The 230,686-nt window shown below is 71.1% G+C and carries 203 protein-coding genes, 1 tRNA gene and 3 pseudogenes (1 of these 207 running past the window's edge); 97 read left to right on the top strand and 110 right to left on the bottom strand.

What is annotated here, in order from left to right:
- A protein-coding gene (gabT, locus tag O2W53_RS18005; protein ID WP_269164437.1) for a 4-aminobutyrate--2-oxoglutarate transaminase crosses the window boundary here: on the top strand, positions 1–917 show its 3' portion. Its footprint begins 433 nt before the window's first position; the window shows 917 of its 1,350 coding nt (coding positions 434–1,350); its start codon lies beyond the left edge, outside the window; its stop codon occupies positions 915–917.
- Positions 914–3,994, top strand: coding sequence for an NAD-glutamate dehydrogenase domain-containing protein (locus O2W53_RS18000; RefSeq protein ID WP_269164436.1), 3,081 nt, complete (start codon positions 914–916; stop codon positions 3,992–3,994). Before gabT ends, O2W53_RS18000 begins: the two co-directional genes overlap by 4 nt.
- A gap of 61 nt (positions 3,995–4,055) precedes the next feature.
- Here O2W53_RS18000 and O2W53_RS17995 read toward each other — a convergent pair whose 3' ends face one another.
- From O2W53_RS17995 to O2W53_RS17965, 7 genes are all read right to left on the bottom strand, one after another.
- A complete protein-coding gene (locus O2W53_RS17995) occupies positions 4,056–5,492 on the bottom strand; it encodes an aldehyde dehydrogenase family protein (protein ID WP_269164434.1) in 1,437 nt (478 codons plus the stop codon).
- A 366-nt stretch (positions 5,493–5,858) separates the two neighbouring features.
- Positions 5,859–6,290, bottom strand: coding sequence for an ester cyclase (locus O2W53_RS17990; protein WP_269164433.1), 432 nt, complete (start codon positions 6,288–6,290; stop codon positions 5,859–5,861).
- Positions 6,291–6,305: 15 nt separating this feature from the next.
- Entirely contained in the window at positions 6,306–6,845 is a 540-nt protein-coding gene (locus O2W53_RS17985) for a flavin reductase family protein (protein WP_269164432.1), read from the bottom strand.
- Positions 6,846–6,887: 42 nt separating this feature from the next.
- On the bottom strand, positions 6,888–7,910 hold the full coding sequence (locus tag O2W53_RS17980) for an ornithine cyclodeaminase family protein (protein WP_269164431.1): 1,023 nt from the start codon (positions 7,908–7,910) through the stop codon (positions 6,888–6,890).
- A gap of 74 nt (positions 7,911–7,984) precedes the next feature.
- Entirely contained in the window at positions 7,985–8,272 is a 288-nt protein-coding gene (locus O2W53_RS17975; RefSeq protein ID WP_269164430.1) for a hypothetical protein, read from the bottom strand.
- 29 nt (positions 8,273–8,301) lie between these two features.
- On the bottom strand, positions 8,302–9,633 hold the full coding sequence (locus O2W53_RS17970; protein ID WP_269164429.1) for an LLM class flavin-dependent oxidoreductase: 1,332 nt from the start codon (positions 9,631–9,633) through the stop codon (positions 8,302–8,304).
- A gap of 14 nt (positions 9,634–9,647) precedes the next feature.
- The gene (locus O2W53_RS17965; protein WP_269164428.1) at positions 9,648–10,454 is read right to left on the bottom strand and encodes an alpha/beta fold hydrolase; all 807 of its coding nucleotides are present in this window, start codon (positions 10,452–10,454) and stop codon (positions 9,648–9,650) included.
- A gap of 224 nt (positions 10,455–10,678) precedes the next feature.
- On the opposite strand from O2W53_RS17965, the gene O2W53_RS17960 reads away from it, so the two are divergent.
- Positions 10,679–11,644, top strand: coding sequence for a helix-turn-helix domain-containing protein (locus O2W53_RS17960; RefSeq protein ID WP_269164427.1), 966 nt, complete (start codon positions 10,679–10,681; stop codon positions 11,642–11,644).
- Between the two features lie 666 nt (positions 11,645–12,310).
- On the opposite strand, the gene O2W53_RS17950 is transcribed toward O2W53_RS17960, so the two are convergent.
- The 5 genes from O2W53_RS17950 to O2W53_RS17930 all read right to left on the bottom strand — a co-directional run bounded on the left by O2W53_RS17950 (position 12,311) and on the right by O2W53_RS17930 (position 17,710).
- A complete protein-coding gene (locus tag O2W53_RS17950) occupies positions 12,311–13,510 on the bottom strand; it encodes a Bcr/CflA family efflux MFS transporter (RefSeq protein WP_269164426.1) in 1,200 nt (399 codons plus the stop codon).
- Positions 13,503–14,816, bottom strand: coding sequence for a glutamine synthetase family protein (locus tag O2W53_RS17945; RefSeq protein WP_269164425.1), 1,314 nt, complete (start codon positions 14,814–14,816; stop codon positions 13,503–13,505). The genes O2W53_RS17950 and O2W53_RS17945 overlap by 8 nt, the downstream gene beginning before the upstream one ends.
- 154 nt (positions 14,817–14,970) lie before the next feature.
- A complete protein-coding gene (locus O2W53_RS17940; RefSeq protein ID WP_442929288.1) occupies positions 14,971–15,681 on the bottom strand; it encodes an amino acid ABC transporter ATP-binding protein in 711 nt (236 codons plus the stop codon).
- 101 nt (positions 15,682–15,782) lie between these two features.
- Positions 15,783–16,652 (bottom strand): amino acid ABC transporter permease, encoded by an 870-nt coding sequence (locus O2W53_RS17935; RefSeq protein WP_269164423.1) that lies wholly within the window; start codon positions 16,650–16,652, stop codon positions 15,783–15,785.
- 86 nt (positions 16,653–16,738) lie between these two features.
- A complete protein-coding gene (locus tag O2W53_RS17930; protein WP_269164422.1) occupies positions 16,739–17,710 on the bottom strand; it encodes a transporter substrate-binding domain-containing protein in 972 nt (323 codons plus the stop codon).
- A gap of 832 nt (positions 17,711–18,542) precedes the next feature.
- Here O2W53_RS17930 and O2W53_RS17925 point away from each other — a divergent pair.
- Entirely contained in the window at positions 18,543–18,752 is a 210-nt protein-coding gene (locus tag O2W53_RS17925) for a transposase (RefSeq protein ID WP_269164421.1), read from the top strand.
- A gap of 529 nt (positions 18,753–19,281) precedes the next feature.
- Here the strand turns inward: O2W53_RS17925 and O2W53_RS17920 are convergent.
- From O2W53_RS17920 to O2W53_RS17880, 8 genes are all read right to left on the bottom strand, one after another.
- Positions 19,282–19,818: a helix-turn-helix domain-containing protein gene (locus O2W53_RS17920; protein WP_269164420.1), complete on the bottom strand. Its 537-nt coding sequence runs from the start codon at positions 19,816–19,818 to the stop codon at positions 19,282–19,284.
- 821 nt (positions 19,819–20,639) lie between these two features.
- Positions 20,640–21,398, bottom strand: a complete 759-nt coding sequence (locus O2W53_RS17910; RefSeq protein ID WP_269164419.1) for a creatininase family protein — start codon at positions 21,396–21,398, stop codon at positions 20,640–20,642.
- 523 nt (positions 21,399–21,921) lie between these two features.
- Positions 21,922–23,253 carry an NAD(P)/FAD-dependent oxidoreductase gene (locus tag O2W53_RS17905; protein ID WP_269164418.1) on the bottom strand — a complete coding sequence of 444 codons (1,332 nt, stop codon included), beginning with the start codon at positions 23,251–23,253 and terminating at the stop codon, positions 21,922–21,924.
- 148 nt (positions 23,254–23,401) lie between these two features.
- A complete protein-coding gene (locus O2W53_RS17900; protein ID WP_269164417.1) occupies positions 23,402–24,145 on the bottom strand; it encodes an HpcH/HpaI aldolase family protein in 744 nt (247 codons plus the stop codon).
- Positions 24,142–24,759 (bottom strand): VOC family protein, encoded by a 618-nt coding sequence (locus O2W53_RS17895; RefSeq protein WP_269164416.1) that lies wholly within the window; start codon positions 24,757–24,759, stop codon positions 24,142–24,144. Before O2W53_RS17895 ends, O2W53_RS17900 begins: the two co-directional genes overlap by 4 nt.
- The gene (locus O2W53_RS17890; RefSeq protein WP_269164414.1) at positions 24,756–25,085 is read right to left on the bottom strand and encodes a cupin domain-containing protein; all 330 of its coding nucleotides are present in this window, start codon (positions 25,083–25,085) and stop codon (positions 24,756–24,758) included. Before O2W53_RS17890 ends, O2W53_RS17895 begins: the two co-directional genes overlap by 4 nt.
- A 62-nt stretch (positions 25,086–25,147) precedes the next feature.
- Positions 25,148–25,900: a fumarylacetoacetate hydrolase family protein gene (locus O2W53_RS17885; protein WP_269164413.1), complete on the bottom strand. Its 753-nt coding sequence runs from the start codon at positions 25,898–25,900 to the stop codon at positions 25,148–25,150.
- 135 nt (positions 25,901–26,035) lie between these two features.
- Complete coding sequence (locus O2W53_RS17880) at positions 26,036–27,412, bottom strand: pyridoxal phosphate-dependent decarboxylase family protein (RefSeq protein ID WP_269164412.1); 1,377 nt, start codon at positions 27,410–27,412, stop codon at positions 26,036–26,038.
- A gap of 614 nt (positions 27,413–28,026) precedes the next feature.
- Here O2W53_RS17880 and O2W53_RS17875 point away from each other — a divergent pair.
- The 4 genes from O2W53_RS17875 (at position 28,027) to O2W53_RS17860 (ending at position 32,426) form a co-directional block, all read left to right on the top strand.
- Positions 28,027–28,773 (top strand): gamma-glutamyl-gamma-aminobutyrate hydrolase family protein, encoded by a 747-nt coding sequence (locus O2W53_RS17875; RefSeq protein WP_269164411.1) that lies wholly within the window; start codon positions 28,027–28,029, stop codon positions 28,771–28,773.
- Between the two features lie 2 nt (positions 28,774–28,775).
- The gene (locus O2W53_RS17870; protein WP_269164410.1) at positions 28,776–30,137 is read left to right on the top strand and encodes an aldehyde dehydrogenase family protein; all 1,362 of its coding nucleotides are present in this window, start codon (positions 28,776–28,778) and stop codon (positions 30,135–30,137) included.
- 271 nt (positions 30,138–30,408) lie between these two features.
- Positions 30,409–31,503, top strand: coding sequence for a 3,4-dihydroxy-2-butanone-4-phosphate synthase (gene ribB / locus O2W53_RS17865; protein WP_269164409.1), 1,095 nt, complete (start codon positions 30,409–30,411; stop codon positions 31,501–31,503).
- A gap of 710 nt (positions 31,504–32,213) precedes the next feature.
- The gene (locus O2W53_RS17860) at positions 32,214–32,426 is read left to right on the top strand and encodes a hypothetical protein (protein WP_269164408.1); all 213 of its coding nucleotides are present in this window, start codon (positions 32,214–32,216) and stop codon (positions 32,424–32,426) included.
- Between the two features lie 84 nt (positions 32,427–32,510).
- Here O2W53_RS17860 and O2W53_RS17855 read toward each other — a convergent pair whose 3' ends face one another.
- Positions 32,511–33,131, bottom strand: a complete 621-nt coding sequence (locus O2W53_RS17855; protein WP_269164407.1) for a TetR/AcrR family transcriptional regulator — start codon at positions 33,129–33,131, stop codon at positions 32,511–32,513.
- On the opposite strand from O2W53_RS17855, the gene O2W53_RS17850 reads away from it, so the two are divergent.
- The 5 genes and pseudogenes from O2W53_RS17850 to O2W53_RS23965 all read left to right on the top strand — a co-directional run.
- Complete coding sequence (locus tag O2W53_RS17850) at positions 33,118–34,458, top strand: multidrug effflux MFS transporter (protein ID WP_269164406.1); 1,341 nt, start codon at positions 33,118–33,120, stop codon at positions 34,456–34,458. The genes O2W53_RS17855 and O2W53_RS17850 overlap by 14 nt on opposite strands.
- 798 nt (positions 34,459–35,256) lie before the next feature.
- On the top strand, positions 35,257–35,886 hold the full coding sequence (locus O2W53_RS17845) for a superoxide dismutase (protein ID WP_269164405.1): 630 nt from the start codon (positions 35,257–35,259) through the stop codon (positions 35,884–35,886).
- Positions 35,883–36,170 (top strand): hypothetical protein, encoded by a 288-nt coding sequence (locus O2W53_RS17840; protein WP_269164404.1) that lies wholly within the window; start codon positions 35,883–35,885, stop codon positions 36,168–36,170. The genes O2W53_RS17845 and O2W53_RS17840 overlap by 4 nt, the downstream gene beginning before the upstream one ends.
- A gap of 74 nt (positions 36,171–36,244) precedes the next feature.
- Entirely contained in the window at positions 36,245–37,531 is a 1,287-nt protein-coding gene (locus O2W53_RS17835) for an Nramp family divalent metal transporter (RefSeq protein WP_269164403.1), read from the top strand.
- 145 nt (positions 37,532–37,676) lie between these two features.
- Positions 37,677–37,760, top strand: a pseudogene (locus O2W53_RS23965) (hypothetical protein); the annotation flags it as partial.
- Here O2W53_RS23965 and O2W53_RS17830 read toward each other — a convergent pair.
- A complete protein-coding gene (locus tag O2W53_RS17830) occupies positions 37,751–37,990 on the bottom strand; it encodes a hypothetical protein (RefSeq protein ID WP_442929292.1) in 240 nt (79 codons plus the stop codon). The pseudogene O2W53_RS23965 and the gene O2W53_RS17830 overlap by 10 nt on opposite strands.
- A gap of 414 nt (positions 37,991–38,404) precedes the next feature.
- On the opposite strand from O2W53_RS17830, the gene O2W53_RS17825 reads away from it, so the two are divergent.
- From O2W53_RS17825 to O2W53_RS17815, 3 genes are read left to right on the top strand one after another with little or no spacing between them, the layout of a single operon-like run.
- The gene (locus O2W53_RS17825) at positions 38,405–39,043 is read left to right on the top strand and encodes a PadR family transcriptional regulator (RefSeq protein WP_269164401.1); all 639 of its coding nucleotides are present in this window, start codon (positions 38,405–38,407) and stop codon (positions 39,041–39,043) included.
- Positions 39,040–39,333 carry a DUF2218 domain-containing protein gene (locus tag O2W53_RS17820; protein ID WP_269164400.1) on the top strand — a complete coding sequence of 98 codons (294 nt, stop codon included), beginning with the start codon at positions 39,040–39,042 and terminating at the stop codon, positions 39,331–39,333. The genes O2W53_RS17825 and O2W53_RS17820 overlap by 4 nt, the downstream gene beginning before the upstream one ends.
- A 43-nt stretch (positions 39,334–39,376) precedes the next feature.
- On the top strand, positions 39,377–40,468 hold the full coding sequence (locus O2W53_RS17815; protein ID WP_269164399.1) for an ABC transporter permease: 1,092 nt from the start codon (positions 39,377–39,379) through the stop codon (positions 40,466–40,468).
- 249 nt (positions 40,469–40,717) lie between these two features.
- On the opposite strand, the gene O2W53_RS17810 is transcribed toward O2W53_RS17815, so the two are convergent.
- Positions 40,718–41,317 (bottom strand): helix-turn-helix domain-containing protein, encoded by a 600-nt coding sequence (locus O2W53_RS17810; RefSeq protein WP_269164398.1) that lies wholly within the window; start codon positions 41,315–41,317, stop codon positions 40,718–40,720.
- Between the two features lie 20 nt (positions 41,318–41,337).
- On the opposite strand from O2W53_RS17810, the gene O2W53_RS17805 reads away from it, so the two are divergent.
- The 3 genes and pseudogenes from O2W53_RS17805 (at position 41,338) to O2W53_RS17795 (ending at position 43,456) form a co-directional block, all read left to right on the top strand.
- Positions 41,338–42,162: a class I SAM-dependent methyltransferase gene (locus O2W53_RS17805; protein ID WP_269164397.1), complete on the top strand. Its 825-nt coding sequence runs from the start codon at positions 41,338–41,340 to the stop codon at positions 42,160–42,162.
- 173 nt (positions 42,163–42,335) lie between these two features.
- Positions 42,336–42,772, top strand: a pseudogene (locus O2W53_RS17800) (MFS transporter).
- Between the two features lie 3 nt (positions 42,773–42,775).
- Positions 42,776–43,456, top strand: a complete 681-nt coding sequence (locus tag O2W53_RS17795; protein WP_269164395.1) for a hypothetical protein — start codon at positions 42,776–42,778, stop codon at positions 43,454–43,456.
- Between the two features lie 88 nt (positions 43,457–43,544).
- Here the strand turns inward: O2W53_RS17795 and O2W53_RS17790 are convergent, their stop codons facing one another.
- Positions 43,545–43,772, bottom strand: coding sequence for a hypothetical protein (locus tag O2W53_RS17790; protein ID WP_269164394.1), 228 nt, complete (start codon positions 43,770–43,772; stop codon positions 43,545–43,547).
- Positions 43,773–44,091: 319 nt separating this feature from the next.
- Here O2W53_RS17790 and O2W53_RS17785 point away from each other — a divergent pair, with 319 nt between their 5' ends.
- On the top strand, positions 44,092–45,747 hold the full coding sequence (locus tag O2W53_RS17785) for an amidohydrolase (protein ID WP_269164393.1): 1,656 nt from the start codon (positions 44,092–44,094) through the stop codon (positions 45,745–45,747).
- Between the two features lie 208 nt (positions 45,748–45,955).
- Positions 45,956–46,699, top strand: coding sequence for a nitrilase-related carbon-nitrogen hydrolase (locus O2W53_RS17780; protein WP_269164392.1), 744 nt, complete (start codon positions 45,956–45,958; stop codon positions 46,697–46,699).
- Positions 46,700–46,705: 6 nt separating this feature from the next.
- On the opposite strand, the gene O2W53_RS17775 is transcribed toward O2W53_RS17780, so the two are convergent.
- Positions 46,706–47,323 carry a TetR/AcrR family transcriptional regulator gene (locus tag O2W53_RS17775; protein ID WP_269164391.1) on the bottom strand — a complete coding sequence of 206 codons (618 nt, stop codon included), beginning with the start codon at positions 47,321–47,323 and terminating at the stop codon, positions 46,706–46,708.
- A gap of 35 nt (positions 47,324–47,358) precedes the next feature.
- Between O2W53_RS17775 and O2W53_RS17770 the strand changes: the two genes are divergently transcribed.
- Both O2W53_RS17770 and O2W53_RS17765 read left to right on the top strand, forming a co-directional pair.
- Positions 47,359–49,452: a primary-amine oxidase gene (locus tag O2W53_RS17770; RefSeq protein WP_269164390.1), complete on the top strand. Its 2,094-nt coding sequence runs from the start codon at positions 47,359–47,361 to the stop codon at positions 49,450–49,452.
- Between the two features lie 8 nt (positions 49,453–49,460).
- Positions 49,461–50,000, top strand: coding sequence for a hypothetical protein (locus O2W53_RS17765; RefSeq protein WP_269164389.1), 540 nt, complete (start codon positions 49,461–49,463; stop codon positions 49,998–50,000).
- Positions 50,001–50,343: 343 nt separating this feature from the next.
- Here O2W53_RS17765 and O2W53_RS17760 read toward each other — a convergent pair whose 3' ends face one another.
- Entirely contained in the window at positions 50,344–51,891 is a 1,548-nt protein-coding gene (locus O2W53_RS17760) for a GMC family oxidoreductase (RefSeq protein WP_269164388.1), read from the bottom strand.
- Positions 51,892–51,987: 96 nt separating this feature from the next.
- Positions 51,988–53,421 carry a purine-cytosine permease family protein gene (locus O2W53_RS17755; protein WP_269164387.1) on the bottom strand — a complete coding sequence of 478 codons (1,434 nt, stop codon included), beginning with the start codon at positions 53,419–53,421 and terminating at the stop codon, positions 51,988–51,990.
- A 455-nt stretch (positions 53,422–53,876) separates the two neighbouring features.
- Here O2W53_RS17755 and O2W53_RS17750 point away from each other — a divergent pair, with 455 nt between their 5' ends.
- The 9 genes from O2W53_RS17750 (at position 53,877) to O2W53_RS17710 (ending at position 63,628) form a co-directional block, all read left to right on the top strand.
- Positions 53,877–55,334, top strand: a complete 1,458-nt coding sequence (locus tag O2W53_RS17750) for an aspartate ammonia-lyase (RefSeq protein ID WP_269164386.1) — start codon at positions 53,877–53,879, stop codon at positions 55,332–55,334.
- 203 nt (positions 55,335–55,537) lie between these two features.
- Positions 55,538–56,464 carry a LysR substrate-binding domain-containing protein gene (locus tag O2W53_RS17745; protein WP_269164385.1) on the top strand — a complete coding sequence of 309 codons (927 nt, stop codon included), beginning with the start codon at positions 55,538–55,540 and terminating at the stop codon, positions 56,462–56,464.
- Between the two features lie 275 nt (positions 56,465–56,739).
- Positions 56,740–58,290, top strand: a complete 1,551-nt coding sequence (locus O2W53_RS17740; protein ID WP_269164384.1) for an aldehyde dehydrogenase family protein — start codon at positions 56,740–56,742, stop codon at positions 58,288–58,290.
- A gap of 313 nt (positions 58,291–58,603) precedes the next feature.
- Positions 58,604–59,944, top strand: a complete 1,341-nt coding sequence (locus O2W53_RS17735) for a flavin-containing monooxygenase (RefSeq protein WP_269164383.1) — start codon at positions 58,604–58,606, stop codon at positions 59,942–59,944.
- Positions 59,944–60,378, top strand: coding sequence for a RidA family protein (locus O2W53_RS17730; protein ID WP_269164382.1), 435 nt, complete (start codon positions 59,944–59,946; stop codon positions 60,376–60,378). The genes O2W53_RS17735 and O2W53_RS17730 overlap by 1 nt, the downstream gene beginning before the upstream one ends.
- Positions 60,375–61,046 (top strand): DUF1028 domain-containing protein, encoded by a 672-nt coding sequence (locus O2W53_RS17725; protein ID WP_269164381.1) that lies wholly within the window; start codon positions 60,375–60,377, stop codon positions 61,044–61,046. Before O2W53_RS17730 ends, O2W53_RS17725 begins: the two co-directional genes overlap by 4 nt.
- The gene (locus O2W53_RS17720; protein WP_269164380.1) at positions 61,039–62,184 is read left to right on the top strand and encodes an amidohydrolase; all 1,146 of its coding nucleotides are present in this window, start codon (positions 61,039–61,041) and stop codon (positions 62,182–62,184) included. The genes O2W53_RS17725 and O2W53_RS17720 overlap by 8 nt, the downstream gene beginning before the upstream one ends.
- Before the next feature lie 71 nt (positions 62,185–62,255).
- Entirely contained in the window at positions 62,256–62,750 is a 495-nt protein-coding gene (locus O2W53_RS17715; protein ID WP_269164379.1) for a Gfo/Idh/MocA family protein, read from the top strand.
- The gene (locus O2W53_RS17710) at positions 62,747–63,628 is read left to right on the top strand and encodes an HAD family hydrolase (protein ID WP_269164378.1); all 882 of its coding nucleotides are present in this window, start codon (positions 62,747–62,749) and stop codon (positions 63,626–63,628) included. The genes O2W53_RS17715 and O2W53_RS17710 overlap by 4 nt, the downstream gene beginning before the upstream one ends.
- Positions 63,629–63,835: 207 nt before the next feature.
- Here O2W53_RS17710 and O2W53_RS17705 read toward each other — a convergent pair whose 3' ends face one another.
- The 5 genes from O2W53_RS17705 to O2W53_RS23960 form a co-directional block, all read right to left on the bottom strand.
- On the bottom strand, positions 63,836–65,152 hold the full coding sequence (locus O2W53_RS17705; protein WP_269164377.1) for an MFS transporter: 1,317 nt from the start codon (positions 65,150–65,152) through the stop codon (positions 63,836–63,838).
- 499 nt (positions 65,153–65,651) lie between these two features.
- Complete coding sequence (locus O2W53_RS17700) at positions 65,652–67,070, bottom strand: purine-cytosine permease family protein (RefSeq protein ID WP_269164376.1); 1,419 nt, start codon at positions 67,068–67,070, stop codon at positions 65,652–65,654.
- 537 nt (positions 67,071–67,607) lie between these two features.
- Positions 67,608–67,793, bottom strand: a complete 186-nt coding sequence (locus tag O2W53_RS17695) for a hypothetical protein (RefSeq protein WP_269164375.1) — start codon at positions 67,791–67,793, stop codon at positions 67,608–67,610.
- Complete coding sequence (locus tag O2W53_RS17690; RefSeq protein ID WP_269164374.1) at positions 67,768–68,361, bottom strand: DDE-type integrase/transposase/recombinase; 594 nt, start codon at positions 68,359–68,361, stop codon at positions 67,768–67,770. Before O2W53_RS17690 ends, O2W53_RS17695 begins: the two co-directional genes overlap by 26 nt.
- A gap of 92 nt (positions 68,362–68,453) precedes the next feature.
- Complete coding sequence (locus O2W53_RS23960; RefSeq protein ID WP_442929291.1) at positions 68,454–68,606, bottom strand: hypothetical protein; 153 nt, start codon at positions 68,604–68,606, stop codon at positions 68,454–68,456.
- Between the two features lie 28 nt (positions 68,607–68,634).
- Here O2W53_RS23960 and O2W53_RS17685 point away from each other — a divergent pair, with 28 nt between their 5' ends.
- The 5 genes from O2W53_RS17685 (at position 68,635) to O2W53_RS17670 (ending at position 72,732) form a co-directional block, all read left to right on the top strand.
- The gene (locus O2W53_RS17685) at positions 68,635–68,808 is read left to right on the top strand and encodes a hypothetical protein (protein ID WP_269164373.1); all 174 of its coding nucleotides are present in this window, start codon (positions 68,635–68,637) and stop codon (positions 68,806–68,808) included.
- A complete protein-coding gene (locus O2W53_RS23955) occupies positions 68,805–69,464 on the top strand; it encodes a helix-turn-helix domain-containing protein (protein ID WP_442929287.1) in 660 nt (219 codons plus the stop codon). Before O2W53_RS17685 ends, O2W53_RS23955 begins: the two co-directional genes overlap by 4 nt.
- Complete coding sequence (locus tag O2W53_RS17680) at positions 69,364–70,566, top strand: IS481 family transposase (protein WP_269164372.1); 1,203 nt, start codon at positions 69,364–69,366, stop codon at positions 70,564–70,566. Before O2W53_RS23955 ends, O2W53_RS17680 begins: the two co-directional genes overlap by 101 nt.
- A 670-nt stretch (positions 70,567–71,236) precedes the next feature.
- Positions 71,237–71,674 (top strand): hypothetical protein, encoded by a 438-nt coding sequence (locus O2W53_RS17675; protein WP_269164371.1) that lies wholly within the window; start codon positions 71,237–71,239, stop codon positions 71,672–71,674.
- Positions 71,671–72,732 carry a helix-turn-helix domain containing protein gene (locus O2W53_RS17670; protein ID WP_269164370.1) on the top strand — a complete coding sequence of 354 codons (1,062 nt, stop codon included), beginning with the start codon at positions 71,671–71,673 and terminating at the stop codon, positions 72,730–72,732. The genes O2W53_RS17675 and O2W53_RS17670 overlap by 4 nt, the downstream gene beginning before the upstream one ends.
- An 82-nt stretch (positions 72,733–72,814) precedes the next feature.
- Here the strand turns inward: O2W53_RS17670 and O2W53_RS17665 are convergent, their stop codons facing one another.
- The 5 genes from O2W53_RS17665 to O2W53_RS17645 all read right to left on the bottom strand — a co-directional run bounded on the left by O2W53_RS17665 (position 72,815) and on the right by O2W53_RS17645 (position 82,215).
- On the bottom strand, positions 72,815–76,564 hold the full coding sequence (locus tag O2W53_RS17665; RefSeq protein WP_269164369.1) for a DEAD/DEAH box helicase: 3,750 nt from the start codon (positions 76,562–76,564) through the stop codon (positions 72,815–72,817).
- 13 nt (positions 76,565–76,577) lie between these two features.
- Entirely contained in the window at positions 76,578–77,996 is a 1,419-nt protein-coding gene (locus O2W53_RS17660) for an ATP-binding protein (RefSeq protein WP_269164368.1), read from the bottom strand.
- Positions 77,993–80,158, bottom strand: coding sequence for a tellurite resistance TerB family protein (locus O2W53_RS17655; protein WP_269164367.1), 2,166 nt, complete (start codon positions 80,156–80,158; stop codon positions 77,993–77,995). The genes O2W53_RS17660 and O2W53_RS17655 overlap by 4 nt, the downstream gene beginning before the upstream one ends.
- A gap of 588 nt (positions 80,159–80,746) precedes the next feature.
- Positions 80,747–81,379, bottom strand: a complete 633-nt coding sequence (locus tag O2W53_RS17650) for a hypothetical protein (protein WP_269164366.1) — start codon at positions 81,377–81,379, stop codon at positions 80,747–80,749.
- Between the two features lie 170 nt (positions 81,380–81,549).
- Complete coding sequence (locus O2W53_RS17645; protein WP_269164365.1) at positions 81,550–82,215, bottom strand: hypothetical protein; 666 nt, start codon at positions 82,213–82,215, stop codon at positions 81,550–81,552.
- Between the two features lie 439 nt (positions 82,216–82,654).
- On the opposite strand from O2W53_RS17645, the gene O2W53_RS17640 reads away from it, so the two are divergent.
- From O2W53_RS17640 to O2W53_RS17620, 5 genes are all read left to right on the top strand, one after another.
- Complete coding sequence (locus O2W53_RS17640; RefSeq protein ID WP_269164364.1) at positions 82,655–86,227, top strand: DUF4020 domain-containing protein; 3,573 nt, start codon at positions 82,655–82,657, stop codon at positions 86,225–86,227.
- A 449-nt stretch (positions 86,228–86,676) separates the two neighbouring features.
- A complete protein-coding gene (locus tag O2W53_RS17635; RefSeq protein WP_269164363.1) occupies positions 86,677–88,179 on the top strand; it encodes an AlbA family DNA-binding domain-containing protein in 1,503 nt (500 codons plus the stop codon).
- On the top strand, positions 88,176–89,978 hold the full coding sequence (locus O2W53_RS17630) for an SIR2 family protein (RefSeq protein WP_269164362.1): 1,803 nt from the start codon (positions 88,176–88,178) through the stop codon (positions 89,976–89,978). Before O2W53_RS17635 ends, O2W53_RS17630 begins: the two co-directional genes overlap by 4 nt.
- A 423-nt stretch (positions 89,979–90,401) precedes the next feature.
- Positions 90,402–95,933 carry a MobF family relaxase gene (gene mobF / locus O2W53_RS17625; RefSeq protein WP_269164361.1) on the top strand — a complete coding sequence of 1,844 codons (5,532 nt, stop codon included), beginning with the start codon at positions 90,402–90,404 and terminating at the stop codon, positions 95,931–95,933.
- A 242-nt stretch (positions 95,934–96,175) separates the two neighbouring features.
- Positions 96,176–96,505 carry an STAS domain-containing protein gene (locus tag O2W53_RS17620; RefSeq protein ID WP_331253808.1) on the top strand — a complete coding sequence of 110 codons (330 nt, stop codon included), beginning with the start codon at positions 96,176–96,178 and terminating at the stop codon, positions 96,503–96,505.
- A 107-nt stretch (positions 96,506–96,612) separates the two neighbouring features.
- Here the strand turns inward: O2W53_RS17620 and O2W53_RS17615 are convergent, their stop codons facing one another.
- The 14 genes from O2W53_RS17615 to O2W53_RS17550 form a co-directional block, all read right to left on the bottom strand.
- Positions 96,613–97,260 (bottom strand): hypothetical protein, encoded by a 648-nt coding sequence (locus O2W53_RS17615; protein ID WP_269164360.1) that lies wholly within the window; start codon positions 97,258–97,260, stop codon positions 96,613–96,615.
- 173 nt (positions 97,261–97,433) lie between these two features.
- Positions 97,434–97,925 (bottom strand): hypothetical protein, encoded by a 492-nt coding sequence (locus O2W53_RS17610; protein WP_269164359.1) that lies wholly within the window; start codon positions 97,923–97,925, stop codon positions 97,434–97,436.
- Positions 97,913–99,424 carry a type IV secretory system conjugative DNA transfer family protein gene (locus O2W53_RS17605; RefSeq protein WP_269164358.1) on the bottom strand — a complete coding sequence of 504 codons (1,512 nt, stop codon included), beginning with the start codon at positions 99,422–99,424 and terminating at the stop codon, positions 97,913–97,915. The genes O2W53_RS17610 and O2W53_RS17605 overlap by 13 nt, the downstream gene beginning before the upstream one ends.
- A 17-nt stretch (positions 99,425–99,441) precedes the next feature.
- Positions 99,442–100,734, bottom strand: a complete 1,293-nt coding sequence (locus O2W53_RS17600) for a hypothetical protein (RefSeq protein ID WP_269164357.1) — start codon at positions 100,732–100,734, stop codon at positions 99,442–99,444.
- Positions 100,734–101,039 carry a hypothetical protein gene (locus O2W53_RS17595; RefSeq protein WP_269164356.1) on the bottom strand — a complete coding sequence of 102 codons (306 nt, stop codon included), beginning with the start codon at positions 101,037–101,039 and terminating at the stop codon, positions 100,734–100,736. The genes O2W53_RS17600 and O2W53_RS17595 overlap by 1 nt, the downstream gene beginning before the upstream one ends.
- Entirely contained in the window at positions 101,036–101,656 is a 621-nt protein-coding gene (locus O2W53_RS17590; protein ID WP_269164355.1) for a conjugal transfer protein, read from the bottom strand. The genes O2W53_RS17595 and O2W53_RS17590 overlap by 4 nt, the downstream gene beginning before the upstream one ends.
- A gap of 60 nt (positions 101,657–101,716) precedes the next feature.
- The gene (locus tag O2W53_RS17585; RefSeq protein WP_269164354.1) at positions 101,717–102,874 is read right to left on the bottom strand and encodes a M23 family metallopeptidase; all 1,158 of its coding nucleotides are present in this window, start codon (positions 102,872–102,874) and stop codon (positions 101,717–101,719) included.
- Complete coding sequence (locus O2W53_RS17580) at positions 102,871–104,391, bottom strand: ATP-binding protein (RefSeq protein ID WP_269164353.1); 1,521 nt, start codon at positions 104,389–104,391, stop codon at positions 102,871–102,873. Before O2W53_RS17580 ends, O2W53_RS17585 begins: the two co-directional genes overlap by 4 nt.
- Positions 104,388–105,917, bottom strand: a complete 1,530-nt coding sequence (locus O2W53_RS17575; protein ID WP_269164352.1) for an SCO6880 family protein — start codon at positions 105,915–105,917, stop codon at positions 104,388–104,390. The genes O2W53_RS17580 and O2W53_RS17575 overlap by 4 nt, the downstream gene beginning before the upstream one ends.
- Positions 105,914–107,365, bottom strand: coding sequence for a type IV secretion system protein (locus O2W53_RS17570; protein ID WP_269164351.1), 1,452 nt, complete (start codon positions 107,363–107,365; stop codon positions 105,914–105,916). Before O2W53_RS17570 ends, O2W53_RS17575 begins: the two co-directional genes overlap by 4 nt.
- Complete coding sequence (locus tag O2W53_RS17565; RefSeq protein ID WP_269164350.1) at positions 107,358–108,140, bottom strand: hypothetical protein; 783 nt, start codon at positions 108,138–108,140, stop codon at positions 107,358–107,360. The genes O2W53_RS17570 and O2W53_RS17565 overlap by 8 nt, the downstream gene beginning before the upstream one ends.
- Positions 108,141–108,196: 56 nt before the next feature.
- Positions 108,197–108,487: a hypothetical protein gene (locus tag O2W53_RS17560; RefSeq protein ID WP_269164349.1), complete on the bottom strand. Its 291-nt coding sequence runs from the start codon at positions 108,485–108,487 to the stop codon at positions 108,197–108,199.
- Entirely contained in the window at positions 108,484–109,125 is a 642-nt protein-coding gene (locus O2W53_RS17555; protein ID WP_269164348.1) for a hypothetical protein, read from the bottom strand. The genes O2W53_RS17560 and O2W53_RS17555 overlap by 4 nt, the downstream gene beginning before the upstream one ends.
- Before the next feature lie 293 nt (positions 109,126–109,418).
- Positions 109,419–110,174: a hypothetical protein gene (locus tag O2W53_RS17550; RefSeq protein WP_269164347.1), complete on the bottom strand. Its 756-nt coding sequence runs from the start codon at positions 110,172–110,174 to the stop codon at positions 109,419–109,421.
- Between the two features lie 654 nt (positions 110,175–110,828).
- Between O2W53_RS17550 and O2W53_RS17545 the strand changes: the two genes are divergently transcribed.
- Entirely contained in the window at positions 110,829–113,108 is a 2,280-nt protein-coding gene (locus O2W53_RS17545) for a heavy metal translocating P-type ATPase (protein ID WP_269164346.1), read from the top strand.
- Positions 113,109–113,129: 21 nt separating this feature from the next.
- Here the strand turns inward: O2W53_RS17545 and O2W53_RS17540 are convergent, their stop codons facing one another.
- The 3 genes from O2W53_RS17540 to O2W53_RS17530 form a co-directional block, all read right to left on the bottom strand.
- On the bottom strand, positions 113,130–113,525 hold the full coding sequence (locus O2W53_RS17540) for a nitroreductase/quinone reductase family protein (protein WP_269164345.1): 396 nt from the start codon (positions 113,523–113,525) through the stop codon (positions 113,130–113,132).
- A gap of 80 nt (positions 113,526–113,605) precedes the next feature.
- Complete coding sequence (locus O2W53_RS17535) at positions 113,606–114,505, bottom strand: alpha/beta fold hydrolase (RefSeq protein ID WP_269164344.1); 900 nt, start codon at positions 114,503–114,505, stop codon at positions 113,606–113,608.
- Complete coding sequence (locus O2W53_RS17530; protein WP_269164343.1) at positions 114,505–116,967, bottom strand: HAD-IC family P-type ATPase; 2,463 nt, start codon at positions 116,965–116,967, stop codon at positions 114,505–114,507. The genes O2W53_RS17535 and O2W53_RS17530 overlap by 1 nt, the downstream gene beginning before the upstream one ends.
- A gap of 126 nt (positions 116,968–117,093) precedes the next feature.
- Here O2W53_RS17530 and O2W53_RS17525 point away from each other — a divergent pair, with 126 nt between their 5' ends.
- From O2W53_RS17525 to O2W53_RS17515, 3 genes are all read left to right on the top strand, one after another.
- On the top strand, positions 117,094–117,360 hold the full coding sequence (locus O2W53_RS17525) for a metal-sensitive transcriptional regulator (protein WP_269164342.1): 267 nt from the start codon (positions 117,094–117,096) through the stop codon (positions 117,358–117,360).
- Positions 117,361–117,430: 70 nt separating this feature from the next.
- Positions 117,431–118,804 (top strand): MBL fold metallo-hydrolase, encoded by a 1,374-nt coding sequence (locus tag O2W53_RS17520; protein ID WP_269164341.1) that lies wholly within the window; start codon positions 117,431–117,433, stop codon positions 118,802–118,804.
- Between the two features lie 268 nt (positions 118,805–119,072).
- Positions 119,073–119,849 carry a sulfite exporter TauE/SafE family protein gene (locus tag O2W53_RS17515; protein WP_269164340.1) on the top strand — a complete coding sequence of 259 codons (777 nt, stop codon included), beginning with the start codon at positions 119,073–119,075 and terminating at the stop codon, positions 119,847–119,849.
- A gap of 9 nt (positions 119,850–119,858) precedes the next feature.
- Here the strand turns inward: O2W53_RS17515 and O2W53_RS17510 are convergent, their stop codons facing one another.
- Positions 119,859–120,293, bottom strand: a complete 435-nt coding sequence (locus tag O2W53_RS17510) for a hypothetical protein (protein WP_269164339.1) — start codon at positions 120,291–120,293, stop codon at positions 119,859–119,861.
- Between the two features lie 294 nt (positions 120,294–120,587).
- Between O2W53_RS17510 and O2W53_RS17505 the strand changes: the two genes are divergently transcribed.
- Together O2W53_RS17505 and O2W53_RS17500 are read left to right on the top strand one after the other, a co-directional pair.
- Positions 120,588–121,028 (top strand): DUF4383 domain-containing protein, encoded by a 441-nt coding sequence (locus tag O2W53_RS17505; protein WP_269164338.1) that lies wholly within the window; start codon positions 120,588–120,590, stop codon positions 121,026–121,028.
- 79 nt (positions 121,029–121,107) lie between these two features.
- Positions 121,108–121,317, top strand: a complete 210-nt coding sequence (locus O2W53_RS17500; protein WP_269164337.1) for a LapA family protein — start codon at positions 121,108–121,110, stop codon at positions 121,315–121,317.
- 22 nt (positions 121,318–121,339) lie between these two features.
- Here the strand turns inward: O2W53_RS17500 and O2W53_RS17495 are convergent, their stop codons facing one another.
- The 4 genes from O2W53_RS17495 to O2W53_RS17480 form a co-directional block, all read right to left on the bottom strand.
- Positions 121,340–121,795 (bottom strand): potassium channel family protein, encoded by a 456-nt coding sequence (locus O2W53_RS17495; RefSeq protein ID WP_269164336.1) that lies wholly within the window; start codon positions 121,793–121,795, stop codon positions 121,340–121,342.
- Positions 121,796–121,862: 67 nt separating this feature from the next.
- Positions 121,863–123,395 (bottom strand): FAD-dependent monooxygenase, encoded by a 1,533-nt coding sequence (locus tag O2W53_RS17490; RefSeq protein ID WP_269164335.1) that lies wholly within the window; start codon positions 123,393–123,395, stop codon positions 121,863–121,865.
- Complete coding sequence (locus O2W53_RS17485; RefSeq protein ID WP_269164334.1) at positions 123,392–123,961, bottom strand: hypothetical protein; 570 nt, start codon at positions 123,959–123,961, stop codon at positions 123,392–123,394. Before O2W53_RS17485 ends, O2W53_RS17490 begins: the two co-directional genes overlap by 4 nt.
- A gap of 111 nt (positions 123,962–124,072) precedes the next feature.
- Entirely contained in the window at positions 124,073–125,644 is a 1,572-nt protein-coding gene (locus O2W53_RS17480; protein WP_269164333.1) for a hypothetical protein, read from the bottom strand.
- 463 nt (positions 125,645–126,107) lie between these two features.
- Here O2W53_RS17480 and O2W53_RS17475 point away from each other — a divergent pair, with 463 nt between their 5' ends.
- The 6 genes from O2W53_RS17475 (at position 126,108) to O2W53_RS17450 (ending at position 135,812) form a co-directional block, all read left to right on the top strand.
- Entirely contained in the window at positions 126,108–126,416 is a 309-nt protein-coding gene (locus O2W53_RS17475) for a hypothetical protein (RefSeq protein WP_269164332.1), read from the top strand.
- Positions 126,413–128,779 carry a PEP/pyruvate-binding domain-containing protein gene (locus O2W53_RS17470; RefSeq protein ID WP_269164331.1) on the top strand — a complete coding sequence of 789 codons (2,367 nt, stop codon included), beginning with the start codon at positions 126,413–126,415 and terminating at the stop codon, positions 128,777–128,779. The genes O2W53_RS17475 and O2W53_RS17470 overlap by 4 nt, the downstream gene beginning before the upstream one ends.
- Positions 128,776–131,622: an alkaline phosphatase D family protein gene (locus O2W53_RS17465; protein ID WP_269164330.1), complete on the top strand. Its 2,847-nt coding sequence runs from the start codon at positions 128,776–128,778 to the stop codon at positions 131,620–131,622. The genes O2W53_RS17470 and O2W53_RS17465 overlap by 4 nt, the downstream gene beginning before the upstream one ends.
- A 79-nt stretch (positions 131,623–131,701) precedes the next feature.
- Complete coding sequence (locus O2W53_RS17460; protein WP_269164329.1) at positions 131,702–134,101, top strand: phosphatase PAP2 family protein; 2,400 nt, start codon at positions 131,702–131,704, stop codon at positions 134,099–134,101.
- A complete protein-coding gene (locus O2W53_RS17455) occupies positions 134,098–135,159 on the top strand; it encodes a lysylphosphatidylglycerol synthase transmembrane domain-containing protein (protein WP_269164328.1) in 1,062 nt (353 codons plus the stop codon). Before O2W53_RS17460 ends, O2W53_RS17455 begins: the two co-directional genes overlap by 4 nt.
- Positions 135,156–135,812 (top strand): phosphatase PAP2 family protein, encoded by a 657-nt coding sequence (locus O2W53_RS17450; RefSeq protein WP_269164327.1) that lies wholly within the window; start codon positions 135,156–135,158, stop codon positions 135,810–135,812. Before O2W53_RS17455 ends, O2W53_RS17450 begins: the two co-directional genes overlap by 4 nt.
- Here O2W53_RS17450 and O2W53_RS17445 read toward each other — a convergent pair.
- The 3 genes from O2W53_RS17445 to O2W53_RS17435 all read right to left on the bottom strand — a co-directional run bounded on the left by O2W53_RS17445 (position 135,757) and on the right by O2W53_RS17435 (position 138,216).
- Entirely contained in the window at positions 135,757–137,379 is a 1,623-nt protein-coding gene (locus tag O2W53_RS17445; RefSeq protein WP_269164326.1) for a sensor histidine kinase, read from the bottom strand. The genes O2W53_RS17450 and O2W53_RS17445 overlap by 56 nt on opposite strands.
- Positions 137,380–137,503: 124 nt before the next feature.
- A complete protein-coding gene (locus O2W53_RS17440) occupies positions 137,504–137,929 on the bottom strand; it encodes a DUF302 domain-containing protein (RefSeq protein WP_269164325.1) in 426 nt (141 codons plus the stop codon).
- Entirely contained in the window at positions 137,926–138,216 is a 291-nt protein-coding gene (locus O2W53_RS17435; RefSeq protein ID WP_269164324.1) for a hypothetical protein, read from the bottom strand. Before O2W53_RS17435 ends, O2W53_RS17440 begins: the two co-directional genes overlap by 4 nt.
- A gap of 168 nt (positions 138,217–138,384) precedes the next feature.
- Here O2W53_RS17435 and O2W53_RS17430 point away from each other — a divergent pair, with 168 nt between their 5' ends.
- Positions 138,385–140,985, top strand: a complete 2,601-nt coding sequence (locus O2W53_RS17430; protein WP_269164323.1) for a cation-translocating P-type ATPase — start codon at positions 138,385–138,387, stop codon at positions 140,983–140,985.
- Between the two features lie 9 nt (positions 140,986–140,994).
- Here the strand turns inward: O2W53_RS17430 and O2W53_RS17425 are convergent, their stop codons facing one another.
- The 4 genes from O2W53_RS17425 to O2W53_RS17410 all read right to left on the bottom strand — a co-directional run bounded on the left by O2W53_RS17425 (position 140,995) and on the right by O2W53_RS17410 (position 144,743).
- The gene (locus O2W53_RS17425) at positions 140,995–141,993 is read right to left on the bottom strand and encodes a zinc-dependent alcohol dehydrogenase family protein (protein WP_269164322.1); all 999 of its coding nucleotides are present in this window, start codon (positions 141,991–141,993) and stop codon (positions 140,995–140,997) included.
- 70 nt (positions 141,994–142,063) lie between these two features.
- A complete protein-coding gene (locus tag O2W53_RS17420) occupies positions 142,064–143,059 on the bottom strand; it encodes a universal stress protein (RefSeq protein ID WP_269164321.1) in 996 nt (331 codons plus the stop codon).
- A 207-nt stretch (positions 143,060–143,266) separates the two neighbouring features.
- A complete protein-coding gene (locus tag O2W53_RS17415; RefSeq protein ID WP_269164320.1) occupies positions 143,267–143,722 on the bottom strand; it encodes a DUF1003 domain-containing protein in 456 nt (151 codons plus the stop codon).
- Positions 143,715–144,743 (bottom strand): universal stress protein, encoded by a 1,029-nt coding sequence (locus O2W53_RS17410; protein WP_269164319.1) that lies wholly within the window; start codon positions 144,741–144,743, stop codon positions 143,715–143,717. Before O2W53_RS17410 ends, O2W53_RS17415 begins: the two co-directional genes overlap by 8 nt.
- Before the next feature lie 184 nt (positions 144,744–144,927).
- On the opposite strand from O2W53_RS17410, the gene O2W53_RS17405 reads away from it, so the two are divergent.
- The 4 genes from O2W53_RS17405 to O2W53_RS17390 all read left to right on the top strand — a co-directional run bounded on the left by O2W53_RS17405 (position 144,928) and on the right by O2W53_RS17390 (position 147,770).
- Positions 144,928–145,830: a universal stress protein gene (locus tag O2W53_RS17405; protein ID WP_269164318.1), complete on the top strand. Its 903-nt coding sequence runs from the start codon at positions 144,928–144,930 to the stop codon at positions 145,828–145,830.
- Between the two features lie 2 nt (positions 145,831–145,832).
- Complete coding sequence (locus tag O2W53_RS17400) at positions 145,833–146,051, top strand: DUF1918 domain-containing protein (protein WP_269164317.1); 219 nt, start codon at positions 145,833–145,835, stop codon at positions 146,049–146,051.
- Between the two features lie 67 nt (positions 146,052–146,118).
- Positions 146,119–146,661, top strand: a complete 543-nt coding sequence (locus tag O2W53_RS17395) for a flavodoxin domain-containing protein (protein ID WP_269164316.1) — start codon at positions 146,119–146,121, stop codon at positions 146,659–146,661.
- A gap of 92 nt (positions 146,662–146,753) precedes the next feature.
- Positions 146,754–147,770, top strand: coding sequence for an Acg family FMN-binding oxidoreductase (locus tag O2W53_RS17390; protein ID WP_269164315.1), 1,017 nt, complete (start codon positions 146,754–146,756; stop codon positions 147,768–147,770).
- A gap of 26 nt (positions 147,771–147,796) precedes the next feature.
- On the opposite strand, the gene O2W53_RS17385 is transcribed toward O2W53_RS17390, so the two are convergent.
- Complete coding sequence (locus O2W53_RS17385; protein ID WP_269164314.1) at positions 147,797–148,147, bottom strand: universal stress protein; 351 nt, start codon at positions 148,145–148,147, stop codon at positions 147,797–147,799.
- A gap of 109 nt (positions 148,148–148,256) precedes the next feature.
- On the opposite strand from O2W53_RS17385, the gene O2W53_RS17380 reads away from it, so the two are divergent.
- The 3 genes from O2W53_RS17380 to O2W53_RS17370 all read left to right on the top strand — a co-directional run bounded on the left by O2W53_RS17380 (position 148,257) and on the right by O2W53_RS17370 (position 150,775).
- Positions 148,257–149,060, top strand: a complete 804-nt coding sequence (locus O2W53_RS17380) for an ABC transporter ATP-binding protein (RefSeq protein ID WP_269164313.1) — start codon at positions 148,257–148,259, stop codon at positions 149,058–149,060.
- Positions 149,061–149,175: 115 nt separating this feature from the next.
- Positions 149,176–150,447 carry an ABC transporter permease gene (locus O2W53_RS17375; protein WP_269164312.1) on the top strand — a complete coding sequence of 424 codons (1,272 nt, stop codon included), beginning with the start codon at positions 149,176–149,178 and terminating at the stop codon, positions 150,445–150,447.
- A gap of 1 nt (position 150,448) precedes the next feature.
- Positions 150,449–150,775: a hypothetical protein gene (locus O2W53_RS17370; protein ID WP_269164311.1), complete on the top strand. Its 327-nt coding sequence runs from the start codon at positions 150,449–150,451 to the stop codon at positions 150,773–150,775.
- Between the two features lie 3 nt (positions 150,776–150,778).
- On the opposite strand, the gene O2W53_RS17365 is transcribed toward O2W53_RS17370, so the two are convergent.
- Positions 150,779–151,102 carry a hypothetical protein gene (locus tag O2W53_RS17365; protein WP_269164310.1) on the bottom strand — a complete coding sequence of 108 codons (324 nt, stop codon included), beginning with the start codon at positions 151,100–151,102 and terminating at the stop codon, positions 150,779–150,781.
- 178 nt (positions 151,103–151,280) lie between these two features.
- On the opposite strand from O2W53_RS17365, the gene O2W53_RS17360 reads away from it, so the two are divergent.
- The 7 genes from O2W53_RS17360 to O2W53_RS17330 all read left to right on the top strand — a co-directional run bounded on the left by O2W53_RS17360 (position 151,281) and on the right by O2W53_RS17330 (position 158,272).
- Positions 151,281–152,216: a universal stress protein gene (locus O2W53_RS17360; RefSeq protein ID WP_269164309.1), complete on the top strand. Its 936-nt coding sequence runs from the start codon at positions 151,281–151,283 to the stop codon at positions 152,214–152,216.
- A gap of 26 nt (positions 152,217–152,242) precedes the next feature.
- The gene (locus O2W53_RS17355) at positions 152,243–153,163 is read left to right on the top strand and encodes a universal stress protein (RefSeq protein WP_269164308.1); all 921 of its coding nucleotides are present in this window, start codon (positions 152,243–152,245) and stop codon (positions 153,161–153,163) included.
- Between the two features lie 152 nt (positions 153,164–153,315).
- A complete protein-coding gene (locus O2W53_RS17350) occupies positions 153,316–154,359 on the top strand; it encodes an Acg family FMN-binding oxidoreductase (protein WP_269164307.1) in 1,044 nt (347 codons plus the stop codon).
- Complete coding sequence (locus O2W53_RS17345; RefSeq protein ID WP_269164306.1) at positions 154,350–155,219, top strand: universal stress protein; 870 nt, start codon at positions 154,350–154,352, stop codon at positions 155,217–155,219. Before O2W53_RS17350 ends, O2W53_RS17345 begins: the two co-directional genes overlap by 10 nt.
- Positions 155,220–155,406: 187 nt before the next feature.
- Positions 155,407–155,961, top strand: a complete 555-nt coding sequence (locus O2W53_RS17340; protein ID WP_269164305.1) for a flavodoxin domain-containing protein — start codon at positions 155,407–155,409, stop codon at positions 155,959–155,961.
- A 5-nt stretch (positions 155,962–155,966) separates the two neighbouring features.
- Positions 155,967–156,446, top strand: a complete 480-nt coding sequence (locus tag O2W53_RS17335) for a pyridoxamine 5'-phosphate oxidase family protein (RefSeq protein WP_269164304.1) — start codon at positions 155,967–155,969, stop codon at positions 156,444–156,446.
- A 77-nt stretch (positions 156,447–156,523) separates the two neighbouring features.
- Entirely contained in the window at positions 156,524–158,272 is a 1,749-nt protein-coding gene (locus O2W53_RS17330; protein WP_269164303.1) for a GAF domain-containing sensor histidine kinase, read from the top strand.
- A gap of 27 nt (positions 158,273–158,299) precedes the next feature.
- On the opposite strand, the gene O2W53_RS17325 is transcribed toward O2W53_RS17330, so the two are convergent.
- A complete protein-coding gene (locus O2W53_RS17325; protein WP_269164302.1) occupies positions 158,300–158,980 on the bottom strand; it encodes a response regulator in 681 nt (226 codons plus the stop codon).
- Between the two features lie 277 nt (positions 158,981–159,257).
- Here O2W53_RS17325 and O2W53_RS17320 point away from each other — a divergent pair, with 277 nt between their 5' ends.
- The 11 genes from O2W53_RS17320 to O2W53_RS17270 all read left to right on the top strand — a co-directional run bounded on the left by O2W53_RS17320 (position 159,258) and on the right by O2W53_RS17270 (position 166,840).
- Positions 159,258–159,590 (top strand): hypothetical protein, encoded by a 333-nt coding sequence (locus O2W53_RS17320; protein WP_269164301.1) that lies wholly within the window; start codon positions 159,258–159,260, stop codon positions 159,588–159,590.
- Positions 159,591–159,705: 115 nt separating this feature from the next.
- Entirely contained in the window at positions 159,706–160,185 is a 480-nt protein-coding gene (locus tag O2W53_RS17315; protein ID WP_269164300.1) for an Hsp20/alpha crystallin family protein, read from the top strand.
- A 108-nt stretch (positions 160,186–160,293) separates the two neighbouring features.
- Complete coding sequence (locus O2W53_RS17310) at positions 160,294–160,782, top strand: universal stress protein (protein ID WP_269164299.1); 489 nt, start codon at positions 160,294–160,296, stop codon at positions 160,780–160,782.
- The gene (locus O2W53_RS17305) at positions 160,779–161,057 is read left to right on the top strand and encodes a PLDc N-terminal domain-containing protein (RefSeq protein ID WP_269164298.1); all 279 of its coding nucleotides are present in this window, start codon (positions 160,779–160,781) and stop codon (positions 161,055–161,057) included. The genes O2W53_RS17310 and O2W53_RS17305 overlap by 4 nt, the downstream gene beginning before the upstream one ends.
- A complete protein-coding gene (locus O2W53_RS17300; RefSeq protein WP_269164297.1) occupies positions 161,054–161,827 on the top strand; it encodes a DUF6544 family protein in 774 nt (257 codons plus the stop codon). The genes O2W53_RS17305 and O2W53_RS17300 overlap by 4 nt, the downstream gene beginning before the upstream one ends.
- Positions 161,828–162,111: 284 nt before the next feature.
- Entirely contained in the window at positions 162,112–162,489 is a 378-nt protein-coding gene (locus O2W53_RS17295; RefSeq protein WP_269164296.1) for a hypothetical protein, read from the top strand.
- Positions 162,490–163,086: 597 nt separating this feature from the next.
- Complete coding sequence (gene adhP / locus O2W53_RS17290; protein ID WP_269164295.1) at positions 163,087–164,097, top strand: alcohol dehydrogenase AdhP; 1,011 nt, start codon at positions 163,087–163,089, stop codon at positions 164,095–164,097.
- Between the two features lie 18 nt (positions 164,098–164,115).
- Positions 164,116–165,024: a hypothetical protein gene (locus O2W53_RS17285; RefSeq protein ID WP_269164294.1), complete on the top strand. Its 909-nt coding sequence runs from the start codon at positions 164,116–164,118 to the stop codon at positions 165,022–165,024.
- Complete coding sequence (locus O2W53_RS17280) at positions 165,005–165,706, top strand: hypothetical protein (RefSeq protein WP_269164293.1); 702 nt, start codon at positions 165,005–165,007, stop codon at positions 165,704–165,706. The genes O2W53_RS17285 and O2W53_RS17280 overlap by 20 nt, the downstream gene beginning before the upstream one ends.
- The gene (locus O2W53_RS17275) at positions 165,703–166,575 is read left to right on the top strand and encodes a hypothetical protein (protein ID WP_269164292.1); all 873 of its coding nucleotides are present in this window, start codon (positions 165,703–165,705) and stop codon (positions 166,573–166,575) included. Before O2W53_RS17280 ends, O2W53_RS17275 begins: the two co-directional genes overlap by 4 nt.
- Before the next feature lie 61 nt (positions 166,576–166,636).
- Positions 166,637–166,840, top strand: a complete 204-nt coding sequence (locus O2W53_RS17270) for a hypothetical protein (protein ID WP_269164291.1) — start codon at positions 166,637–166,639, stop codon at positions 166,838–166,840.
- A 52-nt stretch (positions 166,841–166,892) separates the two neighbouring features.
- On the opposite strand, the gene O2W53_RS17265 is transcribed toward O2W53_RS17270, so the two are convergent.
- Positions 166,893–167,933, bottom strand: a complete 1,041-nt coding sequence (locus O2W53_RS17265; RefSeq protein WP_269164290.1) for a zinc-binding dehydrogenase — start codon at positions 167,931–167,933, stop codon at positions 166,893–166,895.
- Positions 167,934–168,212: 279 nt separating this feature from the next.
- On the opposite strand from O2W53_RS17265, the gene O2W53_RS17260 reads away from it, so the two are divergent.
- A complete protein-coding gene (locus tag O2W53_RS17260; RefSeq protein ID WP_269164289.1) occupies positions 168,213–170,621 on the top strand; it encodes a glycoside hydrolase family 65 protein in 2,409 nt (802 codons plus the stop codon).
- Between the two features lie 103 nt (positions 170,622–170,724).
- Positions 170,725–173,430, top strand: a complete 2,706-nt coding sequence (locus O2W53_RS17255) for a cation-translocating P-type ATPase (RefSeq protein WP_269164288.1) — start codon at positions 170,725–170,727, stop codon at positions 173,428–173,430.
- A gap of 80 nt (positions 173,431–173,510) precedes the next feature.
- Here the strand turns inward: O2W53_RS17255 and O2W53_RS17250 are convergent, their stop codons facing one another.
- From O2W53_RS17250 to O2W53_RS17240, 3 genes are all read right to left on the bottom strand, one after another.
- Complete coding sequence (locus O2W53_RS17250) at positions 173,511–174,680, bottom strand: MFS transporter (RefSeq protein ID WP_269164287.1); 1,170 nt, start codon at positions 174,678–174,680, stop codon at positions 173,511–173,513.
- Between the two features lie 118 nt (positions 174,681–174,798).
- Positions 174,799–175,620, bottom strand: coding sequence for a CPBP family intramembrane glutamic endopeptidase (locus tag O2W53_RS17245; RefSeq protein ID WP_269164286.1), 822 nt, complete (start codon positions 175,618–175,620; stop codon positions 174,799–174,801).
- Entirely contained in the window at positions 175,617–177,218 is a 1,602-nt protein-coding gene (locus O2W53_RS17240) for a DUF4389 domain-containing protein (RefSeq protein ID WP_269164285.1), read from the bottom strand. The genes O2W53_RS17245 and O2W53_RS17240 overlap by 4 nt, the downstream gene beginning before the upstream one ends.
- A 374-nt stretch (positions 177,219–177,592) precedes the next feature.
- Here O2W53_RS17240 and O2W53_RS17235 point away from each other — a divergent pair, with 374 nt between their 5' ends.
- Positions 177,593–178,552 (top strand): ABC transporter ATP-binding protein, encoded by a 960-nt coding sequence (locus O2W53_RS17235; protein WP_269164284.1) that lies wholly within the window; start codon positions 177,593–177,595, stop codon positions 178,550–178,552.
- Positions 178,549–180,213, top strand: a complete 1,665-nt coding sequence (locus O2W53_RS17230) for an ABC transporter permease (RefSeq protein ID WP_269164283.1) — start codon at positions 178,549–178,551, stop codon at positions 180,211–180,213. Before O2W53_RS17235 ends, O2W53_RS17230 begins: the two co-directional genes overlap by 4 nt.
- Before the next feature lie 354 nt (positions 180,214–180,567).
- On the opposite strand, the gene O2W53_RS17225 is transcribed toward O2W53_RS17230, so the two are convergent.
- From O2W53_RS17225 to O2W53_RS17165, 13 genes are all read right to left on the bottom strand, one after another.
- Positions 180,568–183,909 (bottom strand): LysM peptidoglycan-binding domain-containing protein, encoded by a 3,342-nt coding sequence (locus O2W53_RS17225; protein WP_269164282.1) that lies wholly within the window; start codon positions 183,907–183,909, stop codon positions 180,568–180,570.
- Positions 183,906–184,334 (bottom strand): hypothetical protein, encoded by a 429-nt coding sequence (locus O2W53_RS17220; RefSeq protein ID WP_269164281.1) that lies wholly within the window; start codon positions 184,332–184,334, stop codon positions 183,906–183,908. Before O2W53_RS17220 ends, O2W53_RS17225 begins: the two co-directional genes overlap by 4 nt.
- Complete coding sequence (locus O2W53_RS17215) at positions 184,331–184,795, bottom strand: TadE/TadG family type IV pilus assembly protein (protein ID WP_269164280.1); 465 nt, start codon at positions 184,793–184,795, stop codon at positions 184,331–184,333. The genes O2W53_RS17220 and O2W53_RS17215 overlap by 4 nt, the downstream gene beginning before the upstream one ends.
- Positions 184,792–185,208, bottom strand: coding sequence for a TadE/TadG family type IV pilus assembly protein (locus tag O2W53_RS17210; RefSeq protein WP_269164279.1), 417 nt, complete (start codon positions 185,206–185,208; stop codon positions 184,792–184,794). The genes O2W53_RS17215 and O2W53_RS17210 overlap by 4 nt, the downstream gene beginning before the upstream one ends.
- A 59-nt stretch (positions 185,209–185,267) precedes the next feature.
- Positions 185,268–185,492, bottom strand: a complete 225-nt coding sequence (locus tag O2W53_RS17205) for a hypothetical protein (protein WP_269164278.1) — start codon at positions 185,490–185,492, stop codon at positions 185,268–185,270.
- A 26-nt stretch (positions 185,493–185,518) separates the two neighbouring features.
- A complete protein-coding gene (locus O2W53_RS17200; protein ID WP_269164277.1) occupies positions 185,519–186,223 on the bottom strand; it encodes a type II secretion system F family protein in 705 nt (234 codons plus the stop codon).
- A 194-nt stretch (positions 186,224–186,417) separates the two neighbouring features.
- Positions 186,418–187,284: a type II secretion system F family protein gene (locus O2W53_RS17195; protein WP_269164276.1), complete on the bottom strand. Its 867-nt coding sequence runs from the start codon at positions 187,282–187,284 to the stop codon at positions 186,418–186,420.
- On the bottom strand, positions 187,281–188,072 hold the full coding sequence (locus tag O2W53_RS17190; RefSeq protein ID WP_269164275.1) for a CpaF/VirB11 family protein: 792 nt from the start codon (positions 188,070–188,072) through the stop codon (positions 187,281–187,283). Before O2W53_RS17190 ends, O2W53_RS17195 begins: the two co-directional genes overlap by 4 nt.
- Before the next feature lie 53 nt (positions 188,073–188,125).
- Positions 188,126–188,713, bottom strand: coding sequence for a hypothetical protein (locus O2W53_RS17185; protein ID WP_269164274.1), 588 nt, complete (start codon positions 188,711–188,713; stop codon positions 188,126–188,128).
- Complete coding sequence (locus tag O2W53_RS17180; protein WP_269164273.1) at positions 188,710–189,453, bottom strand: hypothetical protein; 744 nt, start codon at positions 189,451–189,453, stop codon at positions 188,710–188,712. The genes O2W53_RS17185 and O2W53_RS17180 overlap by 4 nt, the downstream gene beginning before the upstream one ends.
- A gap of 43 nt (positions 189,454–189,496) precedes the next feature.
- Positions 189,497–190,066, bottom strand: a complete 570-nt coding sequence (locus tag O2W53_RS17175) for an SAF domain-containing protein (RefSeq protein ID WP_269164272.1) — start codon at positions 190,064–190,066, stop codon at positions 189,497–189,499.
- A gap of 140 nt (positions 190,067–190,206) precedes the next feature.
- Positions 190,207–191,151 carry a hypothetical protein gene (locus O2W53_RS17170; RefSeq protein ID WP_269164271.1) on the bottom strand — a complete coding sequence of 315 codons (945 nt, stop codon included), beginning with the start codon at positions 191,149–191,151 and terminating at the stop codon, positions 190,207–190,209.
- Positions 191,152–191,153: 2 nt separating this feature from the next.
- Positions 191,154–191,765 carry a hypothetical protein gene (locus tag O2W53_RS17165; protein WP_269164270.1) on the bottom strand — a complete coding sequence of 204 codons (612 nt, stop codon included), beginning with the start codon at positions 191,763–191,765 and terminating at the stop codon, positions 191,154–191,156.
- 255 nt (positions 191,766–192,020) lie between these two features.
- On the opposite strand from O2W53_RS17165, the gene O2W53_RS17160 reads away from it, so the two are divergent.
- The 3 genes from O2W53_RS17160 (at position 192,021) to O2W53_RS17150 (ending at position 193,660) form a co-directional block, all read left to right on the top strand.
- Positions 192,021–192,650, top strand: coding sequence for a peptidase (locus tag O2W53_RS17160; RefSeq protein ID WP_269164269.1), 630 nt, complete (start codon positions 192,021–192,023; stop codon positions 192,648–192,650).
- Positions 192,651–192,874: 224 nt separating this feature from the next.
- Positions 192,875–193,369 carry a hypothetical protein gene (locus O2W53_RS17155; protein WP_269164268.1) on the top strand — a complete coding sequence of 165 codons (495 nt, stop codon included), beginning with the start codon at positions 192,875–192,877 and terminating at the stop codon, positions 193,367–193,369.
- A 108-nt stretch (positions 193,370–193,477) separates the two neighbouring features.
- Positions 193,478–193,660: a hypothetical protein gene (locus O2W53_RS17150; protein WP_269164267.1), complete on the top strand. Its 183-nt coding sequence runs from the start codon at positions 193,478–193,480 to the stop codon at positions 193,658–193,660.
- Positions 193,661–193,716: 56 nt separating this feature from the next.
- Here O2W53_RS17150 and O2W53_RS17145 read toward each other — a convergent pair whose 3' ends face one another.
- Entirely contained in the window at positions 193,717–194,628 is a 912-nt protein-coding gene (locus O2W53_RS17145) for an IS5 family transposase (protein ID WP_269164500.1), read from the bottom strand.
- Positions 194,629–195,147: 519 nt separating this feature from the next.
- Between O2W53_RS17145 and O2W53_RS17140 the strand changes: the two genes are divergently transcribed.
- On the top strand, positions 195,148–197,445 hold the full coding sequence (locus O2W53_RS17140) for an SGNH/GDSL hydrolase family protein (protein ID WP_269164266.1): 2,298 nt from the start codon (positions 195,148–195,150) through the stop codon (positions 197,443–197,445).
- Between the two features lie 259 nt (positions 197,446–197,704).
- Here O2W53_RS17140 and O2W53_RS17135 read toward each other — a convergent pair whose 3' ends face one another.
- Positions 197,705–198,466, bottom strand: coding sequence for a tyrosine-type recombinase/integrase (locus O2W53_RS17135; RefSeq protein WP_269164265.1), 762 nt, complete (start codon positions 198,464–198,466; stop codon positions 197,705–197,707).
- 136 nt (positions 198,467–198,602) lie between these two features.
- Between O2W53_RS17135 and O2W53_RS17130 the strand changes: the two genes are divergently transcribed.
- Together O2W53_RS17130 and O2W53_RS17125 are read left to right on the top strand one after the other, a co-directional pair.
- Entirely contained in the window at positions 198,603–200,504 is a 1,902-nt protein-coding gene (locus O2W53_RS17130; RefSeq protein ID WP_269164264.1) for a hypothetical protein, read from the top strand.
- A gap of 177 nt (positions 200,505–200,681) precedes the next feature.
- Positions 200,682–200,969, top strand: a pseudogene (locus O2W53_RS17125) (IS3 family transposase); the annotation flags it as partial.
- 55 nt (positions 200,970–201,024) lie between these two features.
- On the opposite strand, the gene O2W53_RS17120 reads toward O2W53_RS17125, so the two are convergent.
- Entirely contained in the window at positions 201,025–202,182 is a 1,158-nt protein-coding gene (locus O2W53_RS17120) for an IS3 family transposase (protein ID WP_269164263.1), read from the bottom strand.
- A gap of 553 nt (positions 202,183–202,735) precedes the next feature.
- Between O2W53_RS17120 and O2W53_RS17115 the strand changes: the two genes are divergently transcribed.
- Together O2W53_RS17115 and O2W53_RS17110 are read left to right on the top strand one after the other, a co-directional pair.
- A complete protein-coding gene (locus O2W53_RS17115) occupies positions 202,736–202,963 on the top strand; it encodes a helix-turn-helix domain-containing protein (protein ID WP_269164262.1) in 228 nt (75 codons plus the stop codon).
- A gap of 100 nt (positions 202,964–203,063) precedes the next feature.
- Positions 203,064–204,197: a tyrosine-type recombinase/integrase gene (locus O2W53_RS17110; protein ID WP_269164261.1), complete on the top strand. Its 1,134-nt coding sequence runs from the start codon at positions 203,064–203,066 to the stop codon at positions 204,195–204,197.
- Between the two features lie 100 nt (positions 204,198–204,297).
- Here O2W53_RS17110 and O2W53_RS17105 read toward each other — a convergent pair.
- From O2W53_RS17105 to xylA, 8 genes are all read right to left on the bottom strand, one after another.
- Positions 204,298–204,371: transfer RNA gene (locus O2W53_RS17105), tRNA-Pro, on the bottom strand.
- A gap of 75 nt (positions 204,372–204,446) precedes the next feature.
- Positions 204,447–205,820 (bottom strand): ribosome biogenesis GTPase Der, encoded by a 1,374-nt coding sequence (gene der / locus O2W53_RS17100; RefSeq protein ID WP_269164260.1) that lies wholly within the window; start codon positions 205,818–205,820, stop codon positions 204,447–204,449.
- Entirely contained in the window at positions 205,817–206,524 is a 708-nt protein-coding gene (gene cmk / locus O2W53_RS17095; RefSeq protein ID WP_269164259.1) for a (d)CMP kinase, read from the bottom strand. Before cmk ends, der begins: the two co-directional genes overlap by 4 nt.
- Positions 206,521–206,883 (bottom strand): chorismate mutase, encoded by a 363-nt coding sequence (aroH, locus tag O2W53_RS17090; RefSeq protein WP_269164258.1) that lies wholly within the window; start codon positions 206,881–206,883, stop codon positions 206,521–206,523. The genes cmk and aroH overlap by 4 nt, the downstream gene beginning before the upstream one ends.
- Positions 206,884–206,991: 108 nt before the next feature.
- Positions 206,992–207,909 carry an aldose 1-epimerase family protein gene (locus O2W53_RS17085; protein ID WP_269164257.1) on the bottom strand — a complete coding sequence of 306 codons (918 nt, stop codon included), beginning with the start codon at positions 207,907–207,909 and terminating at the stop codon, positions 206,992–206,994.
- Positions 207,906–208,979 carry an ABC transporter ATP-binding protein gene (locus O2W53_RS17080; RefSeq protein ID WP_269164256.1) on the bottom strand — a complete coding sequence of 358 codons (1,074 nt, stop codon included), beginning with the start codon at positions 208,977–208,979 and terminating at the stop codon, positions 207,906–207,908. The genes O2W53_RS17085 and O2W53_RS17080 overlap by 4 nt, the downstream gene beginning before the upstream one ends.
- Positions 208,980–209,085: 106 nt before the next feature.
- Complete coding sequence (gene xylB, locus O2W53_RS17075) at positions 209,086–210,504, bottom strand: xylulokinase (protein ID WP_269164255.1); 1,419 nt, start codon at positions 210,502–210,504, stop codon at positions 209,086–209,088.
- A 1-nt stretch (position 210,505) separates the two neighbouring features.
- On the bottom strand, positions 210,506–211,696 hold the full coding sequence (xylA, locus tag O2W53_RS17070) for a xylose isomerase (RefSeq protein WP_269164254.1): 1,191 nt from the start codon (positions 211,694–211,696) through the stop codon (positions 210,506–210,508).
- A 140-nt stretch (positions 211,697–211,836) separates the two neighbouring features.
- Here xylA and O2W53_RS17065 point away from each other — a divergent pair, with 140 nt between their 5' ends.
- Positions 211,837–213,042 carry an ROK family protein gene (locus tag O2W53_RS17065; protein ID WP_269164253.1) on the top strand — a complete coding sequence of 402 codons (1,206 nt, stop codon included), beginning with the start codon at positions 211,837–211,839 and terminating at the stop codon, positions 213,040–213,042.
- 85 nt (positions 213,043–213,127) lie between these two features.
- Here the strand turns inward: O2W53_RS17065 and O2W53_RS17060 are convergent, their stop codons facing one another.
- The 3 genes from O2W53_RS17060 to O2W53_RS17050 are packed head-to-tail and all read right to left on the bottom strand — an operon-like array spanning position 213,128 to position 216,264.
- On the bottom strand, positions 213,128–214,042 hold the full coding sequence (locus O2W53_RS17060) for a carbohydrate ABC transporter permease (RefSeq protein ID WP_269164252.1): 915 nt from the start codon (positions 214,040–214,042) through the stop codon (positions 213,128–213,130).
- On the bottom strand, positions 214,039–214,935 hold the full coding sequence (locus O2W53_RS17055; protein WP_269164251.1) for a carbohydrate ABC transporter permease: 897 nt from the start codon (positions 214,933–214,935) through the stop codon (positions 214,039–214,041). Before O2W53_RS17055 ends, O2W53_RS17060 begins: the two co-directional genes overlap by 4 nt.
- Before the next feature lie 42 nt (positions 214,936–214,977).
- Positions 214,978–216,264, bottom strand: coding sequence for an ABC transporter substrate-binding protein (locus tag O2W53_RS17050; RefSeq protein ID WP_269164250.1), 1,287 nt, complete (start codon positions 216,262–216,264; stop codon positions 214,978–214,980).
- A 326-nt stretch (positions 216,265–216,590) separates the two neighbouring features.
- Between O2W53_RS17050 and O2W53_RS17045 the strand changes: the two genes are divergently transcribed.
- Complete coding sequence (locus tag O2W53_RS17045; protein WP_269164249.1) at positions 216,591–217,589, top strand: LacI family DNA-binding transcriptional regulator; 999 nt, start codon at positions 216,591–216,593, stop codon at positions 217,587–217,589.
- Positions 217,590–217,687: 98 nt separating this feature from the next.
- Positions 217,688–220,069 carry a glycoside hydrolase family 3 N-terminal domain-containing protein gene (locus O2W53_RS17040; RefSeq protein WP_269164248.1) on the top strand — a complete coding sequence of 794 codons (2,382 nt, stop codon included), beginning with the start codon at positions 217,688–217,690 and terminating at the stop codon, positions 220,067–220,069.
- A 118-nt stretch (positions 220,070–220,187) separates the two neighbouring features.
- Here O2W53_RS17040 and O2W53_RS17035 read toward each other — a convergent pair whose 3' ends face one another.
- From O2W53_RS17035 to O2W53_RS17000, 8 genes are all read right to left on the bottom strand, one after another.
- Positions 220,188–221,030 (bottom strand): pseudouridine synthase, encoded by an 843-nt coding sequence (locus O2W53_RS17035; protein ID WP_269164247.1) that lies wholly within the window; start codon positions 221,028–221,030, stop codon positions 220,188–220,190.
- Between the two features lie 94 nt (positions 221,031–221,124).
- Entirely contained in the window at positions 221,125–222,072 is a 948-nt protein-coding gene (gene scpB, locus O2W53_RS17030) for an SMC-Scp complex subunit ScpB (RefSeq protein ID WP_269164246.1), read from the bottom strand.
- Positions 222,069–222,893: a segregation and condensation protein A gene (locus O2W53_RS17025; protein WP_269164245.1), complete on the bottom strand. Its 825-nt coding sequence runs from the start codon at positions 222,891–222,893 to the stop codon at positions 222,069–222,071. Before O2W53_RS17025 ends, scpB begins: the two co-directional genes overlap by 4 nt.
- Positions 222,894–222,995: 102 nt before the next feature.
- Positions 222,996–223,514 (bottom strand): hypothetical protein, encoded by a 519-nt coding sequence (locus O2W53_RS17020; protein WP_269164244.1) that lies wholly within the window; start codon positions 223,512–223,514, stop codon positions 222,996–222,998.
- The gene (locus O2W53_RS17015; RefSeq protein ID WP_269164243.1) at positions 223,511–224,434 is read right to left on the bottom strand and encodes a ParA family protein; all 924 of its coding nucleotides are present in this window, start codon (positions 224,432–224,434) and stop codon (positions 223,511–223,513) included. The genes O2W53_RS17020 and O2W53_RS17015 overlap by 4 nt, the downstream gene beginning before the upstream one ends.
- A 281-nt stretch (positions 224,435–224,715) precedes the next feature.
- On the bottom strand, positions 224,716–225,687 hold the full coding sequence (gene xerD / locus O2W53_RS17010) for a site-specific tyrosine recombinase XerD (RefSeq protein ID WP_269164242.1): 972 nt from the start codon (positions 225,685–225,687) through the stop codon (positions 224,716–224,718).
- Complete coding sequence (gene ald, locus O2W53_RS17005; RefSeq protein WP_269164241.1) at positions 225,666–226,781, bottom strand: alanine dehydrogenase; 1,116 nt, start codon at positions 226,779–226,781, stop codon at positions 225,666–225,668. The genes xerD and ald overlap by 22 nt, the downstream gene beginning before the upstream one ends.
- A gap of 150 nt (positions 226,782–226,931) precedes the next feature.
- Complete coding sequence (locus O2W53_RS17000; RefSeq protein ID WP_269164499.1) at positions 226,932–227,366, bottom strand: winged helix-turn-helix transcriptional regulator; 435 nt, start codon at positions 227,364–227,366, stop codon at positions 226,932–226,934.
- Between the two features lie 135 nt (positions 227,367–227,501).
- Between O2W53_RS17000 and O2W53_RS16995 the strand changes: the two genes are divergently transcribed.
- Positions 227,502–228,374 (top strand): aldo/keto reductase family oxidoreductase, encoded by an 873-nt coding sequence (locus O2W53_RS16995; protein ID WP_269164240.1) that lies wholly within the window; start codon positions 227,502–227,504, stop codon positions 228,372–228,374.
- A gap of 13 nt (positions 228,375–228,387) precedes the next feature.
- On the opposite strand, the gene O2W53_RS16990 is transcribed toward O2W53_RS16995, so the two are convergent.
- Together O2W53_RS16990 and O2W53_RS16985 are read right to left on the bottom strand one after the other, a co-directional pair.
- The gene (locus O2W53_RS16990) at positions 228,388–228,927 is read right to left on the bottom strand and encodes a dihydrofolate reductase family protein (protein WP_269164239.1); all 540 of its coding nucleotides are present in this window, start codon (positions 228,925–228,927) and stop codon (positions 228,388–228,390) included.
- Positions 228,924–229,856 (bottom strand): helix-turn-helix domain-containing protein, encoded by a 933-nt coding sequence (locus tag O2W53_RS16985; protein WP_269164238.1) that lies wholly within the window; start codon positions 229,854–229,856, stop codon positions 228,924–228,926. Before O2W53_RS16985 ends, O2W53_RS16990 begins: the two co-directional genes overlap by 4 nt.
- A 122-nt stretch (positions 229,857–229,978) precedes the next feature.
- On the opposite strand from O2W53_RS16985, the gene O2W53_RS16980 reads away from it, so the two are divergent.
- Positions 229,979–230,596 (top strand): hypothetical protein, encoded by a 618-nt coding sequence (locus O2W53_RS16980; RefSeq protein ID WP_269164237.1) that lies wholly within the window; start codon positions 229,979–229,981, stop codon positions 230,594–230,596.
- The last annotated feature ends 90 nt before the right edge of the window (positions 230,597–230,686 follow it).

Below are 230,686 nucleotides of genomic sequence, written 5' to 3'. Positions count from 1 at the left end.
GCGTTGCGACAGGCCGGTCAGCGGTGGTGGTCTTCGACCACGCTTACCACGGACGGACCAATCTCACGATGGCCCTGACGGCGAAAAACCTGCCGTACAAGAACGGGTTCGGGCCCTTCGCGCCCGAGGTCTACCGCGTGCCGATGAGCTACCCGTTTCGCGACCCGGCTGGTCTGACCGGCGCCGACGCCGCGATCCGCGCCATTCGCCAGATCGAGACGCAGGTCGGCGCAGCCAACGTGGCGGCGGTCCTGATCGAGCCCATCCAGGGCGAAGGTGGATTCGTCGTCCCGGCCCCCGGTTTCCTGCCCGCCATCGCCGACTGGGCGCGAGAGGCCGGAGCGGCCTTCATCGCCGATGAGGTGCAGACCGGGTTCTGCCGCACCGGTGACTGGTTCGCCAGCGAGCACGAGGGCGTCGTCCCCGATCTGATCACCCTGGCCAAGGGCATGGCAGGCGGTCTGCCTCTTGCCGCTGTCACCGGCCGAGCCGAGCTGATGGATGCGGTGCACACGGGTGGGCTCGGCGGAACGTACGGCGGTAACCCCCTGGCCTGCGCGGCTGCTCTCGCCTCGATCGAGACGATGGACGAGCTCCGCCTCGATGACTCGGCCCGAGTCATCGAGGCAACGATGCTCCCCCGGCTGCGGGCGCTGCAGGAGCACTTCCCGGCCATCGGGGACGTCCGCGGCCGCGGCGGCATGATCGCCGTCGAACTGGTGAAGCCGGGCAGCACTGAGCCGGACCCGGCTCTCACCGCCGCTGTGGCGAAGCACTGTCATGCGGAGGGAGTCATCGTGCTGACCGCCGGCACCTACGGAAACGTGCTGCGCTTCCTGCCACCGCTGGTCATCGGCGAGTCTCTCCTGGCTGAGGCGCTCGACGTGCTCGACGCCGCGTTTGCCGCCCAGGCATGAAGGCCGACCCGGTCCACGACCGGGTCCGGCTGCGGCCCGCTGTCGCCGGATCGGGTCCGCTCGTCGGCGCGGTCGTCGAGTGGCCTTCCACTCGCCCGCTGCTGGCCGACGTCGTCCCGGTGTTCGAGCGGCTGGGGGTCCGCGTCGCCGACGCCCGACCGCTGCCTGAGGTGGGCGCCACGGCGATGTTCCTGGACCTGCTGCTGCCCGAGGACGTGGCGGCCGAGCCGGCCCTCGCCGCGTTGAGTCAGGCACTCGCCGCGGCGTGGGCAGGAGAGACGGAGCTGGACGGGCTCGCCCAGTTGACGGTGACCGAGGGCCTGCCTGTGCTGCAGGTGACTGTGCTCCGCGCCGCCTGCCGTTACCTGGCGCAGACTGGCACGGGACTCTCCCGTGCCTACATCGAGCAGATGGTGCTCGGCGCTCCGCGCTTCGCCCGGGCGCTGATCCGGCGGTTCTTTGCGCGTCACGACCCCGATGCTCTCGATGCTGCCGGAGCTGCTGCGGCAGGCACTGAACTCGAGTCCCTGCTCGATGCGACGACGAGCCTCGACGAGGATCGCATCCTCCGCGGGTTGAGGGATGTTTTCGATGCCGTCGTCCGTACCAACGCCTTCCAGGACGCGGCCGGTCGCCCACCCGCCCAGCTCGCGCTCAAGATCGCATCCCCGCGGCTGACCTTCCTCCCGGCCCCGAGACCGTGGGTCGAGACGTTCGTGTACTCCCCCACGGTGGAGGGTCTGCACCTGCGCGGCGGGCCTGTCGCCCGTGGCGGTCTCCGCTGGTCAGACCGTCCCGAGGACTACCGCACCGAAGTGCTCGGCTTGTTGAAGGCGCAGCTCGTGAAGAACGCCGTGATCGTCCCTGCCGGCGCGAAAGGCGCCTTCGTCGTGCGCGGCGCCGGCGACCAGACTGCCGTTGAGCACGCGTATCGGTCCTTCGTCGCGGGTCTGCTCGACATCACCGACAATCGGGTGGACGGCCGAGTGGTGCACCCAGCGCGCACCGTCGTCCTCGATCAAGACGACGCCTACCTGGTGGTCGCCGCCGACAAGGGGACGGCGACGTTCTCCGACCTCGCCAACGAGCTCGCCGTCGCGCGCGGCTTCTGGCTCGGCGACGCCTTTGCGTCGGGGGGGTCGGTCGGCTACGACCACAAGGCCATGGGCATCACTGCTCGGGGGGCCTGGGTCGCAGTGCGCCGGCACCTGCGCGAACTCGGTGTGGACCCCGATGTCGACGAGATCACCGCTGTCGGGATCGGCGACATGTCCGGGGACGTGTTCGGCAACGGCATGCTGCTGTACGAGCGCCTCCGCCTGGTCGCCGCGTTCGACCACCGGCACGTGTTCCTCGACCCCGACCCGGACCTAGCGACGTCCTACGCCGAACGCCGTCGGCTGGCTGCGCTTCCCGGGTCGTCGTGGGCCGACTACGACTCTTCGGTGCTGTCACCGGGTGGGGCGGTCTACCGACGCGATGCCAAGCGGGTGCTCCTCTCTCCAGAGGTCCGCCGACGGCTGGGTACGGAGGCGTACGAGCTGACGCCCGACGAGCTCATCCAGGCCGTGCTGCGCGCGCCTGTCGACCTCCTCTGGAACGGCGGTATCGGCACGTACGTACGGGCCGACGACGAGACCGATGCTCAGGTGGGTGACCGCGCCAACGAGCGTGTGCGCGTGACGGCTGCGACCCTGCGCTGCCGGTTGATCGGCGAGGGCGGGAACCTGGGGTTGACCCAGCGGGCCCGCATCGATGCAGCTCGCGCCGGGGTCCGGGTGAACACCGACTTCATCGACAACGCGGCCGGTGTGGACACCTCCGACCGCGAGGTCAACCTGAAGATCCTCCTCGCGGATGCGGTGAGGGAGGGCGAGCTGTCCGTCGGGGCGCGGGATGACTTCCTCCGGACACTCACCGACGAGGTGGCCACCGCCGTACTCGCCGACACCGCTCACCAGGTGAGAGCGCTGACGGTGTGCGCCGAACGTGCGCCGTTCCTGCTCGATCGGCACGCCGGCCTCATTCGTGACCTGGAGCAGCATGCCGGACTGGACCGTGGCCTGGAGCACCTGCCGTCGGAGGCCGACGTCGAACGGCTGCGCGCGGCCGGTGGCGGCCTCACCCGGCCCGAGGCGTCCGTTTTGCTCGCCTACTCCAAGAACCTGGTGCGCGAGGAGCTCCTCGGCAGTGATCTGCCTGACGATCCCGCCCTGCGCGGGGTGCTCCTCCGATACTTCCCGCGCGCCGTGCGGGAGCGCTGGCCCGACCGGATCGCCGCGCACCCACTGGCCCGCGAGATCACCGCGACTCAGCTGGCCAGCGACCTGCTAGACCGGGTCGGACCCGGGTTCCTGCACCGGCTGGAAGAGCGGCACGGCGTGGGTACGCCGATCGCGGCACGGGCGTTCGCCGCCGCCCAGCAGGCGCTCAAGCTCGACGCGGTCTGGGCGATGCTCGACGAGGACGTGCCGCCGTCAGTCGAGCGGCTGGCCGTACCGGAAGCGCAAAGGGCCACCGAGCGAGTGGCCGACAGGTTGCTGCGCCGGTACCCCGACCCGGTCGCACTCACCGCGACTGTTCCGGCCCTGACGGCGTTGGTGGCCGACGTGCACTGCATCGACGACACCATGGCGCAACAGCTGCGGGCCGCTGGAGCCTGCGCTCAGCTCGCCGACGGTGTTGCGGCTCTCGCATCTCGGGCCGATGCCCTTGACCTCGCCGGGCTCGTCGAGACCACTGGCCTGCCGGTCTGCAGGGTCCTCGACCGCCACTGGGCCCTCGGCCGCGCGCTCGGCATCGACCGGGTGCCGGCTGCCGAGCTGGCCGGCGACTCGACGTGGGAGCTTGCCGCCAAGACGGTCCTGCGGGAGCAGTTCGACGAGCACATCCGTGCCCTCACTGCCAGCCTGCTGGCCGACGGCGGGGATGTCGACCGATTCCTGGACCGGCACTCAGCCGCGATCGGCCGGTTCACCGCTGTTCGCGACGCCGCCGCGACGGCACAGCAGAACGCTGTCGCGTTGCTCGCCGTTCTCACCGACGAGCTGCTCCAGCTTCGGCAGGCCGCGGTCTGATCCCGCTCTTGCCGACACACGTCCAGGGCCCGGTCCGATCGGACCGGGCCCTGGACTTCTCCTACAGGTCGATGCCCGTCAGGACCAGCACCCGCTCCTCGGTGAGGTCCTCCATGGCCGCGTACACACCCTCTCGTCCGGTGCCGGAGTCCTTGAGCCCTCCATAGGGCATCTGGTCGGCCCGGTAGCTCGGCACGTCCCCGATCACCACACCGCCGACCTCGAGCTCTCGCGCGGCCCGGAATGCGAGTTGCAGATCGCGCGTGAAGACGCCGGCCTGCAGGCCGAAACGGCTGTCGTTGACCCGCGCGAAGGCCTCGTCGATCGAGTCGACCACATCCAGCACGACGACGGGGCCGAAGACCTCCTCACAGGCCACCTTGGCATCGACGGGCACGGAACTGAGCACAGTGGGCGCGTACGTTGCCCCCTCTCGCGTGCCACCCGTGAGGACGGCCCCCCCGGCCGCGACCGCCTCATCCACCCAGCTCTCCACCCGACGTGCAGCGGCCTCGTCGATGAGGGGGCCGACATCGGTGGCGTCGTCGGTGGGCGCGCCCGTCACGAGCTTCTCCACGGCTTCCACGATTCGATCGGTGAGCACCTCTGCGATGTCACGGTGGGCGAAGACCCGCTGGACGGAGATGCAGGACTGGCCGGCTTGGTACATGGCGAAGGTGGCGATCCGGGACCCCGCCCACGCCAATGCGTCACCGTCCTGATCGGGAGCGACGACGACCGCGGCATTGCCGCCGAGCTCGAGGGTCACGTGCTTGCGCGGCACCGACTCCCGGATGGACCAGCCGACGGGTACGGAGCCGGTGAACGAGACGACGGGCAGCCGTGGATCCCGGACCAGCTCGGCGGCTACCTCGTTCGTCACCGGCAATATCGACCAGGCGCCGGGGGGCAGATCCGTCTCGCTCAGGATTTCGCCCAGGGCAAGCGCGGACAGCGGTGTCGCCGGAGCAGGCTTGAGGACGATCGGCGCCCCGACGGCCAGCGCCGGGGCGACCTTGTGGGCGACGAGGTTCAGCGGGAAGTTGAACGGTGCAATGCCGAGGACCGGTCCGCGCGGGGCCCTCCGGATCAGCGCCATCCGCCCGGTAGCGGCTGGGTCGGTGTCCAGCCGCTGCAGGGACCCCGACCAACGTCTCGCCTCTTCTGCGCCCCAGCGGAACGTCGAGGCAGCCCGGACGACCTCGAGCCGTGCCCACTTCAGGGGCTTCCCCGACTCGGCGGTGATCAGTTGAGCAATCTCTTCGCGACGTTCGGCCAGCCGCCGCGCAACGTGGTCCAGGGCGGCGGCCCGGACGTGGGCTGGCGTGGACGCCGACGCCGCACGAGCGTTGTGCGCAGCATCGACGGCGTCCTCGATGTCGCCGGGCGTGGCCAACGTCGTCTCTCCGGCGACCTGCCCATCGTACGGCGAAGTGACTTTCAGGATCTCGGCGCCGGACTTCGGCGACCCAGCAACCCAATAAGGCGTTGTCGACACTTACCCTCCTCTGACCCGGCGGCTTCCCTGTTCAACGCTGCCTCCCCTACCGAGTGCTGCGGAAGGCGCCGATTCGGCCACCTCGAACTCTGGAGGGTGCCCCGTTGACATCGGCTCACGGCATCACTTCACACCGCCCCGACGGCGAACTCGTCGAGTGCGGACGGCTCCCTGGGAGGTGGAAGCGCACCACCGAGACCTGACGTGGTTGGGTAGACCAACCTCTCGACTGCTCACCTCGCCCGCCGGCGGGACCGCCAGCGGGCGAGGTGAACGCCCCATCGAGTGCTGCGCCGGCAATGCCCCGGTCACTTCGGCACTACCGGTCCGTCACCAGATGCGACCAGTTCGTCTGGCCGGAGCTGACTAACCGGCGGCGCTCCGCGGCGGGAAGATCGGAAGGACTCCCAGGCTGTGCAGCACGCTGACCTTGTTCCACGAAGCCCATTCCTCCGCGATCTTGCCGCCGCGCAGTGCGCTGATCGTGATCCCGGACGCGGTGACCAACTTGCCTGTCGGAGGCACGCCGAGGTACGGGCCTTCATGATGCCCGGTCGAGGACCACCGGTAAGCGAGCCGATCGCCATCGACGATGACGTCATCAATACGGGACACCAGGTCTGGGAAGGCCTGGTGCCGCTCCCGCAAGGTGTCGACGAACTCCTCACGGCTGTAGTCGGCTTCACTAGCATGCCGAACGTAATCATCGGTGAAGAACTGGTGCATCCCCTGAGCAGCACTCTTGTTGATCTGATCCCAGACGTAGTGGATCCAGCCGACGACGCCATCGTTACCCATGTGTGCCCTCCACGATCAGTCGTCCGCCAACAAGCTGGTCGGATCGAAGAACTTGCCGCCGAAGTACAACAGCGGAGCCTGGCGAGGTTCGGCACCTGCAGCCACTACTTCGACGATGAAGATCGTGTGGGTACCTGCGGGGATCCGCGAGATGACACGACCCTCGAACGCCGCGGCAGCGCCGTCGACTAACGGTGCTCCGGTCTGCCCGGCATGCCAGTCCAGGTCAGCGAACTTGTCGCCTTCGGACATCGCGAAGAGCATCGCCACCGACTCCTGATGGGCAGCCAGGATGTTGATGGCAACAGGGTTGTCAACAAAGAGATGAGGGTGCGTCCGAGACGTGGAGGAGACGCACACCATCACCAGCGGCGGATCCAACGAGACGCTGGAGAAGGCGTTCACCGCGAGCCCGACCGGTTCACCCCCCACGATCGTTGTCACGACCGTCACCCCCGTGGGGAAGGCGCGGTGTGTCCCCTTGATCGCGGTGACAAGCTCAGCTGCATTGGGCTTGACACCAGTTGACTCAACGCCTCTTGCAGACATCGCCATATCCTTGGCTCCTTCGCTCACCGCGTAGTGGCATGGCCACCCCTACGCTGGGACGACAATTCCTTGATGGGCTTCACGAGCGCGACCGTTGAGGAACCGGGCAACCGCCAGGTCTTCCACGGCGAGTCCGACAGACTTGAACACGGTGACGGCAGTTGGGTCGGATCGCCCGACCGCTCGGCCGAGCAGCACGTCTCCGATCGTCCCCTGGATGGCATCGAGCTCGAAGGTCGAGTGCTCGGCGGCGAACAGCAGGTCACCGGCATCTGCCACGGCGGCCTCCACGTCATCGACGAAGACCGCAGCCTCGGAAACGATCTGCGGGTCCAGCTCGACGCCGCGGGACGTGCTGGCGCCCACTGCGTTGACATGGGTGCCGGGCGACAGCCAGGCGTGCTGCAGGATCGGCGATCGAGCCGGAGTCAGTGTGACGACTACGTCGCTCGCTGCGACTGCCTCACTGGCGTCGCTCATCGGACGCGCCTTGAAGCCCAGGCGCTGCGCGGCGGACGCCACTCGCTCCGCCGCCGCTTCTGTCCGCCCCCAGACACGGACGTCGGTCAGCGTCCGCACCTTCCCTATTGCTTCGATGTGCGGAAGAGCTTGTTGCCCCGTGCCCAGCACCGTCAGGACGGAAGCGTTCGGGCGGGCCAACGCGTCGGTTGCCACGGCCGTGACGGCGGCGGTTCGGATTGCGGTGACAGCCCCAGCGTCCAACATTGCGATGAGGTCACCAGTCCTGCCGTCGAAGAGGAGACACAGACCATGGTGACTTGGACCCTCGCCTGGCTGGTGTACCACGCACACCACTTTGGCCGCGTACGCCCCGCTCTGCCCTTCGTGCTGGGCTGCCTGATAGGCCGGCATCATGCCCAGCGCGCCCCCGCCCGATGAAGGCACGAGTTCGCGACGGTGCAACTGCTCCGACTTGCCGAGTGCGTAGTCGACCAGGGTCTGACGCATCAGGTCGATTGCGGTCTGCGGATCGAGTAGTGCATTCACGGCGGTGCCGTTGAGATAGAGCCGCGCGGACAGGTCGGTCGGGGATTTGGCTTCGGCCCTCATCGATTACGCTCCTGACGTAGCCCTCGGTCGGCACCTGCAGGTGGCGCCCCTCCCCTGAGGGACGCCACCTCGACTCACGGCTTCTGCCAGATCGTGTCCTCCGGCGTGGCGGTCCCTCGCAGCTCAGCCAGCTGTGCAATCAAGCCGCCGGCTTCGGCGAGAAAAGCCCGAAGGCTCTCCTCGTCGGGCCATTCATCGATGTCCAGGACCTCGTCGTCACGCACAAGGCGTGTGTGAGAGATGTTCCCGTGCTTCTTAAGAAGGCCGATCACCTTCTCGCGGAGCTCGGGGTGCTTCGCATCGACCTCCTTCATCCTCGCTTGATCGGCGTTCTTGATGTTCACGGTCACGACGATGCTCATGACTACCTCCTGGGGGTGTCCGACTTCAACTACTTCTGGGTGTCCTCGAGCGGCACGCGCAGCTCGGGGATGTGGCTCGTGCGGATGTCGATGGCGTGACCGTCGACCCATGCCATGGGCTTGGAGATCGGCTCTTGGACACGCGCGCCGTACTCACTTCTCGTGCGGAACGCCGCCCCCTCCTCGGCGGTGTCCCAGATCGGCTTGCCCGTCCGGGCGCGGAACTTGGGCATCACCTCTTCGGCGAACATCGTCATGTTCTTGCGAGCCATCCACGAGGGCATGGTCCATGCGTCCTGGGTGACGAGAAGGCGGCCCGCGCCGAGAGTGGAGGTGTACTCCTCGATACGCTCAGCAACGGTCTCAACAGACCCGCAGATCAGCTGGAAGTTGTCAATCGCCTCGTCGATCGTCGTTTCAGACGCGTCCTTGCTTCGGTAGCCGCCCCCCAGCGCCATGCCCCTCAGCGAGCCCTCGCTGGCGTAGCCCGGCGGGAACGAGTCGTGAAACGGAGAGCCGAAGGAGTTCTGCTGCACCGAGAGGTAGTGGGCCTCGACTTCCTGCCTGGCTTGCTTGTCTGTCTCAGCGACATGAACATAGGACTGCGCCACGAGCTGACGTGGATCCATCTCGTACCCCTCGGCTTGGCAGAGCTCCCGGAAGGTTGCGGCGTTCCTCTGGAGAACCGGCCACGGAACCAGCACGGCCATGTAGCAGTACCGTTCACGCGAAGCGAACTGGAGGGTCTCCTTGGAGCCGGCCGCGGGTACCCACACCTCTGGATAGGGCTGCTGCATCGGCTTGGGCCAGAGATTCGCGTATGGAGCACTGAAGTACTTCCCATCGAAGTCGAACGGGCCTTCCTCCGTGAAAGCCCTCTTCAGGAACTCGTGCGCCTCGTAGTAGCGTTCGCGCGCATCGGTGGGATTCATCATGGCGAGCGAGTGGTAATTGGCCCCGATCCCCATGGGCAGACCGAAGAAGTAGCGTCCGCGGGAGAGGATGTCGAGCGCCGCGACCTCCTCGGCGTACCTCATGGGCGTGAGATAGCTGTTGAGCAGCGCTCCGACTGTACCGATCCGGATGTTGCTGGTTCGGGCGGCAAGCGCGGATGCGAGGACGATCGGCTGGGTCACGACGGCGTTGGGACCGCCGTGTTGTTCGAGGACGACGAGTCCGTCGTATCCGAGTTGCTCAGCGAAAACGGCATCCTCGATGAAGTCCTCGAAGATCTGCTGTCCGCGGAGCGGATCGTAGTACTTCGTCGAGGTCGTGATGAAGATCGACTTGCCGAGCTGGTCGCGACGGGGGATGAACGAGTACTTGTTGCCATTCCAGAGATAGAACTCGAGCTCAGACATATCGTGACTCGCTCTCAGATCGAGTGGACGAAGTCGGACAGGAGCGACGCGAGCGCCGTCGGCTCCTGCACGAACGGGACATGGCTGGTCGGAACGCTCGATCCAGGGATGTCGACCACCTTTGCTCCAGGGATGAGCTCGGCGTACCGAGCCGCCACAGACTTGTCGATCACGCGGTCGTCATCAGGCAGCACGATCTGGGTGGGCACTGCCACTCGTCCCAGGCGCCGGTCGAGCTTGCGGTCGTAGCGCGGATTCCAGGCGAAGCGGGCGAGTCCCGTCAGCTCCTTGTAGTCCTGCACCGTCTCCTCGACAGGCTCGCCGCCTTCGAGGTACTCAGGGAATCTGTCGGCCGCGCCATTGAAGACCCGCTCGAGCGCCTCGTGTCCTTCCTGTCGGAAGGGGTCATGCAGGAACGCCCCCTTGAGGCCGGCCGGAGCGACCAGTTGCAGGCTCCGCAGCCGTTCTGGGAAGAAGCTGGCGAACTCAGCGGCGATCCAGCCGCCGAACGAATGACCGACGAGATGAACTCGCTCGAGCCCAAAAGCGTCCAAGAGGTCTGCGTAGTGCAGGACGAGGTCGTCGAAGGACTCCAGCCATTTAGGCATGGGAGTGTCTCCGAAACCCGGATGCTCGGGCACCAGGAGATCCGTGGACTGGGACAGCGCCTCGTAGAACGGCAACCAGCGCCGCGTCAGGCCCGCCCCGTGGAAGTAGACCACCGGCTCGCCCTGACCCGCTCGCCGGTACGCGACCTGAGCACCGCGCACGTCGATCGTCGAGGGCTCCGTGTAGAACGCCCACTTAGCATCTTCGGTCATGAGACCTTCCCTTCAGGCCGACGGAGTACGTCGCTACCTGGAGAACGCTATGGAGCACCGGTGCCGGGACGTACGACCTAGCGCGCACCCTTATCCACCATCCGCGCGCAACCAGACCCTGGGCGCTATGACGGTGCGGCGGCAAGATCCTCGTCGATTAGGCTCCCATGGCGCGTCTCGGGGGTTGATGTCACCCGCGCGGCCTGGACGTTAGAGGAGTGACGATGGCAGCCCGGTACTTCTCTAAGAGGCACTACACCGACGCCACGTTGTGGAATCAGGACTCAGACTCTCTCGTCAACCCGACGCGCATTACTCCCGTTGCGCCAGACGGCTTCTGGCTGGAAGCCGAGGCCATCGAGGTGAACGGGGTGCGTCTGGCGGTCGTGACCTCCACCGGACACATCGTCGAACGAACCAGGGCCCTGATCGAACGGACGCGGGACCCTCGCTTCACTCTCACGCTCCAGATGGCCGGCAGCAGCCATCTGAGTCACGAACGCGGTGAGAGTCAACTGGTCGCCGGGGACATCACCATCACCGACTCGGCGCGACCCTACCGTCGCGTCTCCGAGGGTTTGAACTCCATGCTCGTCGTGGTCTTCCCGCAACAGTTGCTGAATCTGCCGCCCGGCTCCATCAGCATGCTCATAGGCAGTCAGATCTCCGGCCGGTCGGGTGTCGCTGCGATCAACGCAGGTTTCTTGCGGGCCGTCGCCGACAACTTGGACGCCCTGCAGGCCCCCATGGGGCTCTCCATCGTCAACGCCGTCATTGATCTGACGACCACGTTGATGGGCGACACCCTGACCTCCAGCGACGTCGGTCAGTCGTTGAGGGACATCGAGTTGTTGATGTCTGTTCGCAACTTCATAATGGAGAACCTAGGGGACGCCGACCTCGATCCCACGCAGATCGCTGGCGCCAACTACATCTCGGTGCGCCAACTGCACATCCTCTTCAGCCGGGTCGGCGTGACGGTGTCACGATGGATCCGCGATCGTCGCCTGGAGATGTGCCGACGCGATCTGGCCGATCCGCTCGACTTCGGGACGCCCGTTCGAGTCGTTGCTGAGCGCTGGGGCTTCCGGAACCCGACCTACTTCGCCCGCGTGTTCAACGAGACCTATGGTCTGAATCCTCGGGAATACAGGAAGGTCGTCGTCTCGGGTCCACATGCCGCGATGTGAGCGATCGAGGTCAGGGTCCAGAAGGGACCCAGCTGCAGTGGCCGGACAGGTTGGTCAAGCGGGTGATCGGCGGGCAGGGTCCGGTCGCGGTGTGAAGTCGCTGATGGTCGTACTCGCGCAGCCGGGCCGGTACAGCCTTTCGTCGCCCTCGGCCGTTCGGCAGCGCTCGACCTACCCGGTGATCTGTGGCCGGTAGGGGCGCTTGTTCGGCGTGACGCCCAGCTCACGCCTGGGCGTCTCCCCAGGCGTGAGCGCGAGTGGGCACTGTTTTCGTCGCTCAGCACCTTGCTCGACCGAGCTGCCGCGAGCAGCGAACCAGTTCACAGCCCTTCGCAGTACCCGGATGGCGGTCGCGGCGACCACGTCGACCGGAACGCTCGGCCGGCCCCGCCCCGAGCCGAGCAGAGATGGGGGAACAACTGATCCGGGGACAGCTCCCGTCGATGGTCGGCCAGGAACAGCGAACACTCCCCCGGCCGGCCGCAGATGAGCTGACACCCACTCCGCGTCGAACGACTCCCGCTGCGACAGCGAGCGCGCCTGCACGAGAACCGTCCCTCCGCCTTGTCCTGCCCTGTCCTGGCCCGCTTCAGGGCAATGGAGAGCACAGCTTGTTCAGCAGAATCCCGGCCGACCTGGCGAGACAAACGCCGAACAGCGCAGGACTCATGAGCACTGGGTCCGTATGACTCGACGCCGCATGTAGCGCAGATGAACCCCGCAGCCAGCCCCCGACAGCGCAAACATGACGAACGCGGCCACCACCGGCGAAGCGTGCGGCAGGAAGGCGAGCGGTACGAGGACCAGCGACGATCCGAATTGTACGACCCCGAGGATCCCGCTCGCGGTCCCGGCTAGTGCGGGCTGCCGGGAGAGGGCAATGGCCGTGGCGTTGGGGAGCACCAGTCCAAGCGGTGAGATGCATCCTGTCAGCGCGAGTTCGACGACGAAGAACGGTAGCTGGAACAACAGTGCGAGTAGTAGCAGACAGCTTGAGAACATCTGGAGCACTAGGCCGGCAGCTATGAGGGTCGTGGGCTGGATGACACCTGAGAGGCGCCGTGACACGATTGAGCATGCGACCGCTCCGAGAGACCATATCGCGAAGGACAACGCGTAGCCGGTTGGCGACAACCCGAAGGTCTCCTGCAACAAGAATGGTGTCTGAGCAAGGATCAGGAAGAGGACTCCACTTACCGCCGCGATAGCTACGAGGCTGACTCGGAACACCCCGTCGCCCAGTAGAGTACGGAGACCTCGCGTTGGGCGGGGGGCGGCGTTCGAGTCGTGCAGGGCAGGCTCCGGCAAGACCGCCCAGGACAGCGTGAAAGTCACGACGCCAAGTCCCGCAACGGCCCAGAAGATCACCGGCCACGGCCCTACTCTCAATATCGCGCCACCGAGGATGGGCGCTAGCACCGGGACGATTCCGCTGACCATGGCAAGAAAGGAGAACACCGATGTGGCGGCACTGCCTCCCGCCACGTCTTGGACGTAGGCACGCGAGACTGCGGCGCCAATCGCCCCCGCGACGCCATGAAAGAATCGAGCCACGACGAGCATCGTGACCGAGGGCACTACGGTGCAGACCGCTGCCAGGACGGCGAACGCGAGACTGCCGAACAGCAGGAGGCGGCGACGACCGAATCGGTCACTGAGCACACCAGTCACCAACTGGCCTCCGGAGAAGCCGAGCAGGAATGAGTACAGGGTCAGCTGGGTCGATCCCGTGGAAGCACTCAGGTCGTGCGCGATGCTCGGGAGGGCCGGAAGGTAGAGGTCGATACCGATCGGCCCTCCCGAAGCCAGGAGGGCGAGCGCAACGAGCTGGCGACCGGTCAGCTTCGGTCGAAGGTCCTCAGGCATGAATGCCGTATAGGTCTCGCTCCCAGTCGGTGACGTGGCTGTGGAAGGCGGCTATCTCGCGTCGCTTCAGCGCCGCGTAGACGCCGACGAACTCCTCGCCGAAACCCGCTTTCATGATCTCGCTGCCTTCGAACGCTTGTACGGCCTCCTCCAAGCTGGACGGCAGAGCTCCTCCGTCACGCGTCGGCCGCATCTCGTTCGTGATCCCGCTCCGCATCGCGTGCAGAGTCGCAGCGAACAGCAGATGCGGCGAAGCACTTGCATCTCCGCAGCGGAGTTCGACCCGCGTCCCTGCACCCATGTCCGGCGGGATCCTGATGAACGCCCGACGGTCGTCCTTACCCCATGAGCCGTTCCTGGGGCTGAGGCCTTCACCTGTCAGCCGTTTGTAGGAGTTGACAGTCGGTGCCGCGACGGCCATGAGCTCAGGAGCGTGAGCCTGCAGGCCAGCAATAGCGGCCAGTGCCGTGTCCGACAACTCATCGCCATCTTTGGCGAACGCGTTGGTCTCACCATCCCAGAGCGAGACGTGGACATGGAGCCCATTGCCTTCGGAGCCGCTCCTGGGCTTCGCCATGAAGTTGGCGTCCAGGCCTTCGATCGAGGCGAGGTCCTTGACGGCGCACTTGAGCAGGAAGGCTTTGTCGGCCGCTGCGAGGACGTCGTCATGATGCAGGTTGATCTCGAACTGCCCTGGCGAGAACTCTCGCGACAGCACGGTGACACCGATGTCGAAGTCGATGAGCGCCCGGTGCATCCGGCCGACCACCCCCCGCGGATCGGTTACCCGGTCCACGGTGTACGAACTCCCACGCTTCGAGTACGGCTGCCCATCTGCTTGCTCGAACAGGTAGAACTCCGGCTCACCAGCCGCAATGGCCCGGAGACCTGTGTCTGCCAACAACTGTTCACCGGCAGACTTCAGTTGGGTCCGCGCGCACAGCGGCGACGGGCCGTCCTTCTCCCACAGGCTCGAGAGCAACCAGGCGCAGTCGGGTTCCCAGTTCGGGAACCTCACGGTGCTCGCATCGACCCTGGCGTGGACGTCCGGGTGGGACGCGAGCTGTGGGAAGTCCTGAGCGTCCAACGGAATTCCCATGAGGTCCTCCGCCATCGCCATCTTTGAGTAAGCGAGCGCCCCGTTCAGGCTGCTTCCGCGCTCGATCGGAATCTGCTTGGCTCGCTGCCGGCCGAACAGATCCGGATGAATGGCTCGGAGCACTCCGACGCCACGGTCTGCGAGAGAGGCGAGCCCCTCGTCGGTGAGTCGCCCATTATGGGCGGATGTCGTCTTCTGGGCGTCCATGCAACACTTCTTCGCTTCTCGGGGGGGCGCATGGGCGTTCCTACTGGTTCTGCAGTCGGTCCATGACGGTTAAAGCCCCGCGTGACGGCCTGACTAGTCGTACGATGGCCACGAACGCCGCACCGACCAAGGCCGGGCGCAGGCAGTGACCTGTTTAGAGGACTGCCGCCAGGAAGGCCCGGGTCCGCTCGTGCCTGGGGTTGTCGATCACCTCCTGAGGTGGGCCCACCTCCACGATGCGGCCGGCATCCATGAACACGATGCGATCGGCCACCTTGCGGGCGAAGCCCATTTCGTGCGTCACCACGATCATGGTCATGTCGCCTGACTTCGCTAGATCGTTGATGACTGCGAGGACTTCGCCGACGAGTTCCGGATCGAGGGCGCTGGTTGGCTCGTCGAAGAGCATCAGTTTCGGATCCATCGCCAACGCTCGGGCGATCCCGACCCGTTGCTGCTGCCCGCCCGACAGCTGAGATGGGTAGTGGCTTTCCTTGCCTTTCAGGCCGACACGCTCCAACAGTTCATAGGAGCGGGCGCGGGCGGTGGCCTTGCTCTTGTTCTGGACGATGACCGGAGCCAGGCTCACATTCTCTGCCGCGGTCAGGTGGGGAAAGAGGTTGAAGCTCTGGAACACCATCCCGATGTCCAGACGCTTACGGCAAGCATCCTTCTCGCGGAGCTCGTACAGCTTGTCGTTGGTTTCTCGATAACCGACGAGCTCATCGCTGACCCAGATACGGCCGCGGTTTACCTCCTCCAAGTGGTTGATGCAGCGGAGGAGTGTGCTCTTACCTGACCCCGAAGGGCCGATGAAGCAGACTGTCTCACCAGACTTGATGTCAAGGCTGATGTCGAAGAGCACGGGCTGGTCACCATACGACTTGCTGACACGTTCAAACTTGACGTTCGCGCCCCATGCACTTGTGGGCATCTTGGTCCTCGCTCCTTCCTCACTCAACGCGGTCACTTCTCTGCCGTCTTTCGCTCGATGAAGTACTGGGCAACGGACCACAGGCTGATCACGATCAGGTACCAGACGGTTGCGACGATCAGAAGCTCGATCACCCTGTAGTTCACACCCGAGATGCTCTGCGCGATCGTGAGCAGGTCACCTCCAGCGATGACAGCGACGAGCGCTGTCGCCTTCACCGTGTTGACGACTTCGTTGCCCAGAGGCGGGATGATGACCCGCAGGGCCTGTGGCAGGACGACGTAGCGGAGCGTTTGGAATCCATTGAGGCCGAGTGCCTTGGCAGCCGCGTACTGCCACCTCTGTACAGAGAGGATCCCCCCGCGGACGATTTCGGCCATGTACGCGGCCGCGACGAGTACCAGAGCGATGACGGAAGCCACGAAAGGCGTGAACACTGCTTGAGTCGGCACCGAGTAGAACGTGATGTCGGTGAAGGGAACACCGATCTTCAGTTCCTTGATGAACAACCCGAGATTTCCTACCAGGATCAGCAGGACGATCATCGGGATGCCGCGGAAGATGAAGCTGTACGTCCACGCGATGCCACGTAGGGCGCGACTGTCCGAGACCCGCATCACAGCCAGGACGACGGCGAAGACCAAGCCGACGACGATGGAGATCACGGTCAGTTTGAGGGTGACCCACAGGCCCGCGAGGATCGAGCCGTCAGCGAAGTAGTCACCGACGACCGACCAGTCGATGTACGGGTTCGAGACGATGCCGTAGCCGACGGCCAGGACAGCCAGCACGGCGACAGCCGCGACAGCGTTGCGGCCGTTGTGCCGCAGTGGAACGACGACCGGATCTACCGTCTCGCTGTGATCCGTCAGTGGTTCTTCGTGGGACAGGGAGGGGCGCATGTGGGCTTCTTTCGTAGAATTGCGCAACACTTTGCTGACTAAAGCGGAGCCGGCCTACGAGGCCGGCCCCGCTTCGGCGTTGACAGTTACTGCTTCTCGCCGGCCGGCGTACCAGTCAGGTAGTTGACCACGAGCTGATCGGCATCCAGAACGGCCACGGACGCACCCTCGTCCTCGAGAATCTGCTGGTAGGTACCGTCCTCGTGAAGCTGCTGAAGCACCTCTGCGACGGTGGTGGACAGTCCCGGTTCGTCCTTGGAGAACACCATCCCGCTCAGACCGCTGTCGATGGTCTCCGCGTCGCTGAGCTTGATGGCTTCCACGCCTTCCAAACGCGACGCAGCATCGGAGTTCACCGGGAGGGTGTCGATGACCAGATCGATGGCACCCGAGTGCAGGGCGACCTCCTCACCCTTGGTGTACCCCTGGTACACGATCGGGCTCTTGCCAGCACAGAACTGCGTGTTCGCCTGCTCTACGTAACTCTCGAAGATCGAGCCGACACTGCCACCGACCGTGGCCCCGCACATCGTCGCGAAGGAGGTCACACCGCTGGGATTGCCCTCCTCGACGAGTACCGACAGAGGTGCGGCGTAATACGGGATCATGTCGTAGAGCTGAGCTTCGCGTTCCTCGGTCTGAGTAGCTTGACCCCACACGATGTCGAACGCGCCACTGTCGATGCCCGGGAGCTGTCCTGGAAACGGGGTGTTGCGCCACTCGACATCCAGACCCAGGCGCTCACCGATCTCGGCCGACAGATCGGCGGCGATCCCGGCGGGCTTCGTCGCGTCCGACTCGCTCGAGTAGATCACCGGCGGGTTGTCGAACGAGCCGGCGATGACCAACGACCCCTTGGACTGGATCTCCTCAGGAAGTTGGTCGCGGAGTGACTGGTCGACCGTTGCGGCTCCGGACGAGGAAGCGGCTCCAGTCGATCCTTCTTCCCCGCCGCCGCAGGCGCTGAGTGAGAGGAGAAGGGCCCCCGCAAGGGCGGCACCCCCTGTATTCCTGAGGCCACGCAAGGACGAATGGTCCCGCGTCGGGAACACCTTCATAGTTGCAATCCAATCCGTCGGTCGGGATGGCTGTGAACCTCGGCTGCGACCGCGCTAGACCGCTCGGCGACCCGATGCTAGGGGTGACGCTGATCACGACGAGGTTCGTATGGTATCCACACCGGTCGTTTCGTGACTACGGATGTGGTCGACTTTTTTGCGCCCGTCCGCTGTCGGGCAACCGGCTCAGCCATGCACCGGCAGGGCAAGGTAGCGGGCGGTGAGGCCGCTCCCCCGGCAGTCGGGCGACCGGGTGGGTACGCCTGCCCCTCAGTTCGTTGCCGGACGCAGTTCGGTCGACGTGCGTCGGGCGCTTGGTCGTGGCGCCAGCTCGGCGCTGTGCGGTCGGCTGGAGGTCCGACAGCGCGCTCCCTGTTGCTGGCGTTGACGGGTCGACTTCGTTCCGGTTCAGGCCGCGGCGTAGTTCCGGGCTGACGTGATCGGTCGCCCGGCAGGGCGATCAGTCGGTCGCGCAGGTCGTTCGTAGCCTCTGACCACCGCATGCAACGCTGACTGAAGATCGCCAAACGCAAGGCCGGCCTCCTCGGCGAGGTCTTCTCGGCGGTCGCCTCGAGCACCGGCGTCGATCTGAGAGTCGAGAACCGCGGGCAGCGCCAGCGGCCGAGCCGCTGGATCGGGAGAAGGAGGCCCCGCGTCGGGCGACCGCCTGTTCGACCGAGATGTGCGCTCTCAGAGGGGAAGACCCGCTGGTCCATGACCTCGCCGCCGGCAGGATCCCTGCTGCGGTGACCTGCCGCTCGTGTTCTTCGAGGAGGCGTCCTGCGAGTGCCAGGCCGGCCCGGTCAGCCGGCGTGCCTGGAAGGACACACACATGGTCAACGCCGCGATCGACATCCACCACGACGACCCGCAGTTCGGCTACCGGGTCGTCACCGCCGAACTGGCCCAGCAGGGAGTGCAGGTCTCTGGCAACCGGGTCAACCGGCTGGTGCACCTCTCGGCAACTGTGGTCGGCGCACATGCGCAGCTGCGGTCGAACTGCGAGCCCGGACCCCCGGTGCATGACTTGACCTGGTGCTGAGCGGCTCCCCCGCCGCCGAGGCAGCTCTACCTCTGCGCTGTCACGGATCCGTATCCAGCGCATCGTCGGCTACCTCGTCGGCTACCTGGTCGACGCCCGGACGACCTCGGGACCGGCGGGCAACGCCCTGCGCGACGCCGTCGCCGCCCGCCGCCCACGGAAACGATCATGCGCTCCGAGCACGGCAGCCAGTTCCGCTCGCACGACCACGACCACGACCACGACCCTGCGCGGCGCTCGGCTGCGCGGCTCGATGGGACGGGCTGGAGCCTGCGGTCGACAACGCAGCCATGGAATCGTTCGTCGACCTGCTGCAGAAGGAGCGTCCTCAACCGCCAGCGGTGGAACACCCGAGCCGGACTCCACCCGGCGATGGTCGTCCGGATCGAGAGGACCTCCCATCGCCGCCGACGACACGACGCCCTCGGATGCACGATCCATCGAGTTCCAGACACTGACTCCGACCGCTCACGCGACCTGAGTCCACTTGCCCCACCGGGTCAACCAGACCCTGGGCAGTCTCCGGTGGTCACTCGGTGAAAGCGGCGGCACGGGGGAACGTATGGACGATCCACACCGACGCGTCAGCGCCGAGCGCCTCCCAGCGATGGAGGCGATCTGCCGGGTACGTCGCGTAGTCGCCCCCTTCGAGGATCTCCTCGTGACCCACGGGCCCGACTCGGATAGAGCCGCTGCGCACGAAGACGTGCTCCCGCGCCCCCGCGCCGTGAGAGGTGGAAGTCTCTGGACTGTTGGCCCGGAACGTCTGCACGTGGATCTCCAGCGATCCCGCACCAATCGTCTGGCTCCGGAGCACCCGTCCGTCGGTGGACTGGTCGCTGATGTCCTGTCCCCCTCCTGCCCGCACGATCTCCACCTCGGCGCGTGGTGGCGTGGCGAGGAGGGAGGGAACGGAGACATCGAAGGTCTCGGCGATCGCGATCATCGTGTCCAGAGTGGGATTGGTACGTCCGCGCTCGACCTTGAACAGGGTCGCCTTGGCGACACCGCTGCGCTCGCTGAGTTGAGACAGCGAGAGACCATGGGTCTCGCGCAAGCGCTTCACGTTGCCGGCGAGTGACTCTAGGTGGCCGTTCAAGCGAACCTCCGGACGCCGTCCCCTGACCCGCGCTACAGGGGTACGCCCTGCTCACCTTCACGATCCTGCCACACCCGACTCGCACCGGTGCAGAGCTTCATCCAGCCATCGATCAGCCGTTCGATCGCCCGGGCGCCGCGACCAGCGAGGTGCACCAGCCAGGACGTTGGTGACGGCGGTCGGGCTTGAACGCAGGAGGATTTCCGAGTGGGGTGTGGCTTGTCGAAGGCCCACATGCTGCCCGGAGGTGCTCGTGTCCCGCGGTGATGCCCACACCACCGTCCACGGCCAGAAGCTGATCGTCGCCCGTCACCGGGCCGGCTGGGGGCAGGCGCATCGCTGCTGCGATGGCTTCTCACGCGAGTACGTGCGGATGTCAATCACCCGCTTCCGAGCCGAGGGCGGCTGGGCTCATCGACCGATCCAGCCGCATGCACATCTGCCCGCGGCAGACCCCCGGCCGAGCTGAAGGCCTGCATCATCGATGCGTCGCCGCCAAGGGCACCGGGGTTCGGCCTGGATCGGCACCGAGCTGAAGGCGCCGCTCGGAACCGTCTCTCGCAATCTGCGCCGCGGGCAGCCTCGATTGGCCGCCCGCCCCGGTGAGACGAACCGGTCCTCGAAGGTTCCCGCGATCCGCTATGAGCGATCCCGCGCCGGCGAGCTGGTGCACCCGGACCTCAAGCAGCTCGGCCGCATCCCCGGAGGTGGTGGCCGGCGCACGGCCGTGCGGTCGGCAGCACAGTCGCCGTCGCACCACGGTCGCACATCCATTGGCCCCGCCTCGATCAACGCATCTCCTGAGCGAGGTCAACGAGGCGATCGGCGAGTTGATGCACGATGTACTGGAGCATGTCGCTGCCTTGGTCGGCGGTCGCGGACGCAGGTTGGTCCGTGTAGCCGTCGATTCCCGCCCAGACCCCACGGCCGTAGACGCCGCGCCCGGGTTGCATCGGGCCATCGGCTCTCCGAGGCTCACGTTCGCCGGCGACCCAATCTGGCCGGGCCGCGAGCATGAGGGAGGTCTCGAACCAACCAGCATGGCCGGGTTGAGGCTGGGTCCCGGCGGTGGAGGCGAACTCCCAGTAGTCCACAGCCGCGACCAGGAGATCGGATCTCGCCGCCGCGTCAGAGGCAGCGGCATGACAAACGCCGGTGTTGCCTCCGTGACCATTCACGAGAACGATCCGGCGAACACCGCTCGCGGTCATGCTCAGCATGGCCTCGACGAGCACGTCGATCATCAGCCCCGGGCTTAGCGAGATCGTCCCGCCGAAGGGCAGGTGGTGTGCCGAACAGCCGATACGCAGGAATGGCGCGAAGAGGAAGTGCGCGTCTGTTCGTTCGCCCACACGATCCAATGCCAACTCCACGGCGCGCGTCGACAGGGTGATGTCGGTGCCAGTGGGGAGATAGGGGCCGTGCTGCTCGATGGCCCCTACCGGGATAACGACGAGCGCCTCTGGCGCCAAGGCAGCGATCTCGTGCCTCTTCAGTTCCTCCCAGCGTTGCCACCCGTGCGGACTTGCGCCTGACTGCTCGATCATCCAAGGCACCTCCTCAGCCCCACACCTGCTCCGGCAGAGCGAAACGCAAGTAGCGGAGACTCGTCACGTTGTTTCTTTCAGGAAACGACGGTATCTGTATAATAACCAGCTGGCAATGGCGCGTCCTCGATCCGGCTCCCTCCCGGCCCCTCAGCCGCCGCGGCGCACTCGTGACGTACGCCTGCCAGCGCAGCGAGGGCCAACCCGGGAGGCGGAGTCCGACTCTTCCAGCGCGAGGGTGCCGAAGAGGCGACCGGAGGCCCAGAGAAGACACGTGGACGTCCTGACGGAATTCTCCGGGCGGACGACGACGAGGAGAGCGAGGCGGTCTCGACACCCATCACACCCGCCGGCATCCATCGGTCCAACCACCCCATCGAAGCGCAATCGTCGAGTACCGCCCGCAGGAGCCAGGAGTTCAATCGTGCCCTGGCGACCGCCGGCTCAAGAGCGGCCGACGCGTCGGCCGGCAGGCAACTTCCTTCGGCGGGCGGGTGAACAGCTGGACGACGGTCAGACCCGATCATCGCGGGGCGTGCGTGTCGTAGGCACGGAAGCCGCGCAGTCGCCGGGGGTCGAGGGCGGAGATGTCTGCACTCCCTGCGTCCCCTGTCACGACGATCTGAGCGACCGCCTCGGCTGCCGCTGGCGCGATTCCCATCCCGTGCCCACTCATCCCAGTGAGGACAACCAGGCCACTGAGCCCCACCTCGCCGATCACAGGCAGGAAGTCAGCACTGCTGTCGATGGCTCCTGCCCAAGCGCTCTCGATCTCGACGCTTTCACCGAGGCTCGGCACCAGGCGACCCAGTTCCCTACGAGCCCTTGCGACCAGCTTGAGGTTCGCCTCCGGCCTGTCGAGCGGAAGCGCAGCCAGAGGCAGGCGCCGCAGCCTCGACCCAACATCACCAGCGAGCCGCCTGCCCGCGTGGAGGCGTAGCGTCCGCCAACTCCCGAGGTATGTGCGAAGAAGATGCGGTGCCGCAGAGACCTCCTCCCAGCCGACGTCTATGTCGACGTGCTGTCCGAGCCCGAAGTTGATCCGTCCGGACAGGTCTTGCCGCATTCCGGCGCCGGTCAAGTCCCAGACGGTGCTGTGCGTCAGGCGGGGCACCGGGACGGTGCGCGCAACCGTGCCGACCCCGGTGTACTGGGGCAGGTGCACGCCGTGTCGGCGCAACAGCCGTGACGACCACATGCCAGCGGCCAGCACGGTGGCAGCAGTCCGGATGGTCCCGCCGGGCGTCTGCACGCCGACCACGTTGCCGCCGGTGATGTCCAAGGACACCGCGGGAACGTTCTCCAGCAGTTCCACGCCCTCGGACAGCGCCAGGCCACGGATGGCCTGCATCGCCACGACGGGATCAAGATGCCCGTCGGTCGGCGTGAAGCCGACCACGCCCACGCCCGCGCCGATCCATGGAAAACGCTGAGTGGCCTCTCGGGGACCGAGCAACTCGAAGGGGATGCCCTGCTCGCGAGCGATCGGCGCCCATGCGCGGACCTCCACTTCGCTCGCTGCGTCGCGTCCGACCGACGCATGACCGCCGTTCGTCCAGCCCAGACGTTCGCCGAGACGGCCGTGCAACTGCCCCCACAGCTCGGTCGAGCGCCGCATGAGCGTGGCCTCGCTGGCGCCGCGGCCTTGTTGGCGGACGAATCCCAGATTGCTACCCGACTGAGCGCTACCCGCTCGACCGGCGTCGAGGACGACTACCGACATTCCTGCCCGTCGCAGTTCCAGTGCGGTGAGCAGACCCAGCACGCCGGCACCGATGATGACGGAGTCCGCGGAATGCGGCACGGCTCTGGGCGCTGGCTCGGGATGCTGCTGGTGGATCGCGCCTGCGGACAATTCATCTCCCTGTGAACGCTCGGGACAATTCGTTCTGACCTGGAGCAAGTCACTCACGAGGTGCTTGACCAGCTCACATCGCGCTCAGCCGACCGTTGAGGAGGACGCGACCGCCCCCAGGGCGGCGCGGACAACTCGGTGACGACGACTAGTGGACCGCTCTCAAGATCTCTGCCGCAGCGCCGCGCAGCAGCGCGGCGTCGCTGCGCATGCTGACGAGATCGAAGCCCTGACTGGCTCGCATGGTCGCCTCCGCAGCGCCGGCCGTCTGGATGGCTGCGATCACACCAGCTCGGGCGCAGGCTTCGACCACCGTCCGAACGGCGTCGTCATGGCTCGGCTCGCCGACCTCATAGGCGCTCCCGAGACCGAGACTGAGACCCAGGTCGGTCGGTCCGACGAAGATGCCAAGGATGCCATCGACCGCAGCGATCTCGGCAACGTTGTCGACACCGGCTGCCGTCTCGATCATCACCAGACAACGCGCAACGTCATCGGCCGCGGCCCTGCCGCGGAACGGCCCGAAACTCCGCGTTCCCCGAGGGGGGTACTGCGTGGCCGCGACCATCTGCCTCGCCTGTTCGCCCGTCTCGATCATCGGGACGACGACCGCCCAAGCGCCCAGGTCCAACGCACGGCCGACCGACGCAGCATCGCCCGACGGGACGCGCACCAGGGGCGCGGCGCCCACGTTCTCGATCGCTCGGGTGAAGGTGGCGACGTCCGCCCAGTCGAGGAGCCCGTGCTGAAGGTCGACGAGCAGGAAGTCGAAGCCCTGTTCGGCCATGATCTCGGCCGCACCCGGTTCCCCGAGGACCGCGAACGTTCCCCACCTGGTGGGTCCAGCGCACGCGGATCCGAGCCAGGCGACGACCTGCTCGTCTCGGGTCATAGGCGCGCCTGCTCCTGGAGGATGCGCTTCGCGAGTGCAGCACTCCACTCGGAGACCGGCTCCCCCTCTGGCTGGGAACGGATGTACGCCTCGGTTCGGGCCATAATCGTCTCGTCCGGCTCTTCGAGATCGAACGGCTCGGCGCACGGCTGAGCGACGTACCAAGGGGTGTCGACGAAGAACTCGAGACCGTTGCCCTCGGGGTCACGGACGTACAGGGACCAGGCATTACCGTGGTCCATCGCCATCTGCCCACACAGGTTCTCCTCGGTCAACCTGCGGTTCAGACGCCGGAGCGAGTCCAGGTCGCGCACGCGGAACGACACCTGGAAGACGTTCGAACCGATGCTGCCCCCCTCCACCGGCGTGGTCTCGATCACGGTGTCGCGTCGGTTCGAGGCGAGGACGAACTGATGGTGCTCATTCGGGTCGGTGGTGAGGAAGGCGAGGTCGGTTCCACCTCCCGCGTTGATGTGCCCTTCGTCGGCGATGGTGAGACCGACGACGCGGGTGTAGAAGTCCAGCATCTTCGAGAAGTCCAGGCAGCTCACACCGAAGTGACTGACACCGATCTTCCGCCCGGCCAGTCCCTGGTCGAGAACGCGGTCGCTCACGGTTCCTCCTTCATTGTCGGGCTACTGGGGGCCGGGTTGGCGCTCCAGACGGTGGTTCCCCATGTGATGGTGAGCAGTGTGGTGTCCAGTCCTGGAGCGGCACCATGCCAGTGCGACTCGTCGCCCGGAGCTTCGATCAGAGTGCCCGGCTGAAGCTCGATGGCACCGTCGCCTTTCGTGCCGACCACAGCCCGTCCCTCGACCACCCAGAAGAGCTGGCCGCCTGGATGGGAATGCCAATGAGTGGTGGCGCCCTCGAGGAAGCGCACGAGCGCTACGTCCGGCTGTGAATCGTCGGCTGCAGCACGGAGCATCGCCAGCGACACTTCGCCAGAGAAGTTCCCTCCATACGTCCCTGCTGGCACGACGTCCCTGATGACCCGCATGCTCAGCCGACCTTGACAGGGTTCCGCATGCGGCCGACCAGGTCGACTTCGGTCTCGACGATGGATCCGTCCTTGAGCCAGAGTTCAGGAGTTCGCGACTCGCCTACACCGCCGGTGGTGCCGGTCCAGATGTGATCACCGGCATTGAGGGTGCAGAAGCGAGACAGCCATGCGATCTGCTGCGCCACAGAGAATATGAAGTCGCTGGACCGGGCGGTCTGCGTGTGAAGACCGTCGACCCAGCCGTCGAGCCCGATGTCATTACGGTCGGGAAATTCATCAGAAGTCACCAGGGACGGCCCGGTCGGACCGAAGGTGTCATAGGACTTCGCCATCGAGAACTGCTTGATGGGCGGACGGAACTGCTCTCCACGGTCCGAGATGTCGTTTCCAGCCATCATGCCAGCCACCACGTCCCATGCGTCGTGTTCGCTGACGGCCTTGCAGGTCCTACCGATCACCACGACGATCTCTGCCTCGAAGTCGATCATAGGGCGATCACGTGGGGCGACGATCGTGTCGAACGGACCACAGATACTGGTGGGAAACTTCACCATCACGTGGGGCTCTTCCGGCATCGTCTTCTTCGACTCGATGACGTGCGAGGCGTAGTTCAGCGCCAAGGCGATCACCTTTGACGGACGCGGGACAGGCGCCTTCAAGTTCTTCTCGTCCAGCAGCGGCAGCGACTCGACGTCGGCATTCGCAGCCAATCTCCGGAGTTCTGGGTGGACGTCGAGGTCGGCTAGGGTCATCGGGTCCCTCGAGAATTGCCCCGCGGATGCCTGCTCGACATCCAGGACGCGGCCCTCGATGAGAATCGAAGCTCGACCCGCCACATTCGCTAGCTTCATCAGTTGATGCCTTCCGTCACTGAGATCTCTTCTGGATTACAACCGTGCAGCGATGTTCTCGCCGGCAAGCTCCTCGAGCCTGCGATGGATCCCCCGGATGGCGTACTCCGACTCCGGCTTCAGGACGGTGCTCCGCAAGATCCGGCCCTGCTCCCCATCCAGCGTCACGTCGTGACGCTTGCCCATCGCATCTGCGGTGACATTGAATGTCGCCAGGTGGATCTGCTCGACAGGGGCGCCCGAGCCGGCCAGGACGAAGAGTTCCTGGCTGGCTTCCGCGATGGCTGACAGCGTGGGGAGCCGTGGGAAGTAGCTCACGATGTCGAGTTCAGGTGCCTGATAGGGCACCAGCGAGCGGGACGTGCCCAAGAGCTCGTGCCAGGCAATCGCTCCCCGACGGTTCGCGCGCAGAACCTGTCCGAGACCTTCATCGGTGAGGGGGAGGACTTCCAGCGTCATCCACAGCGCGGCCGCAGCCGCGCCAGCACGGCTGCACTCGAGTGAGATCTCCCCGAGGTGGAGCTCAGTCGAGCTGAAGTAGGTGTACGGCGAGTCGTGAACGTACAGGCGACCGACGGATGGATCCCGAAAGAGGACGGCACCACACCCGTACGGCTGGAGACCGTGTTTGTGTGGGTCCACGACGATGCTGTCAGCATCCGCGAGAGCTCGGAAAGGTCCACTCTCGACCCCGTCCTCGGAGTCGTCGGCGATCAGGGCGTAGAACCCGCCGTAGGCCGCGTCCACGTGCACTCGAGCGCCATGGTGGCGAGCCAACTCAACGATCTCGGGCAGAGGATCGAGGCTGCCCAGACCGGTGGTCCCCACCGTCGCGACGACTGTACCGATGTCTCCGGAGGAAAGCGCGCGTTCCAACGCGCTCAGGTCCATGCGCCCGCGCTCGTCCGTTTCGATCGAGGCACCCTCGACGCCGATGAGGGCACACATCCGCGAATGGGTGTAGTGCGCATCAGCGCTGTAGGCGACCTTCTTACCGGGATGCAACTCGCGGGCGACCCACAACGCTTCGAGGTTGGCGATGGTGCCGCTGCTGGTGAGATGCCCGAGGTGCTGAGGAAGTCCGAACATGGCTGCCAGCTTGCTCACGACCTCCTTTTCCATGGCGGCCGTGGCCGGACCCCCATCGAGCGCGTGGTTGTTCGGATTGATCAACATCGCGGTCACGTAGCCGAGAATCGCGGCAGGGTGCGGTGGCTTGAGGATCTGGCCCACGTAACGCGGATGGCCATACGGATAGTTGTCGGCAAGACGTTCCACAAGCCGCTCGAACGCACTGGCGAGCTCCGAATCCGGCACCTCCGTGCTCGGATGCGCCTCAAACTCACCAAACCCAGATTCCCAGGCCTGGATCGCGTCGACTGCCTTGGGCAGCCACTCTCGCAAGTCCGTCATCTCGTTCGTGCACCTCCGTGAGGCCGCTCATGTGGTTGTTCCTCGGGTGATTGCGTCGATCCTGCCTGCGTCGGCGAGAACTCCCGCGACTTTCCGCGCAACACTCATGAACCGCTAGCGCACGATCAGCCACTAGGCGTGCACACCCGCCGCAAACATCAGTGCCGGTGAGCACCGGGTGGCACTGTGGCCCGACATGCGGCAGCTGCGGCGGGCAACTGACTGGGGAAGCAGTGAGGTGGAGACGACGTGAGGCTCATCGACGGAGGCGGTTCCAGGGACCTGATCGCAACCCTCCCGACGAGCAGAGCAGAGGTGCCGGTCCTCTTCGAGGTGATGTCGCCAGCTGACTCCGCCCAGCCCGCACCCGACCTCGACGGCGTTGCGATCTCTGCCTGCAACAGCAGCCCGCGCGCACGGTCCGCACCGCGGGTTCCACTGTGGCGGCGCGTTGGCGGGACGTCTGACGGATGCCGGGTGACAGGTAGGTCGGTCACTCCCCTCCCACCGGACGAACGGGGCTGCAGCCTGTGGTCTCCCGGGATCTGCGGCCCACGTCGTCGACATGACTGCGGTGGGACGGTACGGACGTTCGAAGTGCTGGGGATGGACCGATGACGCGTCCGCTGATCGCCATGGCCCTCGACCGTCGTCTGACGAGTTCCGAGGGATGGCCAGACGAGCTGACCGACGCGCTTTTCGCCCCGTACATAGACCTCATAGAGGCGGCAGGTGGCGTCGCTGTGCTGGCTGCGTCCACCGACGCCACGCTGGCTGAGGCGCATCGCATCGTGGAGCTGGTCGACGGGGTTGTGGTGGCCGGCGGTCGCGATGTCGATGCCCGGACCTACGGGCACGATCCGCATCCGGCGAACGACCCCCCTCTCCGCGCCCGAGACCGCCTTGAGATCGCTCTCACGCTCAAGGCCATCGACAGTGGCAAGCCGGTGCTCGGCATCTGCAGGGGCATGCAGATCATCAATGTCGCGCTCGGTGGCACGTTGGAGCAGCACTTGGCCGATCGGGTCGACGAACCAGATATGCACTTGAATGGGCAGTTCGTCGATCATTACGTGAACACGATCCCCGGCACGCGCGTGTGGCGAGATCTCGGTTCGAGTCTCAACGTCCCTTCCCATCATCACCAGGCAGTCGCAACGCTCGGTAGGGGATTGCGCGCTACCGCGCACGCGGGAGACGGAGTCGTCGAGGCAATCGAATGTACGGGTTCCCGGTTCATCGTCGGAGTGCAGTGGCACCCGGAGCGCCGACCAGCGTCCACAGGTCTTTCTATTGTCGAGTCCTTTGTCACGGCGTCGCGTCGAACGAGCGCGGTCGTGCACGGTCATCAGGAGGTGTGATCATGCAGAACGCATATCGGGTGACCGATCCGCGGACGGGGGCGGTGGTGGAATCGTTCGACAGCATGCAGTGGACTGAGGCCGAACGAGTCATCGCGGCCGCTGACGAGGCACACCGGACATGGCGTCGCCTTCCGCTCGAGGAGCGCGCAGCGAGCCTTGGGTCAGTTGGGAAGCTGATGCGGGAGCGACGACATGACCTGGCAGCGCATGCGTCCCTCGAGATGGGAAAGCCTCTCGACTCCGCTGTCGGGGAGGTGGGGGTGGTGGCCGACATCTTCGAGTATTACGCCGAGGAGGGTGCCGCACTGCTCAGGTCCGAGGTCTTCACGCCGCGGTCGGGTGGCACAGCCGAGATCCTGAAGAGGCCAGTCGGTGTCGTTCTCGGCATCATGCCCTGGAACTACCCGTACTACCAGCTTGCTCGGCTCATCGCACCCAACCTGCTTCTCGGCAATGCAGTCGTCGTCAAGCCGTCGCCGGCATGTCCCCGGAGCGCCGCGGCGATCGAGAGAGTGCTTCTGGATGCAGGAGTTCCACCGCACCTCTACTCCACCCTGTTGCTGGACAACGAGGACGTCGAGAAGGCGATCGCCGATTCTCGGGTACAGGGCGTTTCCTTCACCGGGAGCGAGCGTGTCGGAGCCGTCATCGGTGAGACTGCCGGTCGCCATCTCAAGAAGGTCGTCCTCGAACTGGGCGGATCTGATCCGTTCTTGATCCTCGACACCGCTGATCCGGCTACGACGGCGCGCGTTGCCTACGGCGCCCGTATGGCGAACATGGGTCAAGCTTGCAACTCGCCAAAACGCGTGATCGTTCGTGATCACGATTACGGCGCGATCGTGGGTGAGCTCGTCCAGCAGGCGATCAAGCATGCAGCAGACCCAGCGATGCAGCCCCTTGCATCGCGTGCCGCAGCCGAGCATGTTCACGCACAAATTCGACGAGCCGTCGCACAGGGCGCGAAGTTGCACACCGGAGGAGCCCTGTCGGGGGTTGGCGCCTTCATCTCCCCTGCTGTGATCACAGACGTCACGTTGGACATGGACATTGCGACAGAGGAGGTCTTCGGCCCCGTCGTAGTCGTCTATCGTGCCGACAGCGACGAGGAGGCCATCGAACTCGCGAATCAATCCCCGTACGGCCTCGGCGCTGCGGTGTTCACCTCCGACGAGCAGCGGGCCACCGACACCGCGGACCAGCTTGACGTCGGTATGGTCTACATCAACTGCGCTGAAGACTCTGAACCGGATCTCCCGTTCGGAGGCGTCAAGCTGTCGGGACACGGTCGCGAACTAGGACGGCTCGGCATTCTCGAGTTCTGCAACCACAAATTGGTGCGGCGCGCCTCACCAGCTTGACTCACGTTTCCGCGCAGGCTTCGAACGGCGTTGATCCGGCGGCGGGGCATGGGTACCTGGTTGTGTTGAGTTCACGCCGACGCCTCCTGGGGGAGAGCGGTCAGACGCCGACGTCAGGTCGGCATGGACGCTCGGAAACGCGGCACTTCGCATGCCGGTCAGCGGTCGGCTTACATTCCCTTTGTGCTCGACTGAGATGGAGCAGTGGATGGCGAGAGCAGCTGGACGGGGGACCCTCACCGCCTCCGCGGCGAGGGTGTCGTTGACGCCGGTGGACGTGGCGCTTCGTGGTGTTGCGGCGGGGCGCCCCGTGGTTGTGATCGACGGGGAGGACGGGAAGAACGAGGGCTCCCTGATCATCGCCGCCGACGCCATCACTCCGGAATGGATGGCCTTCATCGTGCGGCACACCTCTGGCCTGGTGTGTGTGCCAATGACCGACGCGGCCCTCTCCCGGTTGCGGATTCCGCCAATGGTGCATCCGGATGACGAGCGAGTGGGGACGGCTTTCGCGGTCAGCGTCGATGCGAGTTCAGGCGTCTCAACGGGAATTTCTGCCCGTGACCGTGCGCATACGGCACGCCTGCTGGCAGATCCCGCATCCGAGCCAGGCGATCTGATTCGGCCGGGGCATCTCCTGCCGCTGCGTGCACGGGAGGGTGGCGTTCTCGCGCGGGCAGGATGCACCGAAGCCGCCGTTGACTTGGCTCGTCTCGCTGGCAGAGAACCTGTCGGCGTGATGGCTGCATTGGTGGAGGATGACGGCTCGACGCGAGACCTCGCAAGCTGCACCGTGTTCGCCGACGTACATGGTCTTGCCATCATCACGATCGAGGAGATCCGGACTTTCCGTCGTGCGCAGGAAAGCCGCCTTCGCCGCGTTCTGACCGCCCAGGTGCCCACTCGACACGGCGTGCTCACGGCGGTCGGCTACGCCGATCAGGTAGGTGGCCAATCGCATCTGGCTTTCGTCGCGGGACTCGACGCCGATGGATGGTTTCCTGAAGGTTCAGACTGTCCGGTCGGGGTCCACCCCGACTGCGTGTCCAGTGAGGTTCTCGGCCGTCGCCTCCACCGCTACGGTGGGGACCTGGATGCAGCGATCGAGCAGATCGTCGCGGCAGGACAGGGCGTGGTGCTCTACTTGTCCGGTCGCGAGGCTCCAATCGTCAGCATGCACGCCGCACAGCAGGCTGACGAGTCATCGGCCCATGGGCCAGGCAGCGCCGATGGAGACGCGGGATTCGACCTTGCGATCGACGCCTGTGACCGCGACGCGGCGGGGCACATCTTGACTGATCTTGGCGTCGTCAGCGTACGACTGCTCACCGACTCCCCTGTCAGCGCGGAAGGTCATGTCGGTTGAGCACGCCCGTGGCCCAGTTGTTGCCGCTCACCCCTCGGCCTGTCGGCGTACGCGGCCTCCCTCGAGCAGGTGGCCGGCGTTCCCGACGACCACCTGGCCGCCGCCCGGGAGACGCTGGGCAGCGCAGCGGACTCGGCAGGGACGCTCCCCTCTGAGGTCGCGCTCCCCTCTGAGGTCGCCGGAGCCCTGCTGGCCGAGGCGCGACGGACCTTCCCCGCGTATACACGCCGTGCTGGCGGTCTGCACGGCCGTCGTGGTGTAGATCGGCGTCCGGGCCATCGTGGACCTGCGGGGTGATCGGCTGGCCGCTGAGGCGGCCCAGGCTCGGGGGGCCCCGCCGGTCGTCAGCGGACACGACGAAGCGATGACCACCGGGAGAGGCCGCGTCGGCCCGTGCAGAAAGCGCCGCGTCGAGTTGGCCGGTGCTGCGATGCGGGTGCAGGAGCGCGAGGGTGTTTGATCATCGACCACCCGTGCGGTCGCCAAGGGAGCAGGTGTTCCGCTCGGCGCGGTGCACCATGCGTTCGACAACAAGGGCCGATTTGGTGCGCGCGGTCCTCCAGACCAACCGGGAGCGGGCCACTGCTCTGAGGGCGCGGGCCGTTGAGGCCGGTACGACTCCCACTGAAGCGCTCAGGACCGCCCGGATGCGTCACGCGGACGACGTGGTCGAGCACCCAGGTGCCTAGCTGGCACTCCGGGAACGTGCGTTGACGGGCGGCCGCGCCGAGGAGTTGCCTGCTGCCGCGCCGGACGCGACCGAGGCCGAGTCGACGCTGGGCCTGCTCTACGGTCTGTCGCTCAACTGGCTCTACACCCGCGACGACGACCACTTCCGCCGGTCCGACGAGGCCGCGGCGCGTCGACTCGCCGAACAGCTCAGCCCAGCCGACCGGCGGCACGGCCGGTCGGCGCTCCGTTGACCGGATGGACGTCGTCCGCGACGAGGGCGCCGTCCACAGTGCCGCCCAGCGCCTCGACGACCGCCCCGCCCTCTGCCCGATGGCTCACCGGGGGTGGGCACGCGCTCGTGCGCAGATCTGCAGCAGTCCGATGAGTTCACGCAGAGCCCGGTCCGCGATCATCTGCTCTCCTTCCGCCGTCGCGGTGACGACGCTGCCGTCGATCACTGCGCCGACGAGGGTCGCCGGCACCTCACTCCGGTCGCAGGCGTCGAGCAGGTCGCCCACCTGGCGGTCCATGACGTCACGCGCACGCGCCACGCGGGTCGACAGGGCGTCGCTCTCGCGGGCACAGTCCACGACCCAACCGAGCGTCCCGGCGAGTGTCGCATCGTCCTGGCGGAGTCCGTAGTACGCCGTCAGGAGCAACGCGGCGACTTCTCCGGCGTCTGGGGGTGGCCGGCGCTGCGCCGTCGCGAGCACGTCGTCCGCGGCGGTCGCCCGCTCGGTCTCGACGTGGTCGACGCACGCCAGCAGCAGCGCCTCCCGTGTCGCGAAGTAGTACCGGATGGCACCGAGTGAGACGCCTGCCGTCTGCGCGACTGACCGGTGCGTGACCGCTGCCGTGCCGTGGGCGGTCATCAGGATGACCGCGGCACGCAGGATCTCCACGCGCTTTCGAGTGGCGCGGACCTGGCGAGAAGGTCCGTCGATGGGCTGCGTCAAAGTTCCTCACAATTCGATACGTGCGTATCACTTCGAGGTTATCGTGGTGGCGGACTCCCGATTGGGCCCTCCTTCTCTTGGACACACTCCGATGACCCACACGATCCCTCGATCCTTCACGCTCACGACCGCCGCCATCGTGGCCCTGCTGCCCTTCGCTGCGGACATGTACCTGTCCTCGCTACCGGCCATCAGCGCCGACTTCTCGGCTCCGGTGTGGGTCACGCAACTGACGTTGACCGGATTCCTGCTCGTGCTCGGCCTGGGGCAGCTCGTCGCGGGCCCGATCACTGATGCCGTCGGGCGACGACGGCCACTCCTCTTCGGCCTGGGGCTGTTCACCGCGGGTTCGCTCCTCGCGGCCCTGGCGCCCTCCATCGGCGTACTGGTCGCCGGGCGGGTCGTGCAAGGGGTCGGGGGTGCCCTCGCCGTGGTCATCGCCAACAGCTCGGTCCGCGACCGGGCCGTCGGTCAGGCGGCGACCCGCCTGTACGCGGTGCTGATGACGGTGGCCGGGCTGGCCCCGGTCGTCGCCCCCGCGGCGGGAGGGGCCATCGAGCAGAACTTCGGCTGGCGCTCGGTGTTTGTGGTGCTCGGCCTGCTCGGGGCGCTCGTGGCGGCGAGCGTTGCGTACTTCCAGGACGAGTCCCTTCCGCCGGAGAACCGAACGCCGCTCGCTGCCGCACCGATCCGGTCCGCGTACCGCGAACTGCTCCGGTCACCGGACTTCGTCCGGCCCCTGGCGGCGATCTCCGCGCTCTTCATGATGCTCTTCGCCTACATTGGGGGCGCGTCGTACGTCTACCAGGACCGGTACGGGCTGGACCCGGCCACCTTCGGCCTGGTCTTCGGTGCCACCGGGATGGCGTTCCTGCTCGGTGCAGTGGCCGCCCACCGCCTGGCGGCCTCCATCGAGATCAGGCGGCAGTCGCTCGACGGAGGGTGCATCGCTCTCGCCGGCGCGCTCCTCGCGGTCGTCGCGACCGGCGTCAACGCCCCGCTCCCGGTGGTGGTCTCCGGCATGGCGGTGAGCCTCTTCGGTCTCGGCGTGGCAGAACCGGCGTTGATGAGCTGCTGCATGAGCTCTGTACGGTCGAGCACCGGCTCGGCGGCGGCCCTGATCGGTGCGTCGCAGTACGGCCTGGGTGCGGTGGCGACAGTCGCCGCGGGCTTCCTCGCGAGCGGCACCCCGGCGATGTGGGCAGCCTTGGTCGCGGCGTTCGCCCTCGTGTCGGTCTTGATCACCCGGCAGATCCCGAGCGCTGCAGCGATCGGTGACGGCCACGCGGAGGCGGGGGTGTCGGCCACTGCGGTATCGGCGGGTTGAGCGGTCACCCATCCGCAGACAACGCTCAGCGTGCCCGGGGCACCGCCTCCGGTGGTGTCCCGAGCACTCGTCGTCCCGAGATCAGCGGTGCCCAGATTCCTCTCCTCCCTGAGCCAGCCGCTCCCACAACGCGTCTCAGGTGTGGTCGATCGCCCCTCCAGACGATGTCCGAGTTCGCCGGAAAGTCCCGGTGCGGGCTCCCCACGATCAAGCCGATCACTGCAGTGCCTCGATCGCCGGGTTGACACCGCCATGACCCGTCTGCGCCGCTCGGGCTGACCCGGTCGCCTGGCTTGTCCCCGGACAGACCGCACGCCGGCCGCCCTGCCGAGCGAACCCCCGACGCGCCTGGTCTGCCCACGGGTGCCCACCGCCCGTGGTGGCCCGTTCGACCGCACTGACGGGCGTGCGTGAACCCTTCGTCGACCAACCGCGATCGAGAGCCACAGTCAGCCGCAGCCGGGCGCAGAAAGCGCATCGGACAGGTGCTCGCCGGCTCGGTGGACACCGACGTAGCCGGCGACCTCCACGCTCGTGCGTCTGCGGGCCAGCCCGGACAGGTCGGCGTGCCGGCCAGGCTCACGCGCCGCCGGGAGTTCGTGGACGGAGTCTGATCAGGTCTTCGCCAGCAGACACGTCAGGCACAACAGCGCCACGACGCGGTGGACCACTCGAAACACCGGCCAGAACGATCGCTGGTCGATCCGACACTGCTGACTGTGGCCGACTTGCCGGTCGGGAGCTACTGCGAATAGGTTGCAACAGGTTATTGCAACCTTCTCGCAACAGGAGATTTTGATGGCTGACTACGCCCTGCCGGACCTGCCCTACGACTACGGCGCGCTCTCCCCGCACATCAGCGGCGAGATCATGGAGCTGCACCACAGCAAGCACCACCAGACCTACGTGGCCGGGGCGAACACCGCCCTGGAACAGCTGGCCGAGGCCCGCGACAAGGACCAGCTCGGACCGGTCAACCTCTACGAGAAGAACCTCGCCTTCAACCTGGCCGGGCACGTCAACCACTCGGTGTTCTGGCCGAACATGAGCCCCGACGGCGGCGACAAGCCGGTCGGTGAGCTGGCCGCTGCGATCGACGACCAGTTCGGGTCCTTCGATGCGTTCCGCGCCCACTTCACCGCGAGCGCCCTGGGCATCCAGGGATCGGGGTGGTCGATCCTCGCCTGGGACTCCGTCGGGCAGAAGCTGCTCATCTGCCAGCTCTACGACCACCAGGGCAACCTGCCCGTCGGACTGGTGCCGCTGCTGATGCTCGACATGTGGGAGCACGCCTTCTACTTGCAGTACCGCAACGTCAAGGCCGAGTACGTGAAGGCCTGGTGGAACGTGGCCAACTGGGCCGACGTCCAGCACCGCTTCCACGCCGCGCGAACAGCGACCAACGGCCTGATCGTTCCGGCGGCGTGACCGGGCCCCGGCCCAGCGGCGCTCCCCCGGCACAGCTGGTCCAGCTCGGGGACGCCGCCCAGCGGGTCGCCGGTGTGCTCGCCGCCCGCTCCCGCGGGGACGCGGAGGGGGCGGCGGCGCTGCTGCAGACCTTCCCGGACGAGGGCGCACTCGCCGGTGGAGCGATGCTGCTGGCCGACCTGGTCCTCGGCGTGCACGCCTCGGAGACCGGCCGCAGCAAGGCCGAGTGCGTCCAGGACCTGGCCGTACAGATCGAACATGCCACCGGCGCCGCTCGTCCTTGATCAGCAGGTTGCCGCCGGTCGACGCGGATGCGCCCACCGGCGGCAACCGCACGTGAGCCCTCAGGAGTAGGTGGGTGTTCCTCTCGACGACTGAGGCCGCCGTGCTGTCCACGACCGTCGTCGGCAGCCGGCCGCCGGCGCCGAAGGTCAAGCGGCGGTTGTGGCCGATGCTCGGGCCGGCGTTCGTCGCCGCGGTCGCCTACGTCGACCCCGGCAACTTCGCGACCAACTTCTCCGGCGGCGCCTCGTTCGGCTACACCCTGCTGTGGGTGATCGTCGCGGCCAACCTGATGGCGATGCTCATCCAGACCCTCACCGCCAAGCTGGGGCTGGCCACCGGGCGGGACCTCGCCACCTGCTGCCGCGAGCGGTTCCCCCGGCCGGTCACCTGGGGACTGTGGGCGCAGGCCGAGGCGGTCGCGATCGCCACCGACCTGGCCGAGATCGTCGGCGGGGCGGTCGCCCTGAACCTGCTGTTCGGGGTGCCGCTGTGGATCGGCGGGATCATCACCGCGATCGTCGCGTTCATCCTGCTGGCCGCCCAGTCGCGGGGGTTCCGGCCGTTCGAGCGGGTGATCACCGGGCTGCTGCTGGTGATCGGTGGCGGGTTCGTCTACACGCTGATCGGCGCCGGGGTCGACCCGGGCGGCGTCGCCTCCGGCATGGTGCCCAGCTTCGCCGGCACCGACAGCCTGCTGCTGGCCACCGGCATCCTGGGCGCCACGGTCATGCCGCACGTCATCTACGTGCACTCCGCGCTGACGCCGGGCCGGTACGGCGACACCGTCACCGCGGGGAGGTCGCACTCCGGACGGCGCGGGCTGCTGCGTGCCCAACGGATCGACGTCTTCATCGCGATGGGGCTGGCCGGGCTGGTCAACGCCGCGATGCTGGTGATCGCCGCCCAGCTGTTCACCTCCGGCGACGGCATCGAGTCGCTGGAGAGCGTGCACGCCGGCCTGGGCGACCAGCTCGGCAGCGGCGCGGCCCTGGCCTTCGCCATCGCCCTGCTCGCCGCCGGGTTCGCCAGCTCCTCGGTCGGCACCCACGCCGGCCAGGTCGTGATGGCCGGCTTCCTGCGCAGGCACATCCCGGTGCTGACCCGCCGGCTGATCACCCTCGCCCCGGCGCTGCTGGTGCTGGGCCTGGGCGGCGACCCCACGACGGCGCTGGTCTGGTCGCAGGTCGTGCTCTGCTTCGGCATCCCGTTCGCGCTGGTGCCGCTGCTGTGGCTGACCAGCCGCAAGGACCTGATGGGCGGCTGGGTCAACCGGCGGGTCACCACGCTCACCGGCTCGGTCGTCGCCGCGCTGATCATCAGCCTCAACGGCTACCTGCTGGTCGACCTCCTCCTGGGCTGAGCACTACCTGCCCTCCCTCCGAGGCTCTCGGTGAGGCTGTGGTCGGCCCCGGCTTCCGTGTAGTGAGATCACTGAGATCCTGACCATGTGACCCTGAGGAGGGTTCGCGGGCAGACGTGGCTGTCCGCCGGAGTTCCGGCGCAAGGTGCTCGATCTGTTCGACGCATGGCGACCGGTCGTGGACGTGGCGCGGGACCTGGGCATAAGCCAGGAGTCCATCTACACCTGGCGTCGGCAGGAACGGATCGCAAAGCGGCCCACCCCGGCGAAGAAGCGCGCCAGTCCGTCGTCGTCCCGCGCGTCCACGACCGATCCGGTGACCGGGATACCCGCCGAGCACAGCTCCCCGACGACCGTCCGCAGCTTGGCCCCGTCCCGGCCGGATATCAGGACCTCGTCACCGGCCGCCGCGGCGAGCTCGGCGACGCGGCGGCCGATGCCCCAGGTGCCGCCGATCACGACGACCTGCGTCCTCCGGAGATCGCCGGGCACGGTCACGCGGCTTCCCGGAGCGGCCACGGCACGCGGACCAGCCTGGCGACCTCGTCGAGCATGGCCTTGCCGCCGGCCTCAAGCTCCGCGTTCGGCGCCCACCCACCGCACGGCGGTCGTCTCCCCGGGGCGGCCGCCGTGCGGTGTACCCACCTCCGGCGCCAGGTCCTCGCCCGCCGGCCACGGCGTGTGCCGCGCTGCCGGTCGTGGCGGCCGGGCCCCGTGCGCTCTGCGCACCAGGGGCCCCCTCCAGCGGGTGCGCTGACATTCCGGGACTGCCGCAGGACCATGGCCTGAACGCACTCACTCGATCTCCCGGTTGACCTATGACGCTAGCGATGTATCGTTAGCGTCACGCGATACGCAAACAGGAGGAACACCATGCATCCCACGCGAGGACACGCCGAACACCCCGGCGCCCGCTTCCACCACCCCCGCAGCGGCCACCCCGGCCCCGACGAGGGTGCCCCCTTCCGCGGCGGCCACCAGCGCGGAGCCGCCTTCCGCAGCGGCCCGCACCCCGGTGGTCGGCACACCGGTGGCCGTGGCCGCCGGCCACGCGGCGACGTCCGCACCGCCGTGCTCCAGCTGCTCACCCAGCAGCCCATGCACGGCTACCAGCTCATGCAGGCCATCGCCGAGCGCAGCGGCGGCCGCTGGACCCCCAGCCCCGGCGCCATCTACCCCACCATCAGCCAGCTCGAGGACGAGGGCCTGGTCACCGTCACTGCCGAATCCGGCCGCAAGCTGGTCACGCTCACCGGTACCGGCCACACCCACGTCGCAGAACGCCGCCCCACCTGGAGCGACCCGTTCGCCGACGACCAGGGCTGCGACGCCGGCCCCGACCTGCGCGGCCTCACCATGGGCGTGCACGGCGCCGTCAAGGAGATCGCCCGCACGGGCACCGAGGCGCAGCGCGCCGCAGCCGCCCAGGTCCTCGCCGACACCCGCCGCGCGCTGTACCTGCTGCTCGCCGACGGCCCCGACACGCCCGCGACCGGGGGCGGTTCCGAATGACCGCCCCCTTCACCGCCCGAGCCGACGTCGCCACCGCGAGCCCCGAGCGCTACGCCAAGCAACTCGCCGCACACCTCGGCCGGCGCAGCGAGATCCGCCAGGAGCCCGACGGCATCCGCATTGTGCTGGACGCTGGCGACTGCCTGCTGCGCTCGCGCGAGGAAACCCTCGAGCTGCTGGCCACCGCACCCGGCACCGAAGAACTCGAACGGGTCCAGTCCGTTGTCGGCTCACACCTCGAACGGTTCGGCGCCCGCAACGAACTCGAGGTCGTCTGGCGCCGGGGCTGAGCCTCCGCTCGGGCCCGGAGCGGACCGGGCCGTCCGGCCGCTCGTGCTCGAGCGCGGCGCCGGCAACGCCAGCCGCAACCCCCGCCGGACGGCAGCCACCGCCACCGCCTTGCTCATCGGCGTCACCCTGACCACCACCATGGTCGTCGGGGCCAGCTCGACCCGGGCCACCGCCCAGGCCGGGCTGGCCGCGAACTACCCGACCGACGTGATCGTGGAGACCTACGAGGGGATCCCGGTGTCGGCGCAGCAGCAGCTGGCCTCGACGGAGGGGGTGCTCGCCGCCACCGGACTGACCCGAGCCACCGTCACCGGCTCGGACGGCGAGGAGAACCAGGTGACCGGGATCGACCCGGCCCAGGCGCTCCCCGTGCTGCGGTCCGCGGACCGGACGATGCTGCCGGAGCCGGGCCAGATCGCGGTGCCCGCATGGTCCCTCGACGGCCACGGCGTGCAGGTGGACGGAACGATGACGCTCGACGCAGGCGACCGGTCGCGCACGTTCACCGTGGTGGCCGGCACCGATAGCATGCTGCTGCTCGACGCTGTCGACCTGCAGGGCCTGGTGCCCGACGCACCGGTGCAGACCATGTGGCTGCGGCTGGCCGACGGCATCGACCAGAACGCCGCCACCGACGAGCTCACCGACCTGGCCGGGACGGCGCTGTCCGACCCCTTCGTGACCGGGCTGGCCAGCGAGCGCGCGGCGATGGACTCCGTGGTGGACGTGCTGCTGCTGATCGTGACCGGGCTGCTCGGTATCGCCGTGCTCATCGCGCTGATCGGGGTCGGCAACACCCTCGCGCTGTCGGTGGTCGAGCGGCGCCAGGAGAGCGGCCTGCTCCGGGCCCTCGGGCTGACGCGGGGTCAGCTGCGCGGGCTGTTGGCATGGGAGGCCGTCCTCGTCGCCGGGGTCGCCGCGGTGCTCGGCACCCTGGTCGGCGGTGCCTACGGCCTCGCCGGTGCCACCTCCGCACTCGGCCAGTCGAGCGAGACGGGCACGGTGGTGATCAGCATCCCCTGGCTGCAGGTCGCGGCCATCGTCCTCGTCGCCACCGCAGCCGGGTTGCTGGCCTCGGTGCTGCCGGCCCGGCGAGCCGCAAGGATCCCGCCGGTGGCCGCCATCGCCGGCTGACGGAGCCCCCCCGTACCGTTTTCGCGTCCCCACTGAGGGGCTCCTGGTCACCAGGTCCGGCACGACCGACTGCCCCTGTCGGTGATGATCCGGGGTGTTGTCACCGGGCCTGGTGGCACCGGGTAGACCACTGATGGGGACATGGCCGCCTGTGGGGGCGGGGGGGCTTCGTGAAATGGCTGCCGGCAGCCTGTACTCGACCATGGCCAGGACGACGACGGATGCTGGGAAGGGCGCTCATCGAGAGTCTCACCCGTCGTGAGCGTGGGCGTGGCTCCCTTCCTGGGTGAGGATCGCCAGGATCTCCACCGGATGGTCGCCGTGGGCGCCGATGGAGTGCGGGATCATGGTCGAGAACTCGGCCGCGCTGCCAGGCTCGACGAGGATCAGCCGGTCACCCAGGCGCAGCTCCGCAACACCGGTGAGCACGGTGAACCAGTCCCGACCCGGATGGACACCTGCGTCCTCGACCGGTGACGCGGGCGTGGTGATCCGCATCTTGGCGACGGTGAGCTGGTTGGGGGTGCGTTCGCGGGCGAGGGTCCAGATGGTCATGCCGGGGCGCTCTCCCTGCTGCGGGCGGATGACCACGTCCTCGTCGTTGGTCGACTCGATCAGCTGGTCGAGGGTGGTGCCCAGTGCCCGGGCGATCGGGATGAGCTGGTCCAAGGCGATGCGGCGGCCCCCGGTCTCGATCCGGCTCAGGTTCGACGGGCTGAGGTGACTGTGTGCGGCGAGGGCGTCGAGGGACCAGCCACGGCCGACCCGTAGTGCCCTGATCCGCTGGCGAACCAGCCGGTCGACATCAGGTTCTTGCTCCGCAGGCAGGAGCGTATGCCTTGGAGGCATCGAAGTCCTTCCGTCAAGCCATGACCTCACCCGCTTCTTCCGAGCTCGTCCACTCCCACGGTCCGCTGCTGATGCAGCTGCTCGACCTCGACGCGGTCGTGCAGTCCCCGATGCTCGAAGAAGCCATCGCCGAAGTGGCTGGGCTGGCCGGTGCAGCCGTGCCGCAGCGCATCCTCGACGTCGGAGCCGGGACCGGGACGGGGACGGTCGCCCTGGCTCGGCGCTTCGCCGCCGCGGAAGTCGTCGCCGTGGACGTCGACGGGCAGATGCTCGACCGTGTCCGCGCTCGCGCCCACGAGGAGGGCGTCCAGCACCGGGTGACGACGCTGGAAGGCGACGTCGCGTCCGGCTCGCCGCAACTGGGTGCTGCCGATCTGGTGTGGTCCTCGGCTGCTCTGCACGAGGTGGCCGACGCCGGCCTGGCCCTGCAGAACCTGTTCCAGGCGCTGCGGCCCGGCGGGCACCTGATCGTGATCGAGATGGACGCACCGCCGAGGGTGCTGCCGAGTGCGTTCGCCGAGTGGGAGACACGGGTCCGAGCTGCCGGGAGTGGCTCCGCCGCGACCGATCACCCGGACTGGACGGGCACGCTGAAGGCGGTGGGCTTCGAGATGGTCCTCACCCGCTCACTCGTCACCGACCGGCTGATGCCCGCTGACGGACCTGCCGGTGACTACGCAGCACTCGAGCTGCGCCGGATGGGCCATGCCGCGATGTCGGCGCTGAGCGGGTCCGATCGGACGACGTTGGTGACCCTGGCCGGCTACGGCGCCGGCAACGTCCGCGAGCTCGGGGAGCTGTGGATCCGGGGGACACGCACCCTCTGGGCCGCCCGCCGCCCCTGATCCCGCGCCCTTCCACCGGTGCGCCCGAGGCACACCGGTGACCCACCCGTGTCGGACGTTCTGAGAGGCACCCCGTGACCGAGACGCGCACGAGCGACCAGTACGTCGGCGGCCCAGCCGCCACGAGCGACCGGCGGTGGTGGCTGCTGACCGCTCTCGCCCTCGCGCAGCTGATGATCGCCCTGGACACCACCGTGATCACGATCGCGCTGCCCTCCGCGCAGGCCGACCTAGGCTTCGCCGACAGTGCGCGGCAGTGGGTCGTCACCGGGTACGCCCTGGCCTTCGGCAGCCTGCTGCTGCTCAGCGGGCGCCTGTCGGACCGGTGGGGCCGCAGACGCCTGCTGGTGATCGGCCTGGCCGGCTTCGCGCTGACCTCCGCTCTCGGCCGCATCGCACCCAACATCGAGGTGCTGGTGGGGGCCCGGATCGGTCAGGGGTCTTCGCGGCGCTGCTCGCCCCGGCCGCACTGGCCCTGGTGTCGACCACCTTCACCGACCCCGCAGACCGGGTGCGCGCCTTCGGCGTCTTCGGGTCGGTCTCGATGGTCGGGACCACACTCGGGCTGCTGCTCGGCGGGGTCCTGACCGAGACGCTGTCTTGGCGCTGAACGATGTTCATCAACATCGCCTTCGCCGTGCCGGCGGTCATCGGCACGATCGTCTTCGCTCCCGGCCACGAACGGCACACCCCGCAGCGCCTGGACCTCATCGGGGCGGTCACGGTCACCCTCGGCCTGTTCGCGCTGGTGCTGGGCACCTCCAGCGCCGAGACCTCCGGCTGGGAATCGCCGGCCACGATCGGGACGCTGGTCCTCGCGGCGGGCCTGCTGGCTGCGTTCGTCCTCGCCCAGACCCGGGTCGCGGCACCCTTGCTCCCGCTGCGCATCCCGACCGACCGCGGGCGCGGCGGGGCGCTGATCGCCCTGCTGCTGGCCTCGGCCGGACTGTTCACGACCTTCCTGTTCCTGCCCTTCTATCTGCAGGTCACCCTCGGCTACAGCCAAGTAGCCACCGGCCTGTCCTTCCTGCCCGTGCCGGTCACCCTGGTTCTCTCCGCCGCGGTCATCGGCCCGGTCCTGACCCGGGCGCTCGGGGCCCGGTCCACCACCCCGCTGGGACTGACCCTGGCCGGGACCGGTGTTCTGCTGCTGACCCGGATCGGCCTGAACAGCGGGTACGTGTCCCACCTGTTGCCCAGCCTCGTGCTGATCGGCGCCGGCATCGGTCTGGTCATTGCGACCGCGACCGCCGCGGCCAGTTTCCTGCGGGGGGTCCGTCGTTGTTCGTTCTGATGAGGTTCGTCCTGGTCAGCGGCTTGTCCCGTCCGCCGCCGTCACCGCGTTCTCTCCCCTGCGGTGCTGTGAGAAGTCCTCCAGAAGATCACGCGGTGGCCGCCTCGACGTTCCGGGCCCGCTGCTCACTCGGGCCGTCGCACACCACCTCGGTGGACACCACTCTGAGCACCCGTAGGTGGTCGAACGCCCGCTGCTCCGTCAGTTCGCGGCGCTCCCTGAGGATGCCCGTTGCGATGCGGGCATCGGCTGCACGCCTCACCCGGTCGGCACGGCGAATGCCCCGCTCGAGCGCCCAGGGGAGGCCCACTGCCACCTGAGCAGCGAGGCAGCCAGTTCTTGTTGCGTTGTGGCGCATCGAGAAGTCGGGTGCGAGCGCCCCTTCCCGCGCCGCGAGTCGTCATGCGTCACTTGCGCCAGACGAGCAATGCGGCAGCAACGGAGACGTGACGGCGTGAGCGCCTCACACGCCTCCGAACGCACACCCCACCGCTGGTCCCTGGCATCCGAGCGCCGGCGTGCGCAACGGCGGGCACACCGAGCCCGACCGAGGGCGCCGCGGCATCGGCGCGCACCGCCTGATGTCCTCCCCCACCAGCCAGACCGACGCACACGCGAGAACAGGAGCGGCAATCGTGGCCATCGAAGGTGACGCCGACTGGATCTTCCACGGCGGCGCCGTGCACCCGATGGACGGCACCGAGGCGGTGTCCGAGCTCGCCGTGCGCGACGGCCGCATCGTGGCCGTCGGCGAGCGGGTCCGCGACCTCGTCGGCCCCGAGACGCACATCGCCGACCTGCAGGGCGGTGCCCTGCTGCCCGGGTTCCAGGACGCGCACGTCCACGCCGTCGCCGGGGGCCTGCAGCGGCTGGGGTGCGACCTCTCGGGCGTGCACCACCGTGCGGACTACCGCCGACTGGTCGCCGAGCACGGGGACCGGCACCGGGACGACCCGTGGCTCGAGGGCTCGGGGTGGTACGGCGACGTCTTCCCGGGCGGCTTCCCGCACCGCGACGACCTCGACGACCTCGTCCCCGACCGGCCGGTCGTGCTCACCAGCCACGACTGCCACGGCGTGTGGGTGAACTCGGCGGCCCTGCGGCGCGCCGGGATCACCGCCACGACGCCCGATCCGGAAGGCGGCCGGATCCAGCGCGACCCGGACGGCGAACCGACCGGCCTGCTGCTCGAGTCTGCAGCCGGCCTGGTCACCCGCCTCCTGCCGCCGCCCGACTCCGCGCGCCTCCGCGCTGCGCTCCTGGCCGGACAGCGGTACCTGCACGAGCTGGGCATCACCGCGTGGCAGGACGCCGCCGTCGGCGACGCCGACCTGTTCGTCGACAGCTTTGACGCCTACCTCGCCGCGGCGAGGTCCGGGGAGCTCACCGCCAGGGTGACCGGTGCGCTGTGGTGGCGCCGGGAGGATGGGCTCGATCAGCTCGAGCACCTGCGCGGACGACGGCGGCGTGCGTCGGCCGGGAGGTTCCGCGCCACCGCCGTCAAGATCATGCAGGACGGCGTCTGCGAGAACCACACCGCCGCCCTCCTCTCCCCCTACGCGGGCATGGACGGGGAGGTGGGCATGAGCTTCATCCCGCCGGAGTCACTGCGTGCCGCGGTGGCGAGTCTGGTGGCCGAGGAGTTCGACCTGCACATGCACGCCGTCGGCGACCGTGCGGTGCGGGAGTGCCTCGACGCGCTGGAGGCCGCCGGCCCGGAGTCCACCGGTCGGGACCCGCGGCACCAGATCGCGCACATCGACCTCATCGACCGCCAGGACATGACGCGGATGAGACGGCTGGGGGTCATCGCCAACATCCAGCCGCTGTGGGCCCGCGAGGACAAGGTGCTCGTGGAGACCAAGCTCCCGTACCTCACCCCCGACCAGCGGTCCCGGCACTTCGCCTTCGGCAGCCTGGCTCAGGCAGGCGTCTCCCTGGCCATGGGCTCGGACTGGCCCGTCTCCAGCCCGGACCCGCTGTGGGGCATCCACGTCGCCGTGAACCGCACCGCTCCCCCGGCGGACGTGCACGCCGACGACGACCACGCCAGGAACGTGCCGCTGCTCGCCGGCGAAGCGGTCGGCGTGCGTGCAGCGGTGCACGGCTACACCGCCGGAGCCGCCCGAGCCAACCGCACGGACCAGGAGACAGGGACCCTCACCGTGGGCAAGGCCGCCGACCTCGTGCTGCTCGACGGTGACCCCTTCGCCGTCGATCCCGGCGAGCTCTCCTCCCTGCGCGTGCGGGCGACCTTCGTGGACGGGGCGCCGGTGCACGAGAACTGGTGAGACCCGCAGCCCGGCGCGAGCCCCTGCGCCTCGTCGGTCGCCCGCCGCCGGAGCCGGCTCAGCACCATCCCGCTGTTCCGCGCAACCGAGAGGACGACGGGTCGATCAAAGGTCACCATCACCCAGATGGCCTGCGCCGACCAGCAGACCGTGAACGTGGACCACGCCGAGCAGCTCGTCCGGACCGCTGCTGCCAGCGGGGCCCCTGGTGCTGCTGCTGGAGCTGTTCGCCGGCCCGTACTTCTGCCAGGAACGGGACCCTGCCCACTTCGAGCTGGCCCGCACCATCGACCAGTCCCCCGTGGTGGCCCGGATGGAGTCCCTCGTACGTGAACTGGGGGTCGTCCTGCCGGTCAGCTTCTACGCGCGGACGGCGGACGGACTGTTCAACTCCGTCGCCGTGATCGACGCGGACGGCCGTCGCCTCGGGGTCTACCGCAAGTCCCACGTGCCCGACGACCCCGGGTACGTCGAGACGTCCTACTTCGCCGACGGGGACACCGGCTTCCGGGTGGACACCGCTGTCGGGCGGGTCGGGGTGGGGATCTGCTGGGATCAGTGGTTCCCGGAGGCGGCGCGGGTCATGACGCTGCTCGGCGCGCAGCTGCTGGTTCACCCCACGGCGATCGGCAGCGACCCGCTCTACCCGGGAGGCAGCCCGATGGCCCAGTGGCAGCGCTGCATGCAGGGCCACGCCGCGGCGAACTCCGTCCCGGTGCTGGCGAGCAACCGGGTGGGCACGGAGCGCACCGGGAGCGGGCGGAGCCTGGATTTCCTGGGCCGGTCCCTCGTCGCAGACCACCACGGCGAGATCCTGACCCGGGCGGACGAGCACAGCGAGGTCGTGCTCCTGGCCGAGGTGGACCTGGCGCAGGCGGACGCCGAGCGGCAGATGTGGGGGCTCTTCCGCGACCGCCGCCCCGAGCTGTACGGACGACTCACCACCGGTTGACCGCACTCACCCGGCGATCCGGGACTGGAGGTCGCAGCCGGTGACGCCGGCTAGGTAGGCGCGGATTAACCGCCGGGCCTCCTGCGGGCGGATCGACTGGTTGCGGCCGACCAGGTGCAGGCCGTAGGCATCTTCCAGGACGACCGCGTTGGTCGCCGCGGCGCGCAGGTCGTCCATCGGGGCGAACACCCCGCGCGCCACGCCCGCGTCGAGGACCGTGGCGTAGAGCGACACCTCACGGTCGAACAGGCCCGACATCAGCACTGCGTGCGCCTTGTTCCGGGCGGCACTCAGGTGCAGCTCGTAGAGGACCGGGCCCATCGGGTCGGCAGCGTCGTCGGGGATGCCCTGGTCCACGAGCTGGTTGAGCTTGTCCCGCGGATCCTCGGCTCGCGCAGCCGCCTCCATGCGCGACCAGTAGTAGCGGTCGACCGCGTCGTGGTGCACGTCGAGCAGCAGGTGGTCCAGTTCGGGGAAGTAGTAGGAGACCGACCCTGCCGACAGGCCCGCTTCGTCGGCGACGTCCTTGATGCGCAGGCCGGCCAGTCCGCGCGCCGCGATGACCCGGCCCGCGGCCGCGACCAGCTGACGACGGCGTGCGGTCTGGTTCCGGGGGCGAGCCATGGCGACATTATCGATGACCCGCATCAAGAAAGGCCATGACTCGGCCGCTAGGAGTGTGGTCCGGGCCACCCTATTCTTCGGTACGCAGCGCAAAGAACCGGGCGACTGCACTCGCCACCCGGAGGGACCCCATGACCGCCCACCCGCTCGACCGGCTCACCGCCGAGGAGATCCAGCAGAACCGGGCGATCCTCGCCGAGGCCGGCCTGATCAGCTCCACCACCCGCTTCCCGTTGGTCATGCTGGCCGAGCCGGCCAAGCGGGAGGTGCTCTCCTGGCAGGAGGGCACCCCGTGGCATCGCCAGGTGCGGAGCACGCTGCTGGACCGGAGCGCCGGGGCGGTCACCGAAGTGGTCACGTCGCTGGACGAGGGCACGGTGGTGTCCCGGCGGGACGTCGACGTCGCCGTCGAGGGCCAGCCGCCCATCATGGGCGAGGAGTTCGTGCTGGTGGAGAAGATCCTCTGGCAGGACGCCGACTGGTGCGCCGCCATGGCCCGCCGCGGCCTGGACCAGCCCGAGCGCATCCGCGTCTCCGCGCTGAGCGCCGGGAGCTTCGACATCCCCGGCGAGGAGGGGCGCCGGCTGGTGCGGTGCCTGTCCTTCCTGCAGCTCGATGACGCGGACAACGTCTGGGCGCACCCGATCGACGGGGTCGTCGCTTACGTCGACCTGATCACCGCCGAGGTGGTCGAGCTCATCGACGACGGCATCTTCGAGCTGTCGACCGCGCGAGCCGACTTCGAACCGCGGCCAGCGGACCTGCCGGCCCGCGACAGCCAGCGGCCGATCGAGATCACCCAGCCCGAGGGGCCGTCGTTCTCCGTCGAGGGCAACGTCGTGCGCTGGGAGAACTGGGAGTTCCGCATCGGCTTCGACCAGGTCGAGGGTCTCACCCTGCACCAGCTCGGGTTCCGAGACGGTGGCCGGGTCCGGCCCATCGTGTACCGGGCGTCGGTGGCCGAGATGGTGGTCCCCTACGGCGACCCGTCCCCGGTCCGCTTCTGGCAGAACTACTTCGACGCCGGCGAGTACTCCCTCGGCAAGGAGGCCAACTCGCTCGAGCTCGGCTGCGACTGCCTGGGCGAGATCCACTACTTCGACGCCGCCATCGCCGACGACGACGGTCACCCGCGGACGATCCGCAACGCCATCTGCATGCACGAGGAGGACGACGGGGTCCTCTGGAAGCACACCGACGGGTACAACGGCACGAGCTCGACCCGGCGCCAACGCCGGCTCGTGATCTCCTTCTTCATCACCGTGGGCAACTACGACTACGGCTTCTACTGGTACCTCTACCTCGACGGGACCATCGAGCTCGACTGCAAGGCGACCGGCGTGGTGTTCGCCTCCGCCTACCCCGGCGCCCGGCCGGACGGCTCGGAGTACCCGTGGGCCTCGGAGATCGCGCCCGGCGTCGGGGCACCGTTCCACCAGCACCTGTTCTCCGCGCGGCTGGACATGATGGTCGACGGGGTTGGCAACGCCGTCGACGAGGTGGACGCCGTGCGGGTGCCGGTCGGCCCGGAGAACCCGTACGGCAACGCGTTCACCCGCCGGGCCACCCGGATCACCCGCGAGTCCGAGGGTGCGCGGATGGCCGACGGCACGGTCGGCCGCGCGTGGCACGTGAGCAACCCCGAGCGCCGGAACCGCATGGGGCAGCCGGTCGCCTACGTCCTGCTGCCCGAGGGGCAGCCAACCCTGATGGCCGACCCGTCGTCCTCCATCGCCCAGCGGGCGGCCTTCACGACCAGGCACCTGTGGGTGACCGCCCAGGACGACGACCAGCGGTATCCCTCGGGGCAGTACGTCAACCAGAACCCGGGGAACACCGGGATCGACAGCTGGGTCCGCGCCGACCGCGAGCTGGACGGCGAGGACCTCGTGCTGTGGCACACCTTCGGCCTCACGCACTTCCCCCGGCCGGAGGACTGGCCGATCATGCCCGTCGACCACACCGGGTTCGTGATGAAGCCCTACGGCTTCTTCGACCAGAACCCGGCGCTCGACGTGCCGGTGCCCCGCTCCGCGCACTGCGCCACCCAGGTCACCGGAGACGCCGTCCAGGCCGGCGGGTGCTGCGGTGGCTCCGAGCACCCGCGGGGCGAACCACAGCACGGATGAGCCACGGCGTGCACCTGACCGCCGCAGCGCTCTGCGTGGTCGCCGCCGCCGTGATGCTCGTCTGCAACCGGCACCGGCACCGGCACCTACGGCGGGCGCACCTCGTCGTCCTGGCGGCAATGGTGGTCAGTGCACTGGCCATGGAGTCCCCGTGGGCGCTGGCCGGCTGCACGCTGGCCCTCATCGGCACCGGCCTGGTCCTCGCCCTCCCCGGGGCCCGGACCGGCCAGGGAGCGCTCGGGTGCGCGATCGACGTGGCCGGCTCGGGCGTGCTCATGGCGCTGATGGCCGCGCCCGTCCTGGTCGCTGCCGCGACCACCAGTCCGATGACGGTGCACGCCGCACACCACCACGGGAGCGGCGTCACCCCGGGGCCGGCCGGCTACGACGGCCTCCTCGCACTGCTGGCCTGCGGTGCGGTGGCCGCCTGGTGGCTGGCGCGACGCCGCGTCGCGGGACGAGCGGTTCCGCGCCCACCGCGTTCGGTGGTCGCCGACGTCGCCGGCGGGCTGATGATGGTCGGCATGGGAGCCATGGCCGCCATGTGAGCACGGGACGACGGGACCGGAGAAGGCTGCAGCCGGAGCGGTGCCGCCCAGGAGCGCCGCCCCGCCGGACTGGTTCGCCATCAGCCACTGCTTCCCGTGCGCCAGCCCCTGGACTGGGTGCAGCATGTCCCACCACCGCTCGGCCGCCACCGCTCGGCCGCCACCTCGTAGGCCACCACCTCGTAGGCGCGGACACGGAGAACACGACCCGAGCCCCCGGGCATGCAGCACACGGGCGTAGCCGGCATGGTCGGCGACGGCTGCGATGTGGGTCAGCGCGGCGTCGAGGTCCTCCACCCCGTGCCGGGCCGGGGATGCCACCGCGCGATCCCGATGCGGACGGTCATGCCGAGGCCGGGTGCTCGGCCGCGCGGTCCTGGGCGATGAGGTCGGCCGCGCGCTCCGCCACCACCATGATCGTGGCCACCGGGTTCACCGACGGGATGGTCGGGAAGACCGAGGCGTCCACGACCCGCAGGCCGGCGACCCCGCGCACCCGCAACGTCGGGTCCAGCACGGCCAGCGGATCGTCGTCCGCACCCATCCGGCACGTCCCCGACACGTGGTAGACGGTCTGGTGGGTCGCGCGCAGGACTCGGGAGAGGTCGTTGTCGGAGGTGACGTCGGGGCCAGGGAAGACCTCACGCACCAGCCACGACCGGAACGGCTCCTGCTCCGCGATCGAGCGGGCGGCCCGGACGCCGGCCACCAGCATCCGCTCGTCGTGCCCGTCCGGATCGGTGAAGTAGCCGTAGTCGATCGACGGTGGTGCCGCGGGATCGGCGGAGGTGATCGACACCCGGCCGCGGCTCGCGGGCCTGGCGACGTTGGGTGCGATCGAGAGGATGTCGTCCGGCAGCTGCGCCCCGAACGTCACCGCGTGGTCGGCCCACGGCTCGACCGGGAAGTGCATGAGCACGTCCGGCCGCTCCGGGTCACCGTCGACCGACAGCATCGCTCCGGCGTCCCAACCACTGGCGCACGTGCTCGGGGGCACTGCCCGCGCCTCCCAGACGATCAGCCCCTCTGCGTGGTCCTGCAGGTTCTCCCCCACGCCGGGCAGGTCGACCTGCACCGGGACGCCCGCCCGCTCGAGCACCTCCCGCGGCCCGATGCCGGAGACCTGGAGCAGCTTCACCGAGTCGATGGCACCGCAGGACACGATCACCTCGTGGCTGGCGCGGTACGTGGCCGAGCCCGAGCTGCCCCGCACCTGCACCCCAACCGCCCGGCCGTCGTCGAGCAGCAGCCGCTCCGCCTGCACACCGGTGACGACGGTCAGGTTCTCCAGCGCGTCCATGACCGGGTGCAGGTAGTGGTGCGAGGTGGACGCCCGCTGGTTCGTCGACGGCGTGTAGCCCACCTCGAAGAAGCCCGTTCCCTCAGCCCGGTCGTCCAGGCTCCCGTCGTTCCACCGCTCCCGCACCGGGACGTCCAGGGCCGCGGCCGCTGCGGTGACGACATCGGCGACGTAGGGGTTGCGGTCCTGCGGCGCCACGGGCTGGATCGGCGTCCGCAACCGGTCGTAGTACGGCAGGACCGTCTCCGGATCCCAACCGGCCGCACCGAGGGTCACCCATTCACGCAGGTCGCCGGGGAGCGGTCGCCAGGAGATCATCGTGTTGGCGTTCGAGCACCCGCCGAGCAACCGCATCCGCGCCTGCCGGATGCCGCTGTTGCCCCGGGACTGGGGGACGCTGCGGTAGTCGAGGTCGTACTCCCCTTCGAGCATCTCCGCCCAGCGGCGCAGCGAGCTGGCGCGGTCCTCTCCGCGGTCGTCGGGCCCCCACTCCAGCAGGGCGACGGTGACATCACGGTCTTCGGCCAGCCGGGCCGCCACCAGGCAGCCGGCGGTGCCGCCGCCCACGACGAGGTAGTCGTACTCGGTCATCGGTGATCCATCCACGAGGTCATCAGGGCCGGGTCACCGGCGTGAACAGGGAGGACGAGCGGGAACCGGATCCACGGGCGCCGCGGCGCGGCGCGGTCAGCCCTCCGTGCGGGCGAGGACGGCGGCCGGTGCGGTGAGCTCCGACTCGGCGAGCGGCTTCGCACGCCGGCGGTCCCGCCGCTTGATCAGTGCGAAGTAGAGCGGCGAGACGATGGCCAGGCCGACGATCCACGAGACGTCGACGCCCTCGAGCTGCTCGGCGACCGGGCCGGTGAACAGCGTGGTGCTCAGGAACGGGACCTGCACGGCGATGCCGATGACGTAGCAGGCCACCGCGACACCGTTGACCTTGCCGTACACCCCGCCGTCCCGCTCGAAGAGCGAGGCGATGTCGTAGCGGCCGTGCTTGACGGCGTAGTAGTCGACCAGGTTGATGGCCGTCCACGGGACCAGCACGCAGAGCAGCAGCAGCATGAAGTTGGTGAAGTTGACCAGGAAGTCGTCCTTGCCGGCGATGGCCATCACCAGCGAGGCGAGGAACAGCACGGCCGCGACGACCGCGCGGCTGCTCGCACGGGGCACCCACCGGGCGAACAGGGTCTGCCCGACCGTGATCGAGGAGAGCGCACCGCAGTAGAGGTTCATCGAGTTCGTCGCCGCGATCCCGATGCCGAAGACCGCGATCACCAGCGTGCCGATGCCCTCGGTGAGCGTCCCCAGGCCGGTCACCGTGTCGTCCCCCGGCAGCGCCGCACCCACCAGCGCGCCGAGGATCATCGGGAGGACCGAGCCGGCGACGGCGCCGCTGTAGGTGGCCCAGAACGCGGGCCGGACGCCGGTGTCCTTGGGCATGTAGCGGGTGTAGTCCGACACGTACGGCGCATAGGCGATCTGCCAGAGGGCGGCCAGCGACAACGTGCCCATGAAGCCGAACCAGGAGAACGACCCGGCACTCAGGCTGCCCGCGGGCATCCCGTTGACCCCGAGGACCCAGATGAAGGCGAGCGCCAGGACGATCCCCGACACCACGCTCATCAGACCGGTCAGTGCGTGGATCAGGCGGTACCCGACGATCGCACCGGCCACGCTGACCAGGCCGATCAGGACGATGGCCGTGTTCTCGCCGACGCCGAAGAGGCTCGCCACCGCCTGGCCGCCGAGCACCAGGTTCGAGGCGAAGAAGCCCAGGTACATGCCGATCACCAGGACGACGACCAGCAGGCTCCCGTAGGACCCGAACTGTGCGCGGGTCTGCAGCATCTGCGGCACGCCCATCTGCGGGCCCTGGGCCGCGTGCAGGGCCATGACCACGCCACCGACCACGTTGCCGAGGGCCAGCGCGACCAGCGCGGCCCAGACCGGCAGACCGTAGACGGCCGTGGCGACCACCCCGGTCGCCACCGTCAGCAACATGATGTTGGACCCGAACCAGACGGTGAACAGGTTCCACGCCCGGCCGTGCCGCTCCGTCTCCGGGATGTGGTCGATGGTGCGTGTCTCGATGCGCTCAGTCGCCTGGGCGTTGTCCATCACGGCCTCGTCTCTGCGGGTGGCTGGAGCTCGATGGGTAACTATCGGCGTCGGCCAGGGGGCCACCAAGCACGCGAAAACGGGGATCCGGATCACCGGACGTGATGCAGACCATGGGCAGAGCACTCGGAACAACGCGGAGACCCACGACGGTCTCACTGGCCGACTGCTGCGGCTGCTCGCATCTGCCGAACTGCTGTCGGGCATCGCAATCCTCCGCTTTTCGGATGGCGCCTCCGAGGGCCACCCTGTCCCGGTCGGCGCGCCCACACCCCACCGGCACCCGACGCCGATCGAACCGACGCCGGCTGGGCACGGGGACGCGTGGGACAGCGGCATGGGCCTCATCGCCTCGGCAGCGGCTCCACCGCCGGAGCCGGCCGGTTCACCCCCGCCGGGGACGCCAGCGCCCTGGGCGCCACGCGTCCGTTGGCCATCGATTCAGGAGATGCCACATGATCAGCCCGCTGACCCGTACCGCGAACACCCGCCCCGAGCACGACCTGCTCGGGGACATCGAGGTGCCCATGGAGGCCTACTACGGTGCCCACACGGCGCGGGCCCTGGACAACTTCCCGATCAGCGGCGCCCCCCTCGCCTCCGTGCCCCACTTCGTGCGGGCCCTGGCCACGGTCAAGCAGGCCGCCGCAACAGCCAACCGGGACCTCGGGCTGCTCCCTGACGAGAAGGCCGCAGCCATCGTGCGAGCCTGCGAGGACGTCCGCGGCGGCGCCCTGCACGACCAGTTCGTGGTCGACCTGATCCAGGGGGGCGCCGGGACCTCCAGCAACATGAACGCGAACGAGGTGCTCGCGAACCGGGCGCTCGAGCACCTCGGTGTCGGCCGCGGCAGCTACGCCGTCCTCCACCCGCTCGAACACGTCAACCTCGGGCAGAGCACCAACGACGTCTACCCGACCGCCGTCAAACTGGCCCTGGACCGCCACCTCCAGGAGCTGCTCGTCCAGCTGGGACTCCTCCGGGCCGCGTTCAGCGACAAGGCCGCGGAGTTCGCCGGTCTCCTCAAGATCGGCCGCACGCAGCTGCAGGACGCCGTCCCGATGACCCTCGGGCAGGAGTTCAGCGCCATCGCGGTGACCCTGGCCGAGGACGAGCAGCGCCTGGCCGAGGCCCGCCTCCTGCTCCACGAGCTGAACCTGGGGGGCACGGCCATCGGGACGGCGCTCAACGCCCATCCCCAGTACCGCGAGCGGGCGCTCGCCGAGCTGCGGACGCTGACCGGCATCGAGACGCTCCGCTCCGCTGACGACCTCATCGAGGCGACACAGGACGTCGGCGTGTTCGTGCAGCTCTCCGGGGTGCTGAAGCGGGTCGCGGTCAAGCTCTCCAAGATCTGCAACGACCTGCGGCTGCTCTCGTCCGGTCCGCGCGCCGGGTTGAACGAGATCAACCTCCCGCCGCGCCAGGCGGGGTCCTCCATCATGCCCGGGAAGGTGAACCCGGTCATCCCCGAGGTCGTGAACCAGATCGCCTTCGAGGTGATCGGCAACGACGTCACGGTCACCCTCGCGGCCGAGGGCGGCCAGCTGCAGCTGAACGCCTTCGAGCCGATCATCGCCCGGGCCCTCTTCGCCAGCCTGGGCCACCTCACCGCCGGCGTGGACGTGCTGACCCGGCACTGCGTCCGCGGGATCACCGCGAACGAGGACCAGCTGGCCGCGAACGTGGCGAGCTCGATCGGCCTGGTGACCGCCCTCAGCCCGTTGCTCGGCTACGAGACGGCGACCGCGGTGGCCCAGGAGGCGCAGGCCCGCGGCTGCGGCAGCATCGAGTTGGTCATCGAACGAGGGCTCCTGACCCGGGCCCAGGTCGACCGACTGCTGGCTCCCGAGGCGCTCACCGGCGCGCCCGCTCTGCCCACGGTCCGACCCACGGACGAGACGGGGCGCTAATCGGCTCCCCACCGGCGCCGACCTCCGGACGGTGGTCCGCTGGGTCGTGGGCGCACCGGCCGGGCGCCGACCCACCCGGCTCCGCTGGACACCCGCTTGGCATCGAGTCGGTTGATGACCTAGCTTGACTTGTTCACCGGGTGTGATCTCGGATCGATGCGGTCGTCGTCCGCGCCACCGCGATCTCGACGCAGGGAGGCCCCATGAGGCGACGTCCGGACGTGACCCTCGCCCAGCTGCGCTACTTCGTGCAGGCGGCGATCCACGGCAGCATGACGCAGGCCGCCGGGGACCTCCGGGTAGCGCAGTCGGCGGTGTCCGCTGCGGTGGCCCAGCTCGAGAGGCAGGTGGGCACCCAGCTGTTCATCCGGCAGCGTGCGCGCGGACTGGCGCTCACCGCGGCCGGGGAGGAGCTGCTCAGCGATGCGCGGGCCGTGCTGGCGCACATGGACGAGGTCCTGGACACCGCGCGCGGTCGTGGCGAGCACGTGCGCGGGCACATCCGGGTGGCCTGCTTCGTCACCCTGGCACCCTTCGTCCTGCCGGCACTGCTGGCCGACCTCGCCGAGCACCACCCCGGGGTGGAGGTCGAGTTCATCGAGACCGAGGCGGAGACCCTGAACAGCGCGCTGCGGACCGGGGCTGCGGAGCTCGCGATCAGCTACGACCTCGGCCTCGGCCCGGAGATCGACCGAACGGTGGTCGCCGAGGCCGCCCCCTACGTGATCCTGCCGCCGGACCACCGTCTCGCCGGCCGCGCGCGCATCCACCTGCGCGACCTCGAGCACGACCCCATGGTCCTGCTCGACCTCCCCCGCAGCCGGGAGTACTTCCAGCAGATCCTCGCCTCAGCAGGGGTCAGTCCGACGGTGCGTCACCGGTCGGCCGGCTACGAGACGGTCCGCGGCCTGGTGGCGCACGGCCACGGCTACTCGATCCTCAACCTGCGGCCGGTCGACGACGTCACCTACGGCGGCGCCCGGGTCCTCGCCCGCCCCATCGCCGACGAGGTGCCGCCGTTGTCCATCGTCATCGCCCGACTGTCGTCGGTACGCCCCACCGCGCGGGCCCGCGCGGTGGGGACCCGAGCCCGCGCGGTGCTCCAGCACGCCCCCGTGATCACGTCCTGACCCACCGGCCACGGCGACGGAGGGCCGGCGGTGGCACTCGGCCCCCGGCTCACCGGCGTCGTGGCACGCCGACCGAGGTGACGACGGGTCCGCGCACGGCACCTGCCGACCCGACGACGACCGATGACTGCATCAGCTGGACTGGTCCAAGCGATCAGAAGCGGCTGCCCGTCGAGCCCCTGTGACGAGCAGGTTCCCGACCTAGGGTCCACGGTGGCGAGCTGCACGTGCGATGACGCCGCCGAGCCGATCCGAGCCCATCGAGAGGACCCGACGTGACCGAGGCAGTTGTGGGCTTCGAGGCGCCGACGAACAGCGATCCCCTGCCCACGCCCGGCGGAAGCGGTCCGCTGTCGGCAGCGGAGTGGGCCGAGCGCGCCTCCCGGGTCCGCCCGCGGGAGGAGCTGTTCATCGACGGCCGCTGGACCCCCGCGCGCGCAGGCGGCGTCCAGCCCTCGACCAATCCGGCCACCGGCGCCGTGATCGCCCAGGTGGCGTCGGGTCGAGCCGAGGACGTCGACGTCGCCGTGGCGGCGGCTCGTGCCGCGTTCCAGCGCGGGGACTGGTCCCGCGCGGCTCCGGCGGATCGCAAGCGCGTGCTGCTGCGACTGGCCGACCTCGTCGAGGCGAACGCCGAGGAACTGGCTCTGCTCGACACGCTCGACGCGGGCAAGCTCATCTCCGAGACCACCGGTGTCGACGTCCCGGGGACCGCCGCGACGTTCCGCTGGTTCGCCGAGGCGGTCGACAAGGTCTACGGGCAGGTCGCACCCACCGGTCCCGGCGACCTGGCCCTGGTCACCCGTGAACCGCTCGGCGTCATCGCGGCGATCGTCCCCTGGAACTACCCGCTCGAGATCGCCGCGTGGAAGCTCGCTCCCGCGCTCGCCGTGGGCAACAGCGTCGTCCTCAAGCCGGCCGAGGAGTCACCGCTCTCGGTGCTGCGACTCGCCGAGCTCGCCCGTGACGCAGGTCTGCCGGACGGGGTGCTCAACGTGGTCCCCGGACCGGGCCCCGTCGTGGGCCAGGCGCTGGGCCGCCACCACGACGTCGATGCGATCGCCTTCACCGGTTCGACGGCCGTCGGCCGCCTCCTGCAGGTGTACGCGGGCGAGTCGAACATGAAGCAGGTGTGGCTGGAGGCCGGCGGCAAGAGCCCGGACCTCGTGTTCGCCGACGCCGCCGACCTGGACGCCGCTGCTGCCGGGGTCATCCAGGGGATCTTCTACAACGCCGGGCAGGTGTGCTCAGCGACGTCCCGACTGCTCGTGGAGCGGTCGATCAAGGACGCCCTGCTCGACCGGGTCGTGGAACTCGGACGAGAGATCGTCGTCGGCGACCCGTTGGATCCCTCGACGGGGATGGGTCCCCTGGTCAGCGAGAAGCAGGTCGGTGCGGTGCTGGACCACATCGAGTCGGCGCGCACGTCTTCGCACCTCGTGCTGGGTGGCGAACGACTCGAGCGGGAGGGGTGCTTCGTCGGCCCCACGATCTTCGACGAGGTGCCACGAGGATCGCGGCTCGCGCTGGAAGAGGTGTTCGGCCCGGTGCTGGGGGTCTTCACCTTCGACCACGAGAACGACGCGGTGGCGACAGCGAACTCCGGGGGTTACGGGCTGGCTGCCTCCTTGTGGACCGACAACCTGAGCCGTGCGCACCGCGTCGCCAGCCGACTGCGCGTCGGAACGGTCTCGGTCAACACCGTCGACGCTCTCGACGTCACCACACCGTTCGGCGGTTTCGGGCTCTCCGGCAACGCCCGCGACCTCTCGCTGCACGCGTTCGACCAGTACAGCGCGCTGAAGACGACCTGGGTGCGCTACTAGTCGAGCGGCGCAGCGCCCCGCCGGCACCGCTGCGCCGCAGGAGCCGCCGCAGGACGACGCGCGCCGAAGCGGGCATGCAGGACAGCAAGCAGCTCGACATGCGCAAGTGATGACGCACCGACTCTTCATCGGCTGGGCCGATGCGAACGGTCGTGAACATGTATTGGCGCAGCTGCCCCAGGGTCGGGTTGGCTCAGCACGACCCGACGGCGGGGGACGGGCACACCGTCGTGGTCCCCAGGCCACGTGCGCCGGCTGGGATCGAGGGCCTGAAATCAATCGAGCGGGCTTGCCCACTGCAGTGGAGGTCGAGATGTCGATCGAGAGAACCGAAGTTGTCGTCGTAGGTGCCGGCCAGGCCGGCGTGGCGATGAGCGAGCACCTGACCGAGCGCGGGATCCCGCACGTCGTCCTGGAGCGGGCCCGGATCGCCGAACAGTGGCGAACGGGGAGGTGGGACTCCCTGGTGGCGAACGGGCCGGTGTGGCATGACCGCTTCCCGGGACTGGAGTTCGACCTGGAGCCGAACGGCTTCGCACCCAAGGAGCAGGTCGCGGACTATTTCGCCGCCTACGCCGCGAAGTTCGGTGCACCCGTGCGCTGCGGCGTCGAGGTGACCGCCGTGCGCAAGAACGACGGTCGGCCCGGTTTCCGGGTCGAGACGTCGGAGGGCACCATCGACGCGCGCTACGTCGTGGCCGCGACCGGCCCGTTCCAGCGGCCGGTGTTCCCGCCGATCGTCCCGGCGGACGCCGGGGTGTCCCAGATGCACTCCGCCGCCTATCGCAACCCCCAGCAGCTGCCCGCCGGGGCTGTCCTCGTCGTGGGCGCCGGGTCCTCGGGAGTGCAGATCGCCGAGGAGCTCCGGTCGTCAGGGCGGGAGGTGTACCTGTCGGTCGGCCCGCACGACCGGCCGCCGCGGCGATACCGAGACCGCGACTTCGTGTGGTGGCTCGGAGTCCTGGGCAAGTGGGACGCCGCCGCTCCCCCGCAGGGCGCCGAGCACGTGACGATCGCGGTCAGCGGTGCGAATGGGGGCCACACGGTCGACTTCCGCGAGCTGGCTGCCACCGGCGTGCAACTGCTGGGCATGACCGCCTCCTACGACCGGGGCACCATGACCTTCGCCTCGGACCTGCGCACGAACGTCGAGAACGGCGACGCCAACTACCTGGCGGTGCTCGACGAGGCCGACGAGCACGTCCGGCGCAACGGCCTGGACCTGCCCGAGGAGCCTGGTGCCCGGGTCCTGGGGCCGGACCCGGCGTGCCTCACCGACCCTGTGCTCGAGCTCGACCTCGCCGCGGCCGGGGTCACCACGATCATCTGGGCGACCGGGTACGCCCCCGACTACCGCTGGCTGCGGATCGACGCCTTCGACGATCGAGGCCGGCCGCAGCACCAGCGCGGGGTGTCGGCCGAGCCTGGCGTCTACTTCCTGGGGCTGCCCTGGCAGTCCCGGCGGGGGTCCAGCTTCATCTGGGGCGTGTGGCACGACGCCAAGTACATCGCCGACCAGATCTCCATCCAGCGCGGATACCTCGCCTACGACGCCGCGACCGAGGGCCCGCCGGACGAGTTCGAGCGTCCCGTGGACGAGCCCGGCAGCACCCGCGGCCCGAACTCACTGCTCACGTCCACCGGAGGTGCCTGATGCCCACCCACACCCGCATCCGTCCGTTCAACACCCGCGACACCTACCCCGAGCAGAACCTGGACAACGACCTGTGCCAGGCGGTGGTGGCCAACGGCGTCGTCTACCTGCGCGGCCAGATCGGCCAGGACCTGGAGACCCGTGAGTCGGTCGGGGTCGGGGACGTCGAAGCCCAGGCGGAGAAGGCGATGGCCAACATCGCCATGCTGCTGGAGGAGGCCGGCTCGTCGCTGGCCGACGTCGTCAAGGTGACCGTGTACCTCATCGACCCCCGCTACCGGGAGACCGTCTACCGGGTCATGGGGCGCTGGCTGAAGGGCGTGCACCCGGTGTCCACGGGCCTGGTGGTCAGCGCCCTGGCGCGCCCGGAGTGGCTGGTCGAGATCGACGCGACCGCGGTCATCAGCACGCCCGCAGCCGGGTCCGGCGCATGACCTTCTCGCTCGTCGCCCGGGACGCGACCGGGGCCCTCGGGGCGGCCATCTGCTCCTCCTCCCCCGCCGTCGCTGCGCGCTGTGTCCACCTCGCCGACGGGATCGGTGCGGTGAACAGCCAGAACGTCACCGATCCCCGGCTGGGGCCGGCGGTCCTGGACCAGCTCCGCGGCGGCCGCTCCGCCACGGAGGCGCTCGGGACCGTCACCGGTGGGACCCCGTTCATCGACCACCGCCAGCTGCTCGTCGTCGACGACCGGGGGCGGGCAGCCGTGCACTCCGGGCAGCGCGCCCTGGGCGTCTTCGGCCATGCCGTCGGCGACGGGGTCGCCGCCGGCGGCAACATGCTCGCCTCGGCCGAGATCCCGCAGCTGATGGTCGATGCGTTCTCCGCGGCGACCGGCGACCTCGAGCTGCGGCTGATGGCTGCGGTGCGGGCGGCGATCGACGCCGGCGGGGAAGCCGGGCCGGTGCACTCCGCGGGCCTGTCCGTGGTGCGGGACGCCGGCTGGCGGGTGACCGACCTCCGGGTGGACTGGACCGACGGCGCCCCGATCGAGGAGCTGGGCCGGTTGCTCGAGGTGTGGTTGCCCCAGCGCGACGACTACGTCACCCGGGGCCTGGACCCGACCACGGCGCCGTCCTACGGGGTACCCGGTGATGAGTGACACGGAGCGGGCGGCCCTGAAACGGGCCGCCGACCACCGCGTGACCGGCGCCTCCACGGCGCTGGTCGCGCTCTCCGAGACCCTGCACGCCCACCCGGAGACGGCGTGGGAGGAGCACCGGGCCGCGGGCTGGGTCGGCGAGGCGCTGGCCGATGGCGGCTTCACCGTCACGCCGGGCTACCTCGGTCTCGACACGGCCCTGCTCGCCGAGGTGGGCACCGGCCCGACGACGATCGGGATCATGGCGGAGTACGACGCCCTGCCCGGTCTCGGGCACGCCTGCGGGCACAACTTGATCGCAGCCGGCACGGTCGGCGCGGGTCTCGCGCTGGCAGCGCTCGCGGACGACCTCGGCCTCACCGTGCGCGTGTACGGCACCCCCGCGGAGGAGGGCGGCGGCGGCAAGATCGAGCTGATCGACGCCGGCGCGTTCCGCGATCTCGACCTGGCGCTGATGGTGCACCCGGCGCCGGTGGACGTCGCCGAGGCGCGTCCCTTCGCGGTCGCGCACAACCACGTGACCTACGACGGCGTCTCGGCCCACGCCGCCGCCTACCCGGACCACGGCGTCAACGCCAACGACGCCTTCGTCGTCGCCCAGGTGGCCATCGGCCTGCTCCGCCAGCAACTGCCCGCCGACACCCGGGTGCACGGCATCCAGACCGTCGGCGGGTACGCCCCCAATGCGATCCCCGAGCACACAGAGGGCCGCTGGTACACCCGCGCCAACTCCCTCGAGCAGCTCGAGGAGCTCGAGCAGCGCGTCCGGCGGTGCTTCGAGGCCGGCGCGCTGGCCACCGGCGCCACCTTGCACGTCGTCCCGGAGAGCAAGCCCTACGACGCGTTCCGCACCGACGAGCGGGCGCTGGCCGCCTACACCCGCAACGCGGTCGACCGGGGGCGCGTGTTCGCCGACCCGGCGGTCGCCGGGCGGATGAACCGGGCGTCCACCGACATGGGCAACGTGTCGCAGATCGTCCCGGCCATCCACCCCTACATCGGGGTCGACTCGCTGCCGTACACCAACCACCAGAAGGAGTTCGCCGCCGCGTGCGTCGGACCGGCCGCCGAGCGCGCACTGCTCGATGCCGCGGTGCTGATGGCCTGGACGGTCATCGACGTCGTCCAACAGGACTGACCGCTCTCCACCCGCTGGGCGGTTGCCGCCCCACCCCCCGCCGGCCACCAGCACCGTCGGGACACGACGACGTGCTGGCGGGACGGACCGTCAACGTCTTCGACCCGCAGATGGCCGGCGGGGCCCTGCTGGACCTGGGTGTGTACTGCGCCCACGTCCTGGTGGCGTTGTTCGGGTCGCCGCTCACGGTGACCAGCTGCTCGATCCCCGTGCCGACCGGTGCCGACGGAGCGGGTGCTGCTCTCGCGCTGTACCCCGGGTTCGTCGCCGACCTGAGCTGGTCGAAGATCACCTCGTCGTCGTCACCCAGCGAGATCCGGGGGGAGCTGGGATCGCTGTCCGTGGACCACGTGGCCAGTCCCCGCGCGCTGGTCCTCACCGGCGCCGACGGCTCCGTGGACCCGTTCGCGGTCGACGCGGAATCGCACACCCTGGTCCCGCAGATCGAGAGGTTCGTGCACCTCGTGCGGACCGGGCGGACGAGCGTCCCCGAGCACGGCACGACGCGGGACGCGTTGCGGCTCGTCGACCGGATCCGCCAGCAGGACGCCGGAGGGCTTCGATGACCGCGGACCGCACGCCCGCGGCGCGACCCCGCCCCGTGTTCATCGACCTGGACGGGACGTTGATGGACGCCGCCGGCCAGATCCCGGCCAGCGCCGTCGCAGCGATCGAGGCCGCCCGATCGGCGGGCCACCCGGTGCTCCTCTGCACGGGGAGGTCTCTCCCGGAGATCCCCGACCACGCCCTGGAGATCGGGTTCGACGGGCTCATCGCGTCCTCGGGCGGGTTCGTGCGGTCGCCGTCCGGGAGGGTCCTCCGTCATCTGACGTTCCCCCCGGACCTCCTGCGGGACGTCGTCCGGCACCTGGACGGCGTGGGCGCCGAGCACTTCCTGGAGACCAACGGCGGCACCTACGCGACGACGAGGGTGGTCGACCTGGTCAGCGAGCGGCTGGGCGTGCCCGTCTCCACGTCACCGCTGGGCGGGCGGAGCGACGTCCCCGGCGAGGTGTTGGAGGCGGCCGGTGCCCACGGGGTCAACAAGGTGTCGTTCTTCGGTTCCACGGCACCGGTGGCCGAGGTGGCCGGCTTCCTCGACGGACGAGCCGAGGTGGTGGCCGGCTCGATCTCCGGTCTGCCTCCGGCTGCCGGTGAGATCAGCCCGCTGGGCGTCACCAAGGCAGCAGGCATCCGGGTGCTGCTGGACCACGTCGGCGGGTCGCCCGCTGACTCCGTGGCCTTTGGTGACGGCCCCAACGACGTCTCCATGTTCGCCTTCGTCGGAACCGCGGTGGCGATGGGCGGCAGCCACCCGCTGGCCCTTTCCGCCACCCCGCACATGACGACGGCGATCGACGACGACGGTCTGGCCAGGGGGTTCGCCGCGGTGGGGCTGATCGACGGCCCCCGGAACGGCAGCGACCTGCGCCGCCGGGCCTGACGCCGCCGGCCGGCCGCTCCGGTCAGCCGGACACGGCTCCACCTGGAATCGTCGAGGCGCCGATCGGAACAGGTGCCCTGGTCGAGGTCCACTCGTGGGGCAACACGGCCGGTGACCACCGGGTCACCCGACACCGGTACCGGAGGGACGCGGGCGCTGGACGTCCCGCGCCCGCGTCCCGGCGATCGGGTCAGGCCGGATTGACCGTCAGGCGTGCTTGTCGCTCTCGTGCAGGAGCTCGCGCCCCCGGGTCTCCGGCATCGTCCGCAGGGTGAGGAAGCCGACGAGCCCGACCACCACGAGGATGAAGGCAGGCACGAGGTCGTTGCCCGTGCGGTCGATGAGGTAGGTGCTGATGTAGGGGATCGTGCCGGCGAAGAACGCACCGGCGACGCTGTAGGCCATGGACAGGCCGCTCTGCCGGGTGCGGGTCGGGAACAGCTCCGCGACGGTAGAGGCGTGGGTGCCCAAGATGATGGCCAGGATGGCCGCCAGCCCGAAGGTCGAGACCAGGCCGGCGGGGAGGCTGCCCTGCTGCATGAGCAGGAACAGTGGGACGGCCCCGACGATCAGCAGCACCGCGGCCGTGTTGAGCACCGGTTTGCGCCCGACCCGGTCGGAGACGTGACCGGAGAGCGGGATGAGCGCGATCGCGATCAGCGAGGCGATGGTCGACAGCAGCGCGGCGTCGGTCGAGGACAGCCCGACGATCTCCTCCTGGTAGGTGAGCAGGTACACCAGCACCACGTAGAAGGTGCTGTTCATGAAGGTCTCGATGCCGACCGTCTGCGCGAACTGCTTCCCGTTCCGGCGGAACACCTCACGCACCGGCTGCTTCGACACGGTCTCAAGGCGTTCGAGCGCCAGGAACTCCGGGGTGTCCTCGATCCGACGCCGGATGTACAGACCGACGAAGGCCAGCGGCACCGTGATCAGGAAGGGCACCCGCCATCCCCAGGCGAGGATCTGCTCGTCGGTGAGCACGACGTTGAGCAGGAACACCACGAAGGACGCCGCCAGGAACCCCAGCACCGACCCGAACTCGATCCACGAGCACCCGAAGCCGCGGCGCTTCGGCGGGGAGTACTCGGCCAGGAACGCGGCCGCCGACCCGAACTCGCCGCCCGCCGCGAGACCCTGGATGACCCGGGCCACGACGAGGAGGACCGGGGCGAGGATGCCCACCGAGTCGTAGGACGGCAGCAACCCGAGCATGAGCGTGCCGGCGGCCATCGAGATGATGACGATCGACAGGGTGATCTTCCGGCCGTACCGGTCGCCGATGTACCCGAAGAGCACGGATCCGAGCGGACGCACGAAGAACGCGACGGCGAAGACGGCGAAGACCGACAGCAGGTCGGCGCTCCCGTCCCGGCTCGGGAAGAAGATCTCGGCGATGGTCGTGGCGAGGTATGCGTAGATGGCCCAGTCGAACCAGTGGACGAACACACCGATCGAGCCGGCGATCAGGCTCGTGCGCAGTCCCTTCTGGACATCCGCCGGGGTGGTGTCGGCTCTGGTCATGTCTTGGTCCCCTTTGAACTAGGTCGTGTTCTCGGCCCGCGACCAGCCGACGGGCGGCGTGACGGTTGACGGGCACACGACGGATCGATGTGCGACAACGGACTGCTGAGCGGGCGGCCGCTCGGTTTAGGCCTCAGCGACGGGCGGACCGCGAGAAGAGAGCGAGGCACGGTCGACGAAGCGCCGCCCGACCCCGTGGTACCGGCGGCGAGGAGACCGTTGACCCCTCGGCGCCGGCCGAGCCGAGCGTGGTGCGCCGACCTCCCGATCCGGGGCCGGGGGCCTGTTCGGCCGCTCGATCAATGATGTGACAAGCAGCACACACTGTCCAACAGCATCTCTCGCTGGTGCGCATCTGCGCTTCCGATGTGCGGCAGGCAGGTCGTCCGGCTCGCTGCCTCCGGCGACCTGCCCGCCTCACCGCCCAGGAGCTGGCGGCCGCACCACGGGCGAACGCCCCGCGCCCCGCGCCGCCCACCGCAGTCGAGCGGCCTCGGGCTCAGCGATCGCCGACGACCGCCGTCTCCCCGTGGTCCACGGACCCCCGCGTGCCGAGCGTGCGGGTGAGCACCAGGTACACGGCACCGCTCACGACGAACCCGACGATCCACGCCACGTCGATGAACCCCAGCGGCTCGGCGAGCGGGCCGGTGTACATGGGCGTCACCATGAACGGGATCTGGACGACCAGTCCGATGGCGTACGTCGACAACCCGATCACGTTCCAGCGGCCGTAGCGGCCACCGTCCCGCTGGAAGAGCTCCTCGATGGCGTAGTGGCCCTTGCGGATGACGAAGTAGTCCATGAGGTTGATCGCCGACCACGGGATGAGGACGTACAGCAGGATCGTGACGAAGTTCTGGAACATCGTGACGAAGTCACTCTCGCCGGCGAGCGCTGCGGCCGTTGCGATGGCGCCGCAGACCAGCGTCGTCAGCACCCTGGTCCGGGACGTGACGACCACCCGGCTGAACGTGGAGTTGATGCCGGTCAGCGCACACATGACGCCCGAGTACAGCTCCGCCGCGTTGATCATCGCCGCGCTGAGGGCGAAGATCAGCAGCCCCACCGTGCCGATCGGCCCGAGCACCGACGCCATCGCGCCGAGCGGGTTGCTCGGGTCGACCGACCCGAGGAGCACACCGAGGATCATGACGAACACCGAGCTCAGCACCAGACCGAGGTAGGTGGCCCAGAACGCCGGCCTGACCCCGGTGTCCTTCGGGAGGTAGCGGGAGTAGTCGGAGACGTAGGGCGCGTAGGCGAGCTGCCACACCACCCCGATCGCGAGCATCCCGAAGAACCCCGCGACGGTGAAGCCGGCATCCGGGTTGGCTCCCGTCACGCTCGGCTCGAACCAGAGCATGACCATGGCGATGATGACGACGACAGCGATGATCACCGACAGGACCGCCATCGCCTTGCGCACCAGGTCGTAGCCGTACGCAGCGATCGCGATGCCGACCACGGCGAAGACGATGATGACCACGCGCGGGTTGAGCTCGGGGAAGACCGCCAGGAGGCTGTCCTTCGCGACGACGAGGATGCTGGCGAAGAACCCCAGGAACATCAACAGCGCGATGAACGCGAGCAGACTCCCGCCGTAGAAGCCGAACTGGGCGCGCGCCTGGAGCATCTGCGGTACGCCGAGTTGCGGGCCCTGTGACGCGTGGAGCGCCGAGCCGAATGCTCCGATCACGTTGCCGGTCAGGATGGCGACGATGCTCCACCAGATCGAGAGACCGAAGCTGCCGGTCGCGATGGCCCCGGTCACGACGGTGAGCGGCAGCATGTTGATGCCGACCCAGATCGAGAAGAGGGATCGTACGGAGCCATTACGCTCGTCCTCGGGGATCGGCATGATGTGCCGGGTCTCGAATTGGACGAGCGGTGCAGTGGCCGCCGGTTCAGTGGTCATGGAAGGCCCTTCTCGACATCATTGTCCGGACAAGGTGCTTCGTGTTCGGCCCATCGACCGCGGGTGGGGAGACCGCTCCAGCAGGTGGGGCCAGGGACGAACTCGCGGCATGACGTCGAGGATCGTGGTGGGTGACTCTGCGATCTGTAAAGTTCAGAAACCCGTTGAGCGGGATCGACGGAGATGATTCAGCTCCCTGTGACCGCTCACGCATCAGCGCCCCATCAGGGGAACTCGTCGAGCTCGCGAGCGATGTAGCCCTTGGTCGCGCGGTCGGTCCTGCCTTCGGCGCGGCTCCGGCCGGCGCAGGCGCGGGTGCGTCCATCCCGTTGCAGGCGGACCAGGACGACGGGTCACAGGCTCGGTCGAGCTGCCGGCCACCAGAGCGGCTGATCCGGTAGCGCACCGTCCTGCCCGAGGACGCCGGGATCGGAGCGACGCCGACCAGCAGGCAGCTGCTGCATCTTCGATTGACGGTGGTCGAGACTGATCGTGCCTGGATAGCGGCCTGAGTGGTGAAGGCGAGTCTGAACTCGACTAATGGGGCTTACCGAGGGCACGCTGGCGCCGGCGACGGTTGTAGGCGGGTTCGGTCCAGAACACGATCGCGGCGTGGAGCTCGTCGCGGGTGCGCCAGCGCCGGCGGTCCAGGACGTTCTCCTGCAGCAGCGCGTGCCGGGACTCGATCGCGTCGTTGTCACCCGCAGAGGCGACGCGTCCCATGGTCCCCTGCCGGCATGCGGCTCAGGACGGCGCGGAACGATCTTGCTCGCAACTGGGATCCGGGATCGCTGCACACCATCACCAGGCCCCGCGGCTGGCGCCCTGCGACCGCCGTCCGTAGCGCGGTGACGGCCAGCTGGGCGGTCATCCCTTCGTCGATCGCGTGGCCGACGCTGCGGTTGCTGAACGGGTCCTTCATCGCGCAGCGGTAGACCCTGCCCTCGGCGGTGGGGCGTTCGGTGATGTCGGTGCCCCAGACCTGATCGGGGCGCTGAGCAGTGACGTTCCGCTGCACGTGGTCGTCGTGTACAGCCGGGCCAGAGCCCTTGCCCGCACCTCGCCAGCCCCTGCGCACCGTGGTCGACCAGAGCCCCTGCTCCGAGCACGGTCGCCAGATGCGACGTTCACCGGCGACCAGTCCGGCGCCGGCGACTTCGTCTGCGAGGAACCGGTAGCCGAACTCCGGGCCGCCGCCGTGGGCGTCGATGAGGGCGTCGATGAGGTAGGCGTCCTCCAGATCGCGCTGGTTGACCGGAGCAGCAGTCCAGGCCTGGTGGGCCTGGGTCAAGTGGCCAACTCCCGCAGGTCAGCCGCACCGGGATGCCCTCGGCTGTCAACCGAAGTCGCAGCAGTCCCGCGGGGAGCAGGACGCCGAGATCGTCAGTCGCCCTCGGGAATCACCGGAACGAGCAGGTGAGAGTCGCGCCGCCCTCCGGTGTACAGGACGTGCCGGCCAGCGTTCACTGTGCACGGGTGTCGCTGAGCGAAGGCGTTCACGGGGTAGACGTGCAGGTCGTGGCCCTGAACGACCAGACGGAGAGTCTCTCCGGCGCGGAAGAGCGTGCCGGACGGCCAGATCTCGATGTCGACGGGCAGCCCGATGCACCTGCACCACCCAGAGCTGCTCGAGCGCAGCCTGATCTCCGGCCTGCTGCTGTCGCAGGCGCACTCCTGTTCCGAGCAACTCGCCACCGACGCGCAGGAACCCGCGCCCCAGAGCGTGCTCACCGGGTGATCGATGAGATCGAGCGGGCTCCCGACCGCGGCTTCACGGTGGGTGACCTGGCCAAGCCGTCCGGAGTGAGTGCACGCAGCCTGCAGTACGCCTTCCAGGAGCGGCATCAGATCAGCCCGATGCAGTGCCTGCAGCAGGTGCGGCTGGATCGCGCTCACGACGCCCTGGCGCAGGGCACGGGCTCCGTCTCGGCCGTGGCGTCCCACGGGGGGTTCTTCACGCGAGACGGGTCGGCAGGCGAGACCCTCGCCCACTCCTCCATCGCCATCAACGGCGACGTCCACCGCCACGTCGCACCCGACCTGTCACGCGGCGCTGTGGATGTCCTCGGTGCCGCCTTCGCGAGCAAGGGTCGGCCTCACGGTGGTCAGAATGGTGGTCAAGCGCCCCGCGACAGCAGTCGGGGCCGCCCCGGAGTGCTCCGGGAACGGCCCCTGCCCTGCCATCACTCTGTCGGGCTGACAGTGTCCTGGATCAGGACATCCCGGACAGGTGTCTCACGACATGCCGGACTGATGTCGCAGGTCATGCCGGACCCTCGGCTGAGGGTCGACCATGTCGAAGGCGCGGCTGGTCATCACGGCGATCGAGGTGGAGGGCCGGAGCCCGGCCGAGGTCATCGAGACCTACGGCGTCTCCAAGTCCTGGCTCTATGAGCTGCTGGCCCGCTACCGGGCCGAAGGCGACGCCGCCTTCGAGCCCCGCTCCCGGCGGCCACGCAGCTCACCGGGTGCCACCGCCCCGGCCACGGTCGAGCTGGTGCTGGGACTACGCAAGCAGCTGGCCGAGTCAGGGTTGGACGCCGGCGCGGACACCATCGGCTGGCACCTGACCCATCACCACCAGACCAGCCTCGCGCGGGCCACCATCCACCGGATCCTCACCCGCGCCGGCGCGGTCACCCACGAACCCGCCAAGCGGCCCAAGTCCTCCTACATCCGCTTCGCCGCCGAGCAACCCAACGAGACCTGGCAATCGGACTTCACCCACTACCGGCTGGCCACCCCCGACGGCACCCCAGGCGCCGACACCGAGATCATCACCTGGCTCGACGACCACTCCCGACTGGCGCTGCACGTCACCGCCCACACCCGGATCACCGGACCGATCGTGCTCAACACCTTCCGCCAAGCCGCCGACCTGCACGGCTACCCGGCATCGACGCTCACCGACAACGGCACCGTCTACACCACCCGCTTCGCCGGCGGCCGCGGCGGCCGCAACCACCTCGAACACGAACTACGCCGGCTGGGCATCACGCAGAAGAACTCCCGACCCAACCACCCCACCACCTGCGGCAAGGTCGAACGCTTCCAGCAGACGCTGAAGAACTGGCTGCGCGCCCAGCCCATCCAGCCCGGCACGATCGCCGACCTGCAGGCCCTCATCGACGTCTTCGTCGACACCTACAACTGCCACCGCCCGCACCGGTCCCTGCCCCGCCGGGCCACCCCGGCCACCGCCTACACCGCGCGGCCGAAAGCCGCACCCGGCGCCGACCGCAACCGCGACACCCACGACCGGGTCCGCACCGACCGCATCGACTCCACCGGCTGCGTCACCCTCCGACTGGCCGGCCGCCTCCACCACATCGGCGTCGGCCGAACCCACGCCGGAACCCAAGTCCTGCTGCTCGTCCAGGACCTGCACGTGCGCGTCATCGACGCCGCCACCGGCGAACTCCTCCGCGAGCTCACCATCGACCCCACCCGCGACTACCAGCCCACCGGCCGACCACCCGGCCCCACCCGCAACTGACAGACGCCCGAACCCACAATCCGTGGGTCCGGGCGTCCGGTATGTCCTGAGACATCACACTGTCGGGCTGACAGGATTTGAACCTGCGACCCCTTGACCCCCAGTCGTCGGCGGGGGGGGTCCGCTCCAGTTCGCCAACGTCCGTTTGTGCTGGTCAGCCGCTTGGTCGGTCCGCGGCGAACTACCCGGGACGAGGGCGGACGGACTCAAATGGTGGTCAAACGAGCCCGGGGCGCCGACCGCTGCGCGAGCCGGTCGAGCACCTAGAAAGTTGCTGATGCGGCACCCGCGAGCCGCTCAGCGCGGCCAGGAGCGTACTGACCCGTTCGTCACCCAACGCGCCGGCTGAGACCGACACCAGTAGCAAGTTGTAAGCACTGCGGCGGCCGCACGGCTCAGTCCAGCCCGGACAGCCGACCCGCGCGATCGGCCGCTGCCACAGGTATGGCAGTGCCACATCGAGTCCTCCTCGGACGCACTGAACGCGCCGGTCAGCCTGTCGTCCGCTACTCACATCCGGCCTTCGCTGACGCGTCGCCGCCCACTGTCGGCTACGCGCAGCAGCGCCAAACCCCGACGGCGACCGAGGCCTCCCTGGTCGAGGTGTCACTACCCGAAGTCCCCCGGCGCCTGCTCCCGACGCGAGCACCAGTTGCCGGGAGGAGCGCCGATGCCGAGCCACGCCCACGAGGCGATTCCGCAGGACGTCTCGACCATCACGTCGAGCGATCCGTCGCAGCCCCTCGTAGCCGACCTCAAGGAGCTCGACGCAGCGGCCGACCGCCATCGGCTGTGCGTGGTCCTGGTCAGCGCCTACAACGGCGACACGTACCGGCTGCTGACCGACCTGGCTGGCCTGCTCGAAGCGAGCGTCGCCTACGTCGATCGCCACACCGTCGAGGCCCACCTGGAACGGTCACTGTCCGACCCCACGTGGTCGGCCATCGCCTCCCGGCTCACCGCGATGGCGTTCGACGAGCACATCGGGGACGCCGGCACGATCCGCACCGACTGGATCGACGACGTACTGCTCCGAGCCAGCGTTCCCGGCCGGATCCCAGAGGACAGCCGCCCCCCAGTGTTACCCCGGCATCCACGCTGGCGATGAGGATCACTCGGACCTGCGCCAGCTGCGGCTACACCGCCGACTACGCCAGCGCACCGCTGGCCGATGCGCACCATCCTCGACACTCCTGCGCCAAGCACCGGCTGGCTCTGGAACGGGCTGCCCGACGCGCGGACCGTGCCGGCAAACGCACGACACGAGAGTGCAGCCATGCAGGGCGCCGGCACTCCCACGGCACCAGGGCCGCCTATGTCAAGGACCGGTGCCGGTGCACGGCGTGCACCGCTGCCAACACCGCGGCCTCGCGCGCCGCCAACCGGGAACGCGCCTACGGACGGCGACCGCCGCTCACCGACGCCGGCCCGGTCCACGACCACCTCGTCGCACTGCGGGCAGCCGGGATCGGAGTCGAGCGCATCGCCGAGCTCACTGGCGTGTCCGTCAGCCACATCCGGACGCTGGCTGCTTCCGACCGCGGCCACTCCCCCGTCACCCGACGGATCCACCTCAGCACCGCCGCCCGCATTTTGATCGTCAGCATCTCCGACGAGCACCGAGCCCCGCACAGCCGATTCGACGCAACCGGAACCCGTCGTCGGCTGCAGGCCCTTGCCGCCATCGGCTGGTCCCCCGAGCTGTTGGCAGCCGAGCTCGATCGCCGCACGAGCAGTCTGCAGCGCAGCATGACCAGCCCGTCGGTCACCGCTCGCACCGCCCGGGACGTCGCCGCGCTGTATGAGCGGCTGGAGAACACCCCGCCACCGCGAGCCACCCGCAGGCAGTGCGCAGCTGCAGAAGCCTCTCAGGCTCACGCCGTCGCGCGGGGATGGCTGCCACCGATGGCGTGGGACGACATCGATACCGACGCTCCGCCGCGATCGGATGCCCCTCGGCTCCCGACGGACGACGTCGACGAGATCGCCGTCGAACGCGCCATGGCCGGCGACGGCATCCAGTACGCCGGGCTGACCCCCGCTGAACAGACCCAGGTCGTCCACCGCCTCACCGAGCGCGGCCGGTCGCTCCGAGACATCGCCGCACAGCTGGCCACGACTAAGCGCACCGTCTCGCGACACCGCGGCCCCCTCAGTTCGAGATAACTCGAACGGCCACGGCCGACGAAAAGGGCGATCTTCAGCGGCCCTTGTCACGCGAACTCGCGAGTGCCCAGCCGCCTCGGCATCAGGTCAGGCCTATCGCGCGCCAGAAGTTGGGTTCGGTCATGATCCGAGTTCCGTAGGAGCGCGCCTTCTCCGCCTTCTCTGACAGTGATTGAGGGTCGGCGGTGACGAGCACGTCGAGCGTTTTCGTGACGCGTTCATGCACGATCAGGCCTGCTGCTCGTGCCAGTGTGTGTGCCTGGTCGCGAGTGATGGGCTGTCCCTGGATGCGCGTCTGGAAGGCGCCGGTGAAACACACGCCTAGCCCGCGGAGATCGTCGTCCTGACTTCGGCTGGGAGTCCGGGCTCGTGCTGCGTGCAGGGCGGCAGCGATCTCACCGACTCCGAACCCGAGTGCAGCCGCTACGTCCGCAAGGTCCTCGGCCTCCAGGTCGGTGACCACACCGTCTCCGAGCGCCGTCAGGGCCAGCGCCTCCAGGTAGTTCATGTGAGCTCGGTGCACGTCCGAGCGCGAGAGCCCCCAGGCCCGGGCTGTGTCGGCAAGGGTGCGCACCTCCGCTGAGTCCAAACGCCGGTCCTCCAGCGCCCGGGACAGCACATCGAGGTATGCCGCGGTGTCGGCTGGCTGCGTCGCGCTTCCTAGGCTGTGCGCGGGAAGATGCCGGATCAGCGTGACCAGTGGCGAGGCCTCCGGCCTAGATCGCGACGAGCGGGGTCGCACCGGGCCGCCGATCGGCCACACGGACCAGCTCAGCGCCTCGGGCCATACGTCGGGCACGCAGCCAAGGTCGGCCAGCGTGCCCCCGCCGGCGCGCCGCAGGTAGACGGCCAGCAGTTCGGCTGTCGCGGTCGCATCCCCCAATGCCGTGTGTTCGCCCGGGTGGGTGAGCGACTCCGCCGTCAGGCAGTCGGCCAGCCGGCCACCACCCAACGCTCCCAACCGATACGACAGCGCGAGGGTGCACAGCGCTGGCCAGGTGGGGGGCGCCGCCCCCAGACGCGTGAACTCCGATGACACGAACCCGAGATCGAAGCGGGCGTTGTGGGCGACCACGACGGCCCCGTCCAACCTGTCGGCGACATCCCCAGCCACGTCCAGGAACCGGGGCGCGTCCAGAACATCGGCCCCGCGGATTCCGTGCACGTGCGTCGGGCCGAGGTCGCGCTGCGGATTCAGCAACGTCGACCAGGAGTCCTCAACGGTGCCGTCCGGTGCGGTCCGGACGATCGCGATCTCGACGATCCGGTCACGTAGCCGCGGGGAGAAGCCGGTCGTCTCCACGTCCACCACAGCGAAAGGGGTGGTGCCGAGCTCCGGGCGGCCGTGCGGTCGCCGACCGGTTCCAGCGGCCGATGTCGTCGGGGCCAGGCGGGACGCCTCCGCCGCGGCGGGTCGGGTGGATACGTCGGGCGCCGACACGTTGGCGGCCGGCGCCGACGATGGCGCCGCTGCTGAGGTGCTGCGTGCGTCGTCCGGCCGATCGGCGGCGACGTCTCGAGCCTCGTGCAGTAGCTGGCGTGCGGCCTTCCAGGCGCCTTCGACGTCGAGGCTGCGTGCGGCGAAGCCCTCATTGAGCAGCTCCTCACTGAGCTGCTCGTCGAACTTCTCGACGATCTTGTTGTCGACCCTGGCAGCTAGCAAGGCTGGGTCAGGGGCGCCCTGCTCGACCAGCTCGGCGAGGCGGCTCAGGGCCTGCTCTCGCGTGCAGTTGCTCAAGGTCAAGCAGACGCCGTCTTGGGCCACCTCGATGCCCGCAGCAGTCAAGGCGACCGTGAGCGTCGAGCAGATGCGATCACCGCGCCACGGGAAGATCAACGTGTCAGCGCCATTGGTCAGCAACGGGTCCGCCCCGAGCCCGTACCGGACGAAGTTGTGACGGCCCTCGGTGAGCAACTGGGCCGCCGTCGCGTCCAAGTAGGCCGGCACCTCAGCACTCAGGTACACACGCCGCATCTCTTGGCGGATCCGGTCAGCGACAGCTGCGCCGGCGCCGGCGAATGTCGGTGGCCGCCCTCCAGAGGACCGGATCAGTTCGACGACCTTCTCGTGTGCGTCGACCGCCAGCACCTTCCAGCGTCGCCCGCCGAAGATGAGGAGGGACCCGGGCATCAACGGATAGTCGATCGGCAAGGTCCCGAGCGTGCGACCACTGGCGATGAGGCGGTACTCCTCACCGGTGCGAAAGGCCGCATAGAACGAGTAGTGGTTGACCAGGCGCTCGCCGGCTTGCCCGTGCAGCAGCAGCCCGTCAGAAGCCTGCATGAGCAGGTCAACTCGCTCATCCGCAAGTGCACGCAGCAGCTGTTTGAACGTGTCCCGGGAGACGCTGGCGAAAGGGCCGGTTTCGCACAGCACCCGATATGCCTCGAGTGGTGTCACCCCACCGTGCTGAGCGATCAACGACAGCAGCTGCTGAACGAGCGTGGACAGGTGGAGTCCGCCCGAGTTCGGCGCCTCGTTCCACCGATCGAGCAGCAAGTTGACCATGGCGATGCTCTGGACGAGTTCGGTGCGCAACGCGTCGGACGGCGGTGTTTGCGGGCCTACCTGCGGCTCGGTGACGTACAGCCTCATCGTGGCGGAGCCACCGCGACGGCCCGACCGGCCCAGCCGCTGCCGCATGCTCGCCACCGACTGGGGCGCACCTAGCTGTGCGATGGAGGTGACAGAGCCGATGTCGATTCCCATCTCCAGTGTGGACGTGCAGACCGCACTGACTGGAGTCTCTCGGTCCTTCAGCCGGGATTCGGCAAACTCGCGCAGTTCTCTGGAGAGGCTTCCGTGGTGCGGGATGAACTCGTTCGGGACGTGTTCGCGCTCGGACCGTCGCTGGAGCAGGTCCGCGTAGATCTCCACTTCCCGTCGCGAGTTGGCGAAGACGAGGTTGTCGGTCCCGCGCAGCGTCCGGTAGAGGTGATCGGCGATCGCCAGCTGGTGCCCCTCGGTCACCTCCTCGGCTTCCACGTCGCGGCCGCTGGCCTCCACATGCTCCGCTTGGCGTGCCGAGAGCTGCGGCGGCAGCGCCTCGTAGCCGCGCAACTGCAGCTTCAGTTCGTGGGTGTCGTCGACTGAGGTGATCCGGGTGACGCGTGCCCCGGCGCCGGGGCGCAAGTACGCCGCCGCACCGTCCATGTCGCCGAGGGTCGCTGACAGCCCAATCCTGGGCACGCGCCGGCGCACGGCCAGCTCTACCCGATGCAGGAGCGACTGCAGCTGCATACCTCGTTCGGTTCCGAGGAACGAGTGCATCTCGTCGATGACGACGTAGCGCAGTCCGCCCAGGATCTTCGCGACCTTGGGGCCGTGAATGACGAGGAGCGCCTCCAGGGATTCCGGCGTGATGAGCAGGATCCCGTCGGGATCACTGAGCACCTTCGCCTTGCGTGATCCGGGAACGTCCCCGTGCCAGCGATGGACCGGCATGTCCAAGTGCTCGCAGAGGGCGTCGAGCCGGCCGTACTGGTCGTTGATGAGCGCCTTGAGGGGGCTCACGTACAGCGCCTGCACACCGGATGCCGCACGCTGCTGCTCCGAGCGCGCGCCACTCTGCCTACGCGCGTCAACCGCGCTTTCTCGCGCGACCAACAGGCTCGAGCAGATCGGGAGGAACGCAGCCTCGGTCTTCCCGGCGGCCGTCGCCGCAGAAATGATCACGTCCCGATCGCCGGCGAGAATCGGGCGGACGGCGCGTTCCTGCGCGTCGCGCAGCTCGGTCCAGTTCTGCTCCCAGATCCATCGTTGGATGCGCGGGTGCAGTTCAACGAAGGCCGACGACTGATGGCTTGCGGCCTCACCCGCTGAGTCAGTCATGCGCAGCGGCCCATCACAGCCTGAAGGTCGCGAGATCGTCGTCTTCCGGTGACGACGCGGACGCGGAGCTCGACCCAGCCCCCGGCTCGATCTGGTCGGCTGAGCCGTCAGCGGCGTACGGGCGCGCGGAGCCGTCTTCCTCGGCCAGTGGCGCGAGATCGGGATTGGATTCGGCCACGAGGTTCACCGCGCCGACCAGCGGCGCCCAGTCAGTTCCCGGGTTCTGCTCGAGTACGGCAAGCAGGTTCACGAACTCTTTGATGGTGGTTCGCGGCGTCCGGAAGTACGCGTCGCCGATGCGGCTGGAGCAGTGGGTCATGAAGGCCGTCAAGGCGTCGTCAGGAACCAGATAGGCGTTCGCATCCCCGCCGGCGAAGACATGCCGCAAGCGGGTCAAGAGCAAGTAGAAGTCCTCGGGCGTCAGGTTCGCCAAGCGCAGGACGGGGCCGGAGTAGTCGACGAGGCCACCTGTGGCGTAGGTGTTCTCGGCCAGGCGCGACTGCAACGCCGCATAGGAGTACAGGCCACGCCGGGTGTCGAGCAAGAAGTCCGGGGTTCCACCCAGGATGAATCCGAGGTGGGCGGCGGTTCCCTGCAGGCTGTCGTTGAGGATGCGCAGGATCTGCTCGTAGTTGGCGTTGCGGGCTTGCGTGTTCGCCAGCTTGTACAGGTTGACCATCTCGTCCAGGCACACCAGCAGACCGCCGAAGCCGGCCATCACGACGAACCTGGCCAGCAGTTTGAGCTGGTCGTAGAAGTTGGCGTCGTCGACGATGGTGCGTACGCCGAGCGCCGCCCTGGCGTCGGTTCGGGTGCTGAACTCGCCGCGCAGCCAGCGCACCGCGTCGGTCTTGAGCTGCTCGTTGCCGGTGTCGTGCCCGCGCCAGTACGCGCCGATGACTTCGGCGAAGTCGTACCCACCGGTCAACTCCGACAGCGATGCCAGCCGGGTGCGGATGACGGCGTCCGGCGTTGTCCCGGTTTCTCGCGCCTCGGTGAGCGCGGCGGTGATGAACCGTTCGACGATGCTGCCCATGGCCCCACCGTCGGGCTTCGCACGGGTGGCGATGTTGCGCATCAACTCGCTGTACAGGGACCGGGCCTGACCGCCGGTGGCGTGCAGCCGCCGGTCAGGTGAAAGGTCGGCGTGCACCGTGACCAGCTTGCGTTCCATCGCGATCGACCGCACCAGGTTCAGGAAGAAGGTCTTCCCAGAGCCGTACTCACCGATGGCTAAACGGAAGGCGGAGCCGCCGTCGGCGATCCGGTCGACGTCACTCAGCAGGGCTTTGACCTCCTCGGCCCGGCCGACCTGCACGTGCTGCTGGCCGACACGTGGGACCACGCCAGCGCGCAGCGCCTGCAGGATCGCGTCACGCTCCCGCGGCCGGATCGTCGTGCCCACGGGACTGGCTGGGGTCATGCTGGTCATGCCTGCATCTCCTGGGCTACGACAGGGTCGATCGTGATGGGGTCATCGCCGTCGACGAGCGGGTCACCGACCCGCTCGTAGGCGGCTTCGTTCAAGGTGTCGACGGCGCCGTCGGGCAGCAGCCCCAGACCGGCGCACTCGGCTTCGAGCTCCGCGCGGGCCCAGCTTCCCCGGCCAGCGAGCACCGCCAGCAGCGTCGAGTGGGCAGCGTCGAGGCCCGCGATGGAGGGCCCCGTCGTGGCGGGCAGCGACGGCGGTGGCGGTTCCTCGTCGGTGAAGATGGAGCCGAGCAGCGCGGTGACCGCCGAAGTCTCGGCGAGCTTGGCTGCGACCGTCGCTGCGTCGAGCTGCACGGGCGTAGCCGGATCGCGGGGTACGCCGGGGTCGGGTCGGGCAGCCGGAGCCGGTGGAATGGCGTAGGCATGCGCGCCCCGCGAGGAGGACCTAACCGTCACGGGCGCGACTGCAGCGGTGATTCCACCGGTCGTTGCCGCGTGCACACGGCTGTAGACCGACGCAGGATCCAATCCGAGCAACTTGAAGATCTTCGTCAAGATCTTGATCTCCTCGGGGCTCACATGCCCGTCAGTGGCCGCGACGGTGGTGAGGAAGTCCCCGACGTTTTCGCGCTGCTCCTGGTCCAGTGCGGCAAGCCGCTTGGTGAGCCCGGTCAGCTTTACCGGACTAGCCGACAGCCAGCGCAGGTGGGCCTGCAGCCGGGCGCGTTCGGCGGCAGCAAATCCCATGGCGGCCTCGAGGTGCGCCACGAGGTGGGAGACCTCCGCATCCGACACATGCCCGTCGGCCGCGCTGACTGCGGACGCGAGGTGCATCAACAGAGCCGCGGCCTGGTACTCGGGACTTGGAGAGATGGGCTGGCCAGGTTCGGCGCGGAACAGCACCACAACCCCGGCAGGGTCCGGCACCGGCCCGCCGTGGCGGACGTCGGGTTCCAAGCCGATCCCGCGGGCGCTCAGCAGCTGTGCCAGCGTGACAGCCTCAGCCTTTGCCACCTTGCCCGGTGTCACCAGCGGCCAGAAAGAGAGCAGCTCGCCAGCGTCAACGACCATGCTGGCCTGCCCGTCGAGAACGCCGTTGACGAACGAGTCCAAGCGGGCCAGGTCGTCGCCGCCGGCGCTGTCCACGAGTTCTGGCGGCAAGAGTGCGGCCGCCGGCAGCGTCCCGCGCGCGTCAGGATTGCGTCCCAGATAGCGACTGTAGGCCTCCAGGTCCGCGGTGCACTCCTCCACGAGCGTGGCCAACTTCTTGCTCGGCCCCGCCTGGGTCAGAACGTCGGGCAGCGTTGTCGAGAGCTCAGCTCGGCCGATACCTGCACTAGCCGAGTGGTAGTCGAGCTTCACCATCGTGGTTGTCGCCCTGATGGTGATCCCCGGTCCGTGGCGTTCGCCGTACCTGGCACGGAACAGCGCCTCGTACTCGGCCGAACAGCGGGTTGCCGGAGTTCGCAGGTAGATCTCCGGGTGGTAGTAGGCCCACGCTAAGGCCCAGTCGGCAGAGACCGGTGTCCTGTCGACCGCGAGCTCCCCCAAACCGACCCGCAGGGCCATCGGGACGTCCCAGGGGTTGCCGGTGCGCGCAGGAACAGAGACGTCGCCCGTGCTCGTCGCGTAGAAGTCCAGCAGCTGCAGGAACCGTGTTGCGTAACCGCGGAAGGACCCGTTCTCACCGTAGAGGTCGAGCAGTCGCCGAGCCTCGGCGGCGATAGCGGGCATCTCGTCGCTGATGTCCTGGCCCGCGGCGGCGTCAACGAGCACCCGACGTTCGAGGCCGTAGAAGAAGAGGAACGGCCAGCTGATCGGGGCGTTCGGTGCGCGTCGGCCGTCGGCCAGCCACGTCAGGTACGCGGCGCGCGCTCCGGGTGTGAGATCGCTGTAGGAAGGCCAGTACCCGACACTGCCAGCCGCCCAGTCGGGACGGCGGAAGTCCAGCGGGAGCCGTGGGTCGATGAGCGCGGGGTCTGGGCCGTAGCCGGCGGCGGCTGCCAGCTGTCGTCCGACGTACAGCATCCCGCCGGGGAGGGTCAGGGAGCTCACCTTCACCGCAGCCCCCGGCGGAACCCACCCGTCCCTGCCAGCCCTGCCGACCGCTGCCGGCGGCGGCGGTGGCGGCGGCGGACTGGGTGACTTCGGCGCCGCAGCCACCGAAGAAGGCAGTGCAGACGACTTACGATTCGAGATCGGAGGCGGTGCCGACGATCTGACATCGGGGACCGGGGGCGCCACTGGAGGCGCCGCCGGAGCGGCGGAGGGCGCGCTCCGCTTGAACCAGTCCCGTAAACCCACTGCATCCCCCGTGTCCACCGTGGAACCCACCGTCGCGCCGAGCTAACTGTCTGCGACGAACGCAGGCTAGTCACCCAAACCGCCATCGTGGGGGATCAGCTGATCGCATGGGGTGACGTTTCGGGAACTGGTCTCACACCGGTCCCGGACTCGGTCCCGATATCTCAGCTGATCCGGATCCACGTTCAGCAGAGACCCGTCCGGGCGGAATCCGGCTCTGCCATGCCTCGCGATCGAGCCAACCTGCGAATTGATCTTGGACTAGTTGATCAACGATGGCATTTGATGGAGCGGCGCACTGACCAGCAAGGACTGCGCTGACTGGCGTTGGCGGCATGAGCTCGTTCCAGTGCGTTTTCGATGAGTAAACGATGCTTCGCCGGTACCATTAATCGAACGCTCCGGCCGACCGCCTTCCGACGTTGGCGCGCCACCGACCAAGCTGGGCTAACGCTGACCCTCTGCAGGATTGTGATTCTGCGAGGTGCCGAACGAGGGAGCGCCCAGAATCTCGCCTAAGCGGCGTCGGGACTGCTGCACCTCCCCCACCGCCGTGTCGACTCGCTGTCGCCAGGCGGTGACGAAGGGGCCGATCAGCAGTGGCTCGGGCAGCTTCGGCAACGAACCGACTGCTGCCGCGGCGTCTACGAACGCGTCCGCGGCAGCGTCTACCGCCTGCCAGACGATGGGGCGAGCACTGAGTCGCACCGTGGAGATGGGCAAAGCCAACTCCCCCATCGCCGCCTGGACGTTGTGCTGCCAGTCTTGCGCCCACCGGCGTCCCAACACCCGACGTCGCAACCGCGGACGGCCAACGAACTCCACGGTCCGCCGCAACCGGGCCAGTGAGATCGCTAGAGCAGCGTCGAAGCGAATACAGGCGTCGATCTCGGCCGCCCGAGCAGCGCGGTCTCGCTCCTCTTGCCAGTGAGCTTGACGGCTCGCTCGTCGATCCTCGAACTCTCGAGCTTGCAAGTTGACCTGCTGACGACCACTGCGCCAGACGGCGAAGACCGACCCGCCGACCGCAATGATCGCCGCCAGCAGCGTCGCCAGCGCCGGCACCCGGACGTCACCCACGGCGTCTTCCTACGGCACCTGGGCGTTGGTAGCACGCTGCACTCGCCGACTCATCCGCACAACCGTTGAGCGAAGACTCGGAGCACCGCCGGCTCACACGCAACCGCCGTATCAGCGCGGGTGGCCCAGGGACAAGGCCGCCATAGAGCGGGCCGTCCGTTGCACGACGCTCAGCACGAGGCCCACTTCGCGAGCGAGGCTGCGTTAAGCCGCTCGCTATACCGCAGGCGCTTGCCCGCGTTGAGTTGCTTCGCCAGATCCGCTAATTCCAATGGGCTCGTTCCGGGCCATCCACGACGGATGGCTTCGACGGCGAGCTGGCTTGGGACAAGCGCATGACCGTGGTTGCGCATGTACGTAAGCGCCTGCACCGCCATGGATCGCTCTCGAGGGTCGATGAGTCCCTGATTGAGCACTGGCAGCAACGAGATCCCGTCGACCACGGCCTTGATAGCAGCACTAGCCTCCGGGACTCGCGGAACTGGCTCGCCAGCCAGAAACTCGGCGTCATGGGCAGTGATCCATGGAGAGTGACTCTCGTGGCCACGGACGGCGACGAGCCCGCTGAGTTCGGAGCGACGCTCAAGGCCGAGGATGTCGTCCAGGTCTAAGCACCAAGCGATAACGATGCCCTCATGAGCCTGTGCGGTGTATCGACTGTGGCGGTTGCTGGTCGTGCCGAGGGGCAGGCCGGTCTGCGCCAGCCAAGGCGATGCCTCGATCGCACTTGTAGTTGAACCGATGATGGTGATCTTGTCATCACTACCGGCCCAGGCTCTGGCGAGGCGGTAAGCCGCTGACAGTTCAACGTGCGGGGAGATATAGGCGCGTCGCATGAGATGACCATAGGTATGAGAACCGACAGATCCTCTTCGTCAGTGCTGGCACAGACCACTCACGGACGGACGGTAGTTGGGCCTCGACTGCGCGCGGTCGTCTGAGCGCCCGGCCCGACAGGAGACGCCAGGGACCCAACCGCCATCGTGCCGACGACACGGTGGCGACCAGCCCGCCCAGGCCAATGACCGGCAGCTCGGTCTTCGACGGGGCCCCTCTGCTCCCCGCACTCATGCGGTCGAGCCCGTGCTGCGGGTCAGGCTGCGTCGGCGCGAATCCATCTCAGCGGCTTGTTGATCTGTGCTCCATCTAGGGAGTCATTACGCTTGTCCGTCGTATTGGGTGCCTAGGGAGTGCCTGCGGCCCGGTCTGCGCGGCGCATGCAGGGCGCGCGGGCCAGGCACTTTCACTCTCGCTTGACGGCGCTACAGTCGCGCCGTGTGGATCAGCGACGTCAACGTACCGACGGAGCTCATCGATGCGGCTCGCGCTGGTCGCCTCGTCATCTTCGTCGGCGCTGGGGCGTCAGTGGACCCGCCCGCCAACCTGCCGAATTTTAGAAGCCTAGTGAGGGAGGTCGGCGCTCGCGCCGGCACTCCCCCAACTGAAACGGATCTTGAACGACTCGACAGGTTTCTCGGCAACCTCGATGATCGCGGCATCCAGGTCCACGACCTAGTCGCCAAAGCGATCGACCAACCCGACTCGCGCCCGAACCGACTTCACCGCGCAATCATCGACTTGGCGCGGGCTCGCCCGCCCGTTCGGATCGTGACGACGAACTATGACCGGCACCTGACCAGTGCTGCCGAGGCCGCTGGGCTCGACGTTGAGGTGTTCCGCGCACCGGCACTGCCAGTCGGCGACGACTTTGTGGGCATCGTCCACCTGCATGGTGCGCTGGGCCAAGACACCCGTCACCTAATCGTCACGGACACCGACTTCGGGAACGCCTACCTCCGCCAAGCATGGGCAGCGCGCTTCCTGGACCGCATGTTCTCGGCCTTCACCGTCCTGTTCATCGGCTACAGCTACGGAGATGTAGTCATGCAGTACCTCGGCCGCTCGCTCGGCCGTGAGGGTGCCCGATTCGTGCTTACGCACCTCGAGGACCTGCCCGAGTGGAAGACTTACGGCCTGACCCCCCTCGCCTACGCGGCACCCGAGAACTCTCACGTCGCGCTCTCCGAGACGCTGGAACGGTGGGCTCAGCTGGCAACGCTCGGACGAACTGAGCACCGTCGCCTGATCGCCGACCTCGTCAGCACAGGGCAGCCGGCCAGCCTCGGCGACGAACCACCGGACGCCAACAACGAAGGCTCAGCCTCACCTGAACGCGTGCTCACCCCCGAAGAGAGCTCCTACCTCGAGGAGTCTCTCGGCGACCCTGAGCGGGTCCAATACTTCGTCGAGATGGCGCGCGGCCCCGAGTGGCTCTCGTGGGTAGCCACGCGCCCGGAGTTCGGCCGGCTATTCGTGAAGACGGAGGGGACCGACGAGCCGAACCAGGCCGTGACTCAGGCCCTTACCTCTTGGGTCGCCGACCACTTCGTGACTGTGGAGGAAAGCTCGCCTGCAGCGCTGCGCATCATGCGCGACCGGGAGTGGTCGCGGGCGACGCAGGCGAACATCACGCATCGGCTGTTCGCTCAAGACGGCGTCATGCCCGCCTGGCAGACACCGTGGCTTCTGCTAGTCCTTCAGCAGGCCCCTGTCAGTAGAAATGGCCTGCTCGACATGCTCCTCGCAAAGGAGAGCTGGCGCGAGAGACCGGACGTTGCATTGCTGCTCTTGCAGCATCGCACCCGGCCGATCCTGACATCTGGATTCGATCTGGGGAATGCGGCCGCCCCCAGCTTCGACATTGATCTCGTCGGCGAAGAGTACTGGCTGACGTCCGCCTGGACCGAGGTGTTTCTACCCATCCTCGACGCCCACGCTCACGCACTCCTGACCCTGGTCAGCGGCCACATCCGACTTGCATACCAAATGCGGCGGTCGATGCGTCCAGATGCACGGACGGACACACTGAGCTTCGGCCGATCAGCCATCGAGCCGCACGAACAAGACGACATTCGAGACTCCATGGACCTCCTCGTCGACGCCGCACGCGACTGCGTCGAGCGCCTCCTCCTCAACGACCCGCCAGCAGCAGTCGCCCAACTCGACGTGTGGATCGAGGCGAACGAGGCACTATTCCGCAGGTTGGCGGTCCATGGGTGGAGGGTGCGTGACGACCGCCATCAGGACGAGAAGGTGCGCTGGGTATGCCAACACAACCTGCTTTATGATCTTGACACCCAGCACGAAGTCTTCCTGCTGCTAGAGAAGGTAGTCCCGGGCGCCGCATCTGACGCGGTCGAAGACCTCCTAGACGCCGTCATGGCCGGCCCACCACCGGTGAACGACGAAGAACCCTCCCCCTACCGCCGGTACAACCTCCTTGCTTGGCTCGCTCGAACGGCCCCGGAGGTGCCGGCCATCATGGAAGCCTTCACCCAGGCCCAGGCCGAGCACCCCCAGTACCGGCCCCGCGAGCACCCCGACCTGGGCATGGTCATGACAGGGGGCGTTGTCGAGGACGCCGAGCCTTTCACCGCCGACGAGCTTCACACGAGGATCGAAAGCGACGAAGAAGCGACGCTCGAGGAAATTCGCACCTTCCAGGCCGTCAACAACTTTCAGACCACCGGACCGACATGGCGGGGCGCGGTCAACTCCGTCCGCGCACTGGCCACCAAGTACCCAGCGGACGGTCTGCTCTTGGCTCGTCACTTCGGTGCAGAAGACCGCGACCTGCGCTGGGCGGTGATCGACGCTTGGGCTGACGCCGAACTCGACGATAACCAGATCGCGGGCGTGATCGAGATGATCGGCGCCTGGGAGGTCGACACCGTCAGGGGTCACGCAGCGCGGATGCTCGCCAACGGCGGGCGCGACGGACGCCCGACTGCATGGCATCGGTATGAGTCGGCGCGCGAACTCGCAGCGAGCCTGTGGCCCACCGAGACGGTCATCGGAAATATCGTCGAGAGTGATGATCTCATTCTGGAAGCCATGAACCATCCGGCCGGCGACCTCGCCCAATTCTGGACCAAGGTTGTTCAACTCGAATGGCGCTCAGCCCCAGATGACTGGTCGGGGCTTCCGGCTGATCTAATTGGCCACCTGGACCTCATGGTCGAGGCCCAAGGCCGCAACGGTCTACTAGCCCGCACCATCCTCGGGTCAAACCTGCGCTTCTACTTCGCGGCTGATCCCCAGTGGACGCGCATACGCCTACTTCCCCTATTCGACTGGGACACTCACCCAACCGATGCACCCGCGGTATGGCAGGGCTTTTTAGCCCAAGGTCGTCCCGACGACGGACTCCTTGAAGCTGGCCTGCTCAATCTCTATCTGCAGTCCTGCCGGCACACCGACGAGCTCGGTCGAGAGCGGTCGCGAACCCAACTTGCAGACCACCTCGCCCTCGTCGCGATGTTTACCTCGACCGCGCCCGGGTCGTGGCTCCCCGCCCTAATCGCAACCGCCCCGGTGGAACTTCGGGAGGCTTGGGCCAGCCGGGTTGCCGCGCGGCTATCCGACCTCGACAGCGAGGAGACCGACCAGCAGTGGACCCGCTGGCTGCGCGAGTACTGGACCGGTCGTGTCGAGTCGATCCCCTTGCCGCTGACGGTCGAAGAAGCGTCAGAGATGGCGCAATGGGTTCTCGCCCTGCCGAAGCAGCGTGTCGAAGCGGTCGACTTGGTCAAGCGATCAGGGGCGCGATTCACACAAGCGAACTTCTTGCTGCACCGATTGGCCGATGAAGACCTCGCCGCCGACGCGGCCACTTGGACGGACTTTGTCACCCACTTGCTTCGCGGCACGCCCCAGCCGTCCTGGGACATCAATTACTACCTACCCAAGATCGCGAACGCTCTCAAGCAGGCGGAACCCCCTCAAGATTTTTCCGCCCTGATCGAGGAGGCAATGCGACTCGGCTGCACCGACGCACCCGACTGGTGACCGGCCTGAGCGTCTTACATCTCAGCACTGGGAAACATGGCCCGACGTCCGCGTAGCGCCTTCCTAATCGGCTGCACGGGACACCTCCGGGTCGGGCCCGCTCGTCGGACCGCATCGCCAGTAACGCTTCAGGGCATCGCCATCTCCCGTCGACCGCCGCTTGATGCCTGCGTAGACGCCTTGGCCATGGACGCGCACACGCCAGTCCTGTTGGCGCCGTCCCGTAAAGTTTGACCACAGGAGCTGAGCGCCCACGCGGGAGGTGCTTGGTCGCGCGATGCTGACGTGGGGAGAGTCGTGCAGCATTCATTATTTGTCTGGGCACTTGTCGGAGTAGACCATCTCGAAGGCGCGAGATGGGCCCATCGGTTACACGGCCGCCTCAAGCCACGATGCGCGCGAAGCGGTCGCGCTTTGGTCGCCCGATGCACGGGGCACGGAGATGTGACGTGATCGTCGTTGACGGGCGTACTGACCGAGAGAAGCTGGTCGAGTTGCTCCAGCTGCCAGAGCAGACGCACTTAGAGTTCAAGGCTGAACTGGACTTGACGTCCAAACAGGACGAGTTGAACTTCGTGAAAGATGCGGTATCGATGGCGAACAGGCCACCTGGTGGCTACATCCTGATTGGCGTGAATGACGACGGCACTCTGGCTCTGACTACCGGCACGATTGCCAATCGCTCTCTCTTCGACGGCGCTCGACTGGGCGACCTGATCAGGAAGTACATCGAGGGTGAGGTCCATGTGGTGTCGCAGATCCACGAAATCGATGGACATGAGGTCGTCCTGATTCATTTCCCGGACCACCGTGACGGGCTTCCGGTGCCTATGAGCAAGTTGGGCCAGTTCGCTGGCCAAAACGGCAAGCCCGTGTTGGTGTTCCGTGAGGGAGATGTTCTGGTTCGCGAGGGCGCCAAGAACACCCCACTTCGTCATGCGCACTGGAACGACCTGCTCAGCCGTCGCGACCAACGACTGCGCGAGGAGACGCGCGCACAGGTCGACTCGCTGATCGCTGACCTCGCCGCCGCCTTGCGGGCGGGCGGCAGTGCTGGCCCCGCCCTCGTTCCGCTGACGGTTGAGATGGCAGACGAGGCCTTCGTCGAGGGTGTGACGTCCTACCTGGAAGCCGACAGCGACATTCGCCTGCGCCAGTTCCTCGGACAGACGGCCGCTCTGGTCAGCAATCCCAAAGAGCGCTCGTCCGCCCTCGACAAGATTACGATCCTCGCGGTTCAAGCAATGTACTTCGAGCGTGACGCCGCCGCTCAGGCGGCGATCGGTCGCCTTTTCGATTCGTACGTCAAGCTTGGGCAGGGCGACGCTGTCGCGCGACTTGACGTCATCACGCGAGTGTACGTACTTGGCAGCCTTGCCGTCCGCCTTCGGCAGTGGGGCCTCGTCCGCGACCTCGCGCTTCGCCCGTACCCGCCTAACGGCGACGGGTACGTCTACTCCTCCTGGATCCGGCACGGACAGGTTGATGCAAGCCGCGCTGGCCTCTTTCCGCAAGGCACGGGCGGATTGATGATCTCTGCCGCGCGCGACTTGATGAGGGACCGACGTGCCATGCGTTCTGATGTCCCTGACAGCGCGTTACTGGATCGGAGCGATCTCGCGCACGACGATGCGCTCTTCAACTCTCTGTGTCAGTTCGACATCCTGTACTGCCTCATCGTGGCGGCGGAGGGGCAGCATCACGGGGGCGGGTATCCGGCCGCATCGGCGATGAACCAGGATAGAGCCGACCCAGCCTTCGAGGTCGTCGCGGGCGACGCAGCAGCTCGCAGAGCTATGTTCCCCGCTTCCAGCGAGCGAGGAATCGCTGAGGCAATGGCACAGGTATTCGCCAGTGCGGAGGGCGAGTCCCTCGGCTTCGGCGGCCACTGGTGGTCCCTGCCCCCGGGTGCGCATCGGTTCGTCAGCAAGCATCTGGGAGAAAGCGCATGAGCAATCCTTTGTCACCACTGGCAATGCTCGCGACGTCGATGCAGGCACAACCCGGCGTATACGCCCTGCTCTTGGGTTCTGGTGTGTCCACTGGTGCCAGCGTGCCCACCGGATGGGGCGTCGTCACCGAGCTCGTGCGTCGGATCGCAGCAGTAGAGGACCCTGAATCGATAGAGGATGCCGCCGGTGACCCTGAGAAGTGGTGGCATGAGCATCATGGCGAGCCTCTCGGTTACTCATCGCTACTTGAATCGCTCGCACCGACGCCGGCGGCTCGGCAGGGTCTATTGGCTGACTTCTTCGAGCCGTCCGATGAGGAACGTGAGCGAGGGATAAAGACGCCGAGCAAGGGGCACCTTGCGATCGCCGAGCTGGTCAAGCGGGGAACAGTCAAGGTTATTATCACCACGAACTTCGACCGGTTGATGGAGCAGGCGCTGGACGCGGTCGGGATCGCTCCGCAGGTGATCGCGCGACCGGAGGCGGTCAACGGCATGAAGCCGCTCGTGCACGCCCCAGCAACGGTGATCAAGGTCCACGGGGACTATCTCGATCTCGGCTCCAGGAACACTCCGAGCGAGCTAGACCTTTACCCGGACGAATGGTTGACCCTGCTTGCTCGCGTCTTGGACGAGTACGGCCTCATCGTCTCGGGTTGGTCAGCAGAGTGGGATACCGCGCTCGTCAGGCTGATCGAGTCCGCACCGAACCGTCGGTACCCGATGTATTGGGACGCGCGAAGCGGCAAGAGCCTCAACGCCCAGAAGCTGATCGCAGCACGCTCGGGTCAGACCGTCCCGGCGACCGGAGCTGACGAGATGTTCAGCGAACTGTTCTCCGCCTTAGAGGCGCTGGACCGTCTTGCTGAGCCGCCGCTGACGACTGCGATGGCGGTCGCTCGTTTGAAGCGCTACTTGCCCGACCCTGTTCGTCGCATCGACCTGCACGACCTGGTGATGGAGGCAGCGAACAAGGTGGTGGAAGGTGTAAGGCATCAGCCGCTCTCGATCGATCGACTCGACGGAGCAGGCTTGCAAGGAGTCCTGACGGCGAATCGGGAGATGTCCCGACAGTTGTGCGCCCTGCTCGTGACTGGTGTGTGGCACGACCTGGACGGAGATCACGACCGGCTCTGGATGGACGTCCTCGAACACCTGATCGCTGCCGGTACGACCGCCCGCATGGGTATCCCCGTTCAGCAGCCGCTTCAACAGGCTCGGCTGTACCCCGCGCTGCTTGTTCAGACTGCCGTCGGTGTCGTTGCGACCCGGCGAGGACGGGACGCCCTCCTCATCAAACTCGCCACCGAGGTCATGGGCAGCGTCGACGGAGGCGTGAAGATTCGGCTCCCGGCCTGCCAAGTCGTCCACCCCTACCGCGTCCTCGACAAAGACTGGGTGAACGCCCTACCTAGATGGAACGGCGGTACCTGGACATATCCACTGAGCCACCTACTCAAGGCTGACGCCCATACGATCCTCGCGGACCTAATCCCCGAAGACACCGATTACGTCGACAACTTCCACGGCTACGAGTACAGAATGAGCCTCCTCCACGAGGCCACCAACGCCACCTACTCGGAAGGCTACCGAGCGATGCCGGGTGAGTATGTGGGCGAACGGGCCTGGTCTTGGGATAACCGGAATCAGCCGCTCGCGGAAGTCGACTTCCGCGACAGCGGAGCGCGCGCCACGGACTGGCCGTGGGTGCGCCTGCTCGGTGGGGTCGACGCCTTCGATCAAGCACTGATCGAACATCGCAGCGTGCTGGAGAACTTCAAGTATCACAACATACGCTGAGCTGGCCGATCGGCTGTGCACCGCACGCCGCAGGAGCTAACGCGCTGATGGAAGGGCATCCACTGGATCGCGCGGGACTGAGTCACGTCGGCGACTACCGGCACCGGTCGTCCTCCACCTTCGCCGGCGGTAAGCCGGGTTGCGCCACGATGACCTTTGAGGGTGGCCGCGCTTCTCTGGCTGCCTCGCAAGACCTCTGGAAGCCGCCACGACCTCGTCGACACCGACCAGTCGGCCAGCGACGGGGCTCGCTTCCTGTCGCGGCGATCCAGCCGCCGAGCGAAGTTGGCACCGCTGTTCGCGCGCCGCGGAAGGATTACCCACCCCTCCGCCGCGACCGCCGCAGGCAAGATCAGGGCCGACACACCTCATGCATCACGGATGATCTTGCGGCGGGACAGGGCTTCCTAGCGTCAGTTTGTGATGACGGTGCACAAGCTGACGGCCGGAGACGGATACACGTATCTGACCCGTCAGGTAGCTGCGCACGACGCCACGGAACAAGGGTTCGGCAGTCTCGGCGAGTACTACAGCGACAAGGGTGAAGCCCCTGGCGTCTGGATGGGTCGCGGCCTTGCCGGTGTGCCGGACTTTCCGATCGGCGGCATGGTCACCGAGCCCCAGATGCTGGCGCTGTTCGGTCAGGGGCGTCACCCCAACGCCGATCAGGTGGAACGGGCCGCGCAACTGGCAGGCCTGGATCCGCAGGAGGTCGATCGAGCCAGCCGTCTGGGCACGCCCTACCGGGTCTTCGAGCAGGCGAACGAGTTCCGCCGTCGTTGCGCTGTCGAATTCCGCGAGTACAACGCCTCCGGCGGGATGCCGGCTGTCACCCCAGTACCGGCTGACGAGCGCGCCCGCATCCGCACCACGCTGGCCGGCGCGATGTTCGCGGAGAGCTACGGCCGTCCACCGCTCGATGCCCGCGAGTTGTCCGGCCACCTGGCCCGGATCTCCCGGCAGGCCACCACGGCGGTCGCCGGGTACGACCTGACCTTCAGCCCGGTCAAGAGCGTCTCGACGCTCTGGGCCATCGCCCCACGGGAGATCGCAGCCGTCATCGAGCGGGCCCATGCCGACGCCGTCGCCGACACCCTCACCTGGCTGGAGGACCACGCGGCGTACACCCGCATCGGCCGCAACGGCGGGGCGCAGGTTGAAGTGCAGGGGTTGATCGCCGCAGCATTCACCCACCGCGACTCTCGCGCCGGTGACCCGGACCTGCACACGCACGTGGCGATCAGCAACAAGGTGCAGACCCTTGACGGCCGGTGGCTGGCGCTGGACGGCCGTCCGATCTACAAGAACAACGTCGCCGCCTCCGAGCGGTACAACACCCGCGTAGAAGCGCTGCTGGTCGAACGGCTCGGCGTGCGATTCGCCGAACGTCCTGGCACCGAGCCCGGCAAGCGGCCGGTGCGGGAGATCGTCGGAGTCGACGGACCACTCCCCCGGTTCTGGTCATCCCGGCGCACCGCCATCGACACCCGGCGCGCAGTCCTCTCAGCGCAGTTCCAGGCAGACCACGGCCGGGCCCCGACGGCGAAGGAAGCCGTGTCGCTGGCCCAGCAGGCCAACCTGGAGACCCGCCAGGCCAAGCACGAGCCCCGCTCGTACGCCCAGCAGCGGTCCAGCTGGCGGACCGAAGCTCTGACCGTGCTCGGCGGGGCCGAGCGCCTGCAGCGCTATCTGGACGGCGTGCTCCGCCGTCCCCCGCCCAGAAAAACGCAAGGAGCAACCGATGCGTGGGTGACCGAGACCGCCGTCCGGCTGCTGTCGATCATGGCGAACGCCCGGGCGACCTGGCAGGAGAGCCACATACGCGCCGAAGCCGAGCGGCAGACCCGCGCCGCCGGGATCCGGCTGGCCGACGTCGATCGCGCCGTGGACGCGATCGTCGCAGCGGCCATGTCACCCCGGCTGTCGATCCGGCTGGGTAGCCAGGAGACGTTCGAGGGACCCGCGGCACTGCGCCGCTCCGACGGCACGTCGGTGTTCGCCGTGGCCGGCTCGGCTCGCTTCACCTCGAGCGAGGTCATCACCGCCGAACGAAGCGTGCTCGCGATCGCCAACCGGCGTGATGGACGTGTCACCCCGACCCCGTCGGTCGACCTGGCGCTGCTCGAGTCGGTCGCCAACGGAACTGTGCTCAACCCGGGCCAAACGCAGCTGGTCCGGGAACTGGCGACATCCGGTGCGCGGGTGCAGCTTGCGCTGGCACCGGCGGGCACCGGTAAGACCACCGCGCTGCAGACGCTCGCCGCGGCGTGGCAGGCCGGCGGCGGCACCGTCGTGGGCCTGGCCCCATCCGCGGCCTCCAGCGCAGTCCTGCGCGAGCAGATCGGCGCGGACACCGACACCCTCGCCAAGCTGGTCCACGCGGTGACCACCGGCGTCGACGTCCCGGCCTGGTTGCGCTCCGTCGGCCCGGACACCTTGGTCGTCGTCGACGAGGCCGGCATGGCCAGCACAACCGACCTGGCCCGGATGGTCGAGTTCGTCACCGAGGCCGGTGGATCGGTACGGCTGATCGGCGATGACCAACAGCTGGCCGCCATCGGCGCCGGCGGGCTGCTGCGCGACCTCGCCGCTAGCCACGGCGCGGTGAGCCTGACCCAGGTGGTCCGCTTCACCGACCCGGACACCGGCGCACCGAACCACGCCGAGGGCGCCGCCTCGCTGGCCCTGCGCGACGGGGACCCAGCAGCGCTGGCCTACTACGTCGACCACGGCCGGGTGCACGTCGGCGATCTCGCCACCGTCACCGACGGCGCTTACACCGCCTGGGCGACAGACCGGGCCGCCGACCGCGACGCCATCATGCTGGCGCCCACCCGTAAGCTGGTCGCCGAGCTGAACAACCGGGCCCGCGACGAGCGGCTGACTCGGACAAACGGCCCTACCGGTCCCGACGTCGCACTGGCCGACTCAGCGCGCGCCTCGGCAGGCGATGCGGTGATCACCCGCCGCAACGAGCGGACCATCCCGATCGGTGCCACGGACTGGGTGAAGAACGGCGACCGGTGGACCGTCGCTGAGGTTCATGCCTCCGGCGCCCTCGAGGTGGTCCATCGCCGCACCGGACGCCACGTCACCCTCCCGGCCGACTATGTGCGCGACCACGTCACCCTCGGCTACGCCACCACCGTGCACGGCGCCCAGGGCGTCACCGCCGACAGCTGCTACGCCATCACCACCGGCACGGAGTCCCGCCAGCTGCTCTACGTGGCTCTCACCCGTGGCCGCCACGCCAATCACGTCTTCCTCCCCATCGCCGGTGACGGCGACCCGCACAGCCTGATCACCCGGGACGCGCTGTTGCCGCCCACCGCCGTCGACGTCCTCAGCCGAGTTCTGGCTCGGGACGAGGCCCCGACCTCGGCCACCAGCACGGTCCGGGAGCTGGACGATCCAGCGTCTCAGTTGCACGACAGTGCCGGCCGCTACCACCACGCACTCAACGTCGCCGCCGAGGAACGACTCGGCTCGGCCGGGCTCGCCGCCATCGACACGGCCGCCGACGCAGCGGTGTCCGGACTGACCACGCAGGACGCCTACCCCGTGCTCCGTTCGCACTTGGCCCTGTGCGCTGTAGCCGGCCGCGATCCCGCCGAGGTGCTGCGGGAGGCGCTGGCCTCACCACGAGGACTGGACGATGCACGTGATGTCGCCGCCGTTCTGGACTGGCGCATCTATCCCACCGGGCAGCACTCGGGTGGCATCGGCCCTCTCCCCTGGCTCCCGACGGTCCCCGAGCCGCTGAGCGCCGACCTCGCATGGGGGCCCTACCTCGACGACCGCGCCCGCAAGGTCACTGCGCTCGCTTCAGACGTGGCCACCCACGCCGACAGCTGGACGCCGGCCAGCGCACCGCTCTGGGCACGCCCGCTGCTCGACCACGACCCTGCCTTGGTCGCCGACCTCGCCGTCTGGCGCGCCGCTCACGGCATCGAGGACGGCGACCGCCGCCCCACCGGTCCGGTCCTCCCCGCAGCCGCTGACGCCAGAGCCCAGCGCAGGCTCAACGCCCGCGTCGCCCACGTACTGGGCGATCCCGGCACTGTCACCGCGCGGTGGACGCCGTTGGTCGACCCCATCGACGCCCGGATCGCTGCCGACCCCTACTGGCCCGTCTTGGCCGAGCGTCTCAGTACCGCCGAGCGCGCCGGCATGGACGTCGCAGCGCTCGTCCGGACGACGACCAGCCGTGCCCTCCCGGACGAGCAGCCAGCGGCCGCGCTCTGGTGGCGGCTGATCCGCCACTTCTCCCCCGCCGTGATGGCCGCCGACGACGCATCCGCCAGGACGCTGCGCCCGGACTGGACGTCTGACCTCTCCGCGGTCCTCGGTAGCGCGGCCGCCGAGCGCGTGGTCGCCGATCCCCACTGGCCTGCGCTGGTTGCTGCCGTCGGCCGGGGCGGAGACGACGGCTGGCAGCCAGCACAGTTGCTGTCCACGGCGTACGACCTACTGCGTGCCGGACACCCGGACGACGAGGCGCTACTCCCACACGAACTGGCCACCGCCTTGCTCTGGCGGATCGGCCTGCTCACTGACCCCATCCCCGGCGCGGGTACAGCCCCGCTGACCAACCTCGGTCATGCCTCGGCCTCGGACGACGCACGTGGTGTGGACTGGATGGTCGGGCTCACCGAGCCCGATGAAACCGACCTTGCACCCCAACTGCTTGAGACCGACCCCGTCGAGCCCCCGGGAACTGAACCCTGCGATGAGGTCGGCCCATCAGGGGTCGCCCGGGAACGGCTCCTCGAGCTCAATCAGCAGGCCGCAGCCTTCTTCACCGCTGCGTATCAGGGCTCATGGGCACCGGCCTACCTGACCGATCGGCTCGGCACCAACCTCATCGACGTCGAGCGGTTCACCATCGGCTACGCACCCGCCGGCTGGACCGGCCTGACCGATCATCTCCGCGGCTTGGGTGCCAGCGATGACGAGATCGTGGCCGCTGGCCTCGGGAGCCACGCCTCCACCGGTCACGTCATCGACCGCTTCCGCGACCGGGTCGTCTTCGCCATCCGGGACGGCGACGAGACACACGGCTGGATCGGCCGCCGCAACCCCGCCCATGACGGCGATGGCAGCCACGCCGTGCCCAAGTACCTCAACACCGCCGAGACCGACCTGTTCATCAAGGGGCACAAGCTGTGCGGCCTCACGGAGGGGGCTCGAGCGCTGGCGGACGGTGCGACGCCGGTGCTGGTCGAAGGCCCCCTGGACGCACTCGCCGTCACTCTCGCCGGCGATGACGCATTCGTCGGCGTCGCTCCCCTGGGCGTCGCGTTCACCGACGCTCAAGCCGACCGGCTGCGCCCTCTGATCGGTACCGACCGGCCGCAGATCATCGTCGCTACCGACGCCGACCGCGCCGGCCAGCTCGCCGCCGACCGCATCTTCTGGCGGCTCACCGAGCGAGGTTCGGACCCGCGCCGCCTCACCGTCCCGAGCGGTAAGGACCCGGCCGAGTTGCTGGAGACGGCAGGTGCCGACGTTCTGCGTCGAGCCCTCGCGGACTCACCTAGCCTGGCCAGCGCGCTCATCGACGCACGTATCGACGCCTACGCCGAGCGGCTGGACACCGTCGAGGGTCAGGTGCTCGCAACCCGTCGCGCAGCGGAGGTCATCGCCGCAGTCCCGACCACCAGCTGGCCGGCGCACCTGACGCACGTGGTCGTCCGCACCGGCATTGCACTGGGCATCGCGATGTCGGAGGTCTTCGACGCGGCCCAGCGCCGTGCCAGGAGCGCCCTGGGACAACAGGATGCGGGTACGGCCGACGCGACAGCCGGCCCGGACCAGGTGACCTTGTCAGACGCCATGCGGCCAACAGAGGGACGCGCCGACACGCTCGATGTCCCCCTGCGGGCAGCGCAACAACGCGCTGCGTCAGCCACGCGGCGCCAGGCCCGAGCCGTGTCGCCGGGGCAACGACGGTGATGACGTGATCGGGCGGAGACGGCCAACCGGGTTGCCAGATCGACGCACTGAGCCGCGTTGGTCACCTACGCACGGCGATCGACTGAGCACCGTTCAAGGAAACACGCCGCCAGCTGTTTACAACGTAAACGAGGGTCGGGGAGGGCGGCTTCCTGCTGCTACGTTGCCTGCGCCCGGACGGTAGAAGCCGACTAGGGCGGCTCGAACAACCAATTCTGATCAGCTAAGAAGCGGAGACCGTCCTGCTCGACTTCTGTTCGATCGCGATCACGGCCCGCGACGGCTGGGTCGTCGTCCAACTCTCCGGAGAGGTCGACGCCCAAGCCGTATCGCAGCTGCAGGCTTCTCTGGATTGGGCGCTCCTGGAAGCGCCGCCTTTCTTGCGCATCGACCTCGCCGACGTCACGTACCTCAGCCTGTCGGCGATGGGTGCCATCCTCTCGGCCCGGTTCCGGGCCGTGCGCGCGCACACCGATGTCGTCCTCTCTGATGCGCCACGGACGCTCCGCAAGCTCATGGAGATCGTCGACGAAGACGGGCTCTGCAGCGAGCCGGCAGTTGTGGTGGCCTAGCTGCCGGCGCTACCGCCGTACGTACGACGCCACTCCTAGTGCCCTCAAGGCGATGTATGCAGACCGGGGACCTACTGACCGAGACTGACGCAGTCCGCGTGGAAGACCTACGGCCTGGCAGCCAACAGCCCTGGGACGTTGCTGGTCGCCCGCAGGTGCTGCCCCAGCTGCGGATCGAGGCGACTGGCCAAGCCGAGCAGGTCCGCGAACCGGCCTGCCACATCGGTCGTCAACAGCGGTTCGTGATGGGCCACGCGATTGCGCAGCGTGTGCAGGCGCCCGACCGGCCCGTCGACGTGGGTGGCGCGGTCGGTGCCTCGTGGGAAGGCTCGATGGAGGGCGGGCACCCACAGCGCCTTCTCGTGCGCAGCTGAACTGAGGTAGCGCCAGAAGCCGAACGTCAGCTCGGCGACCACCTTCCCGGGCCGCGCCGCCGGACCACCGGCGTTGATGATCGCGTGGCGCAGGTTGTCCCGAGGCTTCTCATTCACGTCGACGCGGCGGCGTCCCCGGGTGCGGTAGACCGGAGCGAAGACCATCCCGCCGGCCAGGGTCCAGTGCGGCGGCCCGGGCCAGCGAGCCGACAGTGCGCGGTCGTAGGCGTTGCGCAGGCCGACCTCCACGTGCGCCAGGTCGTGCAGCAGGGCCGCGCTGACCTGGGCGTTCCACTCGTAGAGCGCCAAGGCGTGACTGCGGTCCGACTCAGCAGCGGCCAAGTAGACCGCGAAGCGCGGCGCACTCAGCCAGGTCTCCACCCAGTCGCCGGCCGGCGGCAGGACGGGCGCTGAGTCCGGCGGAGTCGGCCCTGTCATCGATCTCCATCCTGACGTACATTCATCGTGAAAGCCCCGGTGGACCGCTGGCCTCAGGCCATGTCGCCGGGGCTTCGTCTTGCCCTTGTGCTTTCCCGCGGCGGTCCCTGGCCGCGTCAGCGACCACCACCGTCGACGAAGGCGACATAGCGGCTCTCCGCCGGCCAGCTCTGGTGCCGGCCGGTGCGGCAGGTGCTCTCGCCGAGGCGCTCGACCATCCGGTCGCAGAACATCGGGAACGCGTAGCGGTTCCACTCCTCGACCAGCTCGGGAGCGGCCGCGCTTTCCGCCTGCCACCGCAGTACCGCCAGCACCGGTAGCTCGCGAGCGATGTGCGGATGCTGGCGCCAGCAAGCCGGGATCATCTGCGCGGGTCGCCAGGCGTACTCATGGTTGATCCAGCCGACTACGTCGTCGCACCAGCTCCACACCGATGCGCTGAGCTCGCTGTTGCACCCGGCCGGTTCCCACGGGCGTTCCATGTCGGCCACGACGCCGACGGGGGCTGCCTGCCCGGACTCTCGGCGGCGCACGTCCTGCAGCAGCTCCAGTGCGACCAGTACGCCAACCGGCGGAGGCGGGAACGGTAGGACGATCACTGCGGCCACTCCCCGCGCAACAGGGTGGACGGCCCATCAGAGACGTCGTCCGGCCGGGGAGTCAGCCGGTGGTCGCGGGCGTAGCTCAGCGCAGCGGCAGTGCGCGCCTGGACGTCCACCACGTCAGCGCGGGCACGGGATACCTGCGCGCGCGCAGCCTCGAGCTCGGCCTTCAGCTGCTGCCCGTCCGTGCCATCGAGGCAGCGCTGCAGTTTGGCCAGGATGGGTGGCGCAGTGCCGGCGATGACGAGCGCGTGCCGGTCCGGCACGCGACGGATGTCCCCGGGCCGCAGCACTCGCACGTCCTCCCCCGAGCGCGACGTGCCGACGCCACCGGGGCCGTCGGTGATCGTCTGCCGGCTGATCCGCACGTCGTCCAAAAGGTCGGACAGCTCCCGGTAGAAGTGAACGTCCTTGCCTCCGCCGAAGACGACCAGGGTGTTGGTCAGCCCCAGCAGGGAGCGCGCTTCGTCCTCCCCGTAGGAGACGACCATCTGCTTCCAGGTCTGAGTCGCGTAGATGAATGACAGACCGAGGGCGCGCTCGTTCGCCATCCGCACCCGCAAAGTGGGCAGCGGGGTGGTCGAGGGCAGCTCGTCGAGGCAGGCCAGAAAGCAGGGAGTCATGCGCCCGTGCGGCGAGGTGTTGGCGATCTGCAGAGCGGTGTCCAGGACGTGCTCGGCGACGGCGGTCATCAACGGCGCTGCCGAGGCGTAAGGATCGTCGCGACCGAGCAGGTACACAGTTCCCTGTCGACTGATCAGGTCGACCAGGTCGGTCGCCGGGCGGCCGGGCGACGGCACGCAGCGCGCGCGGATCTCCGGCTGGAAAAACAGCGCCATCGCCTGCTGCACCGTGGTGACGGTGTTGCCGACGGTGTCCGGGCTACCGTGCAGCGCGCCGGCGAGAAGCCCGTCCCAGAAGCGGGCGGCGTGCGGGTGTTGCTGCAGGATCTCGGCCGGCTGCTCGGCGGCGACCGGGTTGGCGACCCATTCCAGGACGTGGTCCAGGGTGCGACCGGTGAGCGCGGCGGCGTGCAGGAAGCCCTGCAACACCTTCGCCGTCTCGGCTGCGTAGAACCGTGCAGCGTTGTCCTGCCGGCCACCGGTGACCGAGCCGGTGACCGTGCCGGCGGAGAACGCCTTCGCGCGTCGTTCAGCGATCTGCGGATCGACGCAGCCGGCGATCGGATCCCACACCAGCTCCGGGATCCCCGGCGCAGCACCGAACGGGTCGAGCACCGCGATCGGACGGGGCGGCCCGCCCGGCTGGACTGGGCATTGACGTCGCCCAGCGGTTAGCAACAGGTCGTCGACCTTGGTCAGCGTCGCCAGCCCCGCGCCGCGATGGGCCAGCAGTGCCGGGGCCAGCAGATCAAGCGTCTTGCCGGAGCCCTGCTCGCCGTACACGCCGGTGGTGCGGTCGTACCGGCACCACAGTTCGACACCACGTGGCAGCGATGAGCGACCCAGCCGCCAACCGACGTTCGTGGGCTCGAACCGGGACATACGTGTTCTCCTCACGATCAACGAGCTCGGGTGGGGCCGGACGCCTGGCCACGCGCCAACTGGAGATACCGACCGGCCTCACGCGTCGCCGCCTCCAGCGCGGCGGCCGTCTGCGGCTGGCCCAGCAGCGCCTGATTGGCGGCCAGGGCCCGTCGCGGGAAGTCGGCCGCGGTGGGCACGCCGACCGCTGCGGCCCGGGTCGCCACCGCGAGCGACAGCAGCCTGGCGTTGTGCAGCGCCCCGGCCACCGGCTGCAGGTCCACGGCGTCCACCCGGACCAGTCCGCCGAGCTGGTAGCCCCGCAGGTAGGCAGCCACCCGCTCCTCCCGCGGCGGCACGTCACGGGCGTAGGCCACCAGGGCACCGGTGTCAGCCCATGACCGGACCGTGCGGTACATCAGCTGGGTCGCCAGAGTCGGCAGGTGCTGGGCAGCTGCCGCGACGGCCTCCCGCAACGGCTTTGATCGCAACGCGTGGTCCAACCCCGGGCGGTTGAGCGAGGCGTGCAGACGCAGAGCCGCGTGCACGGCCGGCGGCGCATCGTGGTGCGGCCGCCGGCTGCCGTCGTCGTAGGGGCGCAAGGCGGTTCGAACGGCCCGCCAAGCAGGTGCTGCCGCCTGCCCGGCTGCCGGCTGGGCCGCCGAGTCGAGCCGCTGCGCGGCATCGCTGAGCGTCTCGGCGGCGAGCGTGTACGCGAGCACCTCCGCCACCGACGGGCACTCCGCCGCGCTGCCGGTGGCGCGGAGCAGCACGGCGACCGCATCGGGGACGACAGCAGCGGGGTCCGAGCTCGTCAGGATCGCGGGCCCGGCCAACGGTCGGTCGAGGATGGCGGTGTCCGCCCGCGACGGTGGCTGCAGCGCTGCCGTCTGCTGGACCAGCACCGACTGCCGCTCGACCTCGGCGAGCCACTGGCCCGCCGGGCCGGCGTGCAGACCCCCGGCGATCACCTGAACCAGCGGCGTGACCGTCTCCGCCACCGCCGTGGCCGCAGCCCACCGGGTCGCAACAGTGGTGTGGTCGTAGAGACCGGCGAGGGTGTCGGCCGCGGCGCCCGCGAGCCTGGCCAGGGTCGACTCGGTCGCCGGCGCACGAGCTGCAAGCTCGCTACAGGCAACGGCCAGGGCGGCGACCTGCTGCTCGCGTTGATCACCGATGGCCGGGGACAAGCCGTCGCGGCGCAGCTGGGCCAGCGCCCGGCCCAGCTGTCCCAGCGCGGTACCCGCGTCGGCGCGGGCCGCAGCGGTGGGCTCAGTGGACTGCGCGGTGTCGGCCAGGGCGTCGAGGAGCTGCCCGAGCGAAGTGGCCATCAGCGCGGTTCCCGCAGGGCACGACGACCGTGCCGGGCCGCGGCAAGCACATCGGGGTGCGCGAAGTCCTCGGGCTCGAGCTCACCGAGGATGCGCAGCGCCCGGGTGATGAGCTGGTCGGGGTCGTGAGCGTCGGTGGTGGCGGGCACCGGCCCACTGGGCGCACGCAGGGCAGTGGCAGCGGCAAGGCAGTGCAGCTGTGCCGACGGCCCCGCCTGGTCGTTGCGGGAAGCGGCGGCAAACAACGCGGCGGCCTCCGAGCGGGCGGCCAGTAGATCGGCGTCCAGGCCGTCGTTCGAGGTCATCGAGGGATCTCCTTCGCAGCGGGCGTGGGTGATGTCTGGGTCGACGGTGCTCGGGAGAGCGACCGGGAACTGGTGCTCTGGGCGGATCTGTGGGTACGACCGCGGATCGCGTCGCCCGCTGTGGACAGGAGGTGACCAAGCCGCTCCCAGCCGCTTCTGGCCGGGTAGCGATCCGGGCGGATGACCGCTCGCCCAGCGCGAAGCTGGCGCAGCCCGAGGGCTTCCTCGGCCTCCCCGCGGGTGGCCATGCCGCTGCGGGCGTCGCTGGGACGCCGGTAGCGGGCGCCCAGGACCGCGGTGATGACCGCGGCGGTCAGCAGGCCGAGCTCGGCGGCGGCGACGCACGCGTACACCGGGATGGGCCCGGCGACCCGACCCAGCTCGTCCGGTGACAGGCCACGGCCGGGATCGCCGCTCAGGAGCCCGCCGAGGACGCGGGTCGCCGTCTCGGTGCCGTCCGGCCACACCCAGCCACCGCCCCACAACGCCGAGGCGAGCCCCAGCCCGGCCATGGCCGCCAGCCCTACAGCGATCAGGGCGCCGCCGACCGCAGCGACGGCCAGTTCCCATCCCCGGCCGATCGGCTGCGCCTCGCGACGTCGGGATGGCGTCGTCACTCGCCGGCCCTCGGTCGGCGGTGGATGTTCACGTCCATTCCTGGTTGCCCTCTCTGCCGGTCAACCGGCGGTGGCGGTGGCGTGCAGGTCGACGCCGCGCTCTGCCAGCCAGGGGACGGGGTCGACGGCTGCGCCGTGGACGCGGACCTCGAAGTGCAGGTGGACGCCGGTGCTGTTGCCGGTGGCGCCCTGGTGCCCGAGCAGCGCGCCCGCGGGGACCTGCCGCCCTGGCGTGACGGTGTAGCCGGAGAGATGGGCGTAGCGGGTGGTGACTCCAGCGCCGTGGTCGAGCTCGACGAGGTTGCCGTAGCCCTTGAGGTTGAGGCTGCCGTCGCGGTCGCAGTAGGTACTGGTGCAGGCAGCGGTGATCACGGTGCCGGCCGCGGCGGCGTAGACGGGGGTGTCGCGGGGTCCGGCGAAGTCGACGCCGGCGTGCTGGCTGCCCCAGCGGAGCCCGAACCCGGAGGTCAGCTGCCCCGTGGTGGGCCGGGCCCAGGCGCCGGCCGGCACCGGCAGGGCGGGGCAGACGCTGGCTACCGCCCCGGCCGGATCCGCAGCCGCCCCCTGGGCGGCGGGCCACAACATCGCGGTGAGTTGCCGGGCGAGCGTCTCCCCGTGGGCGTAGGCATCCCCGTAGGCCGAGACCTGCACGGCTTGCGCGGCCCGGGTCAGCGGGATGGCCTCCCAGTCCGGCACAGCGACGAGCCGGGTGTAGAAGGCTTCGGCGGCGTAGACGGGGTCCATCAGCTGGGCGACGGTCCCCCAGCCGGCGGTCCAGCGCTGCTGGAAGGTGTTGACGCTGTCGTGGTCGGAACCGAGCCCGTCGTGCGGATGGGTCAGGCTGGTGGCGGTCTCCGCAGCCTGCTCGGGCGTGAGTTCAGGGCTGCTGCCGTCGTTGGCCAGCATCCGCAGCCGGGACTCCTGCCAGGCGGTCGCCAGCGCCACGGTGGCCGCGTGCGAGCTCAACCCCCGTGCTGCGCCGACGGTGACGATGGTCTGTGCGTGGCCCATCTGGACGGCATCCAGCTCGATGCCGGCGACGGTGGCGCCGGTGCCGGCTGTCGAGCAGGCTGACGATGCCGATGCTGTCGGTGTGGCCGCGGCGGCGAGGACGGCCAGCGGGATCAGCAGAGTGAGCGCGGCCAGCATCGGCAGCGCGAGCGGGACGGCGGCCTTCCACAGCCAGGCCCTCGCCATGCGTTCCGCCGTCCCGGTCATGCCGTTGTGTCCAGGGCGTCGTTGGTGTCGGTCAGGGCGACGTCCAACGAGGTCCGGACGGTCTGCACCTTCGCCACATGGCTGCCGACCAGCCAGAGCGCTCGGCCCCTGGCTGCGGCAGCCCAGTCGGTGACGATCTGCTCGGCCATCGGGCTGAGACCGAGCAGGTCGGAGAGCTCGTCCCCGATCTGCTCGTCCTGGCCGAGCAGCACCTTGGTGGCGCAGAGATGCAGCAGGTCCTTGGCGATGGCCACCGCCTGGCTACCCGCATCGCCGACGGTCAACATGTCGGAGGGCTTGTGTGCGATGACGACCTGGATGCACCCGTCGTTGCGGGACAGGCGCAGGTCGGCGTCCAGGGACTTGACCGCGTCGGTGCCCAGCCGCATCTGCTTCCAGCACTCGTCCCGGATGACGATCCGCAGATCTCCGGGCTCGGCCAGCTGGGTCATCGCCCGGCCCCAGGAGTTCAGGCAGGTGAGCGCCACGCCTACGGCCTCGTCACCCAGTGGGTCCAGCCGGGACAGGGACAGCGACTGGATCGGTGCGCGCCAGTCCACCGAGACGGTGGTCGGTGCGTCGAACAGGCCGGCCAGATGACCGGTGACCAGGGCTCCGAGTGCGTCGCGCACCGGCCGGGTCTCGTCCAGGAAGTGCTGGCGGGTGGCGTAGCGGCACGCGTCGACGAGTTCGTCGCTGGGCGCGCGCAGCGCCTGCCAGAGCTGAGGGATGGTCACTTCCCGCATCCGGTCGGCCCCGTCGGCGTAGCCGGTCAGGTCGCGGAGGACCTGACCGACAGCGGTCTCCGCGGTCGGCCCGAACGGCACGTGCTGTGAGCCGACGAGGCCTCGGATGAGCAGCAGCCATCGGGAGAAGACCATGGCTGCGCGGCGCCGTGCTTCAGCCCGGGGCAGCCGGGTCCAGTCGTTGCCCAGTGGCCCGAAGTCCAGCGGGTTGATCCGCGCAGGGAGGCCGTGACCGACCGCGTGCGGCTGGACCTGCAGGGCCCGGCAGAGCGGCTCGTACTCGTCCTTGACGTCGCCGAGCACCAGCGTCCGGTAGCCGTAGGCCATCTGCCGGAGGGCGAACATCTTGACCGTGCCGGACTTCCCCCGGCCCGGCGCCCCGAAGAAGATCATGTTCGGGTTGGTGACGCCGGCGACGCTGTTGAGCGTCCAGCCGATCGGATCGGCGGAGAAGGCGCCGCCGGAGAGGTAGTCGATGCCGAGGATCGCACCGCCCGGCGGCAGCCCGTCACCGGCGATCAGCGGCCAGACCCCGCCGACCTGCTCCGAGGTCATCCGGTAGACGGCCAGCGGTGCAGGCACCGCCGCCCAGCCGGCGGCCTGGCCGGTCCCACCACGTCGGCCGACCAGCGTGTCGAAGGGGTCGACGTCGGCTGGGCGAGCCGGTGGCGAGAGCAACGACGGGAGTTCGTGACCGAAGTCGGAGACGAGCTGCGCCACTCCCCTGCCCCGGGTGCTCTGTCGCTGCCGACCGATGCGCCGGCTGCTCACTGGGCACCTCGGCGCCGCGGCAACCCGATCCCGAGCGGTATGCAGGCGGCAGCGAAAGCGGAGTCTTGAGCCAGGTCGAGCCGCAACGGCTTGAACCCACTGCCGGTGACGCTGGCCTCCAGCCGACGGCCGTAGTCGGTGATGGACCACGTGCCGGGCACGGTCACCGACACTGCGACGGCCACGCGGACGAGCGCATTGCCCTGGGCCAGCCGCATGTCCTGGCCCTCGACCCGGGCCGCGTCCCGACGATGTGCCGCCCGGTCCCTGAACCCACCGCGGCGCCGGATCTCGGTCGCCAGCTCGGAGCTCATCGACTCGTTGCCGACCATCCGACCAGCCCTGGTGGAGCTGATCGGTTCGAAGAACACCGTGGCGCACCGCCGCTCCCCCGCCGTCGTCGGAGTGAGGACCGGCGCGAGGGCACCCATGACCGCACCCTTGTCAGGCAGCAGGACGGTGCAGGTCGCCGAGTGCCAGGCGTCGTGCACGTAGTGACGCCGTTCCGGCGGAGGGGCAGCGGTGGGCCCCGCAGCGGCCATCGGCAGCGCCGCGACGATGCGCGGATTGGTGCTCACGGCCAGCTCGGCGGTCGCCAAGCCGGCGCGGTCACCCGGGGCGAAGCCGGTGCGGATGGCCGACGCGAGCGCGGGAGAGTCCAGCCAGGTAACGCTCGAGCAGCCAACCGGTCCGACCAGCCGGGCCTCGATCTCGCTCATCACGCCGTAGAGCACGCGAGCACGCCCGTCGACGCCGCCTCCGGCTTCCTTGGCCTGGCGGTGGATCCGCCGTTCTGGCACGACCACCGTCACGAATGCTTCATGCCTTACGCCGGCCTGGGTCATCACGGCCGCGAGCTCCGCAGTGACCGCACGCGCCAGCGGCGGAGCCTCGGGTCGCAGATGGGCCTGTTGCCACGCTGCGCGTTCGGCGCCGTCGTCGGGCAGTGTCCGGACCTGCAGGGCGACGACCGACACCAACTCGGTGGTGGCCGCGCCCTCCAGCAGCTCGGCCAGTCCGATGCCCATCCGCGTGCGAGCGGTGGTCTCGGACATCCCGATCCCGGGGTGGGTGATCCGAGCCACCACGGCCCAGGTCCGCTCCCGGTGATCGGCGATGACGGCGGGGCGCGCGAGGAGCGGGCCGAAGGGCGGACCGTCGTGGGTCTGGACCCCTGACAGAACGCCGGGCAGGTCGGCGTCGTCCAGGTCGGCAGCAACGCCAGCAGCCGCTCGGGACTGCCAGTCGGCCCACCCCAGCGCGCCCCCGATCCCGCGGAGCAGGGAGTCCAGCGCCCAGCGGAACGCGGACCGGCCCCGGACGGGAACGGCTAGCAGCACGGCCAGGACAGCCCAGACCGGTGCCCAGGCCAGTGCCAGCAGCCATCGATTCGCACTGGCAGCCAGCAGCATGGGCAGACCGGCGAGCCCCACGCCGATCCAGGCCCGAGCGCTGAGCCCACCGAACCAGCCCGGCCTGTCCTTCGACCACGACCCGTAACGGACCGGTCCGGCAGACGCGGTCACAGCGCCACCACTGCAGCAGCCTCGGGAGCCGCGGCGCCGACGGTCGGCTCGGCCTTCGCCCAGTTCGCCAGGCCTCCGCTCCGGGCCGGTGGCTCCGCGGGCATCCCAGGCCCCCCACCCGACGGCGGTGTTGCTCGCGGAGAATCGGGAAGGGCACCTCCGCCGCCATCGGTCGAGCCCTCGGGAGTTTCAGCACCCCCACCAGAGCCGGTGGTGGAGCCAGAAGTGCCCGCCTGACCGCTCCCGCTCGCGCGTCGGCTGCTGCGCTGACCGGTCGGCGTCAGGCTGTGGCCGGCGTGTCCGACGCCTGTCGAGCCGAGTACGTCCGAGGCGACGTCGACGGCCCGGTGGGCAACCGAAGCCGCCGCGAGCGTGCTGGCGCCCACCGCCGAGCCGACCGTCCCGAGCATCGACCCGAGCCGGCTCGCTGACTGCGCTTCGGCGGCGGCCTCCCCCTGCGAACGTCCATCGCCACCGCTCTGCGCAGCGGCACCGCTACCCGACGCCTGCTTGCCGCCGGACAGGACCCCGGACAGTCCGCCGGCATCGCCCCACGACTGCCGTAGGGCCGAGCCCGACGCGGTCCCCGGATCCACGAAGGCCAGCAGCCGGAAGAGCACGAGCGGACACAGCGCACCGATCGCCACCATGATCGCGCCGATCACCGCAGCTCCTGCGGCCTGTGCGGTGGAGTCACCCGCGCCAGCGACGACGCCGGCGGACAGCTGCACGCCGATGCCCAGCACCAGGGCCGCGGTCGGCGCGATGAGCAGGCAGGAGAAGAACCAGCGCAGGCTCTTCCAGAACCACGCCTTCGTGCTGTCGTTGAGCAACCCGGCGGCCGCAATCGGCGCTGTGGCGACCAGGATGATCAGCGCGGCCGCCCGCACCAGCGAGATCACCAGGTAGAAGAACGACGCTGGGATCAGCAGGAGCAGCGACGAGAGGCCGAGCACGGTGGCCGCCGTTGCGTCCACCACCTCGCGCGGCCACGAGCTACCGGGATCGAACGCCGACAGGCTGTCGACCTCCAGCATGGCCTGCAAGATCCCGCGGGACAGTCCCGCGGCGGCCGCGACCAGACCGCCGGCGACGCCCAGGTAGCCGACCCAAACCAGGCCGAACTGTCCAATACCGAGGAGCACCCGGCCGATGGACTGCCCGTCGCGACGGATCAGCGCCATGGTCAGCTGGACGAACATCATGGTCGCTGCGACCGAGGCACCGAGCCACAGCGTCGTCGGCAGCACCGCGCCCATCGGCCCGTCCGCAGAGACGTCCGGCGTGGTGAAGGCATCGATGACCTCGAAAGCCAGGGTGAGCAGCCAGAGCCCCGCCGACCAGATGCTGACCATCGCCGCCGTCCAGACATCCGTGACCGCAGCAGAGGCAGCGTTCCCCAGCCAGTTCAGGGGATTGAGGTCGACGGCCAGGACGTCGTCACTCATGTCGCAGGTCCCGGTAGCCGACGCTGAAGGCGACATCGGTGCCGGGCCACACCGACGGTGGCGTGGCAGGTTCAGCGCCCGGCCCGATCAACCACCGGTCGGTCCGCCAGACCATTCGCTGGCAGTCCGCCACCGCCCCCCGGGCAGTGCGCTGCAGCGTGACGTCGAGTTGGAAGTCGACGCAGGCGACGACGAAGTCCGATCCGACACTGCCCTTGATCAGACCCATTAGCGGCGTCAGCACGACGGCGAACTGCGTGGAGCCACCCCCGGACAGGCCTGCGGCATCGAGGAGCCGTCCGACCGCGCGCACACCGGACCAGCTCGTGGTCGTCGGACCGCCGGGCATGGCCCAGGCGCTGATCACGGCACGGGCGCCGGCCAATGAGGCGGACTGGAGGGCGACCTGGTCGATCGCGGCCAGCTGAGCCAACGCCCCTTCCGGGGTGCGGGGGAAGCCTGTCGGCACGCCGGCCGGTCCGATGCTGGTTGCCGGGGGAAGCAGGATGGGCGCGCCCGGATCGCGGTCGGAGACGGGCCCGGGATGGGACGCCGACTCCGGGACGACTGGCATCGGCCTGGCGGCCAGTGAGTCCTCGAGCGCGACTCGGTCGGTCGGCGCTGTGGTCGACGCGGGTGCGGACCCGACCGGGTCGCTTGCAGAAGCGGAGTCAGTGGGCCCGGATGCCGGCCGGACGGCGTGCACCACGGCCAGCACCAGACCTGTTGCCAGGACTGCGACCGCGACTCCTGCACCCGCCAGCAGGGTCAGCATCTTGCGCCGTGACCACGGGAAGCCGTGCGGCTCACGGCCGCTCCGATGGCGGACCATCAGCAGCCGGTCCCGACGATCGACAGGACGATGACGTACCCGACGACGTAGAGAATCGCGCCGACCAGGCAAATCAGGATCCCGTCCATCCCCAGCCGGGCTCCCCGGGGATGGTGGGTGACCCGCCCCCAGATCAGCATCCCGACGCTGGCGAAGAAGCAGATCCCCAGAACGGCCAGGACGCCCCACTTCACCCAGGACTGGATCTGATCGGCGTAGACCTGCATGCCAGGTGGTGCGGCCGGGCAGACGCCGGCGGCCATCAACGAATCTGCAAGCCGGGCGGTCATCGGGATGCTCCTGGGAAGGGTCCTGGACTGGTGGTCGTGACTGACGCCAGCGCGACCCCGGGGCGCCGGGAAGACAGCAGTGCAAGCAGCGCGCGGCCGGCCGCCTGGATCGACGAGGGCAGTGGCTGGCCGGTGAGGCCGGTGACCTCGAGTCGCCGCTCCAGCGGAACGGCGACGACCTGTCCGGCAAGGCGCAGAGCACGCAGCCGAGGCCCCGAGCTGGCAGCGACCTCACCGGGCCATCGGCGGCCACCGACGGCAGCGACGACGACGACCTGATTCCCCAGCTGATCGAGGAGTGCCTCCGTCAGGCGAACACCGGGGACGGTCGGCCGGCAGACGACGACGGTGTGCGCGCGATTGACGGTGCGGCAAGCCCGACCGTCAGCGTCCAGCCCAAGATCGAGGACCGTCACCCCCGCGCGATGGCCGGTCGGCACCGGCCAGCCGCTCGGCGACGCATCCGTCGCACGGCGGTCGATGGTGACGGTGGACCGGAGGCCCCGGCGCCAGGCCCCTGTGTCGTCCATTCCCAGCTCCGCCGACGCTGCGGCCCCGAGGCCGGAACGGGCGGGGTGCGCATTATCGATCAGGTGCGCCGGTTGACCAGTTGCTGCAGCAGCGTCACTGATCGCCAAGGCCACAGTGGAAGCCCCCGCACCGGCGTGCCCCGCCAACACGGTGATCCAGCCGGTCGGCAGGTCACTGTCACCCCCCGCCCGGTGCCTCCCCGGTGTCCTGTCACCCCGGCTCTTCCGAGGCTCGGAAGCCGTGTCACCCCCGACGTCGACGAGGCGAACAGCCTGCCTTGATCGCAGTTCCCGCAGGGCTTGCTGGACCTCGGCGACGGCCAGTAGGCGGCGCTCAGCAGGGTGGCCCGCGCAGACGCCCTCACTCGATGCCGGGCTGTCGAGGGGAGCCAGTGGGGTGTTCACGCGACCGCCGCCAGGTAGTCGCGGGCGACGGTGCGCAGCGCGGCGATGGTGCGGTTCCGCCGGCGGTAAAGCGTGCGGGTAGAGATGCCGTACTCAGCGGCGACCTTCGAGTCGCCGCCCTGCTGAAGGTCACGGCCGCACTCGGTCGCGACGAGCAACTCCAGGTCCGCAGCGTCCACCCCGGACCGGACCGCCCACTGCAGCAAGTCCGCGATGTCGAGGTCCTCGGCGTCGTCGCGTGGGTCGGCAGGCATCAACCGGGTGACGTCACCATCGACGGTGAGGAACTCACCACGTTCCGGGTGGCGGCGGTCTCGCGGTCGCAGTTCGGCGAGCACCGCACGACGGGTGTCGGCCCGCAGGTTCGCAGCCACCGCACGCGGGCGGCGCTGCCACGGGTAACGCCGGATCTGGCAGGTGAGCTCCCCGACCACCACGGCGACGATGTCCGGGCTCAGGTCTCGCAACTGCCGGACCATCGTCCAGACCAGCCCGCTCAGCAGGTGCAGCAACAGCGCGAGCGCATCGTCGTCGCGCCCGCCGTCGACTGCAGCGAGCCGGACGAGTGCGGCCAGGACGGCGTTGCTTCGCTCGTGCTCGCCCGACTCGGAGCAGACCTCGACGAGGTCGGCGACGGCGGCGAGACCTACAAGTGCGGGTTCGGATTCGGCCCAGCGAGGCAGGGCGGCGTTGGCGTCGAGTCGGGCGGCGAGCGCCGGCCAACTGCCGACGATCGTGGGGTCGTGGAACATCTGTGGCGCCTCCGGCATCAGTGCGATGCCGTCGACGCTCCGAAGAAACGTTCACGGTGACGTCCCCCCGCCGGGGTGACACACGTGGGACCGGCGTAACCCGCGGGGGGTGACCCGCGCACCGATGCCGGCTCTTGTGACGTTTGAGCAGGGAGACGGAGGCACGGTCGACGCCGGGGCCCTCACCGTTCCAACTGTGGACGGACTTGGCGGTCGTTCAGGGGCTGTCCAACTGGAATTTGGCAGTCCCTAGCAGCGTCACCCTTTGGGAGATTCGGTACTTCAATCTGTTGCGTCCATTCTGTGCGCTCACCACGACGGGATCGCTCCGCCGTGGTCGACTGGGTCGCCTTCTGGTTGAAGCGAGCACTCACCAACTTGGCGGCCTCACGGTTCGAGGAGCAGACGCACCTGTTCGGTGGCCAACTCGATTTTGCCGACCACGGCGGGTGACATCCGTCGGTCGCTCGGTCGGTCGGTCGAGTTGAGGACCAAGGTCATGCCGGCCGAGGACTGGCGCCGATGGCCGGATCCAGGGGCTCCCCACGAGGGTCGAGACCACGCGGCGTCGGTCGAACGCCGGTGGTCAGGGAGGGGCGCATGTCCGACCGATCTACGTCCCGGCCCACGGCTGGGCTCAGTTGGTTGTCGAAGGTGAGCCGGTGGCTGGAGCCGGCGCTGCTGACCGTGACCCTGGCACTGCTCGCGGCAGGCGGGCTGGCCTGGGCCAGCGGCCTCGGCAGGTGGGACGACGCGCTGTGGGCCATCGCTACCTTGGTCGCGGTCCTGCCGTCAGCAGGGTGGGTGATCGCAGACCTCATCCGACGGCGCCTGGGGGTGGACCTGATCGCTCTGCTCGCGCTGGTGGGGACCCTGGCGGTCGGCGAGTACCTGGCCGGCGCCCTGATAGCGGTCATGCTCGCGACCGGCCGAACCCTGGAGGCGGCCGCCCAGCGACGCGCGACCCGGGACCTGCGGGCGTTGCTGGAGCGGGCGCCGAGGACGGCACGCCGCCGGGTCGGGTCCGTGGTGTCCGAGGTCCCCGTGGACCAGGTGGCCGTCGGCGACCTGGTGCTGGTGGGGCCGGGCGAGGTGCTCCCGGTCGACGGGGTGGTGGTCGACAGCCCCGCGGTCCTGGACGAGTCGGCACTGACCGGGGAGCCGGAACTGGTGGAGCGCGCCGTCGGCGAGGCCGTGCGCAGCGGCACGCTGAACGCCGGCGGCGCCGTCGCGCTGCGCTGCACCGTCCCTGCCGCCGAGAGCACCTACGCCGGGATCGTCGCCCTGGTGCAGCAGGCCGGCGCCGACAACGCGCCGGTGGTCCGGCTGGCCGACCGGTTCGCTGCCTGGTTCCTGCCGCTCTCCCTCGTCGTCGCCGGACTCGCCTGGGCGGTCAGCGGGACGCCGGACCGCGCCGTGGCGGTGCTGGTGGTGGCGACCCCGTGCCCGCTGCTGCTGGCGGCCCCGGTGGCGATCGTCTCCGGCCTGTCCCGGACGTCACGGCTGGGGGTGGTCGTCCGCGGTGGCGGTGCGCTGGAGCGCCTGGGTTCCGCCCGGACCATGGTGCTGGACAAGACCGGCACGCTGACGGCCGGCCGGCCCGCGGTCACCGAGGTGCTGACCGCCCCCGGTCGGGCCGCGGCGGAGGTGCTGCGGCTGGCGGCCTCGGCCGACCGGCTGTCCCCGCACGTGCTGGCCGAGGCCGTGGTCGCCGAGGCGCGGGCGCGGGGTATCCCGCTGGTGCTGCCTGCCGACGTCCAGGAAGAGCCCGGTCGTGGTGTCGTTGCCATGGTCGACAGCGCATTCGTGCGGGTCGGCAAGCAGGACGCCGTCCCGGACGCCGCCTGGGCGCGCACGGCGGTCAGCCGGGCCGGGCTGGACGGCTGCGCCCTGGTGTGGGTCGAGGTCGACGGCGTCATGGTGGGTGCGCTGCTGCTGAAGGACCCGCTCCGGCCGGACGCCGGCCGGACGATGCGCCGCCTGCGATCGGCCGGCATCACCCGTCTGGTGATGCTGACCGGCGACCGGCCCGAACCGGCGCGGGAGGTCGGCGCCGTGCTGGGGCTGGACGAGGTGCGCGCCCAGCAGACGCCGGCCGGCAAGGTGGCGGCGGTGCGGGCCGAGCGCGAACAGGCGGTCACGGTGATGGTCGGGGACGGCCTGAACGACGCCCCGGCGCTCGCCGCGGCCACGGTGGGGATCGCGATGGGCGCTCGTGGCTCGACCGCCTCTTCCCAGGCGGCCGACGTGGTGCTCACCACCGACCGGCTCGACCGGGTTGCCGACGCGATGGAGATCGCCCGGTACGCGCGGCGCATCGCGGTGCAGAGCGCGGCGGTGGGCATGGGGCTGTCCCTGACGGCGATGGGGCTGGCCGCTGTCGGCCTGATCCCGCCCGCGTTCGGGGCACTGCTGCAGGAGGCCATCGACGTCGCGGTGATCCTCAACGCCCTCCGGGCCCTGCGTGGCGGTGGGGTCGGTGGCCGTCCCGTGCAGCCGGCGACCCAGGTGCTGCTGCGCCGGTTCGCCGCAGAGCAGCACGACCTGCACCAGGTCCTCCCACTCGTCCGGGCAGCAGCTGATGCGCTGGCCGACGCGCCGACCCCGGAGGCGGTCGAGGCACTGCGCCGCGCCAGGAGCGCGCTGGTGGAACGGCTGGTCCCGCACGAGGAGGCCGAGGAGGCCGAGCTCTACCCGGCCCTGGCCCACGTCCTGGGGTCCGACGAGGCGGTTGCGCCGATGAGTCGAGCACATGCCGAGATCGGCCGGCTGGCCCGCCGGATCCAGACCCACCTCGACGCCCTCGCCCAGGGCGCCGACCTGGACCAGGAACGGCGGGAGGACCTGCTCGCCTGCCTGTACGGCCTGCACGCCCTGCTGCAGCTCCACTACCTGCAGGAGGAGGAGAGCTACTTCGTCCTCGCCGGCGAGTAGCCACCCAGCCCGGCACGCCGCTCAGTGGGCGCGCGGAGCCAGGACGACGACCGGCTCCCCGCTCGTGGCCGGGACCCGCGGGAAGGTTCGTCGGTAGGCCGTGAGCGCCTCGCTGTACCCGGGCTCTCCCGGCGCGAACCGGCGGGCGGTCCGCGGCTCGTCCCGGCCGTTGACGCAGATCAGCACGTCTGTCGGCTCCACCCCGAAGTTGCGCCACCACGTCTTGGCCTCGGGGTCGGCGGCCACCACGACCAGGTCCTCCCCCGCGGCCGCCGTCATGACCGGGATCTCGTGCCGGCGCCCGGTGCGGCGCCCGCAGTAGGACAGGAGGACCAGGTGCCGGCCGAGGAGCCGGTGCGCACGGCTGTGTCCCAGCGCCCGGACGACCGGGTTCGCCAGATGGTTCCTGACCCACATGGTGCGTACTCCTCTGCTCGACGTGCTGCCGTTCCTGCCGCGACAGGCCCACCCCGCCGTCGGCTCACCCGTCGACCGGCCTACCGGCCCGCGAGGTCGAGGAGGTCGTCGATGACCCGGTCCATCTGCACGACCAAGGACACGTGACCTTCGTCCTCCAGCAGGTGAGCACGGGCCCCGGCCACGTGCTCGGCGAGCCAGACGGCGTGCGCGAAGGGCACCATGCGGTCCTCCGTGCCCTGCCAGACGGACACCGGCACGGTGATCCGGCCGAGGTCGAAGCCCCACGGCCGGCTGTGGGTGAGGTCGTCGTCGCGCCAGCCGACGATGCCCTGGAGCCCGGCGCGCCGCGCCGAGGCGGCGAGGTACTCGGCGAGCTCTCCGGTCAGCGCCGCCTTGTCCACCTCCGGCAGCAGGTCGCCAAGGCCCAGGACGATCAGGTCGGCGGTCACCGAGAACACCGGTGTGCCGTGCTCCTCCAGGAAGGCCGTGAGGGCCGCACTGCCCTGACGGACGGCGGTGTACTCGGCGACGTTCTCCGGGGCCATCCCCGCGAGCAGGTCGAGCCCCGCGGCGTCCGGAGGTGCGATGCCCACCCCGCAGGTCGCCGCTCGACACCGGTCGGGGAGCACCGCTGCGCACGCCAGTGCCCGCGGTCCCCCGCCGGACCAGCCCAGCGTGACGAACTCGTCGTAGCCGAAGTGGTCCAGGACCGCTGCTGTGTCCAGGGCGTCGTCGGCGACGGTCGCGGTGGTCCCCGCGTCGCCCCGAGGTGTCGAGCGTCCGTAGCCCGGACGGGAACAGGCGATGGTCCGGAGCCCGCGTGCGGCTGCCGGTCGCTCCAGGATCCCGTACGGGACGGCCGCCTGCGGCGTCCCGTGGTGGAACACCAGGGGGAACCCGTCGTCCGGCCCGGCGGTCAGGACCTCGAGCACCCGGCCGTCGGCCGTGGCCACCTGGTGGTTCTCGGAGCTGCTCATCAGTGCGGTCCTCTCTCGGATGCGGTTTGGCGAGGTGCGGGTCCCGACCGCCAGGTCACGGTGGACGCAGGCAGGAGGCGGTGGACGACCTCGACCAGCAGCGCACCACTCGCCCCGATCCCCAGGCCGACGCCCACCGACGGCACCGTCACCTCCAGCAGGACGATCGACTGCGCGATCACCGGGACGGCGATGCACAGGAACGCGAGGCCGGTCATCGTGAGGAGCAGGCCGGCCTTCACGGTGGTGAGTGGGCGCGCCAGGATGCCCAGCGTCCACAGCGCCATCAGCAGGACCACGATCGTCGCCGTCGTCCGTGCGGCGGCCGTGTCGGCGTCAGGCTGCAGCCAGCGGGTGACCGCGTGGCCCGCGTAGGCAGCACACCCGATGAGGGCACCGGTGGGCAGGGAGAAGGTCAGCACCCGGCGAAGGAACCCGGGCAGGTAGCGCCGCCGGTTCGGGGCCAGCGCCAGGAAGAAGCCGGGTACCCCGATGGTGAGGGTCGAGATCAGGGTCAGCTGGATCGGGGCGAGCGGGTAGGCGCCCAGGGTCACGACGGTGATCAGCGCCAGCACCAGCGAGTACACGTTCTTGACCAGGAACAGGTTCGCGGCCCGCTCGATGTTGGCGATCACCCGCCGTCCCTCGGCCACCGCCTCCGGCAGGTGCGCGAACCGGCCGTCCAGGAGCACCAACTGCGCCACGGCCCGGGTGGCCGGCGATCCGTTGCCCATCGCCACGCCGATGTCGGCGTCCTTGAGGGCCAGCGCGTCGTTGACGCCGTCCCCGGTCATCGCGACGACGTGCCCGCGCCGCTGCAGAGCCGCCACCATCGCCCGCTTCTGGTGCGGGGTCACCCGACCGAAGACGCTGCAGTCCTCCACCACCTGGGCCAGCGCGTCGGCGTCCTCGGGGAGGGTGCGGGCGTCGACGGCATCGGTCGCGCCGGTCACACCGGGGACACCGACCGCGGCCGCCACGGCCCCCACGGTCCGTGGGTTGTCCCCGGAGATGACCTTGAGCGCCACGCCCTGGTCGGTGAAGTACCTGAGGACCTCGGCGGCGTCCTCCCGCAGGTGCTCGGCCAGCACCACCAGCGCAACCGGCACCAGGTCCGCCGGCAGCCGGACGTCATCGGCTCCTCCCGTCCAGGGCGCGGTCGACCGGGCGAGCAGCAGCACCCGGCGCCCCAGGGCCGCCAGGTCGTCGGCCCGGGTCCTCGCCACTGACTGGGCGACCGAGGCCGGGGTGGGCAGCACCATCTCCGGCGCCCCCAGCGCCCATGTCACCGCGTCCTCGGTTCGCACGGCGGACCACTTCCGCGCCGAGGAGAACGGCACGATGTCCAGCGGTCCGGGCCCCGACGACGGAAAGGCGGCCGCGAGTGCAGCGGCAGTCGCGTTGGCCGGGTCCGCGGCGGCCAGCATCGCCACCGCCGCAGGTGCCGCATCGGCAGCCGGGGTCAGCAGGACCAGCTCGTCGAAACGCACGTCGCCGTGGGTGAGCGTGCCGGTCTTGTCCAGGCAGACGACGTCCACGCGGGCCAGCCCCTCGACGGCGGGCAGCTCCTGCACCAGGGTCGAGCGGCGGGCCAGGGACACGGTGGCGACCATGAAGGCCAGCGTGGTGAGCAGCACCAGGCCCTCGGGGATCATCCCGACCAGCGCGGCGACCGTGCCGGTGACGGCGTCCTGCCAGCTCTCGTTGTCCGGCGTGCGGAACTGACTCCACAGCACGGCCGGCCCGATCACGAGCAGCATGAGCGAGATCCAGCGAAGCAGCCGGTTGGTCGCGGAGATGAGCTCCGAGTGCGTGGTGGTGAAGCGGCGCGCCTCGGTCGCGAGCCGAGCGGCGTAGGAGTCGTCCCCCACCGCTGTGGTCTGCACGAGTCCGCGTCCGGCGACGACGATCGACCCGGATAACACCGGGTCACCGGTCCCCTTGACCACCGGCTCGGACTCTCCGGTGAGCAGCGACTCGTCGACGGTCAGCCCCGTGCAGTCGCGCACGACGCCGTCGGCCGGCACCTGGTCACCGGCGACCAGGCAGAGCAGGTCGTCGAGCACCACCTCGGCCACCGCGAGGTCGCGCTCGGTGGACTCGCGCACCACCCGCGCCCGCGGGGCGTTGAGCACGGCCAGCCGGTCCAGCGTCCGCTTCGCCCGCAGCTCCTGGACGATGCCGATCGCCGAGTTGGCGATCACGACCCCGCCGAACAGCGCGTTCTGCCAGCGCCCGGTCAGGGCGACGAGCACGAACAACGCGACGAGCAGACCGTTGAAGAACGTGAACACGTTCGCCCGGACGATCTCGCCGATCGTGCGGCTCGTCCGCACGGTCGTGGCGTTCGTCTGCCCGGCCGCCACCCGAGCTACGACGTCCGCGGCGCAGAGGCCGGTCCGCGGCGTCAGCGGTCGTCCAGCCGGCTCGTTCGGCCCGCTGCGCTCCGAGGTGGCGATCACGCCCCCGCTCGTCGACCGCACCACCTTCACGTGCCTCAAGCTCCCAGCGGCCTGCCGGCGCAACCAGGGTCGGACGTCCCGCGGAATCGTGTTGCGCATACCCCCCGGGGTATCTACCATCGACTCGTGGACATCCCCCAGGGCGAGCTCACGGACGTGGTCAAGCGCTTGCGGCGCATCGAGGGGCAGATCGGCGGCATCGTCCGGATGATCGAGGACGGGCGGGACTGCTCGGCGGTGGTCACCCAGCTGGCCGCGGCGTCGAAGGCCTTGAACAAGGCCGGGTTCGCCGTCGTCTCCACCGGGATGCGGCACTGCTCCACGACCGAGGACGGAGAGAGGCGCGAGCTCGACCTCCGCGAGCTCGAGCGCCTCTTCCTGTCACTGGCCTGACGTCGGCCAACCCCAGAGCCACCGTCGCTGACCCATCGATACCCCTACCCCGTACCGTAGGAGGACCACAGTGCAGATCGACGTGATCGAGACCTCGAGCCTCGGTGACCGCAGCTACCTGGTCACCGCTGGTGGCACCGCGGTGGTCATCGACCCGCAGCGCGACATCGACCGGGTCGAACGACTCGCCGCCGACCGGGGTGCACAGATCGCCCTGGTGCTGGAGACCCACCTGCACAACGACTACGTCACCGGGGGCCTGGAGCTGGCACGCAGCACGGGCGCGGGATACGTCGTCCCGGCCGGGGACACCGTCTCCTACGAGCGGGTCCCGGCTGCCGACGGCGACGTGCTGACCGCCGGGCCCCTCCGCCTGCGGGTCCTGCACACCCCGGGCCACACCCACCACCACGTGAGCTACGTGCTGACCGACGCTGGAGGGGCCGTCCAGGCGGTTTTCACCGGCGGCTCGCTGCTCTACGGTGCGACCGGCCGCACCGACCTGCTCGGGGACGCACACACCGATGCGCTGACCCACGCCCAGTACCACTCGGTCCGCCGGCTGGCCGCCGAGCTCCCGGCCGGCACCCCGGTGTTCCCGACCCACGGCTTCGGCAGCTTCTGCTCCGCCACCCCGACCAGCGGGACCTCCTCCACCATCGGCGAGCAGGCCCGGGTGAACCCCGCGCTGACCCAGGACGAGCAGACCTTCGTCGACGAGCTCATCGCCGGCCTCGGCGCGTACCCGGCCTACTACGCGCACATGGGACCGACGAACGCCGCGGGCCCCGCGCCGGTGGACCTCTCCGCACCTCGCGCCGTCGAGCCGGCCGAGCTGGCCCGGCGGCTCGCTGCCGGGGAGTGGGTGATCGACCTGCGGAACCGCACGGCGTTCGCGGCCGGTCACCTGCCCGGTGCGTTGTCCTTCGAGCTGTCCACCAACTTCCTCACGTACCTCGGCTGGCTCTACGACTGGGGGGCACCGCTGACCCTGCTCGGCGAGTCGGTCGAGCAGATCACGGAAGCCCGCCGGGAACTGGTGCGGATCGGCATCGACCGCCTCGCCGGCGCCGCCACCGGCACCCCGGAGGAGCTGTCCGCAGGAGGTGCGCTCGAGTCCTACCCGGTCAGTGACTTCCCGGGACTGGCCGCGGCCGTGGCCGCCGGACCGGTCACCGTGCTGGACGCACGCCGAGACGACGAGCGGGCGCGCGGCGGGGTGCGCGGCTCGCTGCACGTGCCGGTCCACGAGCTGCGGAGCCGGCTCGCCGAGGTGCCGGACGGCGAGGTGTGGGTCTACTGCGGGTCCGGCTACCGGGCGTCCATCGCCGCCTCCCTGCTGGCCCGCGCGGGTCGCCGCCCGGTGCTGGTCGACGGCGGCTACGCCGACCCCGAGACCGGGGCGGCCGCCGTCGGCCTGCACGCCGAGCCGGTCTCGGCCTGAGCCCGGCTGCCACCGGTGAGGACCCCCTGCCTCCCGGTGGCAGCCGGCCCGACCACCCACACCCCGACGGAGGAGGACTCCATGTGTCGAGCGACCACGTGCAGCACCTGTGGCAAGACCACCTGGGCCGGCTGCGGCCAGCACGTCGACCTGGTCATGGCCGGCGTGCCATCGGCCCAGCGGTGCCAGGGGCACCCACGGCCCGAACGGCCCGCCGGACGGCTCAGCCGGATCCTCGGCCGCCGGTGACCTGTCGGCCGGCGGACCGATGATCGCGGCCATCGGCCTGGGCCTGGTCATCGGGGCCCTCATCGGTCTGCTCGGCGGTGGCGGCTCGGTGCTGGCCGTCCCCGGCCTCGTCTACGCCGTCGGGCAACCGCTGCAGCAGGCGGTGGCCACCTCTCTGCTGGTCGTGGGCGTGACCGCGCTGGTGGCCCTGGCACCCCGGCTGCGGGCCGGGCAGATCGCCTGGCGGATCGGGGCCCTGTTCGGTGCAGCGGGAGCGGCGACCGCCTTCGCCGGGGCGGCGGTGAACCGGCTGCTCCCCGACGACGTCGTCCTGGCCCTGTTCGCGGCACTGATGGCGGCCGCCGGCGTGCGCATGCTGCAGGACCGGCCGGACACCGGGGCGGCCTGCTCCACCGTCGGCGGCACGGTGAACTGGCGGCGGTGCCTGCCCCGGACGCTGGCCGGGGGCCTGGCCGTCGGCTTCCTCACCGGCCTGCTCGGGGTGGGCGGCGGCTTCCTGGTCATCCCGGTGCTCGTGGTCGCCCTGGGGCTCCCGATGACCACGGCCATCGGTACGTCGCTGCTGATCGTGGCGGTCAACTCCGCCGCGGGTTTCGCCGCCCACGCCGGCGAGGTCGGCCTCGACCTGCCGGTCACCCTCACCTTCACCGCAGTGGCCGTCGCCGCCGCACTGCTGACCGCCCGGCTCGGCAGCCGGCTGGACACCGCGCGGCTCCGCCGCTGGTTCGCCGGGCTGGTCTTCCTGGTCGCCGGCGGGATCACCGTCCAGCTGGTCGTCGGGCTGTTGACCGGCTGAGCAGCCCGGTCAGAGCCCGGAGAGCTGCCGCATCCGCAGCAGGGAGACCACCAGCGCGAGGACGCCGAGGCAGGCCCCGACGAGGCCCACCACGAGCAGCACCCGCAGCACCGTCTCCCCGGTGTCCGAGACGTCGAAGGGGAAGACCTGCCAGATCCGCGCCATCGCCGCCAGGCTGACCAGGGTGGTCACCAGCGACCCCGCCGCCGTCGGCCAGGCCGGACTGCGGAGCAGCAGGACGACGTTCACCACGATGCCCACGACGAGCGCTGCGTCCACGATGCCGAGCACCGACCGGGTGTCCGCGGTGAGGACGGCGAACTCCTGCCAGCCCGGCCAGAGGTGCAGCACGACCAGCCCTCCCGCGTTGACCAGCACGGCGATGACGTAGCCGATCCGGTTGCTCCGCCCCTGCGCCAGCTGCGCCTGTCCCACCTGCGTCACGGTGCCCTCCGAGGTCGGCTCGTCCTGGTCGTCGTCCGCCGCTGACGCTAGGTGCGGCGCGGGCCGCCCACCCGGGCCGGAAGTCGGGTGTGCACGAGGCCGGAGTGCCCGAGCTGCTGGTCGTGGGCCCGCTGTGGGTCAGGAGGCCGCCTGTTGTCCCGCCCGGCCACGGACTGGCAGTCCGACTCCGGAAGCGCGTCCGAAGCCTCTGCGGTCGGGGACCTCGGCCTCTGCGGCGCCGGCGGCACCGACCGGTACTGATGTCCACACCCGCATGTCCCGGAGGACGAGACCATGGCCACTCGTGAGGAACCGCGTGATCGCAGCACGATGGGCTGGCTGCAGCTGACCGCTCTCGTCATGGGCGTGGTCCACACGCTCGCGGGCGCGGTCGGCTTGCTCGTCACCGCCTTCGACGACGTCACCGGCATGCCGGGGACCACGGTCCTGGGGCTCACGACCAACCCGTTGCTCGACATGGCGCACCTGGCCATCGGCGTCCTCGGGCTGGCGCTGGCCGGCACCCTCTACGGCGCCCGCTGTTACGGCTGGACTCTGGCGATCGGCTACGGCACTGCGTTCGTCTACGGGCTCGTCGCGGTCGGCGAGTCCTGGGACCTCCTCGTGCTCAACCGCGCGGACAACGCCCTGCACCTGCTCGCCGCGCTGGTCGGCCTCGTCATCGCGCGCGGGCCGGTGCGGTCCACGGCTCGCCGGCACGTCGCACGTGGCTGACCGCCGGGACGAGCCGGTGGGCGCCCCGTGAGCGGGCCGGACGTGGAGGCGGGCGGCCGCCGGACGGGCCCGCGGCAGCGTGCGCACGCTGCTGGCCATCGCAGCGGCCGTGCTGTTGGTGGTGTGGATCATGGTCGACCGGCAACGGGCCGAGGTCTCCTTCCTGGTCGGCTCGGTCACGCTGCCGCTGTGGGTGGCCCTCTCCGTGGCCGGCGCGCTGGGAGCGCTCATCGGGTACCTGCTGGTCCGGCGGCGCAGCACCGGCGCCCCGGCGGCCCGCCGACCCTGAACGCGACGGTCACCGGTTGCGCTCACCGCTGGTCGACCCGGCGCAGCAGTCCGCGGCCCACCACCTGGGCCGCGGACGCCAGCACCGCCACGTCGAAGACCATCTGCAGGCTGACCAGGACCCGGGCCAGCTGGCCGGTGGCGTGGACGTCACCGAAGCCCACCGTGCACAACGTGGAGAGCGCGAAGTACAGCGCGTCGGTCCGGGTCTCCAACCCGACGAACTGCCCCTCCGCACCGGAGGCCACCACGTGGTCGGCGAGCGCGAACACGAGGACGCCGAGCACCAGCGCAACCAGCAGCCGGTCCACGCGCAGTGCCTCCGCGCCGACCGGGGCTCCCGCGGCGCGGGCACCGCGCACGACCTCGCGGCCGATGGCCCACACGGCCAGCGCGAGGACCCCGGCCGTGGCCCCGGCACGCAGCGCCGTCTGCGGTCCTGCCGGGTCGGCGACCGGCACCAGGTAGTAGGCAGCCACCAGAAGGGTCGTCGCGGCGATCAGCCGGGTCCGCCCTTCCCGCCGTCCACGTCGGATCAGCCGGGTGTCAGCCACGGGCGACGCCGACCGAGGCCAGCCACCAGACCAGCTCGGCGTCGACGGCGCCGCTGGTGAAGCCTGCGTGGCCGTCGGGGCGGACGGCGACCACCCCCCGGCCAGGACTGCTGGCCAGCCGGTGCAGGTGCACCAACCGGCCCGTCACCGGCGGATCTGGGGCGTCGCGGTCCAGGAGCACGTGCACCCCCGGCCGGGCGATCAGCTCGTGCAGCCGCAGGTCCCGGCCGCCACAGCGCACAGGTCCGTCGGGCACCCGGTCTCCCGGGTGCAGTCGGCCGGGCCGCGGGGTGCTGCCCGTCCGGCCCAGCGGCCCACCCCGGTAGCCGGTGTCCAGCTGGGCCAGCACCCGGAGCCCCCGCGCCACGAGCCGGCGCCGGGCGAGCACCCACGGGACCAGCGGCGCGGCCGTCGGCGCCAGCCGCCCGCGCAGGGTCGCGGCCACCCGGTCGGTCCCCGACTCCGCCCAGAAGAGCGACCGGGTGAGCACCAGCATCGCGGCGGCGACCGGGCGGCGTTCGGCCTCGTAGGAGTCCAGCAGCACCTCCGGTGCGGTGCTGGTGGCCGCCGCCGCGAGCCGCCAGCCCAGTGCGGTGGCGTCCTGGAGGCCGGTGTTCATCCCCTGCCCGCCGGCCGGGGACCAGGCATGCGCGGCGTCACCGGCGAGGAACAGCCGGCCGGAGCGGTACGCGCCGGCCAGCCGGTGCTGCAGGGCGATCCGGCTGGACCACGCCACGGCGGTGACCCGGGCGGGCAGCCCCGCGACCTCGAGCAGCTCCTGCAGCTCACCGATGGTCACCGCAGGGCCGCCGGTGCCCGGGGGCAGCACGTCCGGCGCCGCCCGGGTGGCGACCAGCCGCCACGGCGCCCCCTCCCCCAGCGCGAAGGCCATCAGCAGACCACCCCGGCCGGCACCGACGTGGGCGGTCCCGGGGGCGAGTCCCCCGGCCAGGTCCACGTCCGCCAGCACCACCTCGGGACGGGCGCGTGCACCGGGCCAGCCGATGCCGGCCGCGGTCCGCACCGTGCTGTCGACCCCGTCGCACCCGGCGAGTGCCCCGCAGTGCACGACCTCGTCCTCGCCGTCCCGCCGCAGCACCGCGGCGACGTCGTCAGGCCCGTCCGCGACGGTCACCAGCGGCGTGCCCCACTCCACCGGGACACCGTGGTCGGCCAGGGCCGCGGTCAGCACCCGCTCGACCTCCTGCTGGCGCACTAAGGTCAGGTGCGGGAAGGCGGTGTCCGGGAGTGCGAGGTCACCCAGCCGGACCGGCACGGTCGACCGACCCAGGTGCAGCTCCACCGCGGGACTGGTGTCGGCCCCGGCGAGCAGGTCGTCGACCACCCCGAGCGGCCGGAGCACCTCCAGGGTGCGGGCGTGCACGATCAGCGCCCGGGACGGCCGGCTCGCCGTGGTCCGGGCGTCCACCACCCGCACCCGGGCGCCGTGGGCGGCAGCCTGCAGCCCGAGGGCCAGGCCGGTCGGCCCGGCGCCGACGACCAGCACGTCCAGCGGCGTGCTCATCCCGCGTCGACCAGCCGCCACCAGTCCGCCGTGCCGCCCGGGGCACCGGCCGCCAGCACCGCGGGGTCGGCCAGCACCTGGGCCCGGCGCAGCCCCGGGACGACGCGGTGGTGGATCGAGCCCGGCACGCTCACCAGCGCCAGCACCCGCCACAGCGCGCGGGCGTAGGCCTCGGCCCGGTCGGGCCCGTCCCACTCGTACACGCCCCGGTAGACGTCGTGCTCGTCGGCGGCGACCCAGAGCTTGGACACCAGGCCGGGGAACCCGGCGAACAACGGTGTGTTCAGCAGGCTCTCGGCGCGGAAGAGAGCGTGCGCCCGGGGCCCGTGGACCCCACGCAGCCGGAACTCCACGACGAGGAGGGACGGGTCGACCGGGGCGAGCCGATCGACCCGGGTCTCCCGGTAGACCGTGCCGGTCGTGCCGTCGGCGAACCGCAGGCGGAGGCCCACGTGCCGGCGGGGCGACCGGAGCCGGCGCTGGGCCAGCAGGACCGCGGAACGCAGCACGCAGCGGGCGACCGCGCGCCAGGCCTCGACGGGTGGCAACGGTGACTGTTCCTCCATGGCGTCCTCCTCCAGTGCGTGGCGCCTCTCCCCCACCGTGGCTGCCGGGCGCTCCCCGGACCGGTGCCGTGCGACACCTGGGTCAGGGACCTCCGGCCCGGATGAGCCGGCTCACAGCAGGCCACCGGCCCGCAGGTTGGTCCCGATGAGCGCCGTCAGCACCACCAGCCCACCCACGGTCGCCAGGGCCAGCAGCACGCGGCTCACGCTCCAGCGCTGCACGCTGATCCGCGGCCGCTCCGGCAGCAGCCGCCGGTGGTCGGCGACCAGGTCCCGGCCGCTCTCCCGGATCAGGCGCTGCAGCTGGCGCGGCACGGTCACCGACCCGGTCACCGCAAAGGCCTCGGCCAGCTCGTCGGGTGAGAAGAGGGCAGCCGCCCGGTCCAGGACGCGATGCGGCCCGGCGACCAGCCCGAGCGTGAGCAGCATGTTCGCCAGGTCGACCGACTGCCGCCAGCGGGAGGGCCGCAGCTCACCGAAGGAGACGTCGACCAGCACGACCCGGGTGCCCTGCACGAGCACGTTGGAGGGCTTGACGTCCCGGTGTGCCGCGCCGACCGCCCACAGCCGCCGCACCTGGCGCAGCGCGTCGTCCACGACTGCGTCCGGGACCCCGGACTCCAGGACCTCGACGGCGTCCGGGACGAGCTCGGTGACCAGCAGGTACTCCTGCCCCGGCAGCACCTCGACGACGCCGACCGGCTCGGGTACCTGCACCCCGCCGTCCCGGAGCAAGCGGCCCATGTAGTCCTCGTGCTCGACCAGCCGCCGCACCGAGGTGAAGGGCGCCTCGTCCTCCAGCCGACCGTAGAGCAGCACCCGGGCGTACTTGTACCAGCGGTCCGACCGCAGGTGGGTGGTCGAGTAGAGCTTGCCGAACAGGTACCGCGGTGGCCCGTGCACCAGCCGCAGCCGGCACGGGGTGGAGCCGGCCGACCCGTCCAGCCGGTAGGGGGTCAGCTCGTCGACGGCCACGCCCAGCTGGTCGCGGACCGCGCTGAGCACCCGGCCGGTGCGGTCGGCGTCCAGCGTGAGGTGTGCCTTCACCTGTCGCCGGTAGGTGACCGGGAAGGCGTGGTCGGGCGCCAGCACCCGGAAGGCGAGCCCGGCTGCGCTGCCGCCCACGACGGTGCTGAGCACCGCGGCGGTGGCGGTGTCCAGCCCCAGCGCCACCCGGCCGGCCGCCACGATCACCACCAGCCCAGCGGCCGCGGCCCACGCCCAGCGTCGGGCCCGGCCCGGCGGGGCCAGGGCGGTGACGGTGGCGACGGAGACGGCCGCCAGCACCAGCAGCGGCCAGGCCGGGACCACCAGGTCCTGCGGTGACCCCGTGAGGCCGGCGCGCACCGCCCTCGCCCAGCCGGTGTCGTGCCCCGCCACGACCGCGATCGCGGAGACGACGCTGATCGTGCCCACGTAGACGAGGAGGTGTCGCCACCGCTGCGCCCACACCAACGCCAGCACGGCGGGAACCCAGATCACCCGCGGGCCTGCGGCCGAGACGGCGTGGTCCACGGCCGACCACGGCTGCCCGGGCTGCCGGCCGTCGACTGTGAGCAGGTCACGGACCGCCCGGTCGAACGACTGTGCGGCGGGGAACCCGTCCGCCGCTGCGGTCAGCAGCCACAGCGCGGCGACCGAGACCATCAGGACCGCCAGCCACGACCACACAGCCCCGGGCACTCGCACTCGGTCCAGCCGGTCGGCGCCCGAGGGACGCCGGGCACCGGAACCGACGGGCCAGGCGGGGCGTCGCGCGTCGGCCGGCTCGACCAGGGTCCGCCACTCCACCGCCGCCACGCCCCCCTTGCCCCCGCTGCGCTCCCACCGTCCGGCCGCGCCCCGCAGGACGTCCGGACGCCATCGTGCGGTCGCCGGCCCCGGGACGGAGGTGTCCCCGGCCCCCGGGCGACGGGACCTTCGTCCCGTTCCGGATCGGTGGCTGCGGGCCGCCGGGGGACGGCGCGGTCGGGCGCGCCGGTCCGCGGCACCGTCCGTGCGACGGCGCACCGTGCAGCAGGACCGCACCGTCCCCCGGCGAGGCGCGCCGAAGGTCCCGCCGGTCGAGGTCGATGGTCCAGGTGCCACGACGCGCAGTCGTCCTAGCGTCAGCACCGTCCGGTCCCGGACGACCGAGGAGGTCGGCATGACACGCACCGGGTTGCTGTTGCTGGGAGCACTGATGGTCGCCGTCGTCGGCGTCGTCGACGCGGCCCGGGCCGCCGACACCGACCTGGTGGTGCTGCTGACCGCCGTGCTGGTGCTGGTGGCCGCCGCACTGGGCACCGAGGCCCGGCACCGGTCGGCCGTGGTGCTGCGGCCCGACCTGGCGCAGTGGCTGCGCCTCCGCGCCGGGGCCACCGGCGAGACCGTCGACCGGCTCGCCGACCGGTGCGTGGCCGCCTGTCGTGCGGGCCTCGTCGACGACACCAGCCCTGCGGAGACCCGGCCGTGAACGTGGCGGTCGTCAGCGCCGACGTCCTACGGTTGCGGCCGGGCGCCCCGTGCCCGCGGGAGGAGCTCGGCGGCAAGGCAGCCTCGCTGGACCGGCTGGTCCAGGCCGGTTTCCCGGTGCCCGACACCGCGGTCGTCACCGCGTCCGCCTACCGGTCCGTGGCTGCGCAGCCGGAGCTGGCCGGCCTGCTGGCCCGGTTGCAGGCCGGCGAGGTCGTCCCCGCTGACGAGGTGGACACAGAGTTCCAGCACGTCCCCGTGCCCGCTAGCCTGGCCGAGCGCCTGGTGGCGGCCGCCCGCGAGGTGGGTGGGGGCGGCCGGGTGGCCGTGCGCTCGTCGGCGACCGTGGAGGACATGGCCGGCGCGTCGTTCGCCGGTCAGTACCACTCCAGCCTGGACGTCGAGCCGGACCGGGTGCTCGACGCGGTGCGCCGCACCTGGGCGTCGCTGTGGCACCCCGCCCCCTGCGCCTACCGACGGGCCTGGGGCATCAGCAGCGAGGACGTGGCGATGCCGGCGGTGCTGATGCGGATGGTGCCGGCCCGTTCGGCCGGGGTGGCGTTCACCGTCGACCCGGGCGGGTCCGTCGGGTCGGTCCGCGTGGAGGCGGTGCCCGAGCTGGGCGAGGCGCTCGTCTCCGGGGACCGCACCCCGGAGGTCTGGGTGCTGCCGCGTGCCGACGACGCACCGGCCGACGTGCCGCCGCAGGTCCTGGACGCGGCCGCGCTCGCGCTGCGGGTGGAGCGGGCGGTCGGTGGGGCACCGCAGGACGTCGAGTGGGCCTGGGACGGCACGAGGACCTGGCTGGTGCAGGCCCGGCCGATCACCACCGGGCCGGCCCGGACGGACGACGGCAGCGACACCCCGTCCGACGACACCGAGCTGACCACCGCCGGGATCGGCGAGACCCTCCCCGGGCTGCTGCCCCCACTGGTCTGGGACGCCGCGTCCTTCCTCGTCGAGGAGGCGCTGCGCAGCGTGCTCGGCAGGCTGTGGGAGCTGCCCGTCGACCGGTGCGGCCCGCACGAGTTCGTCCGGCGGGTGCAGGGCCGGGCGGCGCTGGACCTGGACCTGCTGAAGGCCGCGGCCCGGGCGGTCCCGGGCGGCTCGGAGGCCGAACTGAAACGGCAGTACTTCGGCGCGGCGCTGCCCGGCGCCGACGAGGGCGCGCGGGCGCGGTGGTGGCGCACCACACGGGTGCAGCTGCGGGCGGCCGCGGCCCGTCGCGCCGCCACCACGGAGGCAGCCGTCGTCGTCGCCGCCGTCGACACGGCCCTGGCGGCGCCGCCGGGCCTCGGTGAGCTGGCGGACGCCGCGTTGCTGGCCTACCGGCAACGGCTGCTGGACCTGGGGACACGGGCCATGACCAGCGAGTTCGCCGTCGCCTCGGCGGCCGTTGCGGCCTACCAGGAGCTCGAGCGCACACTCGCCGGCCACCTCGGGGAAGAACTGGCCGCCAGGGCGGCGCAGCGGGTGACGACCGGGGCGGGCCGGCCGCGCAGCCGGTCCGCCGCGGCCAGCGCTGCGGTGTTCGCCGGGCCCACGTGGGCCGAGCGCGGGGTGGCCGCCCTGCCCGCCCGGCCGGCCCGGCGGGCGGAGCGTGACCAGGCCCGCCGTGACCTGGAGGAAGGGCTGCGCTCCCGACCCGGCTGGCGACGGGTGCGCATCCTGACCGGGCAGGTGGTGGACGTCCGGCTGCACGTGCTGCGCCGGCTGATCAGCGATGCCACCGACGGCCTGGCGCGCCGGGAACAGGTCAAGGCAGCGGTGCTCGCCTTGGGCGGGGAGGTCCGCCGGGTGCACCTGGAGCTGGGTCGCCGACTCGTCCTGGCCCAGGTGCTGGAGACCGAGCCGGACGTGGACCTGCTGGGCGCCACCGAGCTGCCCGGCGCGCTGGCCGGCGCCCCTCCCCCGCCGGCGGTGCTCGCCCGCCGCCGGCGGTGGCTCCAGCAGCGAGCCGGCGATGCCCCGCTGCCCGTGCGTTTCACCGGCAGCCCCACAGCCCGACCGGCCGAGCCGCCGACCGGTGACACGCTGACCGGGTGGGCCGCCAGCCCCGGGCGGCACACCGGGCGGGCCCGCGTCGTCCGCGAGCCCCTGCCGGACCTGCTGGCTCCTGGGGAGGTGCTGGTCGCCGCCGCCACCGATGCGGGCTGGTCACCGCTGTTCCTACGGGCGGGCGCGATCGTCGTCGAGCGCGGCGGCCCGCTGTCGCACGCGGCCATCGTCGCCCGGGAGCTCGGGCTGCCGGGCGTGCTGAACCTGGCCGGCGCCACCGCCGTGCTCGACGGCCGTTGGGTCACCGTGGACGGGGACGCGGGGGTCGTCACGGTGCACGCCGAGGAGCCCGGGGGCCGGTCGTGAACCGCCGTCGGGTCAAGGAGGACTGGTGGGCCGACGCCGACGTCGACCGGGCGCAGATCTTCGTGCCGGCGATCATGGGCGTGGGGGTGCTGGTCTCTGCGGTCACCCTGCTCCGCGACGCACTGCACGGTCGGCACCGGCGCGGCCAGGACCGCCGCACGACGCTGGAGGCACGCGCAGCGGCGCAGTTCGCCGTGACCGGCGCCGCCCCGGACCGGGCGCTCCTGGCGGGGCTGCGCCCCCGCGTGCACTACCTGCTGCTGGCGCTGACCACCGGCGCGCTGGCGGCCTACGGGGCGCGGGGCGCGACGAAGAACTACGCCCAGCCGGCGGGGCTGTTCGGCGGCGAGATCGGCTGGCTGTACGCGACACTGCTGCTGGCCGCCGCCGCCATCGCCGCGGTCGCCGTGGCCTCGGCCGTGCTGGCCGTCACGTGGCCGGAACCGCCGCGCGTCCTCCGCCCGCTGCTGGCCCGCACCCCGCTCGGCCAGGTGCCCCAGCCGGCCGGCGGCGAGCGCCGGCGGCTGGCCGTGCTGCTGCTCGGCTGGGCCGCCGTGCTCACCGGCGCGGCATCAGCCCAGTTCCTGTTCACCACCGCCGGGGCGCCGCAGCTGCTCGGCGAGTTCGACGACGAGGTCACCGGTGCCAGCGGCACCGCACTCCGCTGGGAGCTGCTGGGCCAGGTCCCGGTGGCCGTCACGGTGGCGGCTCTGCTGGCGCTGCTCGCCATGCGCTGCCCGCCGCTCGCGCTGGGTCAGCTGGCCGTGGTCCTGGGTTCGCTGGTGCTGACCGGCTGGTTCACCGACGTCGTCGAACGCGCGCACCCACCGGACGGCCCGCTGGCCGGGCTCACCGACTCCCTGCCCAGCGGCCCGGTGCTGCAGGCGACCCTGATCGCCGGGTTCCTCCCGCTGGCGGTGTTCGTGCGCACGCGGCGCCGCCGCCCCGCGCTGATCACCCTGGCGGTCACCGGCACCGCCCTGCTGGTCGTCGCGGTCGGCACCGTGCGCGCCCGGGTCTCCTGGCCCTCCGACGTGGTCGCGGGTGCGCTGGTCGGGCTCGCGCTGGTGCTGGCCACCTGGTGGGCCCTGGAGCACCGCCGGCTGCACGAGCGCTGCGACGGGTGCCCGTGGGCGCCGGCCGACCGAGCCGACCGGCTCGGCCTGCTCCCGCTCGACCCGTCGCTGCTGGCCGGCATCCGCCGGGCCAGCCGGCTCGGCCTGGCCGCCGTGCTGGTCGTGCTCGCCGGGCTGGCGGCGGTGGAGGGGTTGCCGGTGAGCCCGGAGGGCGAGGCCATGGGGCCGACCACCTCCCGCACCGTGCAGCTGACGCTGCTGGGGCTGGTCGCTCTCGCCTGGCTGGTGGCGCTGCGCTGGGAGGCGACCGGCGCGGCGCTGGTGGCGGTGACGGGACTGGCGCTGGCCGTGTTCGCCGCCGTGGCGTACCAGCCATGGGTCAGCGTGCTCATCGCCGGAGCGTTCCTCGCCCCCGCCGTCGGGCTCTGGCTGCACTGGCAGCACCGCCGGACGATGCGCTCGGTCACCGTGCTCGCCGTCGTCACCGCCACCCTGCTGGCCGGCACCTACACCGCCGGGGCCGCCGTGCACGACCGGCTCTACGGACCGGCCGCCCCGCTGTCCGGTCAGGTGGCGCTGCCGGTGGACCTGGTGGAGTGGGTGTGGACCGGAGGTGTCACCGACCGGTCGGCCCGCGCCGTCGCCCAGGCCGGACCGGGCAGCGAGGTGCGGTGGCTGGTCACCGGCCCGGACGGTGCGCAGCACCGGTCCCCCGCCGTGACGACGGCCGACGACGGGGTGGCCCGGCTGGCCGTCGCCGGACTCACGCCGGCCACCCGGTACGCGTTCGCGGTCGAGGTCGACGGCGTCGCCGACCGGGCGCGCGGCGTGGGTGGCTTCTCGACCGTGCCCGACGGCCCGGCGTCGTTCACGCTGGCGGTCGGTGGCTGCGCCCGCACCGGGTCGAGCAGCGCGGTGTTCGACGCCATCCGGGCCGTCGACCCGCTGCTCTACCTGCAGACCGGGGACCTGCACTACGGCAACGTCACCCGCACCGACGTCGGCGTCTTCGGCGACCGGTACGCCGACACGCTCAGCGCCCCCGCGCAGGCGGCGCTGTACCGGCAGGTGCCGGTCGCCTACACCTGGGGCGACCACGACTACGGGGGCAACGACTCCGACGCCACCTCGCCGGTCCGGTCCACCGCCCGGGCCGCCTACCGCAGCCACGTGCCCGCCCATCCCCTGGTCGAGGGCCACGGCGGCGCGATCTACCAGTCCTTCGACGTGGGCCGGGTGCGCGTGCTGCTCACCGACACGCGCTCCGAGCGCACCGAGGACTCCATGCTGGGCGCCCGGCAGCTGGCCTGGCTGCAGGAGGAGCTGGTGCGCGGCTCCCGGGAGGCGGGCCTGGTGGTGTGGGTCAACCCCGACCCCTGGGTGGCGCCGGCCGAGCCGGGCCGCGACGACTGGGGTGGCTTCGCCGCCGAACGCCGGGAGATCGCCGACGTGATCGCCGCGCACGGCATCGAGGACCTGGTGATGGTCAGCGGTGACGCACACATGGTCGCCGTCGACGACGGGACGAACACCGACTACAGCACCGGCGGCGGCGCCGGCTTCCCGCTGCTGCACGCCGCCGCACTGGACCGGCCGGGATCGGTCAAGGGCGGCCCGTACAGCGAGGGCACCTTCCCCGGCGCCGGGCAGTTCGGCACGGTCGACGTCGAGGACGACGGCGGTCCGACCATCGGGGTCGAGCTCACCGGGCGCAGGTGGGACGGCGAGGTCCTCGTCTCCTGGTCGACGACCGTCGCCGTCGACTGACACAGCCCGGGACCACGGTGCCCCGGACCCGGGCCGGAAGACCCTGCTGACCGCCGTCCCCGCGCGGTGGACTGACGGCATGGACGTCCACCTCCTCCCTCGCCGGCAGTCGCCCGCGGCCGACGTCCCGGCTGCCCCGCCGGCCGCCGTCCGGCCGCACCGGCACGCCGGGGACCTGGTGCGGGTCGGGCTCGGGCTCGCGGTGCTGGGGATCGGCTTCCTGATCGCCCGGCGGGGTGAGATCTCGCTGGTCGAACGCGACCTCTTCCGGCTCGTCAACGACCTGCCCACGCTCCTGATGCCGGTGGTCTGGCTGGTCATGCAGCTGGGCAACGTCGTCGCGGTGCCGACCCTGGCGGCGGTCGCCGTGCTGGCCCGGCGGTTCCGGCTGGCCCGCGACCTGGCCGTCTCCGGCGCCCTGGCCTACCTGGTCGCGGACCTGGTGAAGGGCATCGTGCAACGCGAGCGGCCGATCGGGCTGCCGGTGGGAGACGTGCTCAACGAGCAGGTGACCGGCCTGGGCTTCATCTCCGGCCACTCCGCCGTCGCGGCCGCCCTGGCCACCGCGGCCGCTCCGCACCTCTCCCGGCGCTCCCGACGGGGGGTGTGGGCGCTGGCCTGGACGGTGGGCCTGGCCCGCATCCACGTCGGCGCGCACCTGCCGCTGGACGTCCTGGGTGGGCTCGCCGCCGGCTGGGCCATCGGCTCGCTGGTGCACTGGCTGTTCGGGGTGCCCCGCTGGGAGCCGCCGGTGGACCGGGTGGCGGCGCTGCTGTCCCGGTTCGGGCTCCCGGTGGACGACCTGCGTACGGCCGGCGTGCGCGCGATGAGCTCGCATCCCCTCACCGGCCGTACCGAGGGCCGCCCGGTCTTCGTGAAGGTGCTGGACCCCGACCGCTACGAACGGGACTGGCTGTACCGGGTGGCGCGCTGGGTGGCGGTCCGGGACGTCAAGGACGCCGATGCGCTGGCCCCGCTCGGACAGCGGGCCGAACACGAGGCGGTGGCCGCGCTGACCGCCCGGCAGCGGGGCGTCCACGTGCCGGCCGTACTGCTGGCCCGCGGCGACGACCGGGGGGCAGTGGTCGTGCAGGAGCTGCTCCCCGGCCGACCGCTGGACGAGCTGTCGCCCGCCGAGCTCACCCCGGAGCTGCTGCGCCGAGTGTGGGAGCAGGTGGCGCTGCTGCACCGGGCCCGGATCGCCCACCACGACCTGGTCGCCGCCAGCGTCCTGGTCGATCCGGACGGGCAGCCGTGGCTGCTGGACTTCGGCAACGCCCAGGTCGGCGCGGACGCCGACGCGCTGGCCGGTGACGTCGCCGAGCTGCTCGCCTCGCTGGCGGGCAGCACGGACGTCGGGGTGCTGGTCCCCGCCGCGGTGTCCGCCCTGGGTGCCGACGCGGTCGCCGGTGCGCTCCCGGGCCTGACCCCGCTGTCCCTGTCGGCCGCGACCCGGACCCAGCTGCGCCGGCGGGGTACCGGGCTGACCGAGCTCCGGGCCAGGGTCCGGGCCGAACTCGGACTGCCGGACCCCGACCGTCCCGGCGCCCTCCGGGTGGGCGCCCCGGCGCGGTCCGCGGCGGTCGGCGCGGCGATCGTCGTCTTCGCCGGGTTGATCGCCATCGCGGGCCCGACGGGGGTGTTTGAGTCCGTCGAGCGCGGCGGGTGGCGGTGGCTCGGCGGGGCGTTGGCGTTTGCGCTGCTGGGCCGTGCCGCGGTGGCGGCCGCGGTGCTGGTCAGCGTGGAACGGCGGATCGCCCTCGGCCGCGCCTTCGGCGCCACCATGTCCACCGACTGCGCCAGCGTGCTGCGCGGCCGGCCCGGCGGTCGTCAGGTCGCCGCGCGCTTCCTGGAGGACGCCGGGGTGCTGCCCCCGACGGCGGAGCGGGCGACCGTGCGAACCGCCCAGGGCGCTGTGTTCGGGGCGGTCCTGGTCGCAGGCACCGCCCTCGTGCTCGGGCTGATCGAGGGCCGTCTGTCCGACTGGCGGGCGCCGGAGTCCTCGGTCCCGGTCGCTCTGGTCGGGGCGGGCGCGCTGCTGCTGGTGGTCCTCGGCCAGCTGCTGACCCGGCACGACCACCAGCCGGCACCGGGGCCGCGGCTGCTGAGGAGGGGAGCACCCCACCCGCTCGGCACCGCCACCCACGCAGTCCGCTGGATCGCCCTGACGGGCTGGTCGGCGGCCGGCATCGCACTGGAGGGTGCAGCCCTGGCCGCAGCGCTGCACGCGGTTGGCGCAGACGTCCCACTGCTGGCCAGCACCACGGTCTACGCCCTCCTGCGGCTGCTCTGGGTCCTCGTGCCCGAGCTGTCCCTGCCGGGAGCCGGCGAGGTCCTCCTCCTGCTCGCGCTCACCGCGCTGGGTGCCCCGCTGCCCGGCGCCTGCGCCGCCGTGCTCCTGTACCGGCTGCTCACCTTCTGGCTGCCGGTCGGCGGAGGGGCGCTCCTGATCAGCGCCCGACGACACGGTCCACGATGACCGGCGGCCTCCGGCGGGCGTGCACCAGCCCGGCGGCGCGGGCGACGCTGAGCCTGCTCGTGGTCGCCGTCGTCTTCGCCGGCGTGCTCCCGCACGTGGGTGACTACTCCGCGGCCTGGGACCTGGTGCTCGCCCTCACCTGGGTGGAGACCACCGTCCTGGCGGCGGTGGCCCTGGTCAACCTGGTCTCCTACGCGCCGCTGTGGGTGATCGCACTCCCCGGCCTGCGCTGGTGGCGGGCGCTGATGACCGACCAGGCGTCCACGGCGGTCAGCAACACGGTGCCGGCCGGCTTCGCCTTCGGGGTGGGCACGACGGCGGCGATGCATCACTCCTTCGGCCACTCCCCCGCCGAGATCACCCGGGCCGTGGTCGTGACCGGCATCTGGAACAACTTCGTCAAGCTCGGGACGCCGGTCGTGGCGTTGTCGGCCCTCGCGTTCACGGGTGACGCGAACCGCGCGCTGGTCGTCGCCGCCGTGCTGGGCGCCGGCGTGCTCGCCGTGGCCATCGGCCTGCTGACCGCCGTCCTGGTCCACCGGGAGGCCGCTATCGGGCTGGCCGGTGTCGCTGAACGGATGGCCCGGCGGTGGTCGGGCCGGCTCCGGTACCGGGAACCCCATGGCTGGGTCGCGCGGGTCGACCGGTTCCGGGCCGACTCCCGGACGCTGCTGCACCGTCGGTGGACCGCCTTGACGCTGGCCGCGATCGGCAGCCACGCAGCACTGTTCCTGCTGCTGCTCACCACGCTGCGCTGCGTGGGCGGGGCCGGCGCCGACGTCTCCTGGGCCCGGGTGCTGGCGGTGTTCGCGCTGACCCGGCTGGTCACCCTGGTGCCCATCACGCCCGGGGCGCTGGGCGTGGCCGAGCTGAGCTACGTGGCCGGGCTCACCACCGTGGGGGTGGGTGCCGCGGCGGCGACCGGTGCCGTGCTGATCTTCCGGTTCCTCACCTGGTTCCTGCCGATCCCCTCCGGCGTGGTCGCCTGGGTGCTGTGGCGGCGGGGCCTGGGCCGGCTGCCCGACCCCGCGGGCGAACCGGCGCTGTCGATCCGGTGAGGACACCCGTCCGCCGTCGGCGCCGGGACGCGGCGGTCGCCGCGGTGGCCCTGGCCGGCACCGCGGTCTGCTGCTGGGCGGTGGCGTCCGGCCGGGTCGGTGAGGCGGAGCTGGCGGTGTTCCGGGTCGTCAACGGCTGGCCGGATGCCTGGCGGACCCCGCTGTACGGGTTCCAGCTGCTCGGCGTGCTGGGCATGCCGCTGCTGGTCGCCGTGCCGGCAGCGGTGCTGCGCCGCTGGCGGCTCGTGCTCGCGCTGCCCGCCCTGGTGCCGGTGAAGCTGCTGGTCGAGCACGGCGTGCTCAAGGCACTGGTCCAGCGGGAACGTCCGGGCACCACCATCCCGGGCGCGGTGCTGCGGGACGTGCCCTCGGCGGGGCTGTCGTTCCCCTCCGGACACGCGATCATCGCCTTCGGCGTCCTCATGCTCCTCACGCCGTACCTGAGCCGGCGCTGGCAGGCCGTCGTCCTGGCGCTCGCGGTGTTCAACGGCGTCGCCCGGGTCTACCTGGGTGGCCACGCGCCCCTGGACGTCATCGGTGGAGCGGCCGCCGGCGTGACGATCGCCGCCCTGCTCCAGCTGGTCGTCGGCGTACCGGTCAGCGGCGGGGCACCCACCAGTACTGCGACGTCCCGGCCGGTGTCGCGGCGCTGACGGTGGCGGTGCCGCCGAGCCGCTCCGCCCGGCGGCGCAGCTCGCCGCACACGTCCCCGGCCTCGTCGGCTCCCTCGGCGTCGTCGTCCCGGACGTGGACGATCAGGCCGTCGCGGTCCTCCATCACGTCAACCGCCGCGGTCCTCGCCCGTCCCCGGCGGGCGACGTCCAGCAACGCCACGCGGACGACGTCCGCCACGTCCTCGGCCAGGTCCTCGGCCAGCCGCCCGGCGCGCAACCCGGCGAACCGCACGTCCGGCTCGAACCCGAGGACCGCTCCTGCCTCCGCGATGGCGTCGAGCAGCTGGTCCCGCGGATCGACCCGAGCCGCGACGGTGCCCAACGGGAAGACCGTGCCCCGGATGTGGTTGATCGTCCTGTCGATGTCGTCGACGGTGGCCCGTACCCGCTCGGCCGCCCGATCGTCCGGCAGTGCGGCGAGCAGCCCCTGCAGCGACAGCCCGATGCTGAAGAGCCTCTGGACGACCGTGTCCTGCAGGTCCGTGGCAATGCGTTCCCGCTCATCCAGCACGACAGCACGCTGCTGCTCGGCCCGCGCCTCGGCGAGCTCGATCGCCACCGCCGCCTGGTTGGCAAAGCCCGCGGCCATCTCCACGTCGGTGCCGGAGAACGCCGGCCGGCGTGGCAGCCGCGCGGCGCACAACACCCCGAGCGCCGTGTCCTTGCCGCGCAGCGGGACCGCCAACACGCTGCCGACCTCCGGTCCGGTCCAGGGCAGCGCGCCGGGCTCCTCGTCGAGGGTGTCGTCGGTGACCGCGATCGGCTCACCTCCGGCGAGGACGCGGCCGAGCAGGGTCCCGGCCAGGGGGACGGGCCGGCCCTCGACTGCGATGCCCTCCGCACCGACGAGGACCTCGACGCGGAACTGCCGGTCGCGGTGCCCGCCCTGGTCCGGCCGCAGGACGGCCACCACGTCGGCCCCTGCCACGTCCCGGCAGCTCCGCGCGACGAGGTCCAGGGCACTGTCGCCACTGGCCGTGCCGGAGAGCAGCTCGCGCGTGATCGCCGCCGAGGCCTGCAGCCACTCACCGCGGCGACGGGCCGACTCGTACAGCCGGGCGTTGTGGATCGCCACGCCGGCGGTCGACGCGAGCGCCTGGGCCAGCTCCCGGTCCTCGGCGGTGAAGCCCCCGCGGTCGCTGTCCTCGAGGTGCAGCGTCCCGATGGCGTCGCCGAAGACTCGGATCGGCACGTCCATGCCCGCATCCGGCCGTGCGCAGCCCCGGCCGGTGCTGCGAACGGCCGGCCGAGCGCGCGTGCCCGCCGGGGATTCGATCTCCAATGTGGCGCTGCGCGCGCCGAGCAGGTCCCGAGCGGCCTCGACCGTCCGGTGCACGACGGTGCTGGCCGTGAGGTCCCTGGTGACGAGCTGGTTCGCCCGCAGTAGCCCGCGCAGCCGGCCCTGGGTGCCGATCACCTCCTGCGCCCGGTCGACCAGCTGCACCAGGAGCTGGTCCAACTCGAGCCGGGGACGGTCCGGGAAGGAGAGCCGTGGCTCGTCGTCCCGCCGCGGCCCCGGGACGTCCGGGTCATCGCGTTCCGCCATGGGAGCCTCGAGGTCCTCGTCCCGCACCGCACTTCTCACGGTGGTCCGGACCCTAGTCGGACGGCTGCGTCCGCGGCCAGGAACGGTCGCGGGCGACCGACCGCCGACGACCGGGAGGTCCGGCTCAGCCCCCGGCGACTGCGTCCAGGGCTGCGCGCAGGCGGTCCCGCACCTCCGCGGCCATCGGCTGTAGGGCTGCCTGCCCGGTGACCCCCACCAGCACGGACGGCTCCAGCGTGGACACCAGCGTCCCGCCGTCCGGGACTGACCGGACGACGACGTTGCAGGGCAGCAGCAGGCCGAGGTCGGGCTCGATCAGCAGCCCCTGGTGCGCCAGCCCCGGGTTGCAGGCGCCCAGGACCAGCTGCGGCGGCAGCTCCACCCCCAGCTTGGCCTGCAGCGTGGCAGCGATGTCGATCTCGGTCAGCACCCCGAACCCCTGATCGGCGAGCGCGGCCCGGGTGCGTTGGACGGCATCCGCGAACGGGACGTCCACGCGGACGCCCATCCCGAAACCCGTGGTGCGGATCGCACCGGCGTCCCCGGTCACCACTGCACCTCCGCCGAGCCGCGCTCCGCTGCAGCGGGGCGCACCAGCTCCCCGATCTCCAGCCGGGCCACCCGCAGGTCCCGGATGTCGGCACGCCGTACCGTCAGCCGGCCGACCCGGGCCATCCCGATCGTCACCGCACCCACGGTCAGCGCACCCATGGCGAACGACCCCGCTGCCAGCGCTCCGGCCGCTCCGGCGCCCGTGGCCACCCGCCGGGCCGCCACCCCCTGCACGGACACCGACCCCGAACACGGTGCCCTCCTCCTGCCCATCCTGGCGTCCATCGGGTCCTCCTCCGTCGTCGTCCGGGCGCGAGGGATCGCGCCCAGGCCGACTCTGCGGCCCATGGATCCGTCAGCACACGGTCCTTGGTCCCTGTCCCCACGGCCGGTGGGCACGCAGGGTCAGGTCACCCGGCGGCTGCCCGCCGGAGAGGAACGGGAGGAACGGTGGTGGACCGGATCGAGTTGACCGGGGAGCGTCCGATCGCAGCACCAGGAGGCCTGACCGGCGCCGAGGTGGCCGAGCGCCGGGTGCCCGGCGGCAACCGGCTGCCTGAGCAGGGCGCACCGTCCCCGGTGCGCCTGCTGGTCCAGCAGTTCGTGCACTTCTTCGCCCTGCTGCTGTGGGGTGCCGCCGTCCTAGCCGTGGTCGGGGGGATGCCACAGCTCGGTGTCGCGATCGTCGTCGTCGTCCTGCTCAACGGGGGCTTCGCCTTCGTCCAGGAGCACCGGGCGGACCGCGCTGCGGAGGCGCTGCGCGACCTCGTCCCCCACCGGGTCACGGTGGTCCGTGACGGGCAGCGGCAGGAGGTGGATGCCGTCGACCTCGTCGTCGGTGACCTGGTGCTCTTGGAGGCCGGGGACCGGCTGGCCGCCGACCTGGTGCTCCACGAGGTGCACGGCCTGCGGATGGACGAGGCGATGCTCACCGGGGAGAGCGAACCGGTCGACAAGGCCGGCGGGGACAGCGGATCGGCCGGCTGCTTCGTCGTGGAGGGCGAGGCATCGGCCACCGTCACGGCCATCGGCGGCGACACCCGACTGGCCGGCATCGCCACGATGACGCGCTCCGTCCAACGGGCGAAGACCCCGCTGAGCCGGGAGCTGGACCGGGTCGTCCGGACGATCACCGTGCTCGCCGTCGGCGTGGGCGTCGGCTGCTTCGGGATCGGTCTCCTCCTGGGTCTACCGGCCGGCGAGGGGTTCCTGTTCGCGGTCGGGGTCACCGTGGCGCTCGTCCCCGAGGGGCTGCTGCCCACGGTCACCCTGTCCCTGGCCCGCGGTGCCCAGCTGCTCGCCAGGGAGCAGGCGCTCGTGCGCCGGCTCGAGTCGGTGGAGACGCTCGGGTCGACCACCTTCATCTGCACGGACAAGACCGGCACCCTCACCCAGAACCGGATGGCGGTCGTCACGGTCTGGACCCCCGCCGGGCGCGTCGAGGTGACCGGCGTCGGTTACGAACCGACCGGTGAGGTCACCGGGCCGGCCGCGGCCATCGAGGCGGCACGGGGGCTCGCCCGCGCCGCGGTGCGCTGTTCGACCGGGCAGATCCGGGAGTCCGAGGACGGGTGGACCGCATCCGGGGACCCCATGGAGGCGGCGCTGGACGCCCTCGCCCGCCGGGTCGGTGCCCCGGCCCCCGACGGCGAGCCCGCCACCCGGCGGTTCCCCTTCGATCCTCGGCGGCGACGGATGTCGGTGCTGGCCGGCGGTGAACTGTCCGTCAAGGGCGCCCCGGACGCGGTGCTCCCCCGCTGCACCACCGCCGCCGACGCCGCCGAGGAGGTGGCCCGGCTGGCGGCGGGCGGTCTGCGGGTGCTCGCCGTCGCCGTCCGGACGGTGGACCTGCCGCCCACCGCCGACGCCGACGAGGCCGAGCAGGAACTGCAGCTGCTCGGGCTGGTGGGGTTCGAGGACCCACCTCGAGCCGGGGTCGGCCCTGCGCTCACTGAGTGCCGGCGCGCCGGCATCCGGGTCGCCATGATCACCGGCGACTCCGGTGCCACCGCGACCGCCATCGCACGGCAGGTCGGGCTGTGGCAGGAGGGTTCCAGCCGCATCGTCCAGGGCGCGGAGCTCCCGCCGGACGACGCGGCCCTGGGCGCGCTGCTCGACCGCGACGGGCTCGTGGTGTGCCGGGTCGCCCCGGAGGACAAGCTGCGCATCGCCCAGGCGCTGCAGGCGCGTGGCCACGTGGTGGCGATGACCGGTGACGGCGTGAACGACGGGCCGGCGCTGCGGGCCGCCGACGTCGGGGTGGCCATGGGCCGCAGCGGGACCGACGTCGCTCGCCAGGCCGCCGACCTGGTGCTGCTCGACGACCACTTCGCCACCATCGTGGCCGCGGTGCGCCAGGGGCGGACGACGTTCGCCAACATCCGCCGCTTCCTCACCTACCACCTGACCGACAACGTGGCCGAGCTCGCCCCCTTCCTGGTCTTCAGCGTCACCGGGGGCGCCGTCCCCCTGGCGATCGGCGTGCTGCAGGTGCTCGCCCTGGACATCGCCACCGACCTGCTGCCGGCCCTGGCCCTGGGCGCCGAGCCGTCGACCCCCCGCGTGCTGGACGGCCCGCCACCCCGGCGCCGCCTCGTCGACCGGCACCTGCTCACCCGTGCACTGGGGCTCCTCGGCCCGGTGGAGGCCACGGTGGCGATGACCGCCTTCCTGACCGTGCTGGTGAGCGCAGGCTGGAGCTACGGCCAGACCGCTTCCGGCACCGCGCTGGCCACCGCGTCCGGCGCGGCGTTCACCGCGATCGTGCTCGGCCAGTTCGCCAACGCCTTCGCCTGCCGCAGCAGCACGCGGCCGGCCTGGCGGCTGGGCTGGCGGAGCAACCCGCTGCTGATCGGTGCGGTGGTCGTCGAGCTGGTCGTGCTGGTCGCGTTGCTGGCGATCCCCCCGGTAGCCGAGCTGCTGGGCCACCGACCGCCGTCCCTGCTCGGCCTGGCCATCGCGGGGTGTGCGGTGCCGGCCGTCCTCGCCGCGGACGCACTCGCCAAGGTCCTGGGGGCGCGACGGGGCACGGAAGGGCGGCGGGCAGGTCGGTGAGCCGACCGATCAGGCGTGCAGGACCGCGGCGCCGCTGAACCGGCCGTCGGCCAGGTCCGCGAGCGCGATCTGCGCCTGCGCCATCGGGTAGCCGACGGTCGTGGCGTGCACGCCCAGTCGGACCGCCAGCTGCAGGAACTCCCCGCCGTCCTGCCGGGTGTTCGCGGTGACGCTGCGCAGCCGCCGCTCCTGGAACAGCTCGGTCGCGTAGTCGAGCGCCGGGACGGCGGACAGCCAGATCCCGGCCACCGCGAGGGTGCCGCCGCGGTCCAGGGCGCGCAACGCCGCCGGCACGAGGTCCCCCGCCGGGGCGAAGAGCACTGCGCCGTCCAGTGGCTCCGGTGGCGCGTCGGTCGGTCCACCGACGGAGTCGACGCCCAGCCGCTGCGCGAGGCCGCGATTGTGGACACCGCGGGTGAGCACGTGGACGCGCATCCCCTGGGCCAGCGCGACCTGTGCGGTGAGGTGCGCGCTGCCGCCGAAGCCGTAGATCCCCAGCCGCCCACCCGGTGGCACGTCGGCGCTCCGCAGCGCCCGGTACCCGATGATCCCCGCACAGAGCAGCGGCGCCGCCTGCTCGTCGGTCAGCGCTTCGGGCAGCCGGTAAGCGAACCGCTCGTCGACCAGACAGAAGTCGGCGAAGCCGCCGTCGACGTCCCACCCGGTGAACTCCGGGTGCAGGCACAGGTTCTCCGCCCCGCGCCGGCAGAACCGACAGGAGCCGTCCGTCCGCCCCAGCCACGGCACGCCGATGCGGTCCCCGACGGCGAGGTGCTCGACACCGGAGCCCAGCGCGTCCACGAGGCCGACCACCTCGTGGCCGGGCGAGACCCGCGGCCGGCGTGGCGGCAGCTCGCCCGCCGCCAGGTGCAGGTCGGTGCGGCAGACCCCACAGCACCGCACCCGGACCCGCACCTGGCCCTGCCCCGGCTCGGGCACGGCCCGTTCGATCCAGCTCAGCGGCCCGTCCTCCATCGGTCCCGGACGGTCCACGACCCATGCCTGCACGCCGGCTCCTCCCCGGACCAAGGACCGGGCGGCCGACCCGTGTCGGGTGACGGGCCGCCCGCTGGAACAGTCAGTGCGCGGCGGCGGCCAACGTCGCCGGTGCCGACCGCGCGTCCGCCTCGGCCGGCGGGTGCACGACCATGACCGGGCACCGGGCGTTCACCACGCAGTGCAGCGCCGCGGAGCCGAGCACCATGCCGGGGAGGCGGTTGCGGCTCCGACTGCCCACCACGAGCAGCTCCGCGCCTGCCGCCCGCTGGACGAGAGCGTCACCCACGGGCCCCTCCACCGTGACCACGCGGGCCGAGACGACGGGCTGGTCACCCAGTACCTCGGCGACCTCGTCCTCAGCCCGGCGTCGCACCGCGTGCTGCAGTTCCGGCAGCGACTCGCCCAGCACGACGGACATCTCGCTCCAGTAGTTCGGCAGCTGGAAGGCCGCAACGGCCTCCACCTCCGCGCCGCTCCGGGCCGCCGTCGCGACCGCCTCCACCAGCGCCGCCCGCGATGCCACGGAGCCGTCCACCCCGACGACCACCCGCGGTCGGGTCGAGGTCACCTCCGACGGGTGCACCACGACGACCGGGCAGGCAGCGTGGGTCGAGCAGTGCAGCGCGACTGAACCGAGCAGGGTGCTGCGCACGCCGCCCCGTCCCCGGCTGCCGACGACCAGGAGGCTGGCCCCGTCGGCGATCCGGACCAGGTGCTCGGCCGCCGCACCGGGGACGACGACGACCTCGACGACGACCGAGGGGCTACCCGGCACCGACGCCACGGTCAGCTCCCGCCGAACCGCCTCCACCAGCTCCCGCGTGCGTGCCTCGGTGTCCGAGCGGAGCGCCTCGATCCGCCCCCGGTCCAACAGATAGGGATCGGTCCAGTAGAAGTCGATGGGGAACGCCGAGACCACCTCCAGTGCCGCCCCGGTGCGCGCCGCGGTCCCCAGCGCCCAGACCAGTGCGGCACGTGCGCCTGCTGACCCGTCGACGCCGACCACCACCCGTGGTTGCCGGGGGACGATCCCGGATCCCTCGGGTCGGTCGGTGTGCTTGGTCCCATCGCCCACGACGGCCTCCTCTGCCTCTGTCCGCGGCACTCGCCGGGTCGGTACCCAGGGTGTCCGGACTGCCGACCCGGCGAGGACGGGCTCAGGTCCCCAGCGGCAGGGACGTTCGTCCCCGCCGTCGGCTGACCGCGGTCCGCCGGATGGCGCCAGCGTCGTGGTCGCCGGACGGGAGCACGCAGCCGGATCCGGGGCCGGACCCGTCGGCCCTCACCGGTGGAGACCGGCCATGGGCGCGAAGTCCTCCGGCTCGGGGTCGGGCGCATCCACCCGCCGGTGGATGCAGCGGACCAGCGCCCGGACCTCCGTGATCAGCTCCTCGCTGTCCTGATCGGCGGCGAAGTCGTGCGCGGCCAGGTCCCCCGCGATCTGGTCAGCCCGCTTGGCGGCGATGAGCAGGATCGCGCCCTGCATCGCCGCCAGACAACTGAGCAGGAGATTGAGCAGGATGAACGGGTAGGGATCGAACCCGGTCGTCCCGTTGCCGATCATCCAGCCGGCCAGGAACAGCAGCGCGGCGAAGACGAACCCCCATGAACCCATCCCGTTGCGCAGCCGGTCGGCGGCCCGTTCGCCCAGAGTCAACTCGTCGCCGGCCCGCAGGGCCGGGTGCCGACGGAGCCGCCGCGTGCGCAGACGTCGGTCCGGGGTGGACACGTCAGCCACCGGCGGCCGCCTCCTGCCCAGCACGGACGACCACCCGGTCCGACGGCGGGTGCACGACCAGCACCGGCCCGACAGCGTGCATGACGCAGGCCAGCGCAACCGAGCCCACCAGCAGGCCCCGCAGCTCCCCGTGCCCGCGACTGCCGACGACGAGCAGTTCGGCGTCAGCAGCCCACTGGACGAGGATGTCGGCGGGCGGCCCCTCGGCAACCACCGCTCGTGCGGCCGGGGCATGCCCATCGTGGTCCGCCCGATGCTCGGCCACGGCGTCCTCGAGCATGGCCTCGGCGCCGCTCTGCACCTGCCAGCGGACCTCGTCGACGGTCGGCACGACCACGGTCCGCAGGTCGACCCAGTGGTCGGCCATCTCGAAGGTGCTCACCGCCACGGTCTCGGCGTCCAGCCGGGCAGCCTCCGCCAACCCCGCGCGCAGGGCCACCCGGGACGCCTCGGACCCGTCGATGCCGACGAGCACCGTGCGGACCCGCCGGTGGCCTGCTGCGGCGGGGTGCACGACCACCACGGGGCAGCGTGCGTGTGTCACGCAGTGCAGCGCGACCGAGCCGAGCAGCGCGCTGCGCACTGCTCCGCGCCCCCGGCTGCCGACCACGAGCAGGTCGGCAGCGGCCGACGCGTCCACCAGTCGCTGGCTCGGTGGGCCGACCGAGATGACCAGGCGCGTGCGCACGTCGGCGGCACCGGGGACCGCGACGACCGCAGGATCGCCCCGCACCTCGGCCACCAGCGCTGCGACCCGCTTTTCCAGCTCCTCGCGGACGGTGGCGACCTCGGGCATCCCGAGCGGGTACCCGCCGACCCAGACCGCCTGCAGGGCGAAGGTCGCCACGACCTCCAGCGCGGCACCTCGCCGGGCTGCTGCGGTGATGGCGTACACCAGCGCTGCCCGAGAGCCCGGCGAGCCGTCGACCCCCACGACGACGGTCGGCGGTCCGGCGCGATCGGCCGGGTCCTGGTCACCAGCGGTGTCGGTTCCCACGGACCCGTCGGCCTCAACGGACATCGCGCTCCCCTTTCCCGGCCCGGTCCGGGTGCCGGGACTCGTTGCCACCATGCCGGCGCGGCACCGAGGAGCGGGAGGGACGGAGGTCCCTGGGTCCGCCTCCGCAGGTCCCTGGGCCTTCCGCATCCGCGTCCGCGAAGGTCACCCCGCAACTGGCGGTGCCCGTCCGGATCGAGGAGCGACCATGAGCCACCCCATCGCCGACCGCCCGGTCGTCGCCGGCGTGGACGGTTCCGACCGGTCGCTGCAGGGCGCACGCCTCGCCGCCCACGAGGCTCGGCTGCGCAACGCACCGCTGCACCTGGTGCACGCCATGCCGTGGCCGCTGCGCGGCGTCCTCACCCCGCCCCCGCCGGGCACGGACCTGCACGCCCTGCTCCGCGGGAGCGCCGAGGCCGTGCTCCGGGGTGCCGCAGCCGGAGCGGGGGCCGTCCTCGGCGCTGAGCGGATCACCCAGTCGGTCGTAGAGGGCGATCCCGCGGAGGTGCTCCGCGCGGCCTCGGCCGATGCCCAGCTGCTGGTCCTCGGCATCCGGGGTGTCGGCGGCGTAGCGGGCCTGGTGGTCGGTTCCACGACCACCGCCGTCGTCACCACGGCCGGGTGCCCGGTGCTGGTGCTGCCGGACGACACCTCCGTGACGGTGAGCCGGCGTCGGTCGGTGGTGGTCGGGGTCGAGGGACGTCCCGGGGACGAGGAGGTGCTCGCCTTCGCGGTGGCCGAGGCCGCCGTCCGGGCGACGGACCTCATCGCCGTGCACACCTGGCAGGACGTCCGTCTCGAGGCCGCCTTCGAGACGGAGGGCTCGCTGCTGGACTGGGGCAGCGTCCGCGACGGCGAGGAGCGGGTCCTCGCCGAGGCCCTCGCCGGGTGGCGGGACGAGCAGCCCGAGGTCGAGATCCGCGAGGTGGTGCTGCGCGACCGCACGGCCCACGGTCTGCTCGCGGCCTCGCTGACCGCTGAGCTCCTGGTCGTCGGGCACCGGCCGCGGCACCGGCTGGCGACCCTCGGCTCCACGACCCACGGGGTGCTCCACCGGGCCAGCTGCCCGCTCGCGGTGGTCCCGCTGACGGCGGAAGCGGGGCGCTGACCATGCGCGCGGAGGTGGGCAACTGGCTCGTCGTCCGGAACCGGTTGCTGGACCGGCCGGTCCGGGCCGGTGAGATCGTCGAGGTGCCGCACGCGGACGGATCACCACCGTGGACGGTGCACTGGCTGGACGACGAGCGGACCAGCGTGGTGTTCCCGGGCTCGGACGCCGTCGTGATGACCGCTCCTCCCAGCCGGGCGGACGTCCCCACCCACACCTGACCAACGTCCCGTGGTCACCCGTCCTGCGGCCCTCGTCGTCCCTGACCCTGGCGACGAGGGTCGTCCCATGGACACAGCCACACCCGTACTGGTCGGGTACGCCACTGCCGCCGGGTCGACCCGGGGCGTGGCCGAGCGGATCGCCGCCCGGCTCCGCGAGTCGGGGTTGCCGGTGGCCTGCCTGCCGCTCGGACCGGACGTGCAGCCGGAGGACTTCGGTGCGTGGGTGCTGGGCAGCGCAGTGCACAGCATGGCGTGGTTGCCGCCGGCGATCGACTTCCTCCAGCGCGCGGCCGGGCTCCCCGCGCGCCCCTGCTGGGCGTTCAGCGTGGGCGGCCTCTCGCCGGACGGTCCGCTCCGCCGGCGGATGGCCGCCCAGGAGGTCCGCCGGGTGCAGCAGGGCTTCCCGCCGCACCTCGCCGTCCGGGACCATCGGCTCTTCGTGGGCGCCCTGGACACCAGCCAGGTGAACGCGGCCGGCCGGGCCTTCTGGCGCGTGGTCGGCGGCCGTCCGGGCGACCAGCGCGACTGGCCGGCGATCGACCGCTGGGCATCGGAGGTGGCCGCCGGGCTGGGCGCGCGCGAGCGCACGGGGCCCGGCACGACCTGACGTCCCCCGGCCTCGGGACCTCCGGCTCTCCCCTGCCGCAGTCCACCCGATCAGGCTCGGCAGGGTCCGACCGCCCAGCCCGAGGAGTCCCGGTGCCCTCTCTCACCCTCGACCGCAGCACCGCACGCGCAGCGATCGCCCTGGCCAACAGGGCGCCGTCGGTGCACAACACCCAGCCGTGGGAGTGGCGGCTGGGCGCCCACTCGATCCACCTGTTCGCCGACACCGCGCGCGCACTCCCGGCCACCGACCCCGACGGGCGGAACCTGCGGATCAGCTGCGGCGCCGCGCTGCACCACCTCCGGGTGGCCCTGCTGGCCGCCGGCTGCACCTCCCGGGTGCCCCGGCTCCCCGACCCCGCGCACCCCGTGCACCTCGCCGCGGTGGAGGTGTCCCCTGGACGGCAGCCGTCCCCCGAGGAGCTGATGCTGGCGGCGGCCATCGAGCAGCGGCGGTCCGACCGCCGGGTGATGTCGACCTGGCCGGTGCCCGAGGAGCTGCTGGAGGAGCTGACGCGTGCTGCCGCCGCCCAGGGAGCCGGCCTCCAGCCGTTGACGGAGGAGACCGACCGGCAGCAGGTGGCGGCACTGATCGCCCACGCCGGTGTCGAGCAGGCCCTGGACCCTGCGGTCGCCGCAGAGACGGCCGCCTGGTCCGGACGGGGGCGAGCAGCTCCGGAGGGCGTCCCCGGCGGGAACGTGCCGCCGTACCCGGACGGCGTCGTGCCGGTGCGGCACTTCGCCGGCCGGGACCAGGCCCAGGTCACCCTCGGGCGGGACGAGACCGACGGCACCGTGCTGGCCCTGCTCTCCACCGCCGGAGCCTCCCCGTTGGAAGACCTGGCCTGCGGCGAGGCGCTGAGCGCGGTGCTGCTCACCGCGACGCGCTGGGGCGTGGCCACCGACCCGATCAGCCAGCCGCTGGAGGTGCCCGCGACCCGGGCGGAACTGCGCCGGACGGTCCTCGGTGGCGAGGGCGAACCACAGCTGCTGCTGCGGCTGGGGTGGGCCTCGATCAGCGCCGAACCCGTTCCACGCACCGGACGCCGCCCCGTGGACGAGACCATCCGGGCGCTGGACGCGCCCTGGGAGCCGCCCGCCGCCCGTTGACCGTGCCCGCTGGGCCGGGCAACGGGTCAGCCGGTGAGGTGGTGCTGCCCGAGGACGAGCACGTCGGCTTCCTCGGACAGCGCGGTGAGCACCTCGGCCACCGGCCCGGCCACCAACTGCACCTGGGTGCGGCCGCGCACGCCGGTCTCCTTGACGGCCTCGCGTACCCGGGCCACCAGCTCGGCTTCACGCTCGGCCCGCTCCGTCTCGCTGCCGCCGTTCCACACGGTGACCGCCAGCACCGTCCCGTCCCGCCGCGCGGCCTCGTGCAGCGCCCACAGCAGGGCTCCCCGGCTCTCCTGTGTGCCCCCGACCCCGACGACCAGCCAGGGGCGGCGTCGTGGAGGGGCGGCGGACAGATCCGGTCCGGGGAGCATCCGCTCAGTGCAGACGACCGGCCCGGGACCCGGCCAGGGCCACTGGTCCCGCCGACCGAGGTCCGGAGCACCTGTCGCCCGACCAGACAGCGGCGCAGCCTCGCTCGGCATGACCGCAGTGATCTCGGTGTCCGGCCTGGTCAAGACGTTCGGCCGCACCCGCGCCCTGGACGAGCTCGACCTCGAGGTGCGAGCTGGGGAGGTGCACGGGTTCCTCGGGCCGAACGGGTCGGGCAAGTCCGCCACGATCCGGGTGCTGCTCGGCATGCTCCGCTCGGACGCCGGCCGGGTTGAGCTGCTGGGCGGCGACCCCTGGCGGGACGCCGTCGCGCTGCACCGGAGGCTGGCCTACGTGCCCGATGATGTCACGCTGTGGCCGACGATCAGCGGTGGTGAGGTGATCGACCTGCTCAGCCGGCTGCGGGGCGGCACCGACCCCCGGCGCCGGGCCGAGCTGCTCGAGCGCTTCGACCTCGACCCGCGCAAGAAGGCGCGGACCTATTCCAAGGGCAACCGGCAGAAGGTGGCCCTGGTCGCCGCGCTCGCCTCCGACGTGGAGCTGCTCGTCCTCGACGAGCCCACCTCCGGGCTGGACCCGCTGATGGAGGCGACCTTCCAGAGCTGCATCCACCAGGCCCGCGCCGAGGGGCGCACCGTGTTGCTGTCCAGCCACATCCTGGCCGAGGCGGAGGCGCTGTGCGACCGGGTGTCCATCATCCGACTGGGCCGAACCGTGCAGAGCGGCACGCTGGGTGAGCTCCGGGCACTGACCCGCACGTCGGTCACCGCCGAGACCGTGCGCCCGGTGGACGGACTGACGGAGTTGCCCGGCGTGCACGGGCTGCGCGTCGGCGACGGCCGGGTGGTCTTCGACGTCGACAGGAGCACCTGGACGGGGCCGTCCGGCGGTTGACCGAGGCCGGCTTGCGCAGCCTGGTCAGTGCACCCCCGACGCTGGAGGAGCTGTTCCTCCGGCAGTACGGCGACCAGGTCGCCGGGGACGTCGGCGTGGCCGGGAGCCGGTCGTCTTGAGCAACCCGACCCTGGCCGGCACCGGCGTGCTGCTCCGGTTCGCCGCGCGTCGCGACCGCCTCCGGCTGCCGGTCTGGGTGGTGGCCGGCGGCGCGCTGGTGGCCGTCCAGTCCACGTCGAACCAGACCTTCTACCGGACTCCGGAGGCCCTCGCGGCCTACCGGGCGTCGGCCGGCAGCAACGCGGCGAGCATCGCCTTCTCCGGCCCCCCGGTGGGGCTGGACACCGTGGCGGGGACCGTGGCGTTCGAGATCTCCACCTCCGTGGTGCTGCTCACCGTCCTGATGGCGATGTTCACGACCGTGCGGCACACCCGCGCCGACGAGGAGGCCGGCCGCACCGAGCTCGTCCGGTCGGCGCAGGTCGGGCGGCAGGCCCCGCTGGTGGCGGCGTCGCTGCTGTCGTCGGCAGCCTGCGCCGGGATGGGGGCGGCCATCGCCGCCGGCGCGGCACTGACCGGCCTGCCGGTCAGCGGGTCGCTCCTGTTGGGCACCGCGACCGCCTCGGTCGGCCTGGTCTTCACCGGGGTCACCGCGGTCTGCGCCCAGCTGACCGGCGTGACCCGCGGCGTCTACGGCTTGACCGGCGGCCTGCTGGGGATCGCCTTCGTCGTCCGGGCCGTCGGCGACATCACCGGCAACGGGCTGTCGTGGGCCTCGCCCATCGGCTGGGCGCAGGCCACCCACCCCTGGTCGTCCGACCGGTGGTGGCCGCTGCTGCTGCCGGTGGTCGCCACCCCCGTACTGCTGCTGGCCGCCCGCCGGCTGCTGGACCGCCGCGACCTGGGTGTCGGACTCTGGCAGCCACGGCCCGGCGCAGCGACGGCCCCTGCCTCGCTGTCCTCCCCGCTCGGACTGGCCTGGCGGCTGCACCGCGGCGCCCTGCTGGGCTGGGCGGTGGGCGTGGGACTGCTCGGCTTCGTCTACGGCTGGCTCGCAGAGTCGGTGGAGACGCTGATCGAGGACAACCCCGACGCCGAGGTCTTCCTCGGTGCGGACGGCGCCGCCGATCTGGTCGACGCCTACCTCGGCGTGACCCTGCAGATGACCGCACTGCTGGTGGCCGGACACGCCGTCTCGGCGACCTGCCGCGCACGCACTGAGGAGACCGCCGGCCGGGCCGAGCCGGTGCTGGCGACCGGCGTGAGCCGCTCCCGCTGGCTGGGCAGCCATCTCACGGTCGCCCTCGCGGGGGGCGACCGCGCTGCTCGCCCTGGACGGGTTCACCACCGGCCTCAGCCGCGCGGCGATCACCGGGGACGCCAATGACGTGCTCCGGTTGACTGGTGCCGCGCTCGGCTACGCGCCCGCGGTCTGGGTGGTGGCGGGGGTGACCGCCGCGCTCATCGGAGCGGTGCCCGGCGCAGCGGTGCCGACCGCCTGGTCGGTGTTTGGGGTCCTGCTGGTGGTCACGCTGTTCGCGGAGCCCTTCGACTGGCCGGGCTGGGTCAGCGACCTGTCGCCGCTGGCCCAGACCCCGACCGTGCCGGCCGAGGCCTGGGCGGCGGCGCCACTGCTGGTCCTCGCCGCGCTGGCCGGGGTGCTGGTCGCGGTGGGTCTGGCGGCGTTCCGGCGCCGCGACCTCACGACGGCGTGACGATCACCGGCGCCGGCCGAACGGCCACCAGCGGCGCCGGGAGGGCGACGGTGGAACCGCCGTCTCGCGGTCCCCGACCGGCTGGTCGTGCGGTGCGGAAGCGGCGCCCGATGCGGTGACCCCGGAGCGTTGCGCTTCGTGCGTGCGGGACTCGGCGAGGTAGTGCTGCACCGCACCGGCCGTCCCGCGATGGCCGCGGGCCGCGACGTCGTGCCGTGCCTCCCACTCGGCCGCCAGCTTCTCCGCCGGCGACATGGCCAGCGGGTCGGGAGCCGGGCGCCGTCGCGGGTGCGGGCCCTGTGGGCCGGAGCCCTCCGATGCAGTCACGGTGTCCCCTCCTCCGTCGATGCGGTTCCTGTGTCGTCCACGGTGGTCCGGGGCCCGCGCCCGGGCGAGTGCGCTTCGGCTCGGTGATCCGGGACCTAGGTCATCGCCCGGCGGCGGCGCCCTGCCGCACGATCGACGGGGAGGGCCGACCCGACCACCTCGTCACCCAGGAGCACACATGCGCACGCACTCCCCCACCGTCGTGGCCGGGGTGGACGGCTCGGAGCCGGCCGCCGCGGCGGCCCGCGCCGCCGCCCTCGAGGCCGACCGCCGCCGCCTGCCCCTGCGGCTGGTCCGCGCATTCCACTGGCCGGCCGGCGACGTGCCGGGACTGCCCGATGCCTACGAGGCCTGTGCCGCTGCCCGGCGTTCGGCGAACGCGGACCTGGAGCGGCTGCGACGCAGCCTCGCCGGACATCTCCCTGACTGGGCCATCAGCGTCCAGTTGCTGGACGGCCGACCGGAGACGGCCCTCTGCCGCGCCACGCAACCGGGTGACCTGCTCGTCATCGGCGCGAGCGGCCTGACCTGGGGCTCCGGCGACGTGCTCGGCTCCGTGGCGGAAGCGGTGGCGGCAACGGCCGCCTGCCCGGTGCTGGTGCATCGCAGCCCCAACCTCCTGGGTCCACGGAGGTCCGGTGTGGTGGTGGGCGTCGACGGAGCAGCCGGCAGCCGGGAGGTGCTCGCCGCGGCGGCCACGGAAGCACAGCTCCGCGGCGAACCGGTGCGTGTGGTGCACGCCTGGCGCCAGCTGACGGAGGACGCCGTCCACCCGCTGCGCTGGCGGCTCGACGTCCAGGCGAGCGTCGACGCCGAGTCCGCAGCCGTCGAACCCATGGTGGCCGAGCTCCGGCGTCGCCACCCGGACCTCACGATCGACACGGAGGTCCGTCGCGGACGTGCCGGCCAGGTCCTCGTGGAGGCGACCGGGAACGCCGTGCTGCTCGTCGTCGGGCGCCAGGACCTCGCCCACGGTGGGCCGGGCGCCACCGTGCACTCCGTCCTGCACCGGGTCGAGATCCCCGTGCTCACCGTCCCGGTGGCGATCCCCGCGCCCCGGCCGGCGGAGCCCATCCGCCGTGCAGCGGTCGTCACGGGCCCGCTCGAGGGCTGAGAGCTCTCGGCCCGGGAACAGCGGCCATGGACGCGCAGACCGCAGACGACCCGCAGCTGGACGGGCGCCCCGTCGTCGGCGGGGTCGACGGTGACCCCCTGGCACGGGCTGCGGTCCGGGTCGGCGCTCGGGAGGCGTCTGCACGGGGCGTCGCGCTGGAGCTGGTGCTGGCCCTCCCGTGGAGCGAGGCCGACGTCGTCCCGGCGCCGGAGGGCTTCGACGTGCTCCTCGCGATGCGCATCGCCGCGGCGCTGGCCCTCGAGGACGCCGCCAGCGGTGCCCGCGCCGAGGTGCCCGGGCTCCAGGTGCGGACCAGGATCGAGGTCGGTCACCCGGTCGACCTCCTCGCCGCCGAGTCCACCCGGGCCCAGCTGCTCTGCCTCGGTTCGACCGGCCGCGGGCGGCTCACCGACCTGATCCTGGGCTCGACGGCGGCTGCCCTCGTGCACCAGTCCCACTGCCCGGTGCTGCTGGTCCCCCGGACGCCGCCGTGGAGCACACGCAGCCGGACCGGGGTGGTGGCCGGCTTGGCCGGCGACGAGCTGGACCCGGCCGTCGCGGCGTTCGCCGTCTCCGCTGCCGCGGCACGTGGGTGCGAGCTGGTCGCCGTGCGCGCCTGGAGCCGCAGCCTGCCCGGTGCAGTCCGCCTGTCGCTGCCCCTCGTCGACGCCGATGCTGCGCAGCGGCGCGCGGAAGCCGACCTCGCCGATTCGCTGGTCGAGGCGACGGCGGCGCACCTCGAGGTCGTCGTCCGGCAGGTCGCGGAGCACGGGCCCGCCGCGCAGTTGCTGCTGGGCGCTGCACTGTCCGCCGAACTCGTCGTGGTCGGCCACCCGCACCGCCGGCTGGGTGGACTCGGCTCGGTGGCCGCCGCCGTCGTCCACCGGGCCGGGTGCCCGGTAGCGGTGGTCCCGTCGCCGGACCACCCGGCCGACCTCCCCAGCTGAACCCACCGCAGAGGACTGATCTCCGAGCCGGCAGACCACATGCGCGCCCGGACGTCGGGCCCTTCGTCCCTTCGCTGCAGGACCGGTGCCCCGTTCGGGCGGCCACGGTCCCGCGGAGGCTCGGGGCAGGACGACGAACAGACGGAGACAAGATGAACGCCTGGACGACATCCGGCCCGATGACGGCGCTCGATGAGCGCATGCAGGCGCTGGAGGAGGCCGCCGACGCCGCGATGCTCGCACCTTCGGTGCACGGCAGTCAGCCCTGGACCATCGTGCTGCACCGGGACCGCATCGAACTGCGAGCCGACCGGTCGCGGCAGCTGCGCGCCCTCGACGCAGCCGGCCGCGAGCTCACTCTCAGCCTCGGGGCCGCGTTGTTCAACATCCGCGTGGCGCTGGCCGCCCGGGGCTGGGCCGTGGACATCGCGCGCTTCCCTGATCCGGCCGCTCCGGACAGGGCCGCGGTGGTGTGGCCGGTTCCGGGCGCCCCGGACTCCGGGATCTCGCAGCTGGCCGCCGTCGTGCCGGAGCGACGGACCAACCGCCGCGACTTCCTGGCCGAGGAGGTGCCCGACGAACTGCTGCCCCACCTGAGCGCCGCCGCCGCAGCCGAGGACACCGTCCTGGTCCCCGTCCTGTCCGACGAGCACCGCCACCTCGTCGCCCGACTCACCCGGGAGGCCGACACCCTGCAGGCCGAAGACCCCGACTGCGCCGCCGACCGGGCACGCTGGCAGACCGCCGACCTCACTCCCTCGAGGAGCACGCCAGAGCCGGACCGGTTCACCGTGGACAGCGAGACCGGCGCCGACCGGAGCTTCGTGGTCCTGGCGACGAGGACCGACGAGCCACCCGCCTGGCTGCGCGCTGGGGAGGCGATGGAGCGGGTCCTGCTGGAGTTGGAGCGGCTGGGCTGGCGCGCACGCCCGATGAGCCAGGTGCTCGAGGTGCCCGTCACCCGCGCCGCCATCCGGTCCGCGCTGACCTGGGAAGACCACCCGCAGATGCTGGTGCGCATCGGATTCGCCGCCGCACAGAGGTCCCCGCGCCGACTCCGGGACGAGGTGGTCCGCAACAGCCTGCGCCCGCCAGGGGCTGAGGTCCGCGATGACGGACCCGCTCCTCCCCCGGCGCAGAGCGTCCCCTGGTCCGTACCGGTGTCTGACGGCCGAGGAGGGACGACGTGGGTCTGACCAGCCGTTTCCGCCCGATCGTCGTGGGCGTGGACGGTTCCGGCGCGTCCGCCGCTGCGGTGGGCGCCGCCGCCGAGGAGGCCAGCCGGCGGCTCCTGCCGCTGCGTCTGGTGCGGGCGTTGCCCGGCCCCCTCACGACCACCCCCGACCGGCGGGTGCAGCAGTCGGTCCAGTCGGGGCCGGGCACCGCGGCCGCCGCGGAGCTCTCGGCGCTGCGGCGCACGCTGGCCCACCACCTCCCCGGTGGGCAGATCGGGACCGCGGTCGTCATGGGGCCCCCGGTCCGGGTGCTCCTCCGCGAAGCCGCGGCGGCTGAGCTGCTGGTCCTGGGGGTATCCGGTGCCGACCACCACGGTCCGCACGTTGGCGCTGTGACCGCTGCGGTGGCCCAGCGGTCGCCCTGCCCCGTCCTCGTGGTCCACCCGGGACCGCCGGTGCCGGCTGCGGCACCGGTGGTGGTCCTCGTGGCCGGCGGAGCGCGGGTCCGGCGGCTGCTGTCCGCAGCGGTCCTCGAGGCCTCCACCCGCAGCACCGGGCTCGACGTCGTCCCGACGTCGCACGCCGAGAGCGGCCCGCCCCCGGACCTGACGGTGCAGCTGCGGGACCTGGCCCGGACGTACCCCGCTGTCGCGGTCCACCTCCGTGATCCAGTGCTCCCGGACCCGACGGCGGTGATGGAGATGGCCCATGGTGCCGGCCTGCTCGTCGTGGGCCGCGAGGACCAGGAGGGACACCCGGGTCCCCCGGCCCTGCGCGCGGTGCTGGCAGCGGCACCGACGCCGGTGCTGATCGTCCCGCTGACACCGGCGGCCGTACCCGAACCGATCCGTGCACTGCACGTGCCGGTGGGGCCCTCGTGACTGCCACCACCGCCGGCACGGCTGGCGAGCGACCGACCGACGTGCGTGCCCCGACCCGTGACTGCGTCACACGTCCCGCGGGACCGGGCCCTCGGCCTCTGCTCCGACCGTGCCGCCGCACCGAAGCTGGACACGACAAGCCGGTTCCGGACAGGGAGCAGGACATGGAGAGCGAGAGGGGCAGACCATGACGATCGACCCACCCCGCGTCCTCGTGACCGTGGCGAGCAAGCACGGCGCCACGATGGAACTGGCCAGCGCCCTGGCCAGGGCACTGGCCGATTCGGATGCAGGCCGGCGCCATGGGCTCTCGGCCGTGGCGCTGCCGGTCGAGCGACGGCCCAACCCCGGTGATTTCGACGCCATCGTGCTCGGCAGCGGGGTGTACGCCGGCCGCTGGCTGGAGCCGGCCCGGCACTACGCCGCCGACCAGGCGACGGCGCTGCGGAAGCGACCGGTCTGGCTGCTCAGCAGTGGCCCGATCGGCGAGCCCCCGTTCCCACCCGACGAGCCGCACGACGTCGGCCCCCTCGTCGCCAGCCTCCGCGCTCGCGGCCACCGGGTCCTCCCAGGCCGCCTGGACAAGCGGCTGCTGGGCATCGGGGAACGCGCGATGATCACGGCGATGCGGGCCCCCGTGGGCGACTTCCGCGACTGGGACGACCTACGGGACTGGGCGGAGGAGATGGCCGCCGAGCTGGTCGACGTGCTCAGCGTCCAGCCGTCCCCCGTTCCCTCGTGATCGGCATGACCACCGACCACGGTGAACGAGAGCTGTCGGTGCTGGACGAGGTCACGTGCCTGGCCCTGCTCCAGACCACGCCGATCGGCCGGCTCGTCTTCACCGAAGGTGCCCTGCCCGCGGTGCAGCCAGCGGCCTTCGCCTTCTCAGGCGGCGAGATCTTCATACCCACGCACGCGGGGAGCAAGGTGGCGGTGGCCAGCGTGGGAGCCGTGGTCGCCTTCGAGGTCGACGAGGTGGACGCCGCCACGCGAACCGGCTGGAACGTGACCGTCATCGGGCCCTCCCGCGTGGTCACCGACGCCCAGGAGGTCGCCCGGCTCGACGAACTCGGCGTCCGGCCGTGGGTCGGCGCCGGTATCCGCTGGTACATCGCCGTGCAGGTCCGGCTGGTCCAGGGTCGCCGGGTGCAGCGCGCCGCCGCAGCCGTCGACGGGGTCCCGACGCGCCAGCGCACCGACCAGCAGGTGGACCTGCCCACGTGACAGGAGGCGGTGGGCCGCTGCGGTATCCGGTCGACGAGGCCTGTTGCCCGGCCGCGCCTGCTGCGATGCTCGCGGGCATGGACACCCCACCCGGTGCTGCGGGCGCGGCCGACGGCGCTGGCGAGGTCGCCTCGCCGTTGGCCGGGATGCGGTTGACCGAGCTCCTCGACGAGGTCCAGGAGCGGCTGCAGACGGTCGCCCGCACCCAGGAGCGCGTCCAGGACCTGCTGGACGCCTTCCTCAGCGTCTCGGCAGGCCTGGACCTGGACACGACGCTCCGCCGGATCGTCGAGGTCGCGGCACGGCTGGTCGACGCGCAGTACGGCGCTCTCGGTGTGCTCGCTCCGGCGGGCGGGCTGGGAGCGTTCATCACGGTCGGCATCGACGACGAGCTGCGGGCACGGATGGGGCACCTCCCCGAGGGCAAGGGGGTGCTGGGTCAGCTGATCACCGACCCCCATCCCCTCCGCATCACAGGGCTGAGCACGCACCCGGCCTCGGTCGGCTTCCCGCCCGGCCATCCGCCGATGCGCACCTTCCTCGGGGTTCCGGTCCTGGTCCGGGGCACGGTCTTCGGCAACCTCTACATGACCGAGAAGCGCGGCGGTGGCCAGTTCACCGCCGAGGACGCCGCCGTGCTGGTCGCCCTGGCGGGGGCTGCCGGCATCGCCATCGACAACGCCCGGCTCTACGAGGAGGGCGAGCTCCGGCGCCGGTGGCTGGGCGCGGTCGGCGACGTCCGGTCGATGCTGCTGAGCGGCATGCCACCCGACGATGCCCTGGTGCTCGTGGTGAGACGCGTTGCCGACCTCACCGGGGCGGACGGCGCCTGGCTGGTACGAGGGCCGGACCCAGCTGACGGCACGTACGAGGTCCAGGCCCAGACCGGCGAGGGGCTGGTCGACATCACCGGCCAGCACCTCGACCCGGTCGACGCTCCGGCGCTGCTGGCCGTGGTCTCTGCCGAGGCCGTGGCGACCCTAGACATGGCAGGCCTCTCCTACGACGGGCCCAACGGGCACGTGTCCTGGGGACACACCATCGGGGTGCCGCTGCGCGGGACCGATTCCCAGGCGGCCGTGATCATCGCGGCTCGCCGCGGAGGCGGGCCGCCCTTCGACCCCGCTGTGGGCCCGCTGATCAGCGAGTTCGCCGACCAGGTGGTCCTGGCGCTGGACATGGCCGCCAGAGCTCAGGTCGCCCGCCGGTTGGACGTCTACGAGGACCGCGACCGGATTGCCCGCGACCTGCACGACCACGTCATCCAACGGCTGTTCGCCGCCGGCCTCAGCCTGCAGGCCGCAGCCACCCGCGTCCGGGATGACGTGGTCCAGCAGCGGCTGCACCAGGTGGTCGACCAGCTGGACGAAACCGTCCGCGACATCCGCACCACGATCTTCGACCTGCACACCACCGACGGGGCCGACCACAGTGACAGTCTGCGCCGTCAGGTGCTCGACATCGTGACCGCAACCGCCGGCGAGGACCTGCAGTCGACGGTGCGGATGTCCGGGGCCGTCGACAGCCTCGTCACCGGTGACCTGGCCACCGACGTGGCCGCGGTCGTCAGGGAGGGCGTGAGCAATGCCGCCCGGCACTCCGGTGCCAGGCACGTCACGGTCACTCTGGAGGTGACCGACGAGGTGGTGCTCGAGGTGCGGGACGACGGCCGGGGCATCGATCCCACGGTGGCCCGCAGCGGGCTGCGCAACATCGCCGAGCGCGCCCGGCGTCGGGGTGGGTCGTCGACGATCCGCCCGGTGACCGGGGAGGCCGGCACGCTGCTCCGCTGGCAGGCGCCCCTGCCGGCGCGCAACGGCGGCTGACGCGGGGCCCGATCGCAACGGCCCTCGTCAGCCCCTGCTCCGGGCCGAGCCCGAGCCCTTCAGCTCGGTGGCCAGGATGGCCGCCTGGGTGCGTCGCTCCAGCCCCAGCTTGGCCAGCAGGTGCGAGACGTAGTTCTTCACCGTCTTCTCGGCCAGGAACATCCGCTCGCCGATCTGCCGGTTTGTCAGCCCCTCCCCGATCAGCGCAAGCACCGTCCGCTCCTGGTCACTGAGCGTGGCGAGCGGACCTGCCGGCTCGGCCGCCCGGCGCATCCGGTCCAGTACCGCGGCTGTGGCGCTGGGGTCGAGGAGCGACCCCCCGGCGGCCACGGTGCGTACCGCGCTGACCAGGTCCTGTCCGAGGATCTGCTTGAGCAGGTAGCCCGAGGCGCCGGCCATGATGGCGTCGAAGAGCGCCTCGTCGTCGCTGTAGCTGGTCAGCATGATGACCTTGAGGCCGGGCATCGTCGAGCGCAGCTCCCGGCAGACCGCGACCCCGTTCCCGTCCGGCAGCCGTACGTCCAGCACGGCCACGTCGGGCTCGAGTGCGGGCACCCGGGCCAGCGCACCGGACGCGTCCTTGGCCTCGCCCACGACCGTGATGCCCGGATCGGTCTCCAGCACGTCCGCGATCCCTCGCCGGACGATCTCGTGGTCGTCGAGCAGGAACACGCGGATCGCCGGTCCGGCGTCGTCGGTGGTGGTCACTGGGGCACCCCTCCTCCTGGCCGCCTGCACGGCCGCGACGTCGCCCAGCGCCCGCTGGGCGTCCAGGACCGACAGTAGGTGCCGACCGGCAGCACTGGATCGGGGTCGAAGGTCCCGACCGCCCGCGCCACCGTCCCGTGCCGCGGCCGCGGCACGGGACCCGGGTCCGCGGGCAAGGGGACGAGTGACCGCGGTGGGGCGGTGGTGGGCGACCGAGGCTGGGACCGACCACCCGCGACTGGTGTCGGTGCCGCGCGCAGCCGGTGGAGGAGGACCGATGACGCACTCACCCCGGGACTGGTGGCTGGACGAGGACGAGCACGGGGTGACCGCGCGGAGGGAGCACGGAGCGGTGGCCCACGTGGAGGTGGCGGACGAGGGTGCCACCGTCCAGCTGGTCTTCTGGCTCGACGAGGGTCTCCCCCGGCAGCTGGGGACTGCTCTCGCCCGGGCGGTCTTCGAGCGTCCCGCGCTGTCCACCCGACGGCCGGTGGCGGTGGCGCTTCCGCACCGGGAGACGGACCTGCTGCAGGAGGTGCAGGCCCACGTCGCCGAGGCGCACACGCACGTCGCGGGCACCACCTGCCTGATCGACGGCCGGGTGCGCTGAGTCCACCGGTCAGCCGCGGCCCGAAGGGCGCCCGAGATGGCGACCAAGGTCCCTGCCCCGAGCCCGGCCCCCGCGCGACGGTGGAGCCCCGCACACCCCACCACGAGGAGGAACGATGAGCACGCTCCAGCACCGCAACGAGGAGCCCCCCGCCGCCATGTCCCCGTTCGCCCGGCTCGACCGGGTCTTCGAGGAGTGGATGCGGACCATGCCGATGCGCCGGGCGTTCGGCATGGCCTGGGAGCCGCAGGGCGAGGACGTGATCAGCGTCGACGAGTACCGCGACGGCGACACCCAGGTCATCCGGGCCGAGCTCCCGGGGATCGACCCGGACCAGGACGTCCAGCTGACCGTCCAGGACGGCGCGCTCCGGATCCACGCCGAGCGTCGGGTGGAGAGCGACACCGAGGACAAGGGCTACACCCGCCACGAGCTCCGCTACGGCAGCTTCTCCCGGGTGCTGCCGTTGGCCGACGGGGCCGCGGAGACCGACATCCAGGCCAGCTACAAGGACGGCATCCTCGAGGTCCGCGTCCCGGTCTCCCGGCCGCCGGCGACCCAGGAACCGACCACCATCCCGATCACCAAGGGCTGAGCCGATCGGCCGCGGTCCGGTCGGGCAACCGAGCGGGCCGCGGCACCACCCTTCTCCCGTCTCCCAGCTCCTCCCTCTCCCAGCTCCTCCCTCTCCCAGGAGTCCGCCGTGACCAGCTCCCCTGCCTCCCGCCCGACGATCGTCGTCGGTGTCGACGGGTCCCCGTCCTCCACCCAGGCGCTGCGCTGGGCGCTCAGCCAGGCGGCGCTCACCAGCGGTGAGGTGCACGCCGTCAGCGTCTGGCACCTGCCCACCACGGCCGGGTGGGAGACCGTGCTGGACGCCGTCGACTGGGCGGGCAACGCCCGCCTCGCGTTGGACACCGCCATGGCGGCCGCCGCGGCCGACGGCGCATCGCAGGTGCACCGTCACGTCGTCGAGGGTCATCCCGCGAGGGCGCTGGTCGAGGCGGCCGCCGACGCCGACCTGTTGGTGGTCGGCAACCGCGGGCGCGGCGCCTTCTCCGGGATGCTGCTGGGCTCGGTCGGCCTCCACGTGCTGGCCCACGCCCCGTGCCCGGTCGTCGTGGTGCACGGCGACCGGCTGCCGAGCGGGCACGAGACGGCGGCCGCGATGACGACCGCTCCCGCCCGATGAGCCGGCGTCCCTGCCGCACCGAGGCACGGTGGGGCCGTGCCGGGCGACTGCGCCGATGGGAGGAGCTGAGCCCTGGGCAGCAGACCGCCGTCCTCGTGCTGGGCTCCGTGCAGCTCTCCCTCGCGGCGACGGCGTGGGCGGACCTCGCGACCAGCCCCGCCGAGCAGGTCAACGGCAGCAAGCTGCGGTGGGCCCTGCTCATCGCCGTCAACTGGATCGGGCCGCTCGCCTGGTTCCGCTGGGGCCGGCGCGACCGCCGACCGGCGGCCCGGTGAGGGCCGCCCGGCAGGTGCCGAAGGCCGCCCGGCACGTCCGCGAGGAGTGGGACCGACTCTCCATCGGGACGACCGCAGCGGAGAGCTTCGTTCCCGGCATGCTCGCCGGGCTCCCCGAGCCGGCACGACGTTGGCTCGGTCACGCCATCGCAGTGGGCACGCCGCTCTGGAAGACGGTCGAGCTGCGCATGAAGGGGCAGATCCGGCTGGGCGGCACCTGGCGATCGTTCACCGCCCGACAGGTGCTCACCCCGCCCTCGGGGTTCATCTGGGCGGCGAGGGCGCGGGTCGCCGGCCTGCCGGTGACCGGCTACGACCGGTACAGCGGGGCCACCGGGGAGATGCGGTGGCGGTTGCTCGGGGTGGTCCCGGTCATGTCCGCCACCGGCCCGGACGTCGCCCGGAGCGCCGCCGGTCGGCTGGCGGGTGAAGCCGTCCTTCTGCCGACGGTCTTCCGGCACGCGGAGTGGGCCGCGGGTGACGAGCCCGACACGACCGTCATGCGCTGGCGTCTGGCCGGATCGGATGAGAGCGCCCAACTGCAGGTCGGCGCCGACGGACGCCTCCTCGCAGCCGTGCTGCAGCGCTGGGGCAACCCGGACGGCGCCTCGTTCGGCCGCCACCCGTTCGGCGTCACCGTCGAGGAGGAAGCCACCTTCGGTGGGGTCACCATCCCATCGGTGCTGCGCGCCGGCTGGTGGTGGGGCACCGACCGGGCCGTCGAGGGCGAGTTCTTCCGTGCCCGGATCACCTCTGCCGACTTCTCCTGATCTGCTGCTCCTACCCCGCACCCTCCCTGCCGGCCCCCGACGCGTGCGCCGACTCCGCTGACCGGTCGGGTCGAGCGCCCCGATGCGCAGGGCAGCGCGCAGCGGCGCATGCCGCCGGTCGTTCCCCGCGCTGAAACGGGACCAACGGCAGTGGTCAGTGACCAAGGGCACCGCCAGGCACGGCCATCAGGCAGGTCGTCCTGGGGTCGTTGTGCCGCAGTGCCGGCAGCGCCTCCCGACGAGGCTTAACCCGCCAGTTCCTGATCCCCGGTGAGGTGAGACCCATGCGCACGACCACTCGCAACGTCGTCGCGACCGTGCTCGTCGCGATGATCCTGCTGCCCTACCTCGGCTACGTCGTCGCCGATGAGATGCCGTTCATCAAGGACCCGCGCGGCATGGCGGCCACGGGCCTGATCCTCGGCATCGCCGCGGTGCTCGTCGCCAGCCGCGACGTCTTCGCTCCCGGACCGCGCCACCGCGCTGCGCTGGTCAGCGGCCTGGTCGCCCTGGCACTCGGGATCGCCGCGCTGTGGGCCGAGACCAGCGAGACCCTCCTCGCGTCGTTCATGGCGGCCATCGTGGTGACCTGGTGCCTCGGGGAACTCGCGGCCATGCAGAACGAGCACCGCGATCGGCAGCTCACGGCCCGGCACAACTGACGGGCCAGCGGCGAGCGATGCAGCAAGACGGCGGATCCCCGCAATACGCCACCCGTCTCCCGACGCGGGTCCCCGGTCCCGTCTCGGCGTCGGTCAGGACAGGAGTCCCGGGCGACCGAGGACTCTCGGCCCTGCCCAGCCTCGCGGTACCCGGACATCGTCGGGACATGGAGACGCATCCCGGCTCGGTGCTCCCGTTGGACCTGAGCGACCCACGTGTCCAGGCGCTGATCCGCCACCGGACACGAAAGACGGTGCACCGCCGGCAGGTCGCCGTCCGGGCGGCCGGAGCCGCCGCACGGGCTGTCATCGTCACGGGGCCCAGCCCGCGCTGAGGTCTGTGTGCCGGAGGGGAACGCCACGGCGTGGCCACGGCCGACGCAGCAGGACGGCTGCGGTCCACACCGGACGTGGTCCCCCCTTCCGGAGCTCGGCACCGAGCCGAGGCAAGGATCCCGTGGCGGATGCGGGCACAGCGGACCGGTCGGGCTCCACGTCCCGCTGCGTGCAGGACGTTCGCCCCTGCTGATCTGCGCTGTCGATGCGCAGGCTCGGGGTCGAAACCTCGTCCGTACAGCCCTCGAAGAGGAGATCGCCATGAAGGCCGCCGTCGTCACCGAGCTCGGTACCCCCCTCCAGGTCACCGAGGTGCCCGTCCCCCGGCCGGGGCCAGGCCAGGTGCTGGTCCGGATGGAGGCCAGCGGGCTCTGCCACACCGACATCCACGCCGCCCGCGGTGACTGGCCGGTCAAGCCCACTCCCCCGTTCACCCCCGGGCACGAGGGCATCGGCGTCGTCGAGCAGCTCGGCGAGGGCGTGACCGCACGTGCGGTCGGTGACCGGGTGGCGATCGCCTGGCTGGGCTGGGCCTGCGGGCACTGCCGGCACTGCATCGGCGGCTGGGAGACCCTGTGCGAGTCCCAGCAGAACTCCGGCTACTCCATCGACGGGGCCCTGGCCGAGTACGCCGTCGTCGCCGCCGACTTCGCCACCCCGGTCCCCGACGGCGTCTCCAGCACCGACGCCGCCCCCCTCACCTGCGCCGGCGTCACCACCTACAAGGCGATCAAGGTCGCCCGGGTCGCGCCGGCCGAGACGGTCGCCGTCTTCGGCATCGGCGGGCTCGGTCACCTGGCCCTGCAGTACGCCCGGATCGCCGGCGGCTTCGTCGTCGCCGTCGACGTCCAGGACGACAAGCTGCAGATGGCCCGCGAGCTCGGCGCCGACGAGGTGGTCAACGCCGCCACCACCGACCCGGTCGCCGCGATCCAGGCCCTCGGCGGCGCCGACGTCGCCGTCGCGCTCGCCGCCGCACCGGCGTCGTTCGACCAGGCCTACCGGTCGCTGCGCCGCGGCGGCCGGCTGGTCTGCGTGGCCCTGCCCGCCGACGGCACGATGCAGCTGCCGATCTTCGACACCGTGCTGTCCGGCAAGTCCGTGATCGGCTCGATCGTCGGCACCCGCAACGACCTCGCCGACGTCTTCGCCCTGCACGCCGCCGGCCGCACGAAGGTGATCACGGTCGACCGCAAGCTCGACGACGTCAACGAGGCGATGGCCGACGTGCTCTCCGGGCACGTTCCCGCCCGCATCGTCTTCCAGTTCTAGGGATCGGGGATGAGGGGGATGGCGCTGCGCCGTCTGCCCGGCCTGGTGGCCGTCCTCGGCGCGGCAGTGGCGGCGACCGGCTTGTTCCGGCGCCCGACCGGAGAACCACAACAGGTCGTGACACCCCGCGGGCAGTCGGTCCAGCTGGCCGGGGACGGGCTGTACCGCTTCGACACCGTCTTCACCGCAGCCGGCAACACCGGCGTCGATGCCGTCGTCCTGACCCTGGGTGTCCCGCTGCTGCTGGCCTCTTGGCTGCACCACCTGCGGGGCTCACCGCGGGGCAACCTGCTGCTGACCGGTGCGCTCGGCTACATGGCGTACGTCTCGGCCAACCAGGCCCTCGGGGTCGCCTACAACCCGCTGTACCTGGCCTACGTCGCACTGCTCTCCGCGAGCCTCTTCGGCTTCGTAGCCGCACTGGCCGCGACCGACCGGGCCATCCTGCAGGCAGTGGCCGACGACGCCGGCATGCCCCACCGGCCCTTGTCCCGGTTCCTGATCACCTCCGCTGCCGTCACCGCCCTGGTGTGGCTGCAGCCCCTCGTTAGCGCACTGCTCCAGGGAACAGCCCCGACACTGCTGGACGTCTACACGACCCCGGTGACGTACTCCCTGGACCTCGCGATCATCGTCCCGGCTGCGGGCCTCGCGGGTCTCCTCGTCCGCCGTCGCGATCCCCTCGGGTACCTGATCGCAGCACCATTGCTGGTCACCATCGTGATGCTGCTGCCCACGATCACGCTCAGCACCCTGCTCCAGGCCCAGGCCGGGATCACCTTCACCGCCGCCGAGGTCATCGGGCCGATCGCCGGCTTCACCGTCCTCGGAGGCATCGGCGCCTGGCTGCTCGTCCGCCTGCTCCGCGCCGTCCCCAACGCGCCCGCCGGCCAGGAGGTGGCCGACCGTGTCCGGACGCCGGTCTGACGGACGGATCACCCCGGCGCTGCAGGGGGCCCTCGTCGCCGCCGTCGGAACCGGGGTCCTCGGCGCGCGACTCCTGCACCTGCGGCGGAACTGGGGAGCCACGGCCGACGAGGTCCGCTCGACGCTGCCCGGCGACGACTTCGTCCCGGAGCCGGCGGAGCAGACCACGCTGGCCGTGCCGGTCGACGCCCCCGCCGAGCGCATCTGGGCGTGGTTGGTCCAGATCGGTCAGGACCGCGGCGGGATGTACAGCTACGACGTGCTGGAGAACCTGGTCGGCCTGGACATCCACAGCGCCGAGGAGATCCGGGACGAGTGGCAGCACCTGGCCCTCGGGGACCACGTCGTCGTGGTCCCCGAGGGCTTCGGCCCGATGCCGGACGGCTACTCGTTCACCGTGGCCCTGGCGGACCCCGGCCGTGCACTGGCGCTCCGTCAGTCTCCGCCGGAGCACCCCTGGAACGGTGTCTGGTCCTTCCACGTCGTCCCTCGCCGTGACGGCGGTTGCCGGCTCCTGTCCCGCATGCGCACCGAAGTCCAGCCGCAGCGGGGACTGCGGATCGCCACTCGGGTGCTGGAGCCGGTGACCCTGGTGATGACCCGCCGCATGCTCCAGGGGATCAAGGAGCGGGCCGAGCGCCCAGCCGTAGCCCCCACTGCGTCGAGGGAGATGGCCCCATGACCGGACTGATCAGGTACGCCCCGCCGCTGGCTGTCCGGGTGCGCGCCGAGACGGCAGTGGCCGGCCAGCCGCTGACGGTGCTCGTCGAGGTCATCGCGGACGGCCCGGCGACGGTGACGGGTGGAGTCGTCGAGCTCGTCCGGTCCACGGCTGTCACCCACGCCCAGCGCAACTGGAGCGGGGCCGGCCACCGCGTCGGCATCCGGGACTCCGCCGTCCTCTCACATGCCATCTTGGACATCGCCGGCGCGCTGGCGGCGGGAGGACGCGCAGTCCGGCAGGTGACGTTGTTCGTCCCGGCCGAGCAGGTGACCATCACCGGGTACCTGGTGCAACAGGAGTACCTGGTGCGTGCGCAGGTCAGGGCTCAGGAGGGACGTCCCGTCGAGGGTGAGGTGCGGATCCGTGTCGAGGGGCCGGCGTCGCAGCTGCACCGGAGGGCGGAGGTCGCCCCGGTCGAGAGGGGCGACGAGTTCGCGTCGCTGGCGATCGACGAGCTCTCGGCGCCGCGGGTGTGTGGCGGGGTGCCGCTGTCCGGGGTGGTCGCCGTCGCTCCTCACCGAGCGGGGACGACCCGCGGCGTCCGGGTCGAGTTGGTCCTCGCCGAGCACACCCGCGCACGACCGGGTGAGCTGCTCGAGGAGGACTGCGAGGCGACGACGGTGGTCTCCGCTGTCGCCGCCAGTGGACCAGCCCAGCTGGCGCCGGGGCAGGTTCTCCGTCTGCCGTTCGCCCTGCCGGTCCCCGACCCACTGCCGGCTCCGTCGCTGAGCACCCCAGAGTTCACCCTGCGCTGGCTGGTGCGCGTGGTCCTCGACCGCGCACTGCGCGAGGACTCCTCGACGTCTGTCGAGCTACCAGCCGGATAGCGACGTGCGTTTCTGGGAGCACCGAAGACCAGGTCGACGCCCTGAGCGGTTGGAGGATCGGGTGGCCGAGGACGAACCCATGGTCAACGGGCAGCAGATTCCGTGGTCCGGAGTCGGGGTGGCCCTGGGCGCAGGCGTGGGTTTTGCCGTGGGCGTCGCGGTGGCCGGTGGGACAGGCATCCCGGTGGGGCTGGCGCTCGCCGCCGGGCTGGGGGTCGTCGTAGGCGCCGCTGCGGACGGATTTCGCCGCAGGGCGCAGCGGTAGGGCCCTGCGGGCGCCCGGGCGTCGTACGACCTGGTCCTGGCCCGCCTCGCCGTCAGCCCCGCAGGACGGCGACCTTGAGCGCGCCCGAGGCCACCGGGTCGTCGAACAGGTCGTAGGCCAGCGGCACCTCGTCGAAGCCGAAGCGGTGGGTGACCATGCGGTTCACGTCCAGCCGCCCGGCCTGCAGCATCGACAGGAGCATCGGCGTCGACGTGGTGTCCACCAGGCCGGTCGTGATGGCGATGTCCTTGATCCACAGGTCCTCGAGGTGCAGCGTCGTCGGCTTGCCGTGCACACCGACGTTCGCGACCCGCCCGCCCGGCCGGACGACAGCGACCGCCATGTCGAACGTGGCCGGGATGCCTACCGCCTCGATCGCGACGTCGGCGCCCAGCCCGCCGGTCAGTTCCCGGACCACCCCGGCCACGTCGTCGTCCGGCGACAGCACCCGGTCGGCGCCGAACGCGCTGGCTGCGGCGCGCCGGGCCTCCACCGGGTCCACCACGATCGTCTGGAGCGGGCTGTAGAGCCCGGCGGACAGCACGGCCGCCAGCCCGATCGGACCCGCACCGACGATCACCACGGTGTCTCCCGGACCGACGCCGCCGTTGAGGGCGCCGACCTCGTAGGACGTGGGCAGGATGTCGGCGAGCATCAGCGCCGCCTCGTCCGAGACCCCCTCGGGCAGCCTGTGCATCGATCCGTCAGCGAACGGGATGCGCACGGCGTCGGCCTGCACCCCGTCGATCAGGTGCCCCAGCAGCCAGCCGCCCCCGCCCAGGCACTGGCCGTACCGGCCCTCCCGGCAGAACCGGCAGCGGCCGCACGAGCTGATGCACGACATCAGCACCCGGTCACCGGCCTTCACGGTCCGGACGCCCCCGCCGACGGCGGTCACGGTGCCCACTGCCTCGTGACCCAGCACTCGCCCCGGCTGCACCTCGGGGACGTCACCCCGCAGGATGTGCAGGTCGGTCCCGCAGATCGTGAAGGCGTCCACGCGGACGACGGCGTCCTCCGGATCGGTGACCTGAGGATCCGGGACGTCCTCCCAGGCTCGCTTGCCCGGTCCGTGGTAGACGAGTGCCTTCATGGCTGCCTCCGGTCGTCGTGGGATTGGTCGAACTGAGAAGCAGTCCACGGGAGTCCGCCGCCCATCGGCACAGTCGGTGGACCGGGAGATCGGGGTCCAAGGTCCCGCGTTGCGTCGCGTCGCCGTTCGGGGCACTACGTCCCGGCACCGGAGGACCGACTACCTGGCCACGACCACCCGGCGCAGGGCACGCTGGGGCCGGTCGACGGAGACGGGAGCCACGATGCGCGTCGGGCCGGACAGGGGTGCGCGGCGCTGCGCCCAGGGCGAAGGCCTCGAGTGACGGGCTGGCTGCTCCGGTACGAGGGGTGGGACCCCGAGGCAGAGGCGCTCCGGGAGACGCTCTGCGCACTGGGCAACGGCCGGTTCGCCACCCGCGCAGCGGCTCCCGAGCGACGGGCGGGGGCTGGCTGCTACCCCGGTACGTACGCCGCCGGGGTCTTCGACCGGCTGACCGACGTGATCGACGGGCACGAGGTGGCGAACGAGAGCATCGTCAACCTGCCGGACTGGCAGTCGCTGACCTTTCGCACGGAGGACGGCCCGTGGCTGGATCTCTCCACCGTGGCGGTGAGCGACTACGTGCAGGAGCTCGACCTCCGGCGCGGCGTCCTGACCCGCCGCTTCCGGATCGAGGACGACGAGGGGCGACGCACGCGGGTCGCCCAGCGGCGGCTGGTCTCCATGGCCGATCCCCGCCTCGCGGCGCTGGACTGCACCCTCCTCGCGGAGAACTGGGCAGGCCGGCTCACCGTCCGATCGGGCCTGGACGGCCGGGTGACCAATGGCGGGGTGGCGCGGTACCGGGGGCTGGACGGCAGGCACCTGTCCGCGGTCGAAGCCCACGTCCGCGAGGAGACCCCCACGCTGACGACGGAGACCCGGCAGTCGAGGATCCGGATCGGGATGGCCGCGCGGCACCGGGTGCTGGTGGAGGGAACAGTGCGGCCGACGGTCGCCGATCCGGTCCTGGCGAACGGCGTCGCCGCAGTCGACCTGATGCTCGACATGGAGACCGGCCGTCCCGTCACCGTCGAGAAGCTTGCTTCCCTCTGTACGTCGCGCGACCCCGGCATCGGTGAGCCCGGCGAGGCGGCGGTCGACGAGATCGACCGCGCCGGCACCTTCGACGACGTGCTGGCGCGGCACGAGCTCGCCTGGGACCACCTGTGGTTCCGCTGTGACGTGGAGATCGCCGGCCCTGCGCGCGCATCGCTCGTCCTGCGGCTGCACGTGTTCCACCTGTTGCAGACCGTCTCCCCGCACAGCGTCGACCTCGACGTGGGCATCCCGGCTCGCGGGCTGCACGGTGAGGCCTATCGCGGACATGTGTTCTGGGACGAGATGTTCGTCCTGCCCTTCTTGAACCTGCGGCTGCCCGAGGTCGCCCGCGCCATGCTGCTGTACCGCTGGCGGCGGCTCCCCCAGGCCCGGGCCGCGGCACGGGCGGCCGGCCACCGGGGCGCGATGTTCCCGTGGCAGAGCGGATCGACCGGACGGGAGGAGTCGCAGGCGCTGCACCTGAACCCGCGTTCGGGCCGCTGGCTGCCCGACAACTCCCACCTGCAGCGGCACATCGGCCTGGCGATCGCCTACAACACCTGGCGCTACTACGAGGCCACCGGCGACACGGACTTCCTCACCGAACACGGCGCCGAGCTGCTCCTGTCGATCGCGGCGTTCTGGGGCGACCTGGCCACCTACGACCCGGTCGACGACCGGTTCGACATCCGGGGCGTGATGGGGCCCGATGAGTACCACGACGCCCTGCCGGGCCGCGACGAGCCGGGCCTCGACGACAACGCCTACACCAACGTCATGGCGGCCTGGACGCTCACGCGGGCACTCGAGTGCCTCGACGTGCTCCCGCCGGGACGGCGGCACGAGCTGCTCGACACCCTCGACATCCGCCGCGCGGACCTCGAGCGCTGGCAGCACGTCAGCCGCAAGCTCCGGCTCTGCTGGACCGAGGACGGCGTCCTGCTGCAGTTCCGCGGCTACGAGTCGCTGGAGGAGTTCGACTGGGCCGGCTACCGGGAACGGTACGGGGACATCAGCCGACTCGACCGCATCCTGGAGGCCGAAGGCGACTCGACCAACCGCTACAGGCTCTCAAAGCAGGCCGACGTCCTCATGCTCTTCCAGTTGCTGACGGCCGACGAGCTGTACGGCCTCCTCGACCGGCTGGGCTATCCGCACGACCGGCAGACGATCCCCCGCACGATCGCCTACCACCTGGATCGCACCAGCCACGGCTCGACACTGTCGAAGGTGGTGCACTCCTGGGTGCTGGCCCGGTCGGACCGGCGGAAGGCGTGGGACTACTTCCTCGAGGCGCTCGAGAGCGACATCGCGGACGTGCAAGGAGGCACCACCGGCGAGGGCATCCACCTGGGTGCCATGGCCGGAACCGTCGATCTGCTGGAGCGCGGGTTCACCGGCCTGGAGACGCGCGAAGACCTCCTCGGGTTCGACCCCTACCTGCCCGATGCGCTGCACCGCATGCGGTTCCGGCTGCGCTACCGGCGGCACACCGAGATCGAGGTCGTGATCGACCACCGGACGCTGACGGTCGGCGGAACGGCCAGCAGGGCCACCGTGCTGCCGGTCAGGGTCCGCGACAAGGAGTTCCGACTCGACCCCCGGGGCAGCCTGGAGATCCCGCTCCGCCGGCGCCGCACGGACTAGCGCGACAGGGTCTCGAGTACCTCCCCCGACGACCGACACTCGGCGCGGGTGACCGGGACGAAGGTCACTGTCCCGTCCGCAGGCCGGTGCCGAAGCTGGCATGGTGCCCCTCTCCGATCAGGCCACCTCCTCCGCTCGGGCGCACCACGAGCTGCCCGTCCACGAGGTCGTCGTCCTGCTGGGCACCCACCCGGAGACCGGTCTCACCGACGCGGAGGCTGCCCGGCGGCTGGAGACCGTCGGTCCGAACGTCCTGCCTCGCACTGATCGACGCGGGCCCTGGCGGCGGCTGCTCGATCAGTTCCGCCACCCGCTGATCTACGTCCTGCTCGTCGCTGCGGTGGCGACCCTGCTGCTCGGCGAGTACGTGGACGGCGCGGTGATCATCGCCGTGGTGCTGGTCAACGCGGCGATCGGGTTCGTGCAGGAGAGCCGCGCAGAGGTGGCGCTGGAGGCGCTGACGTCGATGGTGCGCACGGAGTCGACGGTGGTGCGGGAAGGACGCCGGCACCGTGTCCCGTCGGCGGACCTGGTCCCCGGGGACACGGTGCTGCTGGAGGCCGGCGACCGGGTGCCAGCGGACCTGCGGTTCGTGGCGGCGCGGGAGCTGCAGGTGGACGAGTCCGCGCTGACCGGCGAGTCGTTGCCGGCCGACAAGGCACCGGTCGAGCTGCCGGCCGGCACCGACCTCGGGGACCGCGCCAACATGGGGTACTCGACCGGTCTGGTGACCAGGGGCCAGGGACGCGGGGTCGTCGTCGCGACCGGTGGTGACACGGAGATCGGGCGCATCCACCGCCTCGTCGGCGAGGCGCGCCTCCTGCAGACCCCGCTCACTCGGAAGATCGACCGGTTCAGCCGGGTCCTGACGGTGTCCATCCTCGCGCTGGCCGGACTGACCTTCCTGCTGGGGACCGTCCGCGGCGAGTCGGTCGCGGACATGCTCACCGCCGCGGTCGCCCTGGCCGTCGGGGCGATCCCGGAGGGCCTGCCGGCCGTGGTGACCATCACCCTGGCCATCGGCGTGGCCAGGATGGCGCGTCGGCGAGCGGTCATCCGGCGGCTGCCCGCGGTGGAGACGCTGGGCAGCACCACGGTGATCTGCACGGACAAGACCGGCACCCTCACCGCGAACGCGATGACGGTGACGACGGTCGTCGCCGGGGGCCAGGAGTGGTCGGTGAGCGGCACCGGCTACTCCCCGCAGGGCCGGCTGGACCCGGCGCCGGACGCTCCCGCGCTGCGCGAGTGCCTGGTGGCCGGGGTCTTGTGCAACGACACCCGGCTGACCGGGCCGCAGGACGCACGGACGGTCGTCGGGGACCCGACCGAGGCGGCGCTCCTGGTGGTGGCGGAGAAGGCCGGCCTGGACATCGACGACCTGCACGAGCGACTGCCGCGGGGCGACGCCGTTCCGTTCGACTCCGACCGCCGCTACATGGCCACCCGGCACCGGCACCCCGACGGCCGGGAGGTCGCCTACGTCAAGGGGGCCGTGGAACGCATCCTCGCCATGAGCCCGGCCCAGCTGCAGGCCGACGGTTCGACCGGGCCCCTGGACCCTGCGGCCGTGCACGCGCAGACCGAGGTGATGACCGCCGCTGCGTTGCGGGTGCTGGCGTTCGGCCGCGTCGACCTGCCGAGCGGTACCGGCTCGCTGACCCCCGAGATGCTGCGCGACGTCACCTTCCTCGGGCTCCAGGGCATGGTGGACCCGCCACGGCCGGAGGCGATCGACGCCGTGGCGGCCTGCCGGTCAGCCGGCATCCAGGTGAAGATGATCACCGGCGACCACGCCGGCACGGCCCGCGCCATCGCGGAGCGCTTCGGCCTCGGAGAGGACGGACACCCCGCCGTCGTCACCGGCCGGGAACTCGCCGCCCACCCACCTGAGGACCTGCCCGCGCTGGCCATGCGGACGGCGGTGTTCGCCCGCGTCGACCCGGAGCAGAAGCTGCGGCTGGTGGAGGTCCTGCAGGCGCAGGGGCACGTCGTGGCGATGACCGGGGACGGGGTCAACGACGCCCCCGCGCTACGTCGGGCCGACATCGGTGTGGCCATGGGGCTCGGTGGCACCGAGGTGGCGAAGGAGGCGGCCGACATGGTCCTCACCGACGACGACTTCGCCACCATCGAGGCAGCGGTGGAAGAAGGCCGCGGTGTCTTCGACAACCTGCGGAAGTTCATCACCTTCATCCTGCCCACAAGTTTCGGCCAGGGCCTGGTGATCCTGGCCGCGATCGGGCTGGGCACCACGCTGCCGATCCTGCCGGTGCAGGTCCTGTGGGTGAACATGACGACCGCGGTGGCGCTCGGCCTCGCCCTGGCCTTCGAGCCGCTGGAGGAGGGGATCATGCGACGCCCGCCGGTGCCGCCGTCCCGTCCGTTGCTCACCGGGGAGCTGGCGAGCCGGATCGTGCTCGTCTCGGCGCTCATGCTCGTCGGTGCGTTCGGCCTCTTCGAGTGGGCCCTCGCCCAGGGCGCCGAGGTAGCCGCTGCCCGCACCGTCGCGGTGAACGTCTTCATCGTCGTCCAGGTCGCTTACCTGCTCACCTGCCGGTCGCTCGACCGATCCGTGCTCTCCATCGGCCCGTTGCGCAACCGCTGGGTGCTGGCCGGCATGGCCGCAATGCTGGGGCTCCAGCTACTGTTCACCTACGCCCCCTGGATGAACACGCTGTTCCACAGCGCTCCGATCGACCCGGTCTGGTGGCTGTGGACCACCGGCGTCGGGGTCGTCGTCTTCCTGGTGGTCGAGACCGAGAAGTGGGCCCGCCGGCGCGTCCGGACCGGCCCGCGCAACAGGTAGCGGGAGCGGCCGGTCCTCGGTTCACGACGGCGCGCTGGCATCGTTGGGTCCACGGATCGCCGCCGCACCCGCTGCCCACCTCACCGTCCGGTCTTCCTGACCGCCATCCCTCCCGAGGACCCGGACAGCATGAGTGCCACCCCGCTGAGCAGTGACACCGCGGCGGTGAGGACGAGCAGCGTCCCCAGCCCCAAGCCGGGGATGACCGCACCGGCGAGGGCGGGCGCTGCGACCGAGATGACGGCACCCACGACCAGACACCCGGTGAACGCCGTCCCTGCCCGGTCGGGCACCAGCTCGGCGGTCCAGACCGCGAGCACCGCCGACCCGGTCATGTACCCCACGCCGAAGATGCATGCCGAGGCCGCCGTCGCGAGCAGAGAGTCGCTGGCCAGCCCGAGCAGGGCCAGCGCCGCAGCCACCGTCACCAGGCACAGCGCCGCCACCCGGCTGCTGCCCAGTCTCCGTGCGATGGCTCCGGTCGCCACGGCGACCACGCCGGTCAGGCCGATGGCCGCGTAGAGGGCCGGGACAGCTGCCGAGGGTAGGTCGTCCCGCTGGAGGACGTCCGCGGCGTAGGTGAAGTAGATGACGATGGCCGCGAAGTAGACGAGGGAGTAGGCGGCCGGGACCCGAAGCTCTCTCACCAGTGACGAGGCGCGGCGCTGCCCGTCCGGGCGTGGCGCCGGCTTGGTGCTCGGCACCAGCCGGAGGTTCAGCACGGCCGCAGCCACGGCGGCGACGGCGATGCCGCCCCAGACCAGTCGCCACGATCCCAACGCGGCAAGGGCGGCCAGACCCCCCAGCGCGACCAGTCCACCGCTGGTGCCGGTCGTGATCATCGCCAACGCCCTCGACTGCTGCCATTGGTCGACCGTCCGCGTCACGATGTCGGAGTAGGGCGCCCAGACCCAGCCGCCCGCGCTGCCGGCCAGGACGGCACCGCCGGCCAGCAGCCAGGGGGACTGCGCGACCGTCACGATCACCGCCCCGAGGGCGCCGCAGGCCCCGCCCACGGTCGTCGGGGCGCGCGAGCCACGGCGACTGGCGAGCGGCCCCGTCAGCAGCAGGCCCGCCAGGTAGCCGGCGAATGTGGCGCTGGCCACCAGGCCAAGCACCAGCTCGGAGAGCTCCAGGTCCCGCCGGATGTCGGGCAGTGTCAGACCGTAGGCGTACCGGGCCATGCCGAAGGCCACCCCGACCACCGCCGCTCCGGCCAGGCCGACCCGGGCGGCCGGGGACGACGTCATGAGCTCTCCTCACTTGCGGCATGCGCTGAGCCGATCCCCGCCTCAGCGAGGCTGGCGTCGCGTGCCGATCCACGCGACGACCGCTCCGGTCAGTGGACGGCCAGTGTTCCTCCTCCCGTCAGTGGCCGGCGACGCGGTCGAGGTCGCCGGCCCGGGCGGCCACGGGCACCGCCCGGTGGTCGAAGCCGAGTCGACCGCGGGTGAGGGCCACGAGGACGACGGCCGCTGCGACCAGCACGCCCAGGATTGCCGCGTCGACGGTGAGGCTGTCGTCGACGAGCACGAGGTGCTCCAGCGACGGCGTGAACGCACCGTGCAGGACGACGCACAGCAACAGGCTGCCGGTGCGGTTCCAGAGCCAGGTGTAGAAGACGACGAATAGCATCGGTCCCACGAAGCCGATGCCGTACAGCGGCAGGTGCCACAGACCCCAGATCAGGCCGAGCAGCGCAGTCGCCGCGAGCGGCGAGTGGCGGGACTGCAGTCGGTCCAGGGCGAAGCCACGCCAGCCGGGCTCCTCCTGTCCGCCGCCGACCAATGCCACGAACACGAAGGTGCCGATCCAGGAGGCGGCAGCCCCACCCAGCCGGTCCAGGTGCACCTGCTCGCCGAGGACCGCGAGCACGCCGTTGACCGAGAGGAACAGGGCCGCCGGCAGTCCGAGGGCGTAGACCCAGTACTGCACCGGCACCCGCCAGCGCAGCAACGGCCGCAACCAGCCGCGCACCGACCCTCCCGACCAGTGGACCACCAGGCCCGCTGCGACAGCCGGTCCGAACGCACCGGCGGTCAGCAGCACCGCACCAGCAGCTCCGCCCACCCCGAACACCGCCGGCGCCCAGAGGAGCCAGGAGATGCCATAGGCGAGCAGCACGTAGCTGAGCAGCGGCCGGGCGACGACGCGTTCGCACAGCACGGGCGCACCCGAGGCCGTCGTCACCGGGGGGCACCCGAGGCAGAGCTGCCGACAGCCGGGTTCGTCGGCGAGGACGGCGGCGGTGGCATCGGCGATCCGGCATGGGACGGGGTGGCGTCCGACGGCGGGTAGCGGTGGGCCCGGTGCACGGCGAGCGCCACCAGCAGCACCCCGGCTGCGATCAGCACGGCTCCGGTGGCCAGCAGGGCGACGGAGATCCACCCCAGCGCGGGCACCGTGGCCGCTGCCTGCGCGTCGGCGGTCAGGCCCGGCTCCCCGTCGGCCCGCATGATCACGGCCGTCCACGAACCGTCCGCCGGTCGCCAGGTGAGCGTCTGAGAGCCCGAGCCGCTGGTCTGCGCGGCCCAGATGTCCAGCTCGCCCGGCAGCTGCTCGGGTGCGCCGCCGGCCACGTCGGTCCAGCGGTCCACCTCCGGCTGGTCACCGGGCCAGGTGGTGCCCACGTCCTCGACCACGCGGTGCGCAACGCCGTCCAGATAGCGGTCGACGGCGGCCGTCGGGGCGATCCCGACGAAGAGCTCGGTGTCGGGGTCCACAGCGGCCACCTCGAGCCGTGCCGTACCGAGGAAGTCGTCGATCACCCACTGCTCCCCCGCCGTCTCCAGCCGGAGGCCGTCGGACACCACGGCGTAGGACTCGGCACCGAGCTCGACGGTCGGCGTCCAGAGGTATCCGTCGTCCCGCCCGGCCTGGTCGGCCCACAGCAGCGCACCGCCGCCACCGATCAAACCGGTCGCGGCGAAGAGCAGGACCGAACCGATCACCACCGAGACGACGCGACCGGCCGTCCAGTTGCTACGAGGCTGAGCCATAGGCAACCCGCCGACAGCGGGTGAGGCGGTGGACCCGGCCGTCGCCGGGCCTGCGACCGGCGCGGCGCCCGCTCCGGGGGGCGCGACCGGTGGCGGACCTCCGGGGACGGACCCGGGGTCGGCACCGCCCATGTCCAGCCGGAACGGCGGGTACCGGTCGGTCATCAGGCCGGCGTACGCCGCCACGCGCAGCGCCCAGCGGTCCATGCCCATGACGAAGTCGTAGAGCGGGCGCGGATAGCGGCCGGTGAACAACAGCACGACCGCCGCGATGAACACCAGCAGGCCGACCAACCCGCCGGCCCCCCACCCGGAGTCCCAGCCGTCCTCGGGGCCGGTCCGGGTACCCAGCCAGACCCCGCCGCCGACGAACACGGCCAGCACCAGGTAGTGCGGGACGGCCAGCAGCCACCACTTGACCAGCACCAGTCCCCGGGACAGCCGCTCGGGACGAGCGACATCCAGCCGGGCCGGGTAGTCGGGCACGTCGGCGAGCGTGAACGGTGGGTACCGGTCGGTGCCCAGCGCCCCGTAGCCGTAGTAGTGCACCCGCCAGGTCCAGCGCAGCACCCCGACGTTGAAGTCGAAGACCCCGGCCGGATAGCGGCCGGTGAACAGGATGGCGAAGAAGGCGACCACGCTCAGCACCACGAACGCGGTCCACAGGAACGCCAGCACGATGAAGTGCGGGATCAGCAGCAGCCACTTCACCAGCCACAGCCAGCGGGAGAGCCCCGGCTCCAGCGCCGCGTCGACGCGGACGGGGTAGGGCGGCGGTCGGTCGGTCACGGGAACTCCTCGGTGTCGGATGTGGATCCGACGATCCCGAGGACCCGGGTGGATGGACACGGGCGAAGGGTTCGTGCCGGGAGGGACCTCCGTCGGTGCCTCGGTCCCCGGAGACGAGAGTGCCGACGGACTGCCGGGTCCGGACGGTGGACCAGCCAACCGGCGGAGCAGCCCACCGGCGGCCATAGGTCCCTGATCGGCGAGGTCCCCCGTCCCTGTCTTCTCCACGGCGGCAAGCCGAGTGTGGGGGCCGTGCCGGATGGAGCAGTCGTCGTGACCGACCGCCGGGGATGGACGCGGCCGATCTGGCGCCCCGGTGGCCACCGAACGCACCCATGCCTCCCGACCGGAGGCGTAGGCCCCGGGAGATGCCGATGACCGCCGTCGAGGTGGAGCTGCTGCGCAAGGAGTACGGACAGGTGGTAGCGGTGGACGACCTGTCGTTCACCATCGAGGAGGGCGAGGTCTTCGCACTGCTGGGCCCCAACGGCGCAGGGAAGACCACGACCGTCGAGATCCTGGAGGGCCACCGCCGGCGGACCGCCGGGCGGGTCAGCGTCCTGGGGCAGGACCCGCAGACAGGGGGCCGGGAGTTCCGCGAGCGGATCGGGATCGTGCTCCAGGAAGCCGGGTTCGACGAGGACTTCTCCGTCCAGGAGCTGGTCCAGCTGCACCGCGGTCTCTATCCCCGCCGCCTCGGAGTCGACGAGGTGATCGAGCAGGTCGGCCTCTCCGACAAGCGGGACGCTCGCATCAAGACACTGTCAGGGGGGCAGCGCCGGCGGCTGGATCTTGCGCTCGGCCTGGTGGGGGCACCCGAGCTGCTGTTCCTCGATGAGCCCACCACGGGTTTCGACCCGTCCGCTCGTCGTCGCGCCTGGGACCTGGTGGAAGGGCTGCGAACCCTGGGCACGACCGTGGTGCTCACCACCCACTACATGGACGAGGCCGAGCACCTCGCCGACCGGGTGGCGATCGTCGTAGCCGGCCGGCTGGTCGCCCTCGGCACCCCCGCCGAGCTCGCTGCCGGGCAGCAGGCCGCGGTCGTCAGCTTCCGCCTGCCGGCGCAGGTTGCCGTCTCCGACCTGCCACCGCTGGACGGGATCCCGATCGCCGACGGTCTTGCATGGGAGCTGACCACGGCGCGACCTACCGCGGTACTGCACACGTTGACCGGCTGGGCGCTCGAGCGGGGAGTGGAGATGCCGGCGCTGTCGGTGCGCCGCCCCTCCCTGGAGGACGTCTACCTGCGACTGGTGGGGAGACCGACGGCGGACGACGAGTCGGCCACCACCCCTGCGTCGGCGGGCGACACGATTCGCAACGGGCGATGAGCCGTCAAACCGCAGTCACCGGCAGCCGCCCGGCGGAGCGGCCGGGGACCGGCACGCTCCTGCTCGCTCAGCTCCGCTACACGTTGACCGACCTGTGGCGCTCCCGGGTGGTGCTCGTCTTCAGCTTCGCCCTGCCGCTGGTGTGGCTGCTCGTCATCGGCGCTGCCGCGGGCAACGAGGTCCTGGACGAGGCGACCGGCCTCCGCGTCATGCAGTTCGCGACGCCGAGCGCGGTCGCCATGGGTGTGCTCTTCGCGTCCTACCCACCGGTGGCCATCGGGCTGGCCGAAGCGCGCGAACGCGGCATCGTGAAGCGGTTCCGCGGCACTCCGCTGCCACCGTGGCTGTACGTGGCCGGCCGGATCGGCGGTGCGGTGGTGTTCGCATCTGCAGCGACCCTTCTCGCCGTCATGGTCGGAGTCCTCGGCTTCGGCGTCCAGATCATCGGCCGCACGGCACCGGCCACCGTCGTCACCGTCCTGCTCGGCATCGCCTGCTTCGCCGCTCTCGGGCTGGCAGTGGCTGCGCTCTCCCCTACAGCGGTCGCCGCCCAAGCGGCCTCGGTCAGCACCGCCGTCGTCCTCGCATTCATCTCCGGCGTGTTCACCATCGGCGGCGAACTGCCCTGGATGGCCACCGTGGGCAGCGTCTTCCCGCTCCGGCCCTTCGCCGAGGCGCTGCAAGACCAGTTCGATCCCTTCTCCCCCGGCGCTGGATGGGACGCGGCCGGCTCCGTCGTCCTGCTCGTCTGGGGGCTGACCGGAGCCCTGGTCGCCGCTCGCTTCCTCGGCCGCGGACCCGGTGCGCGAGGCAGCTCACCCACCCGCCGGTCCCCCGCTCCCACCACGGGCGGGACGGTGCCGCACCGGAGCGCGGGTCCCACGGCCGGGCGCCGGCTGGGTGCAGCCCGCATGGTGCTCGGCCAGGCGGTGGCAGCCAACCGGTCCACCTGGCGCGACGGTGGCTCCGTGTTCTTCGCCCTGGCCATGCCCGTCGGGCTCTACGCCCTGTTCGTCACGATGGCCGGCGCCGACACCGTGATCGACGGCGTTCCCTTCCCCACGCTGTTCGCCGCCAGCATGGCCGTCTGGGGCAGCGGGGTCACCGCCTTCCTCAACCTGCCCGAGTCGGTGGCCGCGGCCCGGGACCGTGGCGTCCTCAAGCGGCTCCGGGGCACACCACTGACCCCGTGGCAGTACCTCGCCGGCCGCACCACCGCCGCGCTCTGGCTGTCCGTCGTCGTCGCGGCGCTGGTGCTCGCCGTCGGCACGGCCTTCTTCGACGTGCGGGTCCCGATGGCCGGCCTGCTCATGGGGCTGCCGGTCCTGGTGATCGGGACCCTCACGCTGGCTGCGTGCGGCTTCGTGCTGGCGGCACTCCTCCCCGACGCCCGGGCGGTGGGCGCCGTCAGCCTGGTCGTGCTCCTGCCGTTGGCGTTCTTCTCCGAGGTCTTCTTCCTCGACGGACCGGAGTGGATGCGCAGCGTGGGCGCCCTCTTCCCGCTCCTGCACTTCCAGAACGCGCTGACCCAGGCATGGGATCCGGCCGGCGCCGAGCTCGCCTGGAGCGATCTGGCCGTCCTCGTGCTCTGGGGCGTGGTGGCCGCCGCAGTCGCGGTCCGGTCGTTCCGCTGGCAGCCCCGTTCCGGCGGGCGGCCATGACCGCTACTTCGGGTCAGATGCGTCGGCGACTGCATGAGCAGCAGCTCGTAGTCCACCGGGTAGACGCCCGTCTCCGTCGCCCCCAGCGCGCTCGTGGACAGCGATCGCCGCGGACAGCTGGTTTCAGGGAACAGCGGTCCCAGGCGAGGACAGCAGCTCACGGCGGCTGTCCTCGGACTTCGCGGCCGAGTTCACCAGCGGTCCCTCAGCTCGCTCGCCACCGTGATCGATCATGATCTCCCGCCATGAGCTGCGCCGTTCACCGGAACTGCCAAACCTCATCGTGAACGGATGCTGTCCCAGACCGGCAAGACAACGATGATCACCGTTGGCTCTTCGGAGCCAGCTCATTCACTAGTTCTCGTTCCGATCAACCCGCGCGCTTGTTCGTTCACGTCGAAACAGGAGTTCGGCTGTGCGAGGCGGTAGATCTTCCTCTACCTCGGCGTCGTGGTTGCCTAGAATCCGGGCGACGTAGGCGTCGGCCTCAGCTCGGTCGCCTTGGGCGTCGCAGGCAGCGACAAGGTCGAGTAGCGGTACGTCCTCGAAGCTCCCCGCCCGCAATGCGACCTGGGCGGCGTCCGCAGCGAGCCCTGGCTCACCAGCAGCGAGGTGGTGGGTGGCGACGATGTGCGCGACGTCGACGATCATCGCGGCGTACTCGTGATCCGGCCGGGCGTTCTCCTGGACCAACCAGCTGTACCCACCGGCCGCCCCTTGCCGCAGCGGAGGCAGATCGAAGGGCTGGCCAGTGACCAGATCGAGCGCGGCACGCAGGTCGCCGATGCCGTTCGCTCCGCGCGCAACGCCGCGAACGCGCAGCCGACGGAAGAGCTCCGCGTCGATCAGGATGCCGTCGATGCGGTAGCGCCCGGCTGCAGCCGCAGTGAGCCCCGAGGGCAGGTAGTCAGCTCCGGTCTCCGGTTCAGTGCCGAGCCACGCCCGGACGACGGAGATCGACTGCCTCACCTTGGTCTTACCGACGACGTCCGGCTCGTCGGGCCAGATGGCGGTGGCGTACCGCTCACTGGTCGCGCCCCCAGGCCGGGTCGCCAGGTAGGCGACGATCTCCGTGTAGAACTGCCGCCGCGGGTTGCGCTGAGGCAAAGAACCCTGAGCGCGCACCTGAACCGGACCGAGCAGCGTCAGCTTGGGTCGCGGTGAGGACGCGTCGGCCCAGTCAGCCAGGTCCCGGTCGAGATCGGGGTCGGCGCTCTCGACCTGATGGCGGACAGCGTCATCCGTCGCGGGAGCCAGCGCTCGCACGTCGTGCTCGGTCGTCGCTCCCGCGTCCAGGTAGTCCTGCTCGGGCAGCGGCAGAACTGAGTCGACGGTCGTGGCTAGCGGACCCACCGGGCGCGCCGCTGGCTCGTTGCCCACGGTGCCGGGTCGCAGGCCGCCGCAGGCGTCGGCCCTCTGATCCCACGCCGCATCCCCGTGAGCCGGCGGAACGGGATGGTCGTCGGTGACTGCAGCCATTGCGAGCATCTGTGCCAGCGGGGCAGCCTCGTCGGCTGGCAGCTGTTGAGCGCGCAGCTCGAGCCCCAGTGCTGGGATGCGCAGAAGCCCGGCGTCGTCGATCGTCATCTGCCACCGGACGTCGTCCATCCGGTCGCTACCGGAAGCCATGACCACGGCCACGCCGCTGCGCGACGGCTGCCGCTCCAGCGCAGTCAGCAGGTGCGCCAGCGCGGCTCCGCTCTCGGGCACACCTGGGCCGATGAGCAACACGTGCGGTGCCCATGAGTCGGCCGAGATGTCGCGCAGCCGCCCGGTCAGCACATCGGTGCCGGCCACGCGCATCGCTTCGGTCACCGACTCCAGCTGGCCGGTCAATGCCGCGACCGGCTTGTCGACGTCCTCCGTGCAGGTGAACCGGTCAGGGTTGATCTCTTCCAGCTCCTGGCCGAAACCGACCGCAGTGACCTGCAGCATCTCCGACCAGGTGTTGTGCGCGAGCTCGGCGGCCAGGAACCGGAGGAGGTCCAGGCTGCGGTCGGCGTCGCCGGTCAAGGACATGGTCGCGACTCGTTCGAGGTCGAGCAGCCAGTGCTCTCCCCCGGCAGTGGAGCCCACTGAGGCCAGCGTGGGGAACGGTGCGAAGAAGTGCGCTCGGCGGCGTTCGTCGTAGCTCAGCGGGTCACCTCGCCGGATCGACCAGCGGGTGCCCGCGGCATCGACCGCCCAGGGCTCGGGTGCCCTCGGCGCCGGACCGGTGAGGACGAGGGTCAGGACGTCGTCGGTCATGCAGACCGCGAGGACGTCGGGCAGCTTGTCCTCTCCAACCGACGCCAGGCCCTGGACCAGACTGCGCAGCGCCTGATCCAGCCAGGTGACGTCCACGCTGCCCGCAGATCGCAGTGTTCGTTCGACGTACGCCAGATCCGGAGGCGTGTTCGCGATCAAGCGGCCCGGACGCCGGTGCCGGAACTGCCGTCGTCGGTAGCGCAGCAGGGCCATGAGCGACACCCCGGCCAGCAACACCCCACCGCCGGTGAACGCGACGGCCGGGGCTTCCGACGAAGCTTCAGTCGGAGCCTCGGCGCGGGTCGGTGCCGGGTCAGCGCGTGGTGTGGTCGGCTCGGACCGCGGCGAGCCCGCCGTGCTCGGTGCCACCGTTTCCGCCGGAATCGGCGCTGGCTCCAGCGACGGTGCAGGCTCGAGCGACGGTGCAGGCTCGAGCGACGGTGCAGGCTCGAGCGACGGTGCAGGCTCGAGCGACGGTACTGGCTCGGGCGGAGTCCCTTGAGGCGTCGGGGTCTCTGTTGAGACCTCCCCCTCCGCCACCGGGACAGTCAGCGTCCATCCCGGTCGGATCAGGTCGGGGTCGCTGAAGACCGCTCCCCCGGGTTCCGTCCTCCCCCGGTTCATCTCCCAGGCCGTCCGCCAGTTCTGCCCGTCGCCGGTGAACTCCTCCGCGATTCCCCAGAGGGTGTCCCCTCGCTCGACCGTCACTTCTTCGGTCGCAGGCGGTGCAGGAGCTCCCGCACCGCTTCCAGAAGGTGTCAGCCCGATCGCATCTGACGGCAGCACGAGCACCGTGCCCGGTGCGATCTCGTTGTCCGGGCCGACGCCGGCCGGGTTCAGCTGGACGATCTCCGGAAAGCGCAATGGGTCTCCGAGGTAGCGCTCGGCCAGCGCCCACAGCGTGTCTCGTCGTCGCACCTCGTAGGTCTTCGGCGAAGCAGGCGCCGGATGGGGGTGCGCTGATGTGTCGGACGCCGTCTGGATCACCGGCACGCCGACGTCCCGCTCCACTGGTGCAGGAAGCGCGTTGACGGCGACCGCGACCGGTAGCGGAGGTCGGGTGGCCGCGGTTCCGGAGGCGGACGCCCCGATGGCCGGGGCGACCGTCAGCCCGACCGCTACTGCAGCGAGCAGGGCGGCCACGGGCTGCTGGAATATGCGCAGCCCGGGCAGTGCCATCACGGGTCTCGCCAGCGCGATTCCCACGACTTCCGCGACCGTCGAAGCGGTGAACAGGGCCCAGCACACCCACGCCCCAGCAGCGAGGACGACCTGCACCAACTGACCGTCGTCCCGCGCCGTCAGCACGGCGCCCACCTCGTCGACCGACGGCAGACCACGCGGCACCAGGTCCAACGCTGTGAGCAGGACCGGTACGCCGAGGACAACGGCAACGAGCACCGCAAGGGCACCCACAGCCCTGAGCAGCCGGACGACGTGGAAGCTCACGACACCTCCTCCCCCTGGGTGACCCCGACCTGCAGTTGAGCGGTGTGCGTCCGGGTCTGGCTGACCGGGATCCCGAGCAAGGGGGTGGACGCGGTGACGGTGACGCTGACTTCGATGAGTCCTGGCCCGAGCACGCTGACCATTCCGGTGGCTCCGGCTTGCTCCAAGTAGGAGTTGGCGGCCCTCGTCGCCAACTGGACGTCGGTGGCTCCACCGGTGGGAACGGGGCCGACCGCGATGCTGGCTGCCCGCGCAGCCTCGGCCGAGTAGGTGTCGGCACGGTTGGCGGCCTGGATGGCGGTGCCGGCGTCGACGAGGGCGGTGACCAGGATGCCGGCGATCAGCACGATGAAGCAGAACAGCACGGCGACCGATCCGCGGTCGTCCTCGCTGAGCGGTGCTCGGCGGCACCGCCGCCCGTTCACGACAGATCCCGAGCGGGGTCGAGGGGACTGGTGGCAGTGTCATGCAGAGTCCGCGAGCCCGGGAACCCGGGAGCGCCGACGTCGGACAGGTCCACGGTGCACGACACGGCCACGGTGACCGATGCGGCAGCGCCTGGAGCGCTTCTGAAACCGGCGGTGTCGACCGTCACCTGGACGTCGGCGCAGTGCAGGTCACGACTGGACAGTGCCTCTGTGGCGCTCGCGGTGGCGAGTTGCTGGGCGGCAGCGCTGGAGCGGGCCAGCGACGCCTCCCGGGCGGCCATCCCGGCAACACCGCTGATGCGGTCCCCGGCCAGCGCGATGCGGGCTCCGACCACCAGCATGGCCAGGACCAGGATCGCGACCGGCAGCAGGATGGCCAGTTCCACCGATTCGGAGCCGCGGTCGTCGCGCGCCCGCTGACCGAGTCGCCAGCGGGGCGGCGGAGTGCTGCGGTTCATGGCGAGTCCGGGGTGGTGAAGCGTTCCTTGCCACGAACCACCGTGACGTCGACGGTCGGACTGAAGCCGGGAAGCGGGATCACGTTGGGGACCTCCGCGACGATGTGCACCGAGACGGAGGTGGCTGTGGCCTCCTCGCTCACCGAATAGCGGGTGATGGTCCCGGTGCCGAGCCGGGCCAGGTACGTGTCCGCCGCCTGCTGCCCCGCTCCCCCGGTCGCCTCGCTGACGCTGGCCGCCCGCGCTCCGGCCTGGGCTGCAGCTTCGGCGGCCTCACGAGCGAAGTACCACATGCTCAGCTGCGGGCCGGCGAGCAACAGCGCGACGATGATGGGAAACAAGATCGCGGATTCGACGCTGGACGAGCCGCGCTCGCCGTCGTCGCAGGATCCGGCTGCGTCTGGGCGCGTCACCAGACCAGACGACGGCGCAGCCGCCCGGTTGTGGATGCGTGGCACAGACACGACGCGCGTTACTGGAAGAGAGCTGTCTTGCTGGCCACGAATGCCACCGCTGCCGCGGTGACCGCGCCACCCAACGCGATGGCCAGGATGACCATGAAGGCCTTCTCCGAGGAGTCCGACCCCCGGTCGTCAGCGACGTCCTCGGCGCGCAGCCAGCCGAGGAGGAGGGGGGCCGCGGCGTGCAGCGCCCCGACGATCTGGGATCGGCGGTCGCCGATCGTGGTCTGGGACATGGAGGACCTCCTGGTGTGCGGTGTGCTCATGGAGTGACGGCGAACATGCGGAGCAGGAAGGGAACGAGGACGAACAGGGTCAGTCCGGTGACCAGCAGTGCCAGCGGACGCGACATCCGCTCACTGATCTCGTTCGCCTCGCTTCGGGCGTCGGACAGCTCGGTGTGCCGCAGGGTCCGGGCGGTGGCCAGCAGGGTGTTGTAGACCGACGCACCGTCGGCTGCCACGGCTGCGATGTCTGCGAGACTGCGCAGCTCGGCCACGTCGAGTTCGTCGCCGAGGTCGCGTAGGTCGGTCCACGGCTTGCGACCGGACAGCGCGGCGCGCCGGATCGCGCGGTGCATGCGGCGGAAGGGCACGCTGCCGGAAACCTCGGCGGCCTCTTCCAGGGCCTGCTCCACGGATCCCCTCGCCCGGCGCTCACCCGCCACCAGGGTGAGGAAGGACTCGAGGTTGCTGCGGAACTCGGCCCGCGCATGCCTGGCTTCCTCCCGCGTCTCGGCGGAGGGCAGCAGCCATCCGACAGCGGCGAGAGCGAGTCCGACGGCCCCGGGGAACACGAACGGCACGGGCACGTCGATGAGCACGAGCGCCAGCCCGAACAGTGCAGGGGTCAACAGTCCGGCGAAGGCAAGCGTCAGCTTGCGGACGGCGAGCTGGGTGCGGGTCCGTCCGAGGATGTTCAGGTCGGTGTCGGGAACGCCGAGGTGCCCCTCGACGGCACGGATCACCGAGCGCGGCAGGTGGTCCCACCAGTCGCCCGTCCCGGTCAGCGGTGCTGCTGCTGTGGATCGGACGGCCGGGCCGGCCGAGAGCTGGTCGAGCGCGGCGGACAGCGCCGGGGGCGTCGGACGCAACGCCCGAGCTCCGAGGACCAGGCCGAGCGCCACGAGCATCCCGGCGAGCGTGGCCGCCTGGAGCCCCGTCACCGGTCCACCATCGCCGGGTCGGGATCGACGAGCACTCGCGGACGCGTCGGCGGGTCGGACAAGCGCCGCATCCATCGCAACGCCGTCCCGAAGACGACGACGTCCAGCAGCAGGGCCACCTGCCCGAGGACGGTGGAGTAGCCCGACAGGAACGTCCGAGCGAACAACGTCATCCCGACCACCAAGATCAGTGTGGTCACCACGATCGTGCGCATGTTGGCCCGAGGCTTGGCCCGTTCAGCCTCCACCTCACGCACCATCCGGGAGCGCTCGTCCAGGTCTGTGGCCAGCGCAGTGAGCACCTCGGCGAGTCCGGGACCGCCGTTGCGCTCGCGCAGGATGAGCACCATGGCGATCTTGTCGGCGGCAGGATCGCCGACCTCGCGCGCGAACTGCCGGAGCGCCGATTCGACACCCTGCGGGCCCATCCGGGTCACCAGGTTGCTGACTGCCGGGGCGATCGCGGCCGGCGCGGAGGTCAGCGAGCGGCGCAGCGCCTCCCGGGTCGAGCCGGCCGCGCCGGAGCTGATCAGGTCGGCCAGCCGCCGCGTCCAGTCCGCCAGCGCGTCTGACGTGACGATCAGCTGCTTGGACGCCTTGCCTCCGCCGAGCACCTTCGGGATGAACACCACGCCACCGACCGCAGCGAGGGCAGCCACCGGCCAACCGGTGATCAGCAGGACCAGCACTCCTGCCGCCAACGCGCCGACGTGCAGCGGGGTGACCTGCCGCCGGTGGGGCACGCGCGCCGACGCTGTTCCAACGGGAAGGAGGCTGACGCCTCGCACCGTCGCGACGAAGGCGACGACGCCGCCGGCGACGAGCACTCCGGCGAGGGTCAGCAGCAGGGAGCCAGCCGTCACGACGCAGCTTCCAGCGGGTGGGGATCAGCCGGCCAGTCCGAGGCACCGGGATGCAGCCAGTTCGAGTCGAAGCCCACCGCGTTCAGCTTCTCGGCCAAGGGTTCGCTCAGCATCCCCGGCCCGGTGGCCTGCGCCCGGCCATCGCCAGCTCGGGGAGCGAAAACGGGCCTGAGGTCCGGGCGGCCGGAGTCGCCGATCGCCCCGAGCTCGTAGATGCCGGACACGAACCGCGAGTAGCTGCGGTCACGCTCCACGTGGACGACGAGTCCGAGGGCAGCAAGCGACCGCAACACCAGTTCCGTTGACGGGGTGGGGTGGGCCTTCAGCGCGTTGATGAGCACCTTGTCGAAGACGCCCTCGGCCGAGGGAGAGTGGATGGTGCACATCACCGAGGCGATGCCGCTGGTCGCGGCCTCCAGCAGAGAGGTGACGTAAGCCCCGCGCACCTCACCGACAAGCACCCAGGTCGGCGACGCCCGCAGTGCGAGGTGGAGCGCATCACCCATGTCGAAGCCACCGCGCCCCTCGGCGTTGGGCAGCCGTGACTCGAACGGCCGGCACACCGCGTGCCGCTTGACCAGTTGCTGCTGGACCGGATCCCACCGCGGCAGGTGCAGGCCGAGCTCGCGCTCGTCCTCCACGGTGATGACGACGTTGTTCCAGGGGATGGCGTTGCCCAGGGCCCGCAGCAAGGTGGTCTTCCCGACGCCGGGCGCTCCGGTGACGAGTGGGGAGACGCCCGCCTCGACCGCGGCCTGCAGGAAGGCGCGGACCGGGGAGTCGACCATGTTCATCCGGTGCAGGTCGTCCAGGCTCGGATCGCCGAACCGGTGCACGCGGATCACCCCGGCCGGCCGGGCAGCACGTCCATCGCCGCCTGGAGCCGGGCCCCCAGCTCCGTGACGCCCTGCAGCCGCACGTTGAGGATGGGGCTGGCCGAGGAGAACTCCCGGCTGGTCTGCCCGCCGTCCGAGCGTGACCCGATCGACCGCAACAGCTGCTCTAGCTCCTCGTCACTGGACGCGATCGGCGGTCCGGCCACCAGCTGCCCGTCCACCGTGCGCAACACCGTGGGGTCGCAGCCTTCGAAGTGGATGTCCTCCACGTCAAGGCGCGCGAGCAGCGGAGCCAGCCGCCCCAACCCGTCCAGCTCGGCCAGGACGGCGGCGAAGATCGTGTCCTCGGTCGTCACGGCCGGAGCCGCCCGACCACGGTGCGCTTCGTGCAGCAGCCACTGCTCGTACTCGTCGCCGATCAGCTTCTTGGTCAGCTCCCGCCGCGGACCAGGCGCGTAGTTCCTGTCCTCCACCGTCAGCCGCGTCGACACCCGGTCGCGGAGCTCGGCCACGATGCGGTACTCGGCGTCGGTGAGCTGGGCGCCTTCTGCCGTTCGGATCGTCGTCCTCGAGGTCCCCGGGATCGGGGTCATCCAGCCACCGCCGCGACATCGGACGACGACTCGGCGGAGGCGGCCAGCTTGCTGGCCAGGGACGTCGCAGCTCGCATCAACGAGGACCGCCGCATCGACTTCACGCTCATCCGGCCCCCGTCGGAGAGGACCGTTGCTGCGGCCCGGTCCTCCGGGAGCACGCCGACCAGCGGCAGCTCCAGTGCCTCGGCCACCTCACCCGCGGAGTAGGGACCGTCCCCGACAACCAACGCAGTCACGGTCGTCAGGTCGCCGAGTTCCCGGCGTAGCCGCCGGACGGCGTCCTGTGCGGCGTGCACCGATCGCACGCTGGGCCGCACCGTCAACAGCACCTGGTCTGCAGCGCGCAGCACCGGCCAGCAACCCCGGTCGCTGACCAGTCGTCCGGCGTCCACCAGGGCGTCCCTCCCGAGGGAGGCCCTGGATCGCTGCAAGGCGCGCGCGAGCCGCTCCCAGGCATCGAGGGTGAACGAGCTGCCCTGCATGGCGGTCGCGAAGCCAGGAACCAGCGTCGTCTGCGGTTGCTCCGGCACCTGGATCCCGTGCTCGGCGAGCAGCGCGGCTGCTCCTGCCACCGGTAGGTCATGGCGGGCGGCGGTTGACCAGGACAGCAAGCCGTGGTCGATGCCGACCCGGCCGGCGAGCATGCCCGGCACCATGTCCCCACCGACCGCATCACAGTCGGCGACCAGCAGCGGCCCCGGCCAGGACAGCGCCAGTGCCCAGGTGGCTGTGGTCACGCCCGGTGCCGCCTTGCCCGAAGCCAGAACGGTGAGCATCGGATCAGCCACCACCCGGCAGCAGGATCAGCGCCAGGTTCCCCGTGGAGGCGAGCTGGGCCACCGTCGGCCCGTCGTCCTCGCGGAGCCGAACGTCGACCACCGTCACCTGCGTGGTCGGGTTCACCGGCCCCACCTCGGCGACGGTGGCCTCGATGAGTTTCTGAACAGCACCCCCACCCGCACCGACCGCACCAGCGCTGCCCGGCGTCGGGACGACCAGGACCCGCTGGCCCGCGGTCAGCCCACGCGCCGGGAACTGGCCCTCCTTCATCGGCAGGGCCACCAACATCTCACCGGCCGCCAGCCCACTGTCGACGCCGACCTGACTGCGGGTCAGCAGTCCCCCGCGGACGAGCGGGACCTGCGCCACCATCCCGATCACCTGGGATTGCTCCGCCGCTGAGATCGGCGACAGGCGCGGGTCAGACGTGACGCTCGCGACCGCCAAGTCGTCAGCTGTGATTGTCGATCCCACCTGCACGTCCCGGGCCACCGCCAGCACTTCAGTGCGGGCAGTCAGCATCTGGCCGGCGGCGAAGGCGACGAGCCCGCCGAGGAGCACGACCAGCACGCTGAGGACCAGCGACCTGCGGCTGACGCGTGGTCGCGCCGCGGCGCTCCGCAGTGGTGGCGCCGGCGATGGCGGCGCCACGGTTGGTGCCGGAGCTGGGTGGCTCGCGACATGCTTCGCCGCCGTCTCGGCCCTGGCCGTCATCCGGTCACCACCGCTTGCGCCTCCGCCACGGCGAACGTTGCGTTCGACGACGTCGTGAGCTGGGGCAACGTGCCGCTGAGCCCTGTCGACGACGTCCACGCGACGGACCACTGGATGCCGTACGTTGCCGTGATCTGTCGGTCGGGCTGGTGGATCGACGAGTGCGGATACCGGTAGTGGCAGCCCGCCGGAGACGGCGACCAGACGCCGTCCGTGGGCTGCCAGACCACTCCCGGACCCGAGCAGGAAACACCGTCCGCCCCATCGCCGGGTGTGAAGGACAGGGCTGTCGGAGTGACCACCACCTGGGACCACATGCCGCCCGCATCCGCGCGGGCGGTCAGCGGCTGGAACGACGCTGGGTCGGTCCAGAACCACGTGTAGGCATTGACCACCGTGAACGACTGGCCGTTCTGCAGCAGCCCCGCCGGGTACCGCCCGGTCGTCGGCGCGGGGATCGTCAAGGTGTCCAACGCCTGTTCGGCCAGCACGGCTGGATCGACGGCTGCAGGCCCGGCCGGTGGGGTCGCGGACCAAAACGAGAAACCATTCGTGCCGGGGAACGAGCGACCATCCGTGTAGTAGCTGCACAAGTAGACGGCGCCGTCGGTGCGCCCACCCCAGACGGCTGCGTCCTTCGGGGGCTGCTCCGCTGCCTCTTGGGCGTAGCACTGCATGGTCTGCACCCACCATCCGTCAGCGGTCTGGCAGGGAATGGCGGTGGCAGCGGCGAGGGCGACCGTGCAGCTCGGCTCGACGGCTTCGTCACGATCACTGGCCGGGGCTGCAGCGACCGGCAGGGTCGACGGGTCCGCAGGTGCCCCGTCCGAGCTGGCCTCGACGACGCAGATGCCGTGCGAGTTGTACTGCTGGCAGGAGACCCCGTCTGTTCCGGCAGCTGCTGGGGGCGCACACCAGACGCCGACGCCGGCCAGCAGCACGGCTATCCGTCGCACGTCGACGCCTGCGCGTTAGGGGCTCTGCTGATGCGCCACGAGGAGGCGTCCGGGTAGTCGATGTTGACCACGGTCAGCTGCTGAACGAGGTACTTCGGTCGGTCTGGTGCGATCACCGACGATCCGGTCCCGTCGGTCGCCTGGACCTGGCTGACGTCCACGCACGCGGTGACGGCGACGCTGGGGAACACCGGTGAGGGAACAGCGGCCGGCTCGTTCGTCAGGTCGATCTCGCTGACGGATGCCGTGACCAGCTGTGATCGTCCGGTTTGTCGGTAGCCCTGGGCACGGAACTGCCCGATGGCCGTGGCCTCGGCCGTTGCTTCCGGTGCCACCGAGACCTCGTAGAGCTCGTCGAGGGACCGCGACGGATCGAGATACAGGTCGTCGATGGTCTGGAGGTAGCGCGGGATCAGGGCGAGTGCCTGAGCTTCCGCGTCCTGACTTGGGTCAGCGGTGGCCTCGGACGCGGTCGACGACGTCTGGCTCGCCGTTGAGGTCTGCTGCGTGGAAGGGACGGTGCGGGAGGACGAGCAGCTCAAAACCGACAGCACAGCGATGAGGGCAGTGCCAAGAGCAACGAGGCGCGTCAAAGCCATGCTGTGTCCCCTCTCTTGTCCACCGTCCGAGTGGCGAGATTGCCTCGCTTGTTGCCCAGCGCAACAGGGGCAGGCACCGTTTCACCCGGTTGGGTGACAGGCATCGGCTGATCTCTCGCTTCGTCCACGTGAGCGGGTGTATCGCAGGGGCAGCCTCAGCGGCGACCTCGACAGCCGGCGCAGCTCGTCGACCCGCGGATGGCAGAGGCGGGTCAACTTGGCCTCATCAGGTGGTCCGTGAGGAAGGGAGGCCGGATGAGCGGTGAGTGGTCGATCGCAGCGACGCTCACCGGTGCCTCGCTCAGCCCCCTGCTGACCAGGTGGGGGCTGAGCCAACTGGCCCGGCAAGACCGAGCCACCTGGGCCCTGTGGCTGGCCAGCAGCCTTGGCGGTGGGGTAGCGGGAGCAGCGGCTGTCGCGACATGGCATCGAACGAATTCCTGGCAACTGGCGCCGATCCTGCTGATCTGGGGATGCGCCTTGGTCGCGGCAGCCTCATGCGATGCGGTGACTCAGCGCATCCCCACTCCGCTGGTCCGGCAGGCCGGCGTGGCCACGTGCCTGCTGCTGATCGTCGGCCTCGCCGTGCGCGGCGACTGGGGCGGCCTACTGCTCAGCGGCGTCAGCACGATCGCTGCCGGGTTCACCATGCTGCTGTGCTGGCGGTTCGCGGGTGCGGGCTACGGCGACGTCCGGCTGGCAGTGCTGGGCGGCCTGGGTCTGGGACACGCGAACAGCGGTGGCCTGCTGCTGGGCCTTGCCGTGTTCGCTGGAGTGACATGTGCGCAGGTCGGGATCGCGCTGGCCCGCGGAGGCAACCGAGAGACCACGATCCCCTATGGGCCGGCCCTGGCAGCCGGCTTCCTCCTGGCGGCCACGCTGTGATAGCCGTCCGCCGGGGCTGATCCGGCAACTAGACGGCCTGGCAGCACTCCGGGGAATCCGACTGCCTGCTCCGGCGGCGATCGGACTTCCGGCCCCAACTGCGTGACCGTTGCCCGGCGAGCCCGGACGCACAGGTAGCCTGCCCGCACTCTCGGCACCTTCCCTTCGGGGTCCGATCGGACTTAGGCTGCGCCCGTTGCCGGGACGAGCCCAGAGGAATCGCCTTGACCGACCATCCGATGGGCCCGTTTCGAACCGATGCCTGCGCCAAGTGGCAGGAGATCTGGCACCGGATTGCGGCCAACCCGGACTCCAACTTGACGGATGCCCGGATTCAACGAGCCCTGCGCGCTCAGCGCGTGGCCGACGCCAGTTCGCCCCCAGCCGGCCCCGGCATCACGGCGACGGCGACCGCACAACCCGGTCCTGCAGCCATGCCCGAGCCGACTCTTCCCAAACCGCCGAGGCCTGAGTCGACCTGGCTCCGCAGGCGCCCCAACTACGGCATGATGGTCGAGGACACCGTGGAGTGGGGCAAGGACCATCCGCTGACCTCGCTCGTGGTCATCCTGATGGTGGGGCTGGTCATCGTCGCTCAACTCCCCGAGGAGCAGGGGAATGAGATCGGACTGCCGCTGATCTTCATGGTCAGCGGGCTGTTCTGGGTCATCACCACGATGCGCAGAGCCCGCTACCGGCGCGACACTCACTTGCGCTGACCGCACGCCGGGCGAGTGCGCCTGCGTCGCCCGGGTCACCGAGCGGGCTGACCTGACTGGAAACAGAAACTGCCACTGACCGCCGCGACCGACGACCGGGTCACAAGAATGGCTCAGCAGGCCGAACAGGCCAAGAACATCGCGGCGACGGCCAACAGCGGCGGCGGGATGATCGTCTACGGCATGGCCGAGGCGCGGTGGAAGGGACGTCGGCCGCTGACCACATCGTTCCGGTCGGACCGGTCGACGAGCGGACGGTTCGCGTCATCCGCCAGGTCGCGGGCAACCTGATCTATCCCCCGGTCACCGGCATCGACTTGTATCCGATCGCCCCTAGGGCATGTCTCTCAGGTGCGGGTCCAGGCGAGGACGGCGGCCAGGACCACCGCGCCTCGGTAGATGAGTGCGTGCCTGTCGTAGCGCGTGGCCAGTCCGCGCCATTGCTTGAGCAGGGCGAAGGAGCCTTCGACGACGTTGCTCTTCTTGTAGAGCTCGCGGTCGTAGCTGACCGGCCGGCCGCCTCTGCTGCCGCGGCGGGCACGGTGGCCCTGCTGGTCGCGGGGTTCGGGGATGACCGCGGTGATCCCACGGGATCGCAGGTGGGCTCGGATTGCCTTGGCGGAGTAGGCCCGATCGCCCAGCACCGCGGTCGGGCGGGTGCGGAGCCGGCCCGGTCCAGGACGTGCCACCGGGATGCCGGCCAGCAGCGGCAGGCAGGCCGGTGCGTCACCGGCCTGACCGGCGCCGATCAGGATCGAGAGTGGGCGTCCGCGGCCGTCGACGGCGTGGTGGACCTCGGTCGACAGGCCGCCCCGGGAGCGGCCGATGCCGTGATCAGGCGGCTCGACCAACGCCTTGTTGCCGCGGCCGAGAATCTGATTGATGTCGTTCGCCGCTGCCCCGTGGGGATCTCGGCTAGCGGCAGGTTTGGTGATGTGCTGGTGCGCGCGGTTGACCGTGGAGTACACGCTGACCGCCCAGTCGACGTCACCGGCGGCATCAGCAGCGGCGATGACCGCGGCCAGCACCTTGTCCCCCGTGCCATCCCGGGAGAACCGGGCGCGCCGCTTCCACACCGTCTGCCACGGCCCGAACCGCTCCGGCAGATCCCGCCAAGCCAGACCGCACCGATACCGGTGCACGATGCCCTCCACCACCTGCCTGTGATCCCGGTAAGGCCGCGACCGCCCCGTCACGTGCGGCATCAACGGCTCGATCACCGCCCACTGCCCATCACTCAGCTCAGCACGAGTGCCCAGCCGTTCAAGATCCCGCACCGGACCCCGCAAACTTGGGAGACTCGCCCTAGCCCCCGTTACCTGGGCCCCGTGCAGAAGCTGGCCCGGACCCGCCTGGAGCGCCAGGTCCGCGACCCGCAGGTGCGAGCCACGCTGACCTCGGACTACGAGATCGGCTGCAAGCGCACCCTGATCAGCAGCAACTGATACCCGGCGGTCACCGCACCCAATGCCGAGGTGGTCAACGCCGGCATTGCCGAGATCCGCCCGCACGGCGTGGTCACCGCTCGTCGTGCCGCGGAGAACGACGTCACCGGCCACACCCAACAGGCTATGGCCCGGCACATCGTCGAGCAGACCCCTGGCAGCCCTCGCGAACCGGGCGACCACCGCGGCCTGACCCGTCCCCCACCCGGAAATGGTGACCGGCGGTCAACTTGCTACCGCCGACGACTGCACCGGGTGACGGCGCGTGCGACCTGCGCTCATCCCGCTTGAGGCATCTGCCCACCAGAGGCGGTTCTGCGTACGTTGCCGCCCATGCGGGGGCATCGGAACGACACAGAGCAGCAGCACGCGCCGCGACGCCGAAGCCGCCGCTTCAAGGTCCTGCGGATCACCGTGGTGGCTTTAGGGCTCGTGGTGGCCATGCTTTACGGCATGGGGGCGAACGCTGCCCAGAGCATGAACCCGTCGCTGGTCATGCAGAGTCTCGCGGTCATGACCACGGGCCCGGCCTGCGGTCCGCCTGAGGTCATGGGTAACGACGGGGTGATGCACTATGCCGCCGACTGCCCGTTCCCGCTGGGCATTAGCGATGAACCGCCACCTGTTCCCACCGGGCCGAACGGCACGTTGGTCGTCCTGGGCGACTCCTTCACCGCCGGTGAGGGCGCCCCTTTCGGCATCTCGCGGGTGGAGAAGACTCGGTACAACGTCGACTACTGGGCCGCGGCGGACAACTACTACTACCCGGGGACGGACATCCCCGACAACCGTTGTCACCGATCGCCCATGGCCTACGGGCCGCGCATGGCTGAGCAGTTGGGCATGACCCTGGACTTCCGGGCCTGCAGCGGAGCCACCTCCTCGGACTACTTCGGTGCGCAACTGTCGAATGACGGCCAGGCCTCTCAGGTGTCACCCCGTCCCGGAGACACCACGGCCTTCCCGGACGACACAGCCGCCGTCGTCTTCTCGTTCGGTGGCAACGACGTGGGTTTCGCCGACGTGGTGAAGAACTGTCTCTTTGACGGATACTTGCCGCTCGGAACCGAGATCGCTGGCATCTCCGTCGAGCCTATTTTGCTGCGGTTCCTGCGGAGCCTAAACGCCCTCCAATGTCAGCCGGAGGCCGAGCGGCGAACGCGCTGCCTGGACTACGGCTTGGGCATCATCGTCGACGGAGCACTGCCCAACGCCGACGAATGCAGGGCCGCTGGGTACCGGACCAATGACATCGCGTCGGTCATGGCGTCCATCGCCGCTGAAGCGCCAGCAGGGGCCCCCGTCGTTTCGCTGTCCTACCCCTACGCCTTCCCTAGGGACCCCGATGGCGCGTGCGGCTTCGGGTCAGGGACCGGCGCGATTATGGACGAAGATGAGCAGCGGGCGATCAACATATTCGTCGACGGACTCGACGACCGGATTGCCCGACTGGCCACCGAAGCGGGAATCCGGCACGTGGACATGCGCAACGGGTTCCAGAACCACGGTCTTTGCGTGAACCCAGAACCCGACGGTGATCCCACGACCGTCAACGGAGAGCGTTGGATGAATCGAGTGCGCCTCGGCTACCCCGCCGCAGGAGAGGTCCCTACGGGCGATCCGCAGCGCATCTTCCCCGACATCAAGGAGTCAGCCCACCCCAACGTCTACGGGCAGCAGGCCTACTTGGGAGCCGCCGTGGGCTGCTTCCAGGCTGTCGGCTTCTGCACCAACGCCTCTGAGGCGCGAAACAACGAAGAGGCGGCCGCGACGGCCCGCCGACAAGCCGAGCACATCGCCGAGATCACCGCGAACACCGACTGGTATGCCGAGGCCGTCGCTGCACGCGGCTGCGCCAATACCGTCGTAGCGCCCAGCCCTGGTTCGGACGAGAACACCCAGACCACCGTGGACGTTACGGAGGACGGCTACCCGGACATGCTCGTTGAGCTCCGGTGTCCGACCGGAACCGGGTCCAGCCCTATGGAGGTCGTGGTCTTCGACCTCCAGGGTGATCAACCGGCGGTACTGGGCCACCTGCAAGGCGACGAGCAGGACGACGCCTACTTCTCGCTGACCGCGGACCTCACGACCAGCGGGCGGGACATCAGCATCGCGGGTCGGATGTTCGGCCCGACCGACCCGCCCTGCTGCCCGCTGCACTTCGGGGCGGCGACCTGGCGGTGGGACGGCGCCGAGTTCAGGCTGCAGGAGGCGGAGAGCGCGCTGACCGATCAGCCCATCCGGCATGAGGGCCTGCCCGACGGCACCTACTACGGCATCCTCCGGGGCGCGTTCAGCGGTGAGGTCTACATCGACCAGGTGATCCGGTACGAAGGCGCAGAGGCACAGGCCGCGTGCAACGAGGACGGCGTTACCCCGAGTGGTCCCGGGGAGTGCACCGACGTCTACTTCCGCAACCAGGACCAGTTGGTGCGGGCGATGGCCATCGTTGGGCCGGTGGCCTACACCCCCGACGAGTTTAGCGAAGTCACAGTCCGGCCTGCTGACCTCGGAACCCTGGATACGGACTTCCCGGTGAGTGACGACGACCTGTACCGCACCGGGCCCGTGTTTCGGTTCGGTGTCTCCGGCGGCGAGGTCACCCACATGGAGCCCGGCTACTTCTGACGGCGACGTCGACTGGTCTTGTTCGGCCCAAGCCTCGTGAGAGGCGGGCGGGCGGGCGGCCGCGGTATGCCGGCACGCTCTGTGACGACTCTTGCTGCCATCAAGATCGTTCCATCTGATGGCCCGAGGGCCAGACCTCCGTTCTGCGCGGAGTGACCGCCCCTGGGTCACCCAGCGTGATGCGCGGTCTGGGCTCCAGGGCGCCCGGAGGGCCGGTGGAAGGTGCGGCCGGTGACCGGGTGGTCGCGCACGGCCTGCACTAGGGCGGCGTGACGGTGTCCAGGTAGACGCCGGTGGTGGCGATGGAGGCGTGTCCGAGCAGTGCATGCACGGTCTTGAGGTCCGCGGCGCCGGAGGTGAGTAGCAGGGTGGCCGCGGTGTGCCGGAGACCGTACGGGGTGACAGCCCGGCGCAGGTCGGCAGGCAGGCGCTGGCTGGCCCGGGCGACCAACAACTGGATGACCCGGGGCTGCATGCGCAGTCCGGGCCAGGTGAGCAGGAGTGCCCGGTCGGCGTCGTCGACCGGGTCGATCACGATCTCCTCGCCCGTGTCGGGGTCCAGGCGCAGCCGGGCTGCCGATTCGGGGCGGCCTCCATCCAGGTAGTCGCTGTAGGCGGCCATGGTGTCGTCGGACAGGCGCCCCCAGCGCTTCCTGGCGCCCTTGCCGAACAGGCGCAGCCACACGGTGTCGCCGCCGCGGCGCTCGATGTCGGCGCGATCGGCCAGGGACACCTCGGAGACACGGGGCCCGACCTCCATCAGCAGGCGCAGTAAGAACGTGTCGCGCGTACCCAGACGCATGTCGACGCACTGCTGCGTTCCGTCCGGGCGGACCTGAGCATCGTCGGGCAGGTCGGTAGCGGCGTCGGCCGAGGCCTGAGGGAGGGCCTTGCAGGCTGCGTTGGTCATGCCCTTGAGGCGGGGCTTCACCTTCGTGCGCAGCATCGGGTTGACCTCGACCCAGCCCTCGACAGTGGTTTCGGTGAACAGTCGGGAGACCGACTGGCGGAAGCGGGCCATGACGCGGAAGGGCATTGACCGCCCGTCCGCGGCACCGCACACTCCGGCGCAAACTGACCCGGGGGTGGTCGGCCGTTCCGGGGGGCTTGGTATGACCAGCACGGCACCATCTCGACGACCAACCTGGGTGCTGCCGGTGGCGGTCGTGGCCGCCTTGGCCGTGGTCGTCGCTGGCGGCTGGTTCGCCCTCAACCGGGACTCGGGGCGAGATGCCCCGGGGGTCTCCGAGGGCTACACCGTCGGCCCGTCCGGTGGGACCGTGGGCCCTGATGGCGGACCCAAGGTGACCGTGCCTATCGGCGCCTTGACCGAGGACACCGAAGTCACCGTGCTCCAGGACTCGGCAGAAGCACCGCCACCGAGAGACCTGATCGTCGAGTACGCCTTGGAAGTCGGAACACCGGTTGACATCAACTTCGGCGACCTGGACGAGGTACCGGGCGCTCTGGTGCAGTTGCCCGTGGACCCGGCTCTATTGCCCCAAGTCGAGGGTGCGCCAGTCGCCCCCGAGTTGGTTTTCATGGCCACCTTCAGTGAGGAACTGGGCACCTGGCTGCCCTTGGAATCCACCTACGACCCAACCACTGGCCTGCTCACCGCAGAGGCTCCGCACTTTTCCTGGTTCAACACCTGGGTGGTCGATCCGGTCAGCGACATCGGACGATCAGTGGGTCGCGCGGCCGTCACCGGCGGGCAAGCCGTGCTCGATGGCGGCCGCTACGTGCTGGAGGACGCACCCATCGGGGTGCAGGCCATGTGGGACGCCGCCGCCAGCGCCGCCCGAGCCACCAGCGGGGCGGTGGGGCGTGCCTTCGGTGTGCTGGTGCAGGAAGCCGACTGCTCTTCCGCCTCCCCGGACTGGACGGTGACGACGTCGCTGCCTGAGGTTTCCGGCTGCGTGGTAGTCAACCCCGACGGCTCAGGGGTACTGCGGATGACCAACCGGGCTTGGCTGGCTTACGTCGCCGACACCCCGGACCGTTTCGGTCTTGGGCTCACCCAGTACGACTTGGGCTCCTCCACTGCCACCTTGCTGTCCCGGCTGCTGCACGCCCCGTTCGGCACCAACATCCTTCCGGCCCGCGGCGCCACCGAGAGCAGCCTGACGGCTGAGACCATGGCCTCCTTAGCTGCTGACGGGCGCAACATCGACGTGGGTCTGCGCCCGGACTACGAGGGCCTGCTCATCGACGCGGCCCTGGTCGCCTTGGTGCTCTACCCTCCGGCCCGCCTTGAGGTCACCCGGGTGGCCGGGGTCATCACCACGACCTCCACCCGTGTGTTCGAGTACGCCGCGGTCACCGTGCGCACCCGCTCGGAGATCCTCCTGGAGGTGACCCGGCAGGTACGCACCGCTGGCGGCGCGGCCGCCGGGATGCAGGCCATCAGTGGGGCAGTGGACTGCGTGTCGGCCCTGAGCACCCGCATCACCGAGGACGACAACCAGGAGACCTACGACTCGCTGGCCAAGTCGGCCGCTGAGTGCGCTCTGGACGCGATCAAGACGGCCAGCAGGGTGACCGGCGTTGCTTTCAAGAACGACGTTATGAACGCGTTGGCGGTGCTCCCTGACACCGCGAAGGCGTTGGTCTCCACCGCGCAGAACCTGGCGTTCCTCGCCCTGGGGAAGGTCTTTCAGAACGTCACCGTGGCACCCCCCGCACCTGAGCCTCCGCCCGCGCCCGCGGCCTTTAGCGACCCGCTGGGCCTGCTGGTGTGCGGAGCCTTTGACGGGTATGCGGTCGCTTGCGAAACCCGGGGCCAAAGCACTTGCCCGGCGGGCACGGTGGCGGTGATGAGCATCGACTTGACCGGCGGGTTCTTCGACCCGTGCGGTCCCGCCCAGTTCGCCGGAGTGGCGTCGACAACCCAAGTCTCAGGCGCCACGTTCGACTTCCCCACCAACGACGGGGACATGGCCACCTGCGAAGTGCTCACCGACGGCGTCGACTGTCACATCCCCGGCGGTCAGGGCTTCCGGTACACCACCGACGGCACCTTGGTCTACGAGCAAGGCGTCCTGACAGACCGCGACTGAACGCCGCGGGTCTCAGGCCCGGTGCCCGGGGCGGCTCCCCCTGCGGATGGCGAAGCAACTGGCGTCGGTCCGGCCGTGGTCGGAGACGGGGTGGCGGGGACGGGGTGCCTGCGGAGGTCCTGGACGAGCAACTACGGTCGCTCCAACAAGCGGGTGTTGCAACGACCGATTGAACCCAGTCAGTTCCGGTCGAACTCCTTCGTCCGCACCATCAAGAACAACGGCCTGGTCGGCTCGATGGGCCGGGTCGGTGCCTGCGGCGACAACGCGGCCATGGAGTCGTTCTTCGCCCTGCTGCAGAAGAGCGTGCTCGACCGACACCGCTGGGCGACTCGAGAGAAACTACGGCTGGCGATCATCACCTGGATCGAGCGGTCCTACCACCGCCGACGCCGGCAACGCCGCCTCGGACGACTCACGCCAGTCGAGTACGAGACACTCAACCTCGCCGCTACCGCGGCTTGACCACCCCCACCAGATGACCTGCCCTACCGGTTCGTTACCCCTTGAGCTCTGAGGTTCAGGCAGGGACGGATGGTGTGAGGAACGCTAGCTCGTGCTCGATCGGGGTGCGGTAGCTGAGTTGGGAGTGGCGGCGCTGGCGGTTATGGAAGATTTCGATGTAGTCGAACATGGCGTTGGCCAACTCGACTCGGGTGCGCCACTTGCGTCGGTTGAGCAGCTCGATCTGCATCGAGGACCAGAACGATTCGATCATGGCGTTGTCCAGGCCGTCCCCGACTGTTCCGAATGACGGCATCAGCCCGGCGGAGCGGATCTTCTCGCCGAAGGACCACGAGGTGAACTGAACGCCGTGGTCGGCGTGCACGATGCCGCCGGCTGCGGGCTGCCGGTTCTTGATGGCCATGTCGAGGGCGTTCACGACGAGGCTGGAGGTCTGCATCGAGTCGATGGACCAGCCGACGATCTTGCGGCTGAAGGTGTCCATGACGCAGCAGCAGTAGACCTTCCCTTCGCGGGTCGGGTGTTCGGTGATGTCGGTGACCCACAGCTCGTTCGGTCGTTGCCGTGCGAACTCGCGGTTGACCAGGTCGTCGGCGGTCACCAGGCCGCGCACGCGCTTGATCCGCGTGGGCCCCGGCAGCCCGTAGATCCCGGCGCCGCTCATCAGCACCGCGACGAGCCGCTCGCTGACCTGAACGTCCATTCCGATCGTCAGCTCCGCGTGCACCCGACGGGAGCCGTAGGTGCCGCGCGAGGCCAGGTGCACCTCACGGGTCAGACCGGTCAGCCACTGCCTGCGCATTCGGGTGGGAGACATCGGCCGTGTTCGGTACTTGTAGTAGCCAGGGCTGCTGACGCCCAGCACGCGGCAGCAGACCTTGGCCGGTAGCCCGGCGTCGACGAGCCTGTCGATCACCGGGTGAACCATCTTGGGTGCGGTCGCTCCTCGGCCAAGAATGCCTGCCGACGCCTTGGTCAGAATCTCAACCTGCAGCTCCAACTCGCGGATCCGCCTACGAGCTCGCTGAAGCTCGGCGTTCTCACTCGTCGTCACGCCGGCGATCTCACCCCGGTCGATGCGGTCTTGACGGACCCAGTTGTGCAGACCGCCCTCGCTGACGCCGAGCTCGACTGCGACTCGGCTGATCGGACGGCCAGCGCGGACCAGGGCAACAGCGCGGGCACGGAACTCGGCTGGATACGGCTTCGGCACGGCATGCACCTTCGCAGCAAGGCCCGAATCCTCAGAGCTGTCGAGGTAACTGATCCGTGGGGCAGGTCAATGAGTCAACCAAACCGGGGGCAGTCCCCCCTCGGGACCGACACTGTCGCCGCGGTCAGGGCCAACCAGCCGGTCACGGCCTCCCGGTAGCCGCTCCCCGTTGCGGCGTGCTGGATACATCTGCCACCCCGGCTTTGACGGTCCACTTGGCGCGGACACCGCACCGATGCGCCACTTCTCCCCGAACTTGACCGCCGTCGCCCGGGACCACGGGAGTCCCTGAACGGTGGCGATGTTGCGCACCCGCGCGCTGGGCACGTCTGCGTCGACACGGGGCGGGCCCCTCGATGGGGGCGATCATCGCCAACCGTGGCTGACGGAAGTTGATCCATCGTTGCTGGTCATGACGTTCCTGCGAAGAGAGCGCATGGCGTCGCCGATCTCGCGCTTCGGCGGCTGTCATGGATTGGGCCGCCCTGACGCCTCTCCTGCCAGGAGGACCCGCCAGGAAGGGGGGTCCGCGGACGCTGATGAGGGGCGCGACATGGCCGAGCCGCAGCTGCTCAGGGACGTGCTGGCGGAAGATCCGCTGCTGCTGACCGCTGCACAAGCCGCGAAGGCACTCAGCATCAGCCGCACGACCCTCTACACGCTGATCAACATCGGCGCTCTGCGTCCTGTGCACATCGGACGTAGTTGTCGGTTGTCCCGAGCCGAGCTCCAGCGCTACGTCAATCGGTTGGAGGCTTCGGACCGAACCGAGCTGCGCTGACTCCCCGGGCTCGACCGCCGATGGCGCGGTGAAGCGGCCGGCTGCAGACAGCGAGCGCGGCATCGGCAAGAAGCCCTGACGGAAGACAGCAGAGGACGACGTGGCGAAGCGAGCGAACGGCGAGGGCTCGGTATTCAGACGGAGCGACGGCAGGTGGTCAGGCGAGGTCAGCTACCGCGACGAGTACGGGACCATGAAGCGCAGGACGGTCTACGGGCGGACGCAGACCGAGGTCCGGTCAAAGATGAAGGTCCTGCGCGAGCGGCTGGATGCCGGTGCACCGGTGAAGGACACCACCATGTCGCTGAGCGCGTGGCTGGAGGACTGGAGCACCAAGGCACTGCCCGCCAGCGACCGCAAGCAGGCGACCATCGACCTGTACGCAACGATCGCTCGCAAGCACCTGGTCCCCGCTCTCGGGACCCGGCCACTGGACCGAATTCGGCCGTCGGACGTCGAGGCGCTCATCGTGTTCAAACGCAGGGCCGGCCTGGCGCCCTCCACCGTGCGCACCATCTACACCGTGCTGCGGGCTGCTCTCGACATCGCCGTGCGCGATGGCCTCCTCGGCCGGAACCCTGCCGCGGCAGTCAGGCGCCCGGCAGTCGAGCGCCAGGACGCTGCCTTCCTCACGGTGGACGACGCCCATCGCCTTCTCGACTCCATGCGAGGCGAACGGCTGGAGCCGCTGTTCCGATTGATGCTGGCCACCGGACTCCGCCGCGGAGAGGCACTCGGGCTGCACTGGTCGGACGTCGACCTCGACGGCGGCACGCTCAGGGTCCGCTGGACGCTGACCCGAACCTCGAAGGGTCTCCAGCTCGGCGAGCCGAAGACCGAGAAGTCGCGCCGGTCGGTTCCACTCCCCCGCTCGACGGTCACCGCGCTGCGGGCACACCGTCGGCAGCAGGCCACGGAGCAGCTCGCGGCCGGTGAAGCCTGGCGGGACAGCGACCTCCTCTTCACCACCGAGGTCGGCACACCGCTGGAGCCGCGCAACGTGCTCCGGAGATTCGAGACCCTTGCGGAGCGAGCCGGTCTCCGCGACGTCCACCTGCACACGTTGCGGCACTCGGCCGCGAGCTTCCTGCTCGCCGCCGGCACGCACACGAAGGTCGTGCAGGAGCACCTCGGCCACTCGTCCTACGCGATCACCGCCGACATCTACAGCCATGTGGCACCGGAGCAACGGCGGGAAGCCGCTGACCGGCTCGACGAGGCGTTGGAGTGGTGATCCTGCTGTCTGAAGTCGCGTTGCTGTACCGGTTGCTGTACTCACCAAAGAGGCGGGCCGCCCGTTTCGGACGACCCGCCTCTCACCTGCAACTTCTCTGTCGGGCTGACAGGATTTGAACCTGCGACCCCTTGACCCCCAGTCAAGTGCGCTACCAAGCTGCGCTACAGCCCGAGCCCCAGGTGCCTCACGGCCCCGGACGCTGCCCGAGAAGGTTACCGCACCCGGTCCGCTGCCCCGTGGGCCGGGTCAGCCCTTGCGCTCGCGCGCCTTGCTCTCGCGCACCTTGACCGAGACGTCGATCGGGGTGCCGTGGAAGCCGAACTGCTCGCGCAGCTTGCGCTCCAGGAACCGCCGGTATCCGGCCTCCAGGAAGCCGGTGGAGAAGACCACGAACCGGGGCGGCCGGATGTCGGCCTGGGTCACGTACTTGATCTTCGGGGCGCGGCCACCACGGGCCGGCGGCGGGGTCTCCTGCACCAGCGCCCGGATGAACGTGTTCAGCTCCGCGGTGGGCACCCGGGTCTCCCAGCCGGCCAGCGCCGTCTTCAGGTGACCGGCCAGCTTGTTCACCCCGCGACCGGTGGTCGCCGAGATGTTGACCCGGCTGGCCCACTGGATCCGGGCCAGGTCGCGGTCGATCTCCTTCTCCAGCTGGGCGTGCCGGTCCTCGTCGACGTTGTCCCACTTGTTGAAGGCGATGACCAGCGCCCGACCGGCGTCGATCACCTGAGTGATCACCCGCTGGTCCTGCTCGCTGATCACCTCGTCGGCGGCCAGCAGCACGACCGCGACCTCGGCGGCCTCGATCGCCGCCTCGGTGCGCAGGCTGGCGTAGTACTCGGTGCCGCTGGCGGTGTTGACCTTGCGGCGCAGCCCCGCGGTGTCGACGAACCGCCACTGCTCCTCGCCGAGGGTCACCAGGGAGTCGACCGGGTCGACCGTGGTGCCGGCCACCGAGTCGACGACCGAGCGCTCCTCCTTGGACAGCCGGTTGATCAGGCTGGACTTGCCGACGTTCGGCCGGCCGACGAGGGCCACCCGGCGGGGGCCGCCCACGTCGTCCTGCTCGCGGGGTGCCTCCGGCATCGCGTCCAGCACCAGGTCGAGCAGGTCACCGCTCCCCCGCCCGTGCAGCGCACTGACCGAGAACGGCTCCCCCAGGCCCAGCGACCACAGCTCGGCGGCGTTCGACTCGCCCCGCTCGTCGTCCACCTTGTTGGCCACCAGGATCACCGGCGTCTTGCTGCGCCGCAGCACCCGGGCGGCGGCCAGGTCGGTCTCGGTCACCCCGACCGCGGCGTCCACGACCAGCACGATCACGTCGGCGGTCTTCATCGCGTACTCGGCCTGCCGGGCGATGGAGGCGGCCATGCCGGTCGCCTTCGGCTCCCAGCCGCCGGTGTCGACGACGGTGAAGTTCTTGCCGTTCCACAGCGCCTGGTACGGGATGCGGTCCCGGGTGACGCCCGGGATGTCCTGGACGACAGCGGCGCGACGGCCCAGGAACCGGTTGACCAGGGTCGACTTGCCGACGTTCGGCCGCCCCACGATGGCCACCACCGGGAGCGGGCCGGTGGGCTCGTCACCACCGGGGACGTCGAGGTCGTTGTCCATGCTCATGCTGCTCCTACTGCAGTGCGCGCCAGGTCGAGCACACGCTCGACCACGGCATCACGGTCCAGCCCGGTGCTGTCGACGACCACGGCGTCGACAGCTGGGCGCAGCGGGCTGTCGGCCCGGCTGCTGTCGTACTCGTCGCGACGCCGCAGGTCCGCGGCGATCTCGGCGATCTTGGCGGGGTCGGTGACCCCCAGCTGACCGGCCCGCCGCTGGGCGCGGGCCTCGGGTGCGGCGGTCAGGTAGACCTTCAGGGTGGCGTCGGGCAGGACGACGGTGCCGATGTCCCGGCCCTCGACGACGACCGCGTCGGCCTCGGCGACCAGCGCGCGCTGCCGGTCGACCAGCATCCGGCGCACGGCCGGGACGGCGGAGACCGGCGACACCGTGCGGGTCACCTCGGCCCCCCGGATCCGGGCAGCCACGTCCACGCCGTCGACCAGCACCAGCTCCGCGCCGGCCGACGTCCCCACCTGGATGTCGGCGGAGGCGACGGCGCGGGTCACGGCGTCGGTGTCGGTCAGGTCGACCCCGGCGTCGAGCACCGCGACGGTCGCCGCCCGGTACATGGCGCCGGTGTCCAGGTAGGCCGCGCCCAGCCGGGCGGCGACGTCCCGGGCGACGCTGGACTTCCCGGTCCCCGACGGCCCGTCCAGGGTCACCTGACCGAGGAACTCCCCCACTGCTGCACTCCCCTGCTCACTCACTGCGCGATGTCCCGGCGGAGCGCCACGGCCCCACGCAGGTAGACGTGCTGGACGTCGGCCCGGTCCCGGTCGGTCTCGACGTGCGCCATCAGCCGCAGCACCCGCGGCAGGGCGTGCGGCACCGCGATCTCGGTGGCGCACATCAGCGGCACGTCGCCCAGCCCCAGTTCCCGCGCGGCCAGCGCCGGGAACTCCGACACCAGGTCGGGGGTGGCGGTGAACAGGATGCTGATCAGGTCAGCGGGGTCCAGCTCGTTGCGCGCCAGGACCGTGCTCACCAGCTCCCGGGTGGCCTCCAGGACCTCGTCCCGGTCGTCGGCGGCCACCTGGGTCGCACCGCGGATGGCTCGGACGGCCACAGCACTCTCCTCGATCGATGCGGTGCACGGGTCGCCGTGCACCTCGATCGAGTCTACGGAGGCCGTGCCACCTCTCCCGCCGGACGGCGGGAGAGGTGGTCGGTCGGCTCAGCCCAGGGGCGTGAGGCCCCAGGTCGCGGTGGTCGACTCCCCCGGCTCCAGGCGGATCACCGACTCCCCGGTGGCGAAGGCGTTCGGCGGACAGGTCATCGGCTCGACGGCCAGCCCCTGCCGGCGGCGCGGCTCGGGCACCACGTCGCCGGTGAACAGCTGCAGGTGGCTGTAGGCCGGGTCCAGCCAGACCGCGGCACCGCGCCCGTCGGGGCCGGTCAACCGCACCCAGGCCAGCCCGTCGGCGTCCCGCTCGAGGTCGGTGAAGCAGTGGTCGATGCGCAGGTCACCGATCAGCCGGCCCGCGCGCAGGTCGTAGGGCGTGCCGTCGACCTCCTTCGCGCCGGTGGGCAGGGCGCGCTCGTCGGTCTCCAGCCGGGTCGCCCCGGGGGCGACCAGCGTGCAGTCGTCGACGTGCAGCCCGGCGCCGGCGGCGAGGTAGGGGTGGTGGCCCTCGCCGTAGGGCAGCGCGACGTCGCCCTCGTTGGTGGCAGTGGTCTGCACGCTGATCCCGGCCGGCGTCAGTTCGTAGCCGACCTGCAGCCGCAGCGTCCACGGGTAGCCCGGCTGCGGGTGGAGCAGCAGCTCCAGCCGCACCGAGTCACTGGTCCGGTCGACCACCCGCCAGGGCAGGAAGCGGACGAGGCCGTGGATCGCGTTGCCGGTCTCGTGCTCCGACACCGGCGTGAGGTGCTCCTCGCCGTCCCAGGTGTAGCGGCCGTCGCGCAGCCGGTTGGGCCACGGCGCCAGGACGTGGCCCCGCGCGTTGCCGGCCATCTCCCCCTCGCCGTAGCCGTCGACCACGTCCCGGCCACCCGACCGGTAGCTGCGCAGACCGCCGCCGACCTCGACGACGACCGCCTCCGCGTCGGCGCAGCGCAGCACGTACTGCTCGCCGGTGGGCAGCACCGTCATCCGAGGCGCTCGCCGCTGACGACGTCGAACAGGTGCACGTGGCCCTGTCGCGGGGTCACGTGGATGACCTCGCCCTTGGCCGGGGGACGCCGCCCGTCGACCCGCGCGATGATGTCGCTCTCGCCGTCGCCGACCCTGGTCCGGCCGTACACGTAGGCGTCGGCGCCGAGCTCCTCCACCACGTCGACGTCGATCGGCAGCCCGTTCGCGGAGACCTCGAGGTCCTCCGGGCGCACGCCGACGGTGACCTGGCTGCCGGCGGCGTGACCGAGCACGTCCCGGCCCACCGGGTACACCGTGTCGCCGAACGGGACGCCGCCGTCGACCTGGGGCAGCTCGAACAGGTTCATCGCGGGCGAGCCGATGAACCCGGCCACGAACACGTTGCGCGGGAAGTCGTAGAGCTCGCGCGGCTTGCCGACCTGCATGAGCAGCCCGTCCTTGAGCACCGCGACCCGGTCGCCCATGGTCATCGCCTCGACCTGGTCGTGGGTGACGTAGACGGTGGTGACGCCCAGGCGCCGCTGCAGCGAGGCGATCTGCGTGCGGGTCTGCACCCGGAGCTTGGCGTCCAGGTTGGACAGCGGCTCGTCCATCAGGAACACCTGCGGGGAGCGGACGATCGCCCGCCCCATCGCCACCCGCTGCCGCTGGCCACCCGAGAGCGCCTTGGGCTTGCGGTCCAGGTACGGCTCCAGGTCCAGCAGCTTGGCCGCGTCCTCGACCCGCGAGCGGCGCTCCTCCTTGCCGATGCCGGCCATCTTGAGCGCGAAGCCCATGTTGTCCGCCACGGTCATGTGCGGGTAGAGCGCGTAGTTCTGAAACACCATCGCGATGTCCCGCTCCTTGGCGGCGACGTCGGTGACGTCCTTGCCACCGATGAGGATCCGCCCGCCGTCGATGTCCTCCAGGCCGGCGAGCATCCGCAGCGAGGTCGACTTGCCGCAGCCGGAAGGGCCGACCAGGACGAGGAACTCACCGTCCTCGATCTCGAGGTTGAGCGCGTCCACCGCGGGGCGGTCGGCCCCGGCGTACAGGCGGGTCGCGGAGTCGTAGGTGACAGTCGCCATGGTGTGGTCCTCCTACCGGCAGGAACGTGCCGGACGATCCGAGTGGGTGGGGTCACGGGTTGCTGTGCTGATCGTGCGGTCTCGCGGACGTGCTACGGACTGCGGGTCACGCCCGCGTGGCGGTCATGTCCCGCACCTCGGCGTACCGCTCGCGCACGTGCGGCACCGGGTCCGCCTCGTGCGTCTCCGTGCTGGTGGCCGGCCACACCGGTGCGCTGCTGCCACCGGCCAGCACCCAGGCGGCCTGCCGCGCAGCGCCGTCGGCGACGTACTCCCCCGCCGGCGGCACCAGCACCGGCACGCCGAGGACGGCGGGAGCCAGCCGGCGGACCGCCTCGGACCGGGCACCCCCACCGACCAGGAAGACCCGGCGGACCGGGTTGCCCTGGGCGGCGATCGCGTCCAGCCCGTCGGCCAGCCCACAGAGCAGGCCCTCGATCGCCGCCCGCGCCAGGTGCGCGGGGTCGGCGGTGGAGAGGGTGAGCCCGTGCACGGCCCCGGTCGAGTGCGGCCGGTCCGGCGTCCGCTCGCCCTCCAGGTAGGGGACGACGACGAGTCCACCGGAGCCGGCGGGCGCGGTGAGCGCCAGCCGGGACAGCTCGTCGTGGTCGACCCCGAGCAGCCGCGCCGTGGCGTCCAGCACCCGCGCCGCGTTCAGCGTGACCACCAGCGGCAGGAAGTTGCCGGTGGCGTCGGCGAACCCGGCGACGGTGCCGGTCGGGTCGGCGCTCGGGGTGCTCGACACGGTCGACACCACCCCCGACGTCCCGATGGAGAGGACGACGTCACCCGGCTCGGCGTTGATGCCCAGCGCGGCCGCGGCGTTGTCCCCGGTGCCCGGGCCGAGCAGCGCACCGCCGGCCGCGCCCAGGGCGCCGTCGGCCACCGCACCGGCCCGCTCGGCCGGCCCCAGCACCTTCGGCAGCACGGGGGTGCTGCCGAAGGCGCGCTCCAGCAGGTCGAGCCGGTAGGCCTCCTGGGCCGGTGACCAGTAGCCGGTCCCGCTGGCGTCCCCCCGGTCGGTGACCAGGGCGTCCAGGCCGGGTGAACCGGCCAGCCGCCAGGTGAGCCAGTCGTGCGGGAGGCAGACCGCCGCCGTCCGCGCCGCGTTCTCCGGCTCGTGCTCGGCCAGCCAGCGCAGCTTGGTCACGGTGAACGACGCGACCGGCACGAGGCCGACGGCGTCGGCCCAAGCCTGCCCACCACCGAGTTCGGCGGTGAGGTCGGTCGCGGCCTGGGCGGACCGGGTGTCGTTCCACAGCAGCGCCGGGCGGACGACCTCGCCGTCGGCGTCCAGGCAGACCATGCCGTGCTGCTGCCCGCCGACGGCGACCGCGGCGACGTCGGCCAGGCCACCGGCCTCGTCGATCGCCGTCCGCAGCGCCGCCTCCCAGGCGGCCGGGTCGACCTCGGTGCCGTCGGGGTGCGGCGCCCGGCCCTCACGGACCAGGCGGCCGCTCTCGGCGTCCCGCACCACGACCTTGCACGACTGGGTCGATGAGTCGACCCCGGCCACCAGTGTCATGTCAGCGCGCGCCGAGCAGGTGCTCGAGCATCAGCTGGTCGACCCGGACGACGCCGGCGCCACGCTTGGCCACCGTGTCGGCGTCGAAGTCCTCGAACGCCGACCGGTCGGCGAGCAGGTCCTCGATGGTCTCGCCCTCGCCGAGGGTGGGCTGACGCAGCTCGGGCACCCGCGCGGCGGCCAGGGCCTCCTGCACCTCCGGGTCGGCCCGGAAGGCCGCGGCCCGCTCCTTGAGCAGCAGGTAGGTGCGCATGTTGGCGGCAGCCGAACGCCACACGCCGTCCATGTCCTCGGTGCGCAGCGGCTTGTAGTCGAAGTGCCGCGGACCGTCGTAGGCCGGGGCGCCGTCGACGCCACCGTTCTCCAGCAGGTCCACGGTGGAGAAGGCCTGGAGCAGGTCGCCGTGCCCGAAGACCAGGTCCTGGTCGAACTTCGGGCCGTGCTGGCCGTTCAGGTCGATGTGGAAGAGCTTGCCGGCCCACAGCGCCTCGGCGATGCCGTGGGTGAAGTTCAGGTTCGCCATCTGCTCGTGCCCGGTCTCCGGGTTGAGCCCGACCAGGTGCGAGTGCTCGAGCTTGGCGATGAAGCCCAGCGCGTGCCCGATGGTGGGCAGGAAGATGTCGCCACGGGGCTCGTTCGGCTTGGGCTCCAGGGCGAACTTCAGCCCGTAGCCGCGCGACTCGGAGTAGGCGGCCAGGGTGTCGATCGACTCGGCGTAGCGGTCCAGCGCGGCGATGAGGTCCTTGGCCATGTCGACCTCGGCGCCCTCACGACCGCCCCACAGCACGTAGGTCTGGGCGCCCAGCTCGGCGGCCAGGTCCATGTTCCGCATGACCTTGCGCAGCGCGTAGCGACGCACCTCGCGGTCATTGGCGGTGAGCCCGCCCTCCTTGAACACCGGGTGGGTGAACAGGTTGGTGGTCACCATCGGGACGACCAGGCCGGTCTCGTCCAGCGCGGCGCGGAAGCGCTTGATGTGGGCGTCCCGTGCGGCGGTGTCGCTGCCGAAGGGGATCACGTCGTCGTCGTGGAAGGTCACGCCGTAGGCGCCCATCTCGGCGAGCCGGTGCACGGACTCCACCACGTCCACCGGAGCCCGGGTGGCGGTGCCGAACGGGTCGGCGGCCGGCCAGCCGACCGTCCACAGGCCGAAGGTGAACTTGTCCTCGGGGGTCGGCTGCAGGGTGCTCATCGGGGAGTTCCTCTCGCTGGGTGGCGCGGGTGGGTGCAGTGCGGGTGGGTGCGGGGCGGCACCGGGGTGCCCGATCCCTGCGGGTGACGTTCTTTTGTTTCGCCTCGAAACATAAGGCAGGAGGTGGCTAACCTCAACCCGTGACGCAGCGACTGGCCGACGTGCCGAGCGGGGCCCGGCAGTCGACGCTGCGCACCACGAACCTGGGCCTGGTGCTGCGCACGGTGTGCGCGTCGGACGGCTCCACGTCGCGCTCGGACGTCGCCGCGACCACCGGCATGACCCGGGCCACGGCCGCCCGCCTGGTCGACGAGCTGCTGGCCGGCGGGCTGCTCGACGAGGGCGAGCGCGACCCCCTCCCCCGGCGCGGCCGGCCGGCGACGCCACTGCTGCCCGGCGCCGCGTTCGCCGCCCTCGGGCTGCAGGTGGACGCCGGTCTGCTGGCGGCCCGGGTGCTCGACCTGCGCGGCCGGGTGGTCGCCGAGCGCGTCGAGCAGGCCGACCTCCGCGGCAGCGAGCCGGCTGCCACCTTCGCCCGGCTGGGCGTGCTGACCGAGGAGCTGCTGGCCGGTGCGCCGACCGGGCTGCGCCTCGTCGGCGGCGGACTCGCGCTGCCCGGCGTGGTGGACGAGCAGGCCGGCGTCCTGCTGCGCGCACCCAACCTCGGCTGGTCCGACCTCCCCACCGCCGACCTCCTCCGCGGCGTCCTGCCGGCGGGGCTGACCGTGGAACTCGGCAACGAGGCCGACCTCGCGGCCCGCACGGTCGCCCAGGCGGCGCCCGGCCGCGCCGGTCCGCACCGTGACTTCCTCTACCTCTCCGGGCAGATCGGCATCGGCGGCGCCGTCGTGCTCGACGGTCGGGTCGTCACCGGGAGCTCCGGCTGGGCGGGCGAGGTGGGACACGTGTGCGTCCAGCCCGACGGGCCGGCGTGCAGCTGCGGCTCCACCGGGTGCCTGGAGCTCTACGCCGGCCGGCACGCACTGCTGCGCGCCGCCGGGCTGCCGCTGGACGCGTCCTCCGGCGACCTGGCCCGGCTCGCCCGGGAGGGAGACCCGGCCGGCGCGGCCGCCGTCGAGACGGGCGCCTGGGCACTGGGCGTGGCCCTGGCCGGCGTGGTCAACGTGGTCGGCATCCCGACCGTCGTCCTGGGCGGACACCTGGCCGAGCTGGCCGACCTGCTGCGCCCAGCGCTGGAGGGGCACCTGGCCCGCCGGGTGCTGTCCGCCCGCTGGCGCGCGCCCCGGATCCTGAGCGCCCGCGGCCCGCTCGCCGCCGGGGCGACCGGGGCGGCACTGCGGGCCCTGGACGGCGTCCTCGCCGACCCGGCGCGCCGGCTGGGCTGAGCCGACCCGGCGCACCGGTCGGGCCGAGCCGATCCGGTGCACCGGTCGGGCGGACCGCCCGGGGAGCTGACGCACGACCGGTCCGCTACTTCCCGAAGCCGGCGGTGAGCCCGCTCAGCAGGTAACGGCGGCCGACCAGGTAGAGCACGAAGATCGGGACGACCGACAGCGTGACCGCCGCGAGCAGACCCGGGACGTTCGTCCCGAACTGGCCCTGGAAGTCCCACAGCCCGAGGGTGAGCACCCGGGTGCTCTCGGACTGGGTGAGCACCAGCGGGAAGAGGAACCCGTTCCACGCGTTCAGCGCGGTGAACACCGAGATCGTCGTGATCGCCGGCTTCGCCAGCGGCAGCACGAGGTTGCGCAGCACGCCGAGCGGGCCGGCGCCGTCGAGGGTCTGCGCCTCGTACAGCTCCTTCGGGATGTCCCGCAGGCTGTTGGTCATCACCAGCAGCGCCACCGGCAGCGCGAAGGCGGCCGTGGGCAGGATGATCGCCAGCAGGGTGTCGTACAGCCGCATCTGGGTGATCAGCAGGTACACCGGGATGATCGTCGCCTGCGCCGGGATGGCCAGCCCGATCAGCATGATCGAGAAGAACCGCTGCACCAGCGCGCCGGCGTTGCGGGCCACCGCGTAGGCGGCCGGCACGGTCACCGCGACCACGATGGCCACGGTGGCGACGGTGACGATCACGTTGTTGATCAGGTACGTGAGGAAGCCGCCCTCGAAGACGGTCACGTAGTTGTCGATCGTCGGGTCCGTCGGGGGCTTCAGCGGGCTGGTCGACAGGTAGTCCTGCCGGGTCCGGAAGCTCGCCGCGACCAGGTAGTACAGCGGGACGGCGACGATGACCAGCCAGCAGGTGGCCAGGACGCCGGCCAGCCAGTTCGGCCGCTCCCGCCGTCCACCGGAGCTGCCACCCCGACGACGGCGGACGGGCGGTGCGGCGGTGGCACCGGCGGGTGCCTCCGGGAGAGTCGCGGTCTGCGCCACGGTCACGCCCCTTCCTGCTGGCTGTTCATGTCGCGGAAGCCGGTGGCCTTGGTGACCAGGAGCGACAGGCCGGCACCGAGCGCGAGCAGCAGCACCGCGACGGCGCTGGCGTAGCCGAACTCGAAGGCGCTGAACCCGGTGATGTACATGTACAGGGGCGCGATGCGCGTCGCCGTCCCGGGCCCACCGCCGGTGAGGATCAGCACGGTGTCGAACGTGGTGAACGACCCGACCACCATCAGCACCGTCGAGGTGATGATCGTGTACCGCAGCAGCGGCACGGTGATCTGGAAGAACTGCTTGTACCGACCGGCGCCGTCGATCGTGGCCGCCTCGTACAGGCTGGCCGGGATGGTCCGCGCCGCGGCTTGGTAGAGCAGCGTGTGGAACGGCACGTACTGCCAGGTGATCACGAAGATCACCGTGTAGATGACGATGCTGGTGTCGCCCAGGAAGTTGAACTGGCCCAGGAAGGGCAGCGACTGGGTGACGCCGAAGTTCGGGTCGAGCACCGACCGCCACAGCAGCGCGATGGCCGCGGTGGACAGCAGCAGCGGCAGGAAGAACAGCGAGCTCAGGATCGCCCGGTTGCGCTGCCGGCCGGCCGCCCAGACCCCGATCAGCAGTGCGACCGGGGTCTGGACCAGCCAGGACAGGACCATGAACACGAGGGTGAGCACCAGGGCGTCGCGCGCCTCACCGTCTCCGGCCAGCCGGCTCCAGTTCCCCGCCCCGGAGGGCTGCGGGAACCCGAAGCCGTCCCAGTCGGTGAAGCTGAGGTAGACGACCAGCAGCATCGGCACCACTGCGAACAGCCCGAAGAACAGGACTGCCGGTGCCGCGTACCACGCGGACGGGCGCTGCTGCCCCGTCTGCGTTGATGACCCTCGTGAGCTCATGACCTTCTCGTCCTCGTTGCGGTGCTGCTCAGCCGGCTCGGCTCAGTCGGACAGGGCGTCGACGAAGCCCTGCGGGGTCTGCTCGCCGAGGAAGAACAGCGAGAGCTGCTCGAGCATCTCCGTCGCCTCGTCGGCGGCCAGGTCCTGGTCCCAGGAGAGCTGGAAGTTCTCCGCGTCAACCGTCTGGTCGTAGATGAAGGTGGTGTACTCCGAGTTCTCGGCCTCCTCCAGCTTCTCCCGGACGCCGGTCACCGGCGGGACGTCACCGGCGGCGATGAGGTCGTCGATGTAGGTCTCGTCGGTCAGCGCGGTGGAGAGGAACTCCTCCGCCGCCTCCTTGTTGTCGGAGTCGGTGGTCAGCGAGTAGAAGTTCGACACGTTGCCGACCAGGTTCGACGGGTCGCCCTCGCCGCCGGTCACGGCCGGGAAGGGCGCCCAGCCGAGGTCACCGGCCTCGACGAAGTCCGGGCTCTGGCCCAGCTGGTTCACGAACTCCCACGAGCCCATGAGGTGGAACCCGGCGTCGCCCTGGGCGAGGATCGTCGAGGCGCCACCGACGTCGTAGCCGACGGAGGCGAACTCGGTGCCGAAGCCGCCGCGGTCGATGAGCTCCTTGAGCATGGTCATCGCCTCGAGCACCGCGGGCTGGCTCCAGTCCCCCTCGACGCCGTCGCGGATGTTCTGGAAGACCTGCGGGCCACCGACGCGGTCCAGCAGGTACTCCGCCCACATCAGCTCGGTCCACGCCTGGTTGCCGGCGAGGGCGATCGGGGTGACGTTGGCGGCCTTGAGCTGGTCGACCGCGGCGAGCAGGTCGTCCCAGGTCTCGGGGACCTCGACGCCGGCGGCGTCGAGCACCGACTTGTTGTAGAAGAGGACGACCGGCTGCATGCCGCGCATCGGCAGGCCGTAGTTCTTGCCGTCCAGCTCCGCACCGGCGAGGACGCTGGGCAGGAACGCGTCCCGCAGCTCGGGGTTCTCGTCCAGCAGCGGGGTCAGGTCCTCGACCGTGCCGGCGTCGACGTACTCCTTGAGGTTGCCGCCGCCCCAGTTGAAGAAGAGGTCGGGGGCCTGCGGGGAGCCGATCGCGGTGCGCAGCCGCTGCTTGTACGGGTCGTTGCCGAAGGTCGCCAGCTCGAAGTCGCCGGCCTCCGACTGCTCGTTGAAGCGCTCGATCGAGGCTTCCTCGATGGGGTTGAGGGTCGTGTCCTGGAGGGCCCACACCTGTCCGGTGCCGCCCTCACCCCCACCGCCGCCACCGCTGCCGCTGGGGCCCGAGGACCCACATGCAGCGACCGAGGCAAGCAGGACGATGGTGCTGGCGGACACGCCAACACGGGTCAGACGCTGGGAAGTCATCCCACGCCACCTTTCCTGTTTCGTCGTTGAAAACCGAAAGTTTCGGGCAGTTGCTGGAACGTAAGCCACGTCACCGGCGGGTGTCAACGACCCTGTCAGCAGCCCGGCAGGCTGTTGCCGCACCGTTACCTCAGCTGCACGGGGCGACCGGGCCACCCGCTCGGTGACTATGCATTGACCGAAACTTTCGATAACGTCCCGGGCACGCCGACAGCGACGCCGGCCGGACCGCTCCCCTGGTGGACGGGCGCCTCCGGGGTCGCGCCGGCATCCAACGAGGACCGGGAGGGCCGCGAGTGCCACCGCAACAGCTGGGCCGACCGACGCTGGCGAGCATCGCCGCGGCGGCCGGCGTCTCCCTCCCCACCGTCTCCAAGGTGGTCAACGGCAAGACCGACGTGGCCCCGGCCACCCGGGCGCACGTCCAGCAGTTGCTCGAGGAGCACAAGTACGTGCCGGTGGCCCGCAAGGCACCCGAGGACCTCCTGGTCGACGTCGTCTTCACCGCGCTGGACAGCCCCTGGGCCGTGGAGATCCTGCGTGGGGTCACCGAGAGCGGCCTGGACGTCGTGGTCTCCTCCCAGTCGCGCTCCTCGGACACCGACTGGGTCGGTGCGCTCATCGCCGGCGGCCGGCGGGGCGCCCTCGTCGTCACCTCCCGGCTCACCGCCGCCGACCAGCGCCGGCTGGGCCGCTCGCGGCTCCCGGTGGTCGTCATCGACCCGGTCGACATGCCGGGGCAGGACGTCCCCAGCGTCGGCGCGACCAACTGGGCCGGCGGCCTGGCCGCCACCGAGCACCTGGTCGGGCTGGGGCACCGGCGGATCGCCGTGATCGGCGGCCCGCAGGACTACCTGTGCAGCCGGGCGCGGATCGACGGCTACCGGGCCGCGCTGGAGCGGGCCGGCATCGCCGTCGACCCGGAGCTGGTCCGGCACGGCACCTTCCGCCACCAGGGCGGCTACGACCAGACCCGCGCGCTGCTCGCACTGCCGGAACCGCCGACCGCGGTCTTCGCCGGCAGCGACGAGCAGGCCTTCGGGGTGATGGAGGCCGCCCGCCAGGCCGGGCTCTCGGTGCCCGGCGACCTGAGCGTGGTCGGCTTCGACGACCTGCCGATGGCCCGCTGGTCGTCCCCGCCACTGACCACCGTCTGCCAGCCGCTGGCCGACATGGGGCGGCTGGCCGGTCGCATGCTGCACGAGCTGATCGACGGCGGGGAGCTGTCCAGCCAGCGCGTGGAGCTGGCCACCCACCTGGTCACCCGCGCGTCCACCGCCGCCCCCCGTCGCTGACCGCGGCCACTGCCCCCGCGCCGGGCCCCGCCCCGGCCCCCCACCGCTGGACCACCGCGCCGCCGCCGGCGTGCCGAACCGACCCAGGAGCCCGCACCGTGATCGAGCCCCAGTCCCTGCCCGTCCCCGACCTGGAGACGCCCAGCCTCGCGCCGTGGCAGGACCCCTCCCGCCCGCTGCCGGCCCGGGTCCGTGCCCTGATGGAGGAGATGACCCTCGAGGAGAAGGTCGCCCAGCTCTACGGCGTCTGGACGGCGATCTCCGAAGGCGAGGAGGTGGCGCCGAACCAGCACGAGTTCTCCGAGCCGCTCCCGCCCTGGGAGGAGCTCACCCGGCCCGGGCTCGGTCAGCTGACCCGGGTGTTCGGCACCGGTCCCGTCGAACCGGCGACCGGCGCCAAGGTGCTCGCCCAGACCCAGCGCGGCATCGTCGACGGCTCCCGGCTGGGCATCCCGGCGATCGCCCACGAGGAGTGCCTGACCGGCTTCACCGCCTGGGGGGCCACGGTCTTCCCGACCCCGCTGGCCTGGGGCGCCTCCTTCGACGCCGCCACGGTGGAGGCCATGTCGGCCGGGATCGGCGACCTCATGCGCTCCGTCGGTGTCCACCAGGGCCTCTCCCCCGTCCTGGACGTGAGCTTCGACCACCGCTGGGGGCGCACCGAGGAGACCATCGGCGAGGACCCGTACCTGGTCGCCGTCCTCGGCTCGGCCTACACCCGCGGGCTGGAGAGCACGGGCATCGTCGCCACGCTCAAGCACTTCGCGGGCTACTCGGCCTCCGGCGCCGGCCGCAACCACGCGCCGGTGACGATGGGCCCGCGGGAGTTCGCCGACGTCGTCCTCCCGCCGTTCGAGACGGCGCTGCGCGAGGGGGGTGCCCGCTCGGTGATGAACTCCTACGCCGCGGTCGACGGCGTGCCCGCCGGTGCGGACCCCGCCCTGCTCACCGACCTGCTGCGCGACCAGCTCGGCTTCGACGGCGTCGTCGTCGCCGACTACTTCGCCGTGTCCATGCTGGAGACCACCCAGGGCGTCGCCGGCTCCCCGGCCGAGGCCGCGGCGCTGGCGCTCACCGCCGGCATCGACGTGGAGCTGCCCACGGTCCGCTGCTACGGCGAGCCGCTGCTGGACCTCGTGCGCACCGGCGCGCTGTCGATGGAGGTCATCGACCGGGCGCTGGAGCGGGTGCTGCTGCAGAAGGGCCAGCTGGGCCTCCTGGACGCCGGCTGGGACCCCGAGCCGTCGGCGCTGCGGGACGGCGGCGAGATCGACTTCGACCCGCCGCACATGCGCGCCCTCGCCCGCACGCTGGCCGAGCGCTCGGTGGTGCTGCTGGCCGACCGGGCCCAGGTGCTGCCGCTGCAGAGCCCGGCGTCGGTCGCCGTGGTCGGCCCGTGCGCCGACGACGTGCTGGCGCTGATGGGCTGCTACGCGTTCCCCAACCACGTCGGGGTCGCCCACCCGGACATGCCGCTGGGCATCGACCTGCCGACCCTGCTGGACCAGGTACGGGCCGAGTTCCCCACCGCCGAGGTGACCTCCGCGCTGGGCTGCCCGGTCCAGGAGCCCGACACCAGCGGCATCGCCGAGGCGGTCCGGGCGGCCGAGGGCGCCGACGTCTGTCTCGCGGTGCTCGGGGACCGGGCCGGCCTGTTCGGCCGGGGCACCTCCGGTGAGGGCTGCGACGCCGACGACCTGCGGCTGCCCGGCTCCCAGGCCCAGCTGCTGGAGGCACTGCTCGACACCGGGAAGCCGGTCGTGGTGGTGCTGCTGACCGGGCGCCCGTACGCACTCGGCGACGTCGTCGACCGGGCCGCCGCGATCGTGCAGGCGTTCTTCCCCGGGGAGGAGGGCGCCGGCGCGGTCGCCGGCGTGCTCAGCGGGCGGGTCAACCCCTCCGGCCGGCTGCCGGTCCAGGTGGCGCGCACCCCGGGCGGGTCACCGGCGACCTACCTGCACGCCGCGCTGGGGGCGAAGAGCGGCATCAGCGCCGCGGACCCGACGCCGTGCTTCCCCTTCGGGCACGGGCTGTCCTACACCAGCTTCGACTGGTCGCAGCTGGAGGTGGACGGCGCCGAGCCCGGCGAGGCGCCCGGCGCCTGGCCGACCGACGGCGAGGTGACCGTCTCCTGCACGGTGCGCAACACCGGCGAGCGGGCCGGCGCGGACGTCGTCCAGCTGTACCTGCACGACCCGGTGGCCTCGGTGACCCGCCCGGTGCGCCAGCTGGTCGGCTTCGCCCGGGTGGAGCTGGCGGCCGGTGCCGCTGCGCGGGTCACCTTCACCGTGCACGCCGACCGGGCGTCCTTCACCGGCCGCGACCTGCGCCGGGTCGTGGAGAGCGGGGACGTCGTCCTGCAGCTGGGCGCCTCGAGCGAGGACCTGCGCCTGGCGGCCCGGCTGCAGCTCACCGGGCCCGACCGGGTCGTCGGCGCCGACCGGGTGCTGACCACCCCGGTGGAGATCACGCAGCTGTAGCCGCCGGCACGACAGCGGCCGCCGACCCGAGTGGGTCGGCGGCCGCTGTCGTCTGGTCGGCCCTCCTGCAGGGGCCCGCCGCGAGCCTGCGAGCGGTGGGGGGCAGGAGGGCCCTTCGTCAGAGACCGACGAGCTCGTGCAGGGCGCCGACCTCGGTGCGGGTGAGCTTGCGGATCGTGCCGCTGCGCATCCGGGCCAGCTCGATCGGGCCGATGGCGGTACGGGTCAGCCGGTTGACCGGAAGGCCGACCTCGTCCAGCAGCCGGCGCACGACGTGCTTGCGGCCCTCGTGCAGCACGACCTCCACGACCGACTGCCCGGCGTGGGTGTCCACGACCTGGAACGAGTCGACCACGACGGGGCCGTCCTCCAGCTCCACGCCCTTGCGCAGTCGGCGGGTCACGTCCCGGGACACCGAGCCGCTGACCTGCGCGAGGTAGGTCTTCTTCACCTCGTAGGAGGGGTGCGCCAGCCGGTGGGCCAGCTCGCCGTCGGTGGTGAGCAGCAGCAGGCCCTCGGTGTCCTGGTCCAGCCGCCCGACGTGCACCAGCCCGGTGGCCAGGTCGCCCATCATGTCGCCGACGGTGGGCCGCCCGCGGTCGTCGCTCATCGAGGTGATGACGCCGAAGGGCTTGTTCATCGCGTAGGTGACCTTGTCGTTGCGGATGTCGATCCGCCGGCCGTCGACGGCGATGACGACGGAGTCCGGGTCGACCCGCTTGCCCTGGACCCGGACGACCTGGCCGTCCACCGAGATCCGGCCCTGGTCGATCATGTCCTCGCACACCCGGCGGGAGCCGACCCCGGCCCGGGCGAGGACCTTCTGCAGCCGCTCGCCCTGGGCGTCGTCGTCGGGCTCGGTCGGCCCGGCGTCTCGGGGGTGCGCCGGGGCGAGCTCCATGTCCTCGGACCAGCCCTCGCCGCCGGAGGTGGTGGGCGTGTCGTCTGCAGTCGTGTCCATCCCCACCAGTCTCCCACCTGGCCAGTGCCCGCATGACCACACGGCCCGGCACCGGTTCCTGGCAGGGCGTCGGGGTACTCAGGCGTCGGGGTGTTCAGGCGTCGGGGTGCTCGTCCACCATCGCGCCGGTGTCCGGCAGCAGCGGGGCGAGCTCGGGCAGCTCGTCCAGCCCGGTCAGCCCCAGGCGCTCGAGGAACAGCGGCGTCGTCACGTACAGGCCGCCGCCGGAGTCCGGGTCGGAACCGGCTTCCCGGATGAGCCCGCGGGAGACCAGCGTGCGGACGACGGCGTCCACCCCCACCCCGCGGATCGCCGACACCCGGGCCCGGGTCACCGGCTGCCGGTAGGCGATGACGGCGAGGGTCTCCAGCGCCGCCTGGGTGAGCCGGCTGCGCTGGCCCTCCAGCAGGTGCCGCTCCACGACCGGGGCGTGCTCGTCCCGGGTGTAGAGCCGCCAGCCCTCCCCCACCCGGCGCAGCGTGACACCGGCCCGCCGGCCGTCGTAGTCGGCGGCAAGCGCGGTCAGCTCCGCCCGCACCCGGGTGACCGGGCAGCGCACCGCCGCGGCCAGGGACCCCTCGTCGATCGGGGAGTCGACGACGAACAGCAGCGCCTCCAGCCCGCCGCGCAGCGCAGCCGCGTCCAGCTCCCCGTCCACCGGTGCGTCGACGGCGGGTGCCACGGCCTCCTCGACCGGGGCCTCCGGCTCCGGGACCACCTCCAGCTCGACCGGGGGCGCTGCCGGTGCCCGGCCCAGTGGAGCCGGGTCGGGATCGGCGTCAGGGGCGACGACGGGGTCGGCGAGGGGGTCGGCGACGTCGGTGTCCGGCGGACCGGTCGGGGTGCCGAGGTCGGCGGCCAGCTGGGCGGCCACCTGCCCCCAGCCGGCGGCGAGTGCCTCCTCGTCGTGCTCCTCGAGGGTCGCGGCGAGCTCGGCGGCGACGGCGTCCCAGGAGAACGGCGCCGGCGGCGCCTGCTCCGTGGCTGCGGCCTCGTCCGGCTGGACCTCGTCCGGCTGGACCTCCTCCGGCTGGTCGCTCATCCGTACTCCTCCAGGTCTTCGGCGGTGTCCGCGTCGATCTCGTCCGGAAGCCGGCCGCCCACCAGCTCCGGCCCGGTCCAGCGCACGTGCAGCTCCCCCAGCGGCGCGACCTGGTCGAAGGTCACCAGCTGCTGGCGGTACAGCTCCAGCAGCGCCAGGAACCGGGCGACGACCTCCAGGGTGTGCGCGCAGTCGCTGCTCAGCGCCCGGAACGTCGCCGTCCCCGCGGTGGCGATCCGGCTGCGGACCAGCAGCAGCTGCTCGGTGACGCTGACCGCGGGTGCGTGCAGGTGGGAGACGCTCACGGTCGGGGGTGGCTTGGGCACCAGCGCCTCGTGCGCGATGGCGGCGAACTGCTCGGGGGTGACGCCCAGCAGCACCTCGGGCAGCAGGTCGGCGAAGCGCTGCTCCAGGTCGGCGTTGCGGGGGAAGCGGCGGGCCGCCTCGGCCTCCCGGCCGCGGAGGAACTCCGCCGCCCGCTTGTAGGCCCGGTACTGCAGCAGCCGGGCGAACAGCAGGTCCCGGGCCTCCAGGACGGCGAGGTCGTCCTCGTCCTCCACGTCGGCGGCCGGCAGCAGCCGGGCGGCCTTGAGGTCGAGCAGGGTGGCGGCGACGACGAGGAACTCACTGGCCTGGTCGAGGTCGAGTTCGTCGCCGAGGGCTCGCAGGTGGGCGATGAACTCGTCGCTGACGGTGGACAGCGCGATCTCGGTGACGTCGAGCTTGTGCTTGCCGATCAGCTGGAGCAGCAGGTCGAACGGGCCCTCGAAGTTGGTCAGCCGGACGGTGAACCGCCCGTCGCCGGCCTCCCCCGTCGTCACCCGGCCAGCCTACGGCCGCGTCCGGGCGTTTGATCATCGGCGATCGGCTGCCCGGCACGCCGGGCGGGGCAGCCACTCCCCGTTGATCGACGGCGCCGTCCTTCAGTGCTTGCGGAGGCGGCGGACGAGGACGGAGTTCTCGCCGTGCACCTCGAGGTCGTCCAGCAGGACGGCGATCGCCTCCCGGACGATGCGGCCACGGTCGGTGGCCACGCCGTGCTGGCCGCGCAGGGTCAGTCGAGCGGTCTCCAGCGCGAGCAGCTCGTCGGCCGAGCAGTAGACGGTGATCTTCTCCTCGTGCCGGGTGCGCCCCTTCTCGACGCGCGCCCGGGTCTGCTGCGGCCGGAGCGGCGCGGCCGCCGGCATCGTGGCGCGGTGCGAGGCCAGCTCGTCGACCACGATGCGGGGCGCGCCGCCGGCCACGTCGGGCACCAGCGCCAGCGGTGCGGGCTCGGCGGGGTGGCCGTCGTCGCCCCGCGAGCCGTTGGAGCGCAGTGCGGGCGAGGACTGGGTGGCGGCGAGCGTCGTCAGCTCGGTGACCGGCGCCGGCTGCGCCGCCGCCGACGTGTCGGTCATCCGGAACAGCTCGGAGGCACCGGGGAGCACGGGCCTGCGCGTCACAGGGCGAGCACCTCCTTGGCGAGGTCGCGGTACGCCGCAGCGCCGGAGGACGTGGGGGCCCACTGGGTGATCGGCTGACCGGCGACGGTGGTCTCCGGGAAGCGGACCGTGCGGGAGATGACGGTCTGGAAGACGGTGTCGCCGAAGGCCTCGACGACCCGGCTGAAGACCTCCCGGCAGTGCACGGTCCGGGTGTCGTACATGGTGGCGAGGATCCCGGAGATCTCCAGGGACGGGTTGAGCCGCTCCTTGACCTTGTCGATCGTGTCGACGAGCAGGGCCACACCGCGGAGGGAGAAGAACTCGCACTCCAGCGGGATGATGACGCCCTGCGCGGCGGTGAGCGCGTTGACGGTCAGCAGCCCGAGGGAGGGCTGGCAGTCGATGAGCACGTAGTCGTAGTCCTGGCGCACCCCGGCGAGCACCCGCATCAGGGTCTGCTCGCGGGCGACCTCGCTGACCAGCTGCACCTCGGCGGCGGACAGGTCGATGTTGCTGGGCACCAGGTCCAGCCCGGGGATGCCGGTGGCGACGCGGACGTCGGCCAGCGTGGTCGCCGGCTCCATCAGCGCGTTGTAGATGGTGCGGTCCAGCCCCTGGGCCGGGACGCCGAGCCCCACCGACAGGGCGCCCTGCGGGTCCAGGTCGACCAGCAGCACCCGCCGGCCCTGCTCGACCAGCGCGGCACCGAGGTTGATGGTCGACGTCGTCTTGCCCACGCCGCCCTTCTGGTTGCACATGGCGATGATCTGCGCCGGCCCGTGGGAGGTGATCGGCTTGGGGTCGGGCAGCTTCCGCTGCCGGGCCTTGGCAGGGTCGACGCGGCTCGTCGGGATGCCCATCTCGGCGTCGCCCGCCGGGGCCCCTCCGCGCGGGAGCGCGACGGCGGAGGCCGCCGCCTCGGCTCGTCTCGACGACATCGCTTCTGCCTCTTCCCTGGACTGTTCGGACCGCGGCTCCCGGTCGGGGCACGGCGGGGAACGCGCACTGCCGGCAGGGGGAAGTCGCCGGTCCGTTCTCCCACCCCTCTTCTCGGCAGGCCCGTCGCCGACCGTGACCACCCAGGGCAACTTGTCGACAAGTGGTCGCTGAGCCGCCCTCACCGGGCCGCGGCCTGCCGGCGAGATCGGGCTGAGGGCTGCCTCCGCGGGCACGAGACAGCCCTCGGCCCGATCTCGCCGCCGCAGCGACGGGGGTGGGGTCAGCGCAGCGCGCGGGGGTGGCTGGTGGCGTAGACCTCGCGCAGCCGCTCGACGGTGACCAGCGTGTAGACCTGCGTCGTCGTCACCGAGGCGTGCCCGAGCAGCTCCTGCACGACCCGGACGTCGGCGCCGCCGTCGAGCAGGTGGGTGGCGAAGGAGTGCCGCAGCGTGTGCGGGGAGAGCTCCGCGGAGATCCCGGCCCGCTCGGCGGCGTCCCGCAGGATCGACCAGGCGCTCTGCCGGGACAGCGGCCCACCGCGGGCGTTGAGGAACAGCGCTCCCCCGCGGACGCCGGACCGGCCCTTCTCCGCCAGCGCCGGGCGGGCCCGCACCAGGTAGTCCTGCACCGCCGTGACCGCGTAGCTGCCGACCGGGACGACGCGCTCCTTGCCGCCCTTGCCGGCCAGCCGCACCGCCGCGGACGACAGGTCGAGGTCGTCGACGGCCAGCCCGACCGCCTCGGAGATCCGGGCGCCGGTGCCGTAGAGCAGCTCCAGCAGCGCCCGGTCGCGCAGCCCCCGGGGCCCCTCGACCGACGCCGCCGCGCTCAGCAGCGCCTCGACGTCGGTCACCGGGATCGCCTTGGGCAGCCGCCGGGCCGGGGCGGGTGGGCGCACCTCCGCGGCGACGTCGTCGCTGACCAGCCCGTCGAGCAGGGCGAACCGGTGCAGCCCACGGACGGCGACCACCGCCCGCGCTGCCGAGGTCGCCGACAGCGGCGGGTGGTCGTCGTCGCCGGTGCGGAGGGCGACCAGGAACGCGGTGACGTCGGACTCCCCCACCTCGCCCAGCCCGCGCACCCCGCCGGCGGCGAGGAACTCCGCGTACCGGCGCAGGTCGCGGCGGTAGGACGCGATGGTGTTGGGGGCCAGCCCGCGCTCGACGGTCAGGTGGTCGAGGTAGCCGGTGACCGTGCGCTCGACGGCGGGGCCCGCACTCGTGGCGACCGTCAGGACAGCACCTCCTGCCACGGCACGCTGGGCAGCGCATGGGCGTCGGCGACGCCGGCGTGCACCAGCTGCCCGCCGGCGACGTTCGCCCCGCGGGCCAGCACCGGGTCGGCGGCCAGCGCGGCCGCCGTCCCGGAGTTCGCCAGCGCCAGCACGTACGGCAGCGTGACGTTGGTCAGCGCGTAGGTGGAGGTGTTCGGCACCGCGCCGGGCATGTTGGCCACGCAGTAGAAGACCGAGTCGTGGACGGCGAAGGTCGGGTCGTCGTGCGTGGTCGGCCGGGAGTCGGCGAAGCAGCCGCCCTGGTCGACGGCGATGTCGACCAGCACCGAGCCGGGCTTCATCCGGGAGACCAGCTCGTTGCTGACCAGGGTGGGCGCCTTGGCGCCGGGCACCAGGACGGCGCCGATCACCAGGTCGGCCTCCAGCACCGCCCGCTCGACCTCCAGGGCGTTCGAGGCGACGGTCTGCAGGTGCCCGCGGTACAACCGGTCGGCGGCACGCAGCTTCTCCAGGTCCCGGTCGAGCACGGTGACCTGGGCCTGCATGCCGAGCGCGATCGTGGCCGCGTTCATCCCGGACACCCCGGCGCCCAGGACGACGACCTTCGCCGCGTGCACGCCGGACACGCCGCCGAGCAGCACGCCACGGCCACCGGAGGCTCGCTCCAGCGTGTGTGCCCCCACCTGCGGGGCCATCCGGCCGGCGACCTCGGACATCGGGGCCAGCAGCGGCAGCGCACCGCCCTCGGTCTGCACCGTCTCGTAGGCGATCGCCGTGGTGCCCGCGGCCAGCAGCGCGTCGGTGCACTCCCGAGAGGCGGCCAGGTGCAGGTAGGTGAAGAGGGTCTGGTCGGCGCGCATCCGGCCGAACTCCTCGGCGATCGGCTCCTTGACCTTCAGCAGCAGGTCGGCGGCGGCCCAGACGTCGTCGGCGGTGGACAGGATCTTCGCGCCGGCGGCGGTGAAGTCGGCATCGGGGATGGACGAGCCGACCCCGGCGTCGGCCTCGACGAGCACCTCGTGCCCGGCGGCGACCAGCTCGGTCACCCCGGACGGGGTGAGCGCGACCCGGTACTCGTGGTTCTTGACCTCTCGGACGACTCCGACCCGCATCTGCACTGACTCCCGGTCTCGGCAGCCGGCCACCGGGGTGTCGGTGGTGCCACCGCGTCTGGGCGGCCCGGTCGGGGCCCACCTCGGCCGGAGTGTAGGCACGGACGGCGCCCCCGGTGTGTCAGCGGCCACGTCCGGCCGGTCGCCGGGTCACCCGACCCGGTCGTCGTACGCCGCCCGCTGGGCGAGCACCTCGTCCATGTGCAGCTGGGCCCAGGCCTTGAGCCCGCGGATCGTCTCGTAGAGCGAGAGGCCGAGATCGGTCAGCTCGTAGGAGACGGTGACCGGCACGGTCGGCGTCACGGAGCGGGTGAGCAGTCCGTCCCGCTCCAGGGAGCGCAGCGTCTGGGTGAGCATCTTCTGGCTGACGCCGGCCAGCTGGCGGGAGAGCTCGGAGTACCGCATGGCCCGGGGCTCACCGCTGCACGGGCCGCCGTCGGCGAACGGGCCGCCGGTGCCGAGCGCGGCCAGGACGAGCGTCACCCACTTGTCGGAGATCCGGTCGAGCAGCTGGCGGCTCGGACAGCCCGCCAGGAACGCGTCGTAGTCCGCCTTGCTCCGGGCCTTCTGCTGGGCCGCCGTCATCGTCGTCACGAGCTGTTCCCCTTCCCCCTGGGTGCCCTACGCACTTCCAGGTGCCTGCTTCCCGTCAGAGAGCGCGACGACCACCCTGCTCGGTGGAGCCGTTCGGCACCACCCCCCTCACCCAGGAGGCAGGACATGAGCACGCTCTCCCCCACGCTCCCCGGCGGCAGCTGGACCCTGGGCGACCTGACCGTCAGCCGGTTCGGCTACGGCGCCATGCAGCTCGCCGGCCCCTGGGTCATGGGCCCGCCGGCCGACCACGACGGCGCCCTCGCCGTCCTCCGTGCGGCGGTCGACCTCGGCATCACCCACATCGACACCAGTGGTGCCTACGGGCCGCAGGTCACCAACCAGCTGATCCGCGAGGCCCTGCACCCCTACCCCGAGCAGCTGCACGTCGCGACCAAGGTCGGCGCGACCCGCGACGCCCAGGGCGGCTGGCCGACGGCCCGGGAGCCCGCGGACGTCCGCCGCCAGGTGCACGGGGACCTGGAGACCCTCGGCCTGGAGGTGCTCGACCTGGTCAACCTCCGGCTCGGGAACGCCGCGGGCCCGCAGCCCGGCTCGCTCGCGGCGGCGTTCGAGACGCTGGTCGAGCTGCAGCAGCAGGGGCTGGTCCGGCACCTGGGCGTGAGCAACGCGACGGCGGAGCAGGTGGCCGAGGCCCGGTCGATCGCGCCCATCGTGTGCGTGCAGAACATGTACAACCTCGCCGCCCGCACCGACGACGAGCTGATCGACGCCCTGGCCGCCGACGGCATCGCCTACGTGCCGTTCTTCCCGCTCGGCGGCTTCACCCCGCTCCAGTCCTCGGCGCTCTCGGCCGTCGCGACCCGGCTGGACGCGACGCCGATGTCGGTGGCGCTGGCCTGGTTGCTGCAGCGGTCGCCGAACGTCCTGCTGATCCCCGGCACCTCGTCGACGGTGCACCTGCGGGAGAACCTCGCCGGCGCGGGGCTCCAGCTCTCCGCCGAGGACCTGGCCGAGCTGGACGCGATCGGCCGCTGACCGGAGGAGCCGGTCAGGCGTCAGCCGGACTCCGCCGCACCCCGTACCGGACGCAGACGAACTCGCCGTTGCGTACGCACTCCCGCACCTCCAGCTCGACCCGGCGCGGCAGCAACGGCGCTCCGCTGCCCAGGGTCACCGGGGCGATGGCGACCACCACCTCGTCCAGCAGACCGCGGTCGGCGAACTGGCCGGCCAGGTCCCCGCCCCCGACGACCCAGACGTCCCTGCCGCGCGCCGCCTCGACCATCGCCGCGTGCACCCGGGCCGGGTCGTCGGCGGTGAACCGGAGGTCGGCCCCGGGCGGTGGGGTGAGGTCGCGGTGGGTGAACACCCAGGCGGGCTGCTCCGGCAGCCAGTCGGGGTCGTGCTCCCGGACCCAGAGGTAGGTGGTCGCCCCCATGGCCACGGCGCCGATCCCGGTGATGAAGCCGTCGTACCCCATCGGCCCGTCGGCGTCGTTCTCCCGGCTGAGCAGCCAGTCCAGCGAGTGGTCGACGGTGGCGATGAACCCGTCGAGGGAGGTGGCCGTGTAGTAGACGGTGCGGGTCATGCGTTCCTCCTGCTCAGCCAGTCGATCGGGTCGCCGGCGTCCACCTCGACGCCGGCCGCGCGGAACCAGTGCCGGGCCAGCTGCCGGCGGTGCGCGGAGAAGGTGAGCACGTGGGCGACCACGCTGCCCACCACGAAGGTCTCCGGCGGCTCGCAGAGCGCGTCGACCAGCCGGTCGCCCCAGGCACCACGCCGGGACACCTGCCGCACGAAGGCCAGCCACCGGGGGGCGGCGCGGTCGTGCCGGGCCAGAAGCGTGGCGGGGTCGTCGACTCCGTGCGCCGGGGAGTCGGCGCCCTCGACCGCGGCGAGCCAGACCTCCGTGGCCCACACCAGGTGGTCCAGCACGGCGGCCAGCGACTCCTCCGGACCGTCCCAGCGCAACACCTCGAGACCGGGCGCGCGGGACCGCCGGTACTCGTCCTCGGGCAGGCCCTTCGCGAGGTCGAGCAGCGCGCGGGTGTCCTCCAGGGCGTGGTGCACCAGCAGCGCGGTGACCTCGTCGCCACCGCGGGGCCCCTGCTCGCCGGTCACCCACAGCGAGGTGGGCGGGTGGAAGTGGACGCCGTTGGGCGCGGGGAGCCAGTGACCGTCACGGGTGCGCGCGGAGCACGACTGTCCCGGGGAACGGCCGTAGGCCCGGCGGAACGCCCGGCTGAACCCCTCCACGGACTCGTACCCGGCCGCGAACGCCACCTCGGTCACGCTCGCCCCGCCGGCCAGCTGCCAGGCCGCACGCTCCAGCTCCACCCGCCGGCGCAGCGCGACCGGCGACTCCCCCGCTCCCCGGGCCACCTGCCGGCTGAAGTGCCAGGGCGAGGCGAACGCGTCCCCGGCCATCTCGCCGAGCGTGTGGTTGTCCTCGTCCAGCACGGCGTCCAGCAGCTCGCGGAGCCGGTCGCGCCCGGTGGGCACCTGGTCCGACGTCATGGATCGAGTCTGTCCGCCGCCGCGGCGATCGCGCCCGACCGTTCTTGCTCGGATCGCCGTCCTGGCCGCGGTGACGCACCATCCCGGGACCCACTGCGCCACGAACGACCCGGAGCTGCCCGATGCGCCTGTACGCCGACCGTCCTGAGCACCGCACCCGGCAGCTGGCCGCCGACCTGGGGCTGGTGGCCTGGGCGGTGCTGTGGGTGCTGGTCGCCCGGGCGGTGCACGGTGCGGTGCTGGTGCTGGCCGAGCCGGGCCTGGCGGTGGCCGACCTCGGCCGGTCGATCTCGGACTCGATGGGGACGGCGGCCGGCGTCGCCGACGGGGTGCCCGTGGTCGGCGACGAGCTCGCGGCCCCCTTCGGCGCGCTCAGCGAGGCCGGGGGCTCGGTGACCGGTGCCGGGCAGGACGCCTCGGACGCCGTGCACACCCTGGCCACCGTGCTCGCCGTCGTCCTGGTGCTGCTGCCGGTGGGCTGGCTGCTGCTGCGCTGGCTGCCCTGGCGGCTGGGCTGGCTGCGCGAGGCCCGGGCGACCGACCGGCTGCTCGACGGGGTCCCGGACCTCGAGCTGCTTGCCGCCCGGGCGATGGCCACCGCGCCGCTCCCGCAGCTGGCCCGCCTGCCGGCCGGCACCGGGGCCGGCTGGCGGGCGGGCGACCCGGCCGCGCTGCACGCGCTGGCCGGGCTGGAGCTCGAACGACTCGGTCTCCGTTCGCCCGCCCCGCCCGTCAGCTGACGGAGCCTTTTCAGTCCGCTCCTCGGTCGCTGGCGCTCCCTGCGATGCTCCCGGCGTCAGCTGACGGAGCCTTCTCGGTCCGCTCCTCGG

Origin of the sequence: Modestobacter sp. VKM Ac-2978, from assembly GCF_026968025.1 — a bacterium.
In the GTDB taxonomy this organism is placed as follows: domain Bacteria; phylum Actinomycetota; class Actinomycetes; order Mycobacteriales; family Geodermatophilaceae; genus Modestobacter.
This window is presented reverse-complemented; position numbering and strand designations above follow the sequence as displayed.

What these genes read in the sequence shown, in the direction of transcription:
- O2W53_RS18000 (WP_269164436.1), top strand. Translation starts at nt 914, where the DNA reads ATGAAGGCCGACCCGGTCCACGACCGGGTCCGGCTGCGGCCCGCTGTC.
- O2W53_RS17990 (WP_269164433.1), bottom strand. Translation starts at nt 6,290, where the DNA reads ATGGGTAACGATGGCGTCGTCGGCTGGATCCACTACGTCTGGGATCAG.
- O2W53_RS17985 (WP_269164432.1), bottom strand. Translation starts at nt 6,845, where the DNA reads ATGGCGATGTCTGCAAGAGGCGTTGAGTCAACTGGTGTCAAGCCCAAT.
- O2W53_RS17980 (WP_269164431.1), bottom strand. Translation starts at nt 7,910, where the DNA reads ATGAGGGCCGAAGCCAAATCCCCGACCGACCTGTCCGCGCGGCTCTAT.
- O2W53_RS17975 (WP_269164430.1), bottom strand. Translation starts at nt 8,272, where the DNA reads ATGAGCATCGTCGTGACCGTGAACATCAAGAACGCCGATCAAGCGAGG.
- O2W53_RS17970 (WP_269164429.1), bottom strand. Translation starts at nt 9,633, where the DNA reads ATGTCTGAGCTCGAGTTCTATCTCTGGAATGGCAACAAGTACTCGTTC.
- O2W53_RS17965 (WP_269164428.1), bottom strand. Translation starts at nt 10,454, where the DNA reads ATGACCGAAGATGCTAAGTGGGCGTTCTACACGGAGCCCTCGACGATC.
- O2W53_RS17960 (WP_269164427.1), top strand. Translation starts at nt 10,679, where the DNA reads ATGGCAGCCCGGTACTTCTCTAAGAGGCACTACACCGACGCCACGTTG.
- O2W53_RS17950 (WP_269164426.1), bottom strand. Translation starts at nt 13,510, where the DNA reads ATGCCTGAGGACCTTCGACCGAAGCTGACCGGTCGCCAGCTCGTTGCG.
- O2W53_RS17945 (WP_269164425.1), bottom strand. Translation starts at nt 14,816, where the DNA reads ATGGACGCCCAGAAGACGACATCCGCCCATAATGGGCGACTCACCGAC.
- O2W53_RS17935 (WP_269164423.1), bottom strand. Translation starts at nt 16,652, where the DNA reads ATGCGCCCCTCCCTGTCCCACGAAGAACCACTGACGGATCACAGCGAG.
- O2W53_RS17930 (WP_269164422.1), bottom strand. Translation starts at nt 17,710, where the DNA reads ATGAAGGTGTTCCCGACGCGGGACCATTCGTCCTTGCGTGGCCTCAGG.
- O2W53_RS17925 (WP_269164421.1), top strand. Translation starts at nt 18,543, where the DNA reads ATGGTCAACGCCGCGATCGACATCCACCACGACGACCCGCAGTTCGGC.
- O2W53_RS17910 (WP_269164419.1), bottom strand. Translation starts at nt 21,398, where the DNA reads ATGATCGAGCAGTCAGGCGCAAGTCCGCACGGGTGGCAACGCTGGGAG.
- O2W53_RS17900 (WP_269164417.1), bottom strand. Translation starts at nt 24,145, where the DNA reads ATGACCCGAGACGAGCAGGTCGTCGCCTGGCTCGGATCCGCGTGCGCT.
- O2W53_RS17885 (WP_269164413.1), bottom strand. Translation starts at nt 25,900, where the DNA reads ATGACCCTAGCCGACCTCGACGTCCACCCAGAACTCCGGAGATTGGCT.
- O2W53_RS17880 (WP_269164412.1), bottom strand. Translation starts at nt 27,412, where the DNA reads ATGACGGACTTGCGAGAGTGGCTGCCCAAGGCAGTCGACGCGATCCAG.
- O2W53_RS17875 (WP_269164411.1), top strand. Translation starts at nt 28,027, where the DNA reads ATGACGCGTCCGCTGATCGCCATGGCCCTCGACCGTCGTCTGACGAGT.
- O2W53_RS17870 (WP_269164410.1), top strand. Translation starts at nt 28,776, where the DNA reads ATGCAGAACGCATATCGGGTGACCGATCCGCGGACGGGGGCGGTGGTG.
- O2W53_RS17850 (WP_269164406.1), top strand. Translation starts at nt 33,118, where the DNA reads ATGGGCTGCGTCAAAGTTCCTCACAATTCGATACGTGCGTATCACTTC.
- O2W53_RS17845 (WP_269164405.1), top strand. Translation starts at nt 35,257, where the DNA reads ATGGCTGACTACGCCCTGCCGGACCTGCCCTACGACTACGGCGCGCTC.
- O2W53_RS17825 (WP_269164401.1), top strand. Translation starts at nt 38,405, where the DNA reads ATGCATCCCACGCGAGGACACGCCGAACACCCCGGCGCCCGCTTCCAC.
- O2W53_RS17820 (WP_269164400.1), top strand. Translation starts at nt 39,040, where the DNA reads ATGACCGCCCCCTTCACCGCCCGAGCCGACGTCGCCACCGCGAGCCCC.
- O2W53_RS17810 (WP_269164398.1), bottom strand. Translation starts at nt 41,317, where the DNA reads ATGCCTCCAAGGCATACGCTCCTGCCTGCGGAGCAAGAACCTGATGTC.
- O2W53_RS17805 (WP_269164397.1), top strand. Translation starts at nt 41,338, where the DNA reads ATGACCTCACCCGCTTCTTCCGAGCTCGTCCACTCCCACGGTCCGCTG.
- O2W53_RS17795 (WP_269164395.1), top strand. Translation starts at nt 42,776, where the DNA reads ATGTTCATCAACATCGCCTTCGCCGTGCCGGCGGTCATCGGCACGATC.
- O2W53_RS17775 (WP_269164391.1), bottom strand. Translation starts at nt 47,323, where the DNA reads ATGGCTCGCCCCCGGAACCAGACCGCACGCCGTCGTCAGCTGGTCGCG.
- O2W53_RS17770 (WP_269164390.1), top strand. Translation starts at nt 47,359, where the DNA reads ATGACTCGGCCGCTAGGAGTGTGGTCCGGGCCACCCTATTCTTCGGTA.
- O2W53_RS17760 (WP_269164388.1), bottom strand. Translation starts at nt 51,891, where the DNA reads ATGACCGAGTACGACTACCTCGTCGTGGGCGGCGGCACCGCCGGCTGC.
- O2W53_RS17755 (WP_269164387.1), bottom strand. Translation starts at nt 53,421, where the DNA reads ATGGACAACGCCCAGGCGACTGAGCGCATCGAGACACGCACCATCGAC.
- O2W53_RS17750 (WP_269164386.1), top strand. Translation starts at nt 53,877, where the DNA reads ATGATCAGCCCGCTGACCCGTACCGCGAACACCCGCCCCGAGCACGAC.
- O2W53_RS17745 (WP_269164385.1), top strand. Translation starts at nt 55,538, where the DNA reads ATGAGGCGACGTCCGGACGTGACCCTCGCCCAGCTGCGCTACTTCGTG.
- O2W53_RS17735 (WP_269164383.1), top strand. Translation starts at nt 58,604, where the DNA reads ATGTCGATCGAGAGAACCGAAGTTGTCGTCGTAGGTGCCGGCCAGGCC.
- O2W53_RS17730 (WP_269164382.1), top strand. Translation starts at nt 59,944, where the DNA reads ATGCCCACCCACACCCGCATCCGTCCGTTCAACACCCGCGACACCTAC.
- O2W53_RS17725 (WP_269164381.1), top strand. Translation starts at nt 60,375, where the DNA reads ATGACCTTCTCGCTCGTCGCCCGGGACGCGACCGGGGCCCTCGGGGCG.
- O2W53_RS17720 (WP_269164380.1), top strand. Translation starts at nt 61,039, where the DNA reads ATGAGTGACACGGAGCGGGCGGCCCTGAAACGGGCCGCCGACCACCGC.
- O2W53_RS17710 (WP_269164378.1), top strand. Translation starts at nt 62,747, where the DNA reads ATGACCGCGGACCGCACGCCCGCGGCGCGACCCCGCCCCGTGTTCATC.
- O2W53_RS17705 (WP_269164377.1), bottom strand. Translation starts at nt 65,152, where the DNA reads ATGACCAGAGCCGACACCACCCCGGCGGATGTCCAGAAGGGACTGCGC.
- O2W53_RS17700 (WP_269164376.1), bottom strand. Translation starts at nt 67,070, where the DNA reads ATGACCACTGAACCGGCGGCCACTGCACCGCTCGTCCAATTCGAGACC.
- O2W53_RS17695 (WP_269164375.1), bottom strand. Translation starts at nt 67,793, where the DNA reads ATGGGACGCGTCGCCTCTGCGGGTGACAACGACGCGATCGAGTCCCGG.
- O2W53_RS17680 (WP_269164372.1), top strand. Translation starts at nt 69,364, where the DNA reads ATGTCGAAGGCGCGGCTGGTCATCACGGCGATCGAGGTGGAGGGCCGG.
- O2W53_RS17675 (WP_269164371.1), top strand. Translation starts at nt 71,237, where the DNA reads ATGCCGAGCCACGCCCACGAGGCGATTCCGCAGGACGTCTCGACCATC.
- O2W53_RS17670 (WP_269164370.1), top strand. Translation starts at nt 71,671, where the DNA reads ATGAGGATCACTCGGACCTGCGCCAGCTGCGGCTACACCGCCGACTAC.
- O2W53_RS17665 (WP_269164369.1), bottom strand. Translation starts at nt 76,564, where the DNA reads ATGACTGACTCAGCGGGTGAGGCCGCAAGCCATCAGTCGTCGGCCTTC.
- O2W53_RS17660 (WP_269164368.1), bottom strand. Translation starts at nt 77,996, where the DNA reads ATGACCAGCATGACCCCAGCCAGTCCCGTGGGCACGACGATCCGGCCG.
- O2W53_RS17645 (WP_269164365.1), bottom strand. Translation starts at nt 82,215, where the DNA reads ATGCGACGCGCCTATATCTCCCCGCACGTTGAACTGTCAGCGGCTTAC.
- O2W53_RS17630 (WP_269164362.1), top strand. Translation starts at nt 88,176, where the DNA reads ATGAGCAATCCTTTGTCACCACTGGCAATGCTCGCGACGTCGATGCAG.
- mobF (WP_269164361.1), top strand. Translation starts at nt 90,402, where the DNA reads ATGACGGTGCACAAGCTGACGGCCGGAGACGGATACACGTATCTGACC.
- O2W53_RS17605 (WP_269164358.1), bottom strand. Translation starts at nt 99,424, where the DNA reads ATGTCCCGGTTCGAGCCCACGAACGTCGGTTGGCGGCTGGGTCGCTCA.
- O2W53_RS17600 (WP_269164357.1), bottom strand. Translation starts at nt 100,734, where the DNA reads ATGGCCACTTCGCTCGGGCAGCTCCTCGACGCCCTGGCCGACACCGCG.
- O2W53_RS17595 (WP_269164356.1), bottom strand. Translation starts at nt 101,039, where the DNA reads ATGACCTCGAACGACGGCCTGGACGCCGATCTACTGGCCGCCCGCTCG.
- O2W53_RS17585 (WP_269164354.1), bottom strand. Translation starts at nt 102,874, where the DNA reads ATGACCGGGACGGCGGAACGCATGGCGAGGGCCTGGCTGTGGAAGGCC.
- O2W53_RS17570 (WP_269164351.1), bottom strand. Translation starts at nt 107,365, where the DNA reads ATGAGTGACGACGTCCTGGCCGTCGACCTCAATCCCCTGAACTGGCTG.
- O2W53_RS17565 (WP_269164350.1), bottom strand. Translation starts at nt 108,140, where the DNA reads ATGCTGACCCTGCTGGCGGGTGCAGGAGTCGCGGTCGCAGTCCTGGCA.
- O2W53_RS17560 (WP_269164349.1), bottom strand. Translation starts at nt 108,487, where the DNA reads ATGACCGCCCGGCTTGCAGATTCGTTGATGGCCGCCGGCGTCTGCCCG.
- O2W53_RS17550 (WP_269164347.1), bottom strand. Translation starts at nt 110,174, where the DNA reads ATGTTCCACGACCCCACGATCGTCGGCAGTTGGCCGGCGCTCGCCGCC.
- O2W53_RS17540 (WP_269164345.1), bottom strand. Translation starts at nt 113,525, where the DNA reads ATGTGGGTCAGGAACCATCTGGCGAACCCGGTCGTCCGGGCGCTGGGA.
- O2W53_RS17535 (WP_269164344.1), bottom strand. Translation starts at nt 114,505, where the DNA reads ATGAGCAGCTCCGAGAACCACCAGGTGGCCACGGCCGACGGCCGGGTG.
- O2W53_RS17515 (WP_269164340.1), top strand. Translation starts at nt 119,073, where the DNA reads ATGATCGCGGCCATCGGCCTGGGCCTGGTCATCGGGGCCCTCATCGGT.
- O2W53_RS17505 (WP_269164338.1), top strand. Translation starts at nt 120,588, where the DNA reads ATGGCCACTCGTGAGGAACCGCGTGATCGCAGCACGATGGGCTGGCTG.
- O2W53_RS17490 (WP_269164335.1), bottom strand. Translation starts at nt 123,395, where the DNA reads ATGAGCACGCCGCTGGACGTGCTGGTCGTCGGCGCCGGGCCGACCGGC.
- O2W53_RS17485 (WP_269164334.1), bottom strand. Translation starts at nt 123,961, where the DNA reads ATGGAGGAACAGTCACCGTTGCCACCCGTCGAGGCCTGGCGCGCGGTC.
- O2W53_RS17475 (WP_269164332.1), top strand. Translation starts at nt 126,108, where the DNA reads ATGACACGCACCGGGTTGCTGTTGCTGGGAGCACTGATGGTCGCCGTC.
- O2W53_RS17460 (WP_269164329.1), top strand. Translation starts at nt 131,702, where the DNA reads ATGGACGTCCACCTCCTCCCTCGCCGGCAGTCGCCCGCGGCCGACGTC.
- O2W53_RS17455 (WP_269164328.1), top strand. Translation starts at nt 134,098, where the DNA reads ATGACCGGCGGCCTCCGGCGGGCGTGCACCAGCCCGGCGGCGCGGGCG.
- O2W53_RS17445 (WP_269164326.1), bottom strand. Translation starts at nt 137,379, where the DNA reads ATGGCGGAACGCGATGACCCGGACGTCCCGGGGCCGCGGCGGGACGAC.
- O2W53_RS17435 (WP_269164324.1), bottom strand. Translation starts at nt 138,216, where the DNA reads ATGGACGCCAGGATGGGCAGGAGGAGGGCACCGTGTTCGGGGTCGGTG.
- O2W53_RS17410 (WP_269164319.1), bottom strand. Translation starts at nt 144,743, where the DNA reads ATGTCCGTTGAGGCCGACGGGTCCGTGGGAACCGACACCGCTGGTGAC.
- O2W53_RS17405 (WP_269164318.1), top strand. Translation starts at nt 144,928, where the DNA reads ATGAGCCACCCCATCGCCGACCGCCCGGTCGTCGCCGGCGTGGACGGT.
- O2W53_RS17400 (WP_269164317.1), top strand. Translation starts at nt 145,833, where the DNA reads ATGCGCGCGGAGGTGGGCAACTGGCTCGTCGTCCGGAACCGGTTGCTG.
- O2W53_RS17395 (WP_269164316.1), top strand. Translation starts at nt 146,119, where the DNA reads ATGGACACAGCCACACCCGTACTGGTCGGGTACGCCACTGCCGCCGGG.
- O2W53_RS17385 (WP_269164314.1), bottom strand. Translation starts at nt 148,147, where the DNA reads ATGCTCCCCGGACCGGATCTGTCCGCCGCCCCTCCACGACGCCGCCCC.
- O2W53_RS17380 (WP_269164313.1), top strand. Translation starts at nt 148,257, where the DNA reads ATGACCGCAGTGATCTCGGTGTCCGGCCTGGTCAAGACGTTCGGCCGC.
- O2W53_RS17360 (WP_269164309.1), top strand. Translation starts at nt 151,281, where the DNA reads ATGCGCACGCACTCCCCCACCGTCGTGGCCGGGGTGGACGGCTCGGAG.
- O2W53_RS17355 (WP_269164308.1), top strand. Translation starts at nt 152,243, where the DNA reads ATGGACGCGCAGACCGCAGACGACCCGCAGCTGGACGGGCGCCCCGTC.
- O2W53_RS17350 (WP_269164307.1), top strand. Translation starts at nt 153,316, where the DNA reads ATGAACGCCTGGACGACATCCGGCCCGATGACGGCGCTCGATGAGCGC.
- O2W53_RS17340 (WP_269164305.1), top strand. Translation starts at nt 155,407, where the DNA reads ATGACGATCGACCCACCCCGCGTCCTCGTGACCGTGGCGAGCAAGCAC.
- O2W53_RS17335 (WP_269164304.1), top strand. Translation starts at nt 155,967, where the DNA reads ATGACCACCGACCACGGTGAACGAGAGCTGTCGGTGCTGGACGAGGTC.
- O2W53_RS17330 (WP_269164303.1), top strand. Translation starts at nt 156,524, where the DNA reads ATGGACACCCCACCCGGTGCTGCGGGCGCGGCCGACGGCGCTGGCGAG.
- O2W53_RS17320 (WP_269164301.1), top strand. Translation starts at nt 159,258, where the DNA reads ATGACGCACTCACCCCGGGACTGGTGGCTGGACGAGGACGAGCACGGG.
- O2W53_RS17315 (WP_269164300.1), top strand. Translation starts at nt 159,706, where the DNA reads ATGAGCACGCTCCAGCACCGCAACGAGGAGCCCCCCGCCGCCATGTCC.
- O2W53_RS17305 (WP_269164298.1), top strand. Translation starts at nt 160,779, where the DNA reads ATGAGCCGGCGTCCCTGCCGCACCGAGGCACGGTGGGGCCGTGCCGGG.
- O2W53_RS17295 (WP_269164296.1), top strand. Translation starts at nt 162,112, where the DNA reads ATGCGCACGACCACTCGCAACGTCGTCGCGACCGTGCTCGTCGCGATG.
- adhP (WP_269164295.1), top strand. Translation starts at nt 163,087, where the DNA reads ATGAAGGCCGCCGTCGTCACCGAGCTCGGTACCCCCCTCCAGGTCACC.
- O2W53_RS17285 (WP_269164294.1), top strand. Translation starts at nt 164,116, where the DNA reads ATGGCGCTGCGCCGTCTGCCCGGCCTGGTGGCCGTCCTCGGCGCGGCA.
- O2W53_RS17275 (WP_269164292.1), top strand. Translation starts at nt 165,703, where the DNA reads ATGACCGGACTGATCAGGTACGCCCCGCCGCTGGCTGTCCGGGTGCGC.
- O2W53_RS17265 (WP_269164290.1), bottom strand. Translation starts at nt 167,933, where the DNA reads ATGAAGGCACTCGTCTACCACGGACCGGGCAAGCGAGCCTGGGAGGAC.
- O2W53_RS17250 (WP_269164287.1), bottom strand. Translation starts at nt 174,680, where the DNA reads ATGACGTCGTCCCCGGCCGCCCGGGTCGGCCTGGCCGGAGCGGCGGTG.
- O2W53_RS17235 (WP_269164284.1), top strand. Translation starts at nt 177,593, where the DNA reads ATGACCGCCGTCGAGGTGGAGCTGCTGCGCAAGGAGTACGGACAGGTG.
- O2W53_RS17230 (WP_269164283.1), top strand. Translation starts at nt 178,549, where the DNA reads ATGAGCCGTCAAACCGCAGTCACCGGCAGCCGCCCGGCGGAGCGGCCG.
- O2W53_RS17215 (WP_269164280.1), bottom strand. Translation starts at nt 184,795, where the DNA reads ATGAACCGCAGCACTCCGCCGCCCCGCTGGCGACTCGGTCAGCGGGCG.
- O2W53_RS17205 (WP_269164278.1), bottom strand. Translation starts at nt 185,492, where the DNA reads ATGTCCCAGACCACGATCGGCGACCGCCGATCCCAGATCGTCGGGGCG.
- O2W53_RS17190 (WP_269164275.1), bottom strand. Translation starts at nt 188,072, where the DNA reads ATGGTCGACTCCCCGGTCCGCGCCTTCCTGCAGGCCGCGGTCGAGGCG.
- O2W53_RS17185 (WP_269164274.1), bottom strand. Translation starts at nt 188,713, where the DNA reads ATGACCCCGATCCCGGGGACCTCGAGGACGACGATCCGAACGGCAGAA.
- O2W53_RS17165 (WP_269164270.1), bottom strand. Translation starts at nt 191,765, where the DNA reads ATGGCTTTGACGCGCCTCGTTGCTCTTGGCACTGCCCTCATCGCTGTG.
- O2W53_RS17160 (WP_269164269.1), top strand. Translation starts at nt 192,021, where the DNA reads ATGAGCGGTGAGTGGTCGATCGCAGCGACGCTCACCGGTGCCTCGCTC.
- O2W53_RS17150 (WP_269164267.1), top strand. Translation starts at nt 193,478, where the DNA reads ATGGCTCAGCAGGCCGAACAGGCCAAGAACATCGCGGCGACGGCCAAC.
- O2W53_RS17140 (WP_269164266.1), top strand. Translation starts at nt 195,148, where the DNA reads ATGCGGGGGCATCGGAACGACACAGAGCAGCAGCACGCGCCGCGACGC.
- O2W53_RS17135 (WP_269164265.1), bottom strand. Translation starts at nt 198,466, where the DNA reads ATGGCCCGCTTCCGCCAGTCGGTCTCCCGACTGTTCACCGAAACCACT.
- O2W53_RS17115 (WP_269164262.1), top strand. Translation starts at nt 202,736, where the DNA reads ATGGCCGAGCCGCAGCTGCTCAGGGACGTGCTGGCGGAAGATCCGCTG.
- der (WP_269164260.1), bottom strand. Translation starts at nt 205,820, where the DNA reads ATGAGCATGGACAACGACCTCGACGTCCCCGGTGGTGACGAGCCCACC.
- O2W53_RS17085 (WP_269164257.1), bottom strand. Translation starts at nt 207,909, where the DNA reads ATGACGGTGCTGCCCACCGGCGAGCAGTACGTGCTGCGCTGCGCCGAC.
- O2W53_RS17080 (WP_269164256.1), bottom strand. Translation starts at nt 208,979, where the DNA reads ATGGCGACTGTCACCTACGACTCCGCGACCCGCCTGTACGCCGGGGCC.
- xylB (WP_269164255.1), bottom strand. Translation starts at nt 210,504, where the DNA reads ATGACACTGGTGGCCGGGGTCGACTCATCGACCCAGTCGTGCAAGGTC.
- xylA (WP_269164254.1), bottom strand. Translation starts at nt 211,696, where the DNA reads ATGAGCACCCTGCAGCCGACCCCCGAGGACAAGTTCACCTTCGGCCTG.
- O2W53_RS17055 (WP_269164251.1), bottom strand. Translation starts at nt 214,935, where the DNA reads ATGAGCTCACGAGGGTCATCAACGCAGACGGGGCAGCAGCGCCCGTCC.
- O2W53_RS17035 (WP_269164247.1), bottom strand. Translation starts at nt 221,030, where the DNA reads ATGGACACGACTGCAGACGACACGCCCACCACCTCCGGCGGCGAGGGC.
- scpB (WP_269164246.1), bottom strand. Translation starts at nt 222,072, where the DNA reads ATGAGCGACCAGCCGGAGGAGGTCCAGCCGGACGAGGTCCAGCCGGAC.
- O2W53_RS17015 (WP_269164243.1), bottom strand. Translation starts at nt 224,434, where the DNA reads ATGTCGTCGAGACGAGCCGAGGCGGCGGCCTCCGCCGTCGCGCTCCCG.
- ald (WP_269164241.1), bottom strand. Translation starts at nt 226,781, where the DNA reads ATGCGGGTCGGAGTCGTCCGAGAGGTCAAGAACCACGAGTACCGGGTC.
- O2W53_RS17000 (WP_269164499.1), bottom strand. Translation starts at nt 227,366, where the DNA reads ATGACGGCGGCCCAGCAGAAGGCCCGGAGCAAGGCGGACTACGACGCG.
- O2W53_RS16995 (WP_269164240.1), top strand. Translation starts at nt 227,502, where the DNA reads ATGAGCACGCTCTCCCCCACGCTCCCCGGCGGCAGCTGGACCCTGGGC.
- O2W53_RS16990 (WP_269164239.1), bottom strand. Translation starts at nt 228,927, where the DNA reads ATGACCCGCACCGTCTACTACACGGCCACCTCCCTCGACGGGTTCATC.
- O2W53_RS16985 (WP_269164238.1), bottom strand. Translation starts at nt 229,856, where the DNA reads ATGACGTCGGACCAGGTGCCCACCGGGCGCGACCGGCTCCGCGAGCTG.
- O2W53_RS16980 (WP_269164237.1), top strand. Translation starts at nt 229,979, where the DNA reads ATGCGCCTGTACGCCGACCGTCCTGAGCACCGCACCCGGCAGCTGGCC.